At 45.5% G+C, this 220,824-nt stretch carries 219 protein-coding genes, 1 other RNA gene, 6 pseudogenes and 3 riboswitches; of the genes and pseudogenes, 69 read left to right on the forward strand and 157 right to left on the reverse strand.

Features of this window, described 5'->3' with window-relative positions:
- Positions 1–17 precede the first annotated feature (17 nt).
- From maeL to maeN, 3 genes are all read left to right on the forward strand, one after another.
- Complete coding sequence (maeL, locus tag ACY3LV_RS09015; RefSeq protein WP_148963953.1) at positions 18–1,619, forward strand: two-component system sensor histidine kinase MaeL; 1,602 nt, start codon at positions 18–20, stop codon at positions 1,617–1,619.
- On the forward strand, positions 1,612–2,319 hold the full coding sequence (gene maeM / locus ACY3LV_RS09020) for a two-component system response regulator MaeM (RefSeq protein WP_087993397.1): 708 nt from the start codon (positions 1,612–1,614) through the stop codon (positions 2,317–2,319). Before maeL ends, maeM begins: the two co-directional genes overlap by 8 nt.
- A 299-nt stretch (positions 2,320–2,618) precedes the next feature.
- On the forward strand, positions 2,619–3,965 hold the full coding sequence (gene maeN / locus ACY3LV_RS09025) for a sodium/malate symporter MaeN (RefSeq protein ID WP_464863660.1): 1,347 nt from the start codon (positions 2,619–2,621) through the stop codon (positions 3,963–3,965).
- 239 nt (positions 3,966–4,204) lie between these two features.
- On the opposite strand, the gene ACY3LV_RS09030 is transcribed toward maeN, so the two are convergent.
- Positions 4,205–4,420, reverse strand: a complete 216-nt coding sequence (locus tag ACY3LV_RS09030) for a hypothetical protein (protein ID WP_148963955.1) — start codon at positions 4,418–4,420, stop codon at positions 4,205–4,207.
- A gap of 230 nt (positions 4,421–4,650) precedes the next feature.
- Here ACY3LV_RS09030 and ACY3LV_RS09035 point away from each other — a divergent pair, with 230 nt between their 5' ends.
- Genes ACY3LV_RS09035 through mnhG form a run of 7 tightly spaced genes read left to right on the forward strand, consistent with a single transcriptional unit; the run spans position 4,651 to position 10,419 of the window.
- Entirely contained in the window at positions 4,651–7,056 is a 2,406-nt protein-coding gene (locus ACY3LV_RS09035) for a Na+/H+ antiporter subunit A (RefSeq protein ID WP_087993400.1), read from the forward strand.
- Complete coding sequence (locus ACY3LV_RS09040; RefSeq protein ID WP_148963957.1) at positions 7,049–7,480, forward strand: Na(+)/H(+) antiporter subunit B; 432 nt, start codon at positions 7,049–7,051, stop codon at positions 7,478–7,480. The genes ACY3LV_RS09035 and ACY3LV_RS09040 overlap by 8 nt, the downstream gene beginning before the upstream one ends.
- Positions 7,480–7,821, forward strand: coding sequence for a Na(+)/H(+) antiporter subunit C (locus ACY3LV_RS09045; protein ID WP_010329900.1), 342 nt, complete (start codon positions 7,480–7,482; stop codon positions 7,819–7,821). Before ACY3LV_RS09040 ends, ACY3LV_RS09045 begins: the two co-directional genes overlap by 1 nt.
- Positions 7,814–9,295: a Na+/H+ antiporter subunit D gene (locus ACY3LV_RS09050; protein WP_333560773.1), complete on the forward strand. Its 1,482-nt coding sequence runs from the start codon at positions 7,814–7,816 to the stop codon at positions 9,293–9,295. The genes ACY3LV_RS09045 and ACY3LV_RS09050 overlap by 8 nt, the downstream gene beginning before the upstream one ends.
- 5 nt (positions 9,296–9,300) lie before the next feature.
- The gene (locus ACY3LV_RS09055) at positions 9,301–9,777 is read left to right on the forward strand and encodes a Na+/H+ antiporter subunit E (protein WP_333560774.1); all 477 of its coding nucleotides are present in this window, start codon (positions 9,301–9,303) and stop codon (positions 9,775–9,777) included.
- Positions 9,777–10,061: a Na(+)/H(+) antiporter subunit F1 gene (locus tag ACY3LV_RS09060; protein ID WP_289347984.1), complete on the forward strand. Its 285-nt coding sequence runs from the start codon at positions 9,777–9,779 to the stop codon at positions 10,059–10,061. Before ACY3LV_RS09055 ends, ACY3LV_RS09060 begins: the two co-directional genes overlap by 1 nt.
- The gene (mnhG, locus tag ACY3LV_RS09065; protein WP_087993405.1) at positions 10,045–10,419 is read left to right on the forward strand and encodes a monovalent cation/H(+) antiporter subunit G; all 375 of its coding nucleotides are present in this window, start codon (positions 10,045–10,047) and stop codon (positions 10,417–10,419) included. The genes ACY3LV_RS09060 and mnhG overlap by 17 nt, the downstream gene beginning before the upstream one ends.
- Positions 10,420–10,457: 38 nt before the next feature.
- On the opposite strand, the gene ACY3LV_RS09070 is transcribed toward mnhG, so the two are convergent.
- The 7 genes from ACY3LV_RS09070 to ACY3LV_RS09100 all read right to left on the reverse strand — a co-directional run bounded on the left by ACY3LV_RS09070 (position 10,458) and on the right by ACY3LV_RS09100 (position 15,702).
- Positions 10,458–10,838 (reverse strand): hotdog fold thioesterase, encoded by a 381-nt coding sequence (locus tag ACY3LV_RS09070; protein WP_253268529.1) that lies wholly within the window; start codon positions 10,836–10,838, stop codon positions 10,458–10,460.
- A gap of 18 nt (positions 10,839–10,856) precedes the next feature.
- Complete coding sequence (gene comA, locus ACY3LV_RS09075; protein WP_202328144.1) at positions 10,857–11,501, reverse strand: two-component system response regulator ComA; 645 nt, start codon at positions 11,499–11,501, stop codon at positions 10,857–10,859.
- Positions 11,502–11,581: 80 nt separating this feature from the next.
- Positions 11,582–13,900, reverse strand: a complete 2,319-nt coding sequence (locus tag ACY3LV_RS09080) for a histidine kinase (RefSeq protein ID WP_333560775.1) — start codon at positions 13,898–13,900, stop codon at positions 11,582–11,584.
- Between the two features lie 19 nt (positions 13,901–13,919).
- Entirely contained in the window at positions 13,920–14,096 is a 177-nt protein-coding gene (gene comX / locus ACY3LV_RS09085; protein ID WP_333560776.1) for a competence pheromone ComX, read from the reverse strand.
- A gap of 14 nt (positions 14,097–14,110) precedes the next feature.
- A complete protein-coding gene (locus ACY3LV_RS09090; protein ID WP_333560777.1) occupies positions 14,111–15,004 on the reverse strand; it encodes a polyprenyl synthetase family protein in 894 nt (297 codons plus the stop codon).
- 130 nt (positions 15,005–15,134) lie between these two features.
- Positions 15,135–15,275, reverse strand: a complete 141-nt coding sequence (gene degQ / locus ACY3LV_RS09095) for a degradation enzyme regulation protein DegQ (RefSeq protein ID WP_003220708.1) — start codon at positions 15,273–15,275, stop codon at positions 15,135–15,137.
- 289 nt (positions 15,276–15,564) lie between these two features.
- Positions 15,565–15,702 (reverse strand): hypothetical protein, encoded by a 138-nt coding sequence (locus ACY3LV_RS09100; RefSeq protein WP_176365307.1) that lies wholly within the window; start codon positions 15,700–15,702, stop codon positions 15,565–15,567.
- Positions 15,703–15,734: 32 nt separating this feature from the next.
- Between ACY3LV_RS09100 and ACY3LV_RS09105 the strand changes: the two genes are divergently transcribed.
- Positions 15,735–16,100 (forward strand): YuzC family spore coat inner layer protein, encoded by a 366-nt coding sequence (locus tag ACY3LV_RS09105; RefSeq protein ID WP_087993278.1) that lies wholly within the window; start codon positions 15,735–15,737, stop codon positions 16,098–16,100.
- Here the strand turns inward: ACY3LV_RS09105 and pdeH are convergent.
- The 7 genes from pdeH to ACY3LV_RS09140 form a co-directional block, all read right to left on the reverse strand.
- On the reverse strand, positions 16,079–17,308 hold the full coding sequence (gene pdeH / locus ACY3LV_RS09110; RefSeq protein WP_087993279.1) for a cyclic di-GMP phosphodiesterase: 1,230 nt from the start codon (positions 17,306–17,308) through the stop codon (positions 16,079–16,081). The genes ACY3LV_RS09105 and pdeH overlap by 22 nt on opposite strands.
- A gap of 136 nt (positions 17,309–17,444) precedes the next feature.
- Entirely contained in the window at positions 17,445–18,917 is a 1,473-nt protein-coding gene (locus ACY3LV_RS09115) for a nicotinate phosphoribosyltransferase (RefSeq protein WP_148963969.1), read from the reverse strand.
- Between the two features lie 15 nt (positions 18,918–18,932).
- Positions 18,933–19,484 carry a cysteine hydrolase family protein gene (locus tag ACY3LV_RS09120; protein WP_087993281.1) on the reverse strand — a complete coding sequence of 184 codons (552 nt, stop codon included), beginning with the start codon at positions 19,482–19,484 and terminating at the stop codon, positions 18,933–18,935.
- Positions 19,485–19,580: 96 nt separating this feature from the next.
- Positions 19,581–19,979, reverse strand: a complete 399-nt coding sequence (locus ACY3LV_RS09125) for a DUF1694 domain-containing protein (protein ID WP_333560780.1) — start codon at positions 19,977–19,979, stop codon at positions 19,581–19,583.
- Positions 19,980–20,050: 71 nt separating this feature from the next.
- Positions 20,051–20,299, reverse strand: coding sequence for a YueH family protein (locus ACY3LV_RS09130; protein ID WP_333518528.1), 249 nt, complete (start codon positions 20,297–20,299; stop codon positions 20,051–20,053).
- Positions 20,300–20,371: 72 nt separating this feature from the next.
- The gene (locus ACY3LV_RS09135) at positions 20,372–20,593 is read right to left on the reverse strand and encodes a spore germination protein (RefSeq protein ID WP_087993284.1); all 222 of its coding nucleotides are present in this window, start codon (positions 20,591–20,593) and stop codon (positions 20,372–20,374) included.
- Positions 20,594–20,652: 59 nt separating this feature from the next.
- Complete coding sequence (locus ACY3LV_RS09140; RefSeq protein WP_148963972.1) at positions 20,653–21,762, reverse strand: AI-2E family transporter; 1,110 nt, start codon at positions 21,760–21,762, stop codon at positions 20,653–20,655.
- Between the two features lie 113 nt (positions 21,763–21,875).
- On the opposite strand from ACY3LV_RS09140, the gene ACY3LV_RS09145 reads away from it, so the two are divergent.
- The gene (locus ACY3LV_RS09145) at positions 21,876–22,265 is read left to right on the forward strand and encodes a DUF2283 domain-containing protein (protein ID WP_464863661.1); all 390 of its coding nucleotides are present in this window, start codon (positions 21,876–21,878) and stop codon (positions 22,263–22,265) included.
- A 40-nt stretch (positions 22,266–22,305) separates the two neighbouring features.
- On the opposite strand, the gene ACY3LV_RS09150 is transcribed toward ACY3LV_RS09145, so the two are convergent.
- The 9 genes from ACY3LV_RS09150 to ACY3LV_RS09190 all read right to left on the reverse strand — a co-directional run bounded on the left by ACY3LV_RS09150 (position 22,306) and on the right by ACY3LV_RS09190 (position 34,498).
- The gene (locus ACY3LV_RS09150; RefSeq protein WP_087993285.1) at positions 22,306–22,542 is read right to left on the reverse strand and encodes a YuzF family protein; all 237 of its coding nucleotides are present in this window, start codon (positions 22,540–22,542) and stop codon (positions 22,306–22,308) included.
- A gap of 190 nt (positions 22,543–22,732) precedes the next feature.
- Positions 22,733–23,263, reverse strand: a complete 531-nt coding sequence (locus ACY3LV_RS09155; RefSeq protein ID WP_148963974.1) for an HD domain-containing protein — start codon at positions 23,261–23,263, stop codon at positions 22,733–22,735.
- 195 nt (positions 23,264–23,458) lie between these two features.
- Positions 23,459–24,190 (reverse strand): (S)-benzoin forming benzil reductase, encoded by a 732-nt coding sequence (locus ACY3LV_RS09160; protein WP_333518526.1) that lies wholly within the window; start codon positions 24,188–24,190, stop codon positions 23,459–23,461.
- 63 nt (positions 24,191–24,253) lie between these two features.
- Positions 24,254–24,709, reverse strand: a complete 456-nt coding sequence (gene essA / locus ACY3LV_RS09165) for a type VII secretion protein EssA (protein WP_464863726.1) — start codon at positions 24,707–24,709, stop codon at positions 24,254–24,256.
- Positions 24,710–24,740: 31 nt separating this feature from the next.
- Entirely contained in the window at positions 24,741–27,983 is a 3,243-nt protein-coding gene (esaA, locus tag ACY3LV_RS09170) for a type VII secretion protein EsaA (RefSeq protein WP_202328136.1), read from the reverse strand.
- Complete coding sequence (gene essC, locus ACY3LV_RS09175) at positions 27,980–32,467, reverse strand: type VII secretion protein EssC (RefSeq protein WP_464863662.1); 4,488 nt, start codon at positions 32,465–32,467, stop codon at positions 27,980–27,982. Before essC ends, esaA begins: the two co-directional genes overlap by 4 nt.
- Positions 32,468–32,527: 60 nt before the next feature.
- Positions 32,528–33,880 (reverse strand): type VII secretion protein EssB, encoded by a 1,353-nt coding sequence (essB, locus tag ACY3LV_RS09180; RefSeq protein ID WP_333560785.1) that lies wholly within the window; start codon positions 33,878–33,880, stop codon positions 32,528–32,530.
- 14 nt (positions 33,881–33,894) lie between these two features.
- Positions 33,895–34,134, reverse strand: coding sequence for an ESX secretion system protein YukD (gene yukD, locus ACY3LV_RS09185; protein WP_010329928.1), 240 nt, complete (start codon positions 34,132–34,134; stop codon positions 33,895–33,897).
- Positions 34,135–34,204: 70 nt separating this feature from the next.
- Complete coding sequence (locus ACY3LV_RS09190) at positions 34,205–34,498, reverse strand: WXG100 family type VII secretion target (protein WP_003220661.1); 294 nt, start codon at positions 34,496–34,498, stop codon at positions 34,205–34,207.
- Between the two features lie 562 nt (positions 34,499–35,060).
- Here ACY3LV_RS09190 and adeR point away from each other — a divergent pair.
- From adeR to ACY3LV_RS09205, 3 genes are all read left to right on the forward strand, one after another.
- A complete protein-coding gene (gene adeR / locus ACY3LV_RS09195) occupies positions 35,061–36,284 on the forward strand; it encodes a sporulation transcriptional activator AdeR (protein WP_333518522.1) in 1,224 nt (407 codons plus the stop codon).
- A 101-nt stretch (positions 36,285–36,385) separates the two neighbouring features.
- Positions 36,386–37,522, forward strand: a complete 1,137-nt coding sequence (gene ald / locus ACY3LV_RS09200) for an alanine dehydrogenase (RefSeq protein ID WP_333518521.1) — start codon at positions 36,386–36,388, stop codon at positions 37,520–37,522.
- A 113-nt stretch (positions 37,523–37,635) separates the two neighbouring features.
- Positions 37,636–38,313: a DUF2278 family protein gene (locus ACY3LV_RS09205; protein WP_464863663.1), complete on the forward strand. Its 678-nt coding sequence runs from the start codon at positions 37,636–37,638 to the stop codon at positions 38,311–38,313.
- 43 nt (positions 38,314–38,356) lie between these two features.
- Here the strand turns inward: ACY3LV_RS09205 and ACY3LV_RS09210 are convergent, their stop codons facing one another.
- The 8 genes from ACY3LV_RS09210 to ACY3LV_RS09245 form a co-directional block, all read right to left on the reverse strand.
- Positions 38,357–38,566 (reverse strand): MbtH family protein, encoded by a 210-nt coding sequence (locus ACY3LV_RS09210; protein WP_148963982.1) that lies wholly within the window; start codon positions 38,564–38,566, stop codon positions 38,357–38,359.
- 16 nt (positions 38,567–38,582) lie between these two features.
- On the reverse strand, positions 38,583–45,719 hold the full coding sequence (locus tag ACY3LV_RS09215; RefSeq protein WP_464863664.1) for an amino acid adenylation domain-containing protein: 7,137 nt from the start codon (positions 45,717–45,719) through the stop codon (positions 38,583–38,585).
- 19 nt (positions 45,720–45,738) lie between these two features.
- The gene (locus tag ACY3LV_RS09220; RefSeq protein WP_148963984.1) at positions 45,739–46,674 is read right to left on the reverse strand and encodes an isochorismatase; all 936 of its coding nucleotides are present in this window, start codon (positions 46,672–46,674) and stop codon (positions 45,739–45,741) included.
- 31 nt (positions 46,675–46,705) lie between these two features.
- Positions 46,706–48,325, reverse strand: a complete 1,620-nt coding sequence (locus tag ACY3LV_RS09225; protein ID WP_148963985.1) for a (2,3-dihydroxybenzoyl)adenylate synthase — start codon at positions 48,323–48,325, stop codon at positions 46,706–46,708.
- A 28-nt stretch (positions 48,326–48,353) separates the two neighbouring features.
- Positions 48,354–49,550: an isochorismate synthase DhbC gene (gene dhbC / locus ACY3LV_RS09230; RefSeq protein ID WP_464863665.1), complete on the reverse strand. Its 1,197-nt coding sequence runs from the start codon at positions 49,548–49,550 to the stop codon at positions 48,354–48,356.
- Positions 49,551–49,575: 25 nt separating this feature from the next.
- A complete protein-coding gene (locus tag ACY3LV_RS09235; RefSeq protein WP_464863666.1) occupies positions 49,576–50,361 on the reverse strand; it encodes a 2,3-dihydro-2,3-dihydroxybenzoate dehydrogenase in 786 nt (261 codons plus the stop codon).
- 196 nt (positions 50,362–50,557) lie between these two features.
- Positions 50,558–51,427, reverse strand: coding sequence for a ferri-bacillibactin esterase BesA (besA, locus tag ACY3LV_RS09240; protein ID WP_464863727.1), 870 nt, complete (start codon positions 51,425–51,427; stop codon positions 50,558–50,560).
- A gap of 213 nt (positions 51,428–51,640) precedes the next feature.
- On the reverse strand, positions 51,641–52,237 hold the full coding sequence (locus ACY3LV_RS09245; protein ID WP_464863667.1) for a sulfite oxidase-like oxidoreductase: 597 nt from the start codon (positions 52,235–52,237) through the stop codon (positions 51,641–51,643).
- 102 nt (positions 52,238–52,339) lie between these two features.
- Here ACY3LV_RS09245 and ACY3LV_RS09250 point away from each other — a divergent pair, with 102 nt between their 5' ends.
- Positions 52,340–52,942 (forward strand): biotin transporter BioY, encoded by a 603-nt coding sequence (locus tag ACY3LV_RS09250; RefSeq protein ID WP_464863668.1) that lies wholly within the window; start codon positions 52,340–52,342, stop codon positions 52,940–52,942.
- 70 nt (positions 52,943–53,012) lie between these two features.
- On the opposite strand, the gene ACY3LV_RS09255 is transcribed toward ACY3LV_RS09250, so the two are convergent.
- Positions 53,013–54,341, reverse strand: coding sequence for a Na+/H+ antiporter family protein (locus tag ACY3LV_RS09255; RefSeq protein WP_148963991.1), 1,329 nt, complete (start codon positions 54,339–54,341; stop codon positions 53,013–53,015).
- A gap of 144 nt (positions 54,342–54,485) precedes the next feature.
- Complete coding sequence (locus ACY3LV_RS09260) at positions 54,486–55,988, reverse strand: leucyl aminopeptidase (RefSeq protein WP_464863669.1); 1,503 nt, start codon at positions 55,986–55,988, stop codon at positions 54,486–54,488.
- Positions 55,989–56,145: 157 nt separating this feature from the next.
- On the opposite strand from ACY3LV_RS09260, the gene ACY3LV_RS09265 reads away from it, so the two are divergent.
- Positions 56,146–56,622, forward strand: a complete 477-nt coding sequence (locus ACY3LV_RS09265) for a divergent PAP2 family protein (protein ID WP_087993305.1) — start codon at positions 56,146–56,148, stop codon at positions 56,620–56,622.
- Positions 56,623–56,909: 287 nt separating this feature from the next.
- Here ACY3LV_RS09265 and spsC read toward each other — a convergent pair whose 3' ends face one another.
- The 4 genes from spsC to ACY3LV_RS09285 all read right to left on the reverse strand — a co-directional run bounded on the left by spsC (position 56,910) and on the right by ACY3LV_RS09285 (position 59,580).
- Positions 56,910–57,566: a stationary phase survival protein SpsC gene (gene spsC / locus ACY3LV_RS09270; RefSeq protein ID WP_148963994.1), complete on the reverse strand. Its 657-nt coding sequence runs from the start codon at positions 57,564–57,566 to the stop codon at positions 56,910–56,912.
- Between the two features lie 104 nt (positions 57,567–57,670).
- Positions 57,671–57,991: a YuiB family protein gene (locus ACY3LV_RS09275; protein ID WP_148963995.1), complete on the reverse strand. Its 321-nt coding sequence runs from the start codon at positions 57,989–57,991 to the stop codon at positions 57,671–57,673.
- Between the two features lie 52 nt (positions 57,992–58,043).
- Positions 58,044–58,187 (reverse strand): YuiA family protein, encoded by a 144-nt coding sequence (locus ACY3LV_RS09280; protein WP_003243733.1) that lies wholly within the window; start codon positions 58,185–58,187, stop codon positions 58,044–58,046.
- A 172-nt stretch (positions 58,188–58,359) separates the two neighbouring features.
- Positions 58,360–59,580, reverse strand: a complete 1,221-nt coding sequence (locus ACY3LV_RS09285) for an NAD(P)/FAD-dependent oxidoreductase (RefSeq protein WP_148963996.1) — start codon at positions 59,578–59,580, stop codon at positions 58,360–58,362.
- 330 nt (positions 59,581–59,910) lie between these two features.
- On the opposite strand from ACY3LV_RS09285, the gene yumC reads away from it, so the two are divergent.
- Positions 59,911–60,909, forward strand: a complete 999-nt coding sequence (gene yumC / locus ACY3LV_RS09290) for a ferredoxin--NADP reductase 2 (RefSeq protein WP_333518509.1) — start codon at positions 59,911–59,913, stop codon at positions 60,907–60,909.
- A 38-nt stretch (positions 60,910–60,947) separates the two neighbouring features.
- Here the strand turns inward: yumC and ACY3LV_RS09295 are convergent, their stop codons facing one another.
- The gene (locus ACY3LV_RS09295) at positions 60,948–61,088 is read right to left on the reverse strand and encodes a hypothetical protein (RefSeq protein WP_087993310.1); all 141 of its coding nucleotides are present in this window, start codon (positions 61,086–61,088) and stop codon (positions 60,948–60,950) included.
- 277 nt (positions 61,089–61,365) lie between these two features.
- Here ACY3LV_RS09295 and guaC point away from each other — a divergent pair, with 277 nt between their 5' ends.
- A complete protein-coding gene (gene guaC, locus ACY3LV_RS09300) occupies positions 61,366–62,346 on the forward strand; it encodes a GMP reductase (protein WP_148963998.1) in 981 nt (326 codons plus the stop codon).
- 53 nt (positions 62,347–62,399) lie between these two features.
- Here guaC and ACY3LV_RS09305 read toward each other — a convergent pair whose 3' ends face one another.
- The 4 genes from ACY3LV_RS09305 to ACY3LV_RS09320 form a co-directional block, all read right to left on the reverse strand.
- Positions 62,400–62,762 carry a HesB/IscA family protein gene (locus ACY3LV_RS09305; protein WP_087993342.1) on the reverse strand — a complete coding sequence of 121 codons (363 nt, stop codon included), beginning with the start codon at positions 62,760–62,762 and terminating at the stop codon, positions 62,400–62,402.
- A gap of 78 nt (positions 62,763–62,840) precedes the next feature.
- On the reverse strand, positions 62,841–63,695 hold the full coding sequence (gene dapF / locus ACY3LV_RS09310) for a diaminopimelate epimerase (protein WP_087993315.1): 855 nt from the start codon (positions 63,693–63,695) through the stop codon (positions 62,841–62,843).
- Between the two features lie 121 nt (positions 63,696–63,816).
- Positions 63,817–65,031, reverse strand: a complete 1,215-nt coding sequence (locus tag ACY3LV_RS09315; RefSeq protein WP_148964001.1) for a NupC/NupG family nucleoside CNT transporter — start codon at positions 65,029–65,031, stop codon at positions 63,817–63,819.
- A 134-nt stretch (positions 65,032–65,165) separates the two neighbouring features.
- The gene (locus ACY3LV_RS09320) at positions 65,166–65,402 is read right to left on the reverse strand and encodes a YuzB family protein (protein ID WP_087993317.1); all 237 of its coding nucleotides are present in this window, start codon (positions 65,400–65,402) and stop codon (positions 65,166–65,168) included.
- A gap of 262 nt (positions 65,403–65,664) precedes the next feature.
- Here ACY3LV_RS09320 and ACY3LV_RS09325 point away from each other — a divergent pair, with 262 nt between their 5' ends.
- Complete coding sequence (locus ACY3LV_RS09325; RefSeq protein ID WP_087993318.1) at positions 65,665–66,732, forward strand: NAD(P)/FAD-dependent oxidoreductase; 1,068 nt, start codon at positions 65,665–65,667, stop codon at positions 66,730–66,732.
- Between the two features lie 223 nt (positions 66,733–66,955).
- On the opposite strand, the gene ACY3LV_RS09330 is transcribed toward ACY3LV_RS09325, so the two are convergent.
- Positions 66,956–67,282, reverse strand: a complete 327-nt coding sequence (locus ACY3LV_RS09330; RefSeq protein ID WP_087993319.1) for a YuzD family protein — start codon at positions 67,280–67,282, stop codon at positions 66,956–66,958.
- 136 nt (positions 67,283–67,418) lie between these two features.
- Here ACY3LV_RS09330 and ACY3LV_RS09335 point away from each other — a divergent pair, with 136 nt between their 5' ends.
- Positions 67,419–67,715, forward strand: coding sequence for a NifU family protein (locus ACY3LV_RS09335; RefSeq protein WP_250621913.1), 297 nt, complete (start codon positions 67,419–67,421; stop codon positions 67,713–67,715).
- Between the two features lie 41 nt (positions 67,716–67,756).
- On the opposite strand, the gene ACY3LV_RS09340 is transcribed toward ACY3LV_RS09335, so the two are convergent.
- From ACY3LV_RS09340 to cotNH, 5 genes are all read right to left on the reverse strand, one after another.
- On the reverse strand, positions 67,757–69,730 hold the full coding sequence (locus ACY3LV_RS09340; RefSeq protein WP_202328124.1) for a S9 family peptidase: 1,974 nt from the start codon (positions 69,728–69,730) through the stop codon (positions 67,757–67,759).
- Between the two features lie 108 nt (positions 69,731–69,838).
- Positions 69,839–70,768 (reverse strand): homoserine kinase, encoded by a 930-nt coding sequence (gene thrB, locus ACY3LV_RS09345; protein WP_087993321.1) that lies wholly within the window; start codon positions 70,766–70,768, stop codon positions 69,839–69,841.
- Positions 70,765–71,823 carry a threonine synthase gene (gene thrC, locus ACY3LV_RS09350; protein WP_087993343.1) on the reverse strand — a complete coding sequence of 353 codons (1,059 nt, stop codon included), beginning with the start codon at positions 71,821–71,823 and terminating at the stop codon, positions 70,765–70,767. Before thrC ends, thrB begins: the two co-directional genes overlap by 4 nt.
- On the reverse strand, positions 71,823–73,124 hold the full coding sequence (locus tag ACY3LV_RS09355; RefSeq protein ID WP_087993322.1) for a homoserine dehydrogenase: 1,302 nt from the start codon (positions 73,122–73,124) through the stop codon (positions 71,823–71,825). Before ACY3LV_RS09355 ends, thrC begins: the two co-directional genes overlap by 1 nt.
- Positions 73,125–73,324: 200 nt before the next feature.
- Positions 73,325–74,344 (reverse strand): spore coat-associated protein CotNH, encoded by a 1,020-nt coding sequence (gene cotNH, locus ACY3LV_RS09360; protein WP_202328122.1) that lies wholly within the window; start codon positions 74,342–74,344, stop codon positions 73,325–73,327.
- 152 nt (positions 74,345–74,496) lie between these two features.
- Here cotNH and ACY3LV_RS09365 point away from each other — a divergent pair, with 152 nt between their 5' ends.
- A complete protein-coding gene (locus tag ACY3LV_RS09365; RefSeq protein ID WP_087993324.1) occupies positions 74,497–74,997 on the forward strand; it encodes a phosphatidylglycerophosphatase A family protein in 501 nt (166 codons plus the stop codon).
- A 25-nt stretch (positions 74,998–75,022) separates the two neighbouring features.
- On the opposite strand, the gene nucF is transcribed toward ACY3LV_RS09365, so the two are convergent.
- The 3 genes from nucF to ACY3LV_RS09380 are packed head-to-tail and all read right to left on the reverse strand — an operon-like array spanning position 75,023 to position 76,555.
- Positions 75,023–75,793: a 5' nucleotidase NucF gene (gene nucF / locus ACY3LV_RS09370; RefSeq protein WP_087993325.1), complete on the reverse strand. Its 771-nt coding sequence runs from the start codon at positions 75,791–75,793 to the stop codon at positions 75,023–75,025.
- A 28-nt stretch (positions 75,794–75,821) separates the two neighbouring features.
- Positions 75,822–76,256 carry a DUF86 domain-containing protein gene (locus tag ACY3LV_RS09375; RefSeq protein WP_087993326.1) on the reverse strand — a complete coding sequence of 145 codons (435 nt, stop codon included), beginning with the start codon at positions 76,254–76,256 and terminating at the stop codon, positions 75,822–75,824.
- A 23-nt stretch (positions 76,257–76,279) separates the two neighbouring features.
- Entirely contained in the window at positions 76,280–76,555 is a 276-nt protein-coding gene (locus ACY3LV_RS09380; RefSeq protein WP_087993327.1) for a YutD family protein, read from the reverse strand.
- Positions 76,556–76,668: 113 nt separating this feature from the next.
- On the opposite strand from ACY3LV_RS09380, the gene ACY3LV_RS09385 reads away from it, so the two are divergent.
- Positions 76,669–77,304 (forward strand): YhcN/YlaJ family sporulation lipoprotein, encoded by a 636-nt coding sequence (locus ACY3LV_RS09385; protein WP_202328121.1) that lies wholly within the window; start codon positions 76,669–76,671, stop codon positions 77,302–77,304.
- 15 nt (positions 77,305–77,319) lie between these two features.
- On the opposite strand, the gene lipA is transcribed toward ACY3LV_RS09385, so the two are convergent.
- Positions 77,320–78,216, reverse strand: coding sequence for a lipoyl synthase (gene lipA / locus ACY3LV_RS09390; protein ID WP_087993329.1), 897 nt, complete (start codon positions 78,214–78,216; stop codon positions 77,320–77,322).
- 236 nt (positions 78,217–78,452) lie between these two features.
- Between lipA and lytH the strand changes: the two genes are divergently transcribed.
- Positions 78,453–79,433, forward strand: coding sequence for an L-Ala--D-Glu endopeptidase (gene lytH, locus ACY3LV_RS09395; protein WP_087993330.1), 981 nt, complete (start codon positions 78,453–78,455; stop codon positions 79,431–79,433).
- 27 nt (positions 79,434–79,460) lie between these two features.
- On the opposite strand, the gene yunB is transcribed toward lytH, so the two are convergent.
- The 6 genes from yunB to ACY3LV_RS09425 all read right to left on the reverse strand — a co-directional run bounded on the left by yunB (position 79,461) and on the right by ACY3LV_RS09425 (position 84,150).
- Complete coding sequence (yunB, locus tag ACY3LV_RS09400; protein ID WP_333518498.1) at positions 79,461–80,228, reverse strand: sporulation protein YunB; 768 nt, start codon at positions 80,226–80,228, stop codon at positions 79,461–79,463.
- A gap of 71 nt (positions 80,229–80,299) precedes the next feature.
- Positions 80,300–80,605, reverse strand: coding sequence for a YunC family protein (locus ACY3LV_RS09405; RefSeq protein WP_003240935.1), 306 nt, complete (start codon positions 80,603–80,605; stop codon positions 80,300–80,302).
- Between the two features lie 64 nt (positions 80,606–80,669).
- Complete coding sequence (locus ACY3LV_RS09410; RefSeq protein WP_464863670.1) at positions 80,670–82,058, reverse strand: bifunctional metallophosphatase/5'-nucleotidase; 1,389 nt, start codon at positions 82,056–82,058, stop codon at positions 80,670–80,672.
- Between the two features lie 19 nt (positions 82,059–82,077).
- A complete protein-coding gene (locus tag ACY3LV_RS09415; RefSeq protein ID WP_333560814.1) occupies positions 82,078–82,899 on the reverse strand; it encodes a sulfite exporter TauE/SafE family protein in 822 nt (273 codons plus the stop codon).
- 17 nt (positions 82,900–82,916) lie between these two features.
- Positions 82,917–83,765, reverse strand: coding sequence for a DUF72 domain-containing protein (locus tag ACY3LV_RS09420; RefSeq protein ID WP_148964111.1), 849 nt, complete (start codon positions 83,763–83,765; stop codon positions 82,917–82,919).
- A gap of 37 nt (positions 83,766–83,802) precedes the next feature.
- The gene (locus tag ACY3LV_RS09425) at positions 83,803–84,150 is read right to left on the reverse strand and encodes a YunG family protein (protein WP_333560815.1); all 348 of its coding nucleotides are present in this window, start codon (positions 84,148–84,150) and stop codon (positions 83,803–83,805) included.
- 108 nt (positions 84,151–84,258) lie between these two features.
- On the opposite strand from ACY3LV_RS09425, the gene ACY3LV_RS09430 reads away from it, so the two are divergent.
- Positions 84,259–85,527, forward strand: coding sequence for a glycosyltransferase (locus ACY3LV_RS09430; protein ID WP_333560816.1), 1,269 nt, complete (start codon positions 84,259–84,261; stop codon positions 85,525–85,527).
- A gap of 16 nt (positions 85,528–85,543) precedes the next feature.
- Here the strand turns inward: ACY3LV_RS09430 and ACY3LV_RS09435 are convergent.
- Positions 85,544–86,880 (reverse strand): annotated as a pseudogene (locus tag ACY3LV_RS09435) (allantoinase).
- 175 nt (positions 86,881–87,055) lie between these two features.
- Between ACY3LV_RS09435 and pucR the strand changes: the two are divergent.
- From pucR to uraH, 5 genes are all read left to right on the forward strand, one after another.
- Complete coding sequence (gene pucR / locus ACY3LV_RS09440) at positions 87,056–88,651, forward strand: purine catabolism transcriptional regulator PucR (RefSeq protein ID WP_333560818.1); 1,596 nt, start codon at positions 87,056–87,058, stop codon at positions 88,649–88,651.
- A gap of 147 nt (positions 88,652–88,798) precedes the next feature.
- Positions 88,799–90,148 carry a nucleobase:cation symporter-2 family protein gene (locus ACY3LV_RS09445; RefSeq protein WP_333560819.1) on the forward strand — a complete coding sequence of 450 codons (1,350 nt, stop codon included), beginning with the start codon at positions 88,799–88,801 and terminating at the stop codon, positions 90,146–90,148.
- Between the two features lie 5 nt (positions 90,149–90,153).
- Entirely contained in the window at positions 90,154–91,446 is a 1,293-nt protein-coding gene (locus ACY3LV_RS09450; RefSeq protein ID WP_333560820.1) for a nucleobase:cation symporter-2 family protein, read from the forward strand.
- Positions 91,447–91,458: 12 nt separating this feature from the next.
- Entirely contained in the window at positions 91,459–92,943 is a 1,485-nt protein-coding gene (pucL, locus tag ACY3LV_RS09455; protein WP_333560821.1) for a factor-independent urate hydroxylase, read from the forward strand.
- The gene (gene uraH / locus ACY3LV_RS09460) at positions 92,943–93,293 is read left to right on the forward strand and encodes a hydroxyisourate hydrolase (RefSeq protein WP_464863671.1); all 351 of its coding nucleotides are present in this window, start codon (positions 92,943–92,945) and stop codon (positions 93,291–93,293) included. Before pucL ends, uraH begins: the two co-directional genes overlap by 1 nt.
- A gap of 197 nt (positions 93,294–93,490) precedes the next feature.
- Here uraH and ACY3LV_RS09465 read toward each other — a convergent pair whose 3' ends face one another.
- A complete protein-coding gene (locus ACY3LV_RS09465) occupies positions 93,491–94,183 on the reverse strand; it encodes an aspartate/glutamate racemase family protein (protein WP_087993337.1) in 693 nt (230 codons plus the stop codon).
- 293 nt (positions 94,184–94,476) lie between these two features.
- On the opposite strand from ACY3LV_RS09465, the gene ACY3LV_RS09470 reads away from it, so the two are divergent.
- A complete protein-coding gene (locus ACY3LV_RS09470) occupies positions 94,477–94,575 on the forward strand; it encodes a YjcZ family sporulation protein (RefSeq protein WP_333560823.1) in 99 nt (32 codons plus the stop codon).
- A gap of 239 nt (positions 94,576–94,814) precedes the next feature.
- Here ACY3LV_RS09470 and ACY3LV_RS09475 read toward each other — a convergent pair whose 3' ends face one another.
- Positions 94,815–94,982 carry a hypothetical protein gene (locus ACY3LV_RS09475; RefSeq protein ID WP_333560824.1) on the reverse strand — a complete coding sequence of 56 codons (168 nt, stop codon included), beginning with the start codon at positions 94,980–94,982 and terminating at the stop codon, positions 94,815–94,817.
- Between the two features lie 238 nt (positions 94,983–95,220).
- Positions 95,221–95,525 (reverse strand): annotated as a pseudogene (locus tag ACY3LV_RS09480) (ArpU family phage packaging/lysis transcriptional regulator).
- 109 nt (positions 95,526–95,634) lie between these two features.
- On the opposite strand from ACY3LV_RS09480, the gene ACY3LV_RS09485 reads away from it, so the two are divergent.
- Entirely contained in the window at positions 95,635–96,021 is a 387-nt protein-coding gene (locus ACY3LV_RS09485; protein ID WP_333560825.1) for a hypothetical protein, read from the forward strand.
- A 38-nt stretch (positions 96,022–96,059) separates the two neighbouring features.
- Positions 96,060–96,434, forward strand: a complete 375-nt coding sequence (locus ACY3LV_RS09490) for a hypothetical protein (RefSeq protein WP_061187999.1) — start codon at positions 96,060–96,062, stop codon at positions 96,432–96,434.
- 440 nt (positions 96,435–96,874) lie between these two features.
- On the opposite strand, the gene pucE is transcribed toward ACY3LV_RS09490, so the two are convergent.
- The 7 genes from pucE to allC all read right to left on the reverse strand — a co-directional run bounded on the left by pucE (position 96,875) and on the right by allC (position 104,966).
- Positions 96,875–97,384 carry a xanthine dehydrogenase subunit E gene (pucE, locus tag ACY3LV_RS09495; protein WP_464863672.1) on the reverse strand — a complete coding sequence of 170 codons (510 nt, stop codon included), beginning with the start codon at positions 97,382–97,384 and terminating at the stop codon, positions 96,875–96,877.
- Entirely contained in the window at positions 97,375–99,612 is a 2,238-nt protein-coding gene (pucD, locus tag ACY3LV_RS09500; protein WP_464863673.1) for a xanthine dehydrogenase subunit D, read from the reverse strand. The genes pucE and pucD overlap by 10 nt, the downstream gene beginning before the upstream one ends.
- Positions 99,609–100,445, reverse strand: coding sequence for a xanthine dehydrogenase subunit C (pucC, locus tag ACY3LV_RS09505; protein ID WP_464863674.1), 837 nt, complete (start codon positions 100,443–100,445; stop codon positions 99,609–99,611). The genes pucD and pucC overlap by 4 nt, the downstream gene beginning before the upstream one ends.
- Positions 100,442–101,059 carry a xanthine dehydrogenase accessory protein PucB gene (gene pucB / locus ACY3LV_RS09510; protein ID WP_333560829.1) on the reverse strand — a complete coding sequence of 206 codons (618 nt, stop codon included), beginning with the start codon at positions 101,057–101,059 and terminating at the stop codon, positions 100,442–100,444. The genes pucC and pucB overlap by 4 nt, the downstream gene beginning before the upstream one ends.
- Positions 101,056–102,048, reverse strand: coding sequence for an XdhC family protein (locus tag ACY3LV_RS09515; RefSeq protein WP_333560830.1), 993 nt, complete (start codon positions 102,046–102,048; stop codon positions 101,056–101,058). Before ACY3LV_RS09515 ends, pucB begins: the two co-directional genes overlap by 4 nt.
- A 411-nt stretch (positions 102,049–102,459) precedes the next feature.
- Positions 102,460–103,710 carry a (S)-ureidoglycine--glyoxylate transaminase gene (pucG, locus tag ACY3LV_RS09520; RefSeq protein WP_464863675.1) on the reverse strand — a complete coding sequence of 417 codons (1,251 nt, stop codon included), beginning with the start codon at positions 103,708–103,710 and terminating at the stop codon, positions 102,460–102,462.
- Positions 103,711–103,727: 17 nt separating this feature from the next.
- Positions 103,728–104,966 (reverse strand): allantoate deiminase, encoded by a 1,239-nt coding sequence (gene allC, locus ACY3LV_RS09525; RefSeq protein WP_464863676.1) that lies wholly within the window; start codon positions 104,964–104,966, stop codon positions 103,728–103,730.
- Between the two features lie 201 nt (positions 104,967–105,167).
- On the opposite strand from allC, the pseudogene ACY3LV_RS09530 reads away from it, so the two are divergent.
- Positions 105,168–105,239, forward strand: a pseudogene (locus ACY3LV_RS09530) (hypothetical protein); the annotation flags it as partial.
- Between the two features lie 81 nt (positions 105,240–105,320).
- Positions 105,321–106,187: an endonuclease I family protein gene (locus ACY3LV_RS09535; protein WP_464863677.1), complete on the forward strand. Its 867-nt coding sequence runs from the start codon at positions 105,321–105,323 to the stop codon at positions 106,185–106,187.
- Positions 106,188–106,219: 32 nt separating this feature from the next.
- Here ACY3LV_RS09535 and ACY3LV_RS09540 read toward each other — a convergent pair whose 3' ends face one another.
- The gene (locus tag ACY3LV_RS09540) at positions 106,220–107,323 is read right to left on the reverse strand and encodes an ABC transporter ATP-binding protein (RefSeq protein ID WP_464863678.1); all 1,104 of its coding nucleotides are present in this window, start codon (positions 107,321–107,323) and stop codon (positions 106,220–106,222) included.
- A gap of 180 nt (positions 107,324–107,503) precedes the next feature.
- On the opposite strand from ACY3LV_RS09540, the gene frlR reads away from it, so the two are divergent.
- Positions 107,504–108,232 carry a transcriptional regulator FrlR gene (gene frlR / locus ACY3LV_RS09545; RefSeq protein WP_148964033.1) on the forward strand — a complete coding sequence of 243 codons (729 nt, stop codon included), beginning with the start codon at positions 107,504–107,506 and terminating at the stop codon, positions 108,230–108,232.
- 24 nt (positions 108,233–108,256) lie between these two features.
- On the opposite strand, the gene ACY3LV_RS09550 is transcribed toward frlR, so the two are convergent.
- The 7 genes from ACY3LV_RS09550 to ACY3LV_RS09580 all read right to left on the reverse strand — a co-directional run bounded on the left by ACY3LV_RS09550 (position 108,257) and on the right by ACY3LV_RS09580 (position 115,097).
- Positions 108,257–109,111 carry a fructoselysine 6-kinase gene (locus ACY3LV_RS09550; RefSeq protein WP_087991054.1) on the reverse strand — a complete coding sequence of 285 codons (855 nt, stop codon included), beginning with the start codon at positions 109,109–109,111 and terminating at the stop codon, positions 108,257–108,259.
- Positions 109,112–109,124: 13 nt separating this feature from the next.
- Entirely contained in the window at positions 109,125–110,027 is a 903-nt protein-coding gene (locus tag ACY3LV_RS09555; protein WP_464863679.1) for a carbohydrate ABC transporter permease, read from the reverse strand.
- 3 nt (positions 110,028–110,030) lie between these two features.
- A complete protein-coding gene (locus ACY3LV_RS09560) occupies positions 110,031–110,909 on the reverse strand; it encodes a carbohydrate ABC transporter permease (RefSeq protein ID WP_464863680.1) in 879 nt (292 codons plus the stop codon).
- Positions 110,910–110,966: 57 nt separating this feature from the next.
- A complete protein-coding gene (locus ACY3LV_RS09565) occupies positions 110,967–112,235 on the reverse strand; it encodes an ABC transporter substrate-binding protein (RefSeq protein WP_464863681.1) in 1,269 nt (422 codons plus the stop codon).
- Positions 112,236–112,315: 80 nt separating this feature from the next.
- Entirely contained in the window at positions 112,316–113,302 is a 987-nt protein-coding gene (gene frlB, locus ACY3LV_RS09570; RefSeq protein ID WP_464863682.1) for a fructosamine deglycase FrlB, read from the reverse strand.
- A 200-nt stretch (positions 113,303–113,502) separates the two neighbouring features.
- On the reverse strand, positions 113,503–113,877 hold the full coding sequence (locus tag ACY3LV_RS09575; RefSeq protein WP_464863683.1) for a nucleotide excision repair endonuclease: 375 nt from the start codon (positions 113,875–113,877) through the stop codon (positions 113,503–113,505).
- A 95-nt stretch (positions 113,878–113,972) separates the two neighbouring features.
- Complete coding sequence (locus ACY3LV_RS09580) at positions 113,973–115,097, reverse strand: NAD(P)/FAD-dependent oxidoreductase (protein ID WP_464863684.1); 1,125 nt, start codon at positions 115,095–115,097, stop codon at positions 113,973–113,975.
- A gap of 158 nt (positions 115,098–115,255) precedes the next feature.
- Here ACY3LV_RS09580 and ACY3LV_RS09585 point away from each other — a divergent pair, with 158 nt between their 5' ends.
- Together ACY3LV_RS09585 and ACY3LV_RS09590 are read left to right on the forward strand one after the other, a co-directional pair.
- The gene (locus ACY3LV_RS09585) at positions 115,256–115,402 is read left to right on the forward strand and encodes a spore protein (RefSeq protein ID WP_464863685.1); all 147 of its coding nucleotides are present in this window, start codon (positions 115,256–115,258) and stop codon (positions 115,400–115,402) included.
- Complete coding sequence (locus tag ACY3LV_RS09590; protein WP_464863686.1) at positions 115,402–115,674, forward strand: hypothetical protein; 273 nt, start codon at positions 115,402–115,404, stop codon at positions 115,672–115,674. Before ACY3LV_RS09585 ends, ACY3LV_RS09590 begins: the two co-directional genes overlap by 1 nt.
- A gap of 86 nt (positions 115,675–115,760) precedes the next feature.
- On the opposite strand, the gene sufB is transcribed toward ACY3LV_RS09590, so the two are convergent.
- The 19 genes from sufB to ACY3LV_RS09685 all read right to left on the reverse strand — a co-directional run bounded on the left by sufB (position 115,761) and on the right by ACY3LV_RS09685 (position 132,809).
- On the reverse strand, positions 115,761–117,158 hold the full coding sequence (gene sufB, locus ACY3LV_RS09595; RefSeq protein ID WP_148964041.1) for a Fe-S cluster assembly protein SufB: 1,398 nt from the start codon (positions 117,156–117,158) through the stop codon (positions 115,761–115,763).
- Positions 117,159–117,178: 20 nt separating this feature from the next.
- Positions 117,179–117,622: a Fe-S cluster assembly sulfur transfer protein SufU gene (sufU, locus tag ACY3LV_RS09600; RefSeq protein WP_019715645.1), complete on the reverse strand. Its 444-nt coding sequence runs from the start codon at positions 117,620–117,622 to the stop codon at positions 117,179–117,181.
- On the reverse strand, positions 117,612–118,832 hold the full coding sequence (sufS, locus tag ACY3LV_RS09605) for a cysteine desulfurase SufS (RefSeq protein ID WP_464863687.1): 1,221 nt from the start codon (positions 118,830–118,832) through the stop codon (positions 117,612–117,614). The genes sufU and sufS overlap by 11 nt, the downstream gene beginning before the upstream one ends.
- On the reverse strand, positions 118,832–120,145 hold the full coding sequence (sufD, locus tag ACY3LV_RS09610) for a Fe-S cluster assembly protein SufD (RefSeq protein WP_464863688.1): 1,314 nt from the start codon (positions 120,143–120,145) through the stop codon (positions 118,832–118,834). The genes sufS and sufD overlap by 1 nt, the downstream gene beginning before the upstream one ends.
- A gap of 17 nt (positions 120,146–120,162) precedes the next feature.
- Positions 120,163–120,948 (reverse strand): Fe-S cluster assembly ATPase SufC, encoded by a 786-nt coding sequence (gene sufC, locus ACY3LV_RS09615; protein ID WP_087991066.1) that lies wholly within the window; start codon positions 120,946–120,948, stop codon positions 120,163–120,165.
- 193 nt (positions 120,949–121,141) lie between these two features.
- On the reverse strand, positions 121,142–121,279 hold the full coding sequence (locus ACY3LV_RS09620; RefSeq protein WP_202328068.1) for a hypothetical protein: 138 nt from the start codon (positions 121,277–121,279) through the stop codon (positions 121,142–121,144).
- 192 nt (positions 121,280–121,471) lie between these two features.
- Positions 121,472–121,849: a carboxymuconolactone decarboxylase family protein gene (locus ACY3LV_RS09625; RefSeq protein ID WP_003222796.1), complete on the reverse strand. Its 378-nt coding sequence runs from the start codon at positions 121,847–121,849 to the stop codon at positions 121,472–121,474.
- 340 nt (positions 121,850–122,189) lie between these two features.
- Positions 122,190–123,011 carry a methionine ABC transporter substrate-binding lipoprotein MetQ gene (metQ, locus tag ACY3LV_RS09630; RefSeq protein ID WP_333560844.1) on the reverse strand — a complete coding sequence of 274 codons (822 nt, stop codon included), beginning with the start codon at positions 123,009–123,011 and terminating at the stop codon, positions 122,190–122,192.
- Between the two features lie 13 nt (positions 123,012–123,024).
- A complete protein-coding gene (gene metP, locus ACY3LV_RS09635) occupies positions 123,025–123,693 on the reverse strand; it encodes a methionine ABC transporter permease MetP (RefSeq protein WP_087991070.1) in 669 nt (222 codons plus the stop codon).
- A complete protein-coding gene (metN, locus tag ACY3LV_RS09640; protein ID WP_148964047.1) occupies positions 123,686–124,711 on the reverse strand; it encodes a methionine ABC transporter ATP-binding protein MetN in 1,026 nt (341 codons plus the stop codon). Before metN ends, metP begins: the two co-directional genes overlap by 8 nt.
- Positions 124,712–124,816: 105 nt before the next feature.
- Positions 124,817–124,923, reverse strand: a riboswitch (SAM riboswitch).
- 114 nt (positions 124,924–125,037) lie between these two features.
- On the reverse strand, positions 125,038–125,382 hold the full coding sequence (locus ACY3LV_RS09645; RefSeq protein WP_148964048.1) for an SCP2 sterol-binding domain-containing protein: 345 nt from the start codon (positions 125,380–125,382) through the stop codon (positions 125,038–125,040).
- Between the two features lie 107 nt (positions 125,383–125,489).
- On the reverse strand, positions 125,490–125,810 hold the full coding sequence (locus ACY3LV_RS09650; protein ID WP_148964049.1) for a thioredoxin family protein: 321 nt from the start codon (positions 125,808–125,810) through the stop codon (positions 125,490–125,492).
- A 1-nt stretch (position 125,811) separates the two neighbouring features.
- Positions 125,812–126,174 (reverse strand): toprim domain-containing protein, encoded by a 363-nt coding sequence (locus tag ACY3LV_RS09655; protein WP_176365274.1) that lies wholly within the window; start codon positions 126,172–126,174, stop codon positions 125,812–125,814.
- 71 nt (positions 126,175–126,245) lie between these two features.
- Complete coding sequence (locus tag ACY3LV_RS09660; RefSeq protein WP_333518455.1) at positions 126,246–126,482, reverse strand: YusG family protein; 237 nt, start codon at positions 126,480–126,482, stop codon at positions 126,246–126,248.
- Positions 126,483–126,537: 55 nt separating this feature from the next.
- The gene (gene gcvH, locus ACY3LV_RS09665) at positions 126,538–126,921 is read right to left on the reverse strand and encodes a glycine cleavage system protein GcvH (RefSeq protein ID WP_010330011.1); all 384 of its coding nucleotides are present in this window, start codon (positions 126,919–126,921) and stop codon (positions 126,538–126,540) included.
- Between the two features lie 66 nt (positions 126,922–126,987).
- Positions 126,988–127,344, reverse strand: coding sequence for an arsenate reductase family protein (locus tag ACY3LV_RS09670; protein ID WP_003222779.1), 357 nt, complete (start codon positions 127,342–127,344; stop codon positions 126,988–126,990).
- Between the two features lie 110 nt (positions 127,345–127,454).
- Positions 127,455–129,239, reverse strand: coding sequence for an acyl-CoA dehydrogenase FadE (gene fadE, locus ACY3LV_RS09675; RefSeq protein WP_148964051.1), 1,785 nt, complete (start codon positions 129,237–129,239; stop codon positions 127,455–127,457).
- A 14-nt stretch (positions 129,240–129,253) separates the two neighbouring features.
- Positions 129,254–130,429, reverse strand: coding sequence for an acetyl-CoA C-acetyltransferase (locus ACY3LV_RS09680; RefSeq protein WP_148964052.1), 1,176 nt, complete (start codon positions 130,427–130,429; stop codon positions 129,254–129,256).
- Between the two features lie 10 nt (positions 130,430–130,439).
- Positions 130,440–132,809, reverse strand: a complete 2,370-nt coding sequence (locus ACY3LV_RS09685; RefSeq protein WP_464863689.1) for a 3-hydroxyacyl-CoA dehydrogenase/enoyl-CoA hydratase family protein — start codon at positions 132,807–132,809, stop codon at positions 130,440–130,442.
- Positions 132,810–132,983: 174 nt separating this feature from the next.
- On the opposite strand from ACY3LV_RS09685, the gene ACY3LV_RS09690 reads away from it, so the two are divergent.
- Positions 132,984–133,130: a YuzL family protein gene (locus tag ACY3LV_RS09690; RefSeq protein WP_087991079.1), complete on the forward strand. Its 147-nt coding sequence runs from the start codon at positions 132,984–132,986 to the stop codon at positions 133,128–133,130.
- A gap of 24 nt (positions 133,131–133,154) precedes the next feature.
- Here ACY3LV_RS09690 and ACY3LV_RS09695 read toward each other — a convergent pair whose 3' ends face one another.
- Positions 133,155–134,063: a proline dehydrogenase family protein gene (locus ACY3LV_RS09695; RefSeq protein ID WP_464863690.1), complete on the reverse strand. Its 909-nt coding sequence runs from the start codon at positions 134,061–134,063 to the stop codon at positions 133,155–133,157.
- A 95-nt stretch (positions 134,064–134,158) separates the two neighbouring features.
- Between ACY3LV_RS09695 and ACY3LV_RS09700 the strand changes: the two genes are divergently transcribed.
- From ACY3LV_RS09700 to mdtP, 4 genes and pseudogenes are all read left to right on the forward strand, one after another.
- The gene (locus tag ACY3LV_RS09700) at positions 134,159–134,404 is read left to right on the forward strand and encodes a hypothetical protein (RefSeq protein ID WP_071577484.1); all 246 of its coding nucleotides are present in this window, start codon (positions 134,159–134,161) and stop codon (positions 134,402–134,404) included.
- A 12-nt stretch (positions 134,405–134,416) separates the two neighbouring features.
- A complete protein-coding gene (locus ACY3LV_RS09705; protein WP_087991082.1) occupies positions 134,417–134,749 on the forward strand; it encodes a spore coat protein in 333 nt (110 codons plus the stop codon).
- A gap of 160 nt (positions 134,750–134,909) precedes the next feature.
- A pseudogene (mdtR, locus tag ACY3LV_RS09710) lies at positions 134,910–135,381 on the forward strand (MarR family transcriptional regulator MdtR).
- Between the two features lies 1 nt (position 135,382).
- Positions 135,383–136,999, forward strand: a complete 1,617-nt coding sequence (gene mdtP, locus ACY3LV_RS09715) for a multidrug efflux MFS transporter MdtP (RefSeq protein WP_464863691.1) — start codon at positions 135,383–135,385, stop codon at positions 136,997–136,999.
- A gap of 33 nt (positions 137,000–137,032) precedes the next feature.
- Here mdtP and ACY3LV_RS09720 read toward each other — a convergent pair whose 3' ends face one another.
- Both ACY3LV_RS09720 and ACY3LV_RS09725 read right to left on the reverse strand, forming a co-directional pair.
- Positions 137,033–137,416: a tautomerase family protein gene (locus tag ACY3LV_RS09720; RefSeq protein ID WP_464863692.1), complete on the reverse strand. Its 384-nt coding sequence runs from the start codon at positions 137,414–137,416 to the stop codon at positions 137,033–137,035.
- Between the two features lie 18 nt (positions 137,417–137,434).
- Positions 137,435–138,175, reverse strand: a complete 741-nt coding sequence (locus ACY3LV_RS09725; protein ID WP_464863693.1) for an SDR family NAD(P)-dependent oxidoreductase — start codon at positions 138,173–138,175, stop codon at positions 137,435–137,437.
- Positions 138,176–138,311: 136 nt separating this feature from the next.
- Here ACY3LV_RS09725 and ACY3LV_RS09730 point away from each other — a divergent pair, with 136 nt between their 5' ends.
- Complete coding sequence (locus tag ACY3LV_RS09730; protein WP_464863694.1) at positions 138,312–139,199, forward strand: LysR family transcriptional regulator; 888 nt, start codon at positions 138,312–138,314, stop codon at positions 139,197–139,199.
- A 23-nt stretch (positions 139,200–139,222) separates the two neighbouring features.
- Here the strand turns inward: ACY3LV_RS09730 and ACY3LV_RS09735 are convergent, their stop codons facing one another.
- The 4 genes from ACY3LV_RS09735 to ACY3LV_RS09750 form a co-directional block, all read right to left on the reverse strand.
- Complete coding sequence (locus ACY3LV_RS09735; protein ID WP_333560849.1) at positions 139,223–139,507, reverse strand: YusU family protein; 285 nt, start codon at positions 139,505–139,507, stop codon at positions 139,223–139,225.
- Between the two features lie 27 nt (positions 139,508–139,534).
- Positions 139,535–140,362: an ABC transporter ATP-binding protein gene (locus ACY3LV_RS09740; protein WP_148964060.1), complete on the reverse strand. Its 828-nt coding sequence runs from the start codon at positions 140,360–140,362 to the stop codon at positions 139,535–139,537.
- 217 nt (positions 140,363–140,579) lie between these two features.
- Positions 140,580–141,017: a YusW family protein gene (locus ACY3LV_RS09745; RefSeq protein ID WP_464863695.1), complete on the reverse strand. Its 438-nt coding sequence runs from the start codon at positions 141,015–141,017 to the stop codon at positions 140,580–140,582.
- A 108-nt stretch (positions 141,018–141,125) separates the two neighbouring features.
- Positions 141,126–142,922 (reverse strand): M3 family oligoendopeptidase, encoded by a 1,797-nt coding sequence (locus ACY3LV_RS09750; RefSeq protein WP_464863696.1) that lies wholly within the window; start codon positions 142,920–142,922, stop codon positions 141,126–141,128.
- Positions 142,923–143,055: 133 nt separating this feature from the next.
- On the opposite strand from ACY3LV_RS09750, the gene ACY3LV_RS09755 reads away from it, so the two are divergent.
- Positions 143,056–143,910: an oxidoreductase gene (locus ACY3LV_RS09755; RefSeq protein ID WP_333560852.1), complete on the forward strand. Its 855-nt coding sequence runs from the start codon at positions 143,056–143,058 to the stop codon at positions 143,908–143,910.
- A 77-nt stretch (positions 143,911–143,987) separates the two neighbouring features.
- Entirely contained in the window at positions 143,988–144,449 is a 462-nt protein-coding gene (gene mrgA, locus ACY3LV_RS09760; RefSeq protein ID WP_148964064.1) for a metalloregulation DNA-binding stress protein MgrA, read from the forward strand.
- Positions 144,450–144,490: 41 nt separating this feature from the next.
- Here mrgA and htrB read toward each other — a convergent pair whose 3' ends face one another.
- Complete coding sequence (gene htrB / locus ACY3LV_RS09765) at positions 144,491–145,867, reverse strand: serine protease Do-like protein HtrB (protein ID WP_148964065.1); 1,377 nt, start codon at positions 145,865–145,867, stop codon at positions 144,491–144,493.
- Positions 145,868–146,142: 275 nt separating this feature from the next.
- Between htrB and cssR the strand changes: the two genes are divergently transcribed.
- Positions 146,143–146,820: a secretion stress-responsive two-component system response regulator CssR gene (gene cssR / locus ACY3LV_RS09770; RefSeq protein WP_464863697.1), complete on the forward strand. Its 678-nt coding sequence runs from the start codon at positions 146,143–146,145 to the stop codon at positions 146,818–146,820.
- A complete protein-coding gene (gene cssS, locus ACY3LV_RS09775) occupies positions 146,817–148,172 on the forward strand; it encodes a secretion stress-responsive two-component system sensor histidine kinase CssS (protein WP_464863698.1) in 1,356 nt (451 codons plus the stop codon). The genes cssR and cssS overlap by 4 nt, the downstream gene beginning before the upstream one ends.
- Before the next feature lie 28 nt (positions 148,173–148,200).
- Here the strand turns inward: cssS and spxO are convergent, their stop codons facing one another.
- Complete coding sequence (spxO, locus tag ACY3LV_RS09780) at positions 148,201–148,365, reverse strand: anti-adapter protein SpxO (RefSeq protein ID WP_019715675.1); 165 nt, start codon at positions 148,363–148,365, stop codon at positions 148,201–148,203.
- A gap of 168 nt (positions 148,366–148,533) precedes the next feature.
- Between spxO and ACY3LV_RS09785 the strand changes: the two genes are divergently transcribed.
- Positions 148,534–149,409 carry a TetR/AcrR family transcriptional regulator gene (locus tag ACY3LV_RS09785; protein WP_148964068.1) on the forward strand — a complete coding sequence of 292 codons (876 nt, stop codon included), beginning with the start codon at positions 148,534–148,536 and terminating at the stop codon, positions 149,407–149,409.
- 40 nt (positions 149,410–149,449) lie between these two features.
- On the opposite strand, the gene fumC is transcribed toward ACY3LV_RS09785, so the two are convergent.
- Both fumC and ACY3LV_RS09795 read right to left on the reverse strand, forming a co-directional pair.
- On the reverse strand, positions 149,450–150,838 hold the full coding sequence (gene fumC, locus ACY3LV_RS09790) for a class II fumarate hydratase (protein WP_333560856.1): 1,389 nt from the start codon (positions 150,836–150,838) through the stop codon (positions 149,450–149,452).
- 66 nt (positions 150,839–150,904) lie between these two features.
- A complete protein-coding gene (locus ACY3LV_RS09795) occupies positions 150,905–151,090 on the reverse strand; it encodes a YvzF family protein (protein ID WP_087991098.1) in 186 nt (61 codons plus the stop codon).
- A gap of 117 nt (positions 151,091–151,207) precedes the next feature.
- Here ACY3LV_RS09795 and ACY3LV_RS09800 point away from each other — a divergent pair, with 117 nt between their 5' ends.
- From ACY3LV_RS09800 to ACY3LV_RS09810, 3 genes are read left to right on the forward strand one after another with little or no spacing between them, the layout of a single operon-like run.
- The gene (locus ACY3LV_RS09800) at positions 151,208–152,656 is read left to right on the forward strand and encodes a spore germination protein (RefSeq protein ID WP_464863699.1); all 1,449 of its coding nucleotides are present in this window, start codon (positions 151,208–151,210) and stop codon (positions 152,654–152,656) included.
- Positions 152,625–153,722, forward strand: coding sequence for a spore germination protein (locus tag ACY3LV_RS09805; RefSeq protein ID WP_464863700.1), 1,098 nt, complete (start codon positions 152,625–152,627; stop codon positions 153,720–153,722). Before ACY3LV_RS09800 ends, ACY3LV_RS09805 begins: the two co-directional genes overlap by 32 nt.
- A complete protein-coding gene (locus tag ACY3LV_RS09810; RefSeq protein ID WP_464863701.1) occupies positions 153,719–154,834 on the forward strand; it encodes a Ger(x)C family spore germination protein in 1,116 nt (371 codons plus the stop codon). The genes ACY3LV_RS09805 and ACY3LV_RS09810 overlap by 4 nt, the downstream gene beginning before the upstream one ends.
- An 8-nt stretch (positions 154,835–154,842) precedes the next feature.
- Here the strand turns inward: ACY3LV_RS09810 and liaR are convergent, their stop codons facing one another.
- From liaR to ACY3LV_RS09865, 11 genes are all read right to left on the reverse strand, one after another.
- Positions 154,843–155,478, reverse strand: coding sequence for a two-component system response regulator LiaR (gene liaR / locus ACY3LV_RS09815; RefSeq protein ID WP_087991102.1), 636 nt, complete (start codon positions 155,476–155,478; stop codon positions 154,843–154,845).
- Positions 155,456–156,538, reverse strand: a complete 1,083-nt coding sequence (gene liaS, locus ACY3LV_RS09820; protein WP_148964073.1) for a two-component system sensor histidine kinase LiaS — start codon at positions 156,536–156,538, stop codon at positions 155,456–155,458. Before liaS ends, liaR begins: the two co-directional genes overlap by 23 nt.
- The gene (gene liaF / locus ACY3LV_RS09825; RefSeq protein ID WP_464863702.1) at positions 156,535–157,260 is read right to left on the reverse strand and encodes a LiaRS two-component regulatory system accessory protein LiaF; all 726 of its coding nucleotides are present in this window, start codon (positions 157,258–157,260) and stop codon (positions 156,535–156,537) included. The genes liaS and liaF overlap by 4 nt, the downstream gene beginning before the upstream one ends.
- A gap of 33 nt (positions 157,261–157,293) precedes the next feature.
- Positions 157,294–158,169 (reverse strand): LiaG family protein, encoded by an 876-nt coding sequence (gene liaG / locus ACY3LV_RS09830; RefSeq protein ID WP_464863703.1) that lies wholly within the window; start codon positions 158,167–158,169, stop codon positions 157,294–157,296.
- A 99-nt stretch (positions 158,170–158,268) separates the two neighbouring features.
- Positions 158,269–158,949, reverse strand: a complete 681-nt coding sequence (gene liaH / locus ACY3LV_RS09835; protein ID WP_464863704.1) for a stress responsive protein LiaH — start codon at positions 158,947–158,949, stop codon at positions 158,269–158,271.
- A gap of 26 nt (positions 158,950–158,975) precedes the next feature.
- Positions 158,976–159,356 (reverse strand): cell envelope stress-induced membrane anchor protein LiaI, encoded by a 381-nt coding sequence (gene liaI / locus ACY3LV_RS09840; protein WP_464863705.1) that lies wholly within the window; start codon positions 159,354–159,356, stop codon positions 158,976–158,978.
- A gap of 161 nt (positions 159,357–159,517) precedes the next feature.
- A complete protein-coding gene (locus ACY3LV_RS09845; RefSeq protein ID WP_148964078.1) occupies positions 159,518–160,786 on the reverse strand; it encodes an MFS transporter in 1,269 nt (422 codons plus the stop codon).
- 174 nt (positions 160,787–160,960) lie between these two features.
- Positions 160,961–161,542, reverse strand: a complete 582-nt coding sequence (locus tag ACY3LV_RS09850) for a cob(I)yrinic acid a,c-diamide adenosyltransferase (RefSeq protein ID WP_464863706.1) — start codon at positions 161,540–161,542, stop codon at positions 160,961–160,963.
- A gap of 22 nt (positions 161,543–161,564) precedes the next feature.
- Positions 161,565–162,893 carry an ABC transporter ATP-binding protein gene (locus ACY3LV_RS09855; protein WP_464863728.1) on the reverse strand — a complete coding sequence of 443 codons (1,329 nt, stop codon included), beginning with the start codon at positions 162,891–162,893 and terminating at the stop codon, positions 161,565–161,567.
- Positions 162,893–163,954 (reverse strand): iron ABC transporter permease, encoded by a 1,062-nt coding sequence (locus ACY3LV_RS09860; protein ID WP_333560863.1) that lies wholly within the window; start codon positions 163,952–163,954, stop codon positions 162,893–162,895. The genes ACY3LV_RS09855 and ACY3LV_RS09860 overlap by 1 nt, the downstream gene beginning before the upstream one ends.
- Positions 163,917–164,861 carry an ABC transporter substrate-binding protein gene (locus tag ACY3LV_RS09865; protein WP_464863729.1) on the reverse strand — a complete coding sequence of 315 codons (945 nt, stop codon included), beginning with the start codon at positions 164,859–164,861 and terminating at the stop codon, positions 163,917–163,919. The genes ACY3LV_RS09860 and ACY3LV_RS09865 overlap by 38 nt, the downstream gene beginning before the upstream one ends.
- A 105-nt stretch (positions 164,862–164,966) precedes the next feature.
- Positions 164,967–165,106: riboswitch (cobalamin riboswitch) on the reverse strand.
- 152 nt (positions 165,107–165,258) lie between these two features.
- On the opposite strand from ACY3LV_RS09865, the gene ACY3LV_RS09870 reads away from it, so the two are divergent.
- Positions 165,259–166,050, forward strand: a complete 792-nt coding sequence (locus tag ACY3LV_RS09870) for an SDR family NAD(P)-dependent oxidoreductase (RefSeq protein WP_087991112.1) — start codon at positions 165,259–165,261, stop codon at positions 166,048–166,050.
- Between the two features lie 37 nt (positions 166,051–166,087).
- On the opposite strand, the gene ACY3LV_RS09875 is transcribed toward ACY3LV_RS09870, so the two are convergent.
- From ACY3LV_RS09875 to sigO, 5 genes are all read right to left on the reverse strand, one after another.
- Positions 166,088–166,966 carry an SMP-30/gluconolactonase/LRE family protein gene (locus ACY3LV_RS09875; protein WP_464863707.1) on the reverse strand — a complete coding sequence of 293 codons (879 nt, stop codon included), beginning with the start codon at positions 166,964–166,966 and terminating at the stop codon, positions 166,088–166,090.
- Between the two features lie 68 nt (positions 166,967–167,034).
- On the reverse strand, positions 167,035–168,777 hold the full coding sequence (locus ACY3LV_RS09880) for an ATP-binding response regulator (protein ID WP_464863708.1): 1,743 nt from the start codon (positions 168,775–168,777) through the stop codon (positions 167,035–167,037).
- Positions 168,774–169,487, reverse strand: a complete 714-nt coding sequence (gene yvrH, locus ACY3LV_RS09885; protein WP_087991174.1) for a two-component system response regulator YvrH — start codon at positions 169,485–169,487, stop codon at positions 168,774–168,776. The genes ACY3LV_RS09880 and yvrH overlap by 4 nt, the downstream gene beginning before the upstream one ends.
- 154 nt (positions 169,488–169,641) lie before the next feature.
- Positions 169,642–169,878 (reverse strand): sigma-O factor regulator RsoA, encoded by a 237-nt coding sequence (gene rsoA, locus ACY3LV_RS09890; RefSeq protein WP_464863709.1) that lies wholly within the window; start codon positions 169,876–169,878, stop codon positions 169,642–169,644.
- Positions 169,875–170,411: an RNA polymerase sigma factor SigO gene (gene sigO, locus ACY3LV_RS09895; protein ID WP_202328044.1), complete on the reverse strand. Its 537-nt coding sequence runs from the start codon at positions 170,409–170,411 to the stop codon at positions 169,875–169,877. The genes rsoA and sigO overlap by 4 nt, the downstream gene beginning before the upstream one ends.
- Before the next feature lie 203 nt (positions 170,412–170,614).
- Between sigO and ACY3LV_RS09900 the strand changes: the two genes are divergently transcribed.
- From ACY3LV_RS09900 to ACY3LV_RS09910, 3 genes are all read left to right on the forward strand, one after another.
- Complete coding sequence (locus ACY3LV_RS09900) at positions 170,615–170,770, forward strand: YvrJ family protein (protein WP_003221632.1); 156 nt, start codon at positions 170,615–170,617, stop codon at positions 170,768–170,770.
- 119 nt (positions 170,771–170,889) lie between these two features.
- Positions 170,890–172,047 carry an oxalate decarboxylase gene (oxdC, locus tag ACY3LV_RS09905; protein ID WP_464863710.1) on the forward strand — a complete coding sequence of 386 codons (1,158 nt, stop codon included), beginning with the start codon at positions 170,890–170,892 and terminating at the stop codon, positions 172,045–172,047.
- 60 nt (positions 172,048–172,107) lie between these two features.
- On the forward strand, positions 172,108–172,518 hold the full coding sequence (locus tag ACY3LV_RS09910) for a regulatory YrvL family protein (protein ID WP_087991117.1): 411 nt from the start codon (positions 172,108–172,110) through the stop codon (positions 172,516–172,518).
- A gap of 33 nt (positions 172,519–172,551) precedes the next feature.
- Here ACY3LV_RS09910 and ACY3LV_RS09915 read toward each other — a convergent pair whose 3' ends face one another.
- The 6 genes from ACY3LV_RS09915 to ACY3LV_RS09940 form a co-directional block, all read right to left on the reverse strand.
- Positions 172,552–173,781, reverse strand: coding sequence for an ABC transporter permease (locus ACY3LV_RS09915; protein WP_458866569.1), 1,230 nt, complete (start codon positions 173,779–173,781; stop codon positions 172,552–172,554).
- On the reverse strand, positions 173,774–174,463 hold the full coding sequence (locus ACY3LV_RS09920; protein ID WP_087991119.1) for an ABC transporter ATP-binding protein: 690 nt from the start codon (positions 174,461–174,463) through the stop codon (positions 173,774–173,776). The genes ACY3LV_RS09915 and ACY3LV_RS09920 overlap by 8 nt, the downstream gene beginning before the upstream one ends.
- A complete protein-coding gene (locus ACY3LV_RS09925) occupies positions 174,447–175,640 on the reverse strand; it encodes an efflux RND transporter periplasmic adaptor subunit (RefSeq protein ID WP_333518421.1) in 1,194 nt (397 codons plus the stop codon). Before ACY3LV_RS09925 ends, ACY3LV_RS09920 begins: the two co-directional genes overlap by 17 nt.
- 171 nt (positions 175,641–175,811) lie before the next feature.
- On the reverse strand, positions 175,812–176,621 hold the full coding sequence (locus ACY3LV_RS09930; protein WP_464863711.1) for an ABC transporter ATP-binding protein: 810 nt from the start codon (positions 176,619–176,621) through the stop codon (positions 175,812–175,814).
- 15 nt (positions 176,622–176,636) lie between these two features.
- Positions 176,637–177,647: a FecCD family ABC transporter permease gene (locus ACY3LV_RS09935; RefSeq protein ID WP_464863712.1), complete on the reverse strand. Its 1,011-nt coding sequence runs from the start codon at positions 177,645–177,647 to the stop codon at positions 176,637–176,639.
- On the reverse strand, positions 177,647–178,693 hold the full coding sequence (locus ACY3LV_RS09940) for an iron ABC transporter permease (protein ID WP_333560871.1): 1,047 nt from the start codon (positions 178,691–178,693) through the stop codon (positions 177,647–177,649). Before ACY3LV_RS09940 ends, ACY3LV_RS09935 begins: the two co-directional genes overlap by 1 nt.
- Positions 178,694–178,897: 204 nt before the next feature.
- On the opposite strand from ACY3LV_RS09940, the gene ACY3LV_RS09945 reads away from it, so the two are divergent.
- Together ACY3LV_RS09945 and ACY3LV_RS09950 are read left to right on the forward strand one after the other, a co-directional pair.
- Positions 178,898–179,845, forward strand: a complete 948-nt coding sequence (locus ACY3LV_RS09945) for an iron-hydroxamate ABC transporter substrate-binding protein (RefSeq protein WP_458866573.1) — start codon at positions 178,898–178,900, stop codon at positions 179,843–179,845.
- A 55-nt stretch (positions 179,846–179,900) separates the two neighbouring features.
- Positions 179,901–180,170, forward strand: coding sequence for a hypothetical protein (locus ACY3LV_RS09950; protein ID WP_176365275.1), 270 nt, complete (start codon positions 179,901–179,903; stop codon positions 180,168–180,170).
- Positions 180,171–180,208: 38 nt separating this feature from the next.
- Here the strand turns inward: ACY3LV_RS09950 and ACY3LV_RS09955 are convergent, their stop codons facing one another.
- Together ACY3LV_RS09955 and sspJ are read right to left on the reverse strand one after the other, a co-directional pair.
- A complete protein-coding gene (locus ACY3LV_RS09955) occupies positions 180,209–181,609 on the reverse strand; it encodes an amino acid permease (protein WP_202328040.1) in 1,401 nt (466 codons plus the stop codon).
- A 102-nt stretch (positions 181,610–181,711) separates the two neighbouring features.
- Positions 181,712–181,891, reverse strand: a riboswitch (Lysine riboswitch).
- 114 nt (positions 181,892–182,005) lie between these two features.
- A complete protein-coding gene (gene sspJ, locus ACY3LV_RS09960; RefSeq protein ID WP_010330072.1) occupies positions 182,006–182,146 on the reverse strand; it encodes a small acid-soluble spore protein SspJ in 141 nt (46 codons plus the stop codon).
- 166 nt (positions 182,147–182,312) lie between these two features.
- Here sspJ and ACY3LV_RS09965 point away from each other — a divergent pair, with 166 nt between their 5' ends.
- Together ACY3LV_RS09965 and ACY3LV_RS09970 are read left to right on the forward strand one after the other, a co-directional pair.
- Entirely contained in the window at positions 182,313–182,795 is a 483-nt protein-coding gene (locus ACY3LV_RS09965) for a metal-dependent hydrolase (RefSeq protein WP_253268571.1), read from the forward strand.
- Between the two features lie 99 nt (positions 182,796–182,894).
- Positions 182,895–184,748, forward strand: a complete 1,854-nt coding sequence (locus ACY3LV_RS09970) for an LTA synthase family protein (protein WP_464863713.1) — start codon at positions 182,895–182,897, stop codon at positions 184,746–184,748.
- Positions 184,749–184,771: 23 nt separating this feature from the next.
- On the opposite strand, the gene ACY3LV_RS09975 is transcribed toward ACY3LV_RS09970, so the two are convergent.
- The gene (locus ACY3LV_RS09975; RefSeq protein ID WP_087991175.1) at positions 184,772–185,698 is read right to left on the reverse strand and encodes a substrate-binding domain-containing protein; all 927 of its coding nucleotides are present in this window, start codon (positions 185,696–185,698) and stop codon (positions 184,772–184,774) included.
- 110 nt (positions 185,699–185,808) lie between these two features.
- Between ACY3LV_RS09975 and modA the strand changes: the two genes are divergently transcribed.
- Entirely contained in the window at positions 185,809–186,591 is a 783-nt protein-coding gene (gene modA, locus ACY3LV_RS09980) for a molybdate ABC transporter substrate-binding protein (RefSeq protein ID WP_087991126.1), read from the forward strand.
- Positions 186,563–187,255, forward strand: coding sequence for a molybdate ABC transporter permease subunit (gene modB, locus ACY3LV_RS09985; protein WP_141113386.1), 693 nt, complete (start codon positions 186,563–186,565; stop codon positions 187,253–187,255). The genes modA and modB overlap by 29 nt, the downstream gene beginning before the upstream one ends.
- Positions 187,256–187,283: 28 nt before the next feature.
- On the opposite strand, the gene pgoN is transcribed toward modB, so the two are convergent.
- A complete protein-coding gene (pgoN, locus tag ACY3LV_RS09990; protein WP_202328037.1) occupies positions 187,284–188,114 on the reverse strand; it encodes a glyoxal/methylglyoxal reductase in 831 nt (276 codons plus the stop codon).
- A gap of 221 nt (positions 188,115–188,335) precedes the next feature.
- Here pgoN and yvgO point away from each other — a divergent pair, with 221 nt between their 5' ends.
- Positions 188,336–188,821 (forward strand): stress response protein YvgO, encoded by a 486-nt coding sequence (gene yvgO / locus ACY3LV_RS09995; protein ID WP_087991128.1) that lies wholly within the window; start codon positions 188,336–188,338, stop codon positions 188,819–188,821.
- 44 nt (positions 188,822–188,865) lie between these two features.
- Here yvgO and ACY3LV_RS10000 read toward each other — a convergent pair whose 3' ends face one another.
- The 11 genes from ACY3LV_RS10000 to csoR form a co-directional block, all read right to left on the reverse strand.
- Positions 188,866–190,878 (reverse strand): Na+/H+ antiporter, encoded by a 2,013-nt coding sequence (locus ACY3LV_RS10000; protein ID WP_087991129.1) that lies wholly within the window; start codon positions 190,876–190,878, stop codon positions 188,866–188,868.
- A gap of 243 nt (positions 190,879–191,121) precedes the next feature.
- A complete protein-coding gene (gene cysI / locus ACY3LV_RS10005; RefSeq protein WP_087991130.1) occupies positions 191,122–192,837 on the reverse strand; it encodes an assimilatory sulfite reductase (NADPH) hemoprotein subunit in 1,716 nt (571 codons plus the stop codon).
- Positions 192,838–192,862: 25 nt separating this feature from the next.
- Positions 192,863–194,683: an assimilatory sulfite reductase (NADPH) flavoprotein subunit gene (locus ACY3LV_RS10010; RefSeq protein WP_464863714.1), complete on the reverse strand. Its 1,821-nt coding sequence runs from the start codon at positions 194,681–194,683 to the stop codon at positions 192,863–192,865.
- Positions 194,684–195,078: 395 nt separating this feature from the next.
- Positions 195,079–197,403, reverse strand: coding sequence for an RNA polymerase recycling motor HelD (helD, locus tag ACY3LV_RS10015; protein ID WP_367387014.1), 2,325 nt, complete (start codon positions 197,401–197,403; stop codon positions 195,079–195,081).
- Positions 197,404–197,595: 192 nt separating this feature from the next.
- On the reverse strand, positions 197,596–198,204 hold the full coding sequence (locus ACY3LV_RS10020; protein WP_087991133.1) for a trimeric intracellular cation channel family protein: 609 nt from the start codon (positions 198,202–198,204) through the stop codon (positions 197,596–197,598).
- Positions 198,205–198,386: 182 nt separating this feature from the next.
- A complete protein-coding gene (locus tag ACY3LV_RS10025; protein WP_087991134.1) occupies positions 198,387–198,803 on the reverse strand; it encodes a disulfide oxidoreductase in 417 nt (138 codons plus the stop codon).
- 5 nt (positions 198,804–198,808) lie between these two features.
- Positions 198,809–199,477, reverse strand: a complete 669-nt coding sequence (locus ACY3LV_RS10030) for a DsbA family protein (protein WP_464863715.1) — start codon at positions 199,475–199,477, stop codon at positions 198,809–198,811.
- Between the two features lie 121 nt (positions 199,478–199,598).
- Positions 199,599–201,707, reverse strand: a complete 2,109-nt coding sequence (locus ACY3LV_RS10035; RefSeq protein ID WP_464863716.1) for a heavy metal translocating P-type ATPase — start codon at positions 201,705–201,707, stop codon at positions 199,599–199,601.
- 362 nt (positions 201,708–202,069) lie between these two features.
- On the reverse strand, positions 202,070–204,481 hold the full coding sequence (copA, locus tag ACY3LV_RS10040; protein WP_464863717.1) for a copper-exporting P-type ATPase CopA: 2,412 nt from the start codon (positions 204,479–204,481) through the stop codon (positions 202,070–202,072).
- An 83-nt stretch (positions 204,482–204,564) separates the two neighbouring features.
- Positions 204,565–204,774, reverse strand: a complete 210-nt coding sequence (gene copZ, locus ACY3LV_RS10045) for a copper chaperone CopZ (protein WP_087991138.1) — start codon at positions 204,772–204,774, stop codon at positions 204,565–204,567.
- 74 nt (positions 204,775–204,848) lie between these two features.
- Complete coding sequence (csoR, locus tag ACY3LV_RS10050; RefSeq protein WP_464863718.1) at positions 204,849–205,151, reverse strand: copper-sensing transcriptional repressor CsoR; 303 nt, start codon at positions 205,149–205,151, stop codon at positions 204,849–204,851.
- 127 nt (positions 205,152–205,278) lie between these two features.
- On the opposite strand from csoR, the gene ACY3LV_RS10055 reads away from it, so the two are divergent.
- Entirely contained in the window at positions 205,279–206,355 is a 1,077-nt protein-coding gene (locus ACY3LV_RS10055; protein WP_464863719.1) for an oxidoreductase, read from the forward strand.
- A gap of 38 nt (positions 206,356–206,393) precedes the next feature.
- Here the strand turns inward: ACY3LV_RS10055 and azoRB are convergent, their stop codons facing one another.
- The 11 genes and pseudogenes from azoRB to secG all read right to left on the reverse strand — a co-directional run bounded on the left by azoRB (position 206,394) and on the right by secG (position 216,265).
- Positions 206,394–207,029 (reverse strand): FMN-dependent NADH-azoreductase AzoRB, encoded by a 636-nt coding sequence (gene azoRB / locus ACY3LV_RS10060; RefSeq protein ID WP_464863720.1) that lies wholly within the window; start codon positions 207,027–207,029, stop codon positions 206,394–206,396.
- 314 nt (positions 207,030–207,343) lie between these two features.
- Positions 207,344–207,499, reverse strand: a pseudogene (locus tag ACY3LV_RS10065) (hypothetical protein); the annotation flags it as partial.
- Between the two features lie 126 nt (positions 207,500–207,625).
- On the reverse strand, positions 207,626–208,282 hold the full coding sequence (locus ACY3LV_RS10070; RefSeq protein WP_148962782.1) for a GntR family transcriptional regulator: 657 nt from the start codon (positions 208,280–208,282) through the stop codon (positions 207,626–207,628).
- 7 nt (positions 208,283–208,289) lie between these two features.
- Positions 208,290–209,237 carry a DMT family transporter gene (locus ACY3LV_RS10075; protein ID WP_333560889.1) on the reverse strand — a complete coding sequence of 316 codons (948 nt, stop codon included), beginning with the start codon at positions 209,235–209,237 and terminating at the stop codon, positions 208,290–208,292.
- A 133-nt stretch (positions 209,238–209,370) separates the two neighbouring features.
- Positions 209,371–209,607, reverse strand: a pseudogene (locus ACY3LV_RS10080) (hypothetical protein); the annotation flags it as partial.
- A gap of 293 nt (positions 209,608–209,900) precedes the next feature.
- Complete coding sequence (locus ACY3LV_RS10085; RefSeq protein WP_333560890.1) at positions 209,901–211,478, reverse strand: GmrSD restriction endonuclease domain-containing protein; 1,578 nt, start codon at positions 211,476–211,478, stop codon at positions 209,901–209,903.
- Between the two features lie 177 nt (positions 211,479–211,655).
- Positions 211,656–212,018: a transfer-messenger RNA gene (gene ssrA / locus ACY3LV_RS10090) on the reverse strand.
- Positions 212,019–212,195: 177 nt separating this feature from the next.
- Positions 212,196–212,666: an SsrA-binding protein gene (gene smpB, locus ACY3LV_RS10095; protein WP_464863721.1), complete on the reverse strand. Its 471-nt coding sequence runs from the start codon at positions 212,664–212,666 to the stop codon at positions 212,196–212,198.
- A 144-nt stretch (positions 212,667–212,810) separates the two neighbouring features.
- Positions 212,811–215,144, reverse strand: coding sequence for a ribonuclease R (gene rnr, locus ACY3LV_RS10100; protein WP_464863722.1), 2,334 nt, complete (start codon positions 215,142–215,144; stop codon positions 212,811–212,813).
- 18 nt (positions 215,145–215,162) lie between these two features.
- The gene (locus ACY3LV_RS10105) at positions 215,163–215,903 is read right to left on the reverse strand and encodes an alpha/beta hydrolase (RefSeq protein WP_148962778.1); all 741 of its coding nucleotides are present in this window, start codon (positions 215,901–215,903) and stop codon (positions 215,163–215,165) included.
- A 131-nt stretch (positions 215,904–216,034) separates the two neighbouring features.
- A complete protein-coding gene (gene secG / locus ACY3LV_RS10110) occupies positions 216,035–216,265 on the reverse strand; it encodes a preprotein translocase subunit SecG (RefSeq protein ID WP_003220028.1) in 231 nt (76 codons plus the stop codon).
- A 149-nt stretch (positions 216,266–216,414) separates the two neighbouring features.
- On the opposite strand from secG, the gene ACY3LV_RS10115 reads away from it, so the two are divergent.
- Complete coding sequence (locus ACY3LV_RS10115) at positions 216,415–217,185, forward strand: alpha/beta fold hydrolase (protein WP_148962777.1); 771 nt, start codon at positions 216,415–216,417, stop codon at positions 217,183–217,185.
- A gap of 39 nt (positions 217,186–217,224) precedes the next feature.
- On the opposite strand, the gene ACY3LV_RS10120 is transcribed toward ACY3LV_RS10115, so the two are convergent.
- The gene (locus ACY3LV_RS10120; RefSeq protein ID WP_009968172.1) at positions 217,225–217,458 is read right to left on the reverse strand and encodes a helix-turn-helix domain-containing protein; all 234 of its coding nucleotides are present in this window, start codon (positions 217,456–217,458) and stop codon (positions 217,225–217,227) included.
- Between the two features lie 152 nt (positions 217,459–217,610).
- Here ACY3LV_RS10120 and rghR point away from each other — a divergent pair, with 152 nt between their 5' ends.
- The 4 genes from rghR (at position 217,611) to ACY3LV_RS10140 (ending at position 220,717) form a co-directional block, all read left to right on the forward strand.
- On the forward strand, positions 217,611–218,018 hold the full coding sequence (gene rghR / locus ACY3LV_RS10125; protein ID WP_148962776.1) for a transcriptional repressor RghR: 408 nt from the start codon (positions 217,611–217,613) through the stop codon (positions 218,016–218,018).
- Positions 218,019–218,046: 28 nt separating this feature from the next.
- Positions 218,047–218,466: a helix-turn-helix domain-containing protein gene (locus ACY3LV_RS10130; RefSeq protein ID WP_289348200.1), complete on the forward strand. Its 420-nt coding sequence runs from the start codon at positions 218,047–218,049 to the stop codon at positions 218,464–218,466.
- A gap of 91 nt (positions 218,467–218,557) precedes the next feature.
- Positions 218,558–218,881 (forward strand): catDE operon transcriptional regulator CatR, encoded by a 324-nt coding sequence (gene catR / locus ACY3LV_RS10135; protein WP_148962774.1) that lies wholly within the window; start codon positions 218,558–218,560, stop codon positions 218,879–218,881.
- A gap of 135 nt (positions 218,882–219,016) precedes the next feature.
- Positions 219,017–220,717, forward strand: a complete 1,701-nt coding sequence (locus ACY3LV_RS10140; protein ID WP_464863723.1) for a methyl-accepting chemotaxis protein — start codon at positions 219,017–219,019, stop codon at positions 220,715–220,717.
- Positions 220,718–220,824: the final 107 nt, after the last annotated feature.

Here is a 220,824-nt window from a genome sequence, read left to right on the forward strand (position 1 = left end):
ACGTAAGGAAGTTTTATATGAAAAAAACATTAAAATTGCAAACCAGACTCACCATATTTGTTTGTATCGTTGTGTTAATCGCACTGCTCATTACATTTTTCACAGTTGGTGCCCAAACCACCCAACGGATTAGAGATGAAGAAAAAACCACAGCGCTGCAGACTGCTGAAATGGTGGCCGAAGCGCCGATTACAGCCGTATCTTTGGAGAGCGGAGAAAACCAGAAGGAACTGCAAAGCTACACAAAACGGGTTCAGAACATCACCGGCACGGAATTTGTTGTCGTCATGGATATGAACGGCATTCGCAAAACCCATCCTGACACGAGCAAAATCGGAAAAAAATTCATGGGCGGGGATGAATCCGAAGCATTAAAAGGACATGTTCATATCAGCACGGCCTCTGGCACGCTCGGGAAATCACAGAGGGCATTCGTCCCTGTCTACTCGGGGAATGGAAAACAAGTCGGTGCAGTCGCGGTCGGCATCACCGTAAATGAAATTGATGAAGTGATCAGCCACAGCTTACGTCCGCTCTACTTTATTATCTGCGTCAGCATTTTCGTCGGTGTGATCGGAGCTGTTATCGTTGCCCGTACGGTGAAAAATATCATGTACGGTCTTGAACCTTATGAAATTGCGACTCTTCTCGAAGAACGGAGTGCGATGCTGGAATCGACGAAGGAAGGAATACTCGCTGTCGATGAACACGGCAAAATTAAACTTGCCAATGCGGAAGCAAAGCGCCTATTCGTGAAAATGGGCATCAACACAAATCCTTTCGATCAGGATGTCAATGACATTCTGCCGAAAAGCCGCCTGAAAAAGGTCATTGAGACAAAAAAACCTCTTCAAGACAGAGACATCCGCATTAACGGACTGGAGCTTGTGTTTAATGAAGTTCCCATCCAGCTGAAAGGACAAACCGTCGGAGCGATTGCGACATTCCGGGACAAAACCGAGGTAAAACACTTAGCTGAACAGCTTTCCGGTGTTAAAATGTATGCAAACGCACTAAGAGCGCAGTCTCATGAATTTATGAACAAACTGCATGTCATATTAGGTCTCGTCCAGCTGAAAGAGTACGACGATCTTGAAGATTATATTAAAGATATTGCCATTCAGCAAAAGTCAGAAACAAGCGAAATTATAAATGATATCAAAAGCTCCGTGCTGGCCGGTTTTCTGCTCGGAAAACAGAGCTTCATACGGGAGCAGGGCGCAAATCTTGATATTGAATGCAGCGGAGTCATCCCGAACGCGGCAGACCCTTCAGTCATTCATGAACTCATTACAATCATCGGAAATCTCATCAACAACGGGCTGGACGCCGTTGCCAATATGCCGAAAAAACAAATCACCATGTCCATGCGTTTTCATAACAGCATACTGGACATTGAAATTACCGATACAGGAGCAGGCATGTCTGAAGAAGATCAAGCCAAAGTGTTTGAACAAGGCTATTCAACAAAGGGCAAGAACCGGGGATTCGGCCTTTCTTTCACACAGCAAAGCATCGAAAATTTAAAGGGCCAAATGATTCTCACAAGCGAAAAGAATGAAGGAACGACATTCAGTCTTCGCGTCCCGTACGAACCGAAGGAGGAAAATCATGATTAATGTACTAATAGTTGAAGATGACCCCATGGTGGGTGAATTAAATAAACGATACTTAAGCCAAATAGAAGGCTTTCAGCTGAAAGGCATCGCCTCTTCCTTTCAAAGCGCTCTGCATATTTTAGGAGAGCATCACATCGACCTCATTTTGCTCGATATTTATATGCCGGGTAAAAACGGGCTGGAACTGCTAACGGAACTGAGAGCACAAAATGAAGCAGTTGACGTGATTGTGATCTCGGCGGCCAGCGAGCTTGACGTGATCAAGAAAACACTTCGTTACGGCGCTGTCGATTATTTAATCAAACCGTTTGAATTTGAACGTTTCCAAACAGCCCTGTCTGATTACAGGCGGAAACAAAAGGTTTATTCAACCCATCGCAACATGAGCCAAAAAGAACTGGACGCCGAGCTTTTTCAAAAGAAAGAAGCAACAGAAAAAGTACAGCTTCCTAAAGGCCTGACAAAAAGCACGCTGAATCTGATTTGGTCCAGTATCCAATCATTTGAAAATGAATCTTTTACGACAGAAGACTTAGCAAAGCATACAGAAATCTCTCAAGTATCCATACGAAAATACTTGAAATTTCTTGAAGATATACAGGTTCTGAATGTAGAAATGGCGTACGGAACAATCGGAAGACCTGTGTTTCAGTACAACGTCAACACAGGAAACTTTAACGGAATTAAGCAATATCTATAAGAAAACGCACTGTTCACTCTGGAGCGCCGTTAACTAAACAGTTATAAAAGCAACGGCTCACTCTAAAGACATATCTATGACTCTGATCTCTTAACAATTCTCGCTTGGCTAATGCCGGGCGTGCCTCGCATAAAAGGAAAACGATAAAACATGCTCCCTGGGAAGAGGCTTCTCAGGGATTTTTTCTGATCCAAACGTCCTCATTAATTTAATTGTTTATCAGTTTTTTAACTTAAAAAAATATGAAGTGTTAACGCTTTCTTGTAGACTGTAACAAACAATACATGGGGGTGTATGACATGGGAGCAATTCCAAAATCAGGGGTAAATTCACCTGAGCAAAAAGACCTACAGGAGAAAAACCTGTTTCAAAAAATATGGACTTGGGAAATCGGTGTGATTCCTTTGCCATTATACACAGTATTAGCTGTTATTATTATTCTTTCAGCGTATTACAATGAGCTGCCCGCAAATATGCTTGGCGGGTTTGCCATCATCATGATTCTGGGTGTGTTTCTTGGAGACATCGGCCAGCGCATTCCGATATTGAAGGATATTGGCGGCCCTGCCATTTTATCTTTGTTTGTCCCTTCATTTTTAGTCTTTTACAATGTGCTGAATCCAACATCTTTAGACGCTGTAACCAATTTGATGAAAACGTCTAACTTCCTTTATTTCTATATCGCTTGTCTTGTTGTAGGAAGCATTCTTGGAATGAACAGAACTGTTTTAATACAAGGTTTTATCAGAATGTTCGTTCCACTGGTTGCGGGAACGATCGCGGCGGTTACAGCCGGTATTCTTGTCGGATTTATCTTTGGCTACAGCGCCTATGATTCCTTTTTCTTTGTCGTTGTTCCGATTATTGCCGGGGGAATAGGTGAAGGCATTTTGCCGCTCTCGATCGCCTATTCACAAATACTCGGTTCATCCGCTGATGTGTATGTGTCTCAGCTGGTTCCCGCCGCTATTATCGGAAACGTTTTTGCGATCATCTGCGCAGCTTTAATGAAAAAGCTCGGCGAAAAACGTCCAGATCTAAATGGAAACGGACGGCTTGTCAAATCTAAAAAAGCAAATGAGATTTTCAATCAAAAAGAAGCCGAGGCAAAAATTGATTTTAAACTGATGGGAGCCGGCGTTCTGCTCGCGTGTACATTCTTTATTTTCGGCGGGTTATTAGAGAAATTTATTTTCATCCCGGGCGCGATCTTAATGATTATTTCAGCGGCGGCTGTCAAGTATGCGAATATTCTTCCGAAAAAAATGGAGGATGGCGCCTACCAGCTTTATAAATTTGTTTCGTCCAGCTTTACATGGCCGCTGATGGTCGGTCTCGGGATCCTCTTTATTCCGTTAGATGACGTGGCGGCTGTGATTTCTATTCCGTTTGTCATCATATGTATTTCAGTTGTTGTCGCAATGATTGCTTCTGGATATTTTGTGGGCAAGCTGATGAACATGTACCCGGTTGAATCCGCAATCGTTACCTGCTGCCACAGCGGTCTCGGCGGAACGGGTGATGTTGCGATTTTATCAGCGTCAGGAAGAATGGGCCTTATGCCGTTCGCCCAAATTTCCACCCGTCTCGGCGGTGCAGGCACAGTCATTTGCGCGACAGTTCTGCTTCGTTTTTTCACTTCATAAACAGAGAAAGAGTCCCGTTCTATGCGGAACTGTCAGCGTGTCGACAAACCCTCGCATTCGTTGTCAGGCCTGCGCGTCGGTGCTCACGAATTCCAACATTCGCTGTGCTCCGATGCTCGTCCTTTCTGGACTTCAAGGGTTTTCAATCACGCTGAAAAGATGACAAAGTCCTAAAACGAAAACCGTTTTGGGACTTTGTCAACAATCTGAGAGTTCCGTTCTATGCGGAACTCTTTTTTTTATCTGTTCACAATCCGAATATACTCTCGGGGAGCAAACGGCATATCCTTTGATTCCATCTCACTCATTCTGGCTGACAGGTGGTGCTCCAGTAAATACAGCTCCCACTCATCACTAGCCGCCGTACCGCTGCGCCCGTCATATTGATTTAAAATGAATGCACCCGCAAATACTGTGCAGAATAAACCCGAACATATCAAAACCTTTCTCTTCACATGACCAGCTCCTTACATTCAGCTTGAGCAGGAATGATTTTAAATATACAAATCGGTTTATTTTTGTTAGACTTATTTTAAGGTCAGAAGAACTCATAAAATCCTATTTTGCAGTTCGAAGCATGGCGGCTTGCAGAAAAGTGCGATATAATTTGGACTAGGTCGTTTGACCGTATATTGATACATAGCGCATTTTTTAAATTGAGAACAAGAAAAAGGAGGTCTTATCTTTGCAGCTCTTACATTTTGCTATTTTATCGCCTTTTTTATTTGCTCTTTTCATTCCCATCTTGGCAAAATACGCAAAAAGAGTGCACACGGGCTGGTTTGTGTTGATCCTGCCCGTCTTGCTGTTTATATACTTTCTCCCAATGATCAGGATGACACAATCGGGAGAAACATTGCGGTCGGTATTGGAGTGGATTCCTTCACTTGGCATTAATTTCACCGTTTATATAGACGGACTCGGATTGTTATTCGCCTTGCTGATCACAGGCATCGGCTCTTTGGTCACTCTTTACAGCATTTTTTATTTATCAAAAGAAAAAGAACAGCTTGGGCCCTTTTATGTCTATTTATTGATGTTCATGGGCGCTATGCTTGGTGTCGTTCTTGTAGACAATGTCATGGTTCTCTATATGTTTTGGGAGCTTACCAGCCTTTCATCCTTTTTGCTGATCGGCTATTGGTATAAGCGTGAAAAGTCGCGCTACGGCGCAGCCAAATCACTTTTGATTACGGTCAGCGGCGGGCTGTGCATGCTCGGCGGATTTATTCTCCTCTATCTGATAACGGATTCCTTCAGTATTAGAGAGATGATCCATCAAGTTCAATTAATTGCCGGCCACGACTTGTTTATTCCGGCGATGATTCTCATTTTATTAGGGGCATTTACGAAATCCGCGCAATTCCCTTTTTATATCTGGCTGCCTGACGCAATGGAAGCTCCGACGCCTGTCAGCGCTTATCTTCATTCAGCTACGATGGTGAAAGCCGGCATTTATATCATTGCGAGGTTCAGTCCTATTTTCGCCTTTTCAGCTCAATGGTTTTGGATCGTTTCCCTCGTCGGGCTCATTACGATGGTCTGGAGTTCTTTCCAAGCCGTGAAACAAACCGATTTAAAATCGATTTTGGCGTTTTCAACCGTCAGCCAGCTCGGCATGATCATCTCCATGCTTGGTGCCAGTGCCGCGGCTCTTCATTACGGCCATACAGAATATTATACAGTTGCCGCCATGGCTGCCATTTTCCATTTAATCAACCATGCTACCTTTAAAGGAAGCTTGTTTATGGCAGTCGGCATTATCGATCACGAAACAGGCACACGGGATATCCGGAAGCTCGGCGGCTTGATGGCGATTATGCCGATTACATTTACCATTTCCTTAATCGGGACATTTTCAATGGCCGGCCTTCCGCCGTTTAACGGATTTTTGAGTAAAGAAATGTTTTTCACAAGCATGCTTCGCGTGACACATTTCGATCTGTTCAACGTGCAAACATGGGGCATTCTATTCCCTGTTCTCGCCTGGGTCGGAAGCGTCTTTACATTTATCTACAGCATGAAATTGCTGTTTAAAACGTTCAGGGGAAAATACCAGCCTGAGCAGCTTAAAAAACAGGCTCACGAAGCGCCTGCGGGCATGCTCGTAGCACCTGTCATTCTTGCCGCTTTGGTTGTCAGTCTCTTCTTTTTCCCGAATATATTGTCGTACAGCTTGATTGAACCGGCGATGAACTCAATCTATCCGACGCTTCTGGACAGCCACGAGAAATTCCATGTGCACATTACACAATGGCATGGGCCGACAACAGAATTGAAAATGACAGCCGGCATCATTATTCTCGGCATCCTTGGATATGTGACATTGAATAAGTGGAAAGGATTCTATAAGCTGTTTCCTTCGAAACTGACACTCAACCGGTTATACGATAAGCTTCTGGCCGTCATGGAAAAAGGCTCTTACCGAGTCACTAGACAATATATGACCGGGTTTTTAAGGGATTATTTGCTGTATATCTTCGCTGGTTTCATCATTCTGATGGGCGGAGCTATGATGATCAAAGGCGGATTTTCGTTTACAACAGAAGGCATGGCTGAAATCGGCGGATACGAAATGATTCTGACGCTTGTCATGATCAGCGCCACAGCGGCGACTGTTTTTGCCCGTTCAAGATTGACAGCTATTATCTCTCTTGGTGTGGTCGGGTATACGCTCGCATTGTTTTTTGTGATTTTCAGAGCGCCGGACTTAGCATTGACTCAGCTTGTCATTGAAACCATTTCTGTGGCACTGTTCCTGCTTTGTTTCTACCATCTGCCGCAATTGAGGCTGAAAAGGAAAACAAGAACGTTCCGATTGACGAACTTTATCATTGCTTTAGGAGTCGGCATTATCGTTACCCTGCTTGGCATCGCATCTTCAAGCCAGCGGACAAAAGACAGCATTTCATCCTTCTTCTTAAAACACAGCCATGATCTCGGCGGAGGGGATAATGTTGTCAACGTCATCCTCGTTGATTTCAGGGGCTTTGATACAATGTTTGAAATAACGGTGCTGGCCGTTGCCGCTCTCGGCATCTACAGCATGATTAAAACAAAAGTAAAAGAGGAGGGGAGAAGCGGTGAATGAACAAAAAACAAATGACTTAATTCTTCAAACCGTGACAAAACTTGTATCCTTTATCATTTTGCTTTTCTCTTTCTATTTATTTTTATCAGGGCATAACGCGCCTGGAGGAGGCTTTGTCGGCGGGCTGATCACGTCCGCTTCCATCGTTCTGTTGCTCCTGGCATATGATTTAAAAACCGTCCGTGCGATTTTGCCGGTTAATTTCATTTACGTGGCAGGAGCCGGGCTTCTGCTCGCTGTATTAACCGGCGTTGGTTCCTTTGTATTCGGGGCTCCATTTTTAAGCCATACATTCGGGCACTTTCATCTGCTGATATTTGGAGAAACGGAGCTCGCCACGGCGACGATATTTGATTTAGGGGTTTATCTTGTTGTCGTAGGCATTACGATGACCATTATTCAAACGATTGGAGAGGAAGAATAATGGAAATCTTGATGTCTGTTTTAGCCGGTATTATCTTTATGGCTGCCACGTATTTACTGCTTTCGAAAAGCCTGCTTCGCGTTATTATCGGAACAGCACTTTTGAGCCATGGCGTTCATTTAATGCTTTTGACTATGGGAGGATTAAAGGAAGGCGCCGCTCCGATTTTAAGCAAGCATGTCAAATCATTTGTCGATCCGCTTCCGCAAGCCCTGATTTTGACAGCCATTGTCATTTCATTTGGCGTTACATCATTCCTTCTCGTCATGGCCTTCCGCGCTTATCAGGAATTGAAAACGGACGATATGGATCAAATGAGGGGAAATGATCAACATGAATAATTTTGTTATTTTGCCAATCCTGATCCCGCTCCTGTCGGCCATTCTGCTGATTTTCATGACGAAGAATCTTATGCTCATGCGGATCTTCAGCACTGCGGCATCGGCAATCGGGATTGTGATCAGTTGCATACTCGTACAGACTGTCTTTACAAATGGCATCCAGACACTCAGTTTGGGCGGCTGGAAAGCGCCGTACGGCATTGTGCTGGCCGCAGACCAGTTCGCCAGCCTGCTCGTTCTCACAACAGCGGTCGTCGGTTTATTGGTTGTCCTTTATTCCTTCCGTTCTGTCGGTGAAAAACGGGAGCGTTCCTTTTACTACTCCGGTGTTCAGTTTTTGCTTGCCGGTGTCAGCGGAGCGTTTTTAACAGGCGATTTATTTAACATGTACGTATTTTTTGAGCTTCTGCTTATCGCTTCCTATATGCTGATCGTATTAGGCGGCACAAAAATTCAGCTGCGGGAGTCCCTTAAATATATTGTGTTTAATATCGTATCGTCTGCCCTGTTTGTCATTGGCGTCGGCTATTTATACGCTGTAACCGGAACGTTAAACATGGCTGATCTAAGTGTGAAAATCAGCGAGTCAGGACAAACCGGGCTGATCACTGTAATTGGTGTCCTGCTGCTTTTAGTATTCGGCATGAAGGGCGGAATCTTCCCCCTCTACTTTTGGCTTCCAGGCTCTTATTACGCGCCTCCGGCGGCAATCTCCGCGTTGTTCGGCGCTTTGCTGACAAAAGTCGGTTTATATGCGATTACTAGGGTTTTCACATTAATTTTTATTCACGACGCAGCCTTTACCCATCAGCTGATGATTTGGCTGGCGGCGCTGACTGTGATTTTCGGTGTTATCGGTTCACTCGCTTATGCGGATGTCATGAAAATTGTGATCTACAACATTATTACAGCTGTCGGCGTGATTTTGTTCGGTGTGGCAGTCCATACCCCCGCATCCATTCAAGGCGCGATTTATTATCTGATTCACGATATGCTGATTAAAGGCGCTTTATTTATGCTGGCGGGCACGCTGATTGCGTTGACTGGAACAGCGAGCCTGCACAAAATGGGCGGGCTGATCAAACGTTATCCACTTCTTGGATGGATGTTTTTCATTTCAGCGATTTCTCTCGCGGGCATCCCGCCTCTCAGCGGATTTGTCGGTAAATTAAAAATTGCGGAGGGCGGTTTCGCAGAAGGTGAATTTACGATTTCCATGCTGATTCTGCTTTCGAGTCTGCTCGTACTGTACTCTGTACTGAGGATCTTTATGCATGCGTTTTGGGGCGAAGAAAAAGAAACACCGAAACCAAATCATAAAACAGCTAAAGGACTTCTTTATCCGGCAGCTATTTTTCTCTTACTGTCTCTTCTCTTCGGGTTGGGTACAGAGTGGGTGTCACCTTACGTTGATCAAGCGGCCGAGACGTTGCTGAATCCGGAAAAATATATTGAAGCTGTTTTGAAGGAGTAGATCGCATGGCATTTCAAATTTTATTAAATGTGTTTCTCGCTTTTTGCTGGATGTTCTTGAGCAATAGTCCAAGCGCCGCAGGATTTATCACAGGCTATATTCTGGGAATGCTCTCTCTGTTTTTCTTCCGGCGCTTTTTTACTCGCCAGTTTTATCTATGGAAAATGATTTCTATCATCAAACTCTTTTTGATTTTTTTAAAGGAACTGTACCTTGCCAACGTCAGTGTATTGAAATCCATTTTATCGCCAAAAATGAATATCAAACCGGGCATTTTCGCTTTTAAGACTGAACTGACGAAGGATTGGGAAATTACCCTGCTTTCCCTGCTCATTACATTAACGCCCGGAACCTTGGTGATGGATATTTCCGATGACCAGACAATACTTTATATTCATGCGATGGATATTGAGGATGCGGAAAAAGCCATTTTTGATATTCGTGAGTCATTTGAAAAAGCCATACAGGAGGTGAGCCGCTGATGTTTACGCTGATCCTGCAACTCGCGCTCGGCATTATGGCAGTGTCTACCTTTTTGTATGTCATTCGTGTCATTAAAGGGCCGACTGTGCCTGACCGGGTAGTGGCTCTAGATGCAATCGGCATCAATCTGATTGCGATCACGGCGCTTGTCTCCATTTTGCTGAAAACAAATGCATTTCTGGATATTATTTTGCTGCTGGGCATTTTAGCATTTATCGGAACCATTGCATTTTCCAAATTCCTGGAGAAAGGAGAGATTATCGAAAATGATCGAAATCGCTAAGGTCGTTGTGGCTGTATTCATTTTGCTTGGCGCTCTTGTATGCCTTGTTGCTTCATTTGGGATACTTCGCCTTCCCGATGTGTTTACACGCTCTCATGCTGCATCTAAAGGCTCAACGTTGGGCGTCAATATGATTCTGCTCGGTGTCTTCTTCTATTTGTGGTTTGTGACGGGGAACATTTCCGCTAAAATCCTGCTCGGGATTCTGTTTATCTTTATTACGTCGCCTGTCGGGGGACACTTGATCTGCCGTGCCGCGTACAACTCCGGCGTCAAGCTTGATAAGAGAAGTGTACAGGATGACTACAACGGAATCAGAAACTTTGTGATTAAACGAAAAGAGGATTCTTACTTATAAAAATAAGCAGCCGGACAGGCAGAGTTCCGGCTGTTTTTTTATTTCTTGATGACAGCCAGCGTGCATCTGGATATACAGATCAGCCTTTCTTGCTCGTCATAAATGTGAATTTGATAGACAATCGTCGTTCTGCCTGTATGAACCGGCTCGGCTACCGCCTTTACCGTTCCTTCCTTGACGGGTTTCAAATGATTGGCGTTAATCTCCAAACCGACACAAGCTTGTGTTGTGTGATCAATCAGATTTTGCGCACCTGCGCTCGCCGCGGTCTCTGCCAGCGCCACTGAAGCGCCTCCATGCAAATAGCCGAACGGCTGCACCGTCCGATGATCCACCGGCATGACCGCAACGCATCGTTCCGCTGTGTTTTCAACAATCTTAATTCCAAGCGCTTCAAGCAATGTGTGTTTCGTGTCCATCCTATACAACTCCCTTATTTAAAGTACACCGTCTGATTTCGCAATCAAAACCGCTTCCGTTCGGGAACCGACATTCAGCTTATTGAAAATCGATGTCAAACTGTATTCAATGGACCGCTTGCTCAAATGAAGCGCATCTGCGATTTCTTGGTTTGTAAACCCCTTTTCAACTTCTTGAAGAATCAGGCATTCTCTAGGTGTGAGCACATCTTGTTCTTTTTGAGAGGAAGGAGCCGGCTTTGTTTTTTGCTGAGTCATCAGCTGTTTAAAGTAAGCAAAATCGACTAAAATTTCTCCGTTGAGTACGTGGTATATGTATTGGGTGATCTTTTCTTTAGATTCCGTTTTGCTGATGGCACCGTGCAGACCCGCACGAATCGCTTCCTCAAAATAATCCTCAACCTCGTAACCGGTATACACGATAATTTTACAATGAGGATTCTCTTGTAAAATCTGTTTAGAAAGCTCCATCCCATTGATCTCGCCGCCTAAATTCAGATCCATTAAAATGAGATCATATGACGAGAAATCATGCTGTTTGATAAACTGTTCGCTCGGTTCAGGACTGAGACAATCAACAGACAGATTCGAATCCGTTTCCAAAATTGTCTTGGTGCCTTCCATGACAGCCGGATGGTCATCAATCACTAGTATCTTTTTCATGTTTTCCTCCCTTTTACTCACTCTTTTCCATTTTATAAAAAAGACTTGGCTTGTGCCAAGTCGTTTCCGTTATAAAACCATTACAATTCGATTTCAATATCAGCCTTAAAGCCCTTTCCTTCACTTGTTTCAATCCGAAGGCGTCCATCTAAAGCCCTGACTCTCTCTTTAATGCCGGAAAGCCCCATACTCATGGAATGCTCATTATTTTTCTCTTGATCAAATCCTACACCATCGTCCTCATAATGAAGAACGATCTTGTTTTGAATACTGATGAGCATAATCAGCACATCCGTCGCCTGAGAGTGCTTGACCGCATTAGACAGAAACTCTTGAATGATCCGGTACAAATTCAGCTGCGAATCCAAATCAAGCGAAGCCGTAAATCTGCCGGTATTTAAACGGATATGAAACGGAACCCGTTCCTGCTGCTGCGCCACCAGCTTGGACAGCGCCTTCACAAGCCCAAGATCATACAGAAGCTGCGGCCGCAGCTCATGACACGTCTCCCTCGTCATCGAAATCACATCAGACATCTGCTCATTCATCTGTACAAGCTTGTCCTGCACATCTTCCCGGCACGGACTATCATCCTTCTTAAAATCAGCCAAAAACAGCTCACACTGACGTTTTAATGAAATCAAATCCTGTAGAACCGAGTCGTGGAGATCGCGGGCGAGATCAGAGCGTTGTTTTTCTTCGATGGTGTACATGAGTTTTTTGAGCCAAACTGGGTTGGCATCTTCCCTTTTTAAAGCTTGTAAATGGTTCATAAGTTCTTCAATTTGCACTACATTTTCCATGGATACACTTGTATAAAATGATAATGTTTTCAGCCAAGAAATTTCATCTCTTGTCAACCTTGGTGTATTGATGCTAGATAAACAAAGCAATACATAAGAACTTGTACCTTTTTCCCCTACTTTGATCAAAAAGCCTTGATTAACCTCAATAATCTTTCCTATTTCTTTAGTGACCTTTTCAAATTCTGTTTTATATAGCCTCCAGTTAGGTTCAACACTCTGTTTGTCAAAGTATATGATTTCTCTATCTGCACCAACTTCAAAGATGTAGGCTTTACTTACGGGTAGAACTTCTAGTATTGTTGTCTTTAAGTTCTTAAATACCTGATCCAAAGCTGATACGCCTTTAATTAATTGCGTATATTTAAAAATACTGTCTTGATAATTATATTTTTCCGAAAATCGTTTTAACCGAAATTTATAGTCTAACAGTTCTTTAATATAAAAGACTGCCAGAAAAGTGATGAACGTACATAACGTAATTAAGATGATATTAAAATCCGCTCTTTTGCTATCAAATATAATTGACAACCAAACTATGCCTATTGTTGGAATGATGGACAATAAACTATAATATCTAATTCTGCCTAGGATAAAGTCTATATCATAAATTTTATTTACAACGAATTGATAAACCAATGCTAATGGGATAATTATTAAGAACGGCGCAGTCACTATCGCTGAATAAATATATTGCCCAAATAAAACTTCCGGCATGATATATAAGACTGTAAAAGGAAAGAAGGCTACCGTATTTGAAATCAATAATACTTTCAACAAATAGTAATGATCCCTTTTTCTATAAATGATCCCATAATAAATAATACAAAAATAAACAACCGTAATCTCGATTAAGAATGTTACTAAATTTATATTACTAATATTCGTCATAATTCCTGAGGGAAGATATTTCTGAGTGAACACTAATAATACATTGATAATCGGCAACATGTATAACGTATTCACGATATAACGTGATGAAAACTTGATCCTTAATTCTTTGAAATATTGATACAGAAAATGCAAATACAAAACAGGTACATTTAAAAAGGTAAAAAGATTAATATATCTATTTACTTCATACCCTCTAGTTACGCCTCCAGCACTTAAATATGCTATGGATATAAACAGCAAAAAATTAATCAAAATATAAGCCGAGTAAGTATTTTTTACTCGATTGACCCTATAAATATAAAATGTACATAACAGACTCAATGCAAAAAATATACAAGGAATAATATAAATGAAAAAGCTATAAGAATTATTTAAAGAGATATACTCCGTATTCTGTAAATGAATTTCATGGTTACCCCTTTTAACTTTTAAATGCTCAGCTTTAGCTAAATAATTTCTTTTTATATTTTCGCTTGTAGGTTTCTTCCCACTTACTTCGAGTATTAAGTCTCCTTCTTTCAAGCCCATATATTGTCCATATGTGGATTTAGTCAGCTTTTCAACTTTCAGCTCATGGTTGTCTGTTTCAGAAACATAAGTACCAACTAAAATCCCATTCTGAGTGAAATAAACAATATAAGCAAAATATAAGAAACTAAATAATATTAGCACTATAGAAAAATTTCTTTTAAAGTTTTTCAATAGACCACTTCTCTCTGAATTACTGCTCCCAGAAAATTCCCTTACATTTCTTTGAGAGAGTCATTTCTCTGTTGAAAATATCCAAAAGTGAAGGTATAAGTTTATTTGGTATCCCAATTAAACTTGCCTCTCCATTTTCTAATTTAGTTAAAACTTGAGGATTTTTCATTAAGTAATTAATCATGTCTTGTTTCATCGGTATACCCCTTTTTATAATTTTATATTTAAGTTTAATTGATTCATACTTGCTTTAATATCTTCCTCATAAAGCTTAATCAACATAGATACATATTGATTAAGCCCGGCTTCAAATAATAATTCATCAAATTTAGAGCTATCAGAAATAAGACTATGATAACTTGTTTGGGAATTCATTAGTTTTAATATCTTTACTGAAGCCTCATTAAATTTGCGGTTTAAAAATAAATAAATTAAAGTCTTTCTTTTCTTTCTAATATCGCTACGTTGATCATTAACTAAACCATAATAATCATTTTCCAATTGCTTTATTATTCCTATTTTATAAGCATAATCCTCAATAGTTTGATTAAACTCTCCATTTGCAAGCATAGCAGCTAAAACTGCAGACATAGCTGTAAGAGAACCTGACTTTTGTTTCATCATTTTAATGCATTCTTCTTCCGTCTCAGGAGAGTTCCTTAAATCATCATGTTGCCCCTGCATAGCATTTAAAGCATATTTTAAGGTGAGCCGATGAAATTTAGCACTATCGCTAATAGAACAAATGGTTTCTAGCCCTAAGGTATAAAGGGTAGTTGCAGCATTCAGAGATAGAGAAGGATCTATTGCCATCCATTCTTTTTCAATGTTGTCCTCATCCTCTAAATCATCAAATATATCGAAAGCTAAGATTAAAAGCTCAATTCCTCCAGCTAACGTTAAAATATGCAAATACTGATTACCGCTTAAAGCTACGTAATGCTTAAAAGCAAGAGAACCAAAAGAAAAATGATTTTTTTCATCGATAAAGTTGATTAGATACTCTTTTAAATCCGAATTTCGAATTTTTTCGTGTACAATCTCCTGCATCTTTTTTTTAATGGAATTTTCATCTAAACACATTTCCTTACTAATGTTCTTCACCCTCCCATTCTATTTTACTAAATAGACCATTTAAAAGACAGCAGGTTTTTCGTTTTTTAACAATCATATAATACTTTATCCTTTATTTGTATATGTAGAACGAAAAAAAAGACTTGTTTCCAAGTCTTTTTCACGAAATTTTCATTGCATAATTGTATTTATCGAGCTGATCAATGCTTTTGTTAATGTTTCGTAATGAATCTGTCGTTTCTTTAATATCAAGTTCGAGTCGGAATAACAATTGTTTTACTTCTTCAAGTTTCTTTTCCATCGTTTCCACACTCCTTTTTTTGAAAGATCAATGAATTGTGTATGGTGAACGAGTCCTAGGTATTTGATCTGTTACTAATAGTGTATCTGCTTTCAGGTTATTTTTCACCGAAAAGTATGCAAAAAAGTCCTGCGTGACACCGCAAATATCAATAGGTCTTTATGCTCTAATGAATCACAACGAGAACGGGACTTTATTTCTATGTGAAGGAGCGTATATTTCTGCTGGAATTGAGAAAGATTCTTACTTCCCTTGATTTGAACGCATTTCGCATTTTAACTAAGTAAGACTATAGTCCTCCGTACTGTATTTTCAAAATTGAATACGCGATTCTTGCCGTATCCTGACCGACAAACACCGAAAAGACCGCAACACTAAAGTTGTGGCCTTTCGCTTTGTCATATTCGGCGATTAGAAATCTATACATATAGAAACATCCCTTTTGAGTGAGGTGCTCCCATGAAATATCACTATCCTTGGTTTTACGCCTATCCTTATGAGATACGCCGCCCGCCTGCTCCTGACGGCAATACAGATACCTTTATCCGTTCAGCGAAGCAGGCCGCAGGAATGTTCGCGGATGCCCAGCTCGTTCTCAGCCGCATTGCGGGCTCGCGGGAGCTCTCACGCCGCATCCTGACCGCAGCCGAGCAGTCAGATAAACAATCTGTAAAGCGCCTGATCAAACAAATGGGCGTCCGGCATGAAGTGGATGCGGTCTTTAATCCCGACGGCATTTACATCAGCCTTATCGGGACGCAAAGCCGAATGATTCTTGCTTTGCGGTGGTCAGAAGACCGCAATCATTTTGCGTCCATCAGATGATGACACCACTCCAGAGCCTCAAGATAACACTCATACGCTTCTTCTTTATCCAGTTCTTTGCCTAATTCTGTATGAGTGTCCCAGTTGTTGCTTTCAATACATTTCACAAGCTCAAGCATGTGGTAGTAGTCGTTTTGATGGCCTAATAACGCTTTTCCGACTTCATCTTTTAAAGGCAATTCTTGAATAATCTCTTCTATTTCTCTATGCAGCAGAGTGTCTATGAGAGAAAACATTCCGATCAGCATATAAGAAGCAGGCTGCGGCCGGGCTGTTTTTCTCGCCAGCAGTTCACAAAGCTTTGCTCTCATCAAAGAAATCTTAATGATTTCGTGCTTGCTGGAATGCCCTTTTCTGCTTAAATCCTTAAAGGAAAGAATGTATATCCACCGTTTGATTTCATTAAATCCCAGCAGCATAATAGCCTGCTGAATGCTTTCAATTTTCTGGCTCAAACGGCTGTGGGATGAGTTTAAAAATTTTAAGATTTGATAGGACAATGATAAATCCCGCTCTATGTACTCTGTCACACGCTTTATGTTAGGCTGCTCTTTGCTCAATTCGTTAAGCAGTTCATAGTATGAATAGAAATGAGTCGACAAATCATGCCCGCTGATGATGCGCGGCTCGCTGAAAAAATAACCCTGAAATAATTGAAAGCCGTCTTGGGCGGCCTGTTTATATTCTTTTCTGGTCTCAACTTTTTCCGCTAAAAAGATCAAGCCTCTGCAGCCGTAGGTTTGCAAAATTTTTCTGCGTTCCATTCGGGTTGTTTTAAGAAAATCAATTTTCAATATATCAATATAGCTCATGAGCTTTTCCAGTAAGTCTTCATTTTGCGGGTTTATTGCATAAAAATCATCGAGCGCCAGCATATACCCCATTTTTTTCAGTTCTTTGCATCTTGAGATGAGGGCCGGCGTGATCGGTATATCTTCAAGGATTTCAATGACAAGCTGCTTCGGATTAAAGGAGGTGGGAAGATTCGAAAACATCAGGCTTTCCGTAAAATTAACAAAACAGCGTTTCCCTTCCGTCAGCTTCTCAATTCCGATGTTTAAAAAGCTGTTAATCACCAAATCTGCTGTTGCCTGATCGCCGTCTTTAGCGCTATAGACATTCTCTTCGCTTTCTCTATACAGCAGTTCATAAGCAACAACCTGTTCTTTTCTATTAAAAATAGGCTGTCTTGCAACAAACACCCTCATTGATTTATCCCCCTTACACTACGCGCGGCGTTCACTCTTAAGTATATCAAATAATTTGACGAAAATTGTCTAAACATGAAAAATAATATATTCATAAAGAAAACTGGCCTCTTCGCGAACGAAAGGCCAGTTTTCTTTATTCTTCTTCAAGTTCTTCATCAAGTCTGCTTTTCACTTCGTGAATCCGTTGCATTTTATTGCTCCAGCAGTCCTCGCTTAAATCAACCGGATATTCTTCCGGCTTGCTGATTCTCTTATATTCCTCCCACAGCAGGCTGAGGTTATCCTGTACATACTGCTGTATGTCTGATATCTCAGGGTTTTGGTAGCAAAGAATACCCTTTTCAAAAATCAGCTCATGAAGATCCTTCGCATAAAAATTGGTGACAAATTTGCTGATGAATGTATGAACCGGGTGGAACATTCTGAGCCGCTTCTGATCATTCACCTGCTCATCATAAAGCGCAATATAGTCACCTTCAGAATGATGATTGGACTGATTGATAATACGGTACACTTTCTTTCTGCCCGGTGTCGTCACTTTTTCAGGATTGGAAGAAATTTTGATCGTATCGACCAGTTTCCCGTCTTCTTCAATGGCAACAAGCTTGTAAACCGCCCCGAGAGCCGGCTGGTCATAGGCTGTAATCAGCTTCGTACCGACACCCCAGACATCAATGCGCGCTCCCTGAGCCTTTAAATTCATAATGGTATGCTCATCCAAGTCACTTGACGCAATGACTTTCGCGTCTGTAAATCCTGCTTCATCGAGCATTTTCCGGGCTTTTTTTGACAGGTACGCCAAATCGCCGCTGTCAAGGCGGATGCCAATAAAGTTGATGCGGTCTCCGAATTCCTTGGCAACCTTAATCGCATTCGGCATGCCTGAACGAAGCGTGTCATACGTGTCTACTAAGAAGACGCAATCCTTATGCGTTTCCGCGTATTTTTTGAAAGCTGTATATTCATCGCGGTAGGCCTGCACAAGCGCATGCGCATGAGTGCCGGAAACCGGGATATTAAAGCGCTTTCCGGCTCTTACATTGCTTGTCGCGCTGAAGCCGCCGATTAAGGCTGCTCTCGCTCCCCACATGGCCGCATCCATTTCATGCGCCCGTCTTGTTCCAAATTCAAGCGCGACTTCATCGCCGATGACGCCTTTAATCCGGGCAGCCTTTGTTGCGATTAATGTTTGGTAGTTCACAATGTTGAGCAAAGCCGTTTCAATCAGCTGCGCTTCTACAAGGGGGGCTTCCACCCTCATAATTGGCTCATTGTTAAAAACGAGTTCTCCTTCTTTCATGGAATAAAGTGAACCTGTAAAAGTTAAACCGCGCAAATATTCAATAAAATCTTCATGATACCCGAGTTCTTCCTGTAAATAATTCAGGTCGCTATCCGTAAACTTGAAATTTTCCAAGTATTCGATGGCTTTTTCCAAGCCCGCAAATACCGCATAGCCATTTTCAAACGGAAGCCTTCTGAAAAAAAGCTCAAAAATCGCTTTCTTTTCATGAATGCCGTCCCTCCAGTAGGTTTCGGCCATATTGATTTGATAAAGGTCTGTATGTAATGACAGGCTGTCATCTTTAAATCCATACTCTAACACTGTTTTTCCCCTTCCTTACTCTGCCACTTGCGCTCCGATGCTGTTTGCAAAATGGGAAAGAGCCCATGTATGCCCCTCCTGATTAAAGCTGGCAACAGCCTGTTTATGCACAACAATCCGGAACCCTTTGTTGTATGCGTCAACCGCTGTATGCAACACACAAATATCTGTGCAGACGCCGGCAAGATGCAGTTCGCCAATCTGCCGCTCTCTGAGTTTAAGCTCTAAATCAGTACCCGCAAAAGCAGAATATCTCGTTTTTTCCATGTAGTATACGTTTGGTTCATGTTCATGTTTCTGATATAGAGGCAAAAGCTTTCCGTACAGATCTTTTCCATCCGTGCCTTTAATATTATGCGGAGGAAAAAGACGGGTTTCAGGGTGATATTGATCCCCTTCATGATGAGAATCTACTGCAAATACGGCGTAATCACCGTTTGTGATGAAGTCTTCAGTCAAATTGACGATCGCCTCTTCTATCATTCTGCCAGGCTCTCCGCAAGTCAATTTTCCGTCACTCGCCACAAAATCATTCGTATAATCTATACAAATAAGTGCTTTTTTCATAGCTGGCCTCCCCGCCATCAGTATGAGAACATTATATCTTATCTCCAGTTGTAAGGGAATTGCCATCAATAAAAAGACAAACGATCCGTTTGTCTCTTAAGATTTCAGCACTGACCGGTTAAAAATGTCGTCCTGAATATATATCAATTCACGGTTTACAGCGGTGTCAGCCGCAATGACAAGGCCTAGAGGCGTATGAAACTGAAGATCCGATACGATCTTGAAGTGCACTCCGTTCCGGTTCGCCATTTGGATATAAGGAGAGTAAGACTGATACTGAAGCTCTCCATTAATCAAAAGGGTGATGTTTTTGCTGCTTTTGAGCGCACGCTCCGCTTCTTCATACGGTTTGCTTCTGAGCACCTGTCCTTTCGTCAGTGCCAAAAGCGTTCTTTCCCTTAATGAGCCTAAAAACAAGTGGCGCTCGTCAGGCTTTGTTTCCAAGGGCCCATACATTCCTTGCTGCAAATAGAGATCCATTTTATCATCACTCAAAAGCTCGTCCTCCCGTCTTGTTTGTCTTCATTATCACCTGATCAGGCAGGAGCTAAACTTTCAAGGGCCGCTTACATTTCTGTTACCCAATGAATGATTTTTTTGGCCAGCTCACCTGCCGTATCTTTCTCTGTATGCCGGCGCAAAGAAGCTTCCAGCCGTTCAGGCAGAGCTGCTTTATCTTCTTCATAAGAAATGATCGTGCTCCACTCCAGCTGTGGAACCGCTACAAGCGTGCGCAGTTCTTTTCTGTTTTCATGCAGATACACGTCTGTGATCATTCCGGTTTGCGTATTGATATTCGCTTTTCTTATTTTCATAACATGACCTCTCTATTCAAAGACTACCCATATTATACAATAAAAAAGCAACAGCCTCCCCTGAAAAGGCTGTTACCCGTTAAACGAAACTGTTTCATCAATGATATCGGCATCTTTGAAGAGCGTTTTACTCGTTTGGTTATTGATGCTCACAAAATCACCGAGCTGAAACGCCCCCGAGCCCACGCCTGAGTGATCGACGCTTTTCGGCGAAATCGCAAACACATCTCCAAAACTGGCCGCCGCATCACCTGATATTGACATAATATAAATCGGACCTACAATCGCAGGCATTTCCCCACCTCCGCATTGATTTACAGCATCATATGCAAAGATGCGCAAATGGTGCCCGCCTATTCAGCGGGCTTCGCGTTTTCTTCAAGGCGTGACCGCTGGCGCAGTTTGATTAGGCGGACAATATTCAGGAAGAATGCCTTCACTACCGCGTACACCGGCACCGCTAAAATCATGCCGAGAATGCCGCCGAAGCTTCCCGCTCCGATCAACAGTAAAATAATCGTAAGCGGATGCGTATTGAGTCGCTTTCCGATCACGAGAGGAGACAGCAGGTTCCCGTCGAGCTGCTGAACGACGACCACCACAATAATCGCGAACAGCGCTTTGGCCGGCGAGTCCATAAAACCGACAATGACAGCCGGCGCAGCACCGAGAAAAGGCCCGACATAAGGAATGATGTTGGTAATCGCCATGACAATCCCAAGAATCAGGGCGTATGGCACACCGGCGATTAAGTAGCCGATAAAACACGCTGTTCCGACAAAAAGACAGATTAACAGCTGTCCCTGAAAATAAGCCGCAAGCGTATCGGATAAATCTTTAAAAATCTTTAAGCCTTCTGTCCGATAAGAAGCCGGAAGAATTTTCACTGCCAGGTGCGGAAAGCGGTGTCCGTCTTTCAGCATATAAAAAAGGATAAATGGAACAGTGATAATAACAAGCGTGATATTTGTCACGACGCCAAACACCGCAGATAAACTGGACGTAATATTTTGCGGCAGGTTTTGGAGAAAGCTTGTCAACGACTGTTCAATTTTTGATATTGATACATAATCCTGGTTCATCATCCAGGTAAACCATTGGGAATGGGACAAATCGTTTGTCAGCGACTGAATCTGTTTTATATAATCAGGAAGATTGTTAAACAGCCCGGTCACTTGCGACGTAATGACAGGTCCGACTGCCGCGGAAACGAAGGCCAGCAAACCGATAAATAGTAAATAGATCAATAGAATGGATAAGGTTCGCGGAATTTTTTTTTCAAGCAGGCGGACGACCGGATTAAAAATAAAATACAAAATTCCCGCTATCAGCATCGGGAAAAACAGTGTCGAGATAAAAACAATAAACGGCTGAAACACAAATGAAACCTTTGTTGCTACATAAATAATCAGCAAAACAAATAAAATCTGCAATGTCCAAAAATGGACTTTTGATTTCAACAAGCTTTGTTCCTCCTAGTTTTTCTTTGTTTGTCAGATAAAAGGGCTTATACCCATCATTGTAACAAAAATAAACTCATATCAGAACTCTTAATGTGATGAAAGGAGTGTTGGTGATGAAGGCCGTGACATACGATAAAGAGTCAGAACTGGCTTATATCCACCTTCTTCCTCCGAATATGCGCGGGAATGTACAGTCGGAGGAGCTTAAAGTCAATGATTGTATCCTGCTGGATATCGGCCTAGACGGCAAAATTGCCGGATTCGAATGTTTTGGTGAGGCAGCTTTGCTCTGTGCCCCGTTTGCCGGAACATCCCGGATATATGTAAAAGATGCAGACGGCTATCATTTTCGTGTCCGTCAACATACTTCAATAAGTTCCAGCTATACAGTGTACGGCGTTACTTTTTGTTTTTCAGATGCCCTCTATCAGGAATTTGCCGGATTTGATCTTGACGAAACGATGTACCACAGTGCGTTTTTGCAGCGCTTAACTGAAAAATAGGACGTCACGGTGTACGCCTATTTTTCATGCGCAAGCACTGTTAAACCCGCTCACTGTAATCTGGCGTGACGGAAATCATGTGCTGGATTCTGATCAAACAAACGGAATTTCGGGCTCCTTCAATTGTGATATGGTCAGGTTTTACATCGATCAGTCTGCCTCTGACCGTATCTCGTACTGTCTGTATAATGAACCTTGAGCCGATGAGCTTTTTAATGGTCTGATAGACATAAGGATCGACTAAAGAGACCAGTTGCGGACTACCTTGGTTGACCATACTTCAATCCCCTTTTTATGTTTTATCTCAGCTTATGCCGTTATTATGGATAATGACACAGGCTTTCCTGATAAAACCAAGGGGTGCGGAGACTATAGGAGAAGATGTTTGGAAGCGGGTGTAAAGGAAATGGCGGTGAAGCGGAGACAGCGAAGAAAGCTGGCGCTGTTCCGTGTATAACAAGCGGGACTTATACAGACTTTATCGTCGATGCCTGAGTTTGGTCGATTAATTGATCCAGCTTTTCTATTTTTTTACGTGCCGTTGAAGAATCAATCTGGCGGTAATGATGTCGGCCGCCCGGCTCTTCATCAAGTTCGTCCGCTTTTTTGACAATCTGCTGCAGCGTGTTTTTATCTAATTCGCCTTCAGGCAAATAGGAATCTGTATGAAGTAAAATGGCAAGGGCAATCTCTTTTGCCGCTTTCGGTTCCTCGCCAAGCCGAATCAGAAGCTTATGTGCCCGTTCCGCCCCTTTAATGGCATGAATGTCATTTCTTTTGTATTTCTCATAATCCCACTTGCCGTCTGTATACCATTCATAATGGCCGATGTCATGCAGCAGCGCCGCTTTCGCAGCTAAATCAGGGTTGATGTCAGCTTTTATAGACAGCCTGTACGCATGGTAAGCGCAGGCAATCGCATGTGCTACGCCGGAGCGCTGCATATATTTTTGTGCAATTGGATGGGTGAAAACATCCATTAATGTAACCTTTCTCATGGAAACCCCTCCTTTAGATATTTTTAGAATCCTAACATAATTTGCAGAGAAACTCAATTCTTATGTCACATCATTTTATCTTCTTATCATCATTGTTATACCCTAAAAGCAGCGTTTCAGTCAGTATATGCGGCTGTTCAACAAAGTGCGCGGACTGCTGCCTTTTTATAAAAAAAAGAGCAGAAAATCTCTGCTCTACAAAAACTCTTTCATATCGTAAATGCGTCCGTTTTCCGTCCCTTTTTCTAATAAAGAAAGAAGCGTGCCGGCAATAAAGGCCGGACTGCGAAGGCTTCCTGTTTCATTTAACTTCCGAAATCGTTCAATGTCGTGGAAATCCTTTTTAGATGAAGAACGGATGACAGCTTGCATCTCAGTGTCCATCACACCTGGTGAGAAGGAAATCATGTTCACCGGCAGTTCTTCATCCTCTTGTTCAAATCCGAATGTCCTCGTAAACATGTCGAGCCCGGCTTTTGAGCTGCAATACGCGCTCCATCCTTTGTATGGATTTTTGGCGGCGCCTGACGTAATGTTGACAACCGTCTTTTTGCCGCTGTATAAAGCAAACCGTTTTGTAAACAGCTGACTCAAAAGCACGGGCGCTGTCAGGTTCAGCTGATAATGGCGCTGCAGCTCGTCACGAGACGCTTCGCCGGCGCGTTTGATCGGCGTTACCATTCCGGCGTTATTGATCAGCGTAATACCTGAATAACGATCCTGATTAATGGATGAGAGCAACGTTTCAAATTGCTGTTCAGCTTCTTCGAGATTGATGAGGTCTATTTGATGCTGCGTCAGTTTTTCATGAGAGACATCAGCTTTTGTTCTGGATAAGGCATGGACTTCATGGCCCTTCTCTAAAGCCTGTAATGCAATGGCTTTTCCCAGTCCTTTTGACGCTCCGGTGATGATATAAAGTTCCATTGGAAACCTCCTCCTTCCGTTCCTATTGTACGGTACCGCTTTTGCACAACACAAGCACGCTGTCTACACCTTTTTGTTCTCCTGCGCTGTGACTTTTGGGATGAGGAACACAATCCCTGCAATTCCGAGCAGAATCAGCACGACATACAGAATCGGAAGCAGCAGTGAAGATGTTACTTGCTCTTCCTTTGTTTCCGTGGATGACGTCTTTGTGATTGGTTTTTCAGCAAACGTAATCCCGAGCTGTTTCGACTGGGCCGCAATCGTGTTGGATTCCTCGGCATCTGTTGATGTAAACAAACCTTTTATCAGCTCGGCGTCCTTGTCCTCCGGCTTATCAAAGGTAATATCCTTCTGTTCCTCAGGCAGTTCTGTTTTCTCTTCATAGTAGGAATCTTCATGCAAATAATTCGTATCGATTTCGATGTCTTTTTTCTCATATTGGTTTGGCGCGACATCTGTATTTTCTTCAGTTTCGGCAGCGGCGGCAGAGGGTATGAAAAGGGAAAAGGAGAGCATACAAATCATGATCCCCTTTTCCATACTGCGATTACGCTTCATATGTTTCATCGCTTTCTGCTGTTTTTTCCGCCATCAGCCGGATCACAAGCGGCAGAGCCGCGGCAATCACCGTAATGACCAGCAGAACCGTTATTCCCATTGTAAACAAGTGCCCTGTGCCGTACTGGATGTCGATAAATACTTTCGAAACAGGATCTTCAAATGTAAAGTTCGGCATAATCAAATCAATAAGCGGTGCGACGTAGAATAGAATCATCGCCGCTGAAGCAACCCATCCAGAAATTGATCCGAATCTGAATGCCGCCCGGATGAAGGCAGAGCTTGCAACCAGCAATAGAATCGTAAATACAGACCACTTGATCGTCTGATCGTCCGGCAGCGAATAAATATTCAAACCGAACAAGCTGATCATGAGTCCGACAAGGATGTTCAGAATGCCGAATAACGCTCCTTTGACGAGAAGCGGCGCGTTTTGGTAATACGAGCTGAAATAGCCGATTAACAAACTGCTGATCAATACAATGACTAGAATGACAACCGGCGGCACCGTCTGCGTTTTTTCTTCCGGAACCTCTCCGCTGATTTTAAGCGGATTCGCCAAGTAATCATATACATAGCCGTTGTTTTGCCCGTCTACTAATGTATTTCCCAGTATGCCATATACGTCACTGCGGACAAGCTTTGTGGAGGCGACATTTTTCCCCCAGTTATTGTTTAATGTGTCAGCTTTCGCCTGAACATCATTCACGCTTTGCTGCATGTTGGTTGTGTAATCAATAATGCCTGACTGGCGATCAGACAATGACCCCATCATGTCTGACATTTGCAGCACTTCCTGGCCGACCGTATCTTGGACACTCAGTGCCATTGTGCCAGACAGCCCGTCGTTACTGAACGTCGCTGCTTCTTGCGTTGTGCCTGTTACCAGCTGTTCTGACGCTTTGGCGGCGCTGTCAGAGATTTTCGTCAGTTCGTCGAGAACACCTGCTTGAGAGTCACGGATAAAGCCGCTGTACTCGTCCGCAAATTTGGTCATGCCGTCGATGAAGCTGTTAATGTCTTCATCCGTTTGCATCATATTGTTTTTGAGGTCTTCCCAGCTGGCTGATTCTTCCGGTGTGAGAGCCAGAAGTGATTTGACATTGCCCTGCTGGCCGTCAATGGCATTCGTTTTTGCCGTGCTGTCTATGGTTCCGGATAATACCGAATCATATACAGATAGATATTTATAATATCTCATTAAATCGTAGATGCTCTCTGTATTAATTTCTCCGGAGAATTGAAGCTGATCTTTATTTTCCAGCTCTCGAATTGCGCGGTAAATCCCTTCGAATTCCCGCTCCCGTTTCGCTTCGAGTCTTTTGAGTTTATCATCGAGCGTTTTCACTTGGTCTTTGAGATCATCTATTTCATCATTGAGACCGTCCATTTGCTCTTTTAGTTCTTCTAATTTCTTTTTCAGCTCTTCATTATGAGCAGTTTCTTTTTCTTTGAGCTCTTCTTCAATTTGCTTAATTCGCTCAGACGCTTTGCTAAGCTGTTCTTTTGCTTTTGCGATATCTGAAACCTCATCGTTTCCTGTTTGATCTTCGTCCTCAGGCTGCGTCGTCCCGCCGTCGCCTTCGGTATCGCCTGAATCTCCGGTTCCGTCTTCATTTGCCAGCTGGATCATTTGAAGGGCTGAGTCAGATGAAGCAGTCTGTTCGGCAGATGTGTCCGTTTCGGTTTGTCCGCTGTCTGACTCGCCGTTAGAGGCATCGCCGTTCTGCTCCTGACCATCTGTTCCCTGCTGGTCTTGATCCTGAGTATTGCCGTCCGTTTGACCGTCTGTTCCGGTATCACTATTGTTATCATCGTTTCCGGTGTCTCCCTGTGTATCGTCGGGAGTTGTGTTGGTTCCGTCATCAGGATTTTCCGGAACGTCAGTGGACGGTTCGTCAGTTCCTGGATTTTCAGTTCCCGGGTCCTCTGGCGTCGGCTCTTCTTTTTCAGGTTCCTTTAGATTATCTGAAATGTCCTGAATGTCAGCGGCGATGCTTTTCAGTTCTTCACGCTGTTTTTCAAGATCGATTTTCAGTTCTTCAGGATCCTCTTCCTTCGGTTCTTTATCTTGATCATCATTGTCAGAGCCATCGTCTACGACTGGGTCGTCCCCTTTTGCAACTGTCAGTGCCTGACGCGCTGGTACAAGCAGCTCATAAACCTGGTTTAATGCTGTCTGTCTTGATGCGATCTGGTATTGATTAATTAAATCACTTTGTATCTTCGCCATGCCAAACTCCTGCTGAGGAACTTGCCCCTCCCTAAGTTGCTGGGCATTTGCCAACACTGTACTTGTTTGTGCAAGCTGTGTTTTCGCTTGGCTGATTCCTGTTGCCAGTCCGCTCATGCGTTCGCTGAACTGATTGGCCTTTTGCTGCGCTGAAATGGCATCCAGGCCTGTCTGGATTTGCTGGTGAGTAGAATCCTGGGCTGCCAAAAGCAGCTTTTTCTGATTTTCTTGATATTCTTTGTATCTTTCAACGGTATCAACGAAATCTTTCAGCGTGTTTTTGGCTTCTTCCGCTGTTGAAGCTTTTTCTTTTGTTGTGCCTTGCGCTTCATTCATTGATTTTTTCAGCTCATCGATTAAGTCTTTTTGCTGTTTGATTTCACCTGCTAAATCATTTGAGCTAGGTTTGTAAAAGTTGTACATGACATTTTGAAATTCAGATTCTTTATTGACGATATTGTCAAATTCTCCTCTGATGTTGTCCACTTTTTGTGAAACAAAATTCCAATATAAAGCCGACATTTTTTTATTCATTGTCTTTTGCGCATCTTCAAGCTCGCGCTGCACTTTTTCTTTGTTGACCGCATTCAGGTTATCTTGAATGCTGAATTCGAGTGTTGCTTTTTGAGGATGATCTTTGTCATAACTCAAAATGTTTTTTGAGAAATCTGAGGGAATGTAGACGATCGCATCGTATTTCTTTGATGCGAGACCTGTCTCGGCCGCGCTTCGGTTTAGGACCGTCCACGAATAATCAGGGCGTTCTCCCAGAACGGCAGCTACTTCTTTGCCGAACTGGGCGGAACTGTCCTCTTCATCAGACTTCACCTCTTCACTCAATACGCCTGTGTCTTCGTTCACCACCGCGATTTGCCGCGTTGAATTGGCTACTTTTTTCGCCGGGTCTTCTCCGATAAAACGGAAAAACAAAACCGGCAGCAGCAAAACGATGATGACGGCGGATATTAACTTGATCAAGCTTTTTCGTTGTTCTGTCATCTAGCACTCTCCCTTTCAGCAGAACATAAAGGAATTTGAACTTTTTGCTCCTTCCCGTTTTCCACAACATATCCGAAGCCCGGCTGAATCTCAGGCTCCTGTCTTTGGTACGGGAGAGGAATGACATTTTGTTCAGATTTTTTCATCAGCAGAATGGCGTGGCGGATTTGCTTCATCTCTGTCGTCAAGGAGTCATAGCCTTTTGAGAATTCACTGTGATTTCCGCCCGGGATAAAGCTGAAGCCAAGATGCGCGTATGATTTCATGAAGTTTGCCAGACGGTCTTGTATTCTCGTATCAATCGTCTGTTGGAATCTCGTAATTCCGTCAATCATCAGCACCACTTGTGAGAATTGCAGATTTTGCGCGTCTCCCTGACGGACGGCTTCTACATACATGGCTTCTCTTGTTTTGAAAATGCCTTCTGCTGTTTCGATCCACTGTTCAATATCTTCTTTCGTTTCCAAGTATGAGACATCCGATTCCTTCGCATAATGGGATAAGCCGCGGTCAATCGAGTCAAACAGGCCGATCATTTCGGTTTCATCATCAATCAGATGTTCAAGCATAACTTTTAAGACGTTTGTTTTCCCGCGCTGGGTCTGGCCTAAAATCATGCAGTGCTTATGCTTGCCCAAATCAAAATAGACTGGGCTGACTGTTTCTTCATGAAGCCCGATCGGTACAGATAACGGCTTGCGTTCCAGCTTGAAGCGGAGAGAAAATTCTTTCGTCGACAGGCTCTCAGGCAGCATCGGAATTGGTGCCGGCTGCTCCAGTGAAGCAAAACGGTCCTGAAGATTCTGAACGTCTGCTTTCAGCCCGTTGAACATGCCGATATCATCGTCCGCTTCAACAGGGAGGAACATTTGTGCGAAATAAAGCTCTTCCTTTTGGATGATGACGCGTCCCGGAATCGGTTCAAGATTGAACTTCGGCCGTCCATAAATCGAATATCCCTCAGATTGATCCATGAGATAATGGACAACCTTGGTTTTCAGGTTATTTAACAATGACTGGCGGACAGCATTAACCCGCGTTGCTGTCATCATGAAGTAAATGCCTAAGCTCTGTCCGTCTCTGGAAAGCTGGACAAACTCCGCTTCAAGCTCATGCATTTCATCCTTGACGATGTCAAAGTTATCAATGGTGATGAAAATGAACGGAAGCTCTTCTTCGCTCAGCGCATTGTACATTTTAATGTGGCTGATTTCTTTTTCCCTGAACAGACGTTTACGGCGGTCAATTTCTTCCTTGATTCGAATCATGAACTTTTCAATTTTTCGTGATTGGTCCATCAGGAAGTAATCCGCGGTATGCGGCAGCTTCGCTAATGGCAGAAGCGTTCCGTTTCCGAAATCAAAGATATAGACATGAAGCTCTTCAGGTGTGTATACGTCCGCAAAGCTCATCAGGAACGTTGCGGCTGCAATCGATTTTCCGTAGCCGGAAGAGCCAAATATGCCGATATTTCCGTCTTCCATCATCTTATAAGCAATTGGCGCCTGTCTTTGCAGATCAGGTTCATCAACATACGCAAAGTGGAAATGATCTTTTTCGTCTGAAGGGAAAAGAGTGCGCGGGATACGTTCCGCGAGCGGCGGCAGCCATGGACTTGACAGCTTCTCGATTCCCATTTCATCTTGGATGCGTTCAATTTCATCAACTATAGCTTCGATTTCTGTTTGAACGTCTTTTTTCGCGATATCTTCGGTATCCACTTCAGAAAGCGGGATCAGACCCGTATCCGTGACGATCGCGATTTCGTCCTCTGTGCCGTAGACTTCCTCTAAGTAAGGCGCGCCGCTCCAAGCGGATTGGAACAGCTCATACACTTCATTGTTGCCGACCTGCAAATACCCGCGTCCTGTAACGGTAATGTTTGCGGCATCGCTGTTTTTCAAAATTTCTTTACTGTCGGTGGCATCCTGAACCTTCAGCGCTACTTTAAAACGCGAGTTACTCCAGATCTGGTCATCAATGATGCCGCCCGGCTTCTGTGTCGCCAAAATCAAATGAACGCCGAGACTTCGCCCGATACGCGCGGCACTGACAAGCTCCCTGATAAAATCAGGCTCCTCGCTTTTCAGCTCGGCGAACTCATCAGAAATTAAGAACAAGTGAGGCATTGCCACTTCTGCTTTCCCCTGCTTGTACAGCTTTGTATAGTCATTGATGTGATTGACTTGATACTGATCAAACAGGCGCTGTCTTTTTTTCAGCTCGCTTTTAATCGAAGCGAGCGCACGCATACTGAAGTTTTTGCTTCCTTCAATATTCGTGATGGTGCCGAGCAAATGAGGAATGTTGCGAAACGGCTGCGCCATTCCTCCGCCCTTATAGTCAATTAATAAAAAAGCCGCTTCATGCGGGTGAAAATGCACCGCAAGTGACAAAATGTAGGTCTGGAGAAATTCACTTTTTCCTGACCCCGTTGTCCCCGCAAGCAGCCCGTGCGGACCGTGGGCTTTTTCGTGAAGGTTCAGATACACAATGTCATCTTTCCCCTTATAGCCGATCGGCACTGACAGCGACTTCGCCGATTCACTCGTCAGCCATTTTTGCTGAATGCCGATTTCCTTTACTTCCTTCGCATGGAAAAGCTCCAGGAACGATACCGTTTCCGGAATGGAATTCGTAATGCCGACCTGGTGATTCAGCGTCCGCAGCGTGCGTGAGAACCGTTCGTTGTCCCCGCGCTGATGATGATCGAGGCGGAACGGAATCCTTACCGCTTTTTTCTTTTGTATTAAGATGTCCCCTTCATGCTCATTGATGTAGCGGACAAGAGTCGTAATATTTTCCGACAAGCTTTCCTTTGTTTCCGCGGCAACAATTGTAGAGATACCCAGATGGTCATGCTGCCCTTCTAAATATTCGAGAATGACGTGCTCTGAGATCAGCTGCTGATTCGTGATGACAAATACAAAATGCGGTTTGAACTGCAATTTTTCTTTGTCATCTTCGAGATCGCGCTCTCTGATCAATTCATAAAGTGAAGACAGGAGCTGATCTCGGGTTTGCTCATTATAAATAAATCCTTTCGCATAAATATGGGGCATTTGAAATTGCGGCAGCCACTTCATCCACTCCCAGTTTTTATACTCTTCTTCATGAAAAATAAATACGAAACGCAAATCGTGATAGCTGTTGAAGAACGACAATTGTCCGATCAGCTGGTGAATCTCATTTTTCACAATTTGTGCTTTACCGACAAGTCCCATCGGACCTTCCGCCAAATCGACCGTAACCGGCGCATTGCGAATGTCCTTATAGATACGCTGCATGTGCTGCGATTTCTCCATGAGGTCATCGATATCACGATTGGCCAAGTCTCCGCCGCTCATATTGATTTCATAGCTTGAAGGGACTGTTCCCGTCCCAATCCGCAGCTGGAGATAATCCTTGCTTTCAAGTGATTTTTCCCAGATCCGGTCACTGATTTCACTTGTTAAGTATTTCATTTGTTCAAACGAAGGGAAATGAAACTCAAGAACCTGCTTTTGCTTTTCAGAAAGCGCCTGAAGTTCTTTCCGCTTGTTGTCTAAGTAAAGCTTATACACACGCTCCCGTTTTTCCTCGCGTTTTTTCCGTTGGTTTTTATCGCGGAAATATTGCACCGTCGAGGTAATGAGGGTCATCATAAACATCGCCAGAGAAACGAGGATGAATATGCCGCGCGGCTGGATGATGGCGACAACGCCCATCACGACCAGCATCACAAGCGGCGGCAGGATGACAAGCCACAGACCTCTGTTGGTTTGATCGCTCTCTTGAGAGGGAAAACTGAAGGACACGCGGTCATCCGGCAGGTCGTACACCATTCGCGGCGTTCTTCTGTACTGCGGATATTTTTTCTGCATCTCTGTGCTCGGTTTGACCGTTTCTGTTAATGCTGTTTCAAACGGTACAAAATGAACAACTTCTAAAAGGTCTTGTTCCGTCACTCTCATTTGCGTAAAGTTCCAGAAGATTTCATCTCCCGGCTGGAGCGGTGTATTGGCGTTGATCTTCTCTCCGTTCAAGAAGACCGTCCCGCTTTCAGGTTGAACCGACCAGCTTTGACCGACACGAAGCAAAGAGAACGTGCTTTGTTCTGCAAAATTAATAACTTGCGGATTCAGATAAATATCTGCATTCGGGTTATCAGAAGAACATATGATTTCATCTCGATTCCCCGTAAAATAAACGGTTTTCTCAGACTCACTGCCCGTCAAGATCAAGCGTATATCCTCCTGATCCGTTTGAAGAGAAAATGATGCATCCGGCTCAATCACGCCGAGACCATCATTTCCCAGGAAAACTTCGTATTGGCCTTCAGATTCCTTTCTTTGAAGAGAAATCACACCGCTTTCAAACGGAATGGTGCCGATCGTAATGGAATCCTTCACATCAGGCCCAATGGTCGCCGGATGGGACGACGGGAGGTCAGACAGTTTCAGTTTTTGAACGTTATTTTGGTAAAAAACCCATAATAGACTCAAATGGCGAACCCCCTAACGGCCAAACGGCAGCATCCGATGACCCGCGCTTCATGTCTCACGTTATTTGTCATCTTTTTTCTCATCTTTCTTTTCTGTTTCTTTTTCTTTCTTCGCTTGTTCTTCTTTTTTCGCCTTTTCTTCGGCTGCGGCTTTTTCTTCTGCCGCTTTCTCTTCAGCTTGTTGTTTTTCTTTGTCTGTTTGTGTTTGTTGTTCGGTTGTATCGACTAAAGACGTATCAGTATTGGACTGTGCTTGATTTTCATCATGTTCCTTCTTTGCTTTTTCAAGCTCACTATTTACTGAATCGAGTTCTTTTTGTATATCTTCATCATTTGTATCTTCCGATAAAAGCTGCTGTTTATATTTCGCAAGGCCAAAGTAAATGTAATCATTGTATTCCAGTTTACGGCCAATACTGATAGCTTCTTTGTAATCCCCACGGCCGTAATCAATCCAATACAAGAAATGCTGAGGATCTGATTGCAGTGTAACTAAATTATTTTCAATGTTTTTAGTTTTTGCACTCCCCAGATTCTCCACCTCAACATAAGACGTCGCCAGCTGATACTGCACCGATTCAGGCAGGCTTTCCGCATCGTACTTCGACAGCGTGCTGATCACCTCACTGTACTGCTTGTTTAAGAACGCGCGGTTGCTGTCCACTATCGCCTGGTGCTTTGGCTGCGCGAAAAATAAGGCGTACATCGAATAAATAAGAGCCGGTACCAGCAAAACAATGAGTCCCAGGCCGATGTATCGCTGGATGTTCCACTTCTTTCTTGGAATATGTATGTATGTTTTCGCTTTGGCTTCGAGCTCATCGATATGGGTTTGAATCAGCTCGAGCAGGTCATCATAGGACGCCGCATCCAATATCGCCTTAGCCTCTGCGGAGAACGTCAGCGTTTCATTGAATTTCAGGTATTCTTCAAATGCAAAAGCGCCGTCAATTGCCAAAGCCGCTGCCGCTTTCAGCTCCCGCCACACTCTTTCCTCATCATGCTCGTAAGGAGGAATGCTTTCTTTCACTCCATAATGGAGAAAATAAGGCGTCAGGCCTTTATCGAATACAATGTTTTCAGGAGCGACAATCACATTCAGCCTCGACAGATTGTGCTGCTGTACAGCTTGGACAAGCTGATAGGCAAACTGCCATTTGCTTTTTTTATCTTTAGCTTTCATGAAGCGGAATGCTTTATAGGAGGGAGGAGGTTGGATTGTGATGATTACTTCATCATCCGTCACATCGATCTCTTTATGAAAAAATGGATTTACATCTTTGATCACGTTGGCTTCGAGACCGTCCAGAAGCTTTATTGTTTCCCGCTGAAAGGTAAATGTATAGCCGGCATCTGTTTTCTCGGCAACGGCTTCTAATTGGTTTTCTAAATATGATTTTTGTTTACCTGACATTCAACCAGATCCTTTCATAATATTTCAAGCCGGTCTCCGTTTGTAATGCCGCAATCAGACAGCTTGCATTCTCCGGAAAACACCGTATCCTTATTAACCACTCTGATCCAGTGCCCTTCGCGCGGAGGTATAGCTACGCTTTGAGCCTGCCAAGCAATATCAATTACTTTTTTCACCGGGTGGTAATCTGACAATCTGAGATCAAAGACACTGCCGTTATAATGTTTCAAATCTATTGTAATATCAATATACATTTTAGGATCACCCTTACATAGAAAGAGCGCCGTCTTCTGGTGAATCAGGCGCTCCTTCCCTTTCATACTGTTATCCGCGGATTTGATTTGCGATGTCTTGGTCAGTAGACTCAAGTGTATTTGCTGTTTGATCAAGCTGCTGATTCACATCTTGAAGCAAATCTGACATTTTGATAAATGAAGGTTTGAGCTGCTCGTATTGATCTGCGAACGCTTCGCTTGAAGCACCTTCCCACATGCTTTTCAAATCAGAGATCATACGGTTTAAACGATCAACCTGATTTAATACTTCTTGGCTTTCGACGCCGTATTGCTTCGCCATCGCTCTTAGCTCTTCGGGTGTGACACGAATTAATCCTGCCATATTCCTCATTACCTCCTGTGCCATCAGCCTAAATATGGGCTAATTCACTTATTTTTAGAACGTCATTATTATAAAAACAGTTTTTCGGCACAGTCAAACAAATATGTTTTAATTTTACAAAATGAGTCCAATGGTTTATCCCGGATCACTTAAAAATGACATATATTGTTAAACAAGTAGGTTCATTTTCTTAATCTTCTCTTCATTCTTCGAATAATCCAAAAGACCCAAATGATTCTCCAACTCCCAAAAAAACCTTTCAGAAAATTTGATGCTACAGCACCATTTCTGAAAGGTTGAGTTTTTTCTTTCCTTAATTTTCGCCTCCGATGACCTTCTTAAAAGAATAGCCAGAATAAACCTTCACATCATATAAGGCGCAAAACTGCAGGCGATTACTCTGCCAATCATATATAAGACGTTTCTCTAGTATGCCGTTTACTTTGTTGTTTGGCTCCCGCTCTTTGTTGTTGATTTTCACAAACAACAACAATCATAATAAAAGGTAGATAATGAGATGTCAAAGAGAAATCAAGCATGAAAAGTAGGGAGATTTGTGACCATGCCGAATGATCCGTTTAAATACAGTTTTGACAGACTTGAAGATGTGGCTGATCATATCAGCGACGTGCTGCGGTGCCCGATCACCATAGAGGATGTTAACCACAAGCTTCTTGCCTACAGCACACACAGCGACTGCACAGACCCTGCCCGGACGTCTACTATCATTGGCAGAAGAGTACCTGAGAAGGTCATTAATAAGTTGTGGAAAGACGGGACGATTCCAGCCCTCTTAAAAACGGACCAGCCGATCAGAGTAAAGCAAATAGATGATGTGGGGCTAAGCAACCGTGTTGCCATTTCGATTTGGAAAAACAGCCAAGTGCTTGGCTTCATATGGGCGCTTGAGATCCAAAAAACATTGTCTGACGATGATCTGATGACGTTGCAAATGGCGGCAAAAGCAGTGAGAAACAAGCTTCTCAAACTCCAAATCAGAAAAACAAAAAATGAAGAACGAAGCCAAGAGTTTTTCTGGAAAATGCTGACCGGACACATTCACCAGGAGCATGACATGGCGGATGGGTTCCACAAGCTTGGAATGGTTGCCCCTTCTGAGTTTTCCGTGATGATCATCCGGATAAACAGCGAACTGACGGAAAAAATCGAACAGCAGCTGCAATATTTGCAGGAAACGACCCAGCAGGTTCACGTGCTGCTGACGACCGTAGATTCCAATGAACTCATTATTTTAACCGCCCCCAAAACAGAACACCCTTTTCAAGATTTAAAACAGTTCGCTTTGAGTACACAAAAACAGCTGAAGGAACGTTATAAAATAGAAGGCGCTTCTATCGCTTTTGGCGGAATATACAACTCTATTTCTTTTGTCTCGCGCTCGTATCAGGAAGCATTGTCCGTTTTAAAAGCGAAGGAACGGTTCGCAGAAGAGACCCAACATCTTTTCAGCTTTTCTGAGCTAGGCATTTATCAATACTTGGATGTCTTACATGAAAAACGGAAGCAGACGGGATATTTTAATTATTCGCTATCCAAACTGGAACAGTATGACCGGAATCACCAGTCAAATATGGTAGAAACGCTAGAACGTTTTATTGAAGCTGACAGCAACGTGAATACCGCTGCCAAGGTGTTAAATATACATGTTAATACATTGAATTACCGCCTCAAGCGTATCAGCCAGATCGCTGAAATCGATTTGAAAAATGTAAATCAAAAATTCACCATCTATTTAGATATTAAGCTTCGGCACATGGATTTGTGAAATTTCACAAATCCATGTTTTTTTATTTTCTTATTCAAACAAAGAATTTTCTAAAGAATCATTCTACACTAAAAACATCACGTATACAGGAGGAGACAGATATGATCATAGGGGTTCCTAAAGAGATAAAAAACAATGAAAACCGTGTCGCACTAACACCTGGAGGCGTTTCCCAGCTTATTTCAAACGGCCACCGGGTGCTGGTTGAAACAGGCGCGGGCCTTGGAAGCGGATTTGAAAATGAAGCCTATGAATCAGCAGGAGCGGAAATCATTGCCGAGCCGAAACAGGTGTGGGACGCCGAAATGGTCATGAAGGTAAAAGAACCGCTGCCGGAAGAATATGTCTACTTCCGCAAAGGACTTGTGCTGTTTACGTACCTTCATTTAGCCGCCGAGCCTAAGCTTGCGCAAGCCTTGAAAGATAAAGGCGTTACGGCGATCGCATATGAAACAGTTAGTGACGGCCGGACATTACCGCTTCTGACGCCAATGTCAGAGGTTGCAGGCAGAATGGCAGCGCAAATCGGAGCTCAATTCTTAGAGAAACCTAAGGGCGGAAAAGGCATTTTACTTGCTGGAGTGCCAGGTGTTTCCCGCGGAAAAGTAACGATTATCGGAGGAGGCGCTGTCGGCACAAACGCGGCGAAAATGGCTGTCGGCCTTGGTGCAGACGTGACCATCATCGACTTAAACGCAGACCGCCTGCGCCAGCTTGATGACATTTTCGGCCATCAGATTAAAACGTTAATGTCTAATCCGGTCAATATTGCAGATGCTGTGGCAGAAGCGGATCTTCTCATTTGCGCGGTCTTAATTCCGGGGGCTAAAGCTCCGACTCTTGTCACCGAGGAAATGGTAAAACAAATGAAACCTGGTTCAGTGATTGTCGATGTTGCGATCGACCAAGGCGGCATCGTCGAAACTGTCGACCATATTACCACGCATGATCAGCCGACATATGAAAAACACGGCGTTGTCCACTACGCTGTGGCGAACATGCCGGGCGCTGTCCCTCGAACATCAACAATCGCGCTGACGAACGTTACTGTTCCATACGCGCTGCAAATCGCGAACAAAGGAGCAGCAAAAGCGCTCGCAGACAATGCGGCACTGAGAGCTGGTTTAAACACAGCAAACGGACACGTGACCTATGAGGCTGTGGCAAAGGATTTAGGATACGAGTATGTGCCTGCCGAAAAAGCTTTACAGGATGAGTCATCTGTAGCGGGTGCTTAATTCACATTAAGCTTGCAGAAAGATTTTCTGCTGGCTTTTTTCATCTTTTAAAAGGAAAAGAGGAACCATTTCACGAACTAAAACGATGAACTTGATCATAAAGGAGGATTCATATGGCTGTTCAGCAATATGGCGTTTTAAAAGGCATTGTCTTAGACATGAAGCGGGAAACAGATGATGACAGTCCTCATTTCCAAGTCAAAGTGCTCGGTGAAGAGAATACGTATTACAGGTGCGCCATCAATGTGATGTCCAGCTCTGAGGAATCTGAAGTATTGTATGTGGCTGACGATCAGTTTGATTCAAGCTCGATCACCACCCTTCCGAACATGCCGTATGGATATACAAAGATCAATGAGGCAAACCGTGAAGTGGCGCTCGATTATGTGCGGGGCAATTTGTTTGATCCGCGGGGAATGAAGCCTTTGCCTCATGAAATCACGGGGCCTGATAATGATTTAAATGATTTTATTGAAACGTATATGAAGAAAGCGCAAGAAGAGAAAGCGCCGGTTTATATATTCGGTTCAAAATTTGGGCCGGAACAGGCTGCGGATAAAATATTCGGCTTTACTCCGACCAACGGCATGCACAATATCCATATGAATCAAGGGAATGCAATGGATAGCCGCTGGAAAAAAGACAACGGCTCTTGGCATGACGGAGGCATTCTGATACAATTTGCCGATCAGTGGGCCGCTGTGTTTTTAGCGTTTTTATCCCAATCTTGGTGTACGGATGAAAACGGAAACCCGGTCAGAGATTGTGATCATACCCAAACGTCTGCGTAAGATAGAAAAAGAGACTGCAGCAAGCAGTCTCTTTTGTATGCTATTACACATTTCCAACAGGCTTTAAGCTGTTTGGCCTCATATCACTCCAATGCGATTGGATATAGTCCAGACAAGCTTCACGTCCTTTTTGCTCATGAACGACTGTCCAGCCGCTCGGCACATCTATAAATCCGGGCCATAGGGAATATTGGCCCTCTTCATTGATCAGCACCAAATATGTGCCATCCGCATTTTCAAAAGGATTTGCCATCTCTTTCTTCCCCCCCTTATTTATTCATCTCTTCCAGTTTGCCAGCGAGAACCTTGCCGATTTGAGCGAGCGGTGCCGGCTGACAAAGATCTTTATGGCGGCAGTCGATGTCGATTTGTTCAATGTGTCCGTTAATATAAGGCTTCCACGAATCCGGTTCAATCGGATCAAACCATTCAGGTATGATTGTTGATCTGAAAAACAAGACATTTCCACGGAAGGTTTTCGGCTTATATGAGCCTAAAATGCCGACAGAATTGACATACGTATTCTTCAGATTTAATATGACCGATTCATCCAGACTCGCAAGCGCGCTGCCGTCACGGCGAAGAATCTCAATCGCCGTTTCAAAATCAAGCGGTTTGTCCCCTAAGCTGTCTGGATCGTACCCGCCTAACGCCAGAAGGGCAATAAGCGCTTCCTCATCATCCGGCGCCTCTTTTATGGGAAGGAAGTGGTTCGGATAGGCGTCCAGCATCACTAGTAGAGATACTTCTTCTCCATGATTTTGCAGCTGGGTGGCCATAGCTTGAACAACATTCCCGCCAAGAGACCAACCCAGCAGATGATACGGGCCTTTCGGCTGGACCGTTCGGATTTGTTCAATATAATCGGCAGCCATGTCATCAAGCGATTTCGGAAGCTCTTCCCGCTCCCCGATTCCGCGTGCCTGCAAGCCGTAGATCGGATAATCTGTTCCTACATTGGTCATCAAACCAGCATAGCACCAGCTGAGTCCGCCTGCCGGATGTACACAGAATAAAGGAAGCTTGTCTCCGCTTGTTCGGAGCGGCAGCAGAACATCGAGTGCGCTTTGACTTGTACCCATCTCAAGTCTTTCAGCAAGCCCGGCCACAGTCGGTGCTTCAAATAGGTTGCCAATGCTGAGTTCAACACCGAGCGCTTCACGAATGCGGCTCATCAGCTGAACAGCAAGCAAGGAATGTCCGCCTAAATCGAAGAAACGGTCATCAATACCGACACGCGGCAAGTGAAGCACTTCCATAAACAGGTCACAGAGGATTTCTTCCTGCGGTGTTCTCGGTCCGCGTCCTGTCACCGTCGCTGCGAAATCCGGAGCGGGCAGCGCTTTACGGTCAAGCTTTCCGTTCGGTGTCAGCGGCAATTCTTTCATCGTCACAAAGGCGGAAGGCACCATGTAATCCGGCAGTCTATCAGCAGCATATTTGCGCAGTTCAGCTGTATCAAACGTTTCTTTCGAAGCGATAACATAAGCTGCCAAACGTTTATCTCCCGGCTGATCCTCACGAACGATCACTGCCGCATCTTCAAGCTGTGAATGCTGAACTAGCGCGGCTTCAATTTCTCCCAGTTCAATCCGGAAGCCTCGAATTTTCACTTGGTGATCGGCACGGCCGACATAGTCGAGAGAACCGTCAGCGCGGAGGCGGGCCACATCCCCAGTGCGATACATCCGAGTGCCCGGAGGACCGAATGGATCAGCTATGAAGCGTTCCGCTGTTAAACCAGGCCGTCCCAGATAGCCTCGTGCTAATCCCGCTCCTGATACATACAGCTCTCCGGCAACACCCGGCGGAACCGGCTGCAAGCGCTCGTCCAGCACATATACGCCAAGATCGGGAATCCCGCAGCCGATCAAACTGTTTGCCCGTAAAGCTGCAATGCTTCGGTCTAATTCGATATAGCTCACATGCACAGTCGTTTCGGTAATCCCATACATATTGATCAGCTTCGGTCTATTTTCAGGGTGGCGATTATACCAATCCTCTAAACGGCTGAGTTCAAGCGCTTCTCCGCCAAAAATGACATAGCGCAGACTGAGCGCCTGTCCGAAATCCGCCTGCTCCCGTTCCGCCTGCATCAACTGATAGAAAGCAGACGGTGTCTGATTCAAAACGGTCACACCTTCTTTGACAAGCAGGCGCAGAAACGCTTCCGGCGATCTGCTGACATGATGGGGCACGATCACAAGACGTCCGCCGTGCAGCAAAGGACCCCAAATCTCCCACACCGAAAAGTCAAACGCATAGGAATGGAACATGGTCCAGATATCGTCCGAGCTGAAATGGAACCAGTGGTCGGTCGCTACAAATAAACGCGTTACGTTTTGATGAGGAATCATCACACCTTTTGGAACTCCCGTTGAACCGGATGTATAAATGACATACGCCGTATTCAAAGGAGAAAGCGGCTGAATCCGATCCGTATTATTCGGATTCTCAGCAGAGTATGTGTTTAGTTTCTCTTCCAGTACCGGATCATCCAACACGATTTTCGGCACGTTTTCCGCTGATGGAATATGCTCCGCAGCTTTTGTGTTCGTCATAATAAACGCGGGCTGTGCATCTTTCAGCATAAATGCGATTCGGTCAGCCGGATAGTCCGGATCGAGAGGCAGATAAGCCGCGCCGGCTTTTAGCACCGCTAATAGCCCGACAGCCATCTCCAGTGATCGGGGCATTGCTAATGCCACAAATTGCTCCGGTCCGACGCCTTTGCTGATCAGCATTCGGGCAAGCCGATTTGCTCGTTCATTCAGCTCTGCATAGCTCAGCGCCTGATCTTCATAAACAACGGCAATGGCATCTGGACTTAAAGCTGCCTGTTTCTCAAACTGTTCCGGCAAACTTGCGTGCGGAATCTTTTCAGAAACACTTCGCCAATCTGTCACCATGCTGCTGCGCTCCTCCGGTGCAAGAATGTCCAGATTTCCGATTTGCTGGTCCGGATCAGACTCGGCAGCCTCCAGCAGGCGCATCAGACGGTCAGCAAGAGCCTGAGCAGTTTCCCGCTTGAAAAGATCAGTGCTGTACTCGAGCAGTCCCTCCAATCCGTTTGGTGTCCCGTCAGCAAGCCGGTTTTCACTGATTTCCAGCGTCACATCAAACTTGGCAGAACCGACACTGTTGATTCGCAGGCTGCTTTCCATGTCAGGAAGATGCAGTTCAGCGTCTGGTGTGTTTTGGAACGCAAGCATAATTTGGAATAAAGGATGCGTCGCCCGCGAACGAGCCGGATTGAGCACCTCTACAAGTCTCTCAAACGGCAGGTCCTGATTTTCATAAGCTGCCAGATTCACTTCCCGCACTCTGTCAAGAAGCTGACGGAAGCTGGGGTCACCGGACGTATCAGTTCTGAGCACCAATGTATTGATAAACAGCCCCACAAGATCGCCCAGCGCATCATCATTCCGCCCCGCGATCGGACTGCCGATCGGGATATCAGTGCCCGCCCCGAGCCTTGTCAATAAAGCGGCCAGGCCGGATTGAAGCACCATAAACAGGCTCACCCTATTTGTACGAGCCAGCTCCTGCAATCGCTTGTGAAGCTCAGGCTCAATGCGAAAATGAATCGTATCCCCATCATGACTCGGCTCAACCGGACGTGAATAATCGGTTGGCAGTTCAAGCTGATCAGGCAAATTTTTCAGGGTTTCTTTCCAGAAATCAAGCTGTCCGGCAATCAAACTATTTGGATCATCCCCGCTTCCAAGCAGTTCTTGCTGCCAAAGCGCATAGTCTGCATACTGCACAGCAAGGGGCGCCCATTCGGGATCTCTTCCGTGACAGCGAGCCGCATAAGCCGCCCCAAGATCGCGGGTTAGCGGCGTTAAGGACCAGCCGTCCCCGACAATATGATGTACGAGGAGAAGCAGCACGTACTCGTCAGGACCGATGACAAAAAGCTCTGCACGAAAAGCAGGTTCAGCTGCAAGATCAAAACTGTAGCGCACAGCTTCAGCAAGCCGCTCAGAAAGCTCCTTCTCAGCAATTTCAGTAACATGTAAATCAGGCCGTGCTTGATCAGCCTCCAAAATATGCTGATAGGATGTCCCTTGTGATTCTGGGAAAATCGTCCGAAGGCTTTCATGGCGGCAGACGAGATCATATAGTGCCGCTTTCAGCACTTCTTGGTCCAGCTCACCCGACAGACGGACAGCAACCGGAATATTATAAGTAGGGCTCGGTCCTTCCAGACAATGGAGGAACCATAGCCGTCTCTGAGCAAAAGAAAGTGGGATATTATCAGGCCGTTCGGCTCTCTGCAATGCGGGCCGTGCACTCTGCGCCTGATCGAGATGTACAGCAAGTCCGGCGACTGTCGGTTCGTCAAAGAGCTTTGCGATACCGATTTCGGTCCCCATTACCTCGCGAATACGGCTCATCAAACGGGCCGCAAGAAGAGAATGGCCGCCCATCTCAAAGAAATTGTCATCAATGCCGACACGGGCCAAACCAAGAACCTCGGCAAACAAGTCACACAATATCTCTTCCTGAGGGGTCCGCGGTCCCCGATCGCTGACAGATGTGCTAAAATCAGGGGCTGGCAGTGCTTTTCGATCGAGCTTGCCATTCGGTGTTAATGGCAGTTCGTCCATCTCCACAAACGCCGCCGGCACCATATAATCAGGAAGACTGGCACCCACATAACGGCGAAGCTCGGCAATGTCAATAGCTGAAGCAGCGACTACATATGCGACTAACCGTTTGTCTCCCGGCTGATCTTCCCGAACAACAACCGCGGCCTGTTCGATGTCCGGATGCTTGGCAAGCACGGCATCAATTTCTCCAAGTTCAATTCGGAATCCGCGAATTTTGATTTGATGATCAGCCCGTCCGATATAATCCAAAGACCCATCAGCTCGCCAGCGGGCCTGATCTCCGGTTCGATACATCCGAGTCCCCGGCGGTCCGTATGGATCTGCGACAAAACGTTCGGCCGTTAAATCAGGCCGGCGGAAATAACCTCTAGCCAAGCCGTCTCCTGCAATATAAAGCTCTCCGACAACGCCCGGCGGCACCGGCTGCAAGCCGTTATCCAGCACATACACCTGCGTATTCCAAATCGGTTTGCCAATCGGCGGAACGCCCTTCACCCCTTTTTCAAGAAAAGCTGCGGCAGACCAAATTGTTGTTTCAGTAGGGCCGTATAAGTTCGTGACTGGACACTGAAGCTCTTGAAGCGCCTGCAAAAGACCGCTCGGCAGCGCTTCGCCTCCGACAAGCACTCTGAGCCCCCCAAGTTTCTCTGGTTCATTCGTCACTAAAGCATGCCATAGTGTCGGTGTCGCCTGCATGATATTGATATCAAAATATTCAATCATCTGAGCTAATGCCTGCGGCTCACGGATCGTTTCTTTCTTCGCGATCACGATTTGCGCCCCGCTGATAAGCGGAAGAAATAACTCCAATGCCGAAATATCAAAAGCGACAGTTGTCACAGCCAACAGTCTGTCTTCTTCTCCCAGAGAAAAAGCACCTTGCATGGACAGCAGAAAATTGCTTAAGCTTTTCAGCGTAACAACGACACCCTTCGGCCTTCCTGTTGATCCTGAGGTATAGATGATATACGCAGGATGGGCAAGAGGAACCGATATATTCGGATTGTCAGGCGAATAGCGTTTAACAGCCTCCTGTGTAACAGCCTGATCAAGCACAAGCTGCGGTACTGCCATGTCATCAGGGAGACGGGCCGCTATTTCCTCAGTCGTTATGATGCATGAAGGTTTCGCATCCTCGAGCATGTAAGAAATTCGGTCGGCCGGAAACTCCGGATCAAGCGGAAGATACGCCTCACCAGTTTTTAGTACAGCAAGCATCGAAACCACCATCTCCGGAGAACGCGGCAGCGCCAAAGCGACAAATTGCTCCGGACCAAGACCTTTTTCAATTAAAAGGTGCGCGAGGCGGTTTGCCTCCTCATTCAGTTCTTGATAGTTTACTTGAACGTCATCACATAGGAGAGCGATACGCTTTGGCGTAAGGATTGCCTGCTTCTCGAACATGTCCTGGAGGCTGAACAGCTTCTCGGATTTTCCTGTCTCATTCCATTCACGAATGACTTGCTTTTTCTCCTCTGGTAATAGAAGCTCCATTTGCCCAATCAGCATATCCTCCCCGGCTGAAGCCGTTTGCAGCAGCTGCAGGATACGCTGCTGATGGAGTTGAATATCAAACTCGCTGTACACCTCTGGATTCGCATCAACATCTATCCGCAACCCGCTGCCGTCCGTTCTGTCATAGACATTGATTGATAGATCATCAACAGGACCGGCTGAAAGGTTATGCGTTGTTCCTCGGGCCCCGGCAAAGTCAAGACCGTAATCAAATGGCATGAGGTTGATTTGCGGGCCAAATAATCTATGGTTTTCTCCTATCAATTTCAGATCGCGCCGAAGCTCTTCATGGCGATACTTATGATGTCGCCGGATACTGCGGATTTCCCGGGAAATTTGCTGAATAAGCTCTGAAAAGCTCATCGAAGAGCTGACAGACAGCCGGAGCGGGAGAAGATTCATCACCATAGCCGGCACATTCAGTGATGCGGACCCTATCCGTCCCATCATGGGCAGACCAAGCACAATATCCTCAGAGCCGGTCATACGGTGCACATAAACAGCCGACACCGCAACCACGACTTCATGCCAGCTTCCTGAGAAATAGCGCGCCGCTTCTTTTAACGCGTTTACATCAGATAGAGGCAAATACGCCGTATGACGAAGAAAGCTGTTAGATGTTCTTGGGGCCCGATCAGCCAAACTCACAACTTCAGGGCCATCAGCAAAACGATCCAGCCAGAATTGACGATCCTTCTCATACTGCTCTGATGCGCGATAATCTGCATCCTCCTCCAATATGGCCTGGAGAGCCCCAAAGGAACGGCCATCAGTTGATTGTCCTTTCATAAGCGCGGCATACGTACTTGCCACGCGCTGGGCAATCAGGGAAAAGCCGAAGCCGTCGATCGCAATATGGTGAATGCGCTGATACCAAAAGAAACGATCAGGCCCGGCTATAAACAGAGCTTCATTGAACAAAGGGTCATATCCTAAATCGATCGGCTTTGCCAAATCTGTCTTCATCCAGTTTAATGCTGTTTTTACCGGATCAGGCTTAGAGCTGACGTCAATGATGTGCAGCTGTACATCCGGAGACGGGTTTATCTTCTGCCAAGGCCCGTCCATCTTTTCACCGAAGCGGACATGCAGCGATTCCGCTTCCTTTATCACGTGCCGCAAAGCTTCTTCAAAAAGAGCAATATTGATTGGTCCATTGATTTCTATATATTCCGCTGTATTGTAGATTGGATTGTCCGGATCAAGCTGCTGAGCAAACCATATGCCGGTTTGCGCTCCGGTCAAAGAATACTGAAGGTCTTTTGTATCAGGCATCCGTTTGTTTACCCTCCCTTTATAAATAATCCGCGTTTGGCAGCACTTGCTGGCTGCGGGTTGTGAGCAATTTTTGCCATTCTTCGATCGTCGGGCGCTCAGCCAGTTCCACGAATGTCACCTCGACTCCTTCGCGGCGCCATTGTTCTACTAATGTCATGATCCTTACCGAATCAAGCCCACGGTCGAGCAAATCCTCTTGATCTGCAATATCTTCAGGTGTTTCTTGAAGAAGCTCAGCGATTTGTTTACGGATATTCTCACATGTAAACACTGCTTTGCCAGTTGTCACTGACGTTTTCTGAGCAGGTTCAGGCGCATTCTTCAGCTGGTCGAGAAGACTGTCGGCCATCACAGTAAACGCGCAGCGCCCAGCCGCATAGTCCAGCGCCATTTGATGTTTTTCTAATGAAAAATCAGCAACTGCATCTCCCACAAAAAATGCTTCGATATCCTCCATAAATGCTTCACATGCTGTAACGAGACAGCCAATATGGGCGTAAATCCCGGAAATGATCAGCTGATCGCGCCCCTCTTTTCGCATAATCTCAAGCAGATTCGTTCTCTTAAACGCGCTGTATCTCCATTTTGTCAGCACGATATCATCATCATCCGGTGACAGCTCGTTTACAATTTTCTCCTCATAAGGGCCGCTGTTTAATCCCGGACCCCAAAAGTCTGTCAGCAGCGCCCGATCAGCCGGATTTTGGCTTCCCGGCTGCGCGGTATAGACAACAGGAATCCCCAGCTGGGCACATTGGTCCTTCAGCTTGCGTATATTCGCTGAAAGCTCTGTTACCGGAGACACTCCCGCTGTGAAAGCATCGACAAAATAGTTTTGCATATCGTGTATTAACAGAACTGCCCGATTTGGATCAGGCACCCATGAAACTTTGTTTTGCGGCATATCAGACGCTGTCGGCATTTGATACGGCTGAATGGCAGGTATAGCCATTTGAACACTTCCTCTCAACTTGTTGTTTGTTTTATTTTTTTGATCCTGCAAGAAGCTTCTCGGCAATGGCTTCACGAAGCGCTTTTTTGCTGACTTTTCCTACCCCTGTCTGCGGGAAGGATTCGACAAATTCAATGCGGTCGGGAATTTTGTATGCAGCCAGTCCGCGCTCTCTCAAAAAAGCTTTAAGCTCTGCGGCTTTCAGCCCTTCATCCCGGGGAATAATGAACACACAAGATCTTTCGCCAAGGAATTGGTCAGGCATTGAGACCATTGCGGCATCATGGACAGCCGGATGTGCCAGAAGATGATTTTCAACTTCTTCAGCCGCCACTTTTTCTCCCCCGCGGTTAATTTGATCCTTCGCTCTGCCTTCAACGACAATATAGCCGTCTGCTGTCAGCCTGACGATATCACCCGTGCGGTAAAAACCGTCCTCAGTAAAAGAAGCGGCATTATGCTCTTCTGCCTTATAGTAACCCCGAATCGTATACGGCCCCCGCGTCAGCAGATGCCCTGTTTCACCATGTATCACGTCACGATCCTGATCATCCCAAACACGCACTTCGTCATATGGAGACATCGGTTTTCCCTGGGTGGTGACAATGACTTCCTCAGGGTCATCCAGTCTCGTATAATTGACGAGACCCTCTGCCATTCCGAACACCTGCTGCAGCGTGCAGCCGAAAACAGCTTTAACCTTGCGCGCAGCTTCAGCACTGAACTTGGCGCCGCCGACCTGTAGCACTTGAAGGCTGGATAAATCGTCATCGCGTGAAGATGCCGCATCCATCCATACCATTGCAAGGGGCGGAACAAGAGCGGTAATCGTGACTTGTTCCCGTTCAATCAAAGGAAACGCGTCATCAGGACTTGGAGAAGGAGATAATACCACTCTTCCTCCGGCATACAACACGCCGAGAACCCCGGGAGAGCTCAGCGGGTAATTGTGCGCCATCGGCAATGCTGCCAAGTACACCGTACTGTGATCGAGCCAGCAGACCTCTGCACTCCGCCGCAGACTGTATATGTAGTCATCGTGAGTCCGCGGGATCAGTTTTGATAAGCCGGTGCTTCCTCCAGAAAGCTGAAGGAACGCCACATCCGAAGAGCTGACTTCAGGCCGTTTAACAGGTTCTGTATGCAAATCCTCCAGCGGCAAAAATTCCCCTGCTTCACCTGCGACAATGACGTGTTTCAAAGACGGCAGCTTGCTTTGAACCTGTCTGGCAAGTGAACGGTAGTCAAAACCGGAATAAGAGTCTGGAATGATGTAAGCAGCCGCTTCAGCAAACTCGCAAAAATATGTAATTTCACTGCTTCGATGAGAAGGCAGTGCAAAGACTGGGAGCGCCCCCAAACGGAAGAGCGCGAAAATGACCTCAAAAAACTCTGCGATATTCGGGAGCTGCACTACGACACGATCCATCTGTTGAATGCCGAGCTTTTGAAATCCGGCAGCCAGACGATCAACCCTTGTGTCAAGCTCTTGATAGCTCCAATGGGTGTTTCCGCATGTAATGGCGATGCGATCACCATGTTTGGCAGCCCTGTCCCTTAACATATCTCCAAACGTCTCGCCGGCCCAGCAGCCGTTCTTCCGATATGTCTCAGCTACCTCATCAGGCCAAGGAATAAATCCATTCAGCATGTTGTATCCCTCCAGCAATTCATTCTGATCATATATGATTCACGCCCATTGCCCGCAGCATTGTCTGAAACTTCGCGGATGTCTCCTGAAGCTCGTCCTCTGGTTTTGATCCGGCAACAACACCCGCTCCTGCATACAGGCGAAGTGAGCGTTCTTCTGCCTCTGCGCAACGAATCGTAACGATCCATTCTCCGTCACCCGTGTCATCACACCAGCCGACCATGCCGGTAAAGAAACCGCGGTCAAACGGTTCAATGCTGAGAATCGCTTCTCTTGCAAGATCAGTCGGTGTTCCGCAGACGGCCGGCGTCGGGTGGAGCGCCGCTGCCAATTCCAGTGCGGTCACCGACGGATCGGACAGCTCTCCCTTAATCACGCTGGACAAATGCCACATCGTCTCCGTTTTGATCAGTGAAGGTTTCTCCGGAACATCCAGCGTCCGGCAGAAAGGCCGGAGCGCTGCCGCAACCGCGTCAGCCACAACCGCATGCTCATGGAGATCCTTAGCGGAAGAAAGCAATTCGGCAGCCCGGCGCTGGTCTTCAGCCGGATCATCACTGCGAGGCCTTGAGCCGGCTAATGGATTGGAAACGACCTGAGTTCCCCTTCTTGAAACGAGAAGCTCCGGACTTGCACCGAGCAAAGTTCGGCTCGACGACGCTTCCGCTTGTCTGGACACGTCCGCGGCAAACGTGTAGCCATGCGTATTATGCTGCGCCAGATGTCTAAGCAGTTCATCCGTCTGAATCGGTTCAGACGATGTCAAATGCAGCGATCTGGACAGGACAATCTTGCTGAGTGTCCCATCGGCAATTCGCGCCAGTCCTTGTTCGACACCATTTTTATACCCTTCCGGTGCAGGAACAGGCTCTATGTGGTATGTATGCTTAGGCTGCTGCTCCTTCTCCGCATAATCAAATTGAAGTGGTCTAGACCAGCGCACTTCTTCAGGAACAACAAGCCGAGCTGCTTTTATATAATCAAAAGGAACGGCTCCGACAACAAGCGGACGGCTTTGCCCCGACTGCTTTGCTTGACGCAGCGTCTCTGCAATACGGCCGGAAAGGGTTTCTATTTGGTTTTGCCCTTCTGCCTCCGGTACGATTTCACTAATGCCTTTCGCTAACAGCACGCGATGGGGAGAAGCTAAGAAAAAAGCACCCGGCTGATACTCATGAAGCAAATGCTCCGCTTTTGTTCCTGGTACAACGTTTTGTTCCAACATTCTCATGAACCTCCTTTAAAATGAGTTACACACCTAAGGTCGCGCCGCCATCTACACATAAATTATGCATCGTAATATGCCCCGCCTGATCAGAAACCAAAAAGAGCACGGCATCCGCAATATCCGAAGGCTGAGCCAGTTTTTTCAGCGGGATTCCCGTCTTAAATGTCTCAAGTGATCCTTTTATGACTTTCTCCGCTCCGTTTTCATCGGCCCATAATAACCACTGCATGTCTGTTTCGGTTGATCCGGGAGACACAATATTGCAGCGAATATGATATTCTGCAAGCTCAAGGCCAAGGCATTTCGTAAACATCACAGCCGCAGCCTTTGAAGAGGCATATGCCGCCATAGATGTTCTTGGCACACCCGCAGCATTCGATCCGACCGTTACAATCGAACCCGATCTCCGGTCCATCATATATTTGCTGACTGAACGCGAGACGTTAAACACGCCGGTCGAATTCACTGAGAACGTGGCCTCCCATTCCTCATCACTAAGTGTATGGATTAGCCCCGGGCGAAGGACACCCGCTACATTCACCAAAATATCGATCGGCCCCATTTCACGTTCGATGCGGGCCGTGATCTCGTCAATCGCCGCGCTGTCTCTCACATCCGCGGGAAAGGCTTCCGCATGGCAGCCATCTGCTTTGAGACTGTCCACAACCTTTTGTAGCTTTTCAGGATGATAATCAACTGCCGCAATGTGTGCGCCTTGACTGGCAAGCGTCCGAGCAACAGCTTCACCTATCCCTTGGGCAGCTCCTGTTATCAACGCAATTTTGCCCTCTATACCCTTTGCATTCATGTCATCAATTCCTTTCTTCGCTTATGCCGGACGGACATCCAGCGAAAAAACTGCTGCGCCTTGAAAAGAAAAGCACAATTAGTGATAATGATTATCATTATCAATTATAAAAATAATCATATCCAATTGTCATGTGACAGTCAAATATAATTTCAATGACGAATATTTTATATGTATAAGCGAGGCTGAGAATATCTCAGCCCATTGACATATGCGGTCCGTCAGGGTGAAGCGCAAAACGCAGCGCCCTGCTGACCAAAATAGGAAGAACCGAAATATGCCCTTCTCCTGAAAACTCGCAAAATTCTGCCCGCATGCCTTGTTCAGATAAAGCGGCCAGCCGTTCGTAAAGCTCCCTCGCATTATCGTTTATCCGGCTTTTATGATGCTGCTCCAATTCACCTGCAGCAAGCAGGATATTGATAGGCTGATTGTTTTTCTTGAAGCGGGAGGCGAAATGGCTCGTTTTCTCGAGAATAAATGGCTTATTCCAATGAATAGACGGACTTCCCGCGACATACGTTTGAAACGCATCCGGCGCTGTTAACAGCACCTGCAGCACGAACAGACCGCCAAGCGAGTGGCCAAAGATCGTTTGTCTGTTTCTGTCAATCTGGCAATCTCGTTCTATCTCCGGTTTTAGATCCTCCTCAATAAATCTGAAAAAGCCCTCTGCCCCGCCATGCTCCGGCCATTCTTTGCCGTCGGGTCTTTCCGGCAGCTTCGATTGAGCCGTCGGCATTGTAAAATCCCGGTGACGCGCTGAGGAGAACGGTTCTGCTGTCTCATAGCCAATGCCGACGATCACAGCAGGGATCACTCCGGTTTTTTCAGGACGGCGCCCCTGTATTCGAACAGCTTCCGCCATCGTTCCAAAGACAGAATTGGCATCCAGCAGATAAATAACCGGATAACCAGCGGGCGGCGGCGGGGTACTCGGTTTCGAAATGAAAATTTGGTAGACACGGTTTTCATTGCGTGAAGATATCATACGCACTTCCGTGCCAGGAATGGTAAAAGCGTTTTGCGTCCCGCCTTTCACTCTGTCTGTTGTTTTCTCATTCATGCAGTTCGACATTCCTCTCCTTAAACTAAATCACAATATATGATAATGATTTTCACTATCAACTAGACAACTCAAATAATAGGTTTTCTTCCAAAGAAAGTCAACTTTTTTCCAATTAAAAAAGGCACCTTCATCAAATAAGGTGCCTAAAGGCTATTTAAATGGAAATAAAAACCAGATAGAGATGCAGATTGTCCTACCTAAAATAGAACCTTAATCCCATGTAAATCTTTGATTTTGCCAAGGATCGCCTCTCATGTGATAGCCGTTCTGCTCCCAAAAGCCAGGGTGATTCTCTTTCGTAAATTGGATGCCGCGCAGCCACTTGGCGCTTTTCCAAAAATACAGATGCGGAAATACGCCCCGCAGCGGGAAGCCGTGTTCAGGCGTTAAAGGCTCGCCATTATGCGCATAAGCCAGAAGTGAGGTTTCAGCCATGAAATCATCAAGCGGGAGATTGGTCGTCCAGCCCTCTTCCGCATGTAAAATGACGTAGCCCGCTTCTTCTTTTACACCCGCTTTTTCCGCTATATCGCGAGCCCGCACGCCTTGCCACACATTATCAAGCCTTGACCAGCCAGTGACGCAGTGAATGTCATTTTTCGATTCGTACTGAGAAAAGGCCTTAACATCTTCGAAACTCAACAGCATCGGCTGGTCAACCAATCCATATACTTGCAGATTCCATTTGGCCATATCTTCGTAATATGGGACATTTCCAGTATGAAGCACAGGAAATGAGGTTGTGACGTTTTGATTTGGCGGCACTCTCCCAGATTGTTCAGTCTGTTTTGTTTTTCCGAAATACATATAGAGTCCTCCTTTTTGTTAACCTTATTTCAATTTATGTTGACAATATATCCGTTCTTTATTACTCTATGATTGTGTATGTCAACCTAAGGGGGAACAACAATGAAACAACAAAAACTTCGTGCCGGAGATATGGCGCTGATCGGCATGTTCACCGCACTTATGGCTGTCGGCGCCAACATTACATCAGTGGCACCCTTTTTACAAGTAGCCGGCATTCCGCTTTCAATGCAGCCATTCTTCTGTATTTTGGCGGGTTTGTTGCTCGGCAGCAAACGAGCAGGGATTGCCATGATTGTATATGCGCTTGTCGGATTGGCCGGAGCGCCTGTGTTTGCTCAATTTTCAGCGGGCTTCGCACCGTTTGCCGGAAAAAGCGGCGGATTTATTCTCTCATACATCCCAGCGGCGTATGCAGCTGGATGGTTTTTAGAACGCAAAATGCAGCCGAGCAACATCCGATTTTTGATGGCTTCTCTTATCGGAACCGCCATCATGTATATCATCGGGACTACCTATATGTATCTTGCGCTGAAGCTGTGGATTCATACGCCAGTGAGCTACGGCACGGCTTGGGGCTTTATGACTTGGTTTATGGTCAAAGACACGGCGCTGGCTGTGGTGCTGGCGTTTATCGCACCTGCGATCTACCGCTCTATTCAAAAAGCAACCGGCTTTAATAGAAATCACATATCGTCCACGTAAAAAATCATTCTCTTGGACGGTTTTTTTATCATAACGAGAAAAGGCTCCCCAGTAAAGGGGAGCCTTTTTCCTATAAAACAATCGCCGCAATCCAGCCAAAGATGATAAGCGGAATATTATAAAATAAAAATGTCGGCACACAAGTGTCCCAAATGTGATGATGCTGGCCGTCCGCACTCAAACCTGAAGTCGGTCCAAGTGTACTGTCGCTGGCAGGTGAACCGGCATCACCGAGCGCAGCAGCCGTTCCGATAATCGCAACCGTTGCCATCGGGCTGAAGCCGAGCTGCATGCAAAGAGGCACAAAGATCGTTGTGATAACTGGAATCGTCGCAAAAGAAGAACCGATTCCCATAGTAATAAACAAACCGACAATAAGCATCAGCAATGCGCCCACTAACTGACTGTTCCCCATAATGCCAGCTGCTGTTTTAACCAGTGACTCTACATCTCCGGTTTTCGTCAATACATTTGAAAACCCGGCTGCAACGAGCATGACAAAACCGATAAAAGCCATTAAAACCATTCCGTCAGTAATCAGTGAGTCCGCTTCATCACGCTTCATCACACCGCTGACAAACAGAATGATCAGACCTGCCAGCGCCCCCATAATCATCCCTTCTACTCCCAAAGTTTGAGATAAATAGAGCTGGACGCCGAGTGACACTGCGATGGCAAGAACCGCGATGGCCAGGCTTTTTTTTGTATATGGAGAAGCGTTCGTACCAGATATTTCTTTTGTTTCGTATGCTTTTGGTTTACGGAAGACGATGATTGAGATAATCAAACCTACAACCATACCCGCAACCGGGATCATTAAAGCGTAAGGAATATCACCGAGAGATACGTTTAATCCGGCGGCTTCTGCATTATCCTTGAGCATGCCCTGGAAGATTTGGCCGAAACCAACCGGCACTAAAATATAAGGTGCCGTTAAACCGAATGTAATCACACATGCAATTAGACGGCGGTCCATTTCAAGTTCATTAAAGATTTTCAACAGCGGCGGAATCAGGACCGGGATAAATGCGATATGAACCGGAACCACGTTTTGCGAAAAACAAGATATGATTAAAATTATCAGGACAATCAGCACTTTGGACAGTGCTTTTTTGCGGGTGTCTTCTTTATTTCCGATCAATTTAACGGAAGCTTCCACCATTGCGTCCGGAAGACCTGTTTTCGTTAATGCCGCAGCAAACGCGCCAAGCATGGCGTAGCTGACTGCAACGGTGGCATTTCCTCCGAGCCCGTCTGTAAAAGCTTTAACCGTTTCTCCAAGCCCGAGCCCGCCTGTTAACCCGCCGGCCAGGGCCCCTATGATTAATGCGATAACGATATTGACACGCAGCAGGCTTAAAACAAGCATAAGCAGCACTGCGATGACGACTGCATTCATGATAACCCTCCAAAAAATCCTTTAGTTTGCTAATGTAGTAGATAAATAAAGTACGAACGTATCGTATCATAATCGCTACACTTTAGTCAACTAAAGATTTTGGAAGAAAAAATCCCCGCCGCATTCCGCAGCTGGGGTCCATCATTATTCGCTTTTATCTTCTTCCAATGTAAATCGCTCCGCCAGTGTGGCAAGTGTTCTGGCCATAACGCCGGTAGCCCCGGACGGCCCGAAGCAGGTTGCTTTATTTGAAGTCGCCGTGCCCGCAATATCAAGATGCACCCAAGGCGTTGCTTCGGCAAATTCACCAAGAAACGTTCCTGCCATAATCGCATGTCCTTCGCGTCCCGGCGAATTGCTGAGATCCGCCATTTGGCTGCTTTTCACACGTTTTTTATCCTTCTCTGTTATCGGCAGCTGCCAGATCGCCTCGCCGCATTCTTCGGCAGCATCAGCTACCTGCTGATAAAAGCTGTGATCATTTGTCATAGCTCCTGTCGTTTCTGTCCCTAATGCCACAACAACGCCGCCGGTCAGCGTAGCTACATCAACAAGAACTGACGCCCCATGCTGTTTCGCGTATGTAATGCCATCTGCAAGCACAAGCCTTCCTTCAGCATCCGTATTGAGGATTTCAATTGTTTTTCCGCTTAATGATACGATCACATCATCAGGCTTCATCGCTCCGCCTGAGATCATGTTATCGGTTGAAGGAATGACAGCCAGCACGTTTTGCTCGGGACGAAGCTCTCCGATCGTTTCCATTGCGCCAAGAACCGCAGCTGCTCCTCCCATATCAGATTTCATGCCGACAATTCCAGATTTTGTTTTAATGGAGTAGCCGCCTGTGTCAAAGGTAATCCCTTTTCCTACAAGTCCGACGACATCTTCCCATTCCTTTTTGCCCTGATACTTCAAAACAAGCATTTTCGGGGGTTCGGCCGAGCCTTGGTTTACAGCAAGTATTCCGCCCATACCGAGCTCTTCCATCTCTGATTTCTCCAATATCTCACACTCAAAATCATATTTCGCCGCAAGCTCTTCTGCATAAGAAGCGAGGTCAGTCGCTGTCAGCATGTTTCCCGGCATATTCACTAGCGTTCTAGCCGAATTTGCCCCTTGCCCGTATGCCTGGCCGACGCGAAGTCCCGCCTGCACTTCTTGTGTGTCTTCATCTGTGACAGCGTACACGGCTTCAATTTGTTTGTCCGGCTCATTTGATTTGTGCTTATAATCCTGCACCTCATAGGAAGCAAGCAGGCAGCTCTCAGCTAAAGCATGAGCGGCATCGGCTGCAGGCACGTCTTCCGAAATAAACGTGTCAAGCAGGACAGCCGCTTCTTGTTTCCGGTCTTTATGAATCGCTTGAAAAACATGGGCAAAACATTCCTTCGCCTGTTCAAACGAATAATTGGCTTCTCTCCCCAGACCAACGAAATAAATTCGTTTCATATCCGCAGAGGATGGAGGGAATACTTTTAATACTTGATTTGGTTTCGAAGAGACATCACCATCTTTCAAAAGCTGTGTCAGATGGCCTTCCAGCATTTCATCCATTTCCAACGCTTTGCCTGACAGCTGGCTTTTTTGAAAAAGTCCAACCACAAGGGTTTCCGTATGCTCTAATTGCTGAATCGCATAAAACATATGCTTACACTCCTAACGTAATGGGTATTTGTTATGAACAATGGTATAATAGGAAAAACATTCTTTCCATTACACTTATTTTATCAAACAACAGTCTAAGACTTGTTTTTTTCTTTTGAAACACGAAGGATTTTTTCAAATAGAAAGGATGTCGCCAATGGAACTTTTAACAAATTTCCCTTTATTATCAAGCCTGGCCGCGATTGTTTTTGCTCAGGTCATCAAAGTGCCCATACAGTTTATCGCATCCAGAAAACTGGACTGGACGCTGGTAACAAGCACAGGCGGCATGCCGAGCTCCCACTCCGCAGCGGTTACCGCGCTTTCTACAGCCGTAGCCTTGGAGCATGGACTAAGCTCCTCTCTATTTGCAGTTTCCGCTATTTTCGCCGTCATTACCATGTTTGACGCAACTGGCGTCAGACGGCATGCCGGTGAGCAGGCAACAGTCATCAATAAGCTTGTCATTGATTTTAACCGCTTCGTGAATGAAGCAAAGGACTTCCCGAAAGCCAAAGAAAAAGAAAAGCAAAAAAAGCTGAAGGAGCTTCTCGGACACCAGCCGATCGAGGTTTTTTTCGGAGGTTTAACAGGTATCTTACTAACATTGATACTCGCTTACTTATTCATGTAAAAAACGCTCCAGTGGTGGCTGGAGCGTTCAGATTGTTACAAAGTCATAAAACGGTTTTTGTTTTATGACTTTGTCATCTTTTCAGCGTGATTGAAAACCCTTGAAGTCTAGGAAGGGCGAGCATCGGAGCAGACTTTCACAGGATGTGATGACGGCGGTGTTTAGGCAGGACGCCTAAGCATTTAACCGCCGTTCCTTTCATAACACGTGAGCACCGACGCGCAGGCCTGACAACGAATGCAAGGGTTTGTCGACACGCTGAACGCTCCAGCGGTGGCTGGAGCGTTTTATTCTTTCACTGTTTTATATTGATTTCTGAACACTTGCAAAGATTTTGTTTCATTGAGCTTATCAAGCTCATCCTCGGTGACCTTTCCCGTTCCCTTTTTAATCACATATACATCAAGGGTTTTTTTGCCCCATTCATTGTACACATCTTTGACGGTTTCAAAGTACAAATCAAGGCGGTTTCCCTTAATAGCCGATCCTGTGTCTGCCACAACTCCAAGACCGTAGTTCGGAATGAATAAAATCGTGCCGATCGGGAAAACGGACGGATCAGCGGCAACCGTGGAGTATAAATCCCGTTTTACTTTCACACCTGAATATGTAAGCCCGTATAATGGGTCACCGGGCTTTTTTCCCGTCGATTCAGCTCCTGCCGTGTAGCCTGTTGCTGTTACTTTTTGGACCGGATACTCGTTCCAATCAAAAGCTTCTTCTAACGGTTTTGTTTTATCCTTGTCCGCGGACATGGTTTGTGTTTTTTTCTGCTGCAATGCTTTTAATGTCAGTCCTGCATGCTTCAAGTGCTTTTCTTGATGTTCCTGCACCCATTTTGACAAGTCCTTCGCTTCGATTCCTGACACTGATAAAAGTGTCGTGCCAAATGCAAGCAGAAATAAACAGGTCATCAGCAAACGTCTGATCATATTCAACATCATCCACCTCTCCTCCGAATCATTGTTCCCAATTGGAGAGAGCAATATTCAATATAGTGAATGAGCAGAAAGCACAAAAAAAGCTTTCTTTAGGAAGAAAGCGGCATTTAAAACATTTGATATCCTCTTTTTCTGAGCATGTTGATCGCGATACCGGACACGACGGCGCCAGCCAAACCGCTGGCTAAAATCAGCACATCGGCAGCCGCTAATGATACGATACGATGAAACAGGCCCGCAAATGATTCTCCCGGCGACTGGATATAGCTGATCAGCTTTTCCTTGCTGATAATGAAAAGGCATACAATTGGATATATCACAGCCATAATCCAAGACATCCTCAGCAGCATGTTTAATAAGAAACCGATTCCAAAAAACAAAACAAAAAACAGAACAATTGAGATGATGACGACTGGCAGACTAATCAACCTATTCCACCCCCTGCGTTGTTTTTAGTGTAACGCGGGGGCTGAAATAAAGTCAACGGCTGGAAAAAGAATGACTGTCTTTTCCTGTCCCCTGGCAAGATGGGCAAGTCTCTGAACCGCCGAGAATCAATTGAAAGTACCCTTTCCCTGAGCAAAATGGGCATGCATGTGAAGCGGTTGTCGTTGCAGTTTTCATCTGATCATCACCCTTTTTCTTAATTTTCTGATAATATAACATATTAGGCTGTCAACAATAAAGTTAGATCATGTGACAAATCTTTTCATGTAAGCGGAAACATATTCATTTTCCTCTTATTATCTTTTTATTTTGGCGTTTTTTAATAAAGAAAACCCGCGGAAGCGGGTTTTTAGAAAAACTTAAACTTGCCTTTTTTCAACGTCAGTCCAAGTCCGCCGATCAAAAACAGCGAGCGGTTATCGATGACTTTTTTCATAAACGAAGCCGGCGTGCCTTTCAGCTTTCTGCCATACACGACCCCAACCGCGTTATGCTCGCCAAGAGAAGCAACGGTTCCCTTAATGTCCGGCTTGAATTCCTCAAGATCTCCGCCTTTAATGAGCCTGCCAAGGTTTTTAGCAACCGTTATTCCCTGCTGCATCGCAATTTGCGCAGTCGGCGGATACGGGCGCTCTGTATCTTCATTCATAAACAGCGAGCTGTCGCCGAGAATAAAGACATTGTCATGCCCGGGTGCGCGAAGATCAGGATTGACTTTGACCCGGCCGCGCATATTTTCAAAACCGGCTTCCTCTACAATCGGATGGCCGCGGACACCTGCCGCCCATACAACGGTTTGCGATTTGATTTGCTCTGGTTCCTCATCTTTTTTCCCGACTCTGACTCCTTCCGGTGTACATTCTTGCACAGCCGTGCCGATCTTAAACTCAACTCCGTTTTCCTCAAGATAATGAACCGCATAATCGACAAGCTCAGGATCAAAGCCCGGCAAAACGGTCGGCGCGGCTTCCACACATACGATTCGTACGAGGCTTCTGTCAATGTCATACTCCTTGCAGAGCTCCGGCACGCGGGCCGCCAGCTCGCCGAGAAATTCAATCCCCGTAAATCCGGCTCCGCCTACAACGATCGTTAACCTGTCCGGCCGTTTTTCCGCTTCCGTATTGTAAGTCGCAAACTGCAGCTCAATATGTTCCCGCAGCAGGCGCGACGTGTTGATGTTGGCGATCGGAAACGCATATTCTTTCAAACCTTTAATACCGAACGTCTCGGGCACCGCGCCGAGTCCGATGACTACATAATCGTACTTTAGCTCTCCATTCGCAAGCACAACTTTTTTCTCATCAATTTTGATTGCTTTTACGGTATCCTGTACAAAATTGACCCGCGACTGGTTGATTACATCTTTTATCTGATAACGGCAGCGGTCATGATGGAGCGTACCCGCGCTCGCTTCATGCATCCATGTCGTTTCATAATGATAATTGTGTTTATTCACAAGCGTAATATCAGCATCATTCGGTCCGACAAACTTTGTCAGCCTAGTTACCGTCATCAATCCGCCATATCCTGCACCTAAAATCACGATTTTGGGCTTATTCAATGCCATCACATCCACCTTCTCTTTTTTGCTTTTGTTAGACGCATAATAAAATCATCATTTGTGTTAGCTTCAGCTTATTGGCGGGATTTTATGAAATATATTGAAAAGTTTTTTGTGAAGTCCTTACGCATAGAACTACTATCATACTTATCCGGCTGGCCCAAGAAACATTCAGAAAAAGATCAATTCATTTGGTTATCATCGTATCGGCCTGCGGAAAATTTTTCAAGAATGGATGCGCACTTTATACACTTACGATTTTTTCTGCTGACTCGTCAATTTCAACAGCAATATGGTATAATTAATAACAATTTTCATTTAGGAGGCAATTTTCGTATGCGAGAGGATACAAAGGTTTATGATATTACCATTATAGGCGGGGGACCGGTCGGCTTATTCACCGCTTTTTACGGAGGCATGAGACAGGCAAGCGTCAAAATTATCGAAAGCCTGCCTCAGCTCGGCGGACAGCTTAGCGCCCTATACCCTGAAAAGTATATATATGATGTAGCGGGATTTCCGAAAATCCGCGCACAAGAGCTTATCAATAACCTAAAAGAGCAAATGGCGAAATTCGAACAAACCATTTGTCTGGAGCAAGCCGTTGAATCTGTTGAGAAACAAGCGGATGGCGTGTTTAAGCTTGTGACAAATGAAGAAATCCACTACTCCAAAACAGTGATCATTACTGCAGGAAACGGCGCATTCAAACCGAGAAAGCTGGAACTTGAAAATGCCGAGCAGTATGAAAACAAAAACCTTCATTACTTCGTTGACGATTTGCAAAAATTCGCCGGCAGACGAGTTGCAATCCTTGGCGGCGGAGATTCAGCGGTTGACTGGGCGCTTATGCTTGAGCCAATCGCAAAAGAAGTATCCATCATTCACCGCCGCGATAAGTTCCGCGCGCACGAGCACAGTGTGGAAAACCTTCATGCGTCGAAGGTTAATGTCCTGACGCCATTCGTCCCTGCGGAGCTGATCGGGGAAGACAAAATTGAACAGCTAGTGCTTGAAGAAGTGAAAGGCGATCGCAAAGAGATTTTAGAAATTGATGACTTAATCGTCAACTACGGTTTCGTTTCATCTCTTGGACCGATTAAAAACTGGGGTCTGGACATCGAGAAAAATTCTATTGTCGTCAAATCAACTATGGAAACAAACATCGAAGGCTTCTTTGCCGCAGGTGACATTTGCACATACGAAGGAAAAGTCAACCTGATCGCAAGCGGCTTCGGCGAGGCGCCGACAGCAGTGAACAACGCCAAAGCTTACATGGATCCAAAAGCCCGCGTACAGCCTCTTCACTCAACAAGTCTTTTTGAAAATAAATAATAAAAAAAGGAGTTTGTGTCAGCGACACAGCTCCTTTTTTATTTGAAGATATTGATATAATTCATCGCAGTTCCAATAACCAGCGCAATCACAAGGGCTGCGACGATCCAGATCATTGCCATGATAATGCGATCTTGGATCTTTTGCGACTTCGGTGTTTTTCCTTCGTTTTGAGTCATCTGATTCGCTCCTTTCACACGTTCATGTCATAAAGAAAGCCTGGTGCTGAACGACCAAGCTTTGCTGAACGTATATGATTCGCGTTTTGATCCGCTCTCTAAGACCATTCGTTAAAACTATCATACCCAAACTCACTGTGCATGACAAGCATCGGCGCTTGCCCACACCTGTAAGCAAATAAAAACGTTTGACATCCTAAATAAAACAGAGTACATTATACAAGGCGAACATTTCATTTGTTATTCTTTTAAATATTCGTTTTTAGGAGTGAAAAACATGGAAAACGTATTTGATTACGAAGATATTCAGCTAATTCCTGCAAAATGCATTGTAAACAGTCGTTCAGAATGTGATACATCCGTACGTTTAGGCGGACGCACATTTAAATTGCCCGTCGTTCCTGCCAATATGCAGACGATTATAGATGAAAAGCTAGCTATTCAATTAGCCGAAAATGGCTACTTTTATGTGATGCACCGATTTGAGCCTGAAACACGAATTGATTTTATGAAAGATATGAACGCACGCGGATTATTCTCTTCTATCAGCGTGGGCGTCAAAGATGAGGAGTATGAATTTGTCCGCCAGCTGGCAGAAGAAAACCTGACTCCCGATTACGTGACAATTGACATTGCGCACGGTCATTCAAATGCCGTTATCGAAATGATCCAGCATCTCAAAAAACATTTGCCGGACAGCTTTGTCATTGCCGGCAATGTCGGAACGCCGGAAGCGGTCAGAGAGCTTGAAAATGCGGGAGCGGATGCCACTAAGGTCGGCATCGGTCCGGGAAAAGTATGTATTACGAAAATCAAAACCGGCTTCGGCACAGGTGGCTGGCAGTTAGCGGCGCTGCGCTGGTGCGCCAAAGCAGCCAGCAAACCGATTATCGCAGATGGCGGCATCCGCACACATGGCGATATCGCAAAATCAATCAGATTTGGCGCAACGATGGTCATGATCGGTTCACTATTTGCCGGACATGAAGAATCACCAGGCCAAACGATCGAAAAAGACGGAGAGCTCTACAAAGAGTACTTCGGCTCAGCCTCTGAATTCCAAAAAGGCGAAAAGAAAAATGTAGAAGGCAAAAAAATGCACGTGGCGCATAAAGGCTCTATCAAGGATACACTGATTGAAATGGAACAGGATCTGCAATCTTCTATTTCTTATGCAGGTGGAACGAAGCTTGACGCGATCCGCAATGTGGATTATGTGATTGTGAAGAATTCGATTTTTAATGGGGATAAGTATTAAAAATAAAAAACGCCAAGTCAGCGGTTCGCCGCTTGACTTGGCGTTTTCTGTTATTAGCACTCTTCAGGCTTACCAGCATTCGTCGCTGTTCTAAACGAAGAACCGCAGCCGCATGAGGCGATGGCATTTGGGTTGTCGATGGTGAAACCGCCGCCAAGCATGGATTGTTTAAAATCAATGATGGTGCCGTTCATGATATCAAGGCTGTCCTTGTCAACGAGAACAGTGATGCCATGTTCCTCAAATACACTGTCTTTTTCACCTTTTTCATGTTCAAAGCCCATACCGTATGAAAGGCCGCTGCAGCCGCCGCCTTTTACGCCTACTCGTAAAAGCGCGTTTTCTTCTTCATGCTCTTTCATCATATCTTTTATATGCAAAGCAGCTGCTTCTGTAATTGTTACCGGGTTGCTCATCATTATGAACCTCCTTTTAAAAACCGGATGTTGTCTTTTATTATAAACATGATTCGTTCAATTCTCAAACGAGGTGTTTTACAAAAAATAGACACCCTCGCAAACGGTCTCAGCCGGCCCTGTCATCATCACATGGCCGTTGTCTTTCCAGTTAATCACCAAATCTCCGCCTGCTAAATGCACCGTGATGTCCTGATTTCGTTTTGATACACCGTTTAACACAGATGCAACCGCAGCTGCACATGCTCCTGTCCCGCATGCCTGAGTAATACCTGATCCCCGTTCCCAGACGCGGAAATGCAACTCATGATCATTCACGGTTTCGACGAATTCCACATTGACGCCTTCCGGAAATCTCGGATCTTTTTCAATCACCGGTCCTAGTGTCGTCAGAGGTGCCTGTTCAATGTCAGCGATCGGAAAAACGATATGGGGATTTCCCATTGAAACGGCAGTGCCTGTTAGTTCAACTTCACCAAATGCCATCGTTTCATTGATCGTGTGCTCTTCCCCGCCGTCAAGCATCGGAAGCTCCGCTTTTGTCAGGCGCGGTTCGCCCATATCGACAGTAACCACATTCACTTTCCCATTTTCAACTTGAACCTCCGCTCTCACAAGCCCGGAGAGGGTTTCAATCAGAAAAGATGTTTCCTCAACCAGCTTATGCTCATACGCGTATTTTGCGACGCAACGCAAACCATTGCCGCAATTTTTCCCTTCAGACCCGTCATTATTAAAAATCCGCATTTTAACAGGCGCTTGATCTGAAGGGCATATCAGGATCATTCCGTCGGAACCGATCCCTGTATAAACAGAAGAAACCTGAATTGCAATCTCAGACAGTTTTTCTTCCGGGAGCTGCTCTTCAAATTGATTCACATAGATATAGCTGTTACCCAGACCGTGCATTTTGGTAAATCGAAATGAATTCATAGGTGCCTCCAACTTTTTTTCTTTTTCTTAGTATAAAAGCTATTATAAACGGACACAATATAATTATCCCCCGTTTTTCATACATAAAAGCTCCTTGCAAATCGCAAGGAGCTTTTATCGTTTATATAAACATGCCGGCAATGGCTGCGCTGAGCAGATTGGCTAATGTTCCCGCAAGAACAGCCTTCAGGCCGAGGCGCGCGATATCCGAACGGCGGCTAGGCGCTAAACCGCCAAGCGTACCAAGCATAATCGCAATTGATGAAAAATTGGCGAATCCGCATAACGCGAAGCTGATAATCGTAGCGGTTTTCTTAGAAAACTCACCGATGTGCGGACCGAAGTTAGAATAAGCGACAAACTCATTCAGCACCAATTTCTGGCCGATATAACTTCCTGCCTGCAACGCTTCATGCCAAGGAACGCCAATTAAAAAGGCGATTGGAGAAAACACATAGCCGAGAATGGATTCTAATGTGACACCTTTTAAGCCGAACAAGCCGAATACTCCGCCAAGAACACCGTTTACTACGGCGATTAATGCAACGAACGCAAGCAGCATCGCTCCGACGTTTAAGGCAATTTGCAGTCCGGTTGACGCTCCCTTTGCAGCTGCGTCAATGACATTGGCTGCGCCTTCTCCTTCATCCATTTTGAAATCGCTTTTTACGGTTTGCGGCTTTTCTGTTTCGGGTATAATCAATTTACCAAAGACAAGGCCAGCCGGAGCAGCCATAAAGCTGGCCGCAAGCAAGTATTCAATCGGGATACCGAGAAGCGCGTATCCAAACAAGGTTGAACCCGCAACAGCCGATAGACCGCTCGTCATAATCGTGAACAATTCAGAGCGCGTCAGACCGGCAATCAGGGGCCTGATCACTAATGGAGATTCGGATTGTCCCACAAAAATATTAGCAGAAGCCGCAAGAGATTCCGTTTTGCTTGTCCCAAGAAGCTTCGACAATCCGCCCCCGATGACACGGAAAACGAGCTGCATGATTTTCAAGTGATATAAAACGGCAATCAGTGCTGAGAAGAAAATGATAACGGGCAGTACACTTAAGGCAAATGCCGGACTGTCGCCGACTTTTAGAAGCGGTCCAAAAATAAAGCTGATGCCTTCATTCGCATAATCAATCAGAAGCTGTACACGGCTTGAAAACCATAAAAAAACAGCGCGTCCCGCTTCCCATTTTAACACGATGTATCCAAACGCCACCTGTATGCATAAACCAACGATGACGGTTCTTATTTTAATATTGCTTTTCTTTTCTGAAAATAAAAACGCGATAGCAATGATCGCAACTGCGCCCAGCAGTCCCCAGAGAACACTCATGAATACACCTACACCTCTTAACATTTATTTAAAACAAATCTTTTATACGATAACAATAATCGTTTTTGATGTCTACACATTTTTTTAGTTCTTTTGGACGACAAAATAAAAAGGGCCTGTCCAGGCCCTTTTCTTCAAAACATTGGGTTTTCTTCAATAAATGTATATATATTCTCAACAAGCTCAGCAGGCGTTTCACCCATGACGACTTCTCCGTTTACAAGAGCGAAAAGCGACTCCATGCATTTCCCGCAGTAGCTTAAGCAGCCGTATTCGAGGACATCCAGGTTTGGATCTTTCTCCAAAATCGCCCGGGCTTCCTGAGAGCCGTGAGCCAGATTGCTGACACAAAATTCAATCATTGGATTCATGCGGTTTCACCTCACATATGTCCATTATCGCGAATTTTTCACCATTCGTCAAAGACAATGGATTCTTCAAAATTTATTATCGCAACATATCATTTCCAGAATAACGTTTTACTAATTTGCGCTTTCAGGCTAATTTGTAGGTTATTTTCAAACTATTATTGTGATTTTAGATCAAATTCGATATAATTCTAGATGTTATTTTACATAGTTCGTATTTTCTTCAATGTGTCTATCATACTCTTCGGATTAAAGGGGAATTCAAATGAAAAAATTGGTCTTGATCGGCGGAGGTTACGGGAATATGCGTGTTCTTCATCGCTTATTGCCAAACCAGCTGCCTGATGATGTTTTAATCACGTTAATTGACAGAAATCCTTATCACTGCTTGAAAACAGAATATTATGCCCTTGCCGCAGGCACAATTTCTGACCATCATATCAGAGTGTCATTCCCAGAGCACCCTCGCCTGGATGTCCAATACGGAGATATCTCATCAATTGATATTGCACAAAAACAAGTGCTGTTCCATGATCGTGAACCGATTTCTTACGATGACGCCGTGATCGGGCTCGGCTGTGAGGATAAATATCACAACGTGCCGGGAGCGCCTGAATTCACCTATAGCATTCAAACCATCGACCAGTCCCGAGAAACTTATCAAAAGCTGAATAACCTGAGCGCTAATGCCACTGTCGCCATTGTCGGCGCGGGCTTAAGCGGCGTTGAGCTTGCAAGTGAATTGAGGGAAAGCCGTGACGACCTGAACATTATTTTGTTTGACCGCGGCGATCTCATTTTATCAAGCTTTCCCGAGCGTTTGAGCAAATATGTGCAAAAATGGTTCGAAGAGCACGGTGTCCGCATTATTAACAGGGCAAATATCACCAAAGTAGAAGAAGGCGTTGTGTATAACCACGATGATCCGATTTCTGCGGACGCCATCGTATGGACCGCTGGCATACAGCCGAACAAAGTCGTCAGGAATTTAGATGTGGAGAAGGATGCACAAGGGCGTATCGTATTAACGCCGCATCACAATCTTCCCGGTGATGAACATTTGTACGTTGTCGGTGATTGCGCCAGCCTTCCTCATGCACCGAGCGCTCAGCTTGCAGAGGCTCAAGCAGAGCAGATTGTCCAAATCTTGCAAAAACGCTGGAATGGAGAAGCCCTTCCAGAGTCAATGCCGCAGTTTAAGCTGAAAGGCGTTCTTGGCTCACTTGGAAAAAAATCCGGCTTCGGCCTTGTTGCTGACCGTCCGCTGATCGGCCGTGTTCCGCGCATGCTGAAATCCGGCTTGCTGTGGATGTATAAACACCATAACGGTTAATGATAGAGAAGAACCGCTGATCTTGTCAGCGGTTTTAATGATTACAGACGGCTGAAACGGTTTTAGTTTTAGCCGGTTTCATCTTTTCAGCGTGTTTGAAAACCCTTGAAGTCTAGGAAAGGCGAGCATTGGAGCGGAGCGAATGTTTTAATTCGTGAGCACCAACGCACAAGCTTGACAACGAATACGAGGGTTTGTCCACACGCTGGAACCGCTGATCTTGTCAGCGGTTTTCTGTATACCCATACTTCTCCATTTCCTTATAGACGTCTTTTAATGTCGGATTGCCTTCACCGACAATTTTGTCTTCTACGAGAACAAGAGGATAAAAATACTCATCATTTCTGATTTTTTCCGCAAGCTCTTTCTCTTGTTTATTGTCAGGCGGCTCATAAATATCGATATATTGCATCGCAAAAGGCTGATTTGGATATTTTCTTTTCAGCGCAGCCTCAAGCCACTCGTACGTATCTTTGGCTGTCGGCATATTGACACAGCTTGCACAAATGGTTTCTGCGCCGTAGACGCTGAGCATGACTGGTTTTGTCACTGATAAACGCCCCCTTCTCCCTGTAGTCCTTTCTTTTCAGTATACAGAGCCAAAAGACGTTTTGATAGAAAAAAACCGTTTTTGTGTTCAAGTCTGAATGTGCTATAATAGGGAAAGCAACTTTTCAAACTAAACAATAGATTTTTATTGTTACACTGAATATAATGGTTTTATGATGACGAAAGGAGCGAATGTCATGACTGAAGTTGAAATGAAAGAACAGGTGCAGGAAGTACTGGACAAACTTCGTCCGTTTTTACTTCGTGACGGCGGTGACTGTGAGCTTGTAGACATAGATGAAGGTATCGTTAAGCTTCGTCTTCTAGGCGCATGCGGCAGCTGTCCAAGTTCAACAATTACGCTGAAAGCCGGAATTGAACGCGCTCTTCTTGAAGAAGTGCCGGGTGTCGTTGAAGTAGAACAAGTCTTTTAATAAAGCAGCCAGGCTGATATTTGATCAGCCTGGCTTTTTTATTAGAGATATTGATCAAACCATGAGCTGATATAATTTAGGCGCTTGATCCGCTGCCCCGGGTGTCCGCTGCGTGACAAATTGTGCGACGCTTTTGGAAAACGGACGAGCATGGTGTCCTTGCCCATTTTTTTCAAGGCGATAAATAGTTGCTCCGCCTGCTCAATCGGGCACCGGTCATCTCGCTCGCCATGCAGAATCAATAGCGGTGTCTCCACGTTTGCTGCGTATTTTAAAGGGGAACGGTCCCAGAGCTTTTCTGTGTCTGCAAACATGTCATGCTCAAGCTGCCAGTCTGTGAAGAAATAGCCGATATCACTGACGCCGTGAAAGCTGACCCAATTTGATATCGAACGCTGGGTGACGGCGGCTTTAAAGCGATTCGTCTGTCCAACGATCCAGTTGGTCATAAAGCCTCCATAGCTTCCGCCCGTGACACCTACCCGCTCAGGATCAAGCTGCGGATCTCGTTTGATGGCCTCATCCACTGCCTGCATCACATCCTCATAATCCTTTCCTCCATAATCTCCTCTGACGGCATTCACGAATTCCTGGCCGTAGCCGTGGCTTCCTCTCGGATTGATATACACTACCGCGTATCCTTTCGCCGCCAGCACTTGAAATTCATGAAAATATGTATGCCCGTACATCATGTGCGGACCGCCGTGTATGTTGAGAATAAGAGGATATGATGTTTCCTCTTCAGTCTGTGCAGGCTTCATCAGCCAGCCGTTCACCGTCACGCCGTCTTCTGTGACATATTGAATATCTTCAGGTATTGACATCGTATGCTCGCCGACAAACTTGTCATTCACGCCAGTCAGGCGTTTCTCTTTCTGCCCAAGCGGGATGCTGTAAAGCTCACTCGGTCTGTCCGGCGTTGTCACACTCGCAATAAAGTGTTGTTCGTCAGGTGAAATGGAAAAACTATTGATGTACTCTTTTTCGATACGAATCGGATACACAAGGCCTTCAATAGATATATAGTAGATTCCCGTACTGCCTTGATCTGTGCCGATGACATAAAACCCTTGGCTGTCTTTTGTCCAAACCGGGCGCTGCTCGGCACCTCCGATCAATGAATCTCCAATGAGCGCATCCGCTAAATGAACGTCAAGCATTTCAGTCAGACATGTAAGGCAGTCTTGTTCGAGATCATAAAGCCACGCCTTTTCGAGCGTTGCATTCTGATATTCCTGTTCATGCCCAAGCAAAGCAAGATACCTTCCGTCCGGTGAAAATGAGCTTGGTCCGAATGAGCCGCGATGAGACGTAATCACCTTGAAATCCCCAGTCTCGAGCGACATCATGCAGACGTCATGCGGCTTGCTGGCATCATCCGCTTCCGTCAGATCAGCTGAGAAAACAAGCGATTTGCCATCAGGAGAAAAAGCAGGATCACCGTGATCAGCTTTGCGGTTTGTCAGCTGCTTTACCTCGCCACTCTTCAAGTTGACAAGCACTAGTTGGGCATACGCACCTCTTGTCAGCCCTTTACCGTCCCGTTTATAGGAAAGGCCTTGCACTTCCACAGGTTCAAAGCTGTCCGGCTCTTTTTTCTCTTGATCATCAATCCTTTCCTCCCCTCCCAAACTGACAGTGACAAGCACCGACTCGCCATCCGGGGACCATACCGGCTTTGACACGCCATACGGTATATTCGTCAGCTTTCTCGCTTCTCCGCCTTCAGCGCTCATGAGATAGAGCTGTGCTGTATCGTCTTCACGATCAGAAATAAAGGCAAGCGTACGCCCGTCCGGAGACCATCTTGGGTCCGTACTCTGCTTTTCTCCATATGTCCAAGGAACAGACCTGCCGGTTTTCGTTTCATAGACCCATATATTTGATGTATACGAATCTTTCTCTTGATTCACTTGCGACTGCACGTATGCGGCACGGCTGCCGTCTGGGGCGTATTGAGGATCGGTCACAGAGACAATCGCTGTGATGTCTTCTGCGGTTATCAGCTTTTTCATATTCATCTCCTCCTTTTTACATGTATTTCGTTTTTCTAAATAAAAACTCCTTTATCTCCAGCAGAAAAAAAGCGTCCTCCGCTGACGCTGAGGAACGCTTGGCATATTCTATACACTTTTTACTTGATATAAAGGATTTCGCTCTATTATACTTCCCTCTTTTGGAACGGTCAAAGCGTCTACTTCGCAATGAGGGAAATGAAGCGTGAGCTGCTCTTTCAGCTTTGCTCCCTTTCCTTTTTCAGTCATCACGAGAATCGTCGGGCCTGCTCCGCTGAGAGCCGTTCCATATGCGCCCTTCATCTCGGCGACGTGTTCTACTTTTGACAATTCGGGGACAAGCATCGCCCTGTACGGCTGATGGAACATATCCTTCTTCATGATTTTCCCGACAAGCGGCCAATCCTTGGACATGATCGCAGCAACGAGCAAATTGCTGACGGCACTTGCTTTTACAGCGTCCGCATACGGAAACTCTTTCGGAAGCACGTCTCTTGCGTCCCTTGTCAGCACCTCGTAAAAAGGAATAACAACGACAATGTCAATGTCAGCATCCGGGACACGGATCATTTGTGTCTCGTCATCTTCATGCAGGCCGATGACAAGCCCGCCAACGAGAGAAGCGCCCGCATTATCCGGGTGTCCTTCTTCAAGGCTGGCTAAATGCAGCTTGTCCGCTTCAGACAGCTTTAAGCCGCATAATTCATCAGCCAGTTCAATGGCCGCTACAATCGCCGCGGCGCTGCTGCCAAGGCCGCGGGCGAGCGGGATATCGCTCCATACCTTCACATGGACAGGCGGCATTTCTTTTCCGTACAAATCTGCTGTCCGTTTTGCCACTTGATAGATCAGATTATCTGTACCCGCCGGAATTCCGGCGACTGTTTCTGTTTCAGCTTCAAAAGACCATTTGTCGCTTCCAAAGACGGTCAGCTTCAAATACCTGCTGAGCGCCATTCCGACTGAATCAAAACCCGGGCCTAGGTTAGCCGTGCTTCCGGGAACAGTGACCGTGAACAGCATGCCGGCTTCGTTCATACACGGGCCGCTCCTTTTAAATATTCAAGAATGCTGTCTTCATCAGTCGGCAATGTGACCGGCTTGATTTCTGAAATGTCGACCGCTGTGTTCGGATCTTTCAGTCCGTTTCCTGTTAAAACAGCGACGACCTTGCTGCCTTTCGGAATGTCTCCGGACTTCACCTGTTTCAACACTCCTGCGATAGACGCGCAAGAACCCGGTTCTGCAAACACACCTTCTTCACGGGCGATCAGCTGATACGCGTGAAGGATTTCATCATCAGTGACTTCGTCAATTTTCCCGTTGGATTCCTCAGCTGCCTTTACAGCTTTGTCCCAGCTTGCAGGGTTTCCGATACGAATGGCTGTCGCTATTGTTTCCGGATTTTCAATTACTTCATTGCGCACAATTGCCGCCGCGCCTTCCGCTTCAAATCCGCGCATTTTCGGAAGGCCAGTGCCGTTTTTCTCATGATATTCCTTGAATCCCTTCCAGTATGCCGTAATGTTTCCTGCGTTTCCGACCGGGATGGCCAAAACATCCGGCGCTTCTCCCAGCTGTTCGCACACTTCGAAGGCAGCTGTTTTTTGGCCTTCAATACGGTAAGGATTAACTGAGTTGACAAGGGCAATCGGTGATTTCTCACAGATGGAGCGGACAATTTTAAGCGCATCGTCAAAGTTTCCGTCAATAGCGATAATTTCAGCTCCGTACATGACAGCTTGAGCCAGTTTTCCAAACGCGATTTTGCCGTTCGGGATGATCACGATGCATTTCATGTTAGCGCGGGCTGCATATGCAGCCGCAGCAGCGGAAGTGTTTCCTGTAGACGCGCACATAATCGTGTCGTTGCCTTCTTCTTTTGCTTTCGCCACAGCCATGACCATTCCGCGGTCTTTAAATGACCCTGTAGGATTGATGCCTTCCGTTTTGACATGAAGTTCAATTCCCAGCTGTTCAGACAGCTTCGGCAGGTAAATAAGAGGTGTGTTTCCTTCATGTAAAGTAAGCGCCGGTGTTTGATCTGTTACAGGTAAAAATTCTTTATATTGATGGATTAGTCCTTTCCACATTAACTCCAACCGTTCCCTTCTACACGATATGTGCTTTTGACTTCTTGAACGACTTCCAAATCATTTAGGTTTTGCAGGATATCACTGAAATCAGCTTCTGATGTATGGTGCGTGACAATCACGATTTCTGCTAACTCATCATGGCCTTTAATCGGCAGCTGAAGGATCTTTTCAAAGCTCACGCCCCGTTCTGAGAAGACAGACGTAATTTTCGAGAATGAACCGACCTGATCTTTAACATGAATTCTTAAAAATTGCTGCGCGTAAATGTCTGACGGAGACTTCATGTTTTTCTCGTATTGCGGCCCAACAAAGCTGTTGCCGGTTACGCCGAGGCGCATATTTTTCATGACGGCGACAAGATCAGAAACAACGGATGTCGCAGTCGGCATGCTTCCGGCTCCCGGTCCGTAGAACATCGTCTCACCGACAGCCTCGCCGTATACGTAAACGGCGTTAAACTCATTATGCACAGCAGAAAGCGGATGGTGGTCAGGAAGCAGTGTCGGCTGTACGCTGACTTCAATTTTGCTGCCGTCACGCTGCGCAATCCCGATCAGCTTCATCGTATAGCCGAGGCGTTTGCTGAAGCTGATGTCCTCGTCTGTAATTTGGGAGATTCCCTTTACTTTGACGTCGTCGAGATCCACGTTCATCGAGAAGCCGAGGCGCGCCAATATCGCCATTTTTCTTGCGGCGTCAAGCCCTTCCACGTCTGAAGTCGGATCAGCTTCGGCAAAACCGAGATCCTGCGCTTCCTTGAGCACTTCCTCGTAAGGGCTTTTTTCTTTGATCATTTTTGTTAAGATAAAGTTCGTTGTTCCGTTCACGATCCCCATCATTTTTGTAATCCGGTCTGATGAGAGGCCTTCCTCTAACGTGCGCAGAATCGGAATCCCGCCGGCAACACTGGCTTCAAAGTAGATGTCACAGCCATTTTCCTTCGCTTCCGCAAGCAGCTCGGAACCGTACACAGCCATTAAATCCTTGTTTGCTGTGACAACATGCTTTTTGGATCTGAGCGCATCGACCAAATATTGTTTTGTCTGCTCCACTCCGCCAATTACCTCGATAACGACATCAACATCTGGATCATCGATGACATCATACACTTCTGTCGTGAGCACTTCCTTCGGCAAGTCTACTTCTCTCTTTTTCTCTAGATCTTTTACAAGCACTTTTTTTATCGTAACCGGACAGCCGACTTGATGCATCAGCTTATCCTGATGGTCTTGAATAATTTTAACGACACCGCTTCCGACGGTACCTAAACCTAAAAGCCCTACACGAATCGCTTTCAAAAAAACTCCACCTTTCGTTTAATTGTCCTCTCAAAAAAGACAATTGTTAACTCAACACAGACATATAAGTTACAAACATTATATAAGCCCGCTCTTGTTTTGACAAGATAGCAATAGGCTGAATTTTACGAATGTAAACGCTTAACCTACTGATATGACAAGATTCTTTATTTTCTAATTATTTTTGTCAGATTTTCTCCTCATCCGCGGCTTCCTTTGCCGAGCCAGCTTACGCGGGGAACAAATGGCTTCTGCGCCCGCATATTCATGAATTCCTGTGCTGTATTAAGAAATTGTTCATAGCGTCCGCAATCATTCAGAATGAAGTCAAGCTGCTCTTCATAATAATGCTTTTCTGATTCTGATGACATGTAGTAGCTCTCCACGATTTCAAAATAATGAAGCGGAAAGAGCAGACGGCTGTACAGGAGACGTTTTGAAAACGAAGACAGCGGTGTGATTTTCTCGTATTCCTGTAAAAAGAGAAAGCCCTGCTGATTAAAATCTTGTCTGTGATGCAAAAACGTATGCCTCATATACTCAGCCAAATCGCGTGAAGCGTGGTCAAATACCCAATCCGCAGGAATCCTGATCAAAGATTCGGATGACCACGTATGTCTTTCCATCCGCTGATGGCATATCGTTCCAGAATCAGCGGCTTGGGGTTTGTCATCCAGCTCAGTGTCCACTAAATATTGTATCGCGTTTTCTGACAGTCCTAAATAATATGGAAATGATTCGATCATTTTTTTGTCGAATGGCTCGTGCGGAGGAGTTTGAACCTTTCGCTGCCAAAACACTTCCAGCTGATCAATGCGTTTTCCCCACAAATCTTTCCACTGGCCGATTCTTCCGGCTGCTTTCACTTCATACGGGTACCCTCTGCCTTTTCGGTGAAATTCAGCCAGTTCCGCCCCAATGGAGAACGCCCGGTTTGAATAAGGTGGTGCCGCTTTTAGCAGAGCGTACGTTTTTCCCTCATGTTCAAATGTCAGCTCACCTTGTTTTGTAAAGATAAAAATCGGAACGTATGGGTCACTTTGTTCTTGTAAATACTGACTCATGTAATAAAGCTCCGCCAACTCTGTATCTGAGAATTGGGAAACGGGGACAATCAGAAAGAATGAATTCGGTGTCTGAAAGCATTGATATGTGTGTTGATACATGGAAAGCTGTCTGATATGAATACCATATTTTTCTTTTATTGTGCCTTTCACCATGATCACCTGCCTATTGAATTAGGGCTCATCACATCGTAGTCATACACGTCCGGAATTATGAATACATATTTTAATCCGACGAAGACGCAAGAAAAAGTCGTAAACATCTCAAATATTTTGTATAAACTAGTAAAAAAGATTGGGTGAAACTGATGTCAGAAAACGAACAAATCAGCCAGATGGAAGCAAAAGCAAGAGCACGGATGAAGGAGCGCGGCGTTGAGGTGTCAGACATTGCCGAGCTAGTCTTTTTCCTGCAAAAAAAATATCATCCGGATTTACACATTGATGAATGCACGTTGAACGTCAATCGCGTTCTCGCAAAACGCGAGGTGCAAAACGCGATTTTAACGGGCATTGAATTGGATGTTCTTGCTGAGCAGAAAAAACTGTCTGAACCAGTGCAAACGATGCTGGAAACAGATGAAAGTTTATATGGAGTGGATGAAGTTCTGGCATTTTCCATCGTGAATATTTACGGATCAATCGGGTTTACGAACTACGGTTACATCGATAAAGAAAAACCCGGAATCCTTAAACATTTGAATGATAAATCAACCGGCGAATGCCATACCTTTCTAGATGACATCGTCGGAGCGATTTCCGCGGCGGCCTCAAGCAGGCTCGCACACCGCGCGCGGCACACAGAATAAGGGCACCCTTTTGGGGCGCCCTTTTTTAAATGTATGGAATCCATTCAGTCAGTGAGTCAATGGCGTAAGCCGGTTTTTCCAAATCGTCTGTCATATGCTCTCTTTTTGTTACGCCTGTGTGCACAAGCAGCGTATCCATACCGGCGTTAATGCCGGCCATAATGTCCGTCGCGTAGTTGTCGCCGACCATGAGTGTTTCGGACACATCCGTTCCGAGAACGCGCATCGCCTGCTCCATAATGATGGATTCCGGCTTGCCGATAAATACCGGCTGTACGCCTGTGGATACGGTTAATACAGATGTCAGCGAACCGTTTCCAGGCAGGAGGCCTCTTTCGGTGGGGATCGCAATATCTCCGTTTGTGGAAATAAAGCGGGCGCCATTTCTGATGGCCAGGCAGCCGACAGCAAATTTTTCGTATGTAATGGAACGGTCAATACCAACAACGACAAAATCCGCGTTTTCCCCGCCAAACGTCAGGCCGTTTTCTTCAATCGCCTGACGGATTCCTTCTTCCCCGATCACATACACAGACGCGTCTTTTTTCTGCTGGGCGATATGCTGGGCAGTCGCCATGCTGGTCGTGAAGACCTGCTCTTCCGTTGCAGGAATATCAAAAGACACGAGCTTGTCCGCCACCTGCTTCGGTGTGCGCGAAGAGTTGTTTGTCACGAAAAGATAAGGAACGCCGCGCGCTTTCAGCGTTCTGACAAATTCACACGCTTCCTCGATTTTTTCCGTGCCATTGTACATTGTTCCGTCTAAATCAATTAAATACCCTTTATATGTTTTCATGTCCAACACTCCTGTGGCTTTCCAGTTGTTATTTAAACGCGGAAACAGGGCCAAGCTCTGTTTCCAAGTAGCTTCTGATCCGTTTCGGGAAGTCTTGAAGAGCTGTCTGATGCGCCGTGATCAGCCTGTAAAGCTCGGCGCTGTCAGCGAGCAGGTACTGCTGAACCAATGTTTTGCGGTAGGCGATCAATTTCTTGAGCTCAGTTCCCTCTTTTTCCGTGACAACTTTTTCATCAACAAGTATGTCCATAATGTCATTATAGCTGCCCGGGTCCCGCATAATAAAACCGTCAATCATGTCATTGCCTGTATCCAGAATGCACTCGATTAAGAGATGGCCTATACGATCAAGCGCCAGTCTCTCGATTTCAGACTGCCAATCTCTTTGTGAGTTAAAAAGCGCCAGCTGGTGCTCAAAGAACCCGAGTGTTTGCTCGATCTTGTTTCTGTCAACAAAATACATGACAGCATCCCCTTTGTGTATGTTTATTTTCTGATCCGTTTCAAGACAAAATACGCACAGCCGAAATTGCAGTATTCGTAAATGTATTCATCTAGTGTGCTGATTTTCGTTTCGAAGGTTGCCTTTTGATTCTGGTCGTCAAAGAAGCCCTTGAGCCTGAGCTGACCGTACCCCCAGTCTCCCACAATATAATCGTATTTATTTAAAATATCGGAGTAGCGGGCTTTAAAAGCCTCTTCGTTGAAGCCTTCTTTGAAATTGTGCACCAATTCAAATTCGGCATTTTGAATAAGAATCATGATCTCACCTCTTTTTCACTCATTCCTATCATAATTCATTGCCCCGTCCCCATCAATTGCTAAAGAATAAATCATGCGATTTGGCTACCCTACATATGAGGAGGGATTTATATATGAAACGAACTGCTGTCAGTCTCTGCCTGTTGACTGGGCTTTTATCCGGGTGCGGAGGCGCAGGATTTGATAATGCCGAGCAAAACGCCCAAAATCAGACGCAGAATCAAACCAGACCCATTCATGTGTCTGACCGCAACGAGGCTTTTAACCGGCATGATAAGAACGAACAATTTGGCTATGTCCGCTATCAAAAAGAACAATTCGATGGCGAACAGCAGCAAGCACCGGTGATGAACCGGAAAGAAACCGCTCACATGATATCAAGTTTAACGGTTCAGCTCCCCCATATTCAAGAGGCTGCAACGCTGGTGACCGATCAAGAAGCGCTTGTCGTATACAAAACCGATTCCAAAAACCGCGTGCTGACGGCCGATCAGGTGAAAAAAACAGCCGCTTCAGTGATTCCGCGATACTATCATGTGTATATTTCCGATAACCCAAACCATATGCAGTCCATCGAAAATGACAGCCATATCGGCTCCGGTTCCAGAAATATCAGAGAGAACATGTCGAGGACGATTGAAGAAATGAAAACCTCTCCGCAAGGAAGCCCTGTCTCAGAGAATGAAAATGCCAACGGAGAAACCCGCCAGGACATGAAAATCAATAGGAATGACAAAAACGCCAGATGATCTGGCGTTTTGGCATTATGCTTGTGCTTGGCGCTTTTTAGATGCTTCGTTCACCTGTTCATCGGCATGGTAAGATGAACGGACAAGCGGACCGGCTTCACAGTGGCTGAAGCCTTTTTGCATCGCGATTTCCTTTAATTCTGCAAATTCGTCAGGGTGATAGTATTTTTGGACTTTCAAGTGTTTCTTCGTCGGCTGCAGATATTGGCCGATTGCCATAATATCCACGTTGTTTGCCAAGAGGTCGTCCATAACTTCAATAATTTCCTCTTTCGTTTCACCGAGTCCGATCATGATGCTTGATTTTGTCGGAATATCAGGCTGCATTTCTTTCGCACGGCGCAAAAATTCCAGTGAACGGTCGTACGTCGCGCGCGCGCGGATTCTTGGCGTCAGGCGGCGAACCGTTTCGATATTGTGATTCAGGATGTCTGGGCGTGTATCCATCAAGGTTTTCAGGTTATCGTAGTTTCCGCCCATATCAGACGGGAGCACCTCAATTGTCGTGAACGGGCTTTTTCTGCGGATCGCACGGACCGTTTCCGCGAAAATGCCAGCTCCGCCGTCTTTCTGGTCGTCACGCGCAACAGCCGTAATGACCGCGTGTTTCAGATTCATAAGGGCGACAGAATCCGCTACGCGTTCCGGCTCTTGCAGATCAAGCTCAGTTGGAAGGCCCGTTTTGACAGCACAAAAACGGCATGCTCTTGTGCAAACAGAACCTAAAATCATAAATGTCGCTGTACGTCTGACCGCCCAGCATTCATGAATATTCGGACATTTAGCTTCTTCGCATACGGTATGCAGGTTGTTTTCCCGCATGAGTTTTTTGAGCCCTGTATAGTTTTCATTTGTATTTAATTTGATTTTGAGCCATTCGGGCTTTCTGAGGTGTTCGTCTTTCTTTGCCAATTCCCATCATCTCCAATATCCAATATACTCAAATTTCTGGCACGAAACATTCTGAAAACGAGAAAGGTGCAGGTTTTTTTTCTGCAGCATAAATCATGTTTTTCTAACTAAAGAAAGTCTTTTCTTTAGACACTTTAACATAGGAAAAATTTCTCGACAAGGGAAGATGATTACTGACATTTTTAAGCCGGCTTGCCGCAAACTATGTGTATTCAATATGAAAGGAGATTATTTTTGTGAAAGTTTTGTTATCCGCTCTTCTTCTCCTTTTGTTTGCGTTTGAGCCTTCTGCGTTTGCAAAAAAGCTTTCTGATTCAGTGCTGTCGAAACGGATGGAATTATATCATAAAGTCGAGGCTGTGACGCAAATTCCTTGGTATGCGCTCGCCGCAGTAGATCAATACGAGGAAAATGTGCGAAGCAACCGAAAAGACCTGCCTGACAAAGCGGGAATTATCAGCATCTATATACCCGATGAAATCTGGAGCGGACCTGAAAACCCGAATCCGAAAGACGATGCGCCGTTGAGCATTAAAGTGTTTGACGGAATCGGTATGGATGGTGACGGTGACGGGAAAGCCGAGGTCAGCAATGATGACGATATTTTGTATACATTCAGCCAATACTTGCTGTCGTATGGCACAGATGAAAACAACATCCGCATCGGGCTTTGGAATTATTACCGGCGTGACCAGACGGTGGGGATCATCTCTGAATTCATGAAGCTGTTTAAAACTTACGGGCATATTGATCTGGACGAGCATGCGTTTCCGCTTCCGATCAGAACCGATTACAGCTATCGAAGCACGTGGGGAGATGCACGGGGCTTCGGAGGGAGACGGATTCATGAAGGCACGGATATTTTTGCCCGTTACGGCCTTCCGGTCAGATCCACCTGTTACGGCGTAGTTGAAATGAAGGGCTGGAACCGCTTCGGCGGATGGAGAATCGGCATCAGAGACATTAACAATACGTATCATTATTTTGCCCATCTTAATGGATTTGCCAAAGGGATAAAAGCAGGGCAAATCGTTGAGCCCGGCCAAGTGATCGGGTCAGTCGGCAGCTCAGGATACGGCCCGCCGGGAACCGCCGGGAAGTTCCCGCCGCACCTTCACTACGGCATGTATAAAGATAACGGAAAAACCGAATGGTCGTTTGATCCATACCCGCATTTGAGAGCGTGGGAGCGTTATGAGTACAAAAAAAAGAAATAACGAAAAGCCGCCTCTAAAACAGGCGGCTTATTGACTGCCTTTTTCACTTTTCGAATCGGCACCGTCCTCTTCTTTGCTGCTTGGAAGCTGGACAGAAGGGGTGACACCTGAGCCGCCGCTTCCGTTATAAAACTGCGGCACTTCGCCCTGCACTGCTTTAATCGATACAGGAACGTTATTTGTGATGACAGCGGTTTTGCTTGCAAACGGAATGATAACCTTCACTTTAATTTCGACAAAGATGCTGATATCAATAAGTGCATTATTAATGCCATACGGCTTGATTTTGGTTTTGACATCTGTAAAAGCGTCACCGATTAAATTGAACCGGACCGGTATTTTTGGCCCCAGGTTTCCAAGGAGACTGTTGCCTGTTACCTGTCCCAGCGGAATGTTGATCATTATATTCTCACTGGCCCCGCTGTGCCCGGTGTGGGTTTCCATCTCTTTCAAATGAGCCTGAAGCTGCTTTGTCACTTTTGTTTTCACACTGTTTATAACCTGTGTATTAAAATCGATTGTCGTTAATTTTCCGTTTTCATCAGAATTCATTTGAAACATATCTTTCATATTTTCACTGTCAGACATATAATCCTCAATTGAATCCTGAATCACCTCTGTCGCTATACGCTTCGTTTCCATCTCGCCGATACTCATTAAAACAGGTTTAATCGAGCCATTGATCATCCAGAGGCTGACTGTTGTCGAAAGGATAAAAAAGGCAACCGACAAGAGCAGCACGTACCGGAAAGGCAAAGGTCCTCTCTTGCGAAAAGGGCCGCGATATCTTGGCAAGAAAATCCCCCCTTACATATCACAATGTATGCTTGTAAGAGGGGACATAGTAATAGCCGGGCCAAATTATTTTATTTCACCATTTTTAAAAGCGCTTCTCTGCCGCTCATGCCGGCATGGATGCCGAGATCTTCCGCGGCGTACGTGACGGATTCTAAAGGTGCGTCTAACAGCTGGTCAATGGTGCGTACCCCAACTGCGCGCCCCGCCACAATGCCCCGCTCCTTTAATTTTTCATTCAGCAGCGCCACATCAAGCGCCCCGCACATAATGTATCCATGATCATTAGTTACCGCCATAAAATTTGTTTTTGGAAGCTTCACTGTCACAGCTGTAAAAGGCTGTCCTTCTATCATGATTGGTGTCAGATTTACCACGTCAACCTCTCCCTTCATTCATCACTTTATGATGAAGGGCAGAGCTTGTTGTGGGCTGACCTCCTTATTGCGCGAGCTTCCATGCGAGCAGATCCCGCAAAAACTCCGGCATAAAGTATTCTTTTTCTGCGGCGTCGCGGATGATCGGGAACAGTCTGCCGAGCGTAAACATGTCAAGCACGGCAACGGAGTATTGTTTATGTTTATCAATCTCTTCCCCGTTCAGCGTGACGCGTGTGACATGCGTGATCCCGTCATCCAGCCGTTTCGTTTCTACATCAACACCCGCGTACACCATTTTCCCCATTACTTCTCCGCGGAAGCCGAGCCCTTTGATCCGGAGCTGCTCCATTTGTTCGGAAGCGGCATGGACAATGGTCTCTTTCAGTTCTTCGCCCGTCAGCCGGACAGCCACCGGGTTGATCGGATGGGGACAGATGCGGTGCAGATCCAGCTTCGTCACAGGGCCCGCTCTCAGCGGACCGAGAATGACACCGGAATTCACCATGCTGATGTCTGTCCCGCACCATTCCTTTAGCGCGAATGCCAATAGCAAAGGCAGCTCTGATTCTTCAAACCACTTCACCTCAGCATCTTGCGCAAGCTCCGCAACGGCATCGGACAGCCTATCTTCGGCTTCGCATTCTTTTTCATGAAGAAACGCTTTTGTTTCTTCGGATTCTCCTGTCCATTCCGCCATGTTCTGCACAGACGCTGTTTTGCTGATGATGCTTCGCTGTACGCTGTCGACTGTGATTTCTACACAGCCGACATAATGCCCGTATTTCTCGGCGCTGGCAAGCAACACGCCGTTTACCACTTGTCCATCTTCAAGCAAATGATGGGTGTGCGATTCGAGGATCACATCAATCTCAGGGACCGCTTCAGCCATTGCCTGATCATCAAGAATGCCTAAATGCGACAGCAGAACGATGATGTCAGCCTGCTCTTTCACTTCCTGAATGGTTTCCTTTACGCTTTCAAGGGCATCGGTTACTGTCCATCCCAGCTTGTCATAGACAGGATAATACGGCACAGTTACGCCTAAGATAGCAATGGACATACCGTTTTTCAATGATTTGATATGGTAAGGAACCGCCCAGGATGGACGGTTTCCGTTTTTGTCATACAGATTGGAGACGATAACGGGAAATTCAGCATGATGATATAAGGCAGCGAGCTCTTCATGCGGAAGCGTGATCCCTTCGTTATTGCCGATCGCCGCTCCATCAATATGAAGACGGTTTAAGAGATCGACATTCGCTTTTCCGAAAGTCGCCTCTGTCACGAAATGAAAACGATCAAGATGATCGCCAATATCAAAAACGAGCGTCTCTCCGCTGTCTGATTGACGCTCTTTTCTTTTCTGCTCGATATAATCTACAATTTTCGGCCAGTTTTCAAAATGGCTGTGCAAATCATTGGTATGATATAAGCGGAGCTTCTCTTTCATATTATCTCTCCCTAATCGTTCAGCTGAAGATGCCTTCATAAATGAGCTGGCAGCCGATCAAAATCAACACGATCCGCATGATCATCACGATCGTTTTCGTCTGCATTTTTCTGTTGATGGCGGCGCCAAACTTTCCGCCAATCCAAGCGCCGGGCACAAGCGCGAGGGCGTACAGCCAATTGACGTGCCCGGAAATAATATGTGAAACAGACCCTGTCATTGAGGACAGGAATATAATAAACATGGACGTTGCCACCGCAACCTTCGGCGGAAACAGGAATAACAGCATCATCGCCGGAACCATGAGCGATCCGCCGCCTATTCCGAAAAGCCCGCCTAAAAAGCCGACAACAAAAGCAATCGCAATGCCGACAGGGGCCTGATATGAATACGTATAAGGCTCACCAGCCTCATCCTGAAATGTCCGAATAATTCCTTTATGAGCTTTGTTGACCGGCCGGGCTTTCGCTTTCAGCATTAAGGTTAATGAAATCAGAATCATAAAAATGCCAAACCAAATGGAAAAAGAGTTTGAACTGAACAGCTTTGACACATAAGCCCCGATAATACTGCCGGGACCTGAACCAATAAAGAATATGAGCCCGCTTTTATAATCAACGGTTTTATATTTAATATAAGCCAAAGTTGAAGAAAGACCCGTAAAAATAATGACCAAAAGCGAAGTCCCAATCGCGATCTGCGGCGTCACATCTTGAAACAGCGGCGTCACTGTGCTCAAAAACATCAGAGACGGCACGATAACAATTCCGCCGCCAAGTCCAATCAGGCTTCCTACCGTACCTGCAACTAATCCCAGTACGGCCAAAATCACAAAAGACATCAAATAAAACCTCTTTTCTAAAATAAATCGAGCTGTCTCGGAGCAAGTCCGCCATACTCGATATCAAGCAGTTCAAGCATCTGCTTGCCGTTATCCGCGGCGTCTCCGCCGGAATTGTTATTGAACAGGACAAAAACATCCTTACATTGCTGCTGCAATTCATTCAGGCGCTTTTTCCAATCCGCCAGCTCTTGTTGATTGTAGCGGTATAAGTACCTGACCTCCCGCCAGTTTTTCCCGCCATCAGGCTTCATCCAGCCCTGCTTGTTGCGCCCGTGAAACCTGACAAGCGTTTTGTTTTCATCGGTCGCGCGCAGCACAGTCGGCACGCTGCCTTCTCCGATTTGCGGTTCATCACAGACACTGTGAATCCAGCCTTCCGCTTTCATAAATGAAAGCGTCTGCTCATAAAATGGCGGCGAGAACCAGGAGCGGTTTCTGAATTCAAGCGCGCATGGGATATCGCCCATTTGGTGCTTGCACCATCTCAAATAAGCGACATTCTCCTTCTTGCAGTCAAACCACGGCGGAAATTGAAACAGCACCATGGCGAGCTTATTGCTATGTAAATATGGCGTTAAAGACACCTTAAACGCGTCAAACATCTCCTCTTTTGAGTCAAAGGGAATGTCGCCGCGCTGATGCCCCGTCATGCCCTGATACGCTTTCACGATAAATTGGAAGGTTTCCGGCGTTTCCTTCACCCACTTTTCATTATTTCGCGCCGGCTGAATCGCGTAAAAGCTCGCGTCTAATTCAACGATCGGAAAATGGGAGGAATAGGCCTGCAATTTTTTCTGGCTGGCCGTTTTCGGCGGATAGATGCTGTCATGATCCCCCCATCCCGTCAGTCCGATATAAATCACAATCATTCACCTCTCTTCCAGTTTATCACACGTGTTTTCAGGTTTCCTCGGAAATGCTATTCATGTAGCGGGAAAACGCTGAACAAAGATGCTGATATTGTTCCTCATTCGTATCTAAAAACGCCTCTTCCCTTGAGGATGGAATATGCTGATAGTCAATAGGCGCCTGAAACTGTTCACTCGTAAAATCGTACATCAAGCCATTGATGCTGTTATAAAAATGCCAGCTCTCACCGACTTTTGTTTTATAAATGGCGCCGCCGAATTGATCCTGTATCACCAAAGCCGTCACACCGCATTGGCCGGACGACGGGCATTCTTCCGTCCATTTAGAGCTCGTATGACGCGACCATGATTGCTTGAGTATGTATTTGATATGTTCCATTGCCTCCGCCTCCTTCAAAAAAGATACCACGTTGATTGCATTTTAAAAACTGATAGGTGCTTATGTATGATAAATTAGTGGTAATGAATGACATTCCGGAGGCGAATCATGAAAATCAACCTGCTTACGATCGGGACGAGGGGCGATGTACAGCCTTTTATCGCATTGGGAAAAGAATTATCAAGACGCGGTCATCATGTGACGATTTGCACTGAAGACGCGTTCAAAGATCTAACGGAGAAAAACAGGCTCTCCTTTTCAGCCATCAGAGCCGATTACGCAGATTTGACGCAATCAGAAGAAGGGAAAAACATGCTGAAAGGAAATCCAATATCAATCGTCAGACAACTGAAAACCGTCATTTACCCAATGATGGAACAAATGTTAGACGATATTTGGGCGGTCTCTCAAGATGCCGATGCAATCATTTATCACCCTAAAGTATTTGGCGGTTATGATCTTGCCGAAGCCCTGCACATCCCTGCCTTTATTGCTCACCCCGTTCCTGTTATAGCTCCCACCCGCCATTTTGCAAATCCTGTCTTGCCATTTGCCATGCGGAGCGGAACGCTTAACAGGGCCAGTTTTAAAATCAATCGATTATTAACCGCATCATTTTTTTCGCTGGTTAACAAGTGGAGACATGAGACACTCGGCCTGTCTGGTAAACGTTCTGTTTTTAAGGATGATTCCGTACTGAATGGAAAGCATATTCCTGTTCTGTATGGATGCAGCCCTTCCATCATTCCCTTTGACCAACAATGGGAAGGTCATGTTTCAATGAAAGGATTCTGGTTTTTAGACAAAGATGCCTGGACCCCTCCACCTGAGCTGTTGCATTTTTTAGAAGCGGGGCCGCCTCCTTTTACCGTTAGTTTTAGCAGTATGCCATTACGAAACCCGGATCACATACTGAACATGCTTCAGCAAGCATTCAAAGAAGCCGGGCAGCGCGCCATTTTGCTGACGGGCTGGAGCGGGATCAAACGGACAACAGATTCACCTCATATTTTCACAGCCAGGTCCATGCCTCACAGCTGGATTTTTCCTCAATCACGAGCAGTCATTCATCATGGTGGCGCCGGGACTACGGCCGCGGCATTGAAGGCTGGCAAACCAATGATAATATGCCCATTCTCTGGGGATCAGCCTTTTTGGGCAAGAAAAATGCGAGACATCGGAGTGGCTGCTGCCCCTCTGAAAGAAAAAAAGATGTCAGTTGAAGTCTTCGTTTCCAGAATCCACGAACTGGTCTCCAACCATACGTATTCTCAACGGGCTTCTGAAGCTGCAGCTCTTATTGATCAAGAAGATGGAGTAAAGCATACTGCGGATTTTATTGAAGAAAAACTAGAGGAAAAAACCCCGGCAACATAAAATCTGCCGGGGTTTTTTACGATGGAACGACCAGCGCTCCGTCAATTGCTCTTTCTGCTTTGTCCCTGCCGCTGTACACGCACCGGCCTTTACTGTATGTGGCCGAAATGAGGCAGGGAAATGTATGTCCTTCGTAAAGGCTTAGCTTATGCTTTGCAAACATCGATTCTCTCGTGACAGTGTACGGCTCCATGCCGACGAGGACAAAATCCGCATCACATCCCTCTTCAAGCCGCCCTTTTTGCTGCAGGCCGAATCGTCTCGCAGGGGCCGCCGCTGTCCATTCAGCGATGGTTTCAAACGGAATCTGATGTTCAAGCGCCAGTTCCAGCATTCCTAATAAAGTGAACTGCCCGCCGCTGATTCCGCCCCATGATAAAAATAAATTATCCTCCCGCTTTAAGGACGGACGGCAAGGAGAATGGTCAGAGGAGACCATGTCAATATGCCCCGCAATGAGCGCCTTGATCAGCGCCTCCTTTGATTGCGGTGAACGGAGCGGGGGCGCGCATTTTGCGACAGAGCCCTTTTCACATAAATCATCGTGGCTGAACAAGAGATAATGCGGGCATGTTTCGACCGAAACATCAAGGCCTTCCTGTTTCGCCTCCCTGATCAGCCGAACCGCTTTCGCCGTGCTGATATGGACAAAATGAACCGGACACCCCGTCGCCTTCGCATACTGTATCGTGCGATACACCGCTTCAGCTTCGGCTTCCTCCGGGCGGGAGGCGGCGTACGCATCCGCATCCACCCTTCCTTTATTAGCCAAAACCATCTGCAAATAATCGCGTCACTCTCCGCGTGAAGAGCGAGGATTTTTCCTGCAGACGCGATTTCTGTCATGCCTTTGAGCAATGTCCGTTCATCAACAGAGGTGAACTCGTCTGTGCCTGATTTGGATAAAAACGCTTTAAATCCGATCGCTCCCGCCTCAGCCATTGGGCGGATGTCCTCGATATGGCCGGGTACGAGGCCGCCCCATAGCGCAAAATCCACGGCTGATTTTTGCCTGCCGAGTTCAGCTTTTGCGAGAAGATGTTCTGCCGTCACGGTTGATGGAATGCAATTGAGCGGCATATCAAAATAAGTGGTGCAGCCGCCTGCTGCCATCATCTGCGAGCCTGTTTCAATCCCCTCCCAGTCCTCTCTGCCCGGTTCATTGAAATGAACATGGCAGTCTACCGCACCCGGAAACACATATTGTCCGCTTGCCTGTACAACAGCTGCCCCGCCTGCTTCAATGGCAGATCCAATCTCGGCAATGATACCGTTTCGTACTGCAATATCAGCTTTTTTAACGCCACTTGGCGTAACTGCTTTCGCACCTTTTATCACCATATCGTAATTCATACTGATCCCCCCATGTAAGGATGACGATTTTTCATGTCAGTTTATGTAACACAATCCGTTCTATTTTGAATAGTTTACTGCTACTATGATCGTATTACATCAGCAAAACCGCTAGAATTCCTATTGAAAATTATTCATCTTAACTAATGTTTTTTATAGAAAAGGAGAATGCGCTATGAATATTTTAGATGTGATGAAAATACCGGCTTATGAAAACGCCCATTTAATCGCGGGAAAAGCAGGAGGAGAAAGAGAGGTTCAGCATGTCAATATGATGGACGCTCCGGATATCGCAGACTTTCTGCATAAAAATGAATTGCTCGTCACCACCGCGTATCACCTGAAAGATCATCCGCACCAGTTATCTAAACTGATTCAGCAAATGGCAAAACGCGGCTGCGCGGGCCTCGGCATTAAAACAAAACGCTACCTGGAGGATATCCCGAAGGAAATTATCGAGCTGGCCGATTCATACGCGTTCCCGATTATTGAGCTTCCCGAACACATCCGCCTCGGGGATATTGTGAATGCGACACTCAGCCACATTCTTGATATGCGTTCTAACGAGCTGCGGCAAGCCATTTACGCGCACAAAAAATTCACAAACCACATTATGAGCGGCAAAGGGCTGCAATCTCTCCTCAAAAAGGTGTCAGACCTCCTTCAGCTTCCCGTGCTGCTGCTTGACCAGCATGCTAAAATGCTGTCTGCGTCCCATCAGATTTCATTTGAAACCGAAAAGCTGAAAGGAACCCTGAATACCATATCAGGGCCGTTTTTCACTTGTTTCTCTGCGATCTCGGATCAGAAAACCTATTCTGTCCTTCCTATTTATAATCACGAAAAAAACTGCGGCTACCTGCTGATACTTGACATGGTGCAGGCCGGCGACAAAGGATTGGTTCTCACGATTGAACAAGCGGCCAACGTGATTTCTTTTGAACTGCTGAAGGAAAATGCGCTGAAGCAATACGGGCGGCGGGCGCGCAATGAGTTTTTCAGCAATTTTATTGAACGGTCATTTTCTTCAGACGAGGAAATCAAAAACCGGGCGAAGGAATTTAAGCTGCGTTGGGATCAAAAATATATGTGCATCGCCGGAAAACTCGACCGAAATGACGAATCGATCAGCTTTACAGAAAATCAGCTCGCCTCCGACAGCGTATTCGAGTTTCTTGAAGGCGAATTATCGGCCTTCCCGTTTCCGCCCCATCTCTTTATTAAAGGAAATGTCGGCATTATTCTGATCGAAGCGACAGACAGCTGGAATGAAATGCACGCTTCGGTAACCAGCTTTTTAGAGCAGTTCCAAACACAGGTCAGAGCTCAATTTAAACGGACTGTGTCCTTCGGCATCAGCAATATATGCCAAAAGCTCATTGATATTCCCGACGCTTTCACAGAGGCATCTGATGCCCTGCAATCAGGGCATTTGTCAAGAAGCACGGCGTTTATTCAGGTGTATCACGCCAAAGATGTGCCTGAGCTGCTCCGCCTGCTCCCGGTTGAGGATTTGAAGAAATTTTATCACTCGACACTTCAAAGCCTCGCTGAAAAACAGCAGGAGGATCAAAGCCTGCTTCATACGCTGTCCGTCTATTTAGAGACACACTGCCAAATTTCCGAGACGGCAAAGCGTTTGTACGTTCATCGGAATACGGTCATCTACCGCCTTGAAAAATGTGAGGAACTGCTGGGCAAAAGCTTAAAAGACCCTGACACGACGATGCGTTTGCGGCTTGCCTTGCGGATGCAGCGACTGATCATCTAATGGTTGTCATATTCTCTTACAAACGAAATCGTTTTTCGTTACTTTGAGCAATAATACCTGCCTTTTTCAGCTACTGTATCCAATGACAGCCGACAATCGGCACGCTATCATGTTACTAAAGTTCACATATAAAAGGAGGGGACTATAGTGAAACAAAAATCGTTTGCAGTGTTTACTCTTGGCTTGCAGCATGTGCTGGCCATGTATGCAGGTGCGATTTTGGTGCCCCTGCTTGTCGGCAGGGCGCTGAATTTAACGTCTGGCCAGCTGTCTTATTTGTTGGCGATTGACCTGTTAACGTGCGGCGTCGCGACGCTTTTGCAAACCTTGCGCGGAGCATATATCGGCATCGGGCTTCCCGTCATGCTCGGCAGTTCATTTGTGGCCGTCACCCCGATGATTGCCATCGGCGCGAATTACGGCGTTCAAGCGATTTACGGTTCAATCATCGCGACAGGAGTTTTCATCTTTGTGTTTGCGCGTTTTTTCGGCAAGCTGACCGGGTTATTCCCTCCTGTCGTAACAGGTACTGTTGTAACCTTAATCGGCCTTTCACTTGTTCCGACAGGTGTGAAAAATATGGCTGGTGGCGAAAAAATAAACGGCAGCGCCAACCCCGAATACGGTTCGCTCGAAAACCTTCTTCTCTCTGTCGGTGTCCTTGTCTTGATCTTGATCCTCAACCGCTTTCTCAAAGGATTTGCCCGAACGCTGTCCGTTCTGATTGGAATCGCTGCCGGAACAGCGGCAGCAGCCATCATGGGCAAAGTCAGCTTTTCTTCTGTTATAGAAGCACCGTTCTTTCACATCCCGAAGCCATTTTACTTTGGAGCTCCTTCATTTGAAATCGGCCCGATTTTAACGATGCTGATTGTTGGAATCGTCATTATTGTAGAATCAACCGGCGTGTTCTACGCGATTGGAAAAATATGCGGCAGACCGCTAACCGAAAACGACCTTGTCAAAGGCTACCGGGCGGAAGGAATCGCCATTCTCATCGGCGGGTTGTGCAACGCCTTTCCCTATAATACCTTTGCGCAAAATGCCGGTTTATTACAGCTGACAAAAGTAAAAACGAGAAATATCGTCATTACCGCTGGCTGTATCCTTATCTGTCTCGGACTGATTCCGAAAATTGCTGCCCTTGCTTCCGCCGTTCCTGCAGCCGTCCTAGGCGGTGCGACCGTCGTCATGTTCGGCATGGTGATTGCATCCGGCGTCAAAATGCTGAGTACAGTGGATCTCAAAAATCAATATCATCTTCTAACCATCGCATGCTCACTCGCACTCGGCATCGGTGCCAGTACGGTACCCGCAATTTTCGCTGGATTCCCCGCTCCGATCCGGATTCTGGTCAGTGACGGAACCATCACCGGAAGCCTGACCGCCATCGTTTTAAATCTATTTTTCAGCTTGCGCGGCAAAAAAGAAAAAACAGCGCAGAAAACGGAACTTCCGGTATTAGACCATACGCTTGCAATAGAAAGAGAGGTGTAGAAAGGATGAAGGAACAGCACAATGCCTTTCAACTAACGATGCTCGGGCTGCAGCATATGCTTGCCATGTATGCAGGCGCGGTTCTCGTTCCGCTGATCGTCGGAGCGGCGATCGGGCTGAATGCGGGACAGCTCACGTATTTAATCGCCATCGATTTGTTCATGTGCGGAGCGGCGACTCTTTTGCAGCTCTGGAAAAACCGGTATTTCGGCATCGGCCTTCCCGTTGTGCTCGGATGTACGTTTACCGCAGTCGGCCCGATGATTTCCATCGGCAGCACATACGGTGTCTCAGCGATATACGGTGCGATTATCGCCGCAGGACTGATTGTTGTCTTTGCCGCCGGCTTCTTCGGAAAGCTTGTCCGTTTTTTTCCGCCTGTCGTGACCGGCTCAGTCGTCATGATCATCGGCATCAGCCTGATTCCGACGGCCATGAATAACCTGGCCGGCGGTGAAGGCAGCAAAGACTTCGGCTCACTGGACAACGTGCTCCTCGGGTTTGGGGTCACTAGTTTTATCTTATTGCTGTTTTATTTCTTTAAAGGCTTTATCCGCTCCATAGCCATTTTATTCGGCCTTATCGCAGGAACAACGGCTGCATTCTTTATGGGAAAAGTCGATTTTTCCGACGTCATGGAGGCGTCCTGGCTTCATGTTCCGTCTCTGTTTTATTTCGGCCCGCCAACCTTTGAGCTGCCGGCTGTTCTCACGATGCTTCTCGTTGTCATTGTCAGTCTGGTTGAATCAACAGGCGTTTACTTTGCGCTCGCCGATATCACAAACCGCAGGCTGTCGGAGAAGGATCTCGAAAAGGGCTACCGGGCGGAAGGCCTTGCGATTATGCTTGGCGGCTTATTTAACGCGTTTCCCTATACAGCCTTCTCGCAAAATGTCGGTATCGTTCAGCTTTCAAAAATGAAAACTGTCGACGTCATCGCGATCACAGGAATGATGCTGATCGCAATTGGACTGGTTCCGAAAGCCGCAGCATTGACAACAGTGATCCCGAACCCCGTTCTCGGCGGCGCGATGATTGTCATGTTCGGCATGGTTATTACTTACGGGATCAACATGCTTTCCAGTGTTGACCTCGATTCACAAGACAACCTGCTGATCATTGCCTCTTCCGTCAGCTTAGGGCTTGGCGCCGCAACAGTTCCCGCATTGTTTTCATCTCTTCCGGGTGCAGCCTCAGTCTTGGCAGGAAGCGGAATTGTGATCGGCAGTTTAACGGCAATTGCACTGCACGCTTTTTTTCAAACGAAACAGCCGGATGGCGCTGAAATCACAACGTAAAGGAAGATGCCCTTGTTCACAATGGATGACCTGAACCAAATGGATACACAAACACTAACAGACACGCTTAAACCTATTTTCGAACACTCCTCTTGGATTGCGGAGAAAGCCGCGGCATTGGGGCCGTTTTCTTCCCTTTCTGACCTTCACCGCAAAATGGCCGGTGTTGTAAAAGCAGCTGACCGCCAGACACAGCTCGATTTAATCAACAAGCACCCCCGACTCGGAACAAAGAAAACAATGAGCACTGCCTCAGTAAGAGAGCAGCGAAACGCGGGGCTCAGCAAACTGGAACAGCGGGAATACGAGGAATTTCTCAAGCGAAACGAACACTATCATGAACGCTTCGGCTTTCCTTTTATTTTAGCGGTAAAAGGAAAGACAAAACAGGACATTCACCAAGCCTTGCTGGCAAGGCTTGAGAACGAACGTGAAACGGAGTTCCAGCAGGCCCTTGAGGAAATTTACCGCATCGCCCGCTTTCGGCTGGCGGATATGATCACTGAAAAAGGAGAGACGCAAATGAAAAGAACCATGTCTTACGGCAAAGGAAATGTATTTGCATACCGAACGTTTTTAAAGCCGCTTACAGGAGTGAAGCAAATCCCGGAGTCATCTTTTACCGGGAGAGACAATACCGTTGTCGGTGTTGATGTGACATGTGAGATTGGTGGAGATGCCTTCCTGCCATCATTTACAGATGGAGACAATACCCTCGTCGTGGCTACAGATTCAATGAAAAACTTTATTCAGCGCCATCTCGCCTCCTATGAAGGAACGACAACCGAAGGATTCTTACACGATGTGGCTCACCGGTTTTTAGATACCTATTCTCATATGGACACGATCACTCTGATAGGTGAAGACATTCCGTTTGAGGCGATGCCTGCCTATGAGGAGCAAGAGCTCGGCACAAGCCGGCTCGTCTTCAGAAGGTCGCGAAATGAACGGGCGCGGTCTGTCCTGAAAGCGGAACGAACCGGAGATACCATAACGATCAGAGAGCAGTATAGCGAAATCATGGATCTTCAGCTCGTCAAAGTGAGCGGCAATTCCTTCGTTGGCTTTATTCGAGACGAATATACGACTCTACCTGAAGACGGCAACCGCCCGCTGTTTGTCTATTTAAACATCGGCTGGCAGTACGAAAACACAGATGACGCCCGCGCTTCTGATCCCGCCCGCTACGTCGCTGCTGAGCAAGTCCGCGACTTGGCTAGCACCGTTTTTCACGAGCTCGAAACTCCTTCAATCCAAAACTTAATCTATCATATCGGCTGCAGAATATTAACGAGATTCCCGCAGCTCACTGATGTCAGCTTCCAATCTCAAAATCACACATGGGACATCGTCGTTGAAGAGATTTCGGGTTCCAAAGGAAAAGTCTACACCGAACCGCGCCCGCCATTCGGTTTCCAGCGCTTTACCGTAACAAGAGAAGACGCCGAGAAAGAAAAACAGAAAGCCGAAAAAGAATCAGGGAGTCTGAAGGCCTGATGGGAAAGCTGACAACCCATATCTTGGATTTAACCTGCGGCAAACCCGCGGCGAACGTAAAAATTGAGTTGAAGTGGCCGGGCGAAGAGGCCGACCTTATTAAAGAGGCATTTACCAACAATGACGGCAGAGTCGATGCTCCGCTGCTGGCTGGTGAAGAGCTGGTGTCTGGAGAGTATGTGATGGAGTTTCATGTAGGAGACTATTTTGCGAGTCAAAACATGAGCTCTGTCGATCAGCCGTTTTTAACGATTGTCACCGTCCGTTTTCAGCTTGCAGATCCAGATGCGAATTATCATATCCCACTTTTGCTGTCACCGTTTGGTTATCAGGTGTATAAGGGGAGTTAGAGAAGGAAGTCCGCCGATGAGGCGGGCTTCTATATGATCTTTATAAACTTTTCACGTTTGATTACGGTCAAGTGAAACAACAGCAAAAATAATGATTACGCCTTTTTTAAATTCATACAGGCATTCTCCTCTTTGAATTTGTTTTTGCGTTTCAATCATTGTTTGATGACACTTTTTTCACTTGACAAAACACACAGCTAAATCGAAAGAGATGTATTCACTGCTGTTTGAGCATGGATGAAAGCCGTATCAAATAATGGCACTTTAGAATCCTCTGCCTTTACTAATAAACCAATTTCAGTGCATCCGAGAATAATCCCTTCTGCTCCCCGATCCACCAAATGATTGATCATCTTCTTATACATGTTTCTGGACGACTGTTTGATTTCCCCCAAACATAGTTCCTGATAAATAATATGATTGATTAATTCTCTTTCCTCATCACTAGGCACAATGACATTGATATCGTGAGACTCAATACGTGATCTATAAAAATCTTGTTCCATCGTATACTTAGTACCAAGTAATCCTACCGAACGAATACCTTGTCTAGTGATTTGATCGGCAGTTGCATCTGCAATATGTAAAATAGGGATAGTGATCATTTCTTGGATATAGCCAATTACTTTATGCATGGTATTTGTACATATTACTATAAAATCTGCACCGGCTTTTTCTAATGATCTCGCAGCTTCCCCTAAAGCTGCACCGGCTTGATCCCAAGCCCCTTCGGACTGATAGTGTTCAATCTCCTTAAAATCAACACTGTATAAAAGGCATTTCGCCGAATGCAGCCCCCCTAATTTCTTTTTTATTTCTTCATTAATGATTCGATAATACTCAGCTGAAGATTCCCAACTCATCCCGCCAATAAGACCAATCGTTTTCATATAACCACCCCTGATAAAATTTTCAGAATATAATTAGTCATTCTAAAGTATAGGTCAATCTGATACAATCATTAATTTTTCAGGCGAATGGTCTTCGAGAAAAAGCAGACAGATGCGGAATTTCCTCAAACAAATGCTTTGAGGGCAATAGCTGCATGTTTAATAGTTATTGATTATGCGTTCTCTCTTACACCTTTAGACAAAATATTCATTTTCTCTTTTTTAGACTTAAATCTATGTCGAAAATGATCGTTTGGCATATCTTATACTATCCTCACTAAGGAGGTGGCAATATGGGTTACTCAAACGGATATGGCAGCTCCTTCGCTTTACTCGTGGTGCTATTCATTTTGTTAATCATTGTTGGAACTTCTTTCTTCGGTGGTTATTAAGTGTAACTTTGCCTAACTCCTCCGTGTGTGAGCACCTCCTGTTCGACAGACGCCATGAGAAGTTTTTATGGCGTTTTTGCTGTGTGGTTCCTAATCTACCTGAGAACGCTTCTGAACCGGGGAAATATAAACATTGGTCCAGATTTGTTATATCATCCACCGTGTTTACCATAATCGGTAGTTATGTCTTACAGTTCATTATTACCAATTAGTATTTACATATAAAAAGGGACTTCCTTTTAAAATCCCTGAAGCGTATAGTTCAAAAAGATAAACAACACAATTATCGTTACACCAATAATTGCTTCTTTAAAATAATTTTTGTCATCTTCTTGCTCTTGTTTCTTCTTTTTAATTTCTTCTCTATACTTTTGTTGAACTTCTTTCTTCTTATGATTCGTTTTCATGATTAACCCCCCTTTGAATCCAATTTTATTTAGTCATTATTCCATCCCTTTTTTCAATTTATTGCAATTTTAACGCGCAACAATTAAGTACACCAGTGTAAAAAGCATCGGCTATTATCCTACTAACGATTATTCGCAATTGTGGATCTTAATACAGAGTTGACGTCTAAGGACACAAAAAAAACAGACCTTAGATTATCCCAAGAGCTGTTGCAATACCATTAATAGTATGCTTTTTTTACATATAAAACTTATCCGATTTTATGCCAAGCTCCATATAGATATCTGTATCCGTTCTTTGCTTGGGTGAGAGGTATTTCATCTTTACGATCTGTAATTGAAGTTCATCTAGGCAATTCTCTAAAGCTCTATCAATTTGCTTAACTTTCAGCTCATTATATTCATTGCTTTTCCGTAGCTGCGGGAACAGCCCAATGACTCCCTTTTCTTTTTGCTCTCTCCTATTTACAGCTTGAACTTTTAATGATCTACTAATGAACGTGTTGCGCACATCCTTTTATTCACTTCCGGAATAAATGACATTTGTTCATAAGCATCTTATTTCTCCTTTCGAATATTTTTTCCAAAAAGAGGTTAATTGTTATTTATTGTTGAATATATAAATCCTAATAAAACAAAAAGGAGAATGACCATGAAAAAAAAGAAAACTCTTTTGGCACTAACAGTGTTCCTTTCTTTATCAACATTTTCATTATCAGCTAGTGCAACTTCAACGACAGGAAGTGTAACATCTTACAAATATCAAAATTCTGCACAAAGTATAACGATTACAGGATCAGGAAAATATATGAAATTCACTTGTGCATATACAGGTTCTAGTCAAGGGGAAGGTGCCGGTTACTGTGACTTGTATGAAGTTGGCGGATCTGATAGTGCTCATCTTAACGTCTCACCATGGGACAAAACTGATAGTACCGACGTATGGCTGAACAAAGGTAAAACTTATATAATGCAAGCTGATAACGATTGGTTTTCACCGGACGGTTCTTATGTAACTGCAACTATTAAAGAAAGATAACATAAAAAATAATTCATAAAAAATAGGAGTGTTGAAAAATGAAAAAACTATTCTCTTTAATTTTCACAGTTATTCTAGCTTCAATTGTTTTTGCTATACCTGCTAATGCTATAAGTGGTGGTAGTGCATACTCATACAATAATAGCCCCTATGCTGGTTTAGTTATAGAAGGTTCCGGAAAATATATGAAATTCACTTGCGAATATATGGGTGGAGACCTTAATAGTATGGGTGGCGGGTGCCAACTAGAAAAATCGGATGGTACTTTAGTAAAATCCTTTATAGTAGGTGGTAACAACTCCTATGAATCAACAGACGTATGGCTTAATAAAAATGAGAAATATAAACTTATTAGTAGAGCTATAGAAGGTGATACTCAAAGAAGAGTTACAGCAACTATCAAAGAACGTTAATATTAAAGTGTTTTTTAGAGATCTTTTGTTTAAAGCCTATTATTGGTTTTCTCAAAAAGAAAATTTTAATAACAGTAAACTACCATCATAAGCAGAAGGCAGAAACTGCTCCTTCCATAAAATGAAATTGATATCCTTGAGGAACAATTTTTAGACAAAAATAAAAAGGAAAAAATCCAGAAAGAACTAGGGAAATGAGCTAAAGGAAGAATTTAAGATACTTGAAAAAATAACGCTGGTAGCTAAAGTAGATAAACAGGTAATACTCGATTTAATAGAATCCTGGGGTGATATGACTGACTCAGAAAAGAAGCAACTATTGCAAGATACAGTGTCTAGTATTGTAGTCGAGAAAGTAAATGAGGGAAAACCTCTTGATCGTCTTACAATTTATAAATCAATTTTTCAGACTAATGAAGTCCGACTTTAAAAGCCGGACTTCATTTTTTCCCATCACGCAATTCTCTTTTAATCCTCCAAGCCGACCGCATAATTCCGCCATACCCGGTACACCGGCACAAATTCCCCGCCAGCCCTTCTTCTATCTCTTCATCTGCGGGATGCGGGTTTTCCTCGAACAGCGCTTTAAGCGCAATCGTCATGCCCGGAGTGCAGTAGCCGCATTGGAAGCCGCCTTCTTCCAAGAAAGCGGTTTGGCAGATATCCAGTTCTTCTTTTTGAAGCCCTTCGATGGTGGTAATGGAGTGGCCGTCTGCTTGATAGGCCATCGTCATGCACGCATTGGCCAGCCTTCCGTCGATTAGGATGGAGCACGCTCCGCAGCGGCCGATTCCGCAGGATACCTTTGTCCCGGTCAGCTGAAATTCCTTTCTAAGCAGGTCACTCAGACGTGTCGCGGGAACGGCTGCAATCTCCCGCTCCTGCCCATTTACGGTCATCCGGAACTGTTCCTTTTTTATAGGAAATAGCCCAGCTTCTTTTATGTCCATTGCTTCATCCCCTTTCTGTCTATCGCGTCAAGCAGCTCTTCTCTAGAAATCGGCAGCTTGTTTATCCAGCATCCGACCGCATTGTGCACAGCCTTTACAATCGCCGGGGTGATGGCGATTGTTCCGATTTCGCCGACGCCGCGCGGGCCGTGGGAATCGCCTTCCATCAGCTCTTCTATTGCAGTCAGCTTCATTTCAGGAACATCCTTCACACCGGGAATGATATACTGGTCGAGGTTTTCCGCCGCATAACGGCCGTCCGTCATTTCGGCTTCCTCCATCAGCGTATAGCCGAGCGCCATAACAGCGCCGCCTTCAATTTGTCCCCGATAGCCCTGCGGACTGACAACCGGACCTGCTGCAATAGCGTGTTCACAATCTATCACTCTGACATAGCCTGTTAATAGATCAACCTCCACCTCAACAGCAGCCGCGCCAAATGCGTAGAGAAAATGCCCGCCGACCACAGGATCAGGCGTTGTCGGAAAATCAAATTCGGTTTCCTCTGCCAAAGGGCCTTTTTCAGCCAGCTTCTTATACGTCACCACGAGCTCCTTTGTGTTTTTGTCACGCAAGCCTGCGGCGCCTAAAATAAGGATTTCCTCCGCACAGCCGCTCCATTCTGCGGCCCGTTTTTTCAATCGAGAAAGGAATGGCTTCTTCAAACGCTGGATCGCGTGCCACACCATGCTTGTGCCACGGGATGCGGTGGAGGAACCTGACTTCGGCGCTTTTGCGGTATCCCCAATGACAATGGAAATATCCTCAGCCGCACAGCCCAGCTCCTCAATGACAATATGTTCAATCGCCGCTAGAATCCCCTGTCCGCATTCTTCAAATCCGAATGAAGCTGTGATTTTGCCTTCACTTGAAAGAGATAAACGGCCTCCCGCCGCATCCATTCGGCCATATCCCAGCCCGCCGCCGTGCATCGTAATGGCCGCTCCCTTGCCTCTTCGTATATACCCGGAGTTCACACGTTTTCTTGTGAGAATAGGAGATTCAGAAATGACGTCCAAAACCTGCGCCGCTCCGTCAGTCGGTGCAATCCGATGCCCAAGCGGCCCCAGATCATGCGGTTGTCTGATATTTTTTCTTCTCAGCTCCAGCGGATCGATGCCGAGCAAGCCGCTGAGGCGATCAAGATGGGTTTCGAGCGCAAATGTGATTTGATTGCCGCCAAACCCCCGAAATTCGCCCGCCACCCCGTTGTTCGTAAACACAGAGATCCCTTCAGTCCGAATATTTGGAATGCGGTACGGACCCGCGGCATGCTCGACAGAAAAATCAAGAACGGCCGGTCCAAGCGTAGCGTAAGCGCCTGTGTCCGCCACAATTTTCACATCATGAGCCAATAGCTTTCCTGCTTGATCCGCTCCCGTTTTTATCGTAATCTTCATCGGATGGCGCTTAATTCCAGAACGTACAGATTCCTTTCTGGTCTGATGAATGTTGACAGGAAGTCCGCTTTTCAGTGCCAAAAGCGCGGCATACGGCTGGATATTCAGCTCATCCTTTCCGCCGAACGAGCCGCCCATCGGACTAGACACAACCCTAATCTTCTCTTCGGGAATGTCAAAAATACGGGCAAGCTGGAAACGGTCTTTATAGCCGTGCTGTGTTCCTGCATACATCGTAAAGCCCCCATCTTCTTTTGGAACGGCTACGCCTCCTTCCGTTTCCATATATGTATGCATCTGCCGCGGCAGCTCGTAGGTTTCTTCAAGGACTGTGTCAGATGCTTGGAAGCCTTCTTTCACATCGCCGTGTGAAAAAAACGCACGGTGAAGGATGTTCCCGTCCTCGTGCAGTCTATGCGCGTCCGGCCGAAGCGCTTTTTCCGGTGAATCAATGATCTCCAGTTCTTTATATTCAACGCGAATCAGCTCCAGCGCCGCTTCCGCAATTTCTTCCGTTTCCGCAGCCACTGCGGCGATCGCATCCCCAACAAATCGCACCCTGTCCTCACATAAAACCGGCTGGTCAGGGATGACAATGCCAAAGCGGTTTGATCCGGGAACGTCTTGATGAGTGACAACCGCCCGCACACCTTCCATTTCTTCAGCCTTTTTGGTGCAAATCGACACGATCTCTGCATGAGGATAAGCGCTTCTCAGCACTTTGCCATATAGCATTCCGGGAAAGCTGAGATCGGTCATATATTTCAATTCACCTGTGACCTTTCCCCTTCCATCCGGTCTCACTCTTGACGGTTTGTTGATGATCATTTTTCTCCTCCCTCAGCCAGCAGCTCTGCCATGATGACGTTGGCCGCGGCTTTTTTTCTGTATGCCGCTGACATAAAAGCATCTGCGGAAAAAGGCAGCTCATGGATGATGGTTTCGTACAGCTCGTGCGGATTCCACCGTGGCGCCATCCATTTCGCTTCGCTTTCCATTAATCTTTCCGGTGTGATATCGGCATGGCCAGCGGCGAGCCGAATGCCGCCGTCTTTCAAAAAACGTCCAGCTGCCACAGCAACCGCGCCTGTAAAAGCCTGCCGCCTCCCAAGCTTGCGGTAAAACACACGCTCTTTCTCCGCACGCGGAATGATGATACGCGTGACGATAGCAGTTCTAAAGTCTTCATCTATGAGCCAATTGCCAAGCGACAGCCTGATCAGTTTCTTTTGATACACGATAAGCTCAGCATCAAGGACCAGCATGAGCGGAATCAAATCGCCGATTTTACTCGCGATGTTGCCGCCAATCGTGGCCCTGCTACGGATTCCGGGGGCGGCGACAACGGAAGCAGCGTCGCTGAAACAACCAAGTGCACTTTTGATCAGGGGATTCTTTCTGCATTCATTCAGCGTTGTGAGCGCCCCGATCGACAGGTGGGTGCCGCTGGCGGTGATCCCTCTCATCTCGTTAATTCCTTCAAGACTGACGAGGTGCTGTTTCGGAAGAATCCCTTTGTCCCACTGAAGCTGAAGCAGTGTGCTGCCCGATGCGGCACACACATCCGGGGCATGCTTCTCTAAAAGTGAATAGGCCTCATCAAGCGCTTCCGGCCTCCATAATTGAAGAGTCATTCTTGTTTTTGTCACTTGGCCGTTCAAACCATCGCCCTCCTTACCATTTCGTATTCTTCCGGTGTATCAATGTCTTTCAACTCCGCGCTTTCCTTTGCCTCCAAAACCGCTCCTGTTCCAAGCTGCCCGCTTTTCAGGAGCCTGCGAGCCCCCTCATCTCCCTTTAACTCCTTTATATAAGGAAAACAAGCCGATGAGAAATAGATTGGCGGGGTGAGCGCGCCTAAGGATGATGATACGGCAAATGACTTAGAAGCCATTGCCACAAGGGCATTAAGATGATCGACGGAAAGCTGCGGCTGGTCGGCTAACAAAATGACAACGCCGTCCGCTCCCATGCTTTCTGCTTTTCTCACCCCGCTGCTGACTGAATGCCCTTGGCCTTTTTCAGCGTCTTGACAAACGTGCAGGCTCCAGCGTTCTCGAAATGGCGACGCGTGATATGACGCTCCCATCCACTCAAAGGAAGCATGTTCAGTCCTCTCGACGATCAGCACGTGATCAAGGCGGGACAAAAGAGCGGTTTTCAAAGAAAGCGATCCGATGGTTTCTCCTTTTAACGGCAAAGCCAGCTTGTTTTGGCCCATTCTTTTGCTTTTGCCGGCGGCCAGAAACACTCCGATAATATAGGGGTTTCTCATACAGCCCCCACCCGCTTTCTCGTTTGAATGATTTCTGCAACAACGCTGACAGCAATTTCCTCGGGCCCTTCCGAACCGATTTTCAGCCCGACCGGACTGTAAAAGTGAGCCGGCGGCTGTTTTCCGTTCAGCAGCCGCTTCGTGCGGTTTGCCGAACCCAACAGTCCGATATAATGAAGCTTTCGAGAAAATAAGAAGTCGATGATCGTTTGATCGTGCTGAAAATGGTGGGTCGCTACAACAGCGGCATCATGCGGATCAAACTGAAATTCACTGAGCATTTGTTCCGGAAAAGCGGTGATCAGCCGATCCGCTTTTGGGAATAGAGAGGATGTGCAATAAGCGGGACGCCAATCTGTCACGATAACAGAAAACCCTGTATCCGCCGCCAAATTAGCGAGCGGCACAATATCCGGTCCCGCCCCAAACAGAATGAGACGCGGCTTTGGCTCAATTCGCTGAATAAACAAGTTGGTTGATGAATCGAAATGCGGTAAATGAAGCGTTGAAGCGGTACGGTGAATGTCTTGCAGAGGCGCGTCCGGCCAATTCCCGAAATGCGTGTTCTCAGACAAAAATAAATAATGGGAGGAGTCAAGCTGCGTAACGGCTGTGACAGCTTTGCCTGAATGAAGGCAGTCCCTCACTCTATCAAAGTGCCGTCTTTTTTCCTGAGTGATTCGCTCCGCATGAATATGAATTACGCCGTTGCATCCGGCTCCCATGCCCCAGGACATATCGTCCTCCGCCCGCATGTCATAGGGAATCAGCACTGACGTCAGCTGATCTCCCAGCTCACTGATTCTGTGGCGTAAATCTTCTTCCACACACCCGCCGCTCAGCAGGCCGACCCGTTCCCCATTTTTCTTAAAGAGCATAGAGGCACCTGCTTTTCGATATGCGGAGCCTTCAACTTGAACAATTGTCGCCAGCACAGCCTCTTCCTGCTCTTCAAGGAGCGCATCTACCATCATGTGCAGATTTCCCAATGCTGCATCCTCCTCTCAATAATCGCTGTAAGAAACAACAAGTTCAGCATTTGTATAAAGATTAGCTAATGGAAGAAAAAATGACTCATACTTCGTTAGAAAATGCAACACGGGGAAAGAGGATTTGTAAAAAGAGTCAAACGAAGAAAATCAGATTAGAGAAAAAGCGAATTCGTATCACTAAAAAAGCTTGCGGCGTTCCCGCAAGCTTCGATTGTTGACAAAATCCTAAAACGGTTTATGGTTTTAGGGTTTTGTCATCCAGCGTGATTGAAAACCCTTGTAGTCTAGGAAAGGCGAGCATCGGAGCACAGCGAATATTGAAATTCGTGAGCACCGAAGCACAGCCTTGACAACGAATGCGAGGGTTTGTCGACACGCTGAAGCTTGCGGCATTCCGCAAGCTTTTCTTTATACCGCTGTCTGACGGCCAGCATTTTCATACACATCAAGCGCCGCTTGGAGCGCTTTTCCTGCTTCGATCCCTGCGCCATGCCTCAGCAGCACAGCTTCTAACCCGGCAAGCACGAACAGCACGTTTTCTTTTCTGCAGCTGTAGCCCATCGTGCCGATTCTCCAGATTTTTCCCGCGAGCGGACCGAATGAGCTGGCGATTTCGATGCCGAATTGTGCCAAAAGCATATGCCTGACAGACTCGCCGTCAATGCCGCCAGGGATTTCTACACAGGTGACAACAGGCATTTTGCAGCTGTCATCTCCAAACAGCTTCAGCCCCATTGCCTTAATCCCTGCTGCTAATGCAGCGTCATGGTGGCGATGCCGCTCAAAGCGGGCTTCAAGACCTTCTTCAAGCGTCAGCCTGACACCCTCACGCAAGGCGTACAGCATCGTCGTTGCTTCAGTATGATGATTGAGCCGTCTTTCGCTCCAATAATCCTCAAGCTGGCTCAAATCAAAATAATTGCTTGTGATCGGCCGGTTCCCCGAAAGCGTTGCCCTGTCAGCTTGTGTCGCAATCCCGCGCTCCACCTTTTTTCGAGCCGCAATCACATCTGCCACCCGCTCATTATATGTAATTGGTGCCATTCCCGATGGAACAGACAAGCACTTTTGCGTGCCGCCGATGGCCGCGTCAATCTTCCAATCATCGACTTTGACCTCGCAGCCGCCAATCGTCGCAACTGCATCGACGATGAACAATGCATTCTGGGCGCGGCAGGCTTCGCCGATTGCTTCCAGCGGGTGAACCCGCCCTGTCGATGTTTCCCCATGCACCATCGCCACGATTTTCGGTTTCACTTTTTTCATTTCCCGTATGATGTCCTGCGGGTCAAAAACCGTTCCCCACTCACACTCAAGCGTATGAACATTGGCTCCATACCGCTCGGAAATTTCAGTCAGCAAATAACCGAAGCGCCCGTAAATGGGGATGAGCACATCATCTTCCGGCTCAATCACACTCGCCAGCACCGCTTCGATTCCCGCCCGTGAAGTGCCGTCAATCGGGTATGCCCAGCGGTTTTTCGTTTGAAACAGCTCCCGGAGCATTTCCATCGTTTCATTCATGATACCTGTAAACGCTGGATCAAATTGGCCGACAACCGGGGTGCTCATCACTCTTAAGACACGCGGATCTACCTCCACAGGTCCCGGCGTCATAATCGTTCTTAACGGGGTGCATAATTCTTTTCTGCGTGACACAGCCATTCCTCCCTTTATCAGTAAGCCAGTCTGTATAATAAATCAGCCAATGCGCGGACGCCGTTCTCAAGCTGTCTGGCTGAGGTATATTCCTTCGGTGAGTGGCTGATGCCGCCGCGGCTTGGCACGAACAGCATACAAGCCGGATAGCGTCTTCCGATCATTTGCGCGTCATGCCCTGCTCCGCTCACCATTTCTTCACAGCTGAGACCGTTTTCTGCCGCTGATTCAAGAGCCGCAGCCTTCAGCCTTTCGTCCATTGGCACAGGCTCTATCCGCATATATTCATCATTTATGGCACGAATCCCTTTTTGATGGCAAATGCCGTTGATCAAAGCGGCCATGTCATTATGAAATTGCTCCAGCACGTGCTGATGCTGATGGCGAATATCGATTGAAAACTGCACGCGGCCCGGTATGACATTGGCCACATTGGGCTCTGCCATTATTTTTCCGCATGTCAGACGGAGCTCATCCGGCTGCTCCTCCGACCGCAGCAGCAGCTCATGAATGATACGGCTGCTGGCTGCCAGGGGGTCTTTGCGCCATTTCATAGAGGTCGTTCCCGCGTGATTGCATTCCCCCTCCAGCGTGACGAGATATCGCCTCTGCCCCGCAATACTTGTCACAATGCCGAGATCCCGGCCTGACATTTCCAATGTCTGACCCTGTTCAATATGAAGCTCGACAAAGGCGCTGATATCTGTCCTGCAGGCCGCCTGATACTCACCTTTACCAAAACCGCACTCATACATCGCTGTTTGCAGAGAAACACCTGATTCGTCTCTCGGTTCTTCTGCATCCTGTACAGAAAAAACACCAGTCATATTCCCCGATCCCCAATAGGTCATTGGAAAACGGCTGCCCTCCTCCTCACATAAGGAGACAGCTTCGAGTGTTTTTTTCGGTGCTCCGTACGTTTCTTTGAGCTGCTTGATCGCGAGCATTGCCGCAAGAACGCCATAGGCGCCGTCATACTTTCCTCCATTGAGGACGGTATCGATATGTGAACCGGTTAAAATGACCTCATCCGGAGACTGGGTGCCCGAAAGCCTTCCAAACACATTGCCGACATCGTCGAATCTTGTTTCAAGCCCAAATGCCGACATTTCAGTCTTCACGGCAAGCTGCGCATCCATCCATTCGTTTGTATACAAAAGCCTCGTCACGCCGCCGTCCGCGGATGTGCCGTATTGGGCGAGCCATTCAATATAATCTGTGATGCTGTTTTTGACTGAAAGCTTCTGCTTTTCCATGTACTCCCCCCTCTGGCCGTTATGGTGACTTCATTATAGAAGGAGGAACACGGATAGTTCATTGGCAGATTAACCAAAAAAACGTTTATTTTTTAGTCACAGTATCTATCCAGCAGCATAACGGCCAGAAAACACTCTACCTCTCAGGGCTGTTTTCATGTAAAGTCAAAAGAAAACACGGTAAGGGAGAGAGCCAATATGCAAAAACGAGGCCTAAAGATATTGGAACAGTGGATATCCGCCTCCTCCAAAGGGACTAATTTACAATTTTAATGAAAAATATACAAAATAACACTTCTATCCTTTATTTCAATTTTAGATAATAGACATGATCTGATAAAAGGAGGGCAAGTGATGACCAAAATAGCAAGATTTCTGCCGCTCGTCTTTGTGTTACTGATTTCCGGATGGTTTGCGCCCGCCGCCTCAGCAAGCACGCAAACCGCACTGATCCTGAATGAACGATTGGCTTCTTCCTTTTCAGAAACCGGGGGGCTTCTCTCATTAGCCGCTCCCGCTGCACCCTACGCTGACACAGATACCTATTATGAAGGGGCTGAAGGAAAGTCAGGTGAATCGCTAAAAAGCGCCCTGCACCGCATCATCAGCGGACACACGACGCTGTCATACAGCGAAGTATGGAACGCGCTGAAAGAAACCGATGAAGACCCAAAAAACCGAAATAACGTCATCCTGCTCTATACGAATGAATCGCGGTCGAAAAACCTGAATGGCGGCAATGTCGGCGATTGGAACCGCGAGCACGTTTGGGCGAAATCCCATGGTAATTTTGGCACAAGCAAGGGGCCTGGCACCGACATTCACCATTTGCGCCCGGCTGATGTCCAAGTCAACAGTGCCAGAGGAAATATGGATTTTGACAACGGCGGCACAGAACATGCCAAAGCACCTGGAAATTATTATGACGGAGACTCATGGGAGCCCCGCGATGATGTGAAGGGCGATGTCGCCCGCATGCTGTTTTACATGGCAGTCCGTTACGAAGGTGATGACGGGTACCCTGATCTTGAACTGAATGATAAAACAGGCAACGGCTCAGTCCCTTATCACGGAAAACAATCTGTCCTCCTCGAATGGAATAGGCAGGATCCGGTTGACGACCGCGAACGGAAAAGAAATGAAATCATTTATGAGAAATATCAGCACAACCGCAATCCTTTTATCGACCATCCTGAATGGGCCGACGACATTTGGCCGTAAGAAAAAGGTGCTCCTCAACAGGAGCACCTTTCTTAATACACAGCTTTTTCCGTTTCCGCATCAAACAAGACGACGTGATCCATTTTCACCGCCAGCTGGATCGAATCGCCTGCGGCGATTCGCGTGTTTCCGTCCATGCGGACCGTGAGCCGCTCGTCCCCAGCCGTGACATGCACAATCAGCTCCGCTCCCAAGTTTTCATTCACTTCCGCCTTCGCTTTAAACACTGCATCAAACAACTGATCATGTCCCGTCAATTTTGTGATATGCTCCGGCCGGATGCCGGCAATCATCTGTTCTCCGGCATATCCCTTTTCCTTAAGCCGCTTCGCTTTTTCTTCAGGAATATGAAGCCGGATCGAAGGGTTTATGAAAAACAGCTCGCCATGCCGTTCTTCTATCACGCCTTTCAGAAAGTTCATTCCCGGGGAGCCGATGAAGCCTGCGACAAACAGATTTGCCGGGTAATGATAAATGTCATGAGGTTTCGCCACTTGCTGGATTTCCCCTTCATTCATCACGACAATCCGATCGCCCATCGTCATCGCTTCGGTCTGGTCATGCGTGACATAAATGACGGTTGCCTCTAAACGCTGGTGCAGCTTGCTGATTTCTGTCCGCATTGTCACTCTCAGCTTTGCGTCCAGATTGGAAAGCGGCTCGTCCATTAAAAAGACCTTCGGCTCCCTCACAATCGATCTGCCAAGCGCCACCCTTTGCCGCTGCCCGCCGGAGAGTGCCTTCGGTTTTCTCTTCAGCAAATGTTCAATCTCTAAAATTCTGGCTGCCGCATGGACCCGCTCTGTAATTTCCTGTTTCGGCATCTTTCTGAGCTTTAATCCAAACGCCATATTATCAAAAACCGTCATATGCGGATAAAGCGCGTAGTTTTGGAATACCATCGCAATATCACGTTCTTTCGGCGGAAGATCATTGACCCGTTCCCCATCAATGAGGAGGTGGCCTTCAGAGATGCTCTCCAGTCCCGCCACCATCCGCAGCGTGGTCGATTTTCCGCATCCTGACGGCCCCACCAGCACCAAAAGCTCCTTATCCTTTACATCTAAATCAAAGTCCTTCACCGTTAATTGAGAGTAATATGCTTTTTTGACATGCTCAAATGTTAATGAAGCCATCAGACATTCCCCCTATCTTTTGATCTGTTATTTCGTCACTGGAAACAACCCAGTCTTTCTGTTATTTTTAGAGTAATCAATTCCCATTTTTGCTATATTTCTAAAATAAAAAATGTAAATTTGTATTATAACGTCATAATACATTATAATATGAATAATAGGTTAAAAGGAGGCTACCCTTTGTTAAACAACGGAAGTTCTACACCTTTATACATTCAGCTAAAACAAATCATCACTGATGACATCAAAAAGGGCGTATATTCCCCAACCGCCAAGCTACCTACCGAAAGCGAGCTTTGCAGCAAGTATCATGTCAGCCGCATTACCGTCAGGAAAGCCATTCTCGATTTAGTCGAAGAAGGCTATCTTATCAGGCAGCAAGGAAAGGGAACGTTCGTTAAAAGCCCTAAATTAAAACGGGAGCTGATCGCAGTAAACGGCTACTCGGAATTTATGGAATCAACTGGCAAAAAACCGAAGCATCAGGTGCTGTCCCACGAAATCATTCCGGCGGCAAAACCCATTGCCGAAAAACTGCAAATCAATCCCGAGAGCCCTGTCGTTGAATTAAAACGGATTTTATATAACGATGACCAGCCGCTCACCTTTGAAGTGACGCATTATCCACTGGATTTGTTTCCCGGCATTGATACCTTTATAGCTGACGGCGTGTCCATGCATGATATTTTAAAGCAACAGTATCAAGTCGTTCCTGCTCACAATACGAAACTATTAAACGTTGTATATGCCCAGCAGGAGGAAAGCAAATACCTGGATTGCGATATCGGGGATGCGCTGTTTGAAATCGATAAAACAGCTTTTACATCAAACGACCAGCCAATCTACTGCTCACTGTTTTTGATGCACACAAACCGTGTCACTTTTACCATCAACAGCCCCTACACATAATCGGCATAAAAAACGAGACACTGCTTATAGTATTCTCGTTTTTTCACTGCTTCCCCCATCCTCCAAGCGAAAAGGATGGCCGTAGCCGAATGCCCCGTACACGCCGCATGTTCTCGCAGCCGTTTCCGCCGCTTGGCGCAAAGCATGCGTGATGTCCCGCTTCTCGCAAAAAGCAGTCAAAAAGCCCGCTATAAAAGAATCTCCCGCTCCAAGTGTATCTATTATATCAGTTTCAACAATCGGCTGATGATAGATTCGGTCTCCCGCAGACAAGATCGCTCCTTGGCCCCCGCGGGTCATACAAACGATTTTAGCTCCGTACCCATGAGCTGCTTTGGCAAGCTCACCGCACTCCGACTCACTCAAATCACTTCCTGAAAAAAACGCATGCGTCACATAAGGACAAACCTTCCTCAAATAATCATCCTCCCGATTGGTTGAAAAATCAAAGGAGACCGGGATCAGGCCGCACAGCTGCGGAAGGTCGTTCTCAAGCTTGCTGTACACACTGGTATGCAGCAGATCATGCCCGCTGACAAAGGCTAGATCTTTCTCCTGAAACACAAGACGGAGCCGGGACTGAATGCCGCCTTTATTTGATCTGACAAAGATCCGTTCCCCCTGTTCATCAAGGGTGACAATCGCCATTCCGTTTTCTCCGTGCGCCTGGCGGATATAATCCGCGTTGACCTGCTCCAATTTCAGTACATTCAGCAGATGCGCCGCGGCTTCATCATTGCCGACGATTCCGATATAGGAAGCCTCATGCCCGAGCCGTTTGGCAAGCACAGCGACGTTCAAGGCATTTCCTCCCGGGTAGAACGTTTCTTGGTCCTGATAGTAATCGACAACATTATCTCCAACCGCAATCAATTTCATTGTGCTTCCTCCTTTATCCTTTTACACTTCCGCTTGCAATCCCGCGGACAAAATATTTTTGCATCAATAAAAATAGAATCATAATCGGCGCGGCTGAAATCGTTAATCCCGCCAACAGGACGCCCCAATCTGTCTGCAGCGCGTCTCTGAACTGCATCAGCCCCGCTGGAATGGTCCGCAAATTCTCATCATCTATGAAAATAATCGCAAACATAAACTCATTCCACGTATGGTAAGCCGTCAAAATGCCGGATGTCACCAAAATCGGCACACTCATTGGTAAGAAAATTCTGAAAAATATACCAAAACTCGTACACCCATCTAAATAAGCCGCCTCCTCCAATTCTTTAGAAATAGAAAGAAAATAAGAGCGGATCAAAATGATGGTGAACGGGATCCGATAAGCCGCATAAGGCAAGATCAAAGCCCAATACGTGTTGTAAAGCCCCAGCGACTGAATAATAGAATAAAGCGGCACAAGACTGACCTGCGGCGTCAGCATCAAACCGCCAAGACAAATCACCAAAAAGAATCCTTTTCCTTTAAACTCAAACCGGGAAAGACCGTACGCCGCCCATGCACTGATCAAGACAGTGATTACACACGTAAGCGCCGTGACGATGACACTGTTCATAAAATAAGAAGAAATCCCCTGATTCCAGGCCGACACAAAATTTTCCGGATGCCACGAAGACGGCAGCGACCAGCTGTGCTCAAAAATATCGTCCGAGTTTTTAAAAGCACTCATCACCATCCATAGAAGCGGATAGGCAATCGCAATCAGATAAAGAAACAGGAAAATCCATACAGACGTTTCTCCGATGTACCATTTCCGTCTAGGTTTTCTTTTCATCTCAATATGCCGGTCAGGCACAGGCTCCAATCTGAACGAATCTGTCTTCTTCTGAGGCAGCATCTCTTACTCCTCCTTCCCGGTTTTAAAGAGCTTCATTTGCATGAGCGACAATGTGAGCGTAATGATTAACACCACGGTGGCAATCGCTGATGCATAGCCCATCATATCCTTTGTAAAGGCGCTTTTATATAAAAACGTGCTTAAGACTTCAGAAGCGTTTCCCGGCCCGCCGCCTGTCAATATGTACGGTTCATTAAATACCGTAAAGGCGCCGGTCAGCGTCATGACCACCGCAACAAAAGACATCTCTTTCGTCTGGGGAATGGTAATGTAAAAAAACTGCTGAATTTTTCCCGCGCCGTCAAGACGCGCCGCTTCATACAGTTCATCCGGTATTTTTTGAATCGACACAATGTACAGCATCGCAATATAACCGACAGATTGCCATTGAGACACAAAAATGACAGACAGCATAGCCGTATTGTTATCACCGAGCCAAGCCCTCGTCAGCTGATCAAGACCGACCGCCTGAAGCAGCTGATTCAAAAGCCCCGTCTCAGGGTTGTAAATAAAATCAAACAAAAGCGCGATCACCGTCATTGAGATGACAACCGGCAAAAAGAAAACGGTGCGAAAAAACGGCGACCATTTTCTGACCAGTTTATCCTCAAGCACCGCCGCCAAAATCAAACCGCCAAATACCTGGCATACAATAGAAATCACTGCGTAAAGCGCATTATTTGTAAGTGCCTGATAGAAGACAGGATCATGAAATAATTCAACATAGTTTTTCAATCCGATAAACGTTTTTTCCGGAGAAAAAGAGCTCCATTGAAACAGGCTGAGGAAGACATTCTCAAAAATCGGGATATAAACGAAAAGTAAAAAAACGAGAGCAGGCACCAAAAACAAATAGGGGATTATTTTATTCTGATTGACCAAGGATATCTCATCTCCTTTATAAAAAGAAAAGGTGCGAAGCTTCACCTTTTCTTTGATTTATTCAGCTGACGCCCTCACTTGCTTCGCTGCCTTTTGAACGGCTTTCATCACCTGCTCCGGTGTCATGTCGCCGCCGAGCATTTGCTGGACGCTCGTTAAGTACGCATCTGCGATTTCAACATCAACATCCATATCAAACCATGGCACCATTGATTTGGCATCAACAATTTGCTGAACCGCTTCACGCTGAATGGCTGTAGAATTTTCTTCGGTAGCCGTTCCTTGCACCGCACTGTATTTCCCGACATCTTTGACGAGCTTTTCACCCATTTTTTTCGACGTCAGAAACTGCAAAAATGCCACCGCTTCCTTCGGATGTTTTGTTTTTGAGGCAATCATGAACCCTTCCGGCGCTCCCGTTAACGCTTCTGATGATCCTTTTTGCCCGCTGATATCAGGGAATGGGAACATCCCCAGATTCACTGGTTCAACCAGCTTGATTTCCGCTGTTTCCGCATATATCATCGCCGACTTTCCACTCTTAAACTGCTGTCTCACATATTCGTGGTCAACGGAGTTTACATGTTTATTGAAGTAAGGCATCAGCTCCTGAAGCTTTTCAAGTGCTTTTACATAGCCTTCATCAGTAAATTCACCCGTTTTGGCGTTATAGTCCTTTTCCCGTGTTTTTTCATCAACCATCCGCTGATTGAGCGTACCGATATAGTGCGAGATTGTCCAAGTCGCCTTTGTTCCGAAGCTGATTGGTGTGTAGCCATTTTCTTTCAGCTTCTTTGATACATCGATGAATTCGTCCCATGTCTTCGGGGGATCAAGGTTCAGCTTTTGAAAAATGTCTTTATGATAGAAGAATGATTTAGCGTCCATTTGCCATGGCACGCCATATTGCTTGTTTTCATAAGTAAATGGTGTAACTTGCGAATGAACGAGCTGTGATGACCAATCTGTATCGTTTTTGTAGTAGGACGAAAGATCAAGTGCCTTATTGCCTCTGATGAATTTAAAAGCAAACTCGTCACTCCAAGAGAAGTAAATGTCAGGAGGGCTGGTGGTTCCCAGCATAACCTTAATTTTATCTTTATAAGAGTCATTCAAAACGGCTTCAATTTGTATGTCGATATCCGGGTGCTCTTTTTCAAATTCCTTAACAACCTCTTCAAAATAACTTTTTTCCGGCTCCTTCGGCCATCTATGGAAAAATTTCAATGTCACCTTTCCGTCCGCTGAACTGCCCTGGCTCGAACAGCCCGCAATGGTGAGCATACTGACAGCTGCAATGATCAAAAACAACAACATTTTCTTCAAAGGGTTGGCCTCCTCTGGACATTAGACTATAATGTTATATAACATTATAGTCTAATGCATAATGGTTCCGCATGTTCAGATTAATACTCAACTTTCCACATGTATCTTCTATGAGATAAAGGATGATGTCTCGCCTCTGCCAGCGCGTCCGCATAGCTTCTCAGCACACGGTTGAGAACGAGCGGCGCAAGATAGCCTTTAACTGAATCGTCAATTGCAGTGAAATCGTAAGATGCGGCATCAAGCACAGTGAGCTTTTTGCCATACTTTTTCGAGAAGGTAAGCGCCCGCTCTTCAAGAGGCCTTGTTTCATCTAAACCGAGCAGGATGATAAACGGCACGGATTCATCAATAATTTCAAACGGTCCGTGAAAATATTCTCCGGCATGAATGGCGTGGGAATGAATCCATTGCATTTCCATGAGAATGCAGATGCTGTAGGAGTAAGCGACACCGTAGTTTGCACCGCTTGCCATTGTATAAATAATGCTTTCTTTTTCATGAGCTTTTGCGAATTGCTGCGCGTTGCCAGCTTCCTGCTTAAGGGCTTCATCATACACAGCCTGTAATTGATCTAAGCCTTCGATTGCTTGTTGGAATTTTGTATTGTTTTCTAATACTTGCAGGGTGCCGAAAACGATTTGGTACAGAACGCCATAGTTCGTATTGATCGCAAGCGCCTCACCACCCCAATCGTACTGGGCAACATATTGCGCTTCCTGCGCTAAAGGAGACTCCGGCTCATGCGTCATCGCAATCGTAAGTGCGCCCTTGCCCCTCGCAAACGCAGCGGCTTTGACCGTTTCCGGGGTATTTCCCGAGTGTGAACACAAAATAACAAGAGACTTTTCACCAAGCTGAACGGGGTTGCGTTGAATAAATTCGTTCGAGCTGTAAAGGTCGGAGTTGATTGATTTTGACTCTCTGTCAAACACATATTTACTCGGATACATAATGGCCGAAGAGCCTCCGCATGCGACAAAAAATACATGGTCAATGGTTTTCCCTTTCAAATCCTGCAAGAAAGCTTGAACCTCACGATTTACTTTTGCTGTGGCCTGACTCAAATCCTTCACTCCCTATTTTTATTATATAACGTTATATAACATTATATATTGTTATATTAAAGTCCGGAGGTAGGATTGTCAATATTATTTTCTGAAATTTCTCAATAATTTAATTAGATATAATACGGAAAAATGCCCAAATCAAAAGCCAGAACTTAACATAAGCTCTGGCTTCGCTGTGCAATCCGCAGACTGACGTCTTATTTAAAAAATGCCTTGTCTATATTGTACTTCGATTGCTGTGTATTGATGATATATGTTTCGTAAATTTCTCTTTCCATTGGATCATCGACTACACATACTTCAATTTTATATACTTCGTCTCTGTGATGTTTGATCGGTGAGACATTGTCTTCAAAGTGTTTCTTGATTCTTTGTCTTAACTTTCTAGCCTTGCCGACAAAAAGCAGCTCATCGTGAATGTTATAAAACATGAAGATGCCGCCTTTATCTCTTGGGATCTGGTGAAAGTCGATGAATCCGTAAATCGCCTTTATTTTCGGCTCGTTATCATTAGCTGACTGCTGTCGTTCGGTGATGGTGACATTCGGTGCGGGTATATCAATTTTTATCAAAATCAGTTCACGTCCTCTTTTTCATTAAAGATAAATGCTAACACATACAGAAAAGAAAAGCTAGAACAGCTTTATACTATTTGTTTGTTATGCTTTTACTTATTATGCAACGCTCCGGCTGGATTATAAGGGCTAAGGTCTATTTCTGTCTGCTTTCCGAGAACTAGCTTTGCGAGCTCTGAACCCAAGAACGGCCCCATCGTTAATCCCGAAGCGCCTAAACCATTAGCGGCGTAAAGCCCTTGGATGTTCGGCACGACGCCGACAACCGGCAGAAAACCCGGTGTAAACGGCCTAAAGCCCACTCTTGTTTCCGTAGCAGTGCTGTCAGCAAGGCCCGGCGCTGCTGCAAGCGCTTTGCTCAAGACTTCATGCTGTCCTCCGGCTGTTACACGCAGATCATCTAGATCGGCCTCATTTTCATGGGTGGCGCCTGCTACAATTCTGCCGTCCTCAAACGAAAGAATATACTGGTCATTCGGCGGCATCACCACCGGCCACGATCCTGTATCTGTTTCCGTCATTTCAAAATGCATAATTTGCGCTTTCTGAAAGGACACTTGAAAATGAATGCCCAGAGGCTTCATAATCTCATTGGCCCATGCCCCTGCTGTCACAATTACAGCGTCAGCCGCAAACTGCTGTGTGTCTGTTTGCACGCCGGTGACCGTTCCGTTTTCAAAAAGCAGGGACGCATTTCCTTTGATGATCTTTGCGCCGCGTTTCTCTGCAGCGCTTAAAAGTGATCGGCACAGGGCTCTCCCGTTCACACGGGCGGCACCGCTGATATGAACCGATTCATAGCCATCAGCTAAAAGCGGAAACAGCTTTTTCGTTTCACTTGCGGACAAGCGGGTAATGCCGCCGATCTCCGGCGCATCCTCCCGTCTCTTATACGCCCGCTCCTCCATCTTATCAAGCTTTGACGCATCAGTATGAATGCTGATGGCACCGACACGCTTGTATCCTGTGTCCGTTTCTCCGTCTTCTTCCAATTGATGGATTAAATCCGTATAGTACCGTGCTCCTCCCTTAGCAAGCCGATACCAATCCTGATTGCGGCGCTGCGAGAGCCACGGACAGACGATCCCCGCCGCCGCATCAGTCGCTTGTCCAGGTTCCTTACGATCAATCACCGTGACCCGGGCACCCAATTTGACAAGATGGTAAGCAGCCGACGCGCCGAGAATCCCTGCGCCGACGATGATGTACGATTTCATATGCAAACACCTTTTCTTTTATAATATCTATTCATTTTACCAAATCAAGTGCTTTCCTTCGACCTTTTGCCCCAATGTGGAAAAACCGCGAAGTTCGTCCAATCTCTTCACTCTTCTATCGAATATCCTGTCACTATCAATAGAGAAAGGATGATACCATGAGCGAAAATCGCCATGAAAATGAGGAAAACAGACGCGATGCAGCTGTCGCAAACGTCCAAAACAGCGGTAATGCAAAAGTCGTGGTCAACGTGAACACGGATCAGGATCAGGCACAGGCTCAGACACAAGACGGGGAAGAGTAATGAACGAAAACATCATTCCTATCAACAGACATGCTCAAGACATGCCCGCTAATGAATCCGTGATCGAAAATAGCGGTAATTCAGAGGTCCATATTGACATCCATATTGATACAATGCCGATCGCCTTTGCCATCTTATGCTCTGCATTAGCCGCTAAGCAGATGTCAAAAGAGGAATTTGACACGGCTTATAATCAATTACGAGAGATGAACAATGGATATCACAACGGCACATCTGTAAAGCAAGTCATCAATCAGCAGAATGAAGAGTAGAAACCGCGGCTCCCTCGGCCTGCGGTTTTTCTTCTGCATACAAAAAGGACGCGACTGAAAACCAGTCACGTCCTTTTGTATAAAAATTAACCGATTGAACCTTCCATCTCGAACTTAATCAAACGGTTCATTTCAACTGCGTATTCCATTGGAAGCTCTTTTGTGAATGGCTCGATGAAGCCCATGACGATCATTTCAGTCGCTTCTTCTTCGGAAATGCCGCGGCTCATCAAGTAGAAGAGCTGCTCTTCAGATACTTTAGACACTTTCGCTTCGTGCTCCAATGAAATGTTATCATTTAAGATTTCATTATAAGGAATGGTGTCAGAAGTTGATTTGTTATCCATAATGAGCGTATCGCACTCGATGTTAGAACGGGCGCCTTCCGCTTTGCGTCCGAAGTGGACGATTCCGCGGTATGTTACTTTTCCGCCTTGTTTTGAAATCGATTTTGATACGATTGTGGATGATGTGTTTGGTGCAAGGTGAACCATTTTCGCACCCGCATCCTGATGCTGGCCTTTACCCGCAAGAGCGATAGAAAGCGTCATACCGCGCGCGCCTTCGCCTTTTAGGATACAAGCCGGATATTTCATTGTCAGTTTAGAACCGATGTTGCCGTCGATCCATTCCATTGTTGCGTTTTCTTCACAGACCGTACGCTTCGTTACAAGGTTGTAAACGTTGTTCGCCCAGTTTTGGATCGTTGTATAACGGCAGTAGCCGCCTTTTTTCACGATGATTTCAACAACCGCACTGTGAAGTGAGTTTGTTGTGTAAACAGGCGCCGTACAGCCTTCAACGTAATGCACACTTGCCTCTTCGTCAACGATGATCAGCGTACGTTCGAACTGACCCATGTTTTCAGAGTTGATACGGAAGTAAGCTTGAAGCGGTGTTTCAACCTTTACGCCTTTTGGCACGTAGATGAAAGATCCGCCGGACCAAACAGCTGAGTTCAGCGCCGCAAACTTGTTATCAGTCGGCGGGATCACTTTTGCCCAGTGCTCACGGAAAATATCTTCATTTTCTTTCAGCGCGCTGTCAGTGTCTTTAAAGACGATGCCTTGCTCTTCAAGATCTTCCTTCATATTGTGGTATACAACCTCAGATTCATACTGAGCAGAAACACCCGCAAGGTATTTTTGTTCAGCTTCAGGAATACCAAGCTTGTCGAATGTTTGCTTAATTTCGTCAGGCACTTCATCCCAAGAACGCTCTGAACGCTCAGACGGTTTTACGTAGTACGTAATTTCGTCAAAGTTCAGTGAGTTTAAGTCTCCGCCCCATTGAGGCATCGGCATGTTGTAGAAATGCTCAAGTGATTTCAAGCGGAAATCAAGCATCCATTGAGGCTCTTCTTTCATGCGAGAAATTTCTTCTACGATTTCTTTTGTCAATCCGCGCTCTGAACGGAAAATGGAAACGTCCTTGTCGTGAAAACCATACTTGTATTCACCAATATCAGGCATTTTTTTAGCCATCCATTTTCACTCCAATCCTTTTAATTGCCGCCTTCTTCTTTTGCGACTCCTTTTTCAAGTGCTTTCCATGACAGGGTTGCACATTTGATACGGGCCGGGAATTTTGAAACGCCTTGAAGAGCTTCAATATCCCCGAGATCTATAGAATCATCATATTCATTCCCTTGCATCATATCCGAGAAAATCTTAGACATGGAAAGGGCTGTTTCGATATCTTTCCCTTTAATCGCCTGAGTCATCATCGAAGCGGATGCCATTGAAATGGAACAGCCTTCCCCTTCAAATTTCGCATCCTCCACGATGTCTCCGTCAAGCTTCATTGTCAGCCTGATTCGGTCGCCGCATGTCGGATTGTTCATATCCACGACGATGCTGTCATTCAAAACCCCTTTGTTGCGCGGGTTTTTATAATGATCCATAATCACCTGTCTGTACAATGTATCTAAGTTTGCATTAAAAGACATTTGTAAAATACTCCTTTGTCTTTTGAAGAGCTTCCACAAGCTTATCAATCTCTTCCTCTGTATTATACAGATAAAAGCTTGCCCTTGCAGTAGCAGTTACATCCAGCCATTTCATCAGCGGCTGCGCACAGTGATGGCCCGCTCTGACAGCGATCCCTTCCGCATCAAGTACGGTTGCCACATCATGAGGATGAACATCATCAAGATTAAATGTGACAAGCCCGGCACGCTCTTCCGGCCCGTAAACCGTCACGCCGTCAAGCTGACGGAAGCGTTCAAGCGCATAAGCTGCAAGCTTGTGCTCGTGGCGGGAAATCTCATCGAGACCGATTTCCTCGAGAAAATCAATTGCGGCGCCAAGGCCGATTGCTCCTGCAATAATCGGCGTACCCGCTTCGAATTTCCACGGAAGCTCTTTCCAAGTTGATTCATAAAGCCCGACAAAGTCGATCATTTCACCGCCGAATTCGGCAGGCTCCATGTTTTCCAGCAGGGCTTTCTTTCCGTACAGCACACCAATACCGGTAGGGCCGCACATTTTATGGGAAGAAAGCGCAAAGAAGTCGCAATCGAGATCCTGCACGTCAATTTTCATGTGCGGCGTGCTTTGCGCACCGTCCACCACAATAACTGCCCCATTGTCATGAGCGATTTTCGCCATGTCTTTAATCGGGTTGATCGTACCGAGGACGTTAGATACATGGGACACTGCAACAATCTTTGTATTGCTTGTGACCGTTTCTCTGACGTCTTCTAAAGAAATCGTTCCGTCTTCCTGCAGCGGAATATATTTTAATGTGGCGCCAGTCGCTTTGACAGCCTGCTGCCACGGAATGATATTCGCATGATGCTCCATGTAGGTGATGACCACTTCATCACCCGGTTTAAGGTTGGCGCGCGCATAACTTAACGCCACCATATTCAGTGATGTGGTCGTGCCTTTTGTGAAAATAATCTCAGCCATTGACTTCGCGTTAATAAACTTGCGGACTTTTTCACGCGCTCCTTCATAACCGTCTGTCGCTCTAGTTCCAAGTGTATGGACGCCCCGGTGAACATTGGAATTGTATTGATTATAATACTTATCCAGTGTTTCAATGACAGCACGCGGCTTCTGGGAAGTCGCCGCGCTGTCGAGATAAACGAGATCATGTCCGTTCACTTGCTGATGAAGGATCGGGAACTGTTCACGAATATCCGTGATATTCATTACTTCACTTTCCTTTCGATAACAGAAACCAATTGTTTCTTAACGCCTTCAATCGGAAGTTCGTTTACTACCGGCGCAAGGAATCCGTAGATGACTAAACGTTCTGCTTCTTCTTTCGCAATTCCGCGGCTCATCAGGTAGTAAAGCTGAATAGGGTCAACACGGCCGACAGATGCCGCATGTCCTGCAGTTACATCGTCTTCGTCAATTAAAAGAATAGGGTTTGCGTCTCCGCGTGCTTTTTCACTGAGCATCAGCACACGTGATTCTTGCTCCGCATTCGCTTTAGAAGCGCCATGTTCGATTTTGCCGATTCCGTTAAAGATAGAAGAAGCGGAATCCTTCATCACACCGTGCTTTAAGATATATCCTTCTGAAGCTTTACCGAAATGGATGATTTGTGTTGTAAAGTTTTGTGTTTGCTCTCCTCTACCGACAACAACCGTTTTTGTATCGCCGTATGTGCCGTCACCGTAAAGGTTTGTAGTGTTTTCGGAGATCGTGTCGCCGTCGTTCATAAGGCCGAGAGCCCACTCAATTTTGCTGTCGCGCCCGCGCGCAGCACCGCGGCGGTTAACATAAGTTGTCACACCGCTGGACAGATTATCCACCGCACCGTATGTCACGCTGGCATTATCACCTGTGATGACCTCACTGATCATATTGAAGACAGCGTCTTTCGGGTTTACAGTGCTGATGTAGTTTTCAACATACGTTACAGAGCTGTGATCTTCAGCCACAATCAGCACATGGTTGAAGAGAGCCGTATCGTTGCTTTCGTGGACATAAACAGCCTGAACCGGCGTCTCCACCTGGACATTTTTCGGAACATAAAGGAATGCTCCTCCGTTAACAAGAGCCGCGTGAAGTGCAGTCAATTTATGCTCATCAACCTTCACGCCGTCCTTCATAAAGTATTTCTCCACCAAGTCGCTGTGCTCGCGTGCGGCAGTCAGAATATCAGTGAAGATGACGCCTTTGTCTTTCAATTCTTGAGAAAGAGAAAGGTATGCCGGCGTCTGGTCACGCTGTACGTATAATGTTTTATCTTCGTTTTCAACATCGATCAGCGCTTTTACTTCATCAGTCAAATCTTCCAATGAAGAAAGCGGTTCGTTATCAACTGTATGCTTCGCAAAATTCGTGAAGTTCCATTTTGTGATTTTTGTTTTGTCAGGCTTCGGCATCGGCAGATCCTCAGCTTGTTCAAGAGCCTGTAAGCGCAGGTCTTTCAGCCAGGCAGGTTCTTGATGCTTTTCGGAAAAGCTTTTGAGATACTCCTGATCTACGGATAGTTTTGTATCTAGTGTCATGTTAATCCCCCTAACGCTTACGCTTCTTGGCCTACAGTTTCGTCTTCAATACCAAGTTCTTGTTTAATCCAGTCATAACCTTCTGCTTCGAGACGCTGTGCAAGTTCTGCACCGCCGGATTTTACAACGCGGCCTTGCATCATAACGTGAACAACATCCGGAGTGATGTAGTTTAACAGGCGCTGATAGTGCGTGATCATCAGGCAGCCGAAGTTTTCGCTGCGCATTTTGTTGATCCCTTTAGATACAACTTTCAGGGCATCAATGTCAAGACCTGAGTCGATTTCATCAAGGATGGCGATTCTCGGTTCAATCATCATTAATTGAAGGATTTCGTTGCGTTTTTTCTCTCCGCCTGAGAAGCCTTCGTTAAGGTAGCGCTGAGCCATTTCAGGGTCCATTTCAAGGAACTCCATGTTTTCGTCCATTTTGCGGATGAATTTCATTAGAGAAATTTCATCGCCTTCTTCTCTGCGCGCGTTGATAGCTGAACGAAGGAAGTCGGCATTTGTCACACCGCTGATTTCACTAGGGTACTGCATCGCAAGGAATAAACCTGCCTGCGCGCGCTCGTCCACTTCCATCTCCAGTACATCTTTGCCGTCAAGCGTGATGCTGCCTTTTGTTACTTCATACTTAGGATGCCCCATAATAGCAGCCGAGAGAGTGGATTTACCAGTTCCGTTCGGTCCCATTACTGCGTGGAACTCTCCGCCTTTTATTTCAAGGTTTACACCCTTTAAGATCTCTTTCCCTTCGATTTCAACGTGAAGACCTTTGATCGTTAATGTTGAAGCAGCCATATCTATACCTCCAAAAATATATAATCATTATTCTCATTTTATTCTCATTCTAATTTTATAACAAATGAAAAGTAAATACAACTTTTTATCGTGCCTTGCACATTTCTCAAGTTTAACAAAGATCAGCACTTTATTAAAGCGATTGAAAAAGAAAAAGAGTGGATTCCCACCCTTTTTTAGAAGATTGATTTTCTCAATAAGCTCCCGCAGAAATCCGCTTGCTCTTTGCATAATCAAGCTCTCTCTGCCGCTCTACTTTCATTCTTGTTTCCAGCCGGCGTCCGTATTCCTCGTATCCAATTCCGTGAGACAGCTGCATCGCTTTTTCCATTTCTGACGTATAATCGAGGTTCAGTCTATCCTGGCTGTTGCAAATAATGAATCAATCCCTTCATTTATTTGCTTCTATTGTATCAGCGCTCTGATGGATGCCGCAAAAAGGATATGGCTTGAAATAGCGGCAGATGAGACGAAAGCATCCTTTTAGAACAAATGAGAATCGTTTTTCGGAATATTCCTTCTCTTAATGCGTGGTGTTTCCGAATTCCTCTATGCACTGCTGTACAACTGTCACACCCTGGCTAAGTGCCGCTCCGCCTCCAAACGCCGCTGCCACACTGACAGCTTCGAGAATATTCTCTTCTGTCGCTCCCTCATCCAGACAGCCTTTTGTATGATAGATCATACAATATTCATCCTGAGCATTGATGGCGATTCCAAGGGCGATCAGCTGTTTTTCTCTTTCAGTCAGTGAGTTTCCGGCAAAGCATTGTTCAGTAAACTCGTTGAACTTTCTCCCCATCAGCGGCATCTTTTGTTCAAATGTCCCTAAACCTAATTTATATTGTTTGAGCGCGTCCTGCATGCTTCCTCTGTCTTGATTCAAAGAAAATCCCTCCATCTGTTTAACATTCCTTTTTATTATGAACAGCTTTTAGGAAAATACCCGAAAAAAACCCCGGATTTCTCATCCGGGGTTTCACCGTGTCAGCAAACCCTCGCATTCGTTGTCAGACCTCCGTGTTGGTGCTCACGTGAAAAAAGATCAGCGGCTAAAAGCTAGAGCGTCCTGCTCAAACGCCCCTGTCACCACATCCTGCGGGAGTCCGCTCCAATGCTCGTTCTTCCTAGACTTCAAGGGTTTTCAATCACGCTGAAAAGATGACAAAGCCATAAAACGAATATCGTTTTATGGCTTTGTCAATAATTGAACCCCGGATTTCTCATCCGGGGTTTCAGTCTTATTCAGATACAGGAAGCACAGCTCCGTCGTATTTTTTCTCGATGAAGTCTTTGATCTTTTTAGAGTGAAGAACTTCCATCAGCGCTTTAATTTTGTCAGAATCTTCTTCGCCTTTTCTTACTGCGATGATGTTAGCGTATGGGTTGTTTTTCGTTGCTTCCACTTCAATCGCGTCTTTTTTAGGATTTAATTTACTTTGGATCGCATAGTTTACATTGATGAAGACCGCGTCTCCTTCTTTGTTATCATATGCTTTTGCCGTTAATTCAGGCGCTACCTTTTTGAATTCAAGGTTTTTCGGGTTTTTCTTAATGTCTTTCAATGTTGCGTCAACTGTTTCGACTTTAGAATCAAGTGTGATTAATCCAGCATTTTCAAGCATAGCGAGCATACGGCCTTGTTCAGCAACGTTATTTGTCAGGATAATGGTCGCGCCGTCTGGAAGATCTTTCAGTGACTTGTATTTTTTAGAGTAAACACCGAATGGCTCTAAGTGAACAGCACCCGCATTTACAAGTTTATAATCTGTGTTTTCTTTCATTTCTTGGTCAAGGTAAGGAATGTGCTGGAAGTAGTTCGCATCCACTTCTTTATCAGCTAAAGCTTTGTTGTACATCTTGTAATCACTAAGCACTTTCACTTTCAGCGTGTAGCCTTTTTCTTTCAACAGTGGTTCAGTTTCTTTTAAAATTTCCGCATGCGGTGTTTTTGTCGCAGCAACGACAATTTCTTTCTTGCCGGATTCGGCGTTATTCGAACCGCAGGCAGCCATAACTCCTGCAAATACAAGCAGTAATGCACCTAAAAATAGCTTTTTCAATGTAAATCCTCCCTTATCGTTTGTCTATAATATTTGTTATGACATCACCGATGATTTGAATAATAAACACGATGATTAAAATAAACACAGTAGCAACGAAGGTCACATCAGTATTATTCGACTGATAGCCTTCTACGTACGCAAGGTTTCCAAGGCCGCCTGAACCGATGGCTCCGGCAATTGCCGTTGAGCCGATCAAAGCGATCGCCGTAACAGTGATACCAGAAATAAGAGCCGGCATAGATTCCGGAAGCAGCACTTTGAAAATAATCGTAGACGTCTTAGCTCCCATTGATTTAGCGGCTTCAATAACACCTTTATCCACCTCACGGAGCGCGATTTCAGCAAGGCGCGCGTAAAACGGTGCCGAGCCGATAACCAGCGCCGGCAATGCGGCGTTTGGCCCTAAGATCGTGCCGACTAAAAACTTCGTAAATCCTAGCAGTAAAATAATTAAAATAAGGAACGGAATCGACCTGAATATGTTGACAACGGCCGCAATCACAGAGTTGATCGTTTTGTTCTGCCAGAGGCTCCCTTTACTTGTCAGAAAGAGCAGCAAGCCGAGAATCACTCCGATGACAAAAGCAAACAGCAAAGAGATCAGCGTCATATAAAGGGTTTCATATGTCGCGTTCCACAATTCTGTTAAATCAACGTTCGGGAAGTATTTTTCAAACATTCGTGATCACCTCTGCTTTCACCTGTCTGTCATTAATAAACCGGATCACGTTTTGCACTTCTTCCTCGTCTCCGTCAATATGGATAAACAGTGAACCGTAGGCTCCATCCTTCGTCTGCGAGATTTTCCCTTGCAGAATATTGACGCTGACATTAAAGTTTCTGATCATCTCTGTAATCAGAGGCTGTTCAGCCGAATCACCGACAAATGTGAGCTGAACCATTTTTCCTGATGCTGTTTCATCAAGAAGATGCTGAAGCGTTTCTTTCGTTTCTTCCGGCTCTGTCACCTGCTGAACAAACCGTTTTGTCATGTCTTCCTTCGGGTTTTTGAAGACATCGAGAACTTCGCCTTCTTCCACAACCTTTCCGTTTTCCATGACAGCGACTCTGTTGCAGATTTTGCGGATCACATGCATTTCGTGCGTGATCAGCACAATTGTCAAACCGAGTCTATCATTAATATCGGACAATAGATCCAAAATTGAATCTGTCGTTTGCGGATCTAATGCTGATGTCGCTTCATCACAAAGGAGAACCTTCGGATTGTTTGCGAGCGCTCTGGCGATTCCGACACGCTGCTTTTGTCCGCCGCTCAGCTGAGACGGATAAGATTTTTCTTTTCCTTCTAAACCTACCAGTTTAATCAGTTCATTGGCGCGCTTGATGCGCTCGCTCTTTTTCACCCCGGCAATCTCCAGAGGAAACATGATATTATCTCTGACGGTCCGCGACCAAAGCAAATTGAAGTGCTGGAAAATCATGCTGATGTCATGGCGTGCGTTTCTTAACCCGCGTCCGTTTACTTCATTAATCTTGGTTCCCGCCACTTCCACGGTTCCTGAGGTTGGTTTCTCAAGGCCGTTCAGCAGACGGATTAAGGAACTTTTACCAGCTCCGCTATATCCTATAATTCCAAAAATCTCACCTTTTTTAATGGAAAGCGAGACATTTTGGACAGCATTGACATCTCCATGTTTCGACTTATACACTTTTGAAACATCTTGAAGATTGATCAAAGCAATCACCTGCCTTAACACTATTCTAAGAAATCTTCCGGGGTTTTCTGCAAAAGAAAAACCTTTCTGCACACTTGAGCAGAAAGGCTTATATAAAATGCCTTTCTCTCATCTTTCAAAGCTGAACGCTTCGTGTGAATTGGCACCATTTCAACAGTGTTGATGGTTGCCGGGCTTCATAGGGCACTTCCCTCCACCTCTCTTGATAAGAGAAATATATAGTCTTTTTCGTCCGGAAATTCTTAATGTAGAATAGCATGGCGGATGATTGCATGTCAATAAAATAAATGATGTCAACTTTTACTATTATAATAATTTTCTGTTTTTTAATTATTCGCAATCCTCTGAAAAAAACCATTCGTCAGCCAGAGAATCGCTTCAAGCTTTAACAGGGCTCTGAAGGACCCCTTTACTTTTAGGCTTCCGCTCTGAATCAGATGCTGAAGGGAAATGTCTCCGTGCAATAAATGAATGATTTCGGATTGGTTTCCGTAAAAGGTCAGGTTGGACGGTTGGCGCGGAGAAATTTTTTTCATTTCTCCCTGTTCGTTTATTGAGACGGTTAAGGCTTCTGTTTCTCCTTGAAAGGTAATAAGCAATGTTGAAGCGCTCAAAAGGGGTTTTAAAAACAGATGCTGATACTCATCTTCCAAAACTTCCGCTTTCTCCATATGTACAACCTCCTATTTGTTGGTCATACATAGACATTTCTCTCTCTGGCGCACGAACCCCTTTATAAAACGAACGACAATTTCATTGGAATGCGCTGAGAAATATGTCATAAATGGGATGCGGAAGATGATTTTTGTTTGATCAGCTCATATAAATAAGAAACGGAATGAAACGCATATCCTCTTTCAACCATTTTTCCTCCTTTAAACAGCAGAAAACAAGGGACGCTTTCAATTTGATACGCTTTTGCGAATGTCGGAGAGTAATTGACATTGTTTTGGTAGAAGGCGACATCAGGCAGCATTTCTTTCACCACTGTCAGCATTTTGCTTGCAAGCTGGCAAGTGCCGCAAAACGGAGTATATAAATATAGAAGATACACATCATCAGCAATGTGCTCAAGCTCGTGTTCCTGGAGTTCTTTCATGCTATACACCTCGGGACTTTCTTTCAAGAAAAATAGTATGGACATTCAGATTCGCGCGCAGCAATACAGAGGCGACGTGGTGTCTGGGCGCAGCCGCCACTTCTTTATAGGCTCTGTCGATATGCAGATGGCAGGCTTCGTTAAATTCTCTTTTCAGCTGTTTTCTCAATTTCTCGCCTGATTCGTCAGCATCCACTAATATATAGACGTCTTTATCATAAAGCTCGTCAGCCAATTCCTCAAGCCTCAGCTGGCTGATTGTTCCGTTTGTGCAGATAATGCGCACCGGTTCATCCAGAACGCTTTCGATTTTCTCTTTATCTGATTTCCCTTCCACAATCATGACCTTTTCCAGCTCATCCATCTTCTTCACCTGCCGCGTCAAATTTGAAACGTTCAGATTGTAAAAGAAGGCAGTGAAATTCACCGCCAACATTAACACCAGCCGTTTTCGTAGTCACAATCCACATATTTCTCATCGTTTCCAGAGACCACATCGGCTGTCTTATAAAATTTCTCATTTTCAAAGGAATAACCGGACTTAAGCTCATATTCATTCATGCTTGTCATTTGGCCGATTCTCTCATTTTCATGATATAACGAGAGCTGGCCATGTTGAAAGCGGCCTGTCACATCATTGGTGACATCGAGCTTTTGTTTACTGAAAGCCATATTGGACACCTCCCATAACGTTAGCGTGTCCAATTGCCTTTACAGCTATCCTGCTTTAGTCTTCCTGTGTCATCTCTTCGTATTGCTCTGCTGTCATCAGTTTTTCAATTTCAGAAGCGTCAGACGGCTCAACGACGATCATCCATGCTTTTTCGTACGGAGATTCGTTTACGAATTCCGGACTGTCATCAAGATCTTCGTTAATTTCCACAACAGTTCCGTTAATCGGCGCATAAAGCTCAGATACCGTTTTAACGGATTCAACACTGCCGAATGGCTCGTCCGCTTTGATTTCAGCGCCCACTTCAGGAAGTTCGACAAACACGATATCGCCTAGCTCGGACTGGGCAAAATGCGTAATCCCGATTCTGGCTTTTTCTCCTTCAACTTTTACCCACTCGTGTTCTCCTGAGTAACGCAAATCTTTAGGTATGCTCAATTGAATCCCTCCATTTTTTACAGCACTATAATAAGAAGATACCATACTTTTCAAAAAAAATTGACATTAAGCCCAGTTTTCTTCAAATTGGTCTTCTTTAAAACCGACTGTCACTTTTTCGCCGTCTGTTGTAAGCGGCCGTTTGATCAGCATTCCGTCTGAAGCCAGCAGTTCAAGCTGTTCGTCCTCCGACATGTGATACAGCTTTTCCTTGAGATTGAGCTCACGGTATTTCATCCCGCTCGTGTTGAAAAATTTCTTGAGATCCAGCCCGCTTTTTTCATAAAGCGCTTTTAGTTCTTCTTTGCTTGGAGGCTGCTCTGCAATATGTATTTCGTTGATTTCTTTTCCATGCTCTTCAAGCCATTTCTTTGCTTTGCGGCACGTTCCGCATTTAGGGTACCAGTAAAAAGTTAACGACATCTTCTTCCCCCCTCAATAAAATAATCGAGGTTATTTTAACACAGTTTGTTTTAAAAACCTAAAACAGTGCTTCTTAAAAAAAGCTCCGCGCATGCGGAGCTCTTCGCCGATCAGACAATATATTTTTCAGCCTCAAAAACGCCCGCTGCCGCTTCGCGTTTTTTCTGAATCACGTTTTTAGGGGTTACCCGCGTCAGCTTGCGCAGAGCGGAAAGCATCATGCGGAGTGAATCTCCTTCTTCCATTGCGATGAGAGACTCCTTGGCGTGCGCTTCAATTTCGTTAAAGGCTTCTTGAACGAAAATTTCTGTATACAGCACCTTCTGCGCTGCTTTTTCCCCGCCTTGCGCGGCGATGGCCTTTTCCGTTCTAAGCACGGCTGATTCCATCGCGTACACATTGCTGACGATGTCCGCAACGTTGACGAGAATTTCCTGTTCGCGATCGATGGCTTTCCCGTATTTTTGCGCGGCGAGACCGGCAGCGAACAGCGCGATTTTTTTAGCTTGTTTGACAATATATTTCTCCTGCTCTAAAACGCCGCTGCCAGGCTCTTCAGGCATAAGCATCATGAGTTCTTCCTGCAGCGTTTGCGCTTTTTCAAATAGAGGCAGTTCGCCTTTAAGCGCTTTTTTCAGGAAGGTGCTTGGCACGATTAACCGGTTGATTTCGTTTGTCCCTTCAAAAATCCGATTGATCCTTGAATCCCTATAGGCTCTTTCCACTTCGTACTCCTGCATAAAACCGTAGCCTCCATGAATCTGCACGCCTTCATCAACGATATAATCAAGCGTCTCGGAGCCGAATACCTTATTAAGAGAGCATTCGATGGCATATTCGGCAATCGACTTGGCAATTTGGCGGCCGTCCTTGAGATCTTCGGACGTAAACTGGCTCATATTGTCTTCAAACAGCCCGACGGTTCTGTACACAGAGCTTTCCATCGCGTAGAGCCTTGATGCCATTGTCGCGATTTTTTCCTGTGTCAGCGAAAAGCCCGCAATCGGCGTTTTAAATTGGCGGCGCTGGTTCGCGTAACCCGCGGACAGCTCGATCACCCGCTTAGATGCGCCGATTGAACCAACCGCCAGCTTGTAGCGGCCGATATTTAAAATATTAAAGGCGATCACATGCCCTTTGCCGATTTCGCCAAGCAGGTTTTCCTTTGGCACTTCAGCTTGATCTAAAAGGAGGGTTCTTGTCGATGACCCTTTGATCCCCATTTTCTTTTCTTCCGGACCCGTAGATACACCCGGGAAATCTTTTTCTACAATAAAGGCTGAGAACTTTTCACCGTCCACCTTAGCGTAAACAACAAATACATCAGCAAAGGCAGAGTTGGTAATCCACTGTTTTTCCCCGGTTAACACGTAATGCGTACCCGCTTCATTCAGCACGGCTGTTGTTTTTGCTCCAAGGGCATCAGATCCGGAGCCCGGCTCAGTCAGTGCATAAGCCGCGATCTTTTCGCCTGAAGCGAGCCCTGGCAAATATGTTTTCTTTTGTTCTTCTGACCCGAAAAAGACGATCGGCAAGGATCCAATGCCGACATGCGCGCCATAAGAAAGCGAAAAGCTTCCCGCACGCGAAAATTTTTCAGTGATGAGTGCCGAGCTGATTTTATCAAGACCGAGCCCTCCGTACTCCTCCGGCACATCGGCGCCAAGAAGCCCGAGTTCGCCCGCTTTCTTTAACAGCCTGACGGAATGCTCGAATTGATGGTTTTCGATGTCATCTATATGAGGGAGCACATCTTGCTCGATGTAGTCCTCTGTTGTTTTCGCAATCATTTTATGCTCGTCAGTGAAATCCTCCGGTGTATACATTTGATCGTATGTGATATCCTCGATTAAGAAACCGCCGCCTTTTTGTACTTCAGCCGCTTTTTTTGCCATTTATTTTTCCCCCTTTAGCATAATTCAAATACACCGGCCGCTCCCATCCCGCCGCCGATACACATTGTGACGACTCCAAATTGCTCGTTTCTCCGTTTCATTTCATGAATCAGTGAGAGTGTAAGCTTTGTTCCCGTACAGCCAAGCGGGTGTCCAAGCGCGATTGCGCCCCCGTTGACATTCACTTTTTCTTCGTCAATGCCGAGTTCTCTGATGACTTGAATGGCTTGTGATGCAAAAGCTTCGTTCAGTTCAAACAAGCCGATGTCCTGCAGTTGAAGCCCGGCTAGCTTTAAAGCACGCGGAATGGCTTCCACCGGCCCGATGCCCATCACTTCCGGAGGCACGCCGCCTACTGCAAAGGAACGGAATTTCACAAGCGGCGCCAAGCCCAGCGCATCCGCTTTTTCCCGGTCCATCAGCATAACTGCCGCCGCTCCGTCACTTGTCTGCGAGGAGTTGCCCGCAGTAACCGTTCCATCAACGGAAAAAGCCGGGCGCAATGTTGATAAAATGTCTGTCGTCGTTTTCGGGCGAACGCCTTCATCCTGGGAAAAAACAAACTGTTTTTCCCGCGGCTTATGGTTGTCTCCGACTTCTGTCACCGTCACTTCGACGGGCACAATCTCATCTTTAAATTTCCCCTCTGCAAGGGCTTTGGCCGCGTTCTGGTGGCTGCGAACGGCAAACGCATCCTGATCCTCTCGGGAAACGCCGTATTTTTTCGCGACCTGCTCGGCTGTGTGGCCCATGCTCATGTAATACTCCGGCGCCTTTTCTGCCAACGCGAGGTTCGGACGGGTCACATGCCCCATCATCGGTACCTGCGACATCGATTCCGCTCCGCCGGCGATCGCTGTATCGTAGGCGCCGAGCATAATTTTTTCTGCCGCATATGCGATGGTCTGAAGGCCTGAAGAGCAGTAGCGATTGACTGTGACGGCCGGGACCGTATACGGCAGCCCCGCAAGCGCGCCGATATTTCTGGCCATATTAAGCCCCTGCTCCGCTTCAGGTGTCGCACAGCCGATAATCAAGTCATCAATATTGCCTTCGTAGCCGCCTGCCCGTTTCAGTGTTTCTTTGACGCAAATCGCTCCCAAATCATCCGGGCGAACGGTGGCCAACGATCCTTTCTTTGCTTTCCCAACCGGTGTTCTTGCACCTGACACAATGACTGCCTCTTTCATAAGCTCCCTCCTAATTCCGTAAAGGTTTACCCTTCACAAGCATATGCTGCATTCTCGCTTGAGATTTCGCCTCTCCTGCCAAACTCAAAAACGCTTCTCTCTCGATCTCCAATAAATATTCTTCATCAACCTCTGTACCGAACGGCACATGTCCGCCGGCAATGACATAAGCAAGTTTTTTCGCGATCTTGAAATCATGCTCTGATATATAACCGGACAGCTTCATTTGCTCCGCGCCAAGCAATAGTGCCGCATAACCGGTTTCTCCCGCCACCTTGACCCTTTCTTTTACAGGCGGCCGCCAGCCTGTATCGTATAAAGATGCGGCAAGCTGCTTCGCATCGTACAGCAGGTGGTCCTGATTCACGCTGATGGGATCCGCTTCTTTTAAGATGGTCATCTCACGAGCCTCTTGGGCGGAAGCGGACACTTTCGCCATCGCAATCGTTTCAAATGTTTTCATCGCCGCATTCATCGGATCAAGACCGCGGTGAAGATGGTTGATGTACAGCTCTTTGTTTCCTCCTCCGCCAGGGATGAGGCCGACACCCGATTCCACAAGCCCCATATAGGTTTCGCTTGCTGCTTGAATGCGCGCCGCCGGCAGGCATACTTCGGTTCCTCCGCCGAGCGTCATGCCAAATGGAGCGGCGACAACCGGTTTCGCACTGTATTTGATCTTCATCATCGTCTCCTGGAAACGACGTATCACGAAATCGACTTCCAGAAAATTGTCATCTTGAACTTCCATTAAGATCATGCCAAGATTGGCGCCGACGCAGAAATTTTTCCCTTGGTTGCCGATGACAAGGCCTTTGTAGTTCCGCTCTGTTTCCTCCAATGCTTTGTTGATCATTTGAATGATATCGAGCCCGATCGCATTGCTTTTTGAATGAAACTCAAGAAGGGCCACATCATCTCCAAGGTCGATCAGGCTTGCTCCGCTGTTTTTCGCAATCACGCCGTTTGTTTCCTTGAGCGTTTGTAAATGAATGCGTTTTTTGTTTTCTTTCACAGCTCTATATTCGCCGCGGTCATAATAAAATACCGTTCCGTTTTCTCTGATGTAGAAGGTTTCATTTCCTTTGTCCAGCATGTCTTTGATCCAGTCAGGCATTTTCGCTCCAAGCTGTTCTAGCTTTTCCGCCGACTGCCTGAGGCCGATGGCGTCCCACATCTCGAACGGGCCCAGCTCCCAGCCGAATCCCCACTTCATGGCTTGGTCAATCGCATGAATATCATCGGCAATCTCCCCAAGCAGTTCGGCTGAGTAAAGCAAAGTTTGAGATGTGATATTCCACAGCAGTCTGCCGGCTCTGTCATCCGAGTAAATAAGCGCTTTCATTTTGGCTTTTGTTCCTTTTGCCTGTTTTGCCGCTTCAAGTGACGCTGTTTTCATTTTTGTCCGTTCGCCATAAGTAAGCGTCACTGGGTCAAGCTCATAAATCGTTTTTCCTTCTTTTTTATAAAAGCCTTGGCCGGCCTTGCTTCCGATCCACCCTTGCTGCAGCATATCGTTCATGAAACCCGGCAGGCGGAATACTTCTTTCTCGTCTCCGTCCGCTTTGTCATACACATTTCGGGCGACGTGGGCGAATGTATCGAGTCCGACAACATCAAGCGTTCTGAAGGTCGCGCTTTTCGGTCTGCCGATCAGCGGACCTGTGACTGAATCGACTTCCCCGACCTGATAGCCGCCTTTCAGCATTTCTTGGACTGTGACGAGAAGCCCGTACGTTCCAATGCGGTTTGCGATAAAGTTCGGTGTGTCTTTTGCTGTGACGACGCCTTTACCAAGGACATTTTCACCGAAGGCTGTCATAAACTTTAAAATATCAGGGTTCGTTTCCTTAATCGGAATGACCTCCAGCAGCTTTAAATAGCGAGCAGGATTAAAAAAGTGTGTTCCGAGAAAATGGGCTTTAAAATCATCCGACCGTCCTTCAGCCATCTCCTGTACTGATATGCCGGAGGTGTTGCTTGAGACGATGCTGCCAGGCTTTCGATGTTCATCCACAAGAGCGAATATTTGCTTTTTGACTTCAAGGTTTTCGACAACGACCTCAATAATCCAATCTGCTTCTTTCAGCTTTGCTGCATCATCCTCCAGATTGCCAGGTGTGATATAGGAGGTATTTTCCGCTGATGTGAGAGGAGCGGGCTTTTGTTTCAGCAGTTTTTCCATCGCCTGCCGGCTCAGCCTGCTGCGCACCTCCGGGCAGTCCTTCGTCAGCCCCTTTTTTTCCTCTTCCTTTGTCAAATCGTTCGGCACAATATCAAGCAGCAGAACAGGAATGCCGATATTAGCCAAATGCGCAGCAATCCCGGAACCCATTACCCCCGATCCTAAAACGGCTGCCTTCCGAATGTGTTTGTGCATGAGATATCCCCCTTGAACATTGAATGAATAATCATTCATTTTTTGAACAAAAAAAATGAAACCCGTTTCTTCTTTCATCTTAAAAGATTTTCGGTTCGACTTCAATAGCTAATTTGTTATTTTTTTGCATGAAGCTTATAAAAGAAGGGCAACTTAAGCCCGGAGGTGAAGGGAATGGTGCGAGAGAAAAAAGATCCGTCTTCAGCGGCAGTCAGCGCGGCGAGCGTGAAAGGTGATGCCGGTCCGACTCAGCATTACGGCGGCGGAAAACGGACAAGTCAAAATCAGCAATATAAAAAACATAACATGGAACAATCATGACGCAGCTGCTTCCCGCGGCTGCTTTCATTTTTTCAAAATTCCTTTCAGCACAAATACTGCATTGGCAGGCCGTTCGCCAATTCTTCTCATAAAGTAGCTGAACCAGTCCGTTCCATACGGGACATACACTCGCATTCTGTACCCTTCCTTAGCCAGTTCCTTCTGCCGCTCCGGTCTGATGCCATATAGCATTTGAAACTCAAATTGTGACGCTGGGATCTGATGTTCAGCAACGAGCTGTTTCGTAAACGCAATGATGTCATCATCATGTGTGGCGACAGCCGTGTAGTTCCCGCTTAACAGCTGCAGTTTTATTAAACTCTGAAAATGAAGGTCTGTTCCTTTTTTATCAGGGAATGCCACAGCCGCAGATTCTTTATAAGCGCCTTTCACAAGTCTGAGATTCGGCTTTAAGTCATGCATATTTCTGATATCTTCTGCCGCCCGGTACAAATAGGCCTGAATCACCGTACCCAGCATCTCAAATTCCTGTTTGCATTGCCTGTAGATAGCGAGTGTCTGTTCATAATGAGAATAGTCTTCCATATCAATCGTCACAGCAACACCATATTGCCTCGCAGCGGATAGAATGGCACGCAAATGAGAAAGGGCAAGTTCTTCTGAAAGATCAAGCCCGATTGAAGTCAGCTTGAGTGAAAGCTCTGAGTCCAATTGATGCTGGGCAATGGCTTGAATGGCTTTCTTGCATTCCTCTGCGACTTGCTTCGCTTCTTTTTCTGAAGCTGCATACTCGCCTAAATAATCAATTGTTGCGCACAAACCGGATCTATTTAGCCTTTTGACAGCCTTAACCGCCGATTCAATTGTATCCCCCGCGACAAACCTTCGTGCTCCAAGCCGCGGCCCGTATGCTTTTGCGAACTTGGTAAGTGCTTTATTTTGAGATAAGAATAAAAATATATGTCTCAACATCCGACTCCCTCCTGCCGCCATTTTCAAAACACCTGCATATAACTCCCGGACTAAAGGAAACTATATATTGAACAGAAAACCAAAGGAGGATCACAATGGACAATCAGCAGCAATCACAAATGCCGCCTTCCGTTATTTCGACAAAAGATCATTTGTATCTGAATGACATGCTGAACTGGAATTTGCTCGCGATGAAAAAAGCGCATTTCATGGCGCAAAAGTGCCAGGATCAATCGTTAAAACAAGAACTCGACCGCGTCGGACACATGCATCATGACCACTATCAAAGAATATTAAAGCACCTGCAGCCAGGCCAACAGCAGTCCGGCTACATCCAATAAGGAGGCGCCAGAATGAATCAGCAAAATCAGAAAATCAGCAACCCGGAGACACCTGTACCGACAACTTCGGAGATGAATGACAGAGATTTCGTCAACGAACTGCTGACAACAGAAAAATATATGACAACTGCGTATTGTACAGCCTTGAACGAATTCAGCCATGAGTCTCTCTATCAGGATATTCAAACCATTTTTGATGAGTCACAAAAAACGCAAAGAAAACTGTATGACCTCATGTTCCAATATGGATGGTATTCTGTCGAAGCGGAGGATGCCCAAAAGCTGCAGCAGTCCTATCAAAAATTCCAGCAGACCATTCAGCAGCAGTCTCCTTATCAGCAATAAAATACATGAGCAAAAAGGATACGATGTGCTTCAGGGCATCTATCCTTTTTTTATGTGAAATTGGTTGACTTTTTATTAATACTTATTTATATTTAATACACATTAACTATTTTACTATCTTAAATATAAATACAGTTTATGTAATAGAGGGGAAATGAACATGAAGAGTGCGGATCAGTTAATGTCCGATATTCAATTATCACTTCAGGCGCTCTTTCAAAAGATACAGCCTGAAATGCTGGAAAGCATGGAGAAACAAGGAGTTACCCCAGCCCAGCTGTTTGTGCTGGCCAGCTTAAAAAAACACGGCAGCCTCAAAATTTCTGAAATCGCCGAGCGGATGGAGGTCAAGCCAAGCGCTGTGACGTTAATGGCAGATCGCCTTGAACAAAAAAATCTCATCACCAGAACACACAACACAAAAGACAGGCGAGTGATTGACATCAGTCTGACTGATGAAGGAGACGGAAAATTCGAGGAGGTTTTGGCAGGCAGAAAAGCCATTATGGCGCGATACCTTTCCTTCTTGACGGAGGAGGAAATGCTTCAGGCGGCGCGTATTACAGAAAAGCTCGCACAGGCTGCAGCGGAAACGGATTGAAAAGCAAAACATGAAAAGAGGAAACGGATGAAATGAGTAATGAAGGCAAACAATCAAAACGGACGTTATTAATCACAGGCTTAATTATTGCCATGTTTTTTTCAGCTCTTGACGGTACCATTGTCGGAACGGCCATGCCGAAAATTGTCGGTGATCTGGGCGGTTTGAGCATGATGACCTGGCTAACAACTGCATATTTGTTAACATCAACAACTGTCGTTCCGATTGCCGGTAAACTGGCCGATTTATTGGGACGGCGTATTGTCTATGTATCAGGTTTGATTATTTTTATGGCAGCTTCCGCTTTGTGCGGAATGGCCAACAATATGACAGAATTGATTATTTTCCGCGGACTGCAGGGAATCGGCGGAGGCATTATGATGCCGATGGCGATGATTGTCATCGGTGACTTGTTCACTGGAAAACAGCGCGCTAAATTCCAAGGGGTCTTTGGCGCGATTTACGGGCTGGCCTCAGTGATTGGGCCGCAAATCGGCGGTTGGATTGTAGACTCGCTAAACTGGAAATGGGTTTTCTACATTAACCTTCCAGTCGGAATTATTGCGGTTATTTTTATTGCCAGAGGGTTACAGGGCCGCCAGCAGACTGGTCCGATCAACTTCGATATCGCTGGAATTTTCACGATGATAGTCGGGATTGTCAGCCTCCTTCTCGCCTTAAGTTTTGGCGGAAAAGATTACGCGTGGGGTTCATGGCAGATTCTTGGCTTGTTCGCACTCGCGCTGATCGGCATTGTCAGCTTTATTATCGTAGAATCAAAAGCAAAAGAGCCGATCCTGCCAATGTATCTATTTAAAAACAGAACGTTTACATTTTTAAACTTGATCGGTTTCTTTATGAGTATCGGCATGTTTGGTGCAATTACGTTTGTTCCTTTCTTTATGCAGGGAATTGTCGGTGTAAGCGCGTCTGAATCAGGCACGATTATGACACCGATGATGATCTCAATGATTATTACAAGTATTATCGGCGGCCAGCTGGTTTACAAAATCGGCATTAAACCGCAAATCATTACAGGCATGCTGATTATGGCCGGAGGATTCCTGCTGTTAACGACTTTGGGTCTTGATACGAGCAAGCTTGTCGCTACATCGTATATGGCGATTATTGGTCTGGGAATGGGTCTGGTTATGCCGATTCTGACACTGGCTTTACAGGAAAGCTTTTCGAAAGAAGAGCTTGGGGTTGTCACATCATCCAGCCAATTCTTCCGTTCTATCGGAGGAACATTCGGCATTACCATGCTTGGAACTGTAATGAATGCGAGATCAGGAAACTTATTAACAGATAAACTGGTGCCGTATTTAGACTCACTTCCGGCACAGGCAAGCTCATTTGCCAACCAGCTAAAGAGTATGATTGATACAAATCCGCAAGGGCTGCTGCAATCACTGTTCAGTCCGGACGCATTGAAACAAATCCCTGCGGCTTTCTCATCCCATATTATACCGATTTTAAAAACATCGTTGATGGATTCGCTCCACAGCGTGTTTTATACAGGCCTGATCTTTATCGCAGTCGGAGCCGTATTTACCTTGTTCTTAAAACCTATCAAGCTATCGAATAAGAAAACGGATGAACAAGTAAAAGAGAAAGCGGCACAAGCCGTTGAATCACCTTCACATTAATAGAGCGCCCCGCGGGTCAACCCGCGGGGTTTTTTATTCGATCATCTGAGCCCTTCCATTTCCGAAGGACCAATCCTCATCCTGATTTCCGGCCAGTATGATAAACACATCTTCTTTTCTTACACCAAGCCCGGATTGAATCCGGCTTGCGATTGAGTGGTAAAGCGCTTTTTTCTGTTCAGTTGTTCTTGAATCTTTCAACGTAAAATGAATGTATATCAATTCATCAGTACGCTCGACCCGCAGATAAGACAGATCATAAAAAAATTCGCTGTTTTCATATTGCCTGATGACTTGAAAATAGTCATCTTCCGGCACATTGATTTCTTCGATCATCGATTGATGGATGGTCCTGCTTAGTTTTTGAAGCCACGCTTCACTTCTTCCCGCCCGTAAATGAATCTGTACAAATGGCATCCCCCGCATCCCCTCTCTTTACAGCGTCTGTCCGCTGTCAATTGTGATGATTTGACCTGTAAGTGATTCCTGTTCAACAAGCGAACAGATCAATTTGGCGACATCATCCGGTTCAGCAATACGCTGCAGCGGCAAAGCGCCGATCATGTTTTTCATTTTTTCTTCCCGGCCAGCCCACCATCTCGTTGCGACAGCTCCCGGTGCTACACCGCTCACTCTGATTTCGGGCGCTAAGGCGTGAGCCAATGATTTCGTTAAACCGTGCACCGCCGATTTTGACACTGCATAAGGCATAGATGAACCCGCCCCGGTTAACCCTGCGATGCTGCCGACATTTACGATCGCTCCAGCCTTGCTTTTTTTCATGAACGGAACCACTGCCCGCGCGCAGAAAAACATCCCTTTCACGTTGACAGCGTACAGCTCATCCCAGACATCTTCTGTCGCCGCTTCAAGATCATCCATTGGAATATGCCGTGTAATGCTGGCGTTATTGACTAAAACATCAATCGTGCCGTGCGTTTTTACGATCGAGTGAACCATGTCCTGCACTTCGCTGTTTTTTGATACATCTGCTCGTATGGAGAAGGCTTGCCCGCCATCTTTTCGAATCATTTCCACTGTTTCCTCCGCTTCGGATTGCGAACGTGAATAATTCACCGCAACAACCGCTCCGCGTTTTGCCAATTCTATACTGGCTGCTCTTCCGATTCCTGTTGCGCCCCCTGTTACGAGAGCTATTTTGTTCATGACATTCATTGCCGCCACTCCTTGCTGTTTATGAAATTATCTTGCTGATTCCATTGTAATCTAGGTTTGGTGTTACGTATAATGATTGTTAAAGATACTTGCTATCACTCAGATTGATAGCAACAAACAAACGGAGGAATTCAAAATGGAAAGCGGAGATTTACGTGTGTTTCAAATGGTAGCCCGTGAAGGCTCCATTACGAAAGCAGCCCTGCAGCTTGGCTATGTGCAATCGAATGTCACAGCCAGAATTCAGCAATTGGAAGCTGAGCTGGGCACCATGCTGTTTTTGCGCCATAATCGGGGCATGACACTTTCTGCAAGCGGAAAGTTGCTGCTGGACTACGCCAATAAAATTATCGGCCTGCTGGATGAAGCGTCTAAAGCGCTCTCATCCTCTCTCGAACCAAGCGGGCCGCTTATGATCGGCTCCACTCAGACAACCGCCGCAGTAAGGCTTCCGAAGCTTTTGGCTTCATATTATGAAGAACATCCAAACGTCCAGCTGTCTTTAACAACAGGTCATACACAATTTCTCCTTGATAAAGTTCTCCGGTATGAATTGGATGGCGCCTTTATCGGATGTGAATGCAATCATCCCGAGCTCGTGTCCTATCCTGCATTTGAGGAAGAACCAGTGGTTGTTTCGGCAGCTTCCGTATCCGATGCAGAGGAAGCCATCACAAAGCCGATTCTCGTTTACAGCACAGGCTGTTCGTATCGGGAAACACTTGAAAAATGGCTGCGCTCTGCCGGCGTCACACAGCCGGTCATGATGGAATTTGGTACGCTTGAAGCGATTATCGGCGGGGTTACAGCAGGTCTTGGCATCTCGTTGCTGCCAAGAACGGTTGTGCAAAAACACGAGGCTGAAGGGTCGATTCGCTTGTACCCGCTGCCTAAGGCTCTCAGACAGATGAAAACAGAATTTATTGTCCGAAAAGATTCGTTTATCAGCAGCGCGCTGCGGACTTTTATGGATTCCTTCGCGCCAGATCAAACGGCAGCATCACAAAAAAGCAGTCTGCTGTGATTGGCAGACTGCTTTTTTAATTATTATTTGTTTCGATGCATTTCATTTAATTCCTTAATATGCTGAATGACATCTTTAATGCCCTGCTTCGCGTCAGGATATGTCGCATTCCAATGCTTAGCGAGGGGCGGCATGCTTTTGGCTATATGCGTGTACAAAATCCATTGCTTCACTTCTTCTTTTAGCTCATTGTTTGATTCACCAAGCAGAAGCTCCGTATACTTCTCCAGCAATCCATCGAGCTGTTCCTTAAGTTTTTGTTCCATTTTCCATCTTCCTTTCGAAAAAACAGCAAGGAGCTTTCTCAAGTGAAAGCTCCTTTAGCTGGCGTTTATTTATCCATGTGATGTAAAAGCCGCTTCCCGGACAATGCATCTGCCCCTGCCATGAGGGATGCAAAGAGGCGTTCCGAACAGCGGGTCCTGTGTGACCTGACAGTTCATAGAAAACACATTTTGCACAAGATCACAAGTGATGACTTCTTCCGGACGGCCTTCAGCATAAATTTGTTTATCTTTTATAGCCACAAGATGATGCGCATAGCGGCACGCCAAGTTTAAGTCATGGAGAACCATAACAATCGTCCGCTCTTCCTTTTCATTCAGCTCAAACAGCAAATCAAGTATTTCAATTTGGTGCGTCATGTCCAAATACGTCGTCGGCTCATCCAGAAGGATAATATCCGTTTCCTGCGCAAGCGTCATCGCGATCCAAGCCCGCTGGCGCTGTCCTCCTGACAAAGAATCGACGGCGCGGTCAGCCATGTCCTCAAGTTTTGTTGCTTTAAGCGCTCTCTCAACTGCTGCCTCATCCTCTTTTGACCACTGTTTCAGCCAGTTTTGATAAGGATATCTTCCTTGCTTCACCAGCTGGTGCACCGTCAGCCCCTCTGGAGCCGAAGGACCCTGCGGCAGGATTGCGAGCTCTTTTGCGACTTCCTTCGTTGGAAGCTTGGCAATCGCTCTTCCTTCCAGCAGCACTGAACCGCCTCTCGGCTTCATCAGACGCGCTAATGAACGTAAAAGTGTCGATTTTCCGCAGCCATTGCTGCCAATAAATACGGTAATTTCACCTTTTGGAATGGTTAAATTCAACTCATCAATAATAACGGCATCCCCGTATCCTAAGCTCAGCGTTTCTGTAGAAATTGCACTCATACCCATAACCGCTCCTTTTTGCTGGCTTTTTAGCAGCACTATGTATTGCACGTTTTCTATATACATGCGTGTTAAGTCAATTGTCATCAATGCAAGTGATTCGATATTCAGCCATTTGATATGGTCATATATCCCTCATTGTAGCAGAAAACAATGACTTTGAAAATCATTTTCAATTAGTTTTTTGGACATAATTGGCGTTTATGGGTTTTTTATCACAGGATTATTTCTTAATTTCTCTTATTGAGCCATTCTTCAGCTTTAGTTTTAAGTCGATATGGTCATAATGGCTGTCCAAATTAAACGCTGCCAGCACACTGTGTATCACTTCTGATTCCGCCATATGTTCTGTCACGGAAAGCTCGCTCAGGATCATTTTCATCTCATCCAATGCTTCTTCCCCCTCCTGGTTTACGCCAGAGAGCTTATCCTGTATTTCCGCTATTTCACGAGTTCCATTTTTTGTATATACAACTTCATAACGATCATGCTCTCCATCCCCGTAACTCACCCGAAGCGAGAAATCGCTGTAAGGAACAGACTTCAGTTGGGTGACGGCTGTATTTTCTCCTTTTGCCTGCTGCTGGTCTTCATTGAGACGGCAGCCCGCAATCAGAACCACTGCGAGGCAAACAGCACCGGCTGCTCTAATCAAATGCATATGTTTCCCCCCTGTAGAATCCCATTTGTTTTAGGTATGTCCCGAGAATGAAATCCTCATTCAGAGAAGAATTGAAAAAGCCGAGGCGTATGACGCCACGGCTTTTCTTTAAGATTCAGTCATTTGCAAAAAGATTTCCGCGTCCCGCACAGCCAGCTTGATGGCATTCTCCCAAAAACCGCGCTTCGTAATGTCAGCGCCCAAATGCTTCATCGCCAAATCTTCCACGGTCATAGAAGCCGTATCTCGCAATAGCGCGATATACTTCTCTTCGAACGCGTTTTTTTCTTCAAGCGCCAGTGCATAAATGCCGAGAGAAAACAGATAACCGAACGTATAAGGGAAATTGTAAAACGGCACCCTCGTGATATGAAAGTGGAGCTTCGACGCCCAAAAGAGCGGATGATACTCTCCTAACGCATTGCAGTATGCCTCTTTTTGCGCCTCCTCCATCAGCTCATTCAGACGGTCTGCCGGTACTGCTCCCCGCTTTCGTTCTTCGTGAAACCTCGTTTCGAATAGGAATCTGGCATGGATATTCATGAAGAAAGCAACGCTTCTTTGCACTTTATCCTCGAGAAGGACAAGCTTTTCTTCCTTCGTCTCCGCCTGCTGAACAGTCGCGTCTGCCACAATCATCTCGGCAAACGTTGAAGCCGTTTCCGCTACGTTCATCGCGTAGGATCGGTTTAACGGCCTGACGTTGAGCATCGCTTCCTGATGGAACGCGTGCCCGAGCTCATGGGCAAGCGTTGATACATTTGAGGCGCTTCCCGAAAATGTCATGAAAATCCGCGATTCCCCGCTGTCCGGAAAGCTCGTGCAAAAGCCGCCGACTCTTTTTCCGCTTCTGTCTTCCGCTTCTATCCAGCGGTCCCGAAACGCTTTCTCAGTGAAAGCGGAAAGCTTTTTGCCAAACGTTGAAAACTGGCTGACGATAACATTTGCGGCTTCATCATATGAGTAGACCTTTCCATCAGACCCAATTGGGGCCTCAACATCGTACCAGCTGAGCTTTTCAAGACCGAGCATGGACGCTTTCCGGTTCAGAAACTGAACGAACGGCTGCTTGTTTTCGGTGATGACCTGCCACATCGTATCCAGTGTTTCTTTTTTCATCCTGTTGATTTGCAGCGGCTCCTTCAGGACATCCTCCCAGCCGCGCGCATGATAGGTTTCAAGCCGGAATCCCGCCAAATGATTCAGCGTGCTGCTGAAAATATCCTGCTTGCTTTTCCACGCTTGATGCAAACGTTCATATATTGTTTTTCTGACAGCACGGTCTTGATGAGCCAGCATATTTTCAGCCTGACCGACAGACAATGGCTTGTTCCCGCCATTTTCCTCATACGGGATCGTCATTTTCCCGACAACCATATTGTATAAGTCACTCCAAGCGTGATATCCGTCCACCGCAAGGTTTCCAATCAGTTTTTCTTTACCGGGGCCGAGCTTTTCGGCGACCCTCTGTCTTCTTTCATTTAATATGTACGATACATCGCATAATCCCGGTTTTGTTAACAATTCATTCCACACGTCTTGTTCAATGTCCACAAGCTTATGATCTAATGTGACGAGAGAGGACTGAAAATCTGCAGAAAGCTGATGCATCAGCGATTTATACTCATTAGCCTTGTGATCACTGATATTTTGAGCCTGAAGACAAGCGACAAAAGCGCCGGCCTGCTGAAGCTTGACGGATATCTGTTCGAATACATCAAGTATTGCCGTCAGCCCTTCAGCCTCTTCAGACGATTCGGGCACCTGAAACGCATCCGTCATGTCTTGAAATGCACGCAGGATTTGTGACAGTTTTTCGATATATCCCTTGAATTCTTCTGACTGGCTCCCGCCCTTAAAAAATGAATCAATATCCCATCTTTGGTCTACCCCTTGCAACGCCATAACATAAAACCCCTTTCCTTCTTTGGTTTTATTATAGAATAATTCCGAATTATTGTATAAAAATTCTTTTATAAGCGTCATTTTCCGTTCATGATTGTACAATAGCTGTAGCAGTTACATGAGGAGGTTTATGATGAATAAAAAAATCGCAATCGTAACAGGAGCGTCAAAAGGCTTTGGCCAGCTGGCAGCCGTGAAGCTCGCCAAGTCATTTTTCGTGATTGCCACAACAAGACAGCCTGAGAAAGCAGAAGAGCTTCGGGAATTGGCCGCAGCACACAATGTGGCTGATTCTATTCATATTACCGCTCTCGATGTCACCGATGAGCAATCCATCGCCTCATTTGGAAACGCCGTTAGCGCTTACGCTCCCATTGATCTTCTCGTCAACAACGCAGGAACGGCTTACGGGGGATTTGTCGAGGATGTCCCGATGGAACATTTCAGACAACAATTTGAAACGAATGTCTTCGGAGTAATTCATGTGACAAAAACCGTTCTGCCTTACATAAGAAAGCATAGCGGAGCAAAGATTATAAACATGAGCAGCATCAGCGGTCTGACCGGATTCCCCGCGCTGTCGCCTTATGCCTCTTCTAAGCATGCATTGGAGGGTTTTTCTGAGAGCCTGCGTGCGGAGCTGCTTCCGTTCGGTATCCAAACCGCATTGGTCGAGCCTGGCTCATACAAGACATCGATCTGGTCAACCTCATTATCACATTATATGTCGGTGCCTGCTGACGATTCAGCCTATCATCAATACTACAAAAAGATCCTTTCCTACGTTGAAAAAAACGCAGATGAAAGCGGAGATCCTCAAGAGGTTGCCGACCTCATATATCAATTGGCGACAAAACAGCATCTAAAGAAATTGCGATACCCGATCGGAAAAGGCATCAAGCTCACCTTGTTATTCCGATCGCTTTTTCCTTGGTCTGCATGGGAGTCTATCCTAAAGAAAAAACTATTCAGCTCATCTAAATTATAATTATTATAATTTAGTATTGATTTTTAATTAATATGTTGTATAATTAAATTAACAGATCACAAGGAGGACGTTATCTTATGAAAACTGAAAACGCAAAAACAAATCAAACATTAGTTGAGAATTCAATGAACACACAATTATCAAACTGGTTTCTTTTATACTCTAAGCTCCACCGTTTCCATTGGTATGTGAAAGGGCCGCATTTCTTTACATTACATGAAAAATTTGAAGAACTGTATGACCATGCGGCGGAAACACTCGATACCATTGCTGAACGCCTGCTGGCGATCGGCGGCCAGCCTGTTGCCACATTGAAGGAATACACTGAGCATGCGTCTATCACTGACAGCGGAAACGAAACATCAGCGTCAGAAATGGTACAAGCATTGGTAAACGACTACAAACAAATCAGCGGCGAATCTAAATTCGTGATCGGCCTGGCTGAAGAGAATCAAGACAATGCGACAGCGGACTTATTTGTCGGATTAATTGATGAAGTTGAAAAACAAGTGTGGATGCTTTCCGCTTACTTAGGATAAAAAAAGCTGAACCCTTTTCGGGTTCAGCTTTTTGATTACTCCTAGCTTGAGCTGCTTTCTGTCTGCTTGGTCAGTGTCACGTTCAAGGTTTTCGTTTTTCCGTTTCGCAGCACTTGAATTGTCGTTTTATCTCCGACTTTCAAGTCTTTGTAAAGGATCTGACGGATATCCGCGCTGCTTTCCACGTCTTTACCGTTTAGTTTGACAATGACATCCTCAGATTTAATACCTGCTTTTGCCGCTGGTGAATTTGCCTGAACTTCTTTTACATAAACACCTTTGCCCAATTGATCTCCAAACAGGCCGAGCGTATTTTCCTGATACGTTTCCGGTACTTGTGACATGTCAATCATTTGCACGCCTAAAAACGGACGATCTACCTTTCCATTTTCCAGCAGACTGTCAACAATCGGCTCGACATCATTGCTCGGGATCGCAAATCCAAGTGACTCTACGCCGCTTTCGCTCACCTTCAAACTGTTGATGCCAATGACCTGGCCGCTTGCATTGATTAACGGGCCTCCGCTGTTCCCCGGATTGATCGCTGCGTCAGTTTGCAGCACGTTCATTTCCACCGTGCCTTGTGTGGTATCCACATCAATCGTCCGGTTCAATCCGCTGATGATGCCTTGTGTCACCGTACCGGAAAACTGCTGTCCGAGCGGATTTCCGATGGCGATTACTTTTTCTCCCGTACGCAGCTGTGAAGAGTCACCGAAGCTCGCCACTTTTTTGATGTTTTTGCCGCTGATTTCCAGAACAGCCAAATCAGTAATGGCGTCGCTGCCGACAAGCTTGGCAGTCTCTGTTTCTCCGTTGTATAACGTGACAGTCAGCTTATTCGCGCCTTCAACGACATGGTTATTTGTAATGATATACGCTTTATTACTGTCTTTTTTGAAAATGACGCCTGACCCGGTTCCGCTTTCACTTTCTGAGCTGGAACCGCCTCCCGTGCCGAAAGTGTTATTTTGCGAGGTTTGGATATTTGAGATTCCGACAATCGTCGGCTCTAAATCCTCTACCATATCCGCGACGTTTGAAGCATTCGTGATCGGTGTCGTTGTAAAATTATCTGACTGCACCTGTTTATTGGCGGAAGCGGTCTCGGTCGTCTGATCTTGATCCGACGGCAGATAAGGCGCGATCCCGAGCATCAGGCCCCCGCCGATAATCCCGCCTAAAATCGGGCTCAGCCATGCGGCTCTTCGTTTCTTTTCTTTTTTCACAGCCGTTTCTGTCTTTTCCATTTCTAAAGCGGAAGCCGTTTCTTTCCGTCCCGCTTCATACGAAACAGGCGCGTCAAGCAATTCCTGTTCAGGCTGGTTAATCTGCTGCCGGTTTTCTGTATCCTGATGTTCTGTATGTGAAGATTCTGTTTGATGTTGATCATTTTGGTCATCACGTCGATAATCCATGTTCTTACACTCCTTTAACGGTTTTTCATTTATCGTTACATATTCATCGCATGTACAAGTTCAATTGTCCCAATGATGAGGAGAAAAGCAAAGCACCAAAATAGAATATGTTTGATCATCCTGCATCTTCCTCGCTCTTTTTCTTCCTTTCTTCCCTTATACATATCATAAACAAACATTGTGGGATAAAAATGAAAAGAATATGTGAAATTATGAAAATCGCCTGCCTTATGTTAAAACTAGTTTATAATGACGTTGAAAGGATGTGAAGAGCCTTGTCATACACCATTTATCTAGTTGAAGATGAGGATAACCTCAATGAACTGCTGACGAAGTATTTAGAGAATGAGGGCTGGAACATTACATCTTTTACGAAAGGTGAAGACGCCAGAAAGAAAATGACGCCGTCTCCCCATCTGTGGATTCTCGATATCATGCTGCCGGATACCGACGGCTATACATTAATAAAAGAAATCAAAGAGAAAGACCCTGACGTGCCTGTTATTTTTATTTCCGCCCGAGATGCAGATATTGACAGAGTGCTTGGCTTAGAGCTTGGCAGCAACGACTATATTTCAAAGCCTTTCCTGCCGCGGGAGCTGATTATACGTGTGCAAAAGCTGCTGGAGCTCGTTTATAAGGACGCTCCGCCTGTACAAAAACATGAAATCGCCGTCTCCTCGTATCGGGTCTCAGAAGACGCCCGCGAGGTTTATGATGAAAACGGAAATATCATCAATTTAACGGCGAAGGAATTTGATCTGCTGCTGTTATTTATCCATCATAAAGGACACCCATACTCTCGTGAGGATATTCTCATTAAAGTATGGGGATATGACTACTTTGGAACAGACCGGGTCGTTGATGACCTCGTCCGGAGACTGCGCAAAAAGATGCCTGAATTGAAGGTGGAGACGATTTACGGGTTCGGCTACAGGATGATGACATCATGAAAAACAAGCCGCTCTCGTTTCAAATATGGGTTGTCATATCCGGCATCCTGTTAGCGATATCCATTTTGCTGCTTGTGTTATTTTCAAACACGCTGCGCGATTTCTTCACCAATGAAACGTATGCGACGATTGAAAATGAACAGCATGTTCTGACGGAGTACCGCCTGCCGGGTTCAATTGAAAGGCGCTATTACAGCGAGGAAGCCACGGCGCCGACAACCGTCCGCTCCGTACAGCACGTGCTTTTGCCTGAAAATGAAAAATCTTCTTCAGACAAGGATTTAAGCATTCTGTCGTCTTCGTTTATCCATAAGGTGTACAAGCTGGCCGATAAACAGAAGGACGAAAAGAAACGGTACAGCGCAGACGTCAATGGAGAGAAAGTATTTTTTGTCATCAAAAAGGGGCTTTCCGTCAATGGACAATCAGCTATGATGCTCTCTTACGCGCTTGATTCTTATCGGGACGATTTGGCCTATACCCTATTCAAACAGCTTCTGTTTATTATAGCTGTTGTCATTTTATTAAGCTGGATTCCGGCCATTTGGCTTGCGAAGTATTTATCAAGGCCTCTCGTGTCATTTGAAAAGCACGTCAAACGGATTTCCGAACAGGATTGGGATGACCCAGTGAAAGTGGATCGGAAAGATGAGATCGGCAAATTGGGCCATACCATTGAAGAGATGCGCCAAAAGCTTGTGCAAAAGGACGAAACAGAAAGAACCCTATTGCAAAATATCTCTCACGATTTAAAGACGCCGGTTATGGTCATCAGAGGCTATACGCAATCGATTAAAGATGGGATTTTTCCTAAAGGAGACCTTGAAAATACAGTAGATGTCATTGAAGGCGAAGCTCTTAAGCTGGAGAAAAAAATAAAGGATTTATTATATTTAACGAAGCTGGATTATTTAGCGAAGCAAAAAGTGCAATACGATATGTTCAGTATCGTGGAAGTGACAGAAGAAGTCATTGAAAGACTCAAGTGGGCGCGAAAAGAATTATCGTGGGAAATTAATGTAGCGGAAGACATTCTGATGCCTGGCGATCCGGAGCAATGGAATAAACTTCTCGAGAATATTCTGGAAAATCAAATCCGTTATGCTGCGGCAAAAATAGAAATCAGCATGAAACAAGATGATCGGAATATCGTGATCACCATTAAAAATGACGGCCCGCATATTGAAGATGAGATGCTCTCCAGCCTCTATGAGCCTTTTAATAAAGGGAAGAAAGGCGAATTCGGCATTGGTCTCAGCATCGTAAAACGAATTTTAACTCTTCATCAGGCGTCTATCTCAATTGAAAATGACAAAACGGGTGTAACATATCGAATAGCCGTTCCAAAATAGACTGTAAATGCTTTTGCAGTCTATTTTTTCATGTAAAAGAATAGCCGTTAAAATCTCTGTAATTTGTTTTGAGCGGCTGTTTGCATTGATGAACCCATTTTTTCTCTGACAAGGTCTGCTTCGGATATTTGACTTTCTCCACTTTAATTCCTCTGTTTCGCAAGCGGCTGATCATTTCATCCAATTCTTTCATTTAAGATTCACCCTTTCGCTTGAGCTTTGACCGTTTGGTCATCTCAACTTATAATATAAATAATACATGATAAAAAAACAAGTTACAATAAGGTTAATTTTATAACAGAAGGTGTGACTATATGGTCATATCCTATGCAGGCCCCCGGGCTCCGAAAGGGTGGAACCATTGAAGGAAAAAGAAAAGCTGATTATTGAAACAGCCTTAAAACTATTTGCCCAAAAAGGATATAACTCAACATCAGTTCAGGAAATCGCAAAAGCATGCAAAATATCTAAAGGCGCTTTTTATATTTATTTTCCTTCGAAAGAAGCGCTTCTTCTGTCTATGCTGAATTACTATTACGATAAAACGTTTACCCGAATTTTAAATATACAAACGAAGGGTGACAGCCCCAGAACAGCTTACCGTAAACAGCTGACCGTGCTCTATGAAAACATCCTTGAACACAAGGATTTTATCGGCATGCAGATGAAGGAGGGTTCTCTGCCTTACACAGCAGAAGTGGAGCAATGCGCAAAAAAAGTCCGCCAGTCCTCACTTCAATTTCATATCGACAGCCTGCTGAACATTTACGGAAAAAAGGCGGAACCGTATACTGCAGAGCTTTGTTTCTTAATAGAGGGCATTAGCCAGATTTATCTGGAATGCATGATCCTGCTCGGCCACACTGTGAAGCCTGACCAATTAGCTGATATCATGATGAATAGAATTGATGATATGGTACAAGGCATGTCTGAACGAAACGATAAGCCTTTCGTCACATTGGAAGAGGCAAGCTCTTTATTTGGGCCTCTTACGCACGGACGGCCTGACCCGCTGACTGAATCGATTGTGAAAAGCCTTCGTGACAAAATTAACAGCTTAAACACAAACTCCTCTCTTGAATTATCGGAGAGCTTGGACATACTTGAAGCAGAAATGAAGAAAAAAACACCGAAGCTGGCGATCATAAAAGGGATGATCCATAATCTGACGGAGTCTGAAACTCTCGCCAAAGATGCGGAGCAGCTTAAATATCTATTAAAACAGCAGTATATTTAGAAGAACGGCTGCTTAAACAGCAGCCGTTTTTTTCTTTCTATTACGCCTTTGGTTTTACCATATCTTCCGGCTTAACCATTTCGTTAAATTGCTCGTCTGTCAGCAATTCAAGCTTCAAAGCCGCTTCTTTCAGCGTCAATCCCTCTTTATGGGCGAGCTTGGCGATTTTCGCCGCGTTTTCATATCCGATATGCGGATTCAGCGCCGTAACGAGCATTAATGAATTTGACAGGTTTTCCTGAATGGTTTCTTTGTCAGGCTCAATACCGACAGCACATTTATCATGGAAGGAATTCATGCCGTCACTCAGCAGCTGCACAGACTGCAGGAAGTTGTAAATAATCACAGGCTTAAACACGTTCAGTTCAAAGTTCCCCTGACTCGCCGCAAAGCCGATTGTCGCATCGTTCCCCATGATTTGCGCTGCGATCATTGTTAATGCTTCACTTTGTGTCGGGTTGACTTTACCAGGCATAATGGAGCTGCCCGGTTCATTTTCAGGGATGACAATCTCCCCGATGCCGCAGCGAGGTCCGCTCGCAAGCCATCTGACATCGTTCGCGATTTTCATTAAGTCAGCCGCAAGCGCTTTTAATGCGCCATGTGCATAAGTGATTTCGTCATGGCTTGTCAGCGCGTGGAATTTATTCGGCGAGCTGGTGAACGTTTGGCCGGTCAGTTTTGTGATCTCTTCTGAGACAAGCTCTCCAAACTCTGGGTGAGCGTTGATTCCCGTTCCGACAGCCGTTCCCCCGATTGCCAGCGCACGCATTTTTTCTGTCGCTTCCAACATCATTTCCTTCGAACGATCCAGCATGTAAACCCATCCGCTGATTTCCTGTCCGAGCGTCAGAGGCGTAGCATCCTGAAGGTGCGTGCGCCCGATTTTGACAATATCGTTGTATGCTTTCGCTTTTTCATCCAATGTATTGCGAAGCTGGTCAAGCGCAGGCACAAGCTGCTCGTAAACAGCCAAAACAGCGGCCACATGCATCGCTGTCGGGAATGTGTCGTTGGAGCTTTGGCTGCGGTTCACGTCATCATTTGGATGAATCGTTTGATCAGAGTTCTTTTCTTTTAATAGAGCAGTCGCGCGGTTGGCTACCACTTCATTCATGTTCATATTGCTTTGTGTGCCGCTTCCTGTCTGCCATACGACAAGCGGGAAGTTGTCATCGTATTTGCCTTTGAGCACATCATCACAAACCGCTGCAATCGCTTCCGCTTTTTCCGCATCCAGATTGCCAAGGCGTTTATTAGCGAGCGCTGTGCTTCGTTTTAATATTGCAAACGCCTTCACAACACGCATCGGCATTTTTTCAAAACCGATCTTGAAGTTCTCCTTGCTTCGCTGTGTTTGGGCGCCCCAAAATTTGTCAGCTGGAACTTTTACTTCTCCCATGGTGTCTCGTTCAATTCTGTATTCCATTTATGTATCCCTCCATAACGGTTGCTTCAATAGATCATAATTCGCCAGTGACACAAAAAATCCTTTTTATTTTTCGATCTTGGCTGATTTTAATTTTAATTCGAGATATACGCGGGAATCCTTTGAATATTTGTACTTTGGATTCGTCCTGCCGTACTCCTTTGATGTATAGGAGACATCATAATTCTTTTCAAAAGATTTGATGAGCTGTTCGATTTCTTCTTGTTTTCCTGCGAGTCTTACCTGTGCCACTCCGTATCCTCCGCTTTCATAAAAAAACTTCTGCCATGAAATACTGTAACACAGTATATCATTTATTTAACAGGAAAAGATAACCTCTACTAAGGTTTTGGACAAGAGGTGACCTCGTTGGAACAAACAGAGTTTAAGGAATATATACACGATAATTTAGCATTGGTGCTTCCTAAATTAAAAGAAAACGATGATCTAGTAAAAAACAAAAAAATGCTCTCCAACGGGCTTGTTTTTTACTATCTCTATTTTAGTGAACTGAATGATCAGCAGAAGGTTTCAGAATCGATGCAAACCTTAATCAAAGATGAAGAGACACTCACGCTTGATCAGGTCAAAAAACGTCTTGACCAGCTTGACGCAAGACCGGTTAAAACCGCGGAAAAAACGGTCAAGTCTATTCTTAGCGGCAATTGTGCTGTATTTATTAACGGATTGGATCATGTCTATATCCTGTCTACAGGAAAGAAAAAAACCAGAAGCCTGGCAGAGCCGACAACTGAAAAAGTGGTTCGCGGACCAAAAGTTGCGTTTGTGGAAGATATCAATACAAATCTCGCTCTGATCAGACAAAGAACCTCTCATCCGAAATTAACCACTAAAAAAATCATGATCGGCAAAAACGAGCTGAAGCCGGCGGCCATTATGTACATTGAAGGCAGAGCAAAAAAGTCCGTCATCAAAGAAGTGAAAGCGCGGCTTAAAAATGTCCAGCTGGAGGATATTCAGGACAGCGGAACGCTTGAGGAGATCATTGAAGATAATAAATATTCGCCGTTTCCGCAGATTCAAAATACGGAAAGACCTGACAAGGTATCGTCTGCCCTATATAACGGCCGGGTGGCCATTTTGGTCGACAGTTCACCATTTGTGCTGCTGGTCCCGGTTTCTCTCGGTGTACTGATGCAATCTCCGGATGACTACTATGAGCGTTGGATCTCAGCATCTCTTATCCGATTGCTGCGTTTCGCTTCTATCTTCATCACCTTGTTTTTGTCATCGATTTATATCGCACTCGTGTCCTTCCACCAAGGGCTGCTCCCGACAGCGCTTGCTGTCACGATTTCGGCAAACAGGGAAAACGTGCCGTTTCCGCCGATATTCGAAGCCCTGCTGATGGAAGTGACGATCGAGCTTCTGAGAGAAGCCGGGCTGCGCCTCCCGAATCCGCTTGGCCAAACGATCGGTCTTGTCGGGGGCGTTGTCATCGGACAGGCGGCTGTAGAGGCGAATCTCGTCAGTTCGATTATGGTCATCGTTGTCAGCGTCATTGCCCTTTCATCATTTACCGTTCCCCAATACGGAATGGGGCTTTCTTTCCGGGTGCTGCGTTTTATTTCGATGTTTTCCGCCGCTATGCTCGGGCTGTACGGGATTATTTTATTTATGCTTGTGATTTATACGCACCTAACGAGACAAACGAGCTTTGGATCTCCGTATTTTTCTCCAAACGGATTCTTCAGTTTGAAAAATACGGATGATTCCATTATCCGTCTCCCAATTAAAAACAAACCAAAAGAGGCGAATAATCCAAATGAGCCAAAAACAGACTCCAATCAAACTTAATACCTTCCAGGGGATTTCAATTATAGCGAATACGATGCTCGGGGCCGGTCTTTTAACATTGCCACGAGCGCTGACCACTAAGGCGAATACTCCTGACGGCTGGATCGTGCTGATATTAGAAGGTGTCTTTTTTATCTTTTTTATTTATTTAAATACGCTCATTCAAAAAAAACATCAATACCCTTCTCTGTTTGAGTATTTGCGGGAAGGGCTTGGGAAATGGATTGGCAGCATCATCGGCCTTTTGATTTGCTGTTATTTTATTGGTGTGGCCAGCTTTGAAGCCCGGGCAATGGCCGAAATCGTTAAATTTTTCCTGTTAGAGAGAACGCCGATTCAAATAATTATTATTACGTTTATCTGCTGCGGGATTTATTTAATGATCGGCGGCCTGAGTGATGTGTCACGGCTGTTTCCGTTTTATTTAATGGTTACAATCATTATTTTGCTGGTTGTATTCGGTATCAGCTTTAAAATTTTTGATATCAATAATTTGCGCCCGGTACTAGGCGAAGGCTTCTCTCCGATTGCCAATTCACTTACTATCGTTTCCATCTCCTTTTTAGGGGTGGAAATTATGCTTTTTCTTCCTGAGCATATGAAGAAAAAGAAATATACATTCAGATACGCGACGATTGGATTTCTCATTCCGATTACTTTATATATCATTACGTACATCATTGTTGTCGGAGCTTTGACTGTGCCTGAGGTTAAAACGTTAATCTGGCCCACCATTTCTCTCTTTCAGTCCTTTGAGCTAAAAGGCATATTCATCGAACGGTTTGAATCGTTTTTACTGATCGTTTGGATCATTCAATTTTTCGCAACATTCGTCATTTACGGTTATTTCGCTGCAAGCGGGTTAAAAAAGACGTTTGGCTTATCTATCAAAAAAGGATTGATTCTTGTCGGTGCGGTTACCTATTATTTTTCCCTGTGGCCGAGCGACACCAATCAGGTCATGATGTATAGCGATTACCTCGGATACACTTTCGTCTTTCTGTTTTTACTGCCCTTTATACTGTTTTTGATCGTTGCGCTCAAAAGGAGGCTAACAGAAAAATGATAAAAAGCGTTCTAATTGTTTTCGTGTGCACCCTTCTGCTTACCGGCTGCTGGGACAGCAGGAACATTGAGGAATTGAGCCTTATCGTCGGCGAAGGTCTGGACAAACCGAAAGATAAGAATTTGGAGCTGACACAGCAAATTCTTGTTCCTAAAAAAATCAGCACGAAAGAAGGCTCATCCTCAGACCCGACTAAACTCGTATCAACAAAGGGGGAAACCGTTCATCAAATACTGAGGACTTCCGCATTGAAAAACTACCCTACTTTTTCTCAGCATTTGCGTGTTATTCTGCTGTCAAAAGAGTTACTTGACGGTCATACAGGAATGGACGCGCTTATTAATCAATTTGTCAGAGACAATGGTACAAGAAGGAGCTCGTATATGTTTGTCGCTGACGGCAAAACGAAAGATCTGCTGAAGATGACTGATGAGGGAAATCCAGCATCCAATGTCATTTATGAGCTGACAGAGAATAACAGTGTGACGATCAGAATGATGGATCCCGTTACATTAGGAGAGGTCTCAGCACACTTGACCTCTGACGATACTTTTGCAATTCCTCATGTCGGCAAAGAAAACGGCAAACTTGCGATTACCGGGGCATCCATCATCAAAGATCGATTATGGCACGCGGACTTAACACCGGGCCAGGTGCAAAACATGAACTTATTTACCGGTACAGTCAAAGGCGGTGTCATCGACTTGAAGCATGACGGCTACTTCTTTTCTTATGAGGTCTATTCAAGCAATCGAAAGATCAAGACAGCGTACAAAGATGGAACGTTCAAATTCACTGTGACCCGCAACATCGAAGGCCGGCTGTCTGAGGATTGGAACCCGAAAGAAGATTCATTTAAGGATTCATATATTAAAGAAATTGAAAACATCCTCGCTAAAAGGTTACACAAAACAGTCACGGGATTTGTAAACACACTCCAAAAGGATATAAAAGCCGATCCTACCGACTTAGGAAACGAAGTCAGAATCCATTATCCGCACAAGTGGAAAAAGATTTCAACCAAATGGGATGACTATTTTGCAAAGGCTGAAATCGAGTACAAGGTCAATGTGGTAATCAGAGACTTCGGGACAAAAGGAGCGACCAAATAACAGATGACCTATTTTACGAGGTGATGACGATGCGCGTAAACGGCCGCTTGCGTCCTGTCACTGACATCGAGTTTTGATAACATATTGGTGATATGGGTTTTGACTGTTTTAATAGTGATAAACAGTTCCTCGCCGATTTCTTTGTTTGTTTTTCCTTCTGCGACCAGGCAGAGAATTTCAAGCTCCCGTTTTGTCAGTGATTCATGCGGGAGCGCGTGTTCACCTGAGTGGCGCAGCCGGGATAATACTTTCCCCGCCACTTTTGATTCCAGCATCGGCTCTCCCTTGCTTGCGGCGCGGATGGCATCGGCGATTTCCGCCGCTTTTGAGGTTTTCAATAGATAGCTGAGCGCACCCGCTTCAATGACCGGGTACACTTTGTCATCATCAATGAAGCTCGTGAGCACAATAATTTTCGGATCTGGGAGCTCCCGGCAAATTCGCTTTGTGGCTTCAATGCCATCCATGCCCTCCATGACAAGATCCATTAAAATGACATCTGGCGACAGTTCAGCAGCAAGCCGCACGCCTTCGCTGCCGTCAGCCGCTTCGCCGATGACTTCAATATCGGGCTGCGCCTCTAAAAAAGCCGCGAGCCCCATTCTGACCATTTCATGATCATCAATCAATAATACTCGAATCACGTTCGTTCTCTCCTTTTTCTTCCGGAAAAATCGGAACCTTCACTTCGATTTGTGTGCCTTTTCCTTCGACTGAGATCACTTCGGCGACCCCGCCGATTTCACTTGCACGTTCTTTCATAGAGTTTAAGCCGTATGAGGATGCTTTCACCTGATTCATTTTAAAGCCTTGTCCATTATCAATGACCTTGAGCCGGAGCTGATTGTTCTTTAAGCCGAGAATCACGGATACTTTTGAGGCTTTTGAATGCCTAAATACATTTGAAAGAGCCTCCTGCACGATTCTGAACAAATGGTCTTCAACACCCTTAGATATCGGGGTGTCCTGAATATCCCACTCAATATCAAGCGTCTGTTTCTTCCGGAACTCGTCCAAAAGCTCCGTAAGCCCCTCCTTCAGCCCTTTCCCTTCTAAGGTAACAGGCCTTAAATGGAGCAGCAGCGCCCTCATTTCATTTTGAGCTTCCCCCGCCATATGCTCGACCATCTTGATCCGCTTGACTGTTTTACCGTCAGCATCTTTGACGTGTTCCAACACAGCCGATGTCATCATCGATATGGCAAAAAGCTGTTGGCTGACTGCGTCATGAAGATCTCTTGCCAATCGCTGGCGTTCTTCTGAGATGACTGACTTCTTCATTTGCGCCTGCCATTCCGCACGTTCATTGGAAAGTTTCTGCAAGGAAGCGACTTGAAGCTCCACGCGCTTCGCCATTTCATTCAGCTGATCGGCGGCCAGGCCGATTTCATCATCTCCCAGCGGCGGTATTCGATAAGCGAAATTGCCGTTTTCAAAGGTTAAAATCGATTCGACCAAGGTATCAACCCTTGTCTTCAGCCGGTTGCCGTACATATACCCTGAGGCAAAGCCAACCGTCACGCTGATCAGCAGCAATATCAGGATAAACGGAATTCCAAACCAGCTTGACGACAGTAAAACAAGCGGATCGAGCCGATAATAAAACATCATAAAGGAGATCATGCAAGCAAAAAGGAGCAGACTGATACCCGTAGTCATACGGATGGCACGCCACTGGAGACTGGCAAGCAGTTTTTTTCTCATACGTACTTCACATCCACATCACCGATAAATAAGGAAACGGACACTTTGATCCGGCGCTTTGACTCGCTGAAATCGGATGACGCGGCATATACCTTCGTGCTTAATCCGCTTTTCTTTGAGCCGATCAGATTGATATCACCGATAAAAACGGCCGAGCTGGCAGCCACTTCAAGGTCTGATGGCACATAAATATCAACGTTTCCAATGACTCCGCTAATGACAATTGTACTTTCTCCCTCGGGAATCATCGCTTTAGACAAGTCGATTTTAATATCACCGATAAAACCAGAGATATTGAGATCATTCAGGTCAAACGGCTGCTTCATCATTTGCAGCTCTCCGATAAAAAAGCTGCGCATGTCGGGATGTTTATCATCTTTTGCCGGCTCATGCCATTCTTTTTTATTGAGATCGACCCGTTTCTCATTCGGTTCGAATATCGGCTTTCCTTTGACAAGCCTGTACCCGGCGTAAATCAGAAATGCGGCAAACGCATAGCCGAATAAATTAAAGGTGATGCTGAAGAGGTTTTTCAAGAATAAAAACGCGGCAAAGATGTACATGACGGAGCCGAGCCAATCACGGGAATATTTTTTCAAAAAATAGCCGGCAATCAGAAAAAAGAGCGGCCAAAACAGCAGATCGCCTATTCCAATAATTTGTAAAAACATACTGATGCCGAATAAAGCAATGATCAATCCGAGAAGCTGTTTTTTTGTCATTCCTGGTGTCCGCCTCCTTTCTTCTGCCTGGTGCTACCGTATCACTAGATCCCCGCTGTCCGTTTTGATATCAATTGGATGCCGGCCGCTTCCTTGCGAGCCTGTAATGTGATGATGATCTTTATGTGCTGTATCAGCAAATGAATACGGCGAACTGACGCTCCCGCTCGCTGATTTAGCCTTGACTGTAAAGCTGCCGTTTTCGGGAAGGCTCAGATCAGCATCACCGCTTGTCAGCGTGACAGATACAGGACCTGATACCTTTTTCAGTGCGGCATCTAAGTTTCCTGAAGTCAGCTTCACATCAAGAGAGCCTGATACATCAGCCAGATTCGCGTCTCCTGAAGCTAAATCAATGTCGGCTGTTTTGGAGACCGTATTGGAAATGGTGACATCGCCGGACGATCCCTTTACTTTCATGTCTTCTTGAAGGCGGACGTCCGTCACTCTCATATCTCCGCTCGCAGATGCTGCGTTCAGCTCAGTAAGCGCAAGACGCTGATTCCCGTCCACAGATATGTCCCCGCTTGAGGTCCGCACCGTCAGATCACCTTTATAATCATATGGAAGCCGGACGACAAGGAAAGAACGGTTAAACCCATTCAAAAATTGAAATTCTTTTTCCTTTGCGGTCAGCTTCAGTTTCCTTTTGCTTTCAGTGACAAATAACTTTCCCGATTTTCCTGAGATACCTGCCGATATGTCATTTCGTTCTTCCGCTATGATCCGGACATTCTTGTGATCCGACTCAATGACCACGCTGTCGATATCCCCCGGCGATGCGCTGGCTGAATCGGCTTCAGTGCCGCTTACGAATCCCAAGCCCGCAGCAAACACGTCTTTTACCACGACGCCGAAAAATATAAGAATACCAGCCATGATCAACAGTTTGCCCAGCACTTTTTTCATTCGATTTCATCCTTGTCATTCATTCTATTATAAAAGAAAAGCCTGTGAATTGTACATGCGGAAGGGAAGGACTTGTCCGCAAATCCTTCCCCGTCACGCTTATTCATTTGCTGCTTGTGATGTCTGGTCTTGTTTTTGCAGCGAGAGCGCCCGCATGTTTTCAATCTCCGCTTCCACATCATCAGCGAATTCTTTTCGTGTGAGTTCTGTGCCGGCTTCTGCTGACTTTGAATAATTCGCGCGGATTTCCATTTCCTCAATACGATTTTCAATGCGCAAAAATTCACGATACGCGCTTTCGCTGTCAATCTTGTCAAATGTCGTATTCATATGCTCTTTTGCTTTCGCGGCATTGGCCCGGGCAATCAGCGCTTGTTTTTTATCCTTTACGTCCTGAAGCTTTGTTTCCAGTGCAGCCAGCTGTTCTTTCAGATCCGTCAGCTGACTGTTGGCTTGTTCATAGGACACTTTATGCTCAGCCGCCTTCCCTTCTAAATATTTCATTTCAGTCAGTGCCTTTTTCGCCAGTTCTTCTTCACCTGCGTCAAATGCGAGCTGTGCCTGATTTTTGCGTTTTCCAGCCACCTCAGCTGCTTCTTCATATTTTTTCTTAAATTGATAGGCAATCGTGTGCTGTTTTACAATTGTTTGTTTTGCTTTTATGATGTCACTTTCCATATCACGGACATATTGATTGAGCATCACCTTTGGGTTCTCCAGTTTATCCAGACCTTCATGAACTGACGCAACAAACATATCTCTCATTCTTTTGAATACCATACCTGATTCCTCCTCATATGCTGATATTATTTTTTCTTCAAAAATTCTTCCCATTCGTCATCAAAGTGAGATTGATAGGCAGCCGAAGCCGGTTCCGGATCAAAAGATGATACACCGTTATCAGCTGATCCGTTGTTCATCAGCTTCCAGCCGTAATACACCATAGCTGCCGCCAGCGCGAGTCCGACGACAAATGGAAGTGAGCAGATGAGCATCATCGCTCCGATACCGCCTACGATAATTCCTGTGATGGTTTTTCCTGCAGCAAACCTTTTGATTCCCGCGTATGTCATCAAGCTCCCGATGGCGAGCGGGATAATAAAGCCGAAGCTTCCTCCTCCAAAAAAGACGGAGATCCCAAATACAATTAATAAGAATCCGCCGGCGGTTTTCTTGTTTATCTTCATACAGATCCTCCTTTCGTTTTCCTTGTCTTCATCTTAAACAAATTAGCATTTGCGCAAAACGAATCAGAGGTTGATTTTGATATAAGACCGGGGTCGTATCTAGTGCCGGACCCATGGGCATAAAAAAACGCCATGCGCGAGGCATGGCGTTTCAAAACCCTTTACAGATGGACGCTTGCTTCCCTTTCTTTGACCAGGTCGGCCTGTTCTGCTTTGGCCAGCTTTGTAAAAAGCAAAATGCCGATACCCGCAATAATTTCGACAACCCCTCCGACAGCGATTACAGTTCCTGAACCAAAAGCGTTAGCAGCATACCCGCAAATGACAGCTCCGGCAGGTATGGAAATATTTGAGATCATATGTATAACGGCGTAGACCTGCGGCTGATCCTCACTATCCACAGATGTCTGGATAATCGTGTACTCAGGAACATTTACAGCACTGACTGCGGCGCCAAAGGTAAACGCAGCGAGAAAGACGAGCGGCAAAAAGGTATTCATCCCGGTAATAAAGAAAGCAAATCCTTCAATAATGCCGGCAGTTACGAATAGCAGACCGTACCTGTTTACTTTGACTTTCGCCAGCACAAATCCCAATAAAAACGCGCCTGCGGCGGTAGTGGCCTTTAAAAGCGAGTAAACGATCGGCTGACCGTTTAAATCTTCCGCAACGTAAACGGCTGAGAGCGCTTCCCAAGGGGCAGCCGCGAAATTCATAAAGATACAGTAAATGGCGAGCGGATATAAAATCTGATGTTTTCTGACGAGTGTAAACCCGCGTTTCAGCCTGCCCATATATGTACCTCTCTGCGTTATGGCAGCAGACTCTGATTGAGATTCAACCGCAGTGTATTTAATAAAAAGGACGAGAAAGCCAGAAACCAAATAGAGAACAAGTGCGATAAGCATCGTATAAGAAGGGCTGATAAATGTAAGTAAAGCGCCGCACAACGTGACAGCTCCGAGCCTGACAATTTGAGCGGAGGACTGCAGCACAGCGTTTGCTTTTTGAATGCCCTGTTCCTTTACAATTTGGGGAATTAAAGCTATGGAGGCGGGATTGTAGGCAGCCCCTGTAGCAGAATGCACAATCATAAGTGTCATGACAAACCACAGCGGAGAAAAGCCCGCAAAATGACAAAGAGGAATAATTAAAACAATTGCAGCCCTTGTCAGATCTGAAAAGTACATCCAAAATTTCAGTGTGTTCTGTTTCATGAAAGGACCCGTCACAGGCGCCAGCACAGCTTCCGGCAAAAAAGTGACAGCAATCAATAATGCAGTCCCAATCGCGCCTTTGCCGCCATAAATCAAAAACCATAATATCGAATTAAATGCGAACATATCGCCGGATATCTTGACTATTCTTGAGAAAAAAAGATAATTAAAATTTCTCTTCCAGATGCTATCACTTTCAATTAAATTCACCATCTATCAGAGCCCCCTACTGCCTATTTTTTACATCTATTTGTTTCAATATCTCACTTTTCCATTTTTCAGTCAATAATTCATAAGGTTCATTTTTTGTCGTAAAATGGGTAATTGACAGAATGAAAAACAAAAAGCCGGCATGTATGGAAACACGCCGGCTTTCGTTTTCTCTTTTTATGATTCGCTGCTGTTTCGGTCCCGAAACACAATAGCACTTCTTTCATATTCTACATCGGCAATGCCGCTTCTCACATTCACTACCCGTGCGGCGGCAAAAAAATAATCAGACAGACGATTGAGATAACGCAGCACTGTTTCATGGATCTCCTCCGATTTCATCAGCGCGGCCACTCTGCGTTCCGCCCGCCTTGTAATGGTGCGCGCCGCATGGAGAAGCGAAGCGCCCTTCGATCCGCCCGGAAGAATAAATTTCTTCAATTCTGGCGCTTCTGCTGTATAGGCATCAATGCGCGTTTCTAAAAAGGAAACGGATTCTTCCTTTAGTGTATAGTCTTTTCTTTTTGTGACGATTGCCAAATCGCCTCCGCAGTCAAACAGCTCATGCTGGATGGTGAGCAGCTCGGCTATCATATCTTCAAAGCCAGGCTGCCCGGAAAGCTCTGCCAAAGCAAGCCCGACAAAGCTGTTCAGTTCGTCAATCGTGCCGTAGCTTTCGACGCGAAGGCTGTCCTTGTCCGTTCTGCCTCCGACTAGGCTCGTTTGTCCCTTATCGCCTGTTTTTGTATATAGTTTCATGCAATATGTCTCCTTTACAGACTTATTCAAACAGCTCTGCCGCCTCTTTTACACATTCAGCTGTTCCGATCTGTATCAATTGGTCAAGCCGCTTATCTATGTTTTCAGATTGACGAGCTTGTGTCGCAGCGATGAGAATATCCCCCTCTGCCCGTCTGTCCCCCAACACTTTCACCCGTTCTGCTTCGGCAGCCATAAGAGCTTTGACAAAGAATTGATCTGACACATAGCCGTTGATCAAAATCCATATCGAAAAGCCGGACATGACGCATATCGTAATGGATAGTTCTCCCTCTTCATACGTTCGATACACGAAACGGTCAAGCCTTCCCGAAGAAGCCATCGCACAAGTTTCCGCCAGTTGAAAACCGCTTTCTGCTAGGTAGGCCGTAAGCCCTTCTATATGGTCTGTCTGAACCGGCAGCAGTTTATGGATCAGCGTCCTGCTCCATGAAAACCCTGCACCGACAGGCGCGGAGGACAGGGTACGAAGCGGAATTTCTGTCTGCAGAAGAATGTCATCGCACCCCGCTTGGAGCAAAGCTTCAAATGGGATAGGTTTATGCTTCACACTGTTTTGTTCAGGCTGAATCGCAATCATCGGTTTAGGTGAGCTGTGATGGACCAATGTGGTGACATCTGTATTGTACACGGCCTTTATGTGATGTTCTGTAACAGCATATTCCGGTTTTTGCTTAGGTACGGCTGTACCGTTTTTCATAAACAAGAGCTCATCACAGTACAGGCTCGCGGTGTTCAGATCATGAAAAACGCCGACAGCCGCCAATCCATTTTCTCTTGTCAGGCGTTTGATGAGATCAAGCAGGTCTTTTTGATAAGCCAGGTCGAGAAAATTTGTCGGCTCGTCCAGAAATAAAATGCGCGGCTGCTGCGCCAAAGCTTGGGCCAAATACACCCGCTGCTGTTCCCCTCCGCTTAGATCACGGATCGATTTTTGCGCAAAAGCGGCCACTCCTGTTTGCTCCATTGCTTCCTGTACAATGGCTTCATCCTTGTCAGTCTGCTGTCTGAACAGCCCTGTTTGAAATGGATATCTGCCGAAGGCTACAGTTTCTTTGACGGTAAAGGTAAAGGCTTGATCCGTTTTTTGCGGCAGGACGGCCATCATTTGCGCCAGTTCCTTCGGTTTATAGTCAGCCAGCGGTTTGCCAGCCAGATAAACGCTGCCCTCCTTGGCCCGCAGCGTACCTGTCAGCAAGTTCAAAAGCGTAGTTTTTCCGCTTCCATTAGGGCCGAGAATACCGAGAAATTCACCCTTCTCCACTGTTAAGCTGACATTGTCGATCAGCTCGATGTCTCCATATCCCCCCGACAGCCCTTCTGCTTTTATCATAAGCTCCTCCCCCCGCGGTGCTGCCGAATTAAAATAAGGGCGAAAACAGGCGCCCCCGCCAGGGACGTAATGATCCCAATCGGCAGTTCAACCGGCTCGATGATCGTTCTGGAAAGCAGATCGGCCAAAACGAGAAAACCTGCTCCGAGCAAAGCGGACAGCGGCAGTAAATGCCGATGGTCCGTGCCCCACAAAAGCCTTGTGATATGCGGTATGACAAGTCCGACAAAGCCGATCGTGCCGGATACAGCCACAGCACTTCCCGTCAAAAAAGAGCCCGCTATTAAAATCAGCATTTTTCTCCGCTGAACACTGACCCCGAGAAGCTTTGCTTTGTCTTCTCCATATGTCATCACGTTCAGCTCTCTTCCGTTAATGATCAGTAAAATGGTTCCCAAAAGAAAAAACGGGAGGAACAGAACAACATAGCCCCAGCCTCTCATCGAGACGCTGCCTAGCAGCCAATGCACAATCGGCAGCAGGTTGTCTCCTGTCAGGGCAATGATAAGAGAAATAAACGCGCCCAAAAATGAGTTGATGATGACACCGGTCAAAATGAGGGTGGAGACAGACATCGAAGCATGAACGAGGCGGCTGAAGGAAAGAACCGCCGCAATCGTGGCAAGTGCCGCGGCCACACTCACAACCGGGAGTGTAAACCCTCCGATGACAGGAAGCTGCAGGCCGAAGAACAGGGTCACAACCGCTCCGACTGAAGCACCGGATGAAACACCGAGCGTGTAGGGATCAGCAAGCGGATTTTTCAACAGCCCCTGAAAAGCAGCCCCCGCGATAGAAAGAGCCGCCCCCACAAGGGCGGCCAGCACAACTCTCGGCAGTCTGATATTCATCATAATATTTGTGTACATCGGGTCATCAGGGCCGATAGAGCCGCCGAATCCTTCATGCCAGAAGACACGAAGGATAGCGGGAATAGGAATTTGCAGGCTGCCGCAAGAAATCCCCAAGATGATGCTCACGGCTAAAAATGAAAAACCGATGACATATGCGGCAAAACGATTATTCCTTAAACGTATCCGGATAAATGCTTTCCGCAAGTTCTTCGACCCCTTCGATCAGACGGGGACCGGAACGTGTCACGAGATCAGGATCCACATCATACACGCGATGATGTTTCACAGCATTGATTTCGCTCCAGCCAGCGCGTTTTTCCACTGCTTTCGCTTTCACTCCGTCTGTTGTAACGATAGCATCAGGATTGAGTTTTACGATCGCCTCGTCTGTCATTTGCACCCAGCCTGTTTGGTCTGCTGCTGCGTTTTTAGCATGGATGACATTGAGCATTTCATTCATAAACGTGTCTTTTCCGGTTGTGTAAATGTCGGGAGCAGGAGAAACCTCGATAAATACGCTTTTCTCCTCGTTTTTTGAAATGGTTTTCGCTTTTTCTTGAATATCCTGCAAATCTGATTTCATGCTTTTCACGAGCTGGTCGGCTTTTTTCTCTGACCCGGCAGCTTCTCCGATCATTTCAATTGATTTGTAGACCTCGGAAAATGATTGCGCATCATTGACAGTCAGCACGGTTATGCCCGCGTCCTTCAGCTGTTTAATGGCATCCGCTGACCCTGACATGGAAGACTCATGGGCAAGAACGAGATCTGGCTTTAGCGAAATGACTTTCTCAACGTTCACATTCATATCTCCGACCTTCTCAACCTTTTTGACTTCCTTTGGATATGTATCGTTTGTGGTGACACCGACCACTTTTTCACCAAGACCGAGAGCGTATGTGATTTCTGTGTTGCTCGGCATTAATGAAACAATCGTTTCCGGCTCCTTTTTGATTGTCACATCTTGCTTTGACGCATCATCAATGGTGACAGGAAACGCTTCCGTCTTTTGTTTTGCCTTGGGATCCTTCTGATCTGCCGTATTGCCGCAGCCTGCTATCATAACGGCAGCCAGCAGAAGCGCAGTCCATATTCCGGCTAGTTTTTTCATCATCTTTCCTCCTAAGTGAACTAAAAAAAGCATCTCTACGATGGTAAAGATGCTGTAAACAACACAAAAAAGCCTATTGTTTACACATCATCTGTCCTCGCAGACTTCGTGCTGATCAAACAGGCAGGTATCCTGGCTCTTGGCGCTATGGCCAATTACAGTGGCGGGACCGCACCGGCTTTTACCGGTTTCCCTATTAAGCCGGCTGTTGTTCACGGACCGGCACCTATTTGACATTCGTATCCTTTTTTCGGAGTAATTATACTATATGACTGATAGGCTTGTATATGTGTCCTGAATGACTTTTCCCCGGTATGTGTATGGGAGCAAAATCCTCGTAAACACTAAATTTGTTCTTGTATACTTTATACCATCATCAATGAAAAGGAATGATCTTATGGATTTACAGCTAAAAGACAAACTTGTCATCATCACCGGCTCGACTTCCGGCATCGGGAAAGCCGCGGCAAAAAGCTTTCTGCAAGAGGGTGCGGCAGTCATTGTCAACGGACGCAAACAGGAGACTGTCAATCGCACGGTTGAAGAGCTTTCTGGATACGGAACGGTGCATGGCGCGGCTGCTGATTTATCAAAAACAGATGAAGCAGCGGCTTTTATTGAAAAAGTAAATGAAATCGGTGATGTCGATATCCTTGTCAACAACCTTGGTTTCTTCGAGGTAAAAGACTTTGCGGATGTGACAGATGAAGAGTGGAATCAATATTTTGAAGTGAACGTGATGAGCGCGGTTCGGACAAGCCGCCACTTCCTTCCAAAAATGCTTGCCAAAAACAGCGGCCGCATTTTAAATATCGCAAGTGAAGCAGGCATCAAACCGCTTCCAACGATGATTCCGTACTCAATGACAAAAACGGCGCTGATCAGCCTTTCAAGAGGAATGGCTGAAATGACAAAAGGCACGAATGTGACGGTCAACTCAGTGCTTCCGGGACCTACTTGGACAGAGGGCGTAGCATCCTACATGGAGGGCGCCGCACAGGCAGCCGGCCAGGATACAGATACATTCATCAAAGACTATTTCAAAGTCAATGAGCCGACTTCTCTTATTCAGCGATACGCGACAGCAGAAGAAGTCGCCAACACGATCGTATTTCTCGCATCTGGCGCCGCATCCGCCATTAACGGTACGGCACAGCGTGTAGAAGGCGGCATTATCCGTTCTCTCTAATATGCAAAAAACGCATCCATGTTTCGGATGCGTTTTTTTATACGTCTCCAGCGAATGGAACGGACTGGTATCCGCCTGTTTCCAGATTTGCTGAAAACAGTCCTCCCGCGTGAGGCTGCTCGTATCTTTCTGTTTCTGTCATTTGTTCCGTTGCCGTTGTGATGTAAAGGGTTTTTAAGTCTCTGCCGCCGAACGCGCAGCACGTGACATATTTAGCCGGAACGCTGATTGAACCGATTTCTTTCTTCTGAAACGGGTCAATGTGAACAACGCGGCTGCCGCCAAACAACGCCACCCACAGCATGCCGTTTTGGTCGATTGTCATGCCGTCCGGCAATCCTTCTGATTGATCAAAACGATAGACAGGTTCTGGATTCGAGACATTTCCGCTTTCAGGATCAAACCTGTAGCGAACAATTTCCTGAGTCGGCGTGTCGATGTAATACATTAAATTCCACTCGCGGTCCCAATCCAAACCGTTCGAGGTGGAGACTTGATCTTTGATTTTGACAAGACTGCCGTCTTGATCCAAACGGTATAGCGAGGCCCGTTTTTGTTCGCCTTCCATGCTCGTCGTCCCCGCCCAAAGCCTTCCGCACGGATCACATTTCGCGTCATTAAAACGCAGGCTCTCATCCATATCCTTCGGCTGTTTGATCTTTTCCAAGCTGTCATCCTGAAGATGATACAGGTAAAATCCATCCTTCATCGTCATTATCAGTTCATCCTTGGAATATTTCGCAAGCGCCGTCACAAAGGACTTGAATTTGATCGACCGGTTGATTTTTTCTTCAGAGTCGAAGATGTGGAGCTCGCTCCCTAAGATATCAACCCAATATAAACGGCCGTTTTCTTCATCCCATAACGGGCCTTCACCAATGACTGCCCGAGTGTCTGCTTCCAATACTGCATCCATGTGTTACACCTCTTTAGCTTAAGACTATATATTGTTATTCCCGTCAAAGAGGCGGCCAAACCACATGTTTATTGCTTTTTAAAAAGGATGGTAATGACCGTTCCAATGTTCATTCTGCTGTTCACATGAATCGTCCCGTTATGCAGATGGACAAGCTCCTTGGCAATGGCGAGTCCGAGGCCCGTTCCGGCAGATGAATCTTTTGTGTTCGTCCCCCTGTAGTAACGGTTAAACAAATGGGTGATCGTTTCTTCATCCATTCCCTTCCCGTTGTCCTTAACCTTCAACGAAATATGATTTTTAGTTTGTTCCAGAATGACCTGAATCTCTGTTCCTTTGTCGTTGTGCTTCACCGCATTTCCAAGGAGGTTTTCTAATATACGCCTGAACCACCCTTCATCAAGCGCAAATTCAATATGCTCTTCATTGGATACAAAGGAGATATCATACCCTTCAGAAAACGGATTTTTCTTAAAATCCTCAATAACGTTTTTAAAAAACGGGATCAGGCTTGTCAGATTTCTCTCAATTGGAAGGGCATCATTTTTCAGCCGATACGTTAAATTTAAGTCTTCAATCAGCTTGGACATGTATTCAGATTTTTCCCTGACAACCTGCCCCATTTCTTTCACTTCCTCCGGCGACCAATCATACTGCTTAGACTCAAGCATCATGCTGTAGCCGTAAATGCTGCTGAGCGGTGTTTTTAAATCGTGCGACAAACCGGCAATCCATTCTTCCCTTGTCGCCTGGATTTTTTCTCTATTTCTCTTATCCCGTCTCAGCGTTTCAGTCAGCTGATCCATGGATTCAAAAATCTCACCGAAGAAGCGATACGGCTGTTTGATTTTCCCCTTTTTGTTTTTGCTGACAGGAAGGCCGCTCCGGTTTTTCGGTTCCTCAAGCTTCCCTTTTGATAGGTTGACCAGCCATTTAATCGTGTGAAAAATCGGCAGCCCGAATCGGAACATATACCAAACTGTCATCCAAATGATATACAGGAACAGAACACCCATGATCAAAAACATCGCCTTTAGAACAACCTTCAGAAATGATTTGTTAAACTCCTGATCGGTGACGTAGACAGGGTTCGGCACCGTAGCGACCATCCATCTGTCTTGATCAAGGATCTTAACCGAAATTTCCCGTTTATAGTTCCAAGGTTTGGAGCTGTATTTGAGCAGCTCCAGCTGGTTCATCGTTTTTCTTTCACTTTTTGTGCTGTTGACGCTGTCAAGGATGTTTCCATTGCTGTCTAATAGGTAAATGGCACCTTTTTCTTTCTTAATATAGTCGATGGTACTCGGCTTATAATGTGCTGGAACGTCTATTTTTTGTTCGCGTTTTCCAATGGAAGTCAGCAGCTGTTCGCTCTTTAATTTCCAGCCTGATAACAAAAGGTACGACTTGTCTTCAATATTGATGGCCCAATAATTCACCTTATAATGATTAAGCTTTTTGGTTTTATAAATAGATAGAAGCTCTTTCTTGGTATGGGTGTTTGGCACTTCTTTAGGCACACTGTAGGAATAAGCGGTTTTCCCTTTGGAATCAATGATTTGCATCCATCCGTCCTGTTTATCGACAGATTTCTTCAGAAAATTATCCACTTCCCATGCCCCGTCTTCGTTTACATCGAGATATGCCTCAAGTGTGTCGGTCGTTGCCTTCGTCAGCCCTGAATTGGATTCCGCATCGCTAAAGCGCGAATCTAAATAGAAAAACGATGCAACCAGCATAACCGTGAGCAGCAGGATCACAATCAGCATCTGCCCGAAAAAGTGAAACAAAAATTTCCATCTTAACCTCATGACCGCTTGCCTTCAGGATTCGGGATAAACCGGTATCCTAGACCGCGAACCGTTACAATATACTCCGGATTGCTAGGATCGCGCTCAATTTTTTCCCTGAGCTTGCGAATATGAACCATGACGGTGTTGTTGTCGCCATAGGAAGGATAGCCCCACACTTTTTCATAAATTTGATCCTTGGAAAGCACCACATTAGGGTGTTCACAAAAATACTGCAAAAGCTGCAAAAGCTGGGCTGAACAAGCGACGGCACTTCCGCCTACAATCAGCTCGGCATTTTGCGGAGAAAATGTAAAATAATCATATGTATAGGTTTGATTTGAACTTGTTTCTTTCGACTGGTATGTGCGCTTGAGGTGGGCTCTGATTCGCGCCGCTAATTCCAGCGGATTAAATGGTTTTGTGATATAGTCATCAGCCCCAACCGCAAAGCCCGACAATTTGTCCGCGTCGGATGATCTTGCCGTCAGGAAAAAAATCGGAGCCTCTGAATACTCTCTGATCAGCGTGCAGGCTTCAAAACCGGACATCCCGCCCATCATGACATCCAGCACGATCAAATCTACCTTATTGGCCTTCACAACCGGAATCGCTGCTTCTGCGCTTGCCGCATCCAGTAAATTTCGATAACCTTCTTTTTCGAGAACGCGTTTGATCATATCCACAATCGCTTTCTCATCGTCTACGATTAAAATTGATGCATTTTCCACTTTTATGTTCCTTTCTGTCACTGTTTTTTTCATCTTATCATTATATCGTTTATTTTTGGTGCATTTTTGAATAGAAGGCGTCTTGCCAGGGTGGGAGAAGCAGAAAACGGGAACGTGGCAGTTCCCGTTTCTCGTATTTTCAGATGATAAATGGTTATGAGTTCTCGTCTACCATATACAAAATAAACTCCCAAAACCCCGGAACGTCCTGGCACAAAAGCATATCAGCCTTTTCAAACATTTTGATCTTCAGCTCTTGCTCTAAATCTTCTCTTTCTTGATAGGACGTATTGCTGAGTTTTTTTCTGATCATCGGTGAAAAGCATTCAATCAGATGTTCAATGTCAAATTTATCGTCTTTTTGGTTCTTTTGTTCCAACTCGCCGTTCACAGCTTACTTTCCCCCTTTTTTTGAGCCGCTAGCTGTTTTCTGATATTCTCAAGCCCTTTTTTATGAATGTTGGAAATGTTTTGCCGTGACTCCCCTAATGAATCGGCAATCTCTTGCATCGTGGCACCGTGAAGATAGACTTTCGTCAGCACGCTTTTTTGTTTGTCAGTCAGCTTCTGGATCGCTTGGTAGAGCTGATAATCATGAACATGCTGGCTCAAGTCATCCTGCATATCTAAAAATGCTTCAAACGCATCGCTTCCTGTTTCGGAAGGAAGTCGATCTCCCGTTTCCGGATGATCGACCGTCAGCGGATACCGTTTTTGGTTTTTGCGAACCCGCTTATCAAAATCAATAGAAAAGATGCGAATCATTGAATTCATATACTTGACGATGCGGATTTCCTTATAAAATTGTTTAAATTGCTCGTCCAATGATTTTGCATCTTTTTCGTTCGGGCTTTCCATTACGTTTTTGAACAAACGGTAATGCTGAGGATTGCTCAAAAAATGCTTCACGATGGGATGCTTCATTATCTCCTTACATTTTGATCGCAAAAGACCTTGATAGTCCATCAAACCGCCTCCCTACTAAATTAAATGAAGGAAAGCAAAAAAAAGTAAACTACTACTTTCCGACTAGCACTTGTCTTAAATACGCCAGCCGCGAGTTTACGTTTTCTTGGATTTCCTTCACTTACATACATGACTTCAAAAAAAGAAGGGAGGTATTTTCCATGGATCAGGTTTTTATAGAGGAAGTCGTAAAACAGATCGGCAATCTGGGATTCCCTGCGCTGATTGCAATGTACCTGCTGACCCGATTTGAGAAAAAGTTTGATCAGCTTATCGAACTGATGACAGAACTAAAAGATCAGAAAGCAAAAAATTAATTTTCAATCGAAGTTGACTTTTCACTGGTTTTTTTCACTTAACAAGACAGAAGGGAAAACGAAAGGCCTTTCACCTTCTCTTTCTGCTATCGCGTTTAAATTAAAGGAGGAAACATTTCATGAAAAAACAAAACGACATTCCGCAGCCAATCAGAGGAGACAAAGGAGCAACAGTAAAAATCCCGCGCAATATTGAAAGAGACCGCCAAAATCCTGATATGCTCGTTCCGCCGGAGACTGATCATGGTACCGTAAGCAATATGAAGTTTTCGTTCTCTGATACTCACAACCGATTAGAAAAAGGCGGATATGCCCGTGAAGTCACCGTACGTGAGCTGCCGATTTCAGAAAACCTCGCATCTGTAAACATGCGGCTGAAACCTGGCGCCATTCGCGAGCTGCATTGGCATAAGGAAGCAGAATGGGCTTATATGATTTACGGACGTGCAAGAGTCACGATTGTGGATGAACAGGGGCGCAGCTTTATTGATGATGTAGGCGAAGGAGATCTTTGGTACTTCCCGTCAGGCCTGCCGCACTCTATTCAAGCGCTGGATGAAGGAGCTGAGTTCCTGCTCGTGTTTGACGATGGATCTTTCTCTGAAAACAGCACGTTCCAGCTGACAGACTGGCTTGCCCATACACCTAAGGAAGTCATTGCTGCGAACTTTGGCGTAACACAAGAAGATATTGCCAATTTGCCAGGCGAAGAGAAATATATATTTGAAGAGCCTGTCCCAGGAAATTTGAAAGATGACATTGTAGAAGGGCCGAAAGGTGAAGCGCCTTATCCGTTTACCCATCGTCTTCTTGAACAAAAGCCAATTGAATCAGAGGGAGGAAAAGTATACATTGCAGATTCAACAAACTTCAAAGTGTCTAAAACGATCGCATCCGCTCTCGTTACGGTGGAACCCGGCGCCATGAGAGAGCTGCACTGGCATCCGAATACGCACGAGTGGCAATACTACATCTCCGGCCAAGCAAGGATGACCGTTTTTGCATCTGACGGCCATGCGAGAACGTTCGACTACCAAGCCGGTGATGTTGGATATGTTCCGTTTGCAATGGGGCATTACGTTGAAAACACTGGAAATGAACCGCTAGTCTTTTTAGAGATCTTCAAAGACGACCATTACGCCGATATATCTTTAAACCAATGGCTTGCTATGCTTCCTGAAACATTCGTTCAACAGCATCTTGAATTAGGCAAAGACTTTACCGATATCCTTTCAAAAGAAAAACATCCGGTTGTGAAAAAGAAATGCAGTAAATAAAAAACTGCCGGCCTGCAGAGAGCGCTCGTTCTCTGCAGGCCTTTATAAGGAGATGAACCAGTGAAACATCAAATGTCTTCAAATCGATTATTGCGGCTCTCTATAAAATACTTTTTGGCCGCGGCGGCAGTGGTGTTGACCTATTTTGCCGTCATCTATATATTGTTTTCCATAGCAGGAACGAGCTACCGTTCAGCGGCTCACGTCCTGCTTTTTGCCCTGTTATTTCTTGTCCTCGGCCTATTCTTAGAACCATTTGAACGCCTGATGATACATAGCTTTACATTTTTCAAGACAGACAAACACTTATTCATTCTTCTAGCCGGCATCGTACAGCTGCTGTTTTTGTGGATGACTGCTCATACGACAGACGAAATGATCAGCGACATCTGGCTGTCCACCACAGAAGAAATGATTGTCGCAGCCGTTTTTCTGATTTTAGACAAATGCAATTCGGCCCTTCCCACCTAAAAAAAGAACGCATTCCAAATGGATGCGTTCTTTTTATTCATAGCGCAGCGCGTCTACAGGCTGAAGCTTAGATGCCTTGATGGAAGGAAGCAAGCCGAAGATAATGCCGACTGCCATTGAAAAGATGAGTGCCCCGACAACAGCCGGAACGGAGACGATAAAAGGCATTGGAAAAACGACCGTCAGCAGCTTAGCGATGCCGAAGCCCGCCAGCACACCAAGTATGCCGCCAATGCTTGTCAGCACGACCGCCTCAGTTAAAAATTGAAATAAAATCACACGCCGCTTAGCACCGAGCGCTTTCTTAATCCCGATTTCCCTCGTACGCTCTGTGACGGAAACGAGCATGATGTTCATGACGCCGATACCGCCGACCAAAAGTGAAATACTGGCGATTCCGCCAAGCAGCAATGCAAATGACTGATTAAAGGACTCCACTTCCTGCGCGATCTCCTGAAGATCCATCACACTATACTCTGCTTTTTCTAACTCAGCATCTGACAGTCCTTGGTTTAAAAGATCAGCAGCCATTACGCCGGCTTCTTGGATATGCTCAGAAGAATCAGCCTGCACAGCAATCTGTGTCGGCGCGTCAAATCCTTCAATGAGCGGCCACACTTTTTTCGGAATGTACAAAACCGGGTTCGCATAGTCGCCTTCAAACATGCTTTCCTGCTGTTTTTTTTCTGTGAAAACACCGGCGACCTTAAACGGCACACCATTCATCTCAATGTTTTTATGCAGAGCGTCTCCGTCTGGAAACAGTTCATCTCTGGCAGCTTCATTGATCATCGCCACTTGGTGTGTGCTGTTCAATTCGTTTTCCGCCAGCTTTCTCCCTTCGGTTATACGGATTGGGAACATATCAAAGTAATCACCGTCAACTCCGTATACCTGAGGGTACGAAACGTTTGTCAAATGAAAGACGCTCGCGCCTTCAGACAAGTAATATAAGGATAATCCTTTGACCATAGGATCAGATTTAATCGCCTTTACTGTTTCGTCAGCTACAGGCGGTGCAGTCGTATACGAAACCTGATAGCCGCCGCCCTCCTCTTCTCCGCCCGACGGCTGGTAGACAACATTGATCGCGTTATTTCCCATACCGATCATGCTCTGCTTTAATTGTTCGCTTTGACCCTTCAGCATCGATACAATCGCGATGATTGCCGCTATGCCGATAATGACACCGAGCATTGTCAGAATGGATCTTAGTTTATGAGAGAAAATCGATTGAAAGGAGATTCGAATATGTTCAAGCATGGCTGATATCCCCTCTCTCATCTAATACCAATTCTCCATCTCTGATAAAAACGGTTCTGTCAGCTTTTTTGGCAACGTCCGGGTCATGGGTAATCATAATAATGGTCTTGCCTTCCTGATGCAATTCAGAAAACAGCGACAAAATTTGTTCGCTTGATTTGGTATCAAGCGCCCCGGTCGGTTCATCAGCTAAAATAAACCTCGGCTGATTGACAAGGGCTCTCGCTATCGCCACCCGCTGCTTTTGCCCGCCGGACAGCTTCGGAGGCTTGTAGGAGACCCTGTTTTTCAGCCCGACCTTTTCCAGCGCTTCATAGGCTCTCTGCCTTCTCTCTTTTTTCTTCACTTTATTGTAGATCATCGGCAGCTCGACATTTTGCAGCGCGGTGAGACGCGGCAGCAAATGAAAGGTTTGAAACACAAACCCGATTGACTCGTTGCGGATTTCGGCTAAGGCACCGTCTTTCCCTTTCAATATATCTATCTGATCAAGCGTATAGGTTCCGGAGGTTGGCCTGTCCAAACAGCCGATGATATTCATTAGCGTTGACTTACCAGAACCGGAAGGCCCCATAATAGCCAGAAACTCACCAGCTTGGACCGTCAGATTAATATGTTTTAAGATCGGAACTTCTTCTTTTCCCAGCTTGTACGATTTCGAAATATTATTCAATGTCAGCATTGACTGTAACCTGCTTTCCTTCCTTGACCGCGGGATCAGGATAGATCACATAATCTTCCAGCGTCAAGCCGCTCTTAATTTCCACCATGTCATTTTCATCAGTCTCTCCGATTTCAACAGGCTGCTTGACCGCTTTCTGCTTCTCATCCGCTTTCCACACGTACGGTTCTCCGTCATCCTGTATGACCATGTCGGAAGGCAGCTTAATCGTGTCCGCATCAGCCTCATCACTCATCACTTCGATGTTGACATGATAGCCGACTTCGAGACCTTTATGGCTGTCTAATAAAATGGTGAAAGGATAGTTAGAGGATTGAGGGTTCATTTCTTCTTCAGCAAAACTTTCTGATTCCTCACCCTCGCCTGTTCCCGCTGGAAGCTTGCCGATCGAAGTGACCTTTCCTTTCCACTCGCCTTCACCGCCTGTTTTCAGCGTGACTCTGACTTTGCTGCCTTTTTTGATTGTGTCCATTAACAGCTCGTTGATTTGGCTTTTGACTAGGTATTTGCCCGTCGAAACAATCTGGATATACGGTCCTGCTGCCTGGTCGCCCGTTGCTCCGGCGGCGATATCCTGATTGACGCTTTGAACGATCCCGTCATGCTTGCTTGTTATGACATTGGAACCTTTGTTTTTCGTCAGGGCAGCCAGCTCTTTTTGATGCTGCTTCAGCTCAAGCTGGCTTGTTTTCAAATCGAAATTGGCCTGATCAAGCTCATCTTGAAGCTGTGATTTCTCTTCTTTTCCAGCCGTTTTCAGCTGTTTTTCCGTTTCCGTTATTGATTTTTGCAAGCGGTTGATTTGCAGGTTTGTCATTTCGATTTGCAAATTGGCTTGTTCAACTTCGTCAGAATGATCCTCACCCTCATACTCAAAAAGCTTATCGCCCTTTTTGACCTGATCGCCTTCTTTGACGTATGTTTTTTTAATGCTGCCTTTTTCAGAATCGATATATACTTTCTGCTGCTTCTCAGGTTCAACCTTTCCAGAAAACGTTTGGCCTGATTCTGATTCTCCTCCCATGTATACCGCTACCGATTCTGCATAGGGCTCCGACGATACGGCAACTTGGTTGATGTGGGTAAAAAAGTAAACACCGCCGGCGCCGATCCCAGCTAATACAAGCACACCGGCACATATCGCACCGCCAATAAGCCATTTTTTCTTCTTGGACACAACGATCTCCTCTTTCTGTAAACTATGTAATATTTTCGAAACATTATAACCAATATTATCTATTAATTCAAAAAGACTTGCAATCTTTTTATTGAAATGAAGGAATCAAATAGAAAAATTGTATTTTCACGGCCGAAAATAAAAAATCCCGGCTCTGAACCGGGATTTTTCTTACACAGAAATAAGCGCTTTTTCATTTTTAATCAGGTCATAGGTCAAGCATACAGGTTTATTGGTACGGGGATCGGTCACGATTTCGGCATCAATCTGAAATACCTGCTTCAAAATGTCCGGTGTCATGACCTCCAGTGCGCCGCCCTCCTTGATGACCGTGCCGTTTTTGAGCGCGATCATATAATGAGAAAAACGGGCCGCGTGATTCAGATCATGAATGACCATTAATATCGTCCGCCCCTGTTCTTTGTTGAGCCTGTCAAGCAGCTGCAGAATTTCAAGCTGGTGTGCGAGATCAAGGTACGTTGTAGGTTCATCCAGCAGCAGCAGTTCCGTCCCTTGCGCAAGCGCCATGGCTATCCACACGCGCTGACGCTGTCCGCCTGACAGTGCCTCAATCGGCCGTTCAGCGTATTCAGCCATGCCTGTTTCTTCAAGCGCCCATTTGATAATCCGGCGGTCTTCATCATGTAACCTGCCGAATCCTGATTGATGCGGAAACCTTCCGTACGACACCAATTCATACACCGTTAAACCGCTTGGCGCTTCAGGTGTCTGCGGCAGAATCGCCATATCTTTCGCAATGTCTTTTGTAGACATTTTATGAATCGCTTTGCCGTTTAAATAGACGGCACCTTTATGTGTACGCATAATTCTGGACATTGTTTTTAATATTGTTGATTTCCCGCAGCCATTCGGGCCAATTAAGGTGGTGATTTTCCCTTTAGGAATCGAGATATTTAAATCTTCTCCAATCACCCTGTCACCATAACCGATTCCAAGCTGTTCCGTTGATAATGAATTCATATTCGGCCCCCTCCTCTAATTCGCTTTCATCAATAAATAAATAAAGTAAGGCGCGCCTAGCACGGAAATGACAAGTCCGACCGGAATTTCCGAAGGTGCCAATACATTTCTCGCCAGCGTATCAGCGAGCAAAAACAGAAATGCGCCGATGAAGGCGGAGACCGGTATCAGCGTCTGGTGACGCGGACCGGTAAGCCTTCTTGCCACGTGGGGCGCGATCAATCCGAGAAACGCGATGCCCCCTGCAGCTGCCACGCATGAAGCGGCAAGAGTGACCGCCGCCAGAAGGAGAATCCGTCTTTCCCTTTCAACAGCAGTGCCAAGCCCGGTCGCTAATTGGTCTCCGAGCTGCAAAATGTTCAAATAACGTGCCTTATATAAAGTAAACGGAAGCAAGATCACAATCCAAGGAAGGATCGCCCAAATCATATTCCAGTTCGCCCCCCATATCGAGCCGGATATCCAAACCGCGGCCTGCATAAAATCATGAGGGTCCATCTTGAGCTGAAAAATCAGCAACAGAGCGTTAAAACCAGCATTCACGCCAATACCTACTAAAATCAGCCGAATCGGTGTCACGCCTTTTTTCCAAGCCAGAAGATAAATGAGAAGCGCGGCGAGAAATGCGCCAGCCAAAGCACTGAACGGCAGCATAAATGTTCCGAAAAAGCTAAGATCTGAAGCTGACCCTTGAAAAAAGTATATAAAAAGCACAACAGCAAGCGAGCCGCCGGCGTTAATTCCGAGAATGCCGGGCTCAGCCAGATCATTTTGAGAAACGCTTTGCAAAATGGCGCCGGCAACAGCGATTCCTGCCCCAACGAGCAAAGAAAGGATGATCCGGGGCATCCTGAACTCAAATAAGACAAGTTCATCACGCGCCGTTCCTTGGCCGAAAAAGACTTGAAGCGTTTTAAGCGGTGCAATTTTGATGACGCCCAAATTCAAACTGATAAAAAAGACCAGCACGATGAGCAGAAAGGTCACAGCCATCACAACGAGCGGTTTTTTCGTTTTTGTTTTCATTACAGCCCTCTCCTTTCCCGACGTGCCAAATAAAAGAAAAAGGGAACGCCGATGAGAGAGGTCAGCGCGCCGACAGGCGTTTCAAAGGGCGCGTTGACGAGTCTTGCCGCAATGTCAGCAAAAACTAGCAAAACGGCGCCAAGCACCGCCGAGCAAGGAATGATCCACCGATAATCCACACCAACCAAAAACCGGGTAATATGCGGAATGATCAGCCCGATAAATGCGATGGTGCCGGCAATGGAAACCGCAGCTCCCGTCAAAATCACAACGACAAGCATGCCAACCAGTTTCACCGCTGATGTATACTGTCCAAGCCCTTTCGCCAGCTCGTCTCCGAGACTTAACACTGTCACAGACCGAGCGATGATAAACGCAAGCGTTAAACCGACCGCCCCTGCGAGAAGCAAGAGATGAATACCTGACCATTTCACACCCGCTACCCCGCCTGCATACCAAAAACTTACATCCTGAGCGACATCAAAGCGGATTGCAACGGCGGTTGAAATGCCTGTAAAGAAATAAGAAACTGCCGATCCCGCCAGAGCAAACTTTACTGGCGTAAGTCCGCCCCTTGAAAACATGCCAATCCCCATTACTGTTGATGCCCCCAGCCCCGCTCCTGCAAAGGACCATAGCACAAGCCCCATCGTCGAAAGCCCGGGAAAAAAGGCAAATGCAATTGAAATGGCAAACGCAGAGCCTGATGTAACTCCCATAATCGAAGGCTCTGCCAAAGGGTTTCTCGTCATCCCCTGCATGATCGCTCCCGAGACTGCTAACAAAGCGCCGACAAGCGCGGCGGCAGCCGTTCTCGGCAGTCGAAGATCGTGTATGATTTGGTGGGATGTCTCTGTCGGCTGAAAATGAAAGATGGCGTCCCACACCGTGCGCAAATGAATATCCGCAGCACCGAGAGATATAGATAAAAGCGCGCCAAGGCATAGTAAACACATCCCTGCAATAAGGACAATGACCGCGCCAAATGACCTTGACGTCCATTGGTTTTCTTCTGATATCGTCTGTATATTTTTACTTTGACTCAACAGCCGTACTTCCTTTCCAATAATGATAATGATTATCAATTACTGATCAAGTATATCATTTTTTTGCGCTGTTGTAATAGAGCGTTTTGAACAAAAATGAGCATATAATTGCAAAATTACCGTGTCAACTGGCTCTTGCGATGGTATAATCACATTGATAATGATTCTCTTTATCACCCATTTTCCGGAAAGAAGGTATGAGATATGACCCATATATATAAGAAACTCGGAGCCGCGTTTTTTGCCGTGTTATTGATTGCAGCACTGGCAGCCTGCGGGAATAACACAGAAAGCAAAGGCTCTTCCTCTGATTCCAAAGACGAAGAAACCGTTACATACAAGGCTGAAAACGGAAATGTGAAAATCCCTAAGCATCCTAAACGGGTGGTTGTCATGGCTGACGGCTACTACGGCTACTTCAAAACACTCGGCATCAACGTCGTCGGTGCGCCTGAGAATGTATTTAAAAACCCTTATTACAAAGGAAAAACCGACGGCGTTACAAGCATCGGAGACGGTACTTCCGTTGAAAAAGTCATTGATTTGAATCCTGACTTGATTATCGTCTGGACAACGCAAGGCGCTGATATTAAAAAGCTTCAAAAAATCGCGCCGACTGTCGCGGTAACATACGATAAGCTTGACAATATCGAGCAGCTGAAAGAATTCGCAAAAATGACAGGAACTGAAGATAAAGCAGAAAAATGGCTGACTGAGTGGGATAAAAAAGTTGCGGCGGCTAAAACAAAAATCAAAAAAGCTGTGGGTGACAAAACAGTCTCCATTATGCAAACGAATGGAAAAGACATCTACGTATTCGGTAAAGATTTCGGAAGAGGCGGAAGCATCATTTACAAAGATCTTGGCTTGCAGGCTACAAAGCTGACAAAGGAAAAAGCCATTGATCAGGGTCCCGGATATACAAGTATTTCATTAGAGAAGCTCCCTGACTTCGCGGGAGATTATATTTTCGCGGGTCCATGGCAAGCAGGCGGCGACGATGGCGGCGTATTTGACAGCTCCATTTGGAAGAACCTAGACGCCGTTAAACACGACCGTGTCTACAAGATTGACCCTATTGGCTTCTATTTCTCTGATCCGATTTCATTAGAAGGCCAGCTGAAGTTTATTACGGAAAGCTTAACAAAATAAACAAAAGAGCCGCCTGCCCGCGGCTCTTTTGCACATCTATAAGGAGCGGCTCATTTTGAACCACATCGGATATTTTCTTGCGCAATTCATATTTAGCTGCATCATCATCGCGATCAGTTTTTTTAACGGGCTCTATATCGGAAAACCTTTTTCTAGTGTGCTTCTTGTATTTATCTTAGTGCTCGTTCTGTTTGGTTTGCTGGAAAGGCTGAAAAAACGCTTTTTGCATATTCGATTATCCGTGAAGGTTTTTCTTTCTATTTCTGCTTTCCTTTCAGCTGTTTTAACGATCGGATTGCTAACACGGCAAATTGTGATTTTATAAAAAAGACACCTGATGGAAACTAATCAGGTGTCTTTTGTTTATGCTTTCCGGAACTTTTTAACAACAAATGGATAAACGATCAAGCCGACAAAGAATAAACCGATGCCGAGAGTAAATGTCGTTAAATCCGCTGTGCCTGTTATGATGACAAACAATGAGTATGCGCACGCTAATATCGCGATTAATCCGTCTTTTACACGGGAACCTCTCAGCTGGTCATACGTTTCACCTTTGATGACAAGCTTCAAGCTGTAAATCGCAGATACCAAATACGGAATTAAATACGCAAGTGTTGCCGCTGTCGTTAAAAACGTAAATGCGTCACTTATTGTCCGGGAAATAACCGAGAAGATGAAGACCTGTGACATGACGTTTGTAATCATTAATGCGATAATCGGACTTCCCTTTTTATTCGTTTTTGCAAAGAATGCCGGAAAATCTCCCGCTTTAGCGGCTTGATATGGAACCTCAGAGCCAAGCAAAATCCAGCCGAGCATCGTTCCGAATAAACAAAGGATAGCCAATAGCGCCATAATCACGCTTCCCGCGTTTCCGACAATCGCATACAGCACATCAACGAACGGCTTTTCAGAGCCGACAAGCTTATCATGCGGCAGAACACCCATCGTAATTAAAGTCACGATAATATAAATGCTCAAAGCAATCAGCAATCCGGTAATTGTCGCGCGTTTCACATCACGCTGAGAGCGCGCACGGCCGGATAGGATAACTGCTGATTCAATTCCGACAAACGCCCACAGTGTAGAAATCGCCGCGTTATGCACCTGGCCGCCAATTCCAATGCTTGTGCCGTTTTCTCCTTGAACCGGAAAATAAAAATGATCGAATAATGCCGTTTGAAACACAAACAATCCGGCAACGATAAAGAAAACAAAACCTAGTACTTTAGAAAGCGTCGTGACAAAGTTCAATTTACTTGCACCGTTAATGCTAGTAACGAGAATCGTGTGCGTGCCCCATAACAAGATCGTACATACTGCAAACGTCAGCAATTGGCCGAGTGTCACCTCTTGCCCGCCGAGCGAAAACATTTCACGTTTATCAACCAAGATCGGGAAAAACGAAGTCAAGTAACCGGCGAGGCTTGTGATAATCGCCACGTTACTGATCCAGCTCGCCACCCAGTAGCCCCACACCATTGTGAAACCGGCAGCGTTCCCTTTCTTCGGATCAGAGAACAGCGCCCTTGCATAACTTTGCGGTCCCGCCTTCAGTTCAGGCTTGCGGATGGACAAATGCCCGAAGACAAGTGCAATCATCAGCACGCCGGCACCTGTCAAAAGCCAAGCGGACGTGGCGCCAAGCGGACTCGCGATTGAAGCAAGCGAGCTTGGCAAGGAGAAAATTCCCGATCCTACCATATTTCCAACGACAAACGCCGTTAATAACCAAAAACCCCATTTTTTCGTCTGTTCCATTCCAGTACCTCCATGATTCTTTGTACGGACCAGACCCCGAGATCATGTAAACGCAAAAAAGCCTGAACAAAAGTCCATGCTTAAAGAAACACACACCCTTGATCTCCGGATAGCCCTCCGCGAAAAAGCACGCGGCAGTCCTGCACTTATTCAGATACAGTCCCAGCATAGAGAAGGATCGGCTTTCTCCACACTTCGGCGCTGATGCCTTTTACACATGTTAAACAGCCCCTGTCAGCCTGGCATGTGCTACTCATCATCCGCGCAACCTCTACCTCACTGAGAAAGAGTGAGGATTTAATAATTCAGTTACTCCCAGAAGGTTATCAAAGAAAGGATGATCTGTCAAAGGGAACAGATGGAAATACGGATAGAGCCAAGCCCTATCCGCATGGGTTATCGATTGTTTTTCTTTTTTTGCACAGCTTCTTGAAGCGGATCATCTTTTAGAGCTGAACCGGCATCTTCAAGAGCTCCCTGGATTACGTTTTTTTCTTTTTCAGAACGTTTTCCTTTATCTTTATTAAAGAAATCCATTCGTATCACCTCTTTTAGAAAATAGGTACACGATTAAGATGCCTTTTTCCTTGAAAAATTATGCGAAAAATTTTTTATCGTCCAAAGTCCTGTTGATCAAACATACATTCTCTTGATATATTTGTAATTCAGACATTTTTGCAAAAGATAAAAGGAGAAGCGAGAAATGACAGGAAAAACACACATCATGGGAGGCATCGCTTCTTGTACGGCAGCGGCTTATTATTATGGATTTGATCCTGTGCTTATGACAGCGTCCGGCGCGGTTGGGGCATTGATTCCCGATATCTGCCACACGCAAAGCAAAATCGGGAGAAGATTTCCTATCCTATCGAAAGTCGTCAGCTCCGTTTTTGGCCATCGGACGTTTACGCACAGCCTGCTGTTTCTGCTCATCATGTTTTTTATCACAGCCACATATATTCCAGATAAAAACATATCAACCGGACTGATGATCGGAATGGCGAGTCACTTGATTCTTGACGCTTGGACGGTGAATGGAATTAAATTATTATTCCCTTCAACGATTCGCGTAAGGCTCCCATTTTATATGAAGACAGGCAGTTTTTCTGAGCAGCTTGTGTTAGCCGGCCTGACAATTGCATCATGTTACTACTTTTATATGCTGTTTCATGGACGCATGTTTTAAACGTGAGTGCTGACACTTGTCTGAACGGGCTATTTTTAGTAGGTTTTACATAAGAAGCATTTCATGCAGATGATCAAGAAAACGTGAGGAGTCATATTAATGAAAGGAACCCTTTTTCACAATCAGCGGGTTTTATGTATTTCGATCGTATTCATGTGGATCAAAACGTATGTAATCTATAAAATCGGGTTTGATTTGCAGATTGATTCTCTGTCGGAGGAGCTGATACTGCTGATCAATCCGCTCAGCTTTATCCTTCCTTTATTCGGGATTGGCCTGTTTCTAAAAGATAACAAGCAGCGGGTTTTTTTGCTGATTGCCAATTTGGTTCTGACTGTCATCTTGATCTCCAATACGATTTTTTACGGCTTTTATATCGATTTTATTACCATTCCGGTTTTGTTTCAGGCCAGTAACATGAGCGATATGGGCAGCAGTGTAAAAGAACTGTTCAACCCTCTGTTTATCGCCCTGTTTGCGGATTTGGTTTGTCTGCTGCTGATTGCCCGTAAAGAGAAGAACCCGCAGACAAAAGCCGCCCCCCGTACGATTAAACGGTACTATGCAGCTTCCTGCGGCATGATTCTATGTACTCTGGCACTTGCAGAAGTACAGCAGCCGAAGCTTTTGGCACATTCCTTTGACCGGGAAATGCTCGTCAAAAGCATCGGTCTGTTTCAGTTCCATATATACGATACGATTTCTCAGACTGTGAATATAAGCGCGAAGGCATTTGCCGATGAAGACAGCATGACTGCGATTAAAAACTATACAGAGGCTGATTACAGCAAGCCTGATCAAAGCAAGTTCGGGCTGGCAAAGGGGCGCAACGTCATCTTTGTAACGCTTGAATCGACCCAAAGCTTTGTTCTGAATGAAAAGGTAAATGGAAAAGAAATCACCCCGTTTATGAATGATTTCATCAAAAAAAGCTATTCTTTCGATCATTTCTATCAGCAAACAGAACAAGGCAAAACATCTGACTCAGAATTCATCGTCGCCAACTCACTGTATCCTTCCCTTAGCGGGGCCGTCTTTTTTACGAAAAGCGATCATCAATTTCATACGATGTACAAATCGCTGAAACAACATGATTATTATTCAGCCGTCTTTCACGCCAACCATAAAACATTTTGGAACCGAGATGTGATGTACAATACATTTGGGATTGACCGCTTTTTTGATGTTGATGATTTCCACGTCACTCCCGGGACATCGACAAGCTGGGGCCTAAAGGATAAGGAATTTTTAGAGCAGTCCGCCGGCAAGCTCAATAGCCTGCCGCAGCCGTTTTACAGCAATTTCATCACGTTAACGAACCATTTTCCGTTTGAAATTGATGAAAAGGATCAGCTGATTGATGAATACGATTCAAGCAGCGGTCTGTTAAATCGCTATGTGACTACGGTGCGCTATGAAGATGAGGCATTGAAGCGTTTTATCAAAAAGCTGAAGGACGAAGGCTTATACGAAAATTCGATGATTGTATTCATGGGAGATCATTATGGCATTTCTGAAGCCCATAACGAGGCGATGGCCGAGTTTTTAGGAAAAGATGAAATCACGCCGTATGACAACGTTCAGCTCCAGCGAGTGCCGTTTATCATACATATTCCGGGAATCACAGATCAAAAGCCGGAAACCATCCCTGATGCCGGAGGGCAGGTCGACGTCAAGCCGACACTGATGCATCTGCTCGGCATTGAGACAAAAGGCGATATCCAATTTGGAAATGATTTACTGTCAAACGACCGCACACCATTCACCGTGCTGCGAAACGGCAGTTTTATTACGAACGACTATGTCTACACGAAAAACACGTGCTACAGCCAAAAAACAGGGGACGTGCTGGAAGATCAGGATGCGTGCCTCCCATATAAAGAAAAAGCAACCGAAGAGCTGTCTCTCTCTGATAAAATTTTAAACGGAGACCTGCTCAGGTTTACTCAATAAAAAATCCCTCTTTGAGGGATTTTTTACGTTTCCAACATCACTTTGCCGGTGAGTTTTGTTTGATAGCCGTTCAAATGAGACAGATTCGCCTTGTATTCCTCAGCATTCAAGATGTCTTTCACGGCCTTCAGCAGCTGCTCATGTTTTTTCAAAACGACGATATCATATTGTTCGTCGATGAGCGGGATAAAATCAACACTGCCCATATGTGCCGCGTGCTGCGCCCCGATTCCCGCGTCAGCCTGTCCGCTTGAGACTTGTGAAGCGACAGCGTAATGATCGGTCACGATATCGCCGTATCCTTTTACATCAGCCGGTTTCACACCGAGCAAGCCAAGCTGTTCATCAAGCAGCACTCTTGCGCCAGAACCCTTTTCTCTGTTGATGATCCGGATATCTGCCCTTCTTAAGTCATCCCAGCCTTGAATGTTTTTCGGATTCCCTTTTTGAACATACAGTCCGGCTTTGCGGAGAACGACATTGATCAGACAAAACGGTTCACCTGACAAAATCCGTTTTACATAAGGCGCATTATACTGGCTGGTTTCCGCATCATACAAATGCAAGCTGACAATGTCACACTTGCCTTGATACATATCAATCAAGCTGTTTAAGCTTCCTTTGTATTTACGGAGCGGCGTCTCCTGAATCACATTCTCCAAATGCTTGCTGAGCAGATCCATCGAAATGTCCTGTCCGCTGATCATGACATTTTTTCTGCAGTCCGGCTCAGCCTCCTGCATCTGATTCGGCTCTTCGGCAGCAGAAATGGGCTGCGACATTCTCATATTCATCTTATATTGCTTTAAATCTTCTTCATCCACACGCATCTGCCTTCCGACACGGTAAGCAGGCAGCACGCCTTTTTTAATCAAATCATAAACGGTCAGCTTTGATACCTTCAGCAGACCTGCAACTTCTTCTATCGTATAGGAAGAGGTTTCATTCATCATCATCACTCTCCTATTTTATTATACCTTTTCGTCGAATGTAAAAAAACCCACATAAGCCAAACATAATCAGTTATAATTAGATATAACTAATTATAAGGGGTGCAATCATGTTTAAAAAGTATTCCATGTTAACAGCAGCCTTAACCGCTATTCTGCTTACAGCAGGCTGCTCCGCAAACCAGTCTTCATCGGATAGCGAGAAAAATGTAACGTTAACCATCTCAGCTGCCGCCAGTGCACAGGATGCGCTTGAGGAAATCCAACAAAACTATGAAAAAGAACATCAAAACATTAAAATCCAAGATAACTATGGCTCATCCGGCGCCTTGCAAAAACAGATTTCTCAAGGAGCGGGGGCAGATCTTTTCTTCTCAGCTGCTGAGGATAAATTTCAAAAGCTGGTAGATGATGGGGATATCGCCAAAAAAGACAGCACCGATTTAGTCGGCAATGAAATCGTGTTGGCCGTGCCGAAAAACGGCGATTCACCTGTGACAAGCTTCAGCAATCTGGCGGATTCAGAAAAAATCGCCCTCGGAACGCCGGAATCCGTGCCGGCGGGAGCTTACGGGAAAGAATCACTGACAAAGCTTTCTCTATGGGACAATGTGAAGGATAAGATCGTTTACGGAAAAGACGTTCGCCAAGTCCTTTCTTATGTAGAAACAGGCAATGTGGACGCAGGCGTTGTTTATAAAACTGATGCTCTGATCTCGAAAAAGGTCAAAATCATTGACGAGGCAAAAGCAAATACACACAGCCCGATTGTCTATCCATTAGGAATTGTAAACGATACAAAACACCGTAAGGAAGCGAAGGAATTTTACGATTACCTGCAATCTGATGAAGCAATGAAAGTATTTGAAAAATATGGTTTTACTGCCGAGTAGTATAAGCGTTTCAGCGTTTTTTACACCTGTTGTGCTTTCCTTTCAGGTGGCGGCAGTTGCCGGAATTGTTGTCATTATTCTCGGAACACTGGCTGGAGCACGGATGTCGCGAGCATCATTTTTCGGAAAAACGGCGCTCGAAACATGTTTTATGCTTCCGCTCGTTCTTCCGCCCACTGTTGTCGGTTTTATCTTGATCGTCATTTTCGGAAAGCACAGTTTCATCGGACAAGCCATCGAGTGGATCTTTCATCAGCCTGTCATTTTCACCTGGTGGGCCGCTGTGATCGCCTCGGCTGTCGTGGCCTTTCCGCTTATGTATCAATCCGCCAAAACTGGATTTGGTGACATTGATCCCGATATACAGGGGGCTGCAATGGTAGACGGCGCCAGCAGATGGAAGGTGTTTATCCATATTTCCATCCCGCTCGCCTATCCTTCATTGCTGACCGGAAGCATCCTCAGCCTTGCACGGGCGCTCGGAGAATTCGGCGCAACACTGATGTTTGCAGGAAACATTCCCAGTGTTACGCAAACACTGCCGACGGCCATTTATGTCGCATTGGATTCCGGGAACAACACCCTTGCCTGGGCCTGGGTCGTCTGTATTGTTGTCATTTCCTTTTTGATGCTGTTTTTCATTCAACAGAAAAAACCACACTAAAAAACTCCCCGTCACGGGGAGTTTTTTATTAAAACAGAAGCTCATCAGGATTTGGACCGACGCGCTCATCTTTGTTTAACGCGTCAATTTTGTCCATGTCTTCTTGAGACAATTCGAAATCAAAAATATCAGCGTTTTCGATGATACGGTGTTCTTTAATGGATTTTGGAATCGTGACAACCTCATTCTGCAGATCCCAGCGCAAAATCACTTGAGCCACAGATTTATTGTGTTTTTCAGCAATCTGTGCGAGCACTTCGTTATCCAGCAGCTGTCCCTGCATGAGGGGAGACCATGCTTCCAGCTGGATGCCTTGTTTTTTACAATAGTCTCTTAATTCTTTTTGCGTCAAACGAGGGTGATATTCCACTTGGTTGATCATCGGTTTGATTTCAGCATCTTTCAACAGCTCTTCTAAATGATGAACTTGGAAGTTGCTGACGCCGATTGCGCGGATTTTGCCGTCTTTGTACAGCTTTTCAAGCGCGCGCCATGTATCTTTATATTTATCCTTGCCAGGCCAGTGGATCAAATATAAATCTAAGTAATCAAGCTGAAGTCTTTCCAAGCTTTTTTCAAAGGCAGCAAGGGTTGTTTCGTAGCCTTGATCTTCATTCCATACTTTGGAGGTAATGAAGAGCTCTTCTCTTGCCACACCGGATTCTTCAATCCCGATGCCAACGCCTTCTTCATTTTTGTAGATTGCTGCTGTATCAATGCTGCGATAGCCGTTTTTAATGGCAGCTTTCACAGATTCAGTCGCTTCACTTCCGTTTTCTACTTTAAAAACACCAAGACCGAACCAAGGCATTTCAACTCCGTTATGTAGTTTTACAGTATCTTTTAAACTTGTTGGCACTTGAACATCCACCCTTTCACTGAAATGTAAGCGTCTATATTATCTCACACTCCTCTTAGGCGATACCAATAATACGCTTAAGAGCCGCTTTTTGCTTCTTTTTTCACAGCAGGGCAAAGCGTGACACTATTATTTTCCTATTTTAACAATATTGAGATTATAAATGGAATAAGCAGGGTATGCGATTAGTGTCACCAAATCAAAACAAAGGAGGAACCAAATTGAAACGTATGCGTATCCCGATGACACTTGCGTTAGGTGCCGCTTTGACCATTGCCCCTTTGTCCTTTGCTTCGGCTGAAGAAAATCCCGGTGCGCAGATTTCCCAGGCAACAACAGCCGGAACATCTGCCGCTGAGGTAGGTTTAAACGTCAACCTGGATGTACTTGGAATTGCCAACCAAATCGCCGATGCCATTAAATCCGCACAGAACCGAGATGGATTTGTGAAAAACCTCATGGAGTCTTCCTTCTACGCGTCCGGCCAAAAATACAACGTCATGGTATTTAATTTAAGCCAGGAATATGAAGATCACTTAAACGGTGTGCAATTTTACGGCTCAGCCGTTTACGACGGCATTACGTACGGCATTTGGGTATTTGAAGACGGAACCTTTACAAACAAAGGTGATGGCGGCTGGATCAACTGGGCCTTCAGAGGCTGGTTCGACCGGGATGGCAGCACTGTCGAATTCCATCGTCCCTAATATAGAAAAAAGCTGGCGCTCTAACGCCAGCTTTTTTGCTGCATCTATTCGCCGCCTTCAAGCATGGCGGCTTCCACATCATTAATGTATTGGCGAAGTTCATGGGAGATGTCCCGAGAAATTTCTCGCTTTTCGAAGAGCGTTTGAATTTCATTTCTGATCGCCTGCACAGCCTTCAGCTTCACTTCCAGCTTCTGAGTTTCAAATTGGGCGCTTGATTTCAGCTCATGATGACTGTGTTCCAGCCTGAAAATTAACTGTTTATAAAACGTAATGACAGATAAAAACACTTCTTTATGTTCTTCCGTCTTATGTTTTTCCAGATATTCAATTGCTGCTTTTGCCGTTTTCACTCTCGTTGCCTGTATCAATCCCGCTTCATTTAAAATCGGCAGCTCCGGCTTTTTATGTTCATCGAAGAAAATCCAATACATCAGCCGCTTGAGCCTTGTTTTTGATAATCCGACTTTAAATGGGTTGCCATACAAAATTTCTAATTCATTAAACCGTTCTTGCAGTACGTTTACTGTTTCTTCCGGGATGTCTCCCCGTTCCAGCATTTTCATCAATGCCTCATGCTCAGCGATAATGGCTTGCGCCCGGACTTTTCGCTCTTGTTTTTTGATACGATTAGATGAAGTATATTGCTGAAAACGAAGGTTTTTCATCTTTTCGTTGTATTCGCCTATCACCGCAAGAGAGGCTGTTTTGTTTGTATCGTTCATGTCCTCTTTAATCGTTTGGAGAGCTGTTTTAATCAATTTGCGTCTCGCCGTCAGCAGCTTTTTATTTCTTTTTTCGTCTTCTTCTTCCTTTTCAGTCAGAAGGGGAAGCACAACGGCGGCAATGACAAGTGTGCATAAAATGACGCCGGCTGCCAAAAAGAGAATTAGATTTCTTTCCGGAAACGGTGTGCCATCCTCCAGAAAATACGGAATGGAGAAAGAGCCCGCAAGCGTTACAGCTCCGCGCACACCGGAAATCGAAAGTAACAGCGTCGAACGAAGACCCGGTTTATAAATGTTCTGGTCCTTATTAAAGAACCATTTTCCGTTCCAGAAGAACAGCACCCATAGAAATCTGAGGAGCATTAGCGTAAATGTGATCACAAGGATATAACTGATTACCTTCATGTTGCTAACTGCGGTGTCATTAAAGATAACGGAAATGACGTCCGGAATCTGTGCTCCGAGAATAACGAAGACCAGACCGTTCAAAATAAATAAAATAATGTTCCATGTACTCGAGGAGACGATTTGCAGTTTGGCCATCGTTGATTCCAGACGATCCTGTTCAACCGCATGGGTGATTCCACCCGCCACAACGGCTAAAATGCCGGAAACGGCGATTTCTTCCGCTGCCAAATAAATCACAAACGGCGTCAGAATTTGAATCAGCATATGCATTGTGACATCCTGCATGCCAAGACGGCGCAGGAAGAGGCGGAATCGAATAATGAAGAACGAAATGACAACCCCGCACAGCAAGCCTCCAAGAGAAATAAAGACAAAGCTGACAGCCGCTTGTGCTAATGAAAATGCACCGGTCACTGCTGCCGCAATCGCAAACTTAAAGGCCACCAGACCTGATGCGTCATTCATCAGCCCCTCCCCTTCAAGCAGGCGAAGAATGCCTTTTGGCATTTTCACTCTTCCTGATAATGCGCTGACAGCGACGACATCAGTCGGTGAAAGAATGGCCGCAAGTCCAAAAGCCGCTGCCAGCGGAATAGCAGGAATCATCCAGTGAATCGTGTATCCACCTACAATCACAGTCGCAAATACAAGGCCGAGTGCGAGCAATAAAATCGGAGCGCGTAAATTCCAAAGCTCCGCCCGCGGCGTTCTCTTCCCATCATTAAATAGAAGAGGCGCGATAAACAGAACAAAAAACAATTCGGTGTTTAATTCAAAATGAAGCCCCTGTGGAAATGAGGCCGCAAGAATCCCAAGCGCCACCTGAATCAGAGGCACGGGAATAAACGGAATAAACCGGTTCACGATATTGGATATCGCAATAATCGTTAATAAAACGAGAACAACTAAAAATATGTCCAAATACATGACCTCCTTCGTCTGAGATAGTCGATGGATCTGCTTGTCTAAAAGAGGCTGAGGCTGGGACGGCATTGCATCCGATATGTGATGTTGGCACGAGTTTCCTCCACACTTGTCTTCTTTTATAATACCCTTTTTAGGGTATTATTTCTCACGATACGCTCATAGTGAATTTTTTTTGTAGCAGGGCAAATTTCAGGCAAAAAGAGACAGGGAGCTACCCCTGCCTCTCGTCTTTCTTTATCAGTTATGAAAATTCGTGCCGTCAGTTGTTGCTTTAATGATGCCTGCGCGAATGACAAAGTCACCGAAGTGCTCGCCTTCCTCGCGTTCTTTCGCATAACGTGAAAGAAGTACGCGCAGCTCGCTTAAAATGTCTTCTTCACCGATGTTTTCACGGTACATTTTGCTTAAACGGCTACCATCAAATGCAGCACCAAGATACATATTATATTTGCCCGGCGCCTTTCCGATAAATCCAATCTCACCGAGTGCATGGCGTGCACAGCCGTTCGGGCACCCGGTCATGCGAATGGTGATTTCCTGATCACGAAGGCCGTTTTCGTCAATGATCTTTTCAACCTTATTTAAAAGGGTCGGCAAATAACGCTCTGCTTCAGCCATTGCCAATCCGCAGGTCGGAAGCGACACACACGCCATAGAGCTGCGGCGGAGCGCTGAATGGTGCTTGCCGTCAGTTAATCCGTATTGCTCAATTAATGCACTGATTTCATCTTTTTTGTCGCTTGAAACGTTCGCAATAATCAAGTTCTGATTGGATGTCAGACGGAACTCGCCTGTATGAACTTTGGCGATTTCCCGCAAGCCTGTCATCAGTTTATAATGATCGTAATCCGTCACACGGCCGCCTTCGACAAACAGCGTAAAATGCCATTTATCCTCAATGCCTTCCACCCAGCCGTAGCGGTCGCCGTTATGATCGAAATGATACGCCTTTGCTTCTTCCAAGCTCCAGCCGAGACGGTTTTCCAATTCTTCTTTTACAGTTTCTAAACCGAGGCGGTCAACGGTGTATTTGAACCGCGCATTTTTGCGGACAGAACGGTTTCCGTAATCACGCTGAATCGTAATCGTTTTTTCAGCAACGTCATACATTTGCTCAGGACGGCAGAACCCGATCACCTTGGCTAATTGCGGATATGTCGCTGTGTCGCCATGCGTCATTCCCATACCGCCGCCGATTGCCACGTTAAAACCGATCAGTTCGCCATCTTCGACAATCGCAATGAATCCGAGATCTTGTGAAAAGACGTCTATATCATTAGATGGCGGGACGGCAATACCGATTTTAAATTTCCGCGGCAGATAGAGCGGGCCGTACATTGGCTCGACTTCTTCCTCAGGCGTGCCGGCCACTTTTTCCTCATCAAGCCAGATTTCATGATAAGCTCTCGTCCGCGGCAGCAGATCGTCACTTAATTTTTTAGACCACTCGTATACCTCTGAGTGGATTTCAGACTGATAAGGGTTCGATGCGCACATCACGTTGCGGTTTACGTCTCCGCAGGCTGCGATCGTATCCAAAAGAGCTGAGTGGATCGTCTGAATGGTTTTCTTCATGTTCCATTTCAGAATTCCGTGCATTTGGAATGTTTCACGTGTCGTCAGTTTTAATGTGCCGTTCCCGTATTTCTGGGAAAGGTCATCCATGACAAGCCATTGTTCAGGTGTTGAGACGCCTCCTGGCATACGTACGCGCAGCATGAACTGATAGGCCGGTTCAAGTTTTTGCTTTTGGCGTTCATTGCGGAGGTCACGGTCATCCTGCAAATAACTGCCGTGGTGTTTCATCAGGCGGTTGTCATCATCCGGAATTCCGGCACTGATCCGGTCCAGCATCACTTCTTTCAGTGTGCCGCGCAAATAATCACTTTCTTCTTTAATGCGTTCAACATCACTTGGAGAGCCGTCCGGTGCTTTTAAGATTTTGGTCACCATGTTGAAAAACTCCTTTCAAGTCAAATCAGTATACATCACGCTGATAGCGTTTTTGCTGCTGCATATCGGCAAGATAAGCTTCTGCTTCTTCGCGGCTCATATTGCCTTCTTTCTCGATAATGTCAAGTAATGTGTGATGGACGTCATGCGCCATGTGTTTTTCATCACCGCAAATGTAAACAGCCGCGCCTTCTTGAAGCCATTCGAACAATTCTGCACTCTGTTCAAGCATGCGGTGCTGCACATATACTTTTTCTTCCGTATCACGTGAGAACGCCACATCCATTTTTGTCAGCACACCGTCTTTGATCCAATTCTGCCACTCTGTCTGATAAAGGAAATCCGTGACAAAATGCTGATCGCCAAAAAACATCCATGCTTTGCCTTCCACTCCCGTCTCCTCACGCTCCTGCATAAAGGAACGGAACGGCGCGACGCCTGTCCCAGGGCCGACCATGATAATCGGTGTTTCAGGATCTTTCGGAAGCTTAAAGTTTTGATTATGCTGGACATAAACAGGCAGTGTGTCTCCCGGTTGCAGACGCTCCGCGCATAAAATCGAGCAGACGCCCTTTCGTTCACGGCCGTGCGCATCGTAGCGGACTGCGCCGATCGTTACATGTACTTCATCCGGATTAGCGGATAAACTGCTCGCGATTGAATAGAGTCGGGCCGGCATTTTTCGCAGAATCGAAACAAACTCCTGCGCCGATACGCTGAACGGGCCATAATCACGAACGAGATCAAGCAAATCGCGTCCTTCAAGATATGCTTTTACGTTCCCCTCATTTCCCGGGGCTAAAAGCTCTCTAAGCTCATCGCTCCCTGACAGCTGGGCAGCCTGTTCAAGAAGCGGTTTTGTGAGAACAGTGATTTCATAGTGAGAAATCAGCGCTTCTTTAAGCGGGCGTACATCACCTTGCTTATTAAGGGTCACAATTTCTTCGGGGTCCCAATTCATTTCCTTAAGCAGCAGCTCAACAAGCTCCGGATCGTTTTCCGGATAGACGCCGAGGCTGTCACCAGGCTCATAAGTCAGGCCAGATCCTTCCAGAGACAGCTCGACATGGCGTGTTTCTTTATTTGATCCTCGGCCGTTCAAATTTAAATTTTCTAACACTTCAGCCCGAAACGGGTTTGTTCTGGAGTAAGAAGACTCACCGATTTGAGGCGAAGCTGCTCCTTGCGCAGGTGCGGCGCTTCCGCCCCCGGCTTCACTTAAGCCCTCAAATACACCCTCAAGCCATTCAGCTGCCGGCTCATCATAGTCAAGATCGCAATCAACGCGCGGAGAAATTCGTTTGCCGCCGATTTCTTCTAAGCGCTGATCAAATTCCTTCCCTGTCTGGCAGAAAAATTCGTACGAGCTGTCACCAAGCGCCAAAACTGAAAAACGAAGGTCTTCAAGCTTAGGCGCCCGTCTTCCATGCAAAAATTCATGAAACGACAGCGCGTTATCAGGCGGCTCGCCTTCACCATGCGTGCTGACGACGATCAAAAGATTGTTGATTTTCTTCAGCTGATTCGGCTTAAAATCGCTCATGGATGAGACAGTGACTTGAAAACCGCGCTCCTCAAGCTGCTTGCCGGCATTTTCTGCAAGCCCCTGTGCGTTTCCCGTCTGTGAACCATAAAGAACGGTCACTTCTTTTGAAACGGCCGGTGCCGCCGCTTCTTCAGACACAATAGCCGCAGGGGCCCCCGCGGTTTCTTGGGCGGGAACGGATTGCGCGGATAAATATCCGCTCAGCCAGATTTTCTGAGATTCGGTCAAAGTTGGCAGAAGACGGTTAAGGAGCTCTGCCTGCTCCTGATTAAACGGACTGTTCATTACCTGAAGTTGCAACGTATCCACCTCACAAAGTTATAAACTGATCGAAAATTGCATCTAATTGAACTTTACCGGAATACTAGGTTTAAGTAAAATATATTTACATGATGATAACTATTAAGATTCCTAATGATAAAACCGCTTTGTTTCTTTCATTTAAATAGAAAAAGAGAAGGACGTCCTTCTCTACACAAATAAACGTAGCTTTAGGGTTTTGTCATCTTTAACCCTTGAATTCTAGGAAGGACGTACATTGGGGCAGACTTCTGCAGGATGGGGTGACAGCGGCGTTTGGGCAGGATCTCGAGCATTTAGCCGCTGAGTTTTTTTCAAGTGAGCACCAATACGCACGCTTGACAACAAATGCGAGGGTTTGTCGGCACGCTAAAAAGAGAAGGCTCCCCTTCTCTTCACTCAGCATTCTGATATAAGTGAGACGGCACGGCCGTTACAAACGGACTTGCCTTACCTGTATATAACACCGCCAGCATATGCATCGCCCGGGTGCAGGCAGTGTATAAGAGCCTGCGGTCGTGCTCTGTTTGATAATGTTCTTCCGATGCATCATAGACAAGGACTGCGTCAAACTCAATTCCCTTCGCTAAATAAACCGGAATGACACAAACTCCCTTTTGAAATGTTTGATTTTCTTTATGAATCAGCCGGATATCTATATATTCGCTTATGTAAGCGTGCGCCTGTATGCATTCCTGGGCAGTCTTGCAAATGACGGCGATCGTTTCATGCCCTTGCTTCTTGAGCCGTTCCATTTCTTTCGTGAGCTTTTGACAAAGGTCCTCACGCCCTTCGGTTTTGAAAACGAGAGGCATTTCCCCGTTTCTGTTAAAAGGCTCAATGTCCCCTCCGTCCTGAAGCATCGCTTTTGTTAGATCGACAATCTGCCTTGTCGATCTGTACGTTCTCTTTAAACGAATATATTCAGCCGGCTCACCTTCAAAGCACGCATCCATATACTTTGCGCCATGTATGGTATGGGCGTAGATGGACTGATTGATATCACCGAGCACTGTCATGCTGGCGGCCGGAAAAATGCTTCTCATGTAAGCCATCTGAAACGGTGAATAGTCCTGAGCTTCGTCGATAAAAAGATGTTTGATCTTCGTATTTTTCTTTCTGCCTTCGATCAAATCCTGCATATAAAGAAACGGCGCCGCATCCTCATAGAGCAATTTATTTTCCGCAAATGCCGATCGGGTCAGCGCTCCTATCGCTGCCGTCTCCGCATGCTGAAATTTCCCTCCCCAGCTGGAAAACAAATGCAAATACAGCTGTTTGACATCCAGAAACGCAAAGAGCCTGACCGCCTGTTTGAGCGGATTGAACGCCTTTTTCACAATGATGGCGGCAAGCAGTTGCTGCTCTCTTTGATAATCGTTAAACGTGCTCTCACTGAACTGTTTCCTTTCCTGGAGTTTTTTGTACACGTCCAGGTAATCCTCTTTGTCGAGCAGCTCAGCTTCCTGAACGACCCAATCCTTACGCCGTTCCTTTTTCTCAAATGTATTAAGTTCACTCAGCAGCCACTTTGCCGTTTGCTCCATCCGGTTCGGAATGGACTGGTGTTGATCCAATGAGTAAAAATAGGATTGAATTTGTTCCTTTGTAATCAGTTTTTGTCCGCGGAAGACGATATTTTTAAAGATCATCCCTTCGGAGGACAGCCGGCTGACGTATTCATCAATGAATTCCTGAAAAGATAAGCTCGCCTTCCATGTGATTGCCGTAAGCCTTGACGGAAAACCGCCTTTCTTTGATTCGCTCAGGCAATATTCGAGCTGATCAAAGGGGCTTTCACATAGGAACTTGCGGCCAAGCCGGTGCTCGATATATTCCTGAAACGTCGCCTGTTCCATATTCTCTTCCCCTAACTCAGGCAAAACAGAGGAGACATAGCTGTTAAATAAAAAGTTTGGAGAAAATAAAACGATTTGTCCGGCATCAATAACGCCGCGGTACCTGTATAACAAATAAGCGACGCGCTGGAGTGCTGCCGATGTTTTCCCGCTGCCAGCTGCTCCCTGCACGATCAGAAATTTGCTTTTTTCATTACGGATAATCTGATTTTGTTCTTTCTGAATTGTAGACACGATGTTTTTCATTTGGGTATCAGATTGATGGCTCAAGACCTCTTGCAGCATTTCATCACCGATCGTCATATCAGTATTAAACATTGCCTTGAGAGCGCCGTTTTTAATGATAAACTGGCGTTTCAGCACCATTTGGCCTTCTATCGTTTCGCCGGGCACTTCGTACTCCGCTTTTCCTGGGGAATAATTGTAGTACATACTGGATATCGGCGCCCTCCAGTCATAGATCAGAAAGTGTTCCTCCTTCTCATCCATGCAAGAAGCTAAACCGATATAAATTCGCTCTGCCTGTTCCTCTCCGTTTTCAATAAAATCAATCCGGCCGAAATAAGGCGATGCTTTTAATTGATGAATTCGTTTGAGCTGCTGATCCATACGCCGATGATTTCGTTCCCGATCAGACAGCAGCTCCGCCTGCTGCTTAATGCTTGCCATCGTTTCAACCGCTTCATGGGTATCATCAAGATTGACCGTAACATCCTCCCAAAAGCTTTTTCTTAATCCGATAATATCATGCTTTAACCCGCCTGCAGACGTTTCCAGAAACCGCTCTTTTCGCCCGAGCTCCTGCAGTACCTCATCTATTCTTGACTGTTCTTCCTTCCATTCCTTATCCTGCTGATTCATGGACGGCACCTCCAGAAAATAGTTGACAAATTCAGATGAAATACTGTAAAATAAAATTGGATATATATTATAAATATGATAAAAATAAGCAAATACAATTTATCTTAGCACATTTACCCAATATCAATCAAGGTTTGGGTTATTTATATGCAAAAAAACCGATTTCAAATTGAAATCGGTTTTTTTATGATGTTAGTTATCTAAGCGAAAAGAACGGTTTGGCAGCTTCCAATTAAACATATAGGAACAAACGCGGCAAACAACGAGCACGAAAAACAGAACGTACAAGCCAAATGAGTTTCCCAGCCAGCCCAAGCCGACGATTAAACCGCCGAGAGCCGCCCAGACCGCATAAATTTCCGCTTTCAGCACAAGCGGTTTGCGTCCGGCAAGAAGATCGCGAATGATTCCGCCGCCGCTTCCCGTCAGGACCGCAGCCACGATAACGGCACTAAGCGGATGACCCATTTTGACGGCATACAGTGCGCCTTGGATGGCGAAGGCCGCGAGACCGATCGCATCTGATAAGTTGCCCCACTTGTTCCAATGCCTCAGCAGCAGCTTCGGAAACAGAAACACAATCGTAATGGAGAGGAGGGCGATTTGAAAGTACGCGCCCTGCTCCCATAATGCCGACACCGGAACACCGATCAGCAAATTGCGGATCGCTCCTCCTCCAAAAGCTGTGACAATCCCTAATATATAAACTCCTAAAATATCATATTCCTCTTCCATCGCAACAATTGCGCCGCTGACTGCAAACGCAATGATGCCAATCACACTGAGCAGCTCCCAAGCCATTCTGATGACTCCCTTTATGTTTGTTAAATTTTCTGACGACCTCTAGATTTTATAATCGCTCAAGCGTAAAATCAATAACATTTTCACGATAAAAAAAGATAAATTTAGAGGGAGTACACCAAACGCTATTGAGCTGTCATTTACAGATGAAAAAACGCCCGGCATACGCGGACGCTTTTTGGTTATTCAGATTTTTCGCCTTTCAGCAGACACATAAAAACAATAATCAGGATAAAAGCAATCAGGGCCAGAAATGGAATGGTCATAAAACCGAACCAGTTAATATATTGGCCTGAGCACGGCACGCCGCTTACACACGGCTTAATGCCGGAAAAGCCCGGCACTTTCTGCTCTAAGTAATGCATGATCGAAATAAATGCCCCGATAATCGCCATCGGAAGCGCATATTTTTTCACGCGTGTGTCCCCTTGAAAGGTGGCGATTCCTAAAATCAGGACGAGCGGATACATGAGGATACGCTGGTACCAGCACAGTTCACATGGAATGAACTTTTTGATTTCACTGAAATACAGGCTGCCGAGCATAGCGGTAAGAGCGACAACCCAAGAAGCATATAAACATACAATTCTATTTTTCATATGATTTACTTCCCTTTCAGCTCTTTTTCTATCGTTTCTTTGATTTCATCATAATCCGCAAATTTTTTGATCACTTTATCATTGACGTAAATCGTCGGGGTTGCTTTTATGTTCATTTTTTGATTAAGTTCGGAATCTCTTTCCACTTGGGAAGCAAATGTTTCCTTATCAAGATTGTCCTTGAGCGTCTCAGGATTGACCTTTGTGGTGCTTTTGGCAACATCACCGAGAACGCCCGGGGTCACCCATTCCTGTTCTGTATCCGGCTGTTTGTCGAACAGCTTTTCATGGAATGCCCAGAAAGAGTCAGGATCTTCTTTCCATACTTCTTCTGATGCAAGAGCCGCTAACCTTGAACCTTTTCCATGGAACATGACGTTCACGAATGAAAATTTCACATCGCCCTTATCAATAAAGTCTTTTTGTATTTTTGGGAAGATGTCACTGTTAAACATTTTACAAGACGGACATTTGTAATCTCCGAATTCAACTACAGTTACCGGTGCATCATCCTTGCCGAGCACAGGCTGGCCTTTGATAGACGGCTGTCCAGAAACCGCTTCATTGCCTTGTTCCGTTTTGTTATTAATCATGACAATGGCTGCTAACAAGACAACAACCACAACCGTAAGGATGACCGCGAATTTCGCAGAAGACTGCTGTTTCTTTTTCACTCCGACACCTCATCGTTTTAAAATTATAAAAAAGAAGCGGATCGCAATTGACCCGCTTCTTTATTTTAACAAGACAAGCGCCGATAAGAAAAGCCCGAAAAAATGAATTCTCTCCGACAATTTACCTGTTTTTGAGACGCATAACGCGCATGGCGTTTGCCACAGCGAGCAGTGTGACGCCGACATCTGAGAAAACCGCTTCCCACATGGTTGCAATTCCGAATACTCCAAGAATGAGAAAGATCGCTTTCACGCCTAAAGCAAAGCCGATGTTTTGCCACACGATTCGCCGTGTCCGTTTGGCAATCCGAATCGCTTCGGCTATTTTTGAAGGCTGATCTGTCATCAGCACGACGTCTGCTGCTTCTACCGCGGCGTCTGAGCCAAGGCCGCCCATGGCTGCTCCGATATCCGCGCGCGCAAGCACCGGCGTATCATTGATGCCGTCACCGACAAAAATGAGTTTTTCATTTGGCGAAAGCTTGGCTTCTAATGCTTCAACCCGCGCGACTTTATCCTGCGGCAACAGCTCCGCATATACCTCGTCGATGCCAAGCTGTTTTCCGACGGCTTCTCCCGTTTGTTTTGAATCACCTGTCAGCATAATTGTCTGTTTGATTCCAAGCGACTTCAGATCAGCAATCGCCTGTGCCGCGTCTTCTTTTGCTTCATCCGCTATGATGATTGCTCCGGCATAATGTTGATCAACAGCAATGTGTACGATTGTTCCGGCTTTTTGATCCGGGACGCCTTTAATCTGTTCTCTTTCCATGAGCTTCTGATTCCCAGCAAGGATTTCTGTTCCGTTTACTTTTGCAAAAATGCCGCGGCCGGATATTTCCTCATATGACTCTATTGCGTCAGAGGAGAGCATTTTCCCATAAGCTTTACGCACAGATTCGGCAATCGGGTGCTGGGAATGAAGCTCAGCATATGCCGCCGCTTCAAGTAATTTTTCCTTTGTAAATCCTTCCGCGGGTTTAATTTCTGTCACTTCAAAACTGCCTTTTGTTAATGTTCCTGTCTTATCAAACACCGCGTATTTGACTTGATTCAAGGCTTCTAAATAATTGCTTCCCTTCACAAGCACTCCTGCCTTAGAGGCTGCGCCGATTCCGCCGAAGAAACCGAGCGGTATAGAGACAACAAGCGCACATGGACAAGAAATCACTAAGAAAATAAGCGCGCGGTACACCCAATCGGAAAGTGCGGCGCCGGGAATAACCAGCGGCGGGACAAAGGCCAGCAATACCGCGATGATCACGACAGCAGGTGTATAATACTTGGCAAACTTCGTGATAAAGTTTTCTGTCCGGGCTTTACGGCTGCTCGCATTTTGAACCAAATCTAATATTTTTGATACTGCAGATTCCTGATAGCCCTTTGTGACTTCAATATGCAGAACGCCGTTTTGATTGATAAAGCCTGACATCACATCTTGTCCTTCTGAAGCTTTTCTTGGAACAGACTCACCTGTCAAAGCAGACGTATCAACCATCGCTGATCCCTGTACGACCTTACCGTCAAGGGGTATGCTTTCTCCGGGATTGACCACAATGATGTCTCCAATCTTTACGTCCTCCGGAGAAACCAGTTCGATGCCGTTCTCTGTTTTGACATTGGCGTAATCAGGCCGTATGTCCATTAACGCACTGATTGATTTTCTGGAACGGCTGACCGCAGCTCCTTGAAAAAGCTCACCGATTTGGTAAAACAGCATAACGGCAACGCCCTCAGGGTATTGCTGAATCAGAAAAGCGCCGATTGTGGCAAGGGCCATTAAGAAATGCTCATCAAACACCTGACCGCGGCTGATGTTTTTGATTGCCCGGATGACAATATCACCGCCGATGATCAAATAGGCAGCGAGGAAAAGGAAAAATTCGATTGTTCCGGAATGAACGACATATGCCGCTGCTCCTAAAATGACAGCAACCGCCATTCTGATCAGCATATTGATCATTCGATTGCGATAGTTGTCTTCAGCTGATTTCTTTTTATGCTTTTGGCGAACCGTTACATGCGGATCGATTGATTTTACTTTTTTCTCCACCTTATTGGCGACCCATTGCTCTTCTTTCCCACCGGCTGAGACAGTCAAGGTGCTTGCCGCAAAATTTACCGCGCATCCGTCAATGCCTTTTATGCCTTTAACTCCGTTTTCAATTTTTTGGGCACAATTGCTGCAATCCAAACCGTCCAGAATGTATTCCTGTTTCACTAGTCTCACCTTACCTTCCGATTTAGGGTTCCCTCTTCAAAGCGTATCAATGAGTGTCGGCAACGAAATTATATATATGAGCATATAATCATATAGTTGATTACATTTATTATATGGCTTTTACCAAGAAAGTGTCAATGATAAACAAAAACCGGCATATCGCCGGTTTTTCGGTTGTTGACAACATGATTGAACACCCTTGAAATCTAGAAAGGACGAGCATTGGAGCAGACTTTCACAGGATGTGATGACGGCGGCCTTTAGACAGGACGTCTGGAATTTAACTGCCGTTCCATTCTTTCATTGAGCACCAACGCGCAGGCCTGACAACGAATGCGAGGGTTTGTCGATAAGCTGAAAAACCGGCATATTTATTTTACTTTCTGCAGACGCAACGCATTCAGAACAACGGAAACGGAGCTGAATGCCATTGCTGCTCCCGCTATCCATGGCGCTAAAAATCCGAGCGCTGCGATCGGGATGCCGAGGCTGTTATAGCCAAGCGCCCAGAATAAGTTTTGTTTAATGTTGTTCATTGTTAATCTGCTCATGCGGATTGCGTCGGCAATGCTGTTCAAATCGCCGCGTATAAGCGTAATGTCCGCTGTTTCCATGGCAATGTCCGTGCCTGTTCCAATCGCCATGCCAATATCGGCTGTAGCTAGCGCCGGCGCATCGTTAATTCCGTCGCCTACCATGGCCGTCTGGCGCCCTTCTTTTTGCAAGCGGGAAATTTCTGCCGCCTTTTGTTCAGGAAGGACTTCCGCAATCACACTCGTAATTCCCGCTTCCTTCGCGATGGCTTCTGCAGTTCTGCGATTGTCACCTGTCATCATGATGACATCCAAGCCCAACGCTTTCAGACGGGCCACTGCTGCCCTTGACGTGTCTTTTATCGTATCGGCAACCGCTACAAGCCCGGCGGCTTCACCATCAATGGAGACAAGCATTACTGTTTTCCCTTCTGCCTCAAGTTCTTCCATTTGGGCAAGAAGATCCCCATGTTCGATCTGTTCGCTCTCCATTAACTTTCTTGTGCCAACGAGAATGGTTTTGCCTCCGGCTTTAGCCAAAACGCCTGCGCCTACCTTTGCTTCAAAGCTGTTCAGCTTCGGTATTTCAAGCCCTTTTCCTTTCACGCCGGCAACAATCGCTTCGCCGAGCGGATGCTCCGATCCCGTTTCAGCTGCCGCCGTAAACTGAAGCAGTTCTGTTTCTTCAAAATGGCCAAATGGAATGGCATCTGTCAATCGCGGCTTCCCGTTTGTCACAGTTCCGGTTTTATCGAGAACAATCGTATCGAGACGATGTGTTTTTTCTAAATGTTCGCCGCCTTTAAAGAGAATCCCGAATTCAGCCGCGCGGCCAGATCCAGCCATAATGCTCGTCGGAGTGGCAAGGCCCAGCGCACAAGGGCAGGCGATGACGAGCACCGCAATAAGCTTACTGATCGCTTCGGCAAAATCGCCGGGAGCCGCCCAGAGATACCAAATGAGGAAAGTGAGAACAGCAATCCCCAATACAATGGGGACAAAAATGCCGGAAATCTGATCAGCGAGACGCTGGATCGGCGCTTTTGACCCTTGTGCTTCCTCGACGATTTTAATGATATGAGAAAGCGCGGTATCTTTTCCGACGTTGACAGCTTTGATTTTCAGGAATCCGTTTGAGTTAACGGTTGCGCCTGTCACGCTGTCACCCGGATTTTTATCAACTGGAAGGCTTTCTCCTGTAATCATCGATTCATCTACAGCCGAGCGGCCTTCAATCACTTCTCCATCGACAGGAATTCGTTCGCCCGGTTTGACGTAAACAATGTCATTGACAAGCACTTCGTCTATCGGAATAATTTGCTCCTGTCCGTCTCTTACGACAATCGCTGTTTTCGCTTGAAGCTTCATCAGCTTTTTAATGGCGTCCGAAGAACGGCCCTTTGCTTTTGTTTCAAACAGCTTCCCTAACAAAATCAGCGTCAGCAATATCGCGCTTGTTTCATAGTAAAGGCCGGCTGTATGGCCATGGGAACCGAGGCTTTGGATCGTAATATAAAGGCTGTAAGCATAAGCAGCCGTCGTTCCTAGCGCGACCAACACATCCATATTGGCGCTTTTATTTCTGAGCGCCTTATACGCACCCACATAAAACGGCCAGCCGATCAGAAACTGGACTGGAGTCGCCAGCGCAAATTGCATCCACGGATTAAGGAATATATCCGGCACCCAAATGAACGAGGTAAATGTAAAATGGCTCACCATCGCCCAAAGTAGCGGAAATGATAGAACCGCTGAAAAGATCAGTCTCGCCGTTTGCTTCCGTTCTTCTTTCTTTTTAGAAGCTGCGGAATCCCGGTGTTCATCGCCTTTCAGCTTAAGCTTATATCCTAGTTTATCTATCGCTTCTTTCAACTCGCTGATAGACGCTTCTTTTGGATTGTACTCGACCGCAACCGTTTCTAATGCGAAGTTTACAGGAGCATTTGTGACGCCTTCTATTTTGTTAAGCCGCTTTTCAATCCGATTGGCGCAAGCCGCACACGTCATGCCTTCAATATCGAATTCAGCTTTTTCTGTTATGACGTGATAGCCCAGCTTTTCAATTTTTTCCTGAATCGCTGCAGCTCCTGTTTCAGCAGGATCGTAGGTGACATTTGAGGTTTCCGTTGCCATATTGACATTGGCATCCGTGACACCCGGCATCCGCTTGAGGCCTTTTTCAATTCTGGAGGCACATGCCGCACAGGTCATACCAGATACCTGCATCGCAATTTCCTTTTGTTCACTCAACATACTCACTCCTTTATATACACCAGGGGGGTATATAAAAATGAAAGAAATACCGCGCCTTCATAAAGGCGCGATACCTTGAATCAATCGGCTACATCATAGCCCTGATCTTCTATCGCATCCGCAATGTCTTTGACTGATACTTTGTCAGCATCAAACGAAATATCGACTTTTCCCGCTTCCAGATTGACATGCACAGCACTGACCCCATCCAGTTCTCCCACGCTCGTTTCTACTGCTTTGACGCAGTGCTGGCAAGACATACCTTCAACTTGTAATGTTTTTTGGTCCATATGAATTCCTCCTGTTTGTTCTTTCTGTTTTCATGCTACCATACCCCCGTAGGGTATTACAATATAAAAAGACTTTATGATTTTGTGAACTTTTTAAATACGTCCAATAGCTCAGAAATGGCTTGGTCCCCGTCTCCGCTTTTGATGGCATCCGCTACACAATGATGGGCATGGTCCTCAAGCAAGTGGAGAGCCACCTTTTGCATTGCCGCTTGAACAGCAGATATCTGCACAAGAATATCTACACAATACCTATCGTTTTCCACCATGTTTTGAATACCTCTGACTTGGCCTTCTATCCGCTTCAGCCGGTTTGTGATTTGATCCTTTTCTTTTGAGCTTTTATGGTTTAATGTTTTATGTTCGTTATGCTCCATGTGCACACCCCTGTTTCTTATATTAATTCCCATTATACTGATTGTCCAAACTGTTGTCTAAGCTTGACGCGGGCAAAAAAATGATCAGTTAGGTTTTACCATTTGATCGGGAGGGTATATACCTTTTATGAAAACGCTTTTAAAGGAGAGAAGAAAAGTGGATACGATAAAGGTTGGGGTATTAGGGTACGGGCTGTCTGGTTCGGTTTTTCACGCGCCGCTGCTTGCTGTTCTGGATGAGTATCACATCAGTAAAGTCATGACATCGCGGACAGAAGAAGTGAAACGGGATTTTCCGGATTCAGAAGTTGTACATGAGCTTGAGGAAATGACAAATGACCCGGCCATTGAACTTGTCATTGTCACCACCCCGAGCGGCCTTCATTACGAGCATGCCATGGCATGCATTCAGGCCGGAAAACACGTTGTAATGGAAAAACCGATGACAGCGACAGCTGAAGAAGGGGAAAAATTAAAGCAGGCTGCCGTTGAAAAAGGCGTATTGTTAAGTGTCTATCATAACCGACGCTGGGATAACGACTTTTTAACGATTAAAAAGCTGATCGCTGATGGATCCCTTGAAGATATCAATACATATCAAGTCTCCTATGACCGCTACAGTCCTGAGGTTCAAGCACGGTGGCGGGAAAAAGAAGGCGCTGCCACTGGTACGCTGTATGATCTCGGCTCTCACATCATAGACCAAACCCTCCATTTGTTCGGAATGCCGAAAGCTGTTACGGCAAACGTGATGACCCAGCGTGAAAACGCCAGAGCCGTTGACTATTTTCATTTGATAATGGATTACGGCAAACTCCAAGCGATTCTTTACGGAGGATCGATCGTTCCGGCAAACGGCCCCCGTTATCAAATCCACGGACAGCATTCCAGCTTTATCAAATACGGAATCGATGCACAGGAAGACGCACTCAGAGCGGGAAGCAAACCGGAGGATGACAGCTGGGGTGCGGATGACCCCGCTTTTTACGGACAGCTGACAACCATTCATGGCGAGAACAAAAAAACAGAAACCATTCCATCGGTAAATGGCTCTTACCTTACCTATTACCGCAAAATAGCGGAAAGCATACGGGAAGGCGCCGCGCTGCCTGTCACTGCTGAAGAAGGTATTGATGTCATCCGCATCATTGAAGCCGCGATGAAAAGCAGCGATGAAAAACGGACCATTATGCTGGAGCAATAAACAAAAGCCTCCCCCTTTTATCAGGGGAGGCTTTTTCATTAGAATGTTTTTCCTGCTTCTTTCGCACGCGCGATCGCATCTTCTTTGATTTGCTGTGCTTTATCAGGCTCCGCATTATGTCCCTCTACGAAAATGCCATCGAAGGATGGTACGCCGAAGAAGTTCATCATAATGCCGATATAGCGATGGCCCATTTCCATTTCAGCCGCAGGGCCTTCTGAATAGTAGCCGCCGCGCGCTTGGATATGAATCGCTTTTTTATCGGTTAACAAGCCAATAGGACCTTGTTCAGTGTATTTGAATGATTTTCCTGCAACCGCCACAGAATCAAGATACGCTTTCATCACTGGCGGGAATGAGAAGTTCCATAAAGGAGTCACGAATATGTACTTATCAGCAGATGCAAATTGATCGCTAAGCTCTCCCAGACGGCCGACTTTCGCTTTTTCACTTTCAGAAAGCTCTTCAAAGCCTGTGCCTGAACGAAGCTTTCCCCAGCCGCTGAATACATCCGCGTCAATGTGCGGGATGTTTTCTTTGTACAAATCGATATGTACAACTTCATCATTTGGATTCGCTTCTTTGTAAGATTCAATAAATGCTTTACCTGTTGCCATACTGTAAGAAGTTGCTTCATCATGCGGGTGAGCAGTGATATATAATACTTTTGCCATATTGACCAGCCCTTTCGTTTTTAAAAATCACACATCAATTATTATCATACAGATGCATTATGATTATTCTGTATCTCTTAGTCTTTATTATAGAGATAGTGAAAATTACTTTCAAGTAAAACATCTTGAATTAAAGATTATTTAACCCTTTTAAACAGCTTACTTTTCAAAATCTGTCCGCAAGCTGAAATACAGGCGGAGAGCTCTTTGCTGATCTTCGGGTAATAAGAACATGCGGCACTTGTTGTCCGCCGGCATCCTTTTCATCAAAGCGGATTTCTCAGCTTGTTTAAAACGTCCTCATATAACTTAATAACAAAACCCCCGATGCTTGCAGTTAAACCATAATCCGTGATCCGCCAATGCGCCGATCAGCACAGGAAACCCTGAAGAGATGCCTGATCCGATTGCCTTTTTCAAAGGAAATCGATGTCATGAATGCGAAAAACATCCTTCACGATGCTTGGCATGGTTCTTTGATTGTTCCCAGCAGTTTAAAATCTTTTTCTATGAATGTACGGAACTCTTCTCGTTTATCTGCTATAGTATGCCCCAAAAACGGAAAAAAAGCAGAGACCGTACCGTCTCTGCCTGCTTTACCTTAATTTATCCGCAATATCCTGAATCGGCTTGATCCAGTTGCTGTATGTCAGCTCGGCCGCTTTTTTCCGATCCTTCTCTTTACACGCCTGAATCATTTGTTCATGTTCTTCAATCGAATTTTGCGGCGATTTGAAAAAAAGATATTCGAGCCGAAGAATATGCATATGAAGAACAGATGTGAAATTGCGGATATATTCATTATTGGCCGCATCAATCATGACATCATGAAACGCTTTATCAAGCCCAAGCGCTTCATAGATTTCATTTCGGTCAATCGCCATCTTCATTTGCTGATTGATCGCAGCCATCTCCTCCAAGTGCGATGACTGAATGTTTTCGATAGCCAGTTCGGCAGCGGTGGATTGCAGAGCCGCCATTGGCGGGTACACCTTGAAAACATCGTTTTTTTCAATTTGTGAGATTCTTGTTTCTCTTCCCGGTGACATTTCAACAAAACCTTGTACCGCCAATAATTGCAGAGCTTCTCTGACTGGCGTTCTGCTGACGCCAAGCGCTTTCGCTAACTCGTCGTCGTTGATTTTTTCTCCGGGAGCAAGAATGCCTTCTACGATCCATTTTTGAATTTGTTCCAATGCAATCGTTTTAGCAGTTTGTCTGACAGGCTTCGAGATATTTGACGGAATTGGCATAAAAGCATCACCTCTGAATATTGGTTTGTTTTTTTAACGCCGCTGTTTTGCCGGCACTCTTTTTTTGCGATAAAACAAAAATCATCACCAAAATACACGCCGCCCCTGCCGCTTGGTATAATCCGAAGGACACACCGAGCCACAGAATAGAAGATGCCACTGCGGCAACCGGCTCAGTGCACCCAAGCATGCTCGCTTCTTGCGGAAATAAATATTTCAAACTGGTCAAATACATATAAAAACCCAACAGCGTTCCGAATATAACAATAAAACCGACTAAAACGCTCGCAGACATCGTCCATCCCTGTACATTAACGTCCCATGGGGGATGGATAAAGCTCATGCCAATGCCTCCGATCAGCATTCCCCAGCCAATCACGAGAGCAGATCCCCAGTTTTTCAAAAGAGAGCTGGAGTACAGCGTATAAAAGGCCAAAGCCGCGGCAGAAAGCAGCCCCCATATAATAGACAAGGACGAAACGGTTAAATGATTGACGCTGCCATTGGTCAGCAGTAAAAAAGTGCCTCCCAAAGCCAGCACAAGCGCGCAAATATCCGCTAACTGAAAGGAATTCTTCCGTGTCACAAGCAAAAACATCATAATCAAAACGGGCGCCAAATACTGTAACAGCGTAGCCACAGCAGCATTTCCGGTTCCGATCGAAGCTAAAAATGTATACTGAACGCCCAGCATGCCTGCAATCCCGAAAACAATCAGCTTGATAGCCGATTTTGGATCCTTCCATATCGCCCACACCGCACGTCTGTTGTTACCGGCCGATATGATGATCAGCAGAAGCAGACCTGATAAAAGCAAACGCACGGTGACAAGCCACTCCACCGACACATCACTTGTTTCAAACAAATGCTGGGCAGCCGTTCCCGACAATCCCCAAAAGGCAGCTCCGACAATGACCATAAAAAAACCGTACATCCGTTGTTTTTGAGTCGCCAACGCACACCCTCCAGACAATTAATATGCAATATATTACATATTATATCGTTTTACTTTTCTGAAAACAAAGGTTTTATAAAAAAACCTCTCCCATTGGGAAAGGTTTAAAAGAACACTGCGGACCAAATCGCCCTGTCGCACTGTAATGGGTCATTTCCTGTGACAGCATAATCGCCGCTTCGATGGCAATGAAAACCAAACGCCCTTCTTTTTTTATCATGTTATGCAAATACTGCTTGTTAGTCTTGCCCCACTCATAATATTCACTTCAAAAAAACGGAACTATTCATATCAAAGTACTCTGAAGGACCGCTTCAATGATCAAAGCCACGCCTTCTTCAGCTAACGAAGAGGTAATGGCTTTCCCAATCCCCTATGTCGAACCGGTCACCAGCGCGGTTTTTCCTTGTACATTCAGCTTCATTACCAAATCCCTCCGTTTTTGATTCCTCTTCTTTATTGACAAAAATCTGATTAGTGAAACATATCTCAGGAATCAGTATGAAACAGCTGGGATTGAAATGGAAGTACGCACTTTTTGGTGTCTGTGATTTGGAGAAAAAATAAAGCAGAACCCCCTAAGAGGTTCTGCTTTATTGTCAGTATGTATGAAGGTCGAATCCCATTCCCATAAAAGAGTAGTAGAATAAATCTGTTGTAACTTTATTTTATTAACTCTAATGCATGTAGTTTAAGTAATTCACTGCGTTTATGTATAAATTGCTCATATGTTAAATTAAAAGTATCAGAAGGGCACAGATGCGACTCTAAAATTTCTTTTATCCTATCTTTAGGTAAAAGATCTTGATAAACTACAGGTGCTTTATCTTTAATTTTTTGATTATCAGTATTATTCAAAAAGCAAAGGTTTGCCAAAACATTAATTTCTTTATTAGTTTTGCCTAAACCTTTCAGGTGATTTTTAGGAAATATATGATGAAATTCGTTACGGCTCGAATTTTTCAACACATTTTTCAAATCTACTTTAGAACCTGAAATAAACGAGGAAGGTAGTTTACTAGCTAATGCAATTATATATGTCTTTGTATTTATTGAACCGAGATTAAATTGATTTTCAGTAAAAAAACTAGTATTAATATTACATTCAAAATCTGAGATTATATGCTCTTCGTTCACTTTCAACTTATCCATTGCTTGTAAATCTTGTTTATGTTTTTGAGTTACGCCACTAGTGTACCTACGAGAAAAACATGAGCGCCAAAACCAACGCAATAACTCTCTTCTTTGCTTATCAGTGTATAGAATACCATTTTTTTTATTAGTTGCAAAAAAGCGTGTTAAGCTTACAATCATTGAAGTATAAGGCATTACATCTATTGACTCAATATTTAACTCTCTTTGAAGAAAATCAATTGAACCCTTAATGCCATTCTTAATTTTCTCAAAATTATTTCTGACTTCTTCTCCATTTAAAGACATAATCGACTTAGGAGAAGCTTCTCCTAAGATCACTCCGCTACAACATTTTAACAATAGGTCCTTATCTTCAGAAATGTCCCCAAATCCAAAATCATTTAATTCATCGGCTAACTTTTCTATTTCATCCTGTAAATCAAATTCCGAACTCCAAGTCCAAGCTGTCAGAAGTTGAAAGGTATCTAATTCTGTTCCTGATCTATTGATCCTTTCAAAAACTATTGCAACTTTACCTTTATCTTCAGTCTCAATTTCTTGGACTGGTATCATAACTTCTTTAAACTTCTCTTGTACTCTATCAATTGTCTCTATGTAGTCTGCAGGTATTTCTTCTGTAGCTTTTCTATACTTTACGGAGTCAAACATTGCATTCATTGGAAAATGACGATTTAAATTTACTTCAGCACCCGAAAGCGGTATAAACAAACTTTCTTGCATGTTTTCATCAGCTACATAATCAAAATAAATATCAACCCAGTTATGATTCTGTTTTGTTGGCTCAATAATATTTTGGAATACACTAAATAAAGACGTTAACCGTTGCTGACCATCTAGTACATATTTAATCGGATAGTCTTTTTCTGGGTTAGGTAAGCTGAAATTACCAAAGTCTTTTTCTATTTTTAATTTTTCACTTGTTTTCCACAAAAAAATATTACCAATGGGAATTCCTTTATAAATACTATCTAAAAGAAAAGCAACTTGTTCAGACGTCCAAACATAACTCCTTTGAAAAGAAGGTATACGTATTTCCCCTGATACTACATTATTAATTATATTTCTTATCGAGATTGGATCTGCCACAATCTTCCTCCTCATATTATATGTCTTATTTTATATTATCATTTTATTTATATTAAAAGTGCTATAAATTACATTTATCATAGTATATTTAGCCTCTAAAAAAGAAAAAGGGATATTAAGCAAAGTTATACTTTACTTAATATCCCTATTCCTTAGACCTTTGTTTATAAATCTTATGTATGGAGACGGTGGGAGTCGAACCCACGTCCAGAAACATCGATTACTTAAGCGTCTACGAGCGTAGCCTGCATATTTATGGTTTCACTCATCTTCTTGCCTGCGGGCGGGCCTTCCGAGAGCTAGTCTGTTCATCTCTTCTTACGTTCTCAGACAGGAACGCAAGCGTAGCCTACTTGGATGTGCTCTTCACAGACACATAGGCAATGTCAGGAAGAGCTCGCTGCGCTTATTAGGCAGCTAATGCTACGTTTTGGTTAAAACTGTTAGTTTTGCCAGTTATATTTAGGTGCGTGTTTACGAGATCGCCTCTCGGCTCGCAGCTCAAGCTCGATCCATCCCTGTCGAATCCGTAACGTCCCCTTGTTATAAGGGAAATACGGGAGAAAATAATCAAGCTCTCACTCAAACTGGCTACAGTCTTATTATAACATGATCACGGCTCTTTTCAATTGTCAAATCCTTCAAATGAATAGCGTTGTGATCTGATCGTGTACACAGTATAGCACAAGCCTGATTTTTGAATCAAGCACGATGCCTTTAGAAGCCTTTTTGACTGTCTCTGAACGCTCTTTCGATTTCCCGCTTCGCGTCCTTCCGCTTCAGGTCTTCCCGTTTGTCATAGTTCTTCTTCCCTTTTCCAAGGCCGAGAAGCACTTTGGCAAAGCCGTTTTTTAAATACAGCTTCAGCGGAACGAGAGAATAGCCTTTTTCCTTTGTAAGCCCGATCAGCTTATTAATCTCCTTGCGGTGCATTAACAGCTTTCTCGTCCGAAGCGGATCGTGGTTAAAACGGTTTCCCTGCTCATACGGGCTGACGTGCATATTGTGGAGAAACACTTCTCCTTGCTCGATTTTGGCGAAGGAATCCTTAAGGTTTACGCGGCCGGCGCGAATCGATTTGATTTCGGTTCCTTGCAACGCGATACCTGTTTCATAGGTTTCTTCTATAAAATAATCGTGATTGGCTTTCTTATTTTGAGATAATACTTTTCCTGACCCTTTTGGCATGCCAGAACCTCCTCTCTCTAAGGAAAAACTGTCCACCTTTTGCGATACGCTCTATTTTATCAAATGTCACGTACCGCTACAATGAAAAGCTGTTTCCGAAAGAAAGCAAATAGAGCACTGCGGCCCTATTTGCTTGTTGAGCTGTTATTTTTTCTTTTTCCGTTTTTGTTTCGGCGCGTTTTGAAAGCCGCGTTTTTTCTTTTTCGGCTTCGTGAACCATTCCCCTTTTTCCTCAGATGGAGCTGGAGAAACGGGCGAATTGGTGCTTTGGACGCGTTTTCTGGCAGGCTTTCCGCGTTTTCTGCTCTGGCTGCTGTCCAGTTCCCTTGGACGACGCGGAGAGCCTTTCATGCCGACGATTTCAAAATCAATATTGCGCTCGTCTTTATTGACATCGACCACCTTGACCGTGATTTCATCTCCAATGCGGAAGACGTTTCCTGTCCGCTCGCCGATCATCGCAAAATGCTGTTCGTCAAAGCGGTAGTAGTCATCTGTCATAAAGCTGACATGCACGAGACCTTCGATTGTATTCGGCAGCTCGACGAACATCCCGAAGTTTGTCACAGAGCTGATCATGCCGTCAAACTCTTCACCGATTTTATCAATCATGAATTCCGCTTTTTTCAGATCATCCGTTTCACGCTCGGCGTCAACTGCGCGGCGCTCCATCGTTGATGTATGTTCGGCGATATCCGGCAGGCGTTCACCCCACTTTTCCTGTGTCGCTTCATCGACTTTGCCGTTGATTAAGTACGTTCTGATCAGACGGTGGACGATTAAGTCCGGGTAACGGCGGATCGGCGATGTGAAATGTGTATAGAATTCCGTTGACAGACCGAAGTGCCCTAAGCTTTGCGGGTCGTATTTCGCCTGTTTCATCGAACGGAGCATGACAGTAGATACAACTGTTTCTTCAGGTTTGTCACGCACAGCGTCCAAAATGCTTTGCAACGCGCGCGGATGAATATCTCCCGAGGTTCCTTTCACCACGTAGCCAAATGTCGTCACAAATTCTAAAAACTTTTGCAGCTTTTCAGCGTTCGGCTCTTCGTGAATCCGGTATATAAACGGTACGTTCATCCAATGGAAGTGCTCCGCTACCGTTTCGTTCGCCACAAGCATAAATTCTTCAATCAGTTTCTCCGCGACAGAGCGTTCTCTGATGACAACGTCTTTAACCGCTCCTTCGTCATCGACAAGCACTTTTGCTTCTTTGAAATCAAAATCAACGGCGCCGCGGTTCATCCGCTTATCGCGCAGAATTTGAGCAAGGCGCTCCATGTCTTTAAACATTGGAACAAGAGGCTCGTATTTTTGTTTCAGCTCTTCATCATCGTCAACAAGAATTTGATTCACATCTGAATACGTCATTCTTTCCGTTGTTTTGATGACACTTTGGAAGATCTCGTGCTCCGTCACCTGCCCCTGGCTGTTTATTGTCATTTCACAAGAAAGGGTCAGGCGGTCAACCTTTGGATTTAAGGAACAGATGCCGTTTGACAGTCTGTGCGGAATCATCGGGATGACACGGTCAACTAAATACACACTCGTCCCTCTCTCAACCGCTTCTTTGTCAATCGGCGAGTTTTCAGTTACGTAATGACTAACATCAGCAATGTGAACGCCAAGCTTATAGCTTCCGTCATCAAGCTTCGTCACGGTAACCGCATCATCCAAATCCTTTGCGTCCGCTCCATCAATAGTGACAATCACCTGGTCACGGAGATCACGGCGGTCTTTCAGATCTTTTTCGTCAATGGTGTCAGGCGTATTTGATGCCTGTTCCATGGCGTCGGCAGGAAATTCTCCCGGCAGACCGTGCTTATGAATGACCGATAAAATATCAATGCCCGGATCATTTTTATGGCCGAGAATGGTTTCAATCTCGCCCTCTGCGTTCATGCGGCCTTCTGGATAGCTTGTCAGCTTGACAACAACCTTATGCCCCTCGGCAGCTCCGTTTTTCCCATTTTTCGGGATAAAGATGTCACTCGTGATTTTTTTGTCGTCCGGAATGACAAAGCCGAAGTTTCTTGTTTCTGTATACGTACCGACAACCCGCTGAATCGCTCTTTCTAAAATGCGGATGACGGTTCCTTCCTGTCTGGAGCCGTTTGACTGTGAATTCAGCCGAACCATGACGATATCGCCGTTCATTGCTGTATTCAGCTCATTAGGCGGAATAAACACATCGCTTAACGATGTATCCTCAGGCAGCAAAAAGGCGAATCCTTTTGCATGTGCTGATATCTTTCCTTTTATTAAATTCATCTTCTCAGGAATGCCGTAGCGGTCGCTTCTCGTCCGTACGATAAGCCCTTTTTCTTCCAAGGCGACTAACGCTTTGACGAGCTCTTTAAACTCCTCGGCTTCCGTAATATTTAACATCTCCTCAAGTTCCTGAACGGTCAGAGGCTTATACGCCTCTTCCTTCATAAACGAGAGAAGCTTTTCCATAAATGCTTCTTTTTCCATTATCCAACCTCCTGTTAATTACCAATCGAGCTTCTCTAAAAATTCATACACATCCTGATGGACGAGGTCCCGTTCTTTGTCTAACGTGATGACGTGGCCTGATTCCTCATACCATTTCAGCTGTTTATCATCAGTCTCCACTTCGTTGTAAATGATATTGGCGCTCTCGGTATTAATCATGTGATCATGACGGGCCTGCACCACGAATGTCGGTGAATAAATCATATCGACATTGTTCCGTACATCGGCAATTAAATCTTGCAACGCCTTGAGCGTGTTCATTGGCGTTTTCTCGAATTCCTTCATTTCCTCTTCAATCTGCTCCGGGGTTTTCCCCTCGAATTTTTTGTAATTGCGAGCATATGAAAGGACGCCCTGGTACATGACCTCTTCACTCTTAATATGCATCGGCGCGCACATTGGGACAATTCCCTTTATGGGTACAGTGTAACCCAATTTCAGCGAAAAAACCCCGCCAAGCGACAGTCCGCAGGCAGCAATGCTCTCATAGCCTTCAGATTTTAAGTATTCATAGCCGTCCATGACGTTTTTCCACCAGTCTTCAGGCCCCGTATGTACAAGTTCTTCAGGAGGAACGCCATGTCCTTCATATTGAGGCGCGTGGCACGTATAGCCCCGTTCATTCAAGTAACGACCCAGCATTCTGACATCCGCTGTATTTCCTGTAAAGCCATGCAGCAACAGCACCGCTTTGTCTCCGCCTTTAAATGTAAATGGTTTTGGTGTCACAACTTTCATGCTCATGTCTCCTTTTCTATCTGCACGATCATTTTAGTTTTCCACAGTTTGATCAGAAAAAAACGCTCTGAATATCAGCCAGAAACGTGAAAAAGGCCTGACTTCACATCAGACCTTATACAAACATTGCCCTATAGGATATAAGCAAGCGCAATCGTTAACACGAAAAACAAGACTGCCAGCACAACCGTGATGCGGTGCAAAATCAAATCAAGACCTCTTGCTTTTTGTTTCCCGAAGAGCTGCTCCGCTCCGCCTGAAATCGCACCAGACAATCCGGCGCTTTTACTGGATTGAAGCAAAACGACAATAATAAGTGCAATGCTGACGATAACCAATAAGGTAATCAAAACCGCGTGCATCCCATACACCTCCAGACTCACTGGCCTACATTACTTCTATTTTACATGAAAAGGGTTGGCATGTCACGCTGTATCAGACGCCAAAAGACGGGATAAGGCGTTTTATCTTGGTTACCCTATTCATATAAAAAGTCAAAAGGAGAAAAATAATGCCCCTTATCAGCATAGCCAGCAGAAAACATCTTTATTATGAGGAATATGGACAGGGAATTCCGATCATTTTTATCCACCCGCCAGGCATGGGACGCAAGGTTTTTTATTATCAGCGCCTTCTCTCCGAGCATTTCAGGGTGATTTTTCCCGATTTAAGCGGCCACGGTGACAGCGATCATGCAGATCAGCCAGCCTCCATCCCTTATTATGCAAACGAGATTGTGCAATTCATGGATGCTCTGCACATTGATAAGGCTGTGTTATTCGGGTATTCCGCCGGCGGCTTAATCGCGCAGCACATCGGCTTTACCCACCCGGACAAAGTGTCGCATCTTGTTTTGTCCGGCGCTTATCCTGCTGTTCATAACGTAATCGGGGAGAAAATTCACAAGACCGGGATGTATCTGCTCGAGAAAAACGCCGGTTTACTCATTCGCATCCTCGCCGCAAGCCACACAAAAAACAAAGAGCTTCGAGCCATATTGACAGGCCATATGAAAAAAGCAGACCTGGCTCATTGGCATCAATATTATCAGGATTCACTCCGTTACAACTGCATTGAACAGCTGCCTCATTTACACATGCCGATGCTGTTTATGTATGGCGGCCTGCGGGACTGGACCTTCCCAGCCTCAGGCTATTACCGCAAAGCTTGCAGTCATGCCGAATTTTTCAGATTGGAATATCAGGGGCATCAGCTGCCTACAAAACAATGGAAAACATGCAACGAACTGGTGACAGGGTTTGTGCTGACACATCATTCTTAGGATAGAAAACGCTCGGTATCTCCTTGTGTTTCCTACCTTCTATTGACTTTTGTCAACAAAATCATAGTAAAAAAGATCCTCGAATTTCAAATTAAAATAGTGAAGCATTTTACCGATCACTAGCTGTCCCGGCCGTCTTTCTCCATTCAGCACGCGACTCAGTGTGGCGGGTGAGACTCCGATTTCCAGCGCAAGCTGGTTAAGGGAATAATCGTTATTGACCATATACTGCAAGACATAATCACGTCTAATCTGTATCTTTTCTACTGGCACTTTCCTCACCTTCCGTTCTTGAAAAAACTTTTTTCTATACTTTTACATTACGGCTTATGTTAACTTTTGTCAATACATTTCCAGCCTACCTATTCCCTTTAGTCAATAAACATACTAAAATATGAGTAACAGTGAGGGACGGGGTGAGACAAATGGAAAACTTTGGCGAACAATTGCGGGCATTGCGTGAAGAGAGAAAATTAACAGTCAACCAGCTGGCAACTTATTCAGGCGTAAGCGCGGCCGGCATCTCCAGAATCGAAAACGGCAAACGGGGCGTTCCAAAACCCGCCACTATCAAAAAACTGGCGGAGGCCTTAAAAATTCCTTATGAAGGGCTTATGTATAAGGCTGGTTACATCGAAGAAGCACATGAAGCAAGGGCTCCTTACGAAACGAAGTGTAAGCTGCTTGAAAAAGCAAAGGCCTATGACCTGAAAAACCTTGCTCTTCTTGAGACTGAAAAGTGGCAGTATCTCAATAAAGAAGACCTGCTCATGCTGGATCATTATTTTTCGTTTATTTCAGACGAAGCCAAAAAACGGTCAGCTGATGACTAACTCTTGATAGAAATGCGAGGCGATCACCATGTCACCATTCGGACAGCAATTACGGGAGCTGCGCCGCGCCCGCAAACTGACAGTGAATCAGCTTGCGGTGTACTCAGGCATCAGCTCGGCCACCATTTCAAAAATTGAAAACGGCAAGCGGGGCACGCCAAAACCTGCAACCATTAAAAAACTGGCGGCCGTACTGAAAGTGCCCTACGAAAACCTGATGGCTGCCGCAGGCCATATACGGGCCTTTCCAGCAGAAATCCGCGAAGCTTCGGAAAGCTATCAGTCCGTTTATGACATTTACCAGACGGCTGTCACTCGCGGAGCGGAGCACCTCCCGATTTTCAACAGCAAAAAATGGGAACTTCTCTCAAAGCAGGATATTGAAAATCTCAGCAAGTACTTTGATTTTTTAGCTTCGGAAGCGAAAAAGCGCGCCTCCTCTTCATAATCCCCTGTTTCTCTTTCTGCATTTTATCAATCACGCTTCCATACCTTCCCTCGTTATTTGCGTTATAATAGTGACAGACGAGGTGAAAAGTATGAACCAATCAGAAATGTGTCCTAGATTTGAAAAAGCAGTCGACATCTTGAGTAAACGCTGGGTCGCTTTGATCGTATTTCAGCTCTTGAACGGGTCGCAGCGATTTAGCGAAATTGAAGCAGCACTTCCAAATCTAAGCGGCAGAGTTCTGTCAGAACGGCTGAAAGAACTTGAGCTTGAAGGAGTGGTGAAGCGGGATGTCATCCCGGAAACTCCGGTTCGCATCGAATATTCATTGACCGATAAAGGAAAGGCGTTAGCACCCATTTTGGGTGAGATTTCTAAATGGGCGACGGATTGGATTGACCCTTCCCTTTCTTGACTAACTGCTAAAACGGTTCTGATCTCAAAGACGGGAGAAGGGCCGTTTTTTTATTTTTCATTTTCAGGTAAAAAAACGATTTCTCAGCCGATATATAGTACAACCACACATTACGTTCTTAAAGGAGACCACTATATGCGACTGACGATTTCCCGCAAATTCAGCCTGGTATTTTTGACACTGATCCTGATCAACTTACTTGTAGGCGGAATAGGCGCTTTTAATATGCAGCATATCATTCAAAAGACAGATGAAATCAACACAAAATGGATTGACGGCATCAAAGAAATTACATCGGTTAATTATTTGACCGAGCACCTGTCTTCTAAAGAAAAGGATTTTCTGATTTACACAGAAAAAAGCAAAATGGATACGCTTGATCAAGAAATGAATCAGATTCTTGAAGACATCAAACAAAAGCTTGACAGCTACGAAAAAACAATTTCAAATGATAAAGAGCAAAAGCTGTTCGAGCAGCTCCAAACTGAAGTGAACACCTATACTGATATTCATGCGCAAATTATAGAAAGCGGCCGCACGAATGATATGGACAAAGCAAGAGGTTTATTGGTTCAGACTGAAGCGAGCTTTGAGGATATGAAAAAATCACTCACTCAGCTTGTTGACTTTAATAAAGAAGGCAGCAACACAGCGGTAAAAGAAACGAAGGACGTCTATCATAAAGGGCTTATTTACACTGCTTTGCTTCTGGCAGCTTCGATTATTATCAGTATTGTCATCTGGCTTTATATCACTCGAAACATTGTAAAGCCTATCATTCGCATGAAGGAGTCTGCCAATCATATTGCCGAGGGAGATCTGTCGAATGACATGGAGCCGCTCAACTCAAAAGACGAGCTGGGCGATCTGAGCGAAGCGCTGCAAAAAATGGTCGTTAATCTGAGAGATATTGTCGGATACTCCAAAGAAATCTCAAGCCGGGTTCTTTCGTCTTCACAAGTACTGGCAAACGCAACAAATGAAACGAGATCCGGCAGCAAACATATTACCGAAACGATGAACGAAATGGCTGAGGGCTCTGAACAACAGGCCCAAGACGCCGTGATGATTGCCGAGTCGATGAATGAATTCACCGAAAGCATTGATAAAGCCTATAATCATGGCATGACCATCAGCGATACGTCTCAAAACGTTCTCGAACTCGCGGTAAGCGGAAACACAAATATGGATACGTCATTGCAGCAAATGAAAACCATCCATCATATCGTTCAGGAAGCCGTTCATAAAGTGAAGTCGCTGGAGCAGCATTCTCAGGATATCAACAAGCTCGTTCAGGTCATCAACGGCATTGCCGAGCAAACGAATTTGCTTTCACTTAACGCCGCCATTGAAGCTGCCCGCGCTGGAGAAAGCGGCAAAGGCTTCGCCGTTGTGGCAGAAGAGGTCAGAAAACTGGCTGACGGCGTTTCTGATTCCGTGCAGGATATTACCCGGATTGTAGGCGGCACACAGCAGGAAATCCACATCGTCATTGAATACTTAGAAAGCAGCTTTACAGAAGTCGAAAGAGGAACAGAGAACCTGACAGACACCGGTCAGGCTATGCAGCATATCAAACAATCCGTCACTCACGTTGCAGACAGCATTAAAGAAGTAACAGATGGCCTGAAGCAGTTAACAAACCAATCAATTACCATCAACCAATCGATTGAAAATATCGCTTCTGTATCTGAAGAGTCGGCCGCAGGGATTGAAGAAACATTTTCGATTACCGAGCAATCCGCCCACTCTATGGATCAAGTGCTCCAGAATGCCGAAGAGCTTGAGCAGCTGGCGAAGAAGCTTAATGAGAAAATGAATCAGTTTACAATTTAAATAAAAAAAAGAGGCTGGAGTCATCCAAGCCTCAGACTGTCGAGAAAATCTCGACAGTCTTTATTTTTTCCTTAAAATACCCATTCACGTGTAATAAAATAAAAGAA

It is taken from the genome of Bacillus sp. 11C (genome assembly GCF_055486375.1).

Excerpts from the sequence above, each read along its gene's own strand:
- maeL (WP_148963953.1), top strand. The coding sequence starts at position 18 with ATGAAAAAAACATTAAAATTGCAAACCAGACTCACCATATTTGTTTGT.
- maeM (WP_087993397.1), top strand. The coding sequence starts at position 1,612 with ATGATTAATGTACTAATAGTTGAAGATGACCCCATGGTGGGTGAATTA.
- maeN (WP_464863660.1), top strand. The coding sequence starts at position 2,619 with ATGGGAGCAATTCCAAAATCAGGGGTAAATTCACCTGAGCAAAAAGAC.
- ACY3LV_RS09045 (WP_010329900.1), top strand. The coding sequence starts at position 7,480 with ATGGAAATCTTGATGTCTGTTTTAGCCGGTATTATCTTTATGGCTGCC.
- ACY3LV_RS09050 (WP_333560773.1), top strand. The coding sequence starts at position 7,814 with ATGAATAATTTTGTTATTTTGCCAATCCTGATCCCGCTCCTGTCGGCC.
- ACY3LV_RS09055 (WP_333560774.1), top strand. The coding sequence starts at position 9,301 with ATGGCATTTCAAATTTTATTAAATGTGTTTCTCGCTTTTTGCTGGATG.
- ACY3LV_RS09060 (WP_289347984.1), top strand. The coding sequence starts at position 9,777 with ATGTTTACGCTGATCCTGCAACTCGCGCTCGGCATTATGGCAGTGTCT.
- mnhG (WP_087993405.1), top strand. The coding sequence starts at position 10,045 with ATGATCGAAATCGCTAAGGTCGTTGTGGCTGTATTCATTTTGCTTGGC.
- ACY3LV_RS09070 (WP_253268529.1), bottom strand. The coding sequence starts at position 10,838 with ATGGACACGAAACACACATTGCTTGAAGCGCTTGGAATTAAGATTGTT.
- comA (WP_202328144.1), bottom strand. The coding sequence starts at position 11,501 with ATGAAAAAGATACTAGTGATTGATGACCATCCGGCTGTCATGGAAGGC.
- comX (WP_333560776.1), bottom strand. The coding sequence starts at position 14,096 with ATGAAACAAGACATGATTAATTACTTAATGAAAAATCCTCAAGTTTTA.
- degQ (WP_003220708.1), bottom strand. The coding sequence starts at position 15,275 with ATGGAAAAGAAACTTGAAGAAGTAAAACAATTGTTATTCCGACTCGAA.
- ACY3LV_RS09100 (WP_176365307.1), bottom strand. The coding sequence starts at position 15,702 with ATGTATAGATTTCTAATCGCCGAATATGACAAAGCGAAAGGCCACAAC.
- ACY3LV_RS09105 (WP_087993278.1), top strand. The coding sequence starts at position 15,735 with ATGAAATATCACTATCCTTGGTTTTACGCCTATCCTTATGAGATACGC.
- pdeH (WP_087993279.1), bottom strand. The coding sequence starts at position 17,308 with ATGAGGGTGTTTGTTGCAAGACAGCCTATTTTTAATAGAAAAGAACAG.
- ACY3LV_RS09120 (WP_087993281.1), bottom strand. The coding sequence starts at position 19,484 with ATGAAAAAAGCACTTATTTGTATAGATTATACGAATGATTTTGTGGCG.
- ACY3LV_RS09130 (WP_333518528.1), bottom strand. The coding sequence starts at position 20,299 with ATGAAAATAAGAAAAGCGAATATCAATACGCAAACCGGAATGATCACA.
- ACY3LV_RS09135 (WP_087993284.1), bottom strand. The coding sequence starts at position 20,593 with ATGCCTGCGATTGTAGGTCCGATTTATATTATGTCAATATCAGGTGAT.
- ACY3LV_RS09145 (WP_464863661.1), top strand. The coding sequence starts at position 21,876 with ATGAAGGCCGTGACATACGATAAAGAGTCAGAACTGGCTTATATCCAC.
- ACY3LV_RS09150 (WP_087993285.1), bottom strand. The coding sequence starts at position 22,542 with ATGGTCAACCAAGGTAGTCCGCAACTGGTCTCTTTAGTCGATCCTTAT.
- ACY3LV_RS09155 (WP_148963974.1), bottom strand. The coding sequence starts at position 23,263 with ATGAGAAAGGTTACATTAATGGATGTTTTCACCCATCCAATTGCACAA.
- ACY3LV_RS09160 (WP_333518526.1), bottom strand. The coding sequence starts at position 24,190 with ATGGAACTTTATATCATCACCGGAGCGTCAAAAGGACTGGGAAAAGCC.
- essA (WP_464863726.1), bottom strand. The coding sequence starts at position 24,709 with ATGCTCTCCTTTTCCCTTTTCATACCCTCTGCCGCCGCTGCCGAAACT.
- esaA (WP_202328136.1), bottom strand. The coding sequence starts at position 27,983 with ATGACAGAACAACGAAAAAGCTTGATCAAGTTAATATCCGCCGTCATC.
- essB (WP_333560785.1), bottom strand. The coding sequence starts at position 33,880 with ATGTCAGGTAAACAAAAATCATATTTAGAAAACCAATTAGAAGCCGTT.
- yukD (WP_010329928.1), bottom strand. The coding sequence starts at position 34,134 with ATGTATATTGATATTACAATAGATTTGAAACATTATAACGGCAGTGTC.
- ACY3LV_RS09190 (WP_003220661.1), bottom strand. The coding sequence starts at position 34,498 with ATGGCAGGATTAATTCGTGTCACACCCGAAGAGCTAAGAGCGATGGCG.
- adeR (WP_333518522.1), top strand. The coding sequence starts at position 35,061 with ATGCCGAATGATCCGTTTAAATACAGTTTTGACAGACTTGAAGATGTG.
- ald (WP_333518521.1), top strand. The coding sequence starts at position 36,386 with ATGATCATAGGGGTTCCTAAAGAGATAAAAAACAATGAAAACCGTGTC.
- ACY3LV_RS09205 (WP_464863663.1), top strand. The coding sequence starts at position 37,636 with ATGGCTGTTCAGCAATATGGCGTTTTAAAAGGCATTGTCTTAGACATG.
- ACY3LV_RS09210 (WP_148963982.1), bottom strand. The coding sequence starts at position 38,566 with ATGGCAAATCCTTTTGAAAATGCGGATGGCACATATTTGGTGCTGATC.
- ACY3LV_RS09215 (WP_464863664.1), bottom strand. The coding sequence starts at position 45,719 with ATGCCTGATACAAAAGACCTTCAGTATTCTTTGACCGGAGCGCAAACC.
- ACY3LV_RS09220 (WP_148963984.1), bottom strand. The coding sequence starts at position 46,674 with ATGGCTATACCTGCCATTCAGCCGTATCAAATGCCGACAGCGTCTGAT.
- ACY3LV_RS09225 (WP_148963985.1), bottom strand. The coding sequence starts at position 48,325 with ATGCTGAATGGATTTATTCCTTGGCCTGATGAGGTAGCTGAGACATAT.
- dhbC (WP_464863665.1), bottom strand. The coding sequence starts at position 49,550 with ATGTTGGAACAAAACGTTGTACCAGGAACAAAAGCGGAGCATTTGCTT.
- ACY3LV_RS09235 (WP_464863666.1), bottom strand. The coding sequence starts at position 50,361 with ATGAATGCAAAGGGTATAGAGGGCAAAATTGCGTTGATAACAGGAGCT.
- besA (WP_464863727.1), bottom strand. The coding sequence starts at position 51,427 with ATGAATGAGAAAACAACAGACAGAGTGAAAGGCGGGACGCAAAACGCT.
- ACY3LV_RS09245 (WP_464863667.1), bottom strand. The coding sequence starts at position 52,237 with ATGTATTTCGGAAAAACAAAACAGACTGAACAATCTGGGAGAGTGCCG.
- ACY3LV_RS09250 (WP_464863668.1), top strand. The coding sequence starts at position 52,340 with ATGAAACAACAAAAACTTCGTGCCGGAGATATGGCGCTGATCGGCATG.
- ACY3LV_RS09255 (WP_148963991.1), bottom strand. The coding sequence starts at position 54,341 with ATGAATGCAGTCGTCATCGCAGTGCTGCTTATGCTTGTTTTAAGCCTG.
- ACY3LV_RS09260 (WP_464863669.1), bottom strand. The coding sequence starts at position 55,988 with ATGTTTTATGCGATTCAGCAATTAGAGCATACGGAAACCCTTGTGGTT.
- ACY3LV_RS09265 (WP_087993305.1), top strand. The coding sequence starts at position 56,146 with ATGGAACTTTTAACAAATTTCCCTTTATTATCAAGCCTGGCCGCGATT.
- spsC (WP_148963994.1), bottom strand. The coding sequence starts at position 57,566 with ATGATGTTGAATATGATCAGACGTTTGCTGATGACCTGTTTATTTCTG.
- ACY3LV_RS09280 (WP_003243733.1), bottom strand. The coding sequence starts at position 58,187 with ATGAAAACTGCAACGACAACCGCTTCACATGCATGCCCATTTTGCTCA.
- ACY3LV_RS09285 (WP_148963996.1), bottom strand. The coding sequence starts at position 59,580 with ATGGCATTGAATAAGCCCAAAATCGTGATTTTAGGTGCAGGATATGGC.
- yumC (WP_333518509.1), top strand. The coding sequence starts at position 59,911 with ATGCGAGAGGATACAAAGGTTTATGATATTACCATTATAGGCGGGGGA.
- ACY3LV_RS09295 (WP_087993310.1), bottom strand. The coding sequence starts at position 61,088 with ATGACTCAAAACGAAGGAAAAACACCGAAGTCGCAAAAGATCCAAGAT.
- guaC (WP_148963998.1), top strand. The coding sequence starts at position 61,366 with ATGGAAAACGTATTTGATTACGAAGATATTCAGCTAATTCCTGCAAAA.
- ACY3LV_RS09305 (WP_087993342.1), bottom strand. The coding sequence starts at position 62,762 with ATGAGCAACCCGGTAACAATTACAGAAGCAGCTGCTTTGCATATAAAA.
- dapF (WP_087993315.1), bottom strand. The coding sequence starts at position 63,695 with ATGAATTCATTTCGATTTACCAAAATGCACGGTCTGGGTAACAGCTAT.
- ACY3LV_RS09315 (WP_148964001.1), bottom strand. The coding sequence starts at position 65,031 with ATGAGTGTTCTCTGGGGACTGCTGGGCGCAGTTGCGATCATTGCTATC.
- ACY3LV_RS09320 (WP_087993317.1), bottom strand. The coding sequence starts at position 65,402 with ATGAATCCAATGATTGAATTTTGTGTCAGCAATCTGGCTCACGGCTCT.
- ACY3LV_RS09325 (WP_087993318.1), top strand. The coding sequence starts at position 65,665 with ATGAAAAAATTGGTCTTGATCGGCGGAGGTTACGGGAATATGCGTGTT.
- ACY3LV_RS09340 (WP_202328124.1), bottom strand. The coding sequence starts at position 69,730 with ATGAAAAAGCTGATAACCGCAGAAGACATCACAGCGATTGTCTCTGTG.
- thrB (WP_087993321.1), bottom strand. The coding sequence starts at position 70,768 with ATGAACGAAGCCGGCATGCTGTTCACGGTCACTGTTCCCGGAAGCACG.
- thrC (WP_087993343.1), bottom strand. The coding sequence starts at position 71,823 with ATGTGGAAAGGACTAATCCATCAATATAAAGAATTTTTACCTGTAACA.
- cotNH (WP_202328122.1), bottom strand. The coding sequence starts at position 74,344 with ATGGTGAAAGGCACAATAAAAGAAAAATATGGTATTCATATCAGACAG.
- ACY3LV_RS09365 (WP_087993324.1), top strand. The coding sequence starts at position 74,497 with ATGTCAGAAAACGAACAAATCAGCCAGATGGAAGCAAAAGCAAGAGCA.
- nucF (WP_087993325.1), bottom strand. The coding sequence starts at position 75,793 with ATGAAAACATATAAAGGGTATTTAATTGATTTAGACGGAACAATGTAC.
- ACY3LV_RS09375 (WP_087993326.1), bottom strand. The coding sequence starts at position 76,256 with ATGTATTTTGTTGACAGAAACAAGATCGAGCAAACACTCGGGTTCTTT.
- ACY3LV_RS09380 (WP_087993327.1), bottom strand. The coding sequence starts at position 76,555 with ATGATTCTTATTCAAAATGCCGAATTTGAATTGGTGCACAATTTCAAA.
- ACY3LV_RS09385 (WP_202328121.1), top strand. The coding sequence starts at position 76,669 with ATGAAACGAACTGCTGTCAGTCTCTGCCTGTTGACTGGGCTTTTATCC.
- ACY3LV_RS09410 (WP_464863670.1), bottom strand. The coding sequence starts at position 82,058 with ATGAAAGAGAAGCTCCGCTTATATCATACCAATGATTTGCACAGCCAT.
- ACY3LV_RS09415 (WP_333560814.1), bottom strand. The coding sequence starts at position 82,899 with ATGTCTTTTGTGATTTTGGCCGTACTGGGATTAGTTGCAGGTACGGTA.
- ACY3LV_RS09425 (WP_333560815.1), bottom strand. The coding sequence starts at position 84,150 with ATGGAACATATCAAATACATACTCAAGCAATCATGGTCGCGTCATACG.
- ACY3LV_RS09430 (WP_333560816.1), top strand. The coding sequence starts at position 84,259 with ATGAAAATCAACCTGCTTACGATCGGGACGAGGGGCGATGTACAGCCT.
- pucR (WP_333560818.1), top strand. The coding sequence starts at position 87,056 with ATGAATATTTTAGATGTGATGAAAATACCGGCTTATGAAAACGCCCAT.
- ACY3LV_RS09450 (WP_333560820.1), top strand. The coding sequence starts at position 90,154 with ATGAAGGAACAGCACAATGCCTTTCAACTAACGATGCTCGGGCTGCAG.
- uraH (WP_464863671.1), top strand. The coding sequence starts at position 92,943 with ATGGGAAAGCTGACAACCCATATCTTGGATTTAACCTGCGGCAAACCC.
- ACY3LV_RS09465 (WP_087993337.1), bottom strand. The coding sequence starts at position 94,183 with ATGAAAACGATTGGTCTTATTGGCGGGATGAGTTGGGAATCTTCAGCT.
- ACY3LV_RS09470 (WP_333560823.1), top strand. The coding sequence starts at position 94,477 with ATGGGTTACTCAAACGGATATGGCAGCTCCTTCGCTTTACTCGTGGTG.
- ACY3LV_RS09475 (WP_333560824.1), bottom strand. The coding sequence starts at position 94,982 with ATGAAAACGAATCATAAGAAGAAAGAAGTTCAACAAAAGTATAGAGAA.
- ACY3LV_RS09485 (WP_333560825.1), top strand. The coding sequence starts at position 95,635 with ATGAAAAAAAAGAAAACTCTTTTGGCACTAACAGTGTTCCTTTCTTTA.
- ACY3LV_RS09490 (WP_061187999.1), top strand. The coding sequence starts at position 96,060 with ATGAAAAAACTATTCTCTTTAATTTTCACAGTTATTCTAGCTTCAATT.
- pucE (WP_464863672.1), bottom strand. The coding sequence starts at position 97,384 with ATGGACATAAAAGAAGCTGGGCTATTTCCTATAAAAAAGGAACAGTTC.
- pucD (WP_464863673.1), bottom strand. The coding sequence starts at position 99,612 with ATGATCATCAACAAACCGTCAAGAGTGAGACCGGATGGAAGGGGAAAG.
- pucB (WP_333560829.1), bottom strand. The coding sequence starts at position 101,059 with ATGAGAAACCCCTATATTATCGGAGTGTTTCTGGCCGCCGGCAAAAGC.
- allC (WP_464863676.1), bottom strand. The coding sequence starts at position 104,966 with ATGGAAAAGCAGAAGCTTTCAGTCAAAAACAGCATCACAGATTATATT.
- ACY3LV_RS09535 (WP_464863677.1), top strand. The coding sequence starts at position 105,321 with ATGACCAAAATAGCAAGATTTCTGCCGCTCGTCTTTGTGTTACTGATT.
- ACY3LV_RS09540 (WP_464863678.1), bottom strand. The coding sequence starts at position 107,323 with ATGGCTTCATTAACATTTGAGCATGTCAAAAAAGCATATTACTCTCAA.
- ACY3LV_RS09550 (WP_087991054.1), bottom strand. The coding sequence starts at position 109,111 with ATGAAATTGATTGCGGTTGGAGATAATGTTGTCGATTACTATCAGGAC.
- ACY3LV_RS09555 (WP_464863679.1), bottom strand. The coding sequence starts at position 110,027 with ATGCTGCCTCAGAAGAAGACAGATTCGTTCAGATTGGAGCCTGTGCCT.
- ACY3LV_RS09580 (WP_464863684.1), bottom strand. The coding sequence starts at position 115,097 with ATGAAATCGTACATCATCGTCGGCGCAGGGATTCTCGGCGCGTCGGCT.
- ACY3LV_RS09585 (WP_464863685.1), top strand. The coding sequence starts at position 115,256 with ATGAGCGAAAATCGCCATGAAAATGAGGAAAACAGACGCGATGCAGCT.
- ACY3LV_RS09590 (WP_464863686.1), top strand. The coding sequence starts at position 115,402 with ATGAACGAAAACATCATTCCTATCAACAGACATGCTCAAGACATGCCC.
- sufB (WP_148964041.1), bottom strand. The coding sequence starts at position 117,158 with ATGGCTAAAAAAATGCCTGATATTGGTGAATACAAGTATGGTTTTCAC.
- sufU (WP_019715645.1), bottom strand. The coding sequence starts at position 117,622 with ATGTCTTTTAATGCAAACTTAGATACATTGTACAGACAGGTGATTATG.
- sufS (WP_464863687.1), bottom strand. The coding sequence starts at position 118,832 with ATGAATATCACGGATATTCGTGAACAGTTCCCGATCCTTCATCAGCAA.
- sufD (WP_464863688.1), bottom strand. The coding sequence starts at position 120,145 with ATGACACTAGATACAAAACTATCCGTAGATCAGGAGTATCTCAAAAGC.
- sufC (WP_087991066.1), bottom strand. The coding sequence starts at position 120,948 with ATGGCTGCTTCAACATTAACGATCAAAGGTCTTCACGTTGAAATCGAA.
- ACY3LV_RS09620 (WP_202328068.1), bottom strand. The coding sequence starts at position 121,279 with ATGGAAAAAGCGATGCAGCTGTCTCACGGAATTGGATACGAGGAATAC.
- ACY3LV_RS09625 (WP_003222796.1), bottom strand. The coding sequence starts at position 121,849 with ATGGAGGGATTTTCTTTGAATCAAGACAGAGGAAGCATGCAGGACGCG.
- metP (WP_087991070.1), bottom strand. The coding sequence starts at position 123,693 with ATGTTTGAAAAATACTTCCCGAACGTTGATTTAACAGAATTGTGGAAC.
- ACY3LV_RS09645 (WP_148964048.1), bottom strand. The coding sequence starts at position 125,382 with ATGGAGAAAGCGGAAGTTTTGGAAGATGAGTATCAGCATCTGTTTTTA.
- ACY3LV_RS09650 (WP_148964049.1), bottom strand. The coding sequence starts at position 125,810 with ATGAAAGAACTCCAGGAACACGAGCTTGAGCACATTGCTGATGATGTG.
- ACY3LV_RS09655 (WP_176365274.1), bottom strand. The coding sequence starts at position 126,174 with ATGGATGAGCTGGAAAAGGTCATGATTGTGGAAGGGAAATCAGATAAA.
- ACY3LV_RS09660 (WP_333518455.1), bottom strand. The coding sequence starts at position 126,482 with ATGGCTTTCAGTAAACAAAAGCTCGATGTCACCAATGATGTGACAGGC.
- ACY3LV_RS09670 (WP_003222779.1), bottom strand. The coding sequence starts at position 127,344 with ATGTCGTTAACTTTTTACTGGTACCCTAAATGCGGAACGTGCCGCAAA.
- fadE (WP_148964051.1), bottom strand. The coding sequence starts at position 129,239 with ATGGCAAAAAAAGCGGCTGAAGTACAAAAAGGCGGCGGTTTCTTAATC.
- ACY3LV_RS09680 (WP_148964052.1), bottom strand. The coding sequence starts at position 130,429 with ATGAAAGAGGCAGTCATTGTGTCAGGTGCAAGAACACCGGTTGGGAAA.
- ACY3LV_RS09685 (WP_464863689.1), bottom strand. The coding sequence starts at position 132,809 with ATGCACAAACACATTCGGAAGGCAGCCGTTTTAGGATCGGGGGTAATG.
- ACY3LV_RS09690 (WP_087991079.1), top strand. The coding sequence starts at position 132,984 with ATGGTGCGAGAGAAAAAAGATCCGTCTTCAGCGGCAGTCAGCGCGGCG.
- ACY3LV_RS09695 (WP_464863690.1), bottom strand. The coding sequence starts at position 134,063 with ATGTTGAGACATATATTTTTATTCTTATCTCAAAATAAAGCACTTACC.
- ACY3LV_RS09700 (WP_071577484.1), top strand. The coding sequence starts at position 134,159 with ATGGACAATCAGCAGCAATCACAAATGCCGCCTTCCGTTATTTCGACA.
- ACY3LV_RS09705 (WP_087991082.1), top strand. The coding sequence starts at position 134,417 with ATGAATCAGCAAAATCAGAAAATCAGCAACCCGGAGACACCTGTACCG.
- mdtP (WP_464863691.1), top strand. The coding sequence starts at position 135,383 with ATGAGTAATGAAGGCAAACAATCAAAACGGACGTTATTAATCACAGGC.
- ACY3LV_RS09720 (WP_464863692.1), bottom strand. The coding sequence starts at position 137,416 with ATGCCATTTGTACAGATTCATTTACGGGCGGGAAGAAGTGAAGCGTGG.
- ACY3LV_RS09725 (WP_464863693.1), bottom strand. The coding sequence starts at position 138,175 with ATGAATGTCATGAACAAAATAGCTCTCGTAACAGGGGGCGCAACAGGA.
- ACY3LV_RS09730 (WP_464863694.1), top strand. The coding sequence starts at position 138,312 with ATGGAAAGCGGAGATTTACGTGTGTTTCAAATGGTAGCCCGTGAAGGC.
- ACY3LV_RS09740 (WP_148964060.1), bottom strand. The coding sequence starts at position 140,362 with ATGGGTATGAGTGCAATTTCTACAGAAACGCTGAGCTTAGGATACGGG.
- ACY3LV_RS09745 (WP_464863695.1), bottom strand. The coding sequence starts at position 141,017 with ATGCATTTGATTAGAGCAGCCGGTGCTGTTTGCCTCGCAGTGGTTCTG.
- ACY3LV_RS09750 (WP_464863696.1), bottom strand. The coding sequence starts at position 142,922 with ATGGCGTTGCAAGGGGTAGACCAAAGATGGGATATTGATTCATTTTTT.
- ACY3LV_RS09755 (WP_333560852.1), top strand. The coding sequence starts at position 143,056 with ATGAATAAAAAAATCGCAATCGTAACAGGAGCGTCAAAAGGCTTTGGC.
- mrgA (WP_148964064.1), top strand. The coding sequence starts at position 143,988 with ATGAAAACTGAAAACGCAAAAACAAATCAAACATTAGTTGAGAATTCA.
- htrB (WP_148964065.1), bottom strand. The coding sequence starts at position 145,867 with ATGGATTATCGACGTGATGACCAAAATGATCAACATCAAACAGAATCT.
- cssS (WP_464863698.1), top strand. The coding sequence starts at position 146,817 with ATGAAAAACAAGCCGCTCTCGTTTCAAATATGGGTTGTCATATCCGGC.
- spxO (WP_019715675.1), bottom strand. The coding sequence starts at position 148,365 with ATGAAAGAATTGGATGAAATGATCAGCCGCTTGCGAAACAGAGGAATT.
- fumC (WP_333560856.1), bottom strand. The coding sequence starts at position 150,838 with ATGGAATACAGAATTGAACGAGACACCATGGGAGAAGTAAAAGTTCCA.
- ACY3LV_RS09805 (WP_464863700.1), top strand. The coding sequence starts at position 152,625 with ATGAGCCAAAAACAGACTCCAATCAAACTTAATACCTTCCAGGGGATT.
- ACY3LV_RS09810 (WP_464863701.1), top strand. The coding sequence starts at position 153,719 with ATGATAAAAAGCGTTCTAATTGTTTTCGTGTGCACCCTTCTGCTTACC.
- liaS (WP_148964073.1), bottom strand. The coding sequence starts at position 156,538 with ATGAGAAAAAAACTGCTTGCCAGTCTCCAGTGGCGTGCCATCCGTATG.
- liaF (WP_464863702.1), bottom strand. The coding sequence starts at position 157,260 with ATGACAAAAAAACAGCTTCTCGGATTGATCATTGCTTTATTCGGCATC.
- liaG (WP_464863703.1), bottom strand. The coding sequence starts at position 158,169 with ATGAAAAAAGTGCTGGGCAAACTGTTGATCATGGCTGGTATTCTTATA.
- liaH (WP_464863704.1), bottom strand. The coding sequence starts at position 158,949 with ATGGTATTCAAAAGAATGAGAGATATGTTTGTTGCGTCAGTTCATGAA.
- liaI (WP_464863705.1), bottom strand. The coding sequence starts at position 159,356 with ATGAAGATAAACAAGAAAACCGCCGGCGGATTCTTATTAATTGTATTT.
- ACY3LV_RS09845 (WP_148964078.1), bottom strand. The coding sequence starts at position 160,786 with ATGGTGAATTTAATTGAAAGTGATAGCATCTGGAAGAGAAATTTTAAT.
- ACY3LV_RS09850 (WP_464863706.1), bottom strand. The coding sequence starts at position 161,542 with ATGAAACTATATACAAAAACAGGCGATAAGGGACAAACGAGCCTAGTC.
- ACY3LV_RS09865 (WP_464863729.1), bottom strand. The coding sequence starts at position 164,861 with ATGAAAAAACTAGCCGGAATATGGACTGCGCTTCTGCTGGCTGCCGTT.
- ACY3LV_RS09870 (WP_087991112.1), top strand. The coding sequence starts at position 165,259 with ATGGATTTACAGCTAAAAGACAAACTTGTCATCATCACCGGCTCGACT.
- ACY3LV_RS09875 (WP_464863707.1), bottom strand. The coding sequence starts at position 166,966 with ATGGATGCAGTATTGGAAGCAGACACTCGGGCAGTCATTGGTGAAGGC.
- ACY3LV_RS09880 (WP_464863708.1), bottom strand. The coding sequence starts at position 168,777 with ATGAGGTTAAGATGGAAATTTTTGTTTCACTTTTTCGGGCAGATGCTG.
- sigO (WP_202328044.1), bottom strand. The coding sequence starts at position 170,411 with ATGAAGCATCCCATCGTGAAGCATTTTTTGAGCAATCCTCAGCATTAC.
- ACY3LV_RS09900 (WP_003221632.1), top strand. The coding sequence starts at position 170,615 with ATGGATCAGGTTTTTATAGAGGAAGTCGTAAAACAGATCGGCAATCTG.
- oxdC (WP_464863710.1), top strand. The coding sequence starts at position 170,890 with ATGAAAAAACAAAACGACATTCCGCAGCCAATCAGAGGAGACAAAGGA.
- ACY3LV_RS09915 (WP_458866569.1), bottom strand. The coding sequence starts at position 173,781 with ATGCTTGAACATATTCGAATCTCCTTTCAATCGATTTTCTCTCATAAA.
- ACY3LV_RS09920 (WP_087991119.1), bottom strand. The coding sequence starts at position 174,463 with ATGCTGACATTGAATAATATTTCGAAATCGTACAAGCTGGGAAAAGAA.
- ACY3LV_RS09930 (WP_464863711.1), bottom strand. The coding sequence starts at position 176,621 with ATGAATTCATTATCAACGGAACAGCTTGGAATCGGTTATGGTGACAGG.
- ACY3LV_RS09935 (WP_464863712.1), bottom strand. The coding sequence starts at position 177,647 with ATGAAAACAAAAACGAAAAAACCGCTCGTTGTGATGGCTGTGACCTTT.
- ACY3LV_RS09945 (WP_458866573.1), top strand. The coding sequence starts at position 178,898 with ATGACCCATATATATAAGAAACTCGGAGCCGCGTTTTTTGCCGTGTTA.
- ACY3LV_RS09955 (WP_202328040.1), bottom strand. The coding sequence starts at position 181,609 with ATGGAACAGACGAAAAAATGGGGTTTTTGGTTATTAACGGCGTTTGTC.
- sspJ (WP_010330072.1), bottom strand. The coding sequence starts at position 182,146 with ATGGATTTCTTTAATAAAGATAAAGGAAAACGTTCTGAAAAAGAAAAA.
- ACY3LV_RS09965 (WP_253268571.1), top strand. The coding sequence starts at position 182,313 with ATGACAGGAAAAACACACATCATGGGAGGCATCGCTTCTTGTACGGCA.
- ACY3LV_RS09970 (WP_464863713.1), top strand. The coding sequence starts at position 182,895 with ATGAAAGGAACCCTTTTTCACAATCAGCGGGTTTTATGTATTTCGATC.
- ACY3LV_RS09975 (WP_087991175.1), bottom strand. The coding sequence starts at position 185,698 with ATGAATGAAACCTCTTCCTATACGATAGAAGAAGTTGCAGGTCTGCTG.
- modA (WP_087991126.1), top strand. The coding sequence starts at position 185,809 with ATGTTTAAAAAGTATTCCATGTTAACAGCAGCCTTAACCGCTATTCTG.
- cysI (WP_087991130.1), bottom strand. The coding sequence starts at position 192,837 with ATGGTGACCAAAATCTTAAAAGCACCGGACGGCTCTCCAAGTGATGTT.
- helD (WP_367387014.1), bottom strand. The coding sequence starts at position 197,403 with ATGAATCAGCAGGATAAGGAATGGAAGGAAGAACAGTCAAGAATAGAT.
- ACY3LV_RS10020 (WP_087991133.1), bottom strand. The coding sequence starts at position 198,204 with ATGGCTTGGGAGCTGCTCAGTGTGATTGGCATCATTGCGTTTGCAGTC.
- ACY3LV_RS10025 (WP_087991134.1), bottom strand. The coding sequence starts at position 198,803 with ATGAAAAATAGAATTGTATGTTTATATGCTTCTTGGGTTGTCGCTCTT.
- copZ (WP_087991138.1), bottom strand. The coding sequence starts at position 204,774 with ATGGACCAAAAAACATTACAAGTTGAAGGTATGTCTTGCCAGCACTGC.
- csoR (WP_464863718.1), bottom strand. The coding sequence starts at position 205,151 with ATGGAGCATAACGAACATAAAACATTAAACCATAAAAGCTCAAAAGAA.
- ACY3LV_RS10055 (WP_464863719.1), top strand. The coding sequence starts at position 205,279 with ATGAAAACGCTTTTAAAGGAGAGAAGAAAAGTGGATACGATAAAGGTT.
- azoRB (WP_464863720.1), bottom strand. The coding sequence starts at position 207,029 with ATGGCAAAAGTATTATATATCACTGCTCACCCGCATGATGAAGCAACT.
- ACY3LV_RS10070 (WP_148962782.1), bottom strand. The coding sequence starts at position 208,282 with ATGCCAATTCCGTCAAATATCTCGAAGCCTGTCAGACAAACTGCTAAA.
- smpB (WP_464863721.1), bottom strand. The coding sequence starts at position 212,666 with ATGCCAAAAGGGTCAGGAAAAGTATTATCTCAAAATAAGAAAGCCAAT.
- rnr (WP_464863722.1), bottom strand. The coding sequence starts at position 215,144 with ATGGAAAAAGAAGCATTTATGGAAAAGCTTCTCTCGTTTATGAAGGAA.
- ACY3LV_RS10105 (WP_148962778.1), bottom strand. The coding sequence starts at position 215,903 with ATGAAAGTTGTGACACCAAAACCATTTACATTTAAAGGCGGAGACAAA.
- secG (WP_003220028.1), bottom strand. The coding sequence starts at position 216,265 with ATGCACGCGGTTTTGATTACCTTATTGGTTATCGTCAGCATTGCACTT.
- ACY3LV_RS10115 (WP_148962777.1), top strand. The coding sequence starts at position 216,415 with ATGCCCCTTATCAGCATAGCCAGCAGAAAACATCTTTATTATGAGGAA.
- rghR (WP_148962776.1), top strand. The coding sequence starts at position 217,611 with ATGGAAAACTTTGGCGAACAATTGCGGGCATTGCGTGAAGAGAGAAAA.
- ACY3LV_RS10130 (WP_289348200.1), top strand. The coding sequence starts at position 218,047 with ATGTCACCATTCGGACAGCAATTACGGGAGCTGCGCCGCGCCCGCAAA.
- catR (WP_148962774.1), top strand. The coding sequence starts at position 218,558 with ATGAACCAATCAGAAATGTGTCCTAGATTTGAAAAAGCAGTCGACATC.
- ACY3LV_RS10140 (WP_464863723.1), top strand. The coding sequence starts at position 219,017 with ATGCGACTGACGATTTCCCGCAAATTCAGCCTGGTATTTTTGACACTG.